The organism is Streptomyces xylophagus, assembly GCF_000716435.1.
GTDB classification, from domain to species: Bacteria; Actinomycetota; Actinomycetes; order Streptomycetales; family Streptomycetaceae; genus Streptomyces; species Streptomyces xylophagus.
Map to the genome: position 1 here is coordinate 1 of NZ_JNWO01000015.1, position 230,686 is coordinate 230,686.

The window sequence follows — 230,686 nt, forward strand, 5'->3', positions numbered from 1 at the left end:
TCATAGCGTGAGGGAAACGCCCGGTTACATTCCGAACCCGGAAGCTAAGCCTTACAGCGCCGATGGTACTGCAGGGGGGACCCTGTGGGAGAGTAGGACACCGCCGAACAAATATTGAAAGGGTTGGATCCTGAACTTCGGTTCGGGGTCCAACCCTTTTTTGTTGTGCGTCACTTGAAGTTCACGTTGCGCAATCACCATCCGAGCATGGGTACTGCTGCAATGCTCAGGGCCGCAGGCGTCGGACTCGGTGACGAGGTCGTCGTGCCGGCGTTCGGGAACGTGGAAGTCGCCGAGGCTGTCACCCTGGCGGGTGGGCTGCCGGTGTTCGCCGACATAGATCCGGTGACCTACTGCCTGGACGCGTCCGCTGTCGAAGCGGCCGTAACTCCGCGTACGGCGGCGATAGTTGTCGTACATCGATTCGGGCGGTCGGCCGACATGGCGCGGATGCTCGGGGTCGGGCAGCGGCATGGGCTGCTGGTGTTGCAGCAGGGGGAGTCCGAGGCGCCGTACGACGAAGTTGCTCAGCGGCGGGAGCGGGCGGCCTATCTTGATGCGAAGTTGCGTGGGGTGCGGACGCCCGATGGTGGGGACGGGCACACCTACCAGCAGTACATCGTGCGGGTGCCGGGGAACGGGCGGCCGGATCGTGATGCCTTCGCTCGGGCCGTGCGCGGCAGGGGAGTTGAGTGCCGGGTGCCGGTGAAGACGCCTGTGCATCGGCTGCCGGAGTTCCGGCGGTGTGTGGCTCTGCCGGAGACCGAGCGGGCCGCGGACGAGACGCTCGCGCTGCCGGTGGATGCCTCGTTGACCAGGCGGGAGATGCAGCGGATCGTGTCCGCGTGCAATGCGCTCGGGGGACTGCTCCAGCCTGCTTTCTGACCGAGTCGGGGTCAGGTGGCGGTGGTTGGGCGCACGGGTCTGTTCGGGGTATGATTCTTTTCGTCGCCGCGAGGGAAGCCTCGGGAAAGCGACAGGCCCTCTTAGCTCAGTCGGTAGAGCGTCTCCATGGTAAGGAGAAGGTCAACGGTTCGATTCCGTTAGAGGGCTCCAGACATCAAAGGCCCCGCCCAATTGGGCGGGGCCTTTTGCGTGTTCAGGTTCAGTCCTTCTGGAGGCCCGGGACTCGCATGGCGAGGATTGCCATGTCGTCGGACGGGGCGTCCGAGGCGAAGCGCTCCACCGCGCGCATGACGCGGGCCGCGACCGCGCCGGCTGTGAGGCCCGTACAGGTCGTGAGGACGTCCGTGAGGCCGTCGTCGCCCAACATGCGGGTGCCCTCGCGGCGTTCGGTGACGCCGTCCGTGACGCACAGGAGGACGTCGCCCGGGTCCAGGGTGACCGTCTGCTCGTAGAGCTCCAGGTCGTCCATGACGCCGAGGAGGGGCTGGGGTTCGGCGGCCGGTTCGACCGTGCCGTCCTGGCGGAGGCGGAGCGGGAGCGGGTGGCCCGCGCAGACCACCTTGAGTTTGGCGCTGCCGTCCTCCTGGGGCCACAACTCGCCGTAGAGGAGCGTCAGGAAGCGGCTGCGGGCGCCCTCGTCGAGGATCGCGGAGTTGAGGCGCTCCAGGACCGCCGGGCCGCCGAAGCCCTCCCTGGCGAGCAGGCGGAGGGCGTGGCGGGCCAGGCCGGTGACTGCGGCGGCCTCGGGGCCGGTGCCGCAGACGTCGCCGATGGCGAAGCCGTAGACGCCGTCGCGGATGGGGAAGAGGTCGTAGAAGTCGCCGCCCACCTCGTTGCCCTCGCCGGCCGCGCGGTAGATGACCTCGACCTCGACGCCCTCGATGTGCGGGAGGTCCGGAGGCAGGAGGCTGCGCTGGAGGGACTGGCTGATGGCCGTGCGCTCCGAGTACAGGCGGGCGTTGTCGAGGGCGAGGGCGGCTCGGCGGCTCAAGTCCTCGGCCAGTTCCAGGATTTCCTGGCGGAAGTGTTCGTCGGTGGGCTTGCCGAGGGTCAGCATGCCGATGACGCGGTTGCGGGCGACCAGCGGGAGGACGACCGTCTCGCCGCCGACTGCGGAGGCCGTGGCGAGAGTTGGGCCGATGCCCGAGCTGACACGGCGGGTCGGTTCGTTGAGGCCGAGGCTGCGCATGGAGGTGCGGAGGGCCGCCTGGTGGGCGGCCTCGGCGGGGGCGGCCCAGACGCGGGCGCCGGGGGTGGGTACCGGGTCCGGAGGGGCGATCTTCGAGAGCAACGACTTGATGCCGTCGATGAGTTCCTCGTCCTCGTGCAGGACGTACGAGAGGTACGGGTCCGAGGCCTGGTCGGCGATCGTGTAGACCGCGCACCAGGTGGCCAGGGTCGGCACCGTCATCTGGGCCATCAGGGCCAGGGTCTGGTCGCGGTCCAGGGTGCCGGCGAGGAGGTCGGAGGCCTCGACCAGGAAGCTGAGCGAGCCGCGGCGCAGGCGTTCCAGCTCGCCCAGGCGGGCCGATTCGACCGCCAACGCGATGCGGTCGGCGGCGAATTGGAGGCGCAGCGCTTCTTCGTTCGAGTATCTGTTGGGGCCTTCGGCGGCCACTCCGAGGGAGCCGGTGAGGCGGCCCTCCACCTTCAGGGGGACCGTGACGACCGAGCGCATTCCGGTGCCGCTGAGGAGCGGTACGGCGCCCGGGACGGCCTGGAGGTCCTCGTGGACGGCCGGCATGCGGGCGGAGCCGTAGCGGCCGGGGCCGGCTTCGACGGGCACGCGCGCGAAGCGTTGGCGTGCGGAGGGCAGGCCGGTGGAGGCGCGGACCTCCAACTCCGTTTCGTCGTCGGTCGCGAGGAGGAGGAAGGCGGAGTCTCCGTCGAGCATGTCGCGGGCGCGCTCGACCGTGCGCTGGAGGAGACCGTCGAGGTCGTCCGGCGCGGGGGAGCCGATGAACACCTCGAAGGGGTCGGTGTTCTGGCCGTCGGAGGTGGACGCGGCGTCGGGGGCGGGGCCGCGCAACGGTGTCTGCAGAACCGCGCGTTCGTGGTCCCGTACCAGGAGGCACACGGTTGACGGCTCGCCGCCGGTATCGCGGACGCGGAGGTGGGAGGCGTAGACCGGGGTCACGCGGCCGTCGGCGGCGCGGATGCCGTAACTGCCCTCCCAGCGGGAGAGGCGGAGCGCCTCGGCGATGCCGGTGCTGGTGCCCGGGGTGTGCGGCCAGGCGGCGAGGTCGGTGAGGGGCTTGCCGGTGACCTGCTCGGGGGCGTAGCCGAAGAGTTCCTCGGCGTCCTCGTTCCAGGACGCGATGGAGCCCGTGCGGTCGATCTGGACGACCGCGACGCGGACCCTGCCGTCGGCGAGCGGGAGGAGGGCGGCCGGCAGGGACGGGCCGGCCGCGCGGGTGCCCACCGGGCGGGCGGGGAGGTCGAGTTGGAACCAGACCAGCTTCTGTGTGGGGGTGTAGTCGACGCCCCAGCGGCTGGCCAGGGCCGCGCACAGCTGGAGGCCGCGGCCGCCCTCGCGGTCGGGGCTGCTCATGGTGATCGCGGCCCCCTGGAGGGGGATCTCGCGCTCCGGGTAGTGGTCGGCGACCTCGATCCTCACACCGTCGTCACTCCGTAGGCACAGAACATCCGCGGCCGTGCCCGCGTGGACCACTGCGTTGGTCACCAGCTCGCTGGTGAGGACCACGGCGTCGTCGACGATGTCGGCGAAGCCCCAGCCCTGAAGGGTGTCGCGGACGAAGGACCGCGCGGTGGCGACCGATCGTCCGACGGGCTCGAAGCTGGCGGCCGCGCGCGCGGTGATCACAGAACTCCTCGGCCTGTTGTCGGCGGGCAGGGGCCCATGGCCGATCGGTGCCTGCCGGGGCAACGGCTGGTTCCCGGTCGGCGGGGGATCCTGGGGCGTTCCCCCAGGATGCAGTCCGGTGGTCATGGTGCGGTGCCCCTCCGATGCCTGCCCGCTCGTGCTCGTGCCACCGCCCAGGCCGGACGGAACCGGCGCGGCTGGACAGCCGCATGCAAGGTTACTTACCTTCACCGTCCATGCGGATGCCGGTCCGCAGTGTTTCCGTCCGGAGGGTGTGCGGACGATGTGCGAAGCTGCCGAACTGTTATGGCCTGGTTCAGACAGGGTGAAACACTGGGCAGGATTCTGGTGACGGTCCGGGCAGGCCGGGTGTCTTCTGTGTACGGCGGACAGTCGGCCTTGTTGAAGCCCGGTAAACCGGGCAGAGATACGCGGCAGTAACTGATACGCCGAGCAGCAGCACCCCAGCACAGCAGTAACGGTCGACCCCTGCGGGAGGGACACAGTGGAGTCTGGCGCAGCGACGCGGGCCACCAAGACGCGCGCGAAAGGCGGACAGTCCCTGAAGAACCAGCGCAAACCGCGCAATGGGACCACGGAAGTGGACGCGGCCTCCTTGGACCGGCTGCTGACGGCTCTTGTCTCCATGAGGGACGGGAACTTCCGCAAGCGGCTCACGGTGTCCGGCGACGGCGAGTTGTCGGAGATCGCCGCCGTGTTCAACGAGGTGGCCGACCGCAATCTGCATCTCACGGGTGAGCTGTCCCGGGTGCGGCGCATGGTGGGCCGTGAGGGAAAGCTCACGGAGCGGCTGGAGACGGGCGCCTGCGAGGGTTCCTGGGCCGCGGCCATCGACGCCTCCAACGCGCTCGTGGACGACCTCGTACGGCCCGTCTCCGAGGTCGGACGGGTGCTGTCCGCGGTGGCGGAGGGTGATCTGTCGCCGCGCATGGAGCTGCGGACGCAGGCGCAGGACGACGGGAACGGACATCCGCTGCGCGGTGAGTTCCTGAAGGTCGGGCGCACCGTCAACAATCTGGTCGACCAGCTGTCGACGTTCACCGACGAGGTCACGCGCGTGGCCAGTGAGGTGGGCACCGAGGGCAAGCTGGGCGGGCAGGCACGCGTGCGTGGCATGTCCGGCTCGTGGAAGGACCTCACGGAGTCGGTCAACACGATGGCGTACCGGCTGACGGCCCAGGTGCGGGACATCGCGCTGGTGACCACGGCGGTCGCCAAGGGCGACCTGTCCCGGAAAGTCACTGTTCACGTCGCCGGCGAGATGCTGGAGCTCAAGAACACCGTCAACACGATGGTGGACCAGCTGTCGTCGTTCTCCTCCGAGGTGACGCGAGTCGCCCGCGAGGTGGGCACCGAGGGCGAGCTGGGCGGCCAGGCGCAGGTGCCGGGTGTGGCCGGGGTGTGGAAAGACCTGACCGACTCGGTGAACATCATGGCCGGCAACCTGACGGCCCAGGTGCGCGGTATCGCCCAGGTGACGACGGCTGTCGCCAACGGTGACCTGTCGCAGAAGGTGACGGTGTCGGCGCGGGGCGAGGTCGCCCAGCTCGCCGAGACGATCAACCAGATGACCGAGACGCTGCGCACCTTCGCGGACGAGGTCACGCGCGTGGCCAACGAGGTCGGTGCCGAGGGGCAGCTCGGTGGGCAGGCGAACGTGCCGGGTGCGGCGGGGACGTGGAAGGACCTCACCGACTCGGTGAACACGGTCTTCCGGAACCTGACGATCCAGGTGCGGGACATCGCCGCCGTGACGACCGCGGTGGCGAGCGGTGACCTGTCCCAGAAGGTCACGGTGAACGTCGCCGGCGAGATGCTGGAGCTGAAGAACACCGTCAACGGGATGGTTGATCAACTGTCCTCGTTCGGTGCCGAGGTCACGCGCGTGGCGCGCGAGATCGGTGTCGAGGGTGAACTGGGCGGCCAGGCGCAGGTGCCGGGCGCGGCCGGTACGTGGAAGGACTTGACCGACTCGGTCAACACCGCATTCCGCAACCTCACCGGCCAGGTGCGCAACATCGCGCAGGTGACGACGGCCGTGGCCAACGGCGACCTCTCCCAGAAGGTCACCGTCGATGTGTCCGGCGAGATGCTTCAGTTGAAGAACACCGTCAACACGATGGTCGATCAACTGTCGTCGTTCGCCGACCAGGTGACCCGGATGGCCCGTGACGTGGGCACCGAGGGACGGCTGGGCGGCCAGGCGCGCGTGGACGGCGTCTCGGGCACCTGGAAGGAACTCACCGACTCCGTCAACTCCATGGCCGGGAACCTCACCTCTCAGGTGCGCAACATCGCCCAGGTGACCACGGCGGTGGCCCAGGGCGACCTGTCCCAGAAGATCGACGTGGATGCGCGCGGCGAGATCCTGGAGTTGAAGAACACCATCAACACGATGGTCGACCAACTCTCGGCCTTCGCCGACCAGGTGACCCGGGTCGCCCGCGAGGTGGGCACGGAGGGCCGCCTGGGCGGGCAGGCGCAGGTGCCCGGCGTCGCCGGCGTGTGGCGCGACCTGACCGACTCGGTGAACGGCATGGCCGGCAACCTCACCGCCCAGGTCCGCAACATCGCGCAGGTCGCGACCGCGGTGGCCCGCGGTGACCTGTCCCAGAAGATCACCGTGGACGCGCGCGGGGAGATCCTGGAGCTGAAGAACACCCTGAACACGATGGTCGACCAGCTGTCCTCGTTCGCCGAGGAGGTCACGCGTGTGGCCCGCGAGGTGGGCACCGAGGGGCAGTTGGGCGGTCAGGCCGAGGTGCAGGGTGTCTCCGGCACCTGGAAGGACCTCACGCAGTCGGTGAACTTCATGGCGAACAACCTGACCATCCAGGTGCGCCAGATCGCCGAGGTCACGACCGCCGTCGCCAAGGGCGACCTGTCCAAGAAGATCACTGTTGACGCCAAGGGCGAGATCCTCGAGCTCGTCACGACGGTCAACACCATGGTTGATCAACTGTCGTCCTTCGCGGAGCAGGTGACCCGGGTGGCCCGCGAGGTGGGCACCGAGGGCATCCTGGGCGGCCAGGCGCACGTACCGGGCGTCACGGGCATCTGGAAGGACCTCAGCGGCAACGTCAACCTGATGGCCAACAACCTGACCATGCAGGTGCGGAACATCTCCCAGGTCGCGGCGGCCGTCGCCAACGGCGACCTGACGCGGACGGTGACGATCGAGGCGCGCGGTGAGGTCGCGCAGCTCGCGGACACCTTCAACACCATGGTGAAGACGCTGAGTTCGTTCGCCGACCAGGTCACCAAGGTGGCCCGCGAGGTGGGCACGGACGGCATCCTGGGCGGTCAGGCGCGCGTGCCCGGTGTGGCCGGCACGTGGAAGGACCTCACCGAGTCCGTGAACGGGATGGCGTCCAACCTGACCGGTCAGGTGCGCAACATCGCGATGGTCACCACGGCCATTGCCAAGGGCGACTTGACCAAGAAGATCGACATTGACGCCCGCGGTGAGATCCTCGAACTCAAGACGACGATCAACACGATGGTTGATCAGCTGTCCAGTTTCGCCGAGGAGGTCACCCGCGTTGCCCGCGAGGTGGGCACGGAGGGCCAGCTGGGCGGCCAGGCACGCGTGCGTGACGTCGACGGCACCTGGCGCGACCTCACCGAGTCGGTGAACGAGATGGCCGGGAACCTGACCCGTCAGGTGCGTGCCATCGCGCGCGTGGCGACCGCGGTGACCCGCGGCGACCTGAACCTGAAGATCGACGTCGACGCGGCCGGCGAGATCCAGGAACTGCAGGACTACATCAACAAGATGATCGCCAACCTGCGCGACACCACGATCGCCAACAAGGAGCAGGACTGGCTCAAGGGCAACCTCGCCCGCATTTCCGCGCTGATGCAGGGCCGCCGCGACCTGGACGACGTGGCCTCGCTGATCATGAGCGAGCTGACGCCGGTGGTCTCCGCGCAGCACGGCGCGTTCTTCCTCGCGCTGCCCCTGGCGGACGCGGAGGGCGAGGAGGCGTACGAACTGCGCATGCTCGGGTCGTACGGCTACTCCATGGGGTCCATGCCGACCTCGTTCAGGCCCGGTGAGGCGCTGATCGGGACGGCGGCCCAGGAGCGGCGCACGATCCTCGTGGAGAACGCGCCCAGTGGGTATTTGAAGATCTCCTCGGGGCTCGGGGAGGCGCCGCCCGCGCAGGTGATCGTGCTTCCGGTGCTGTTCGAGGGGAAGGTGCTCGGCATCATCGAGCTGGCCTCCTTCACGCCCTTCACGCAGATCCAGAAGGACTTCCTCAACCAGATCGCCGAGATGATCGCGACCAGCGTCAACACCATCTCCGTCAACACCAAGACGGAGGTGCTGCTGAAGCAGTCGCAGGAGCTGACCGAGCAACTCCGCGAGCGCTCGGCCGAGTTGGAGAACCGGCAGAAGGCACTCCAGTCGTCCAACGCCGAACTGGAGGAGAAGGCCGAGCTGTTGGCCCAGCAGAACCGCGACATCGAGGTCAAGAACACCGAGATCGAAGAGGCCCGCCAGGTCCTGGAGGAGCGCGCCGAGCAGCTCGCCGTGTCGATGCGCTACAAGAGCGAGTTCCTCGCCAACATGTCGCACGAGCTGCGCACACCGCTCAACTCGCTGCTGATCCTGGCCAAGTTGCTCGCCGACAACGCGGAGGGCAACCTCTCCCCGAAGCAGGTCGAGTTCGCCGAGACGATCCACGGCGCCGGCTCCGACCTGCTCCAGCTGATCAACGACATCCTGGACCTGTCGAAGGTCGAGGCGGGCAAGATGGACGTCTCCCCGACGCGTATCGCGCTCGTCCAACTCGTCGACTACGTAGAGGCCACTTTCCGCCCGCTGACCGCGGAGAAGGGCCTCGACCTCTCCGTACGGGTCTCGCCGGAACTGCCGGCCACGCTGCACACCGACGAGCAGCGGCTGCTCCAGGTGCTGCGCAACCTGCTGTCGAACGCGGTGAAGTTCACCGACTCCGGAGCGGTCGAACTGGTCATCCGGCCGGCCGGCGCGGACGTTCCGGTGGCGATCCGGGAGCAGCTCCTGGAGGCCGGTTCGCTGCGGGACGCGGACGCGGACCTGATCGCGTTCTCGGTGACGGACACCGGGATCGGGATCGCCGGGAGCAAGATGAGGGTGATCTTCGAGGCCTTCAAGCAGGCGGACGGTACGACCAGTCGCAAGTACGGCGGTACGGGCCTCGGCCTGTCGATCTCCCGGGAGATCGCGCAGCTGCTCGGCGGTGAGATCCACGCGCAGAGCGAACCGGGACGCGGTTCGACGTTCACGCTGTATTTGCCGCTGCACCCGAGCGAACTGCCCCCGCAGGGCTACCAGCAGCTGCCCGCGCTGGAGGCGGGCGACCTCCTGACGTCCGCCGCGGAACTCGCCGAGTTCTCGGAGCGGAGCGAGGTGGGCATCGAGACGCCGGCCGAGGTGAAGTCGTACCACGAGACGCAGAACGGTGCCGCCGCGCTCTTCAGGCGCCGCCGTAGGGCCGTATCGGCCATCGAGGGCGCGCAGTTGGGGCAGACGGTGCGGGACCAGTGGGCGGCCGAGGAGACGGCGCCGCCGTCGCGCCGGGGCATCCGGTTCAGCGGCGAGAAGGTGCTGATCGTCGACGACGACATCCGCAACGTCTTCGCGTTGACCAGTGTCCTGGAGCAGCACGGGCTGTCCGTGCTGTACGCGGAGAACGGCCGTGAGGGCATCGAAGTCCTGGAGCAGCACGACGATGTGACGGTCGTTCTGATGGACATCATGATGCCCGAGATGGACGGATACGCGACGACGTCGGCGATCCGCAGGATGCCGCAGTTCGCCGGGCTTCCGATCATCGCGCTGACCGCGAAGGCGATGAAGGGCGACCGGGAGAAGGCGATCGAGTCCGGTGCGTCGGACTATGTGACGAAGCCGGTCGATCCCGATCACCTGTTGTCGGTGATGGAGCAGTGGATGCGGGCAGAGTGACGGGAACCATCAGCGTTCACGCGGAGTTGCTGACTCAGTGTGCTCGAAGCCGTGTAGAAGTACGGGATTCGGGGAACCTTCTGGTCTCCCGCTACGTTTCTGCTTCGTGCACAGTGACATCGCGGTGACAGGGTGTGGCGACAGGCGGGGTGCGGCTACCATGACCGGCACAAGGACGGGCGGCGCAAGAGAGTCGTCCCCTGGGGCGGCGCCCGGTGCACATCCGGGGCGAGGAGGGCGGGCCATGGTGCAGAAGGCCAAGATCCTCCTGGTCGATGACCGGCCGGAGAATCTGCTGGCGCTGGAGGCCATCCTCTCTGCGCTCGATCAGACACTGGTTCGGGCATCGTCCGGGGAGGAAGCGCTCAAAGCACTGCTCACGGACGACTTCGCGGTCATTCTGCTGGACGTCCAGATGCCAGGCATGGACGGTTTCGAAACCGCCGCGCACATCAAGCGACGGGAGCGGACCCGGGACATCCCGATCATCTTCCTCACCGCGATCAACCACGGCCCGCACCACACCTTCCGGGGTTACGCGGCGGGCGCGGTCGACTACATCTCCAAGCCGTTCGACCCGTGGGTGCTGCGCGCGAAGGTCTCGGTCTTCGTCGAGCTGTACATGAAGAACTGCCAGCTGCGGGAGCAAGCGGCGCTGCTGCGGCTCCAGTTGGAGGGCGGCGGCAAGCCCGCGGTCGGTGCGGCCAAGGAACCGGCCGGACTGCTCGCCGAGCTGTCGGCGCGGCTCGCGGCCGTCGAGGAGCAGGCGGAGGCGCTGTCCAAGCAGCTCGACGACGAGTCGGCGGACGCGGCGGCCGTAGCCACCGCGGCACATCTCGAACGCAAACTCACCGGGCTGCGCCGGGCACTCGACGCCCTGGAGCCGGGCACCGGCAGCGGAGCACCCTCGCTCCCGTCGCAGAACTGACGTCCGCCGCGGGCGCAGTTGTGCGTGAGCGAGCGTCAGTTCCCCGTCCCGTACGGGCGACACGAACGGGTGAAGCAGTGGGCACACGTGTCCGCTGCCGTCTCCACAGGTAACCTCACACCTATGGCCTCACGTCCCTCCGCAGCCAAGAAGCAGCCCGCCAAGAGGGCTGCTCCGGCGAAGGCTCCGGCGAAGAAGGCCGCTGCGAAAAGGGCCCCGGCGAAGAAGGCGGTCGCCAAGAGGACCGCCCGCCCCGCGCCCAAGCCGGCGCCCAGCCCCACCGGTGGCATCGTCCGGCTCGTGCGCGCCGTCTGGCTCGGCACCGCGCACGCCGTCGGCGCGGTGTTCCGCGGCATAGGGCAGGGCGCGAAGAACCTCGACCCGGCCCACCGCAAGGACGGCGTCGCGCTGCTGCTGTTCGGCCTCGCGCTGATCGTCGCCGCCGGCACCTGGGCCGACCTGCGCGGTCCGGTCGGCGACCTCGTCGAGATCCTGGTGACCGGCGCCTTCGGCCGCCTCGACCTGCTCGTGCCGATACTGCTCGCGGTGATCGCCGTGCGCTTCATCCGGCACCCCGAGAAGCCCGAGGCCAACGGCCGCATCGTGATCGGCCTCTCCGCGCTCGTCATCGGCGTGCTCGGCCAGGTCCACATCGCCTGCGGCGCGCCCGCCCGCAGCGACGGCATGCAGGCCATAAGGGACGCCGGCGGCCTCATCGGCTGGGCCGTGGCGACCCCGCTGACGTACACCATGGGCGACGTCCTCGCCGTACCGCTGCTCGTGCTGCTCACGGTCTTCGGGCTGCTGGTCGTCACGGCCACGCCCGTCAACGCGATCCCGCAGCGCCTCAGGCTGCTCGGGGTGAAGCTCGGCATCGTCCACGACTTCGACGACGAGGACGAGTTCGGCGAGGACGACGAACGCTACGACGAGCAGTGGCGCGAGGCGCTCCCCGCGAGCCCCCGCAAGCGCGGGAGCGGCCCCGAGGCGTACGACCCCGACAGCGCCGAGCAGGAGGCCCTCTCCAAGCGCCGGAGCCGCCCCCGGCGCTCCGCGGTGCCCCAGCCCGACATGAACCGCCCCATGGACGCCGTGGACGTCGCAGCGGCCGCCGCAGCGGCCCTCGACGGGGCGGTCCTGCACGGCATGCCGCCCTCGCCGATCGTCGCCGACCTCACCCAGGGCGTACGGGTGGGAGGCGACCGCGAGGACACCACCCCGACGCCCGTCCCGGCCCCCGCCGCGCGCCCCAAGCAGGAGAAGCTCAAGGTCGAGCCGGTCGAACGCGTCGTAGCGGATCTGACCAAGGCGGCCCCCGAGGAGATGCGCGATCTGCCGCCTCGGGCCGAGCAGCTTCAGTTGTCCGGCGACATCACGTACTCGCTGCCGTCGCTCGACCTCCTGGAGCGCGGCGGACCCGGCAAGACGCGCAGCGCCGCGAACGACGCCGTGGTCGCCTCCCTCCAGAACGTCTTCATGGAGTTCAAGGTCGACGCGGCCGTCACCGGCTTCACGCGCGGGCCGACGGTCACGCGCTACGAGGTGGAGCTCGGCCCCGCCGTCAAGGTCGAGCGGATCACCGCGCTCACCAAGAACATCGCCTACGCCGTCGCCAGCCCCGATGTGCGGATCATCAGCCCGATCCCCGGCAAGTCGGCGGTCGGCATCGAGATCCCGAACACCGACCGCGAGATGGTCAACCTCGGCGACGTACTGCGTCTCGCGGACGCGGCCGAGGACGACCACCCGATGCTGGTGGCGCTCGGCAAGGACGTCGAGGGCGGCTATGTGATGGCCAACCTGGCGAAGATGCCGCACGTGCTGGTCGCCGGAGCCACCGGTTCCGGCAAATCGTCATGCATTAACTGCCTGATCACGTCCGTCATGGTCCGCGCGACCCCCGAGGACGTGCGCATGGTCCTCGTCGACCCCAAGCGCGTCGAACTGACCGCCTACGAAGGCATCCCGCACCTGATCACGCCGATCATCACCAACCCCAAGCGGGCCGCCGAGGCGCTCCAGTGGGTCGTACGGGAGATGGACCTCAGGTATGACGACCTCGCGGCCTTCGGGTACCGGCACATCGACGACTTCAATCAGGCCATCCGCGACGGCAAGCTGAAGACGCCGGAGGGCAGCGAGCGGGAGCTCAAGACCTATCCGTATCTCCTGGTGATCGTCGACGAGCTCGCCGACCTGATGATGGTCGCGCCGAGGGACGTCGAGGACTCGATCGTGCGCATCACGCAGCTCGCGCGCGCGGCCGGCATCCACCTGGTGCTCGCGACGCAGCGGCCGTCCGTGGACGTCGTCACCGGTCTGATCAAGGCGAACGTGCCCTCCAGGCTCGCGTTCGCCACCTCCTCGCTCGCCGACTCCCGGGTCATCCTCGACCAGCCGGGCGCCGAGAAGCTCATCGGCAAGGGTGACGGGCTGTACCTCCCCATGGGGCAGAACAAGCCGACCCGTATGCAGGGCGCCTTCGTGACGGAGGACGAGGTCGCGGTCGTCGTCCAGCACTGCAAGGACCAGATGGCGCCCGTCTTCCGGGACGACGTCACCGTCGGCAGCAAGCAGAAGAAGGAGATCGACGAGGACATCGGCGACGACCTCGACCTGCTGTGCCAGGCGGCCGAGCTGGTCGTGTCCACGCAGTTCGGGTCCACCTCGATGCTCCAGCGCAAGCTGCGCGTCGGCTTCGCCAAGGCCGGGCGGCTCATGGACCTCATGGAGTCCCGGGGCATCGTCGGACCCAGCGAGGGGTCCAAGGCGCGTGACGTTCTCGTGAAGGGTGACGAGCTGGACGGCGTGCTCGCGGTGATCCGCGGGGAGTCTGAAGGGTAGACGTCCGCCGAAAGGACGAGACCGTGACTCACCCGTTAGAGATCGTCGGGCAACCGTTTCCCTTTGCCGTACGTCAAGTTGAGCGAGAAGACAGACAGGGCTCCCACCATGGGGTCCGTGTCTGGCTCGCCATCGGGCTGTCCGGCCATACCGATGGCGTACAAAGTCCCACCGCCCGGTTGCCCCACCCTTCAGTACCCCCCCTAGACTGAATTTCCAGCACAGGCGGCTACACGCTCGAAAGGCGCCCCCGTGTCCATCGGCAACTCCCCTGAAGACGAGCGTCCGTTCGAAGACGGTCGCTCCGAAGAGGGTCATGAGGAAGAAGCCCGCCCTTCCGTCGGCCGAGCCCTGCAGCAGGCACGTATCGCCGCCGGGCTGACCGTCGACGACGTCAGCAGTGCCACCCGGGTCCGTATCGCCATCGTGCACGCCATCGAGGCCGACGACTTCACGCCCTGCGGCGGCGACGTCTACGCCCGTGGGCACATCCGGACCCTCGCCAAGGCCGTCCACATCGATCCCGCTCCGCTCCTCGCGCGCTACGACGACGATCACGGCGGGCGCCCGGCCCCGACGCCGGCGGCGCCCCTCTTCGAGGCGGAACGTATCCGTCCGGAGCGGCGCGGGCCCAACTGGACCGCGGCCATGGTCGCCGCGATCGTCGCCGTGGTCGGCTTCGTCGGGTTCACGGCGTTCAAGGGCGGCGACAGCGACAGTGACGCCACGTCGGTCGCCCAGGGAGCCTCGCCCAGCGCCAGCAAGCCCGCCAAGCCGACACCCTCGAAGACCGACTCCGCCACGCCCAAGTCCGACCCCTCCGACAGTGCCATCGCCGCCGCGCCGCAGGACAAGGTGACGGTCCAGGTGAGCGCGGTCGACGGCCGCAGCTGGATCTCCGCCAAGGACCACAACGGCCGGATGCTGTTCGACGGACTCCTCAAGAAGGGCGAGTCCAAGACCTTCCAGGACAGCTCGAAGGTCAACCTGATCCTCGGCGACGCCGGCGCGATCCAGCTCTACGTCAACGGCAAGAAGATCGAGGACGACTTCCAGCCCGGAGCGGTGGAGCGACTCACGTACACGAAGGGCGACCCTGAAGTCGGATAAGCGGTCCGGCAAAGCGGTCCTACGGAGTGAGTGATCAAGGGGTTGGCCAAGATCGGCCAACCCCTTCGACGTGGGGTGTCAGTGGGACGAAGTAGTCTTGAGCCCATGCCTGAACGCCGTACCGTCGCACTCGTCACTCTTGGCTGCGCCCGTAACGAGGTGGACTCGGAGGAGCTCGCAGGCCGCTTGGAGGCGGACGGCTGGCAACTCGTGGAGGACGCCGAGGACGCGGACGTCGCCGTCGTCAACACCTGTGGCTTCGTCGAGGCCGCCAAGAAGGACTCCGTCGACGCCCTCCTCGAAGCCAACGACCTCAAGGGTCACGGCAGAACACAGGCCGTCGTGGCGGTGGGCTGCATGGCCGAGCGGTACGGCAAGGAGCTCGCCGAGGCGCTGCCCGAAGCCGACGGAGTGCTCGGCTTCGACGACTACGCCGACATCTCCGACCGCCTGCAGACCATCCTGAACGGCGGCATCCACGCCTCGCACACCCCGCGCGACCGCCGCAAGCTGCTGCCGATCAGCCCCGCCCAGCGGCAGGAGTCCGCCGCTGACGTCGCGCTGCCCGGTCACGGCCCGGTCGACCTCCCGGACGGCCTCGCGCCCGCCTCAGGCCCCCGCGCGCCCCTGCGCCGCCGCCTGGACGGCTCCCCGGTCGCCTCGGTGAAGCTCGCCTCCGGCTGCGACCGGCGCTGCTCCTTCTGCGCCATCCCGTCCTTCCGCGGTTCCTTCATCTCCCGCCGCCCGAGCGACGTGCTGAACGAGACGCGCTGGCTGGCCGAGCAGGGCGTCAAGGAGATCATGCTGGTCTCCGAGAACAACACGTCCTACGGCAAGGACCTGGGCGACATCCGCCTCCTGGAGTCGCTGCTGCCCGAGCTGGCCAACGTCGACGGCCTGGAGCGGGTGCGGGTCAGCTACCTCCAGCCCGCCGAGATGCGCCCCGGGCTCATCGACGTGCTCACCTCGACCCCGAAGATCGCGCCCTACTTCGACCTGTCCTTCCAGCACTCCGCGCCGGACGTGCTGCGCGCAATGCGCCGCTTCGGCGACACCGACCGCTTCCTCGAACTGCTCGACACCATCCGCTCCAAGGCCCCGCAGGCCGGCGTGCGCTCGAACTTCATCGTCGGCTTCCCCGGCGAGACCGAGGCCGACCTCGCCGAGCTGGAGCGCTTCCTCAACGGCGCGCGCCTGGACGCCATCGGTGTCTTCGGCTACTCCGACGAGGACGGCACGGAAGCGGCGACGTACGACAAGAAGCTCGACCAGGACGTCGTGGACGCGCGCCTCGCGCACATCTCGCGGCTCGCCGAGGAACTCGTCTCGCAGCGCGCCGAGGAGCGCGTCGGCGAGACCGTGCACGTGCTGGTGGAGTCCGTGGACTCCGAGGACGGCGCCTACGGCCGCGGCGAGCACCAGGCACCCGAAACGGACGGCCAGGTGCTGCTCACGAGCGGCGAAGGCCTGAGCGTCGGCCGTATGGTCGAGGCGAAGGTGGTCGGTACGGAAGGTGTCGACCTGGTGGCCGAGCCGCTCCTGGGCTCGCTCGCGTGTAGTGAGGAGGCGGGCAGATGACCGGAGTCCCGGCATCGGCGGCGGGCGGCACCTCCAGCGCCAACGGCGCGCCCGCGAACGCGGGTTCCGGTGCGGCCTCCGGCAGTGCCTCCTCCGGTGTCGTCGAAACCGGTGTCGTCGAGACCGGTGTGCCCGATGGTCCGAAGCCGGCGCGCGGCGCGAAGGTCGTCGCCGCCGCCGTCAACCAGGCGAGCGTCTGGAACATCGCCAACTTTCTGACCATGCTCCGGCTGCTCCTCGTCCCCGGCTTTGTCGCCCTGATGCTGGCCGACGGCGGGTACGACCCGGCGATGCGCTCGTTCGCCTGGGCCGCGTTCGCCGTGGCCATGATCACCGACCTGTTCGACGGTCATCTGGCGCGCACCTACGACCTCGTCACCGACTTCGGGAAGATCGCCGACCCCATCGCCGACAAGGCGATCATGGGTGCGGCGCTCATCTGTCTGTCCTCGCTCGGCGACCTCCCGTGGTGGGTGACCGTCGTCATCCTCGGCCGGGAACTCGGGATCACGCTGCTGCGTTTTCTTGTCATCCGGTACGGCGTCATTCCCGCGTCGCGCGGCGGCAAGCTGAAGACGCTCACGCAGGGCGTGGCCGTAGGGATGTATGTGCTGGCGCTGACGGGCTGGCTGGCCAGCCTGAGGTTCTGGGTGATGGCGGCGGCGGTCATTCTGACCGTGCTGACCGGGCTCGACTATGTGAGACAGGCCATTGTGCTGCGCAGGCAGGGAATCGCCGAGCGCATGGCGGCGTCGGAGGAGACGGAAGCGTGAGTTCCACGGCCACTGAAGTGGTGCGACTACTGACGGTGAGCGGTGCGACGCTCGCTGTCGCCGAGTCGCTCACCGGTGGTCTGGTTGCGGCGGAGATCACATCGGTACCCGGAGCCTCCAAGGCCTTCCGCGGTTCGGTCACCGCCTACGCCACCGAGCTGAAGCACCAACTGCTCGGTGTCGACGCGACCCTGCTGGCCGAGCGGGGAGCCGTAGACGCGCAGGTCGCGGCCCAGATGGCGGCTGGCGTGCGGAAGGCTCTGGGCGCCGACTGGGGCATCGCGACCACGGGTGTGGCGGGCCCTGAGCCGCAGGACGGGCAGCCCGTGGGCACCGTTTTCGTGGCCGTGGACGGCCCCTTCGGACCGGATTCGGATGCCGCCGGTGGCGGGAAAGTGGCTGCCCTGCGGTTGAACGGCGGCCGGGCGGAAATTCGTAGAGAGAGTGTACGGAGCGTACTCGCGCTGCTTCTGGAGCGGCTCGTGAGCGAACAGACCGGGAATGAGCGGACACAGGATACGGAACAGAACGGGGGGTTTTGATGTTTGCAGCCCTGAGTGAACACGACATCGCTCCCCGCACGGCCGCGGCGCAAGGCGGTACGGTGGGGCGAGAAGGATGCGGCTACGCGGTCCGAGGAGGGAGCCACCGATGATTCTGCTCCGTCGCCTGCTTGGTGACGTGCTGCGTCGGCAGCGCCAGCGCCAGGGCCGTACTCTGCGCGAAGTCTCCTCGTCCGCCCGAGTCTCACTCGGCTATCTCTCCGAGGTGGAGCGGGGGCAGAAGGAGGCATCCTCTGAGTTGCTCTCCGCCATCTGCGACGCGTTGGACGTACGGATGTCCGAGCTCATGCGGGAAGTGAGCGACGAGCTCGCTCTCGCCGAGCTGGCCCAGTCTGCTGCGGCCACCAATTCCGTGCCCACGTCGGTACGTCCGATGCTGGGCTCCGTATCGGTGAAGGGTGTGCCACCGGAACGGGTGACCATCAAGGCCCCCGCCGAGGCGGTGGACGTGGTCGCCGCGTGACGTTCACGTTGGTGTAGACCGATGAGGCGCTGACCGACCTCATGGAAGTGTGCGGGCCCCGGCCGGGGCTTCTCCAGGGAGACCTGGAGAGGTGCGGCCGGGGTTTTTCGCGTCCACGGCGGCTTCTACGGCCGGAGCGGTCCGTTTGCCGGTGTGGCGCGGTGCGGTCATGGTTGAGGCGTGTGGTGCGTCCGTGTGCCGTCGATGCGCCCTCCTTGCGGGTGACCGTGACGTTCTAGCGTCGGGCTGGAGGTGGGGCCATGGCGGGGCGGATAGCACGCTGGGGGGCCGCGCTGGGGCTCGGCGCGGTCTGGTGGTGGGCTGTACTGCGGCTCGTGCTGACGCCGCACGCGGGGGCACTGGAAGGAGCCGTGGCGGCCGGCGGATGGGGGCTGAGCCTGCTGCCGGTGCACTGCATGCCCAAGGCCCGGGCGGCGGGGGCCGTGGCCGCGGGACGGTGGAGAGAGGCCTGGCGGGTGTCCGGCACGCCGGTCGCCGGCGCGGTGTCCGTCACCACGGCATCGCCACGCCCCCGTTCGGACGGAGGATCTGACCCGTCGTGAACGACGACGCGTCCGACGCCAGATGCAGCACCGCGTGGGCGATGTCCTCCGGCTCGCCCACCCGGCCCAGCGGCGACAGCCGGGCCATCAGCGCCTCGGTGCGGGCCTGTGCCTCGCCCTCGTGGTGGTCGGTCATCGGCGTGCGTATCCAGCCCGGCGCCACCGCGTTGACGCGGATGCCGTGCCGGCCCAGTTCCGTCGCCAGCGTCTTCGTCAGCTGGACCACGGCCGCCTTCGCGGCGCTGTAGCAGAGCAGCCCGGAACCTCCGGTGTCGATCGCGCCCGACGCCATGGTGACGATGCTGCCCCTGGTGCCCCGGTCGAGCATCAGCCGGGCCGCCTCCTGGCAGGCGTACAGGACGCCCTTGAAGTTGACGTTCAGCACCCGGTCGAGATCCTCGTCGCGGGTCTCCAGCACCGTGCTGCTGTGCATGATCCCGGCGACCGCGGCCATCACATGCAGGTCCTCGCAGGAGTCCACGGCCTGCTTCAGCTGGGCGCGGTCGGTGACGTCGAGGTGGTGGGTGCGGGCGGTGCCGCCCTTGTCCTTGATCAGGGTCGCCGTTTCGTGCAGCCCCTGCGCGTCACGGTCGGCGCAGTGCACGGTGGCGCCCGCCTCGGCGAGCAGCACGGCGGACGCGCGGCCGATACCGCTGGCGGCGCCGGTGACGAAAGCGGTGCGTCCGGTGAGGTCGTACGCCTTGAGGGGCATGAAGGGACCGTACGAGGGTTTCTGACGGGTCGTCAATTAGTTGTACGGTGCTGAGTTCTGTGGGGCGGAGTGGTGCCCGGCGCCGGGCCCACCTGGCAGGTCGGGCACCAGTAGGTGGGGCGTTCGCGGGAGCCGTCACCCTGGTCGGCGGTGCGGATCGGGGTGTTGCAGCGCAGGCAGGGGCGGGGGGCGCGGCCGTAGACGAACAGGTCGGGGGTGCCGGCGTTCGTGGTGCGGTGTGGGGAGTTGTTCGTGAGGGTGCTTGTGGTGTTGCGGACGGGGCGGTCGCGGTTGGCTTCCAGGAGCCGCTTGGCGATGGCGGGGAGCTTTGCGGCGCGGTCGGCGGGGAGTGCGCCGACGGGGAGCCAGGGGGTGGCGCCGAGGAGGAAGCAGAGTTCGCTTTTGTAGATGTTGCCGATGCCGGCCAGGTTGCGCTGGTCGAGCAGGGCCTCGCCGAGGGGGCGGGCGGGGTCTGCGAGGAGGTGGGCGAGGGCCAGTTCGGGGTTCCAGTCCGGGCCCAGGAGGTCGGGGCCGAGGTGGCCTACGGCGCGGTCTTCGTCGGTCGTGCGGAGGAGCTCCAGGACGGGAAGGCGGTAGCCGACGGCCGTGCGGTCGGCGGTGCCGAGGATCACCCGGATCTGGTGGGCCGGGCCGCCGCCGCTCCAGCGTTGACCGTTGGCGTACACCCTCCAGGTGCCGTCCATCCGCAGGTGCGAGTGGAGGGTCAGGCCGCCCTCGATACGGGTCAGCAGGTGCTTGCCCCGGGGCGTGACGTCCAGGACGGTGCGGCCGGTGAGGTCGGCCGTGGCGTACTTGGGGACTCGGAGATCGCTGCGGGTCAGCACCTTGCCCGCGAGGGCTGTATGGAGGCGCTTCGCGGTCTGCCAGACGGTGTCGCCTTCAGGCATGGGTCAAGGGTGGCATGGGGCGGGGGCATGGAGTGGGGGGCTCGGGACGAGGTGTTGTTCGGTTCATGAGTGGTTGGTTCATGCGCGGAGGCGCAGGCCGCGTGGTGTCGCGATGAAACCCGCTCCTTCCAGGAGGGTGCCGATGGGGGAGGTCAGGGCCGAGGCGCCGTTGACCCGCTCCACGGTGACCGTGCCGAGAGAGCCCGCTCGGGCCGCCGCCGCGAGGGCCTCGGCGGCCGCCTGGAGGCGTGGGTCCTGGGTGGCCGTGGTGTCCGGGGCGGAGGGCCAGGCGAGCAGGGTCTTGCCGCCGCGCTCCATGTAGAGCGTCAGCTCACCTTCGACGAGCACGACGAGCGAGCCCGCCTTTCGGCCCGGTTTGTGTCCGGCGTCGGTCGGGGGTTCGGGCCAGGGGAGGGCCGCGCCGTACGCGTTCGCCGGGTCGGCGGCGGCCAGGACCACGGCTCGGGTGGCGAGGGAGGGGCGTCGGGGGTGGTGGTTGGCGTAGGGGGAGGCGGTGTTGCCTCGGAGTGTCGGGGTGGGGAAGTCGCGGGGGGAGATGTAGTCGCCCGGGGACGGGGGGTGGGAGGAGGCTTGGCGGTTGTGCCGTGAGGTGGGGTCGGCGGGTGTGCCCGTGTCGTCGAGGTCGTCGAAGTCGGTGAACGGGCCGAAGGCGTCGGCGAAGTCGTGGACTCCGGGGGACTCGGGTGTGTGTCGAGCGTGGTCGGCAGGGGAGGCGTGGGGGGCCTGACGACCTTGGTTGTCGGGGGAGTTGTAGGTGGTGCTCGCGGCTTCGAAGCCGTCGGCGGAACCGTTGCCGGTGCCGACGGTCGGTGAGTCGGAGCCACCGAGGGCTCCGAAGCCGTAAGGGTCGCTGTCCGTGGTGTCCGGGGTGGGCAGGTCGTCGCCCCGGTCGCGGGCGTTGGCGACCGCGCGGAGGCGGTCCACCGCGCCGTCCATCGCGAACTGGGCGGCGCCGAGCCCCTCCACGACATAGCCGCGCCGCGCCTGACCGCTCTCCTCGAACACGGACAGGATGCGGTACGTCGCCGAGAAGCCGCCCTCCACGCCCTCCGCGGCGACCGCTCCCCGGGTCACCACGCCGTGCCGGTCGAGCAGGGTGCGGGCCAGTGCGTGGGCGCGCACAGTGGGGTCCGGTTCGTGGGCGGGGAGCAGGGACCAGCGGCCCGCGACGGTCGGCGGACCGGTGCGGGACGCGGGGCGGGCGGCGGCGGTGAGCGAGCCGTAACGCCCGCGCGGGACCGTGCGCTTGGCGCGGTGGGCCGTGGAACCTGCCGTACGGCCGGAGCCCAGCAAGGAGCGCATGGGGGCGAGCGTGTCGTTGGTGAGCCGGCCGGACCAGGCCAGGTCCCATACGGCGTCGGCCAGTTGAGGATCGGTGACGTCGGGGTGGGTGGTCGCGCGGACCTGGTCGGTGATCTGGCGGAAGAAGAGGCCGTAGCCGCCGGAGAGGGTGTCCAGGACCGACTGGTGCAGTGCCGTGAGTTCGAGCGGGTGCGGTGGTGGGAGGAGCAGGGGGGCCGCCTCCGCCAGGTACAGGGACACCCAGCCGTCCTTGCCGGGGAGGGAGCCTGCGCCGGCCCACACCAGCTCGCCGGCCGAGGTGAGTTCGTCGAGCATGGCGGGCGCGTAGTTCGCCACGCGGGACGGCAGGACGAGCTTCTCCAGGGCGGACGCGGGCACGGACGCGCCCTGCAACTGCTCGACGGCGCGCACCAGTCCGTCGATGCCGCGCAGTCCGTGGCCCTTGCCGATGTGCTGCCACTGGGGGAGGAACTGCGCGAGCGCGGCCGGTGGCACCGGCTCCAACTCGTGCCGCAGCGCGGCCAGCGACCGGCGGCGCAGGCGACGCAGCACCGTCGCGTCACACCACTCCTGACCGATGCCGGCCGGGTGGAACTCCCCTTGTACGACACGGCCGTTCGCCGCGAGCCGCTGCAACGCGCCCTCGGTGACGGCCACGCCGAGCCCGAAGCGGGCGGCTGTCGTGGCCGACGTGAACGGGCCGTGGGTGCGGGCGTGGCGCGCGAGGAGGTCGCCGAGCGGGTCCTTGACCGGTTCGGTGAACGCCTCCGGGACGCCGACCGGCAGTGCGGTGCCGAGGGCGTCGCGCAGTCGGCCCGCGTCCTCGATCGCCGCCCAGTGGTCGGCACCGCCGATACGGACCCGGATCGCGCGGCGGGCGGAGGCGAGGTCCTGGGCCCACTGGGGCGCGGAGCCCCGCTCGGCCAACTCGGCGTCGGTGAGCGGGCCGAGCATCCGCAGCAGGTCGGCGACGCCCTCGACGTCCTTGATGCGGCGGTCTTCGGTGAGCCACTGGAGCTCCCGCTCCAGCTCGGTCAGCACCTCGGCGTCGAGGAGTTCGCGCAGCTCCGCCTGGCCGAGCAGCTCGGCCAGCAGGCGTGAGTCCAGCGACAGGGCGGCGGCGCGGCGCTCGGCGAGCGGTGAGTCTCCCTCGTAGAGGAACTGGGCGACGTACCCGAAGAGGAGGGAGCGGGCGAAGGGGGACGGCTCGGGGGTGGTGACCTCGACGAGGCGCACCTTGCGGGATTCGAGGTCGCCCATCAGCTCGGTGAGACCCGGGACGTCGAAGACGTCCTGGAGGCATTCGCGGACCGCCTCCAGGACGATCGGGAACGAACCGAACTCGCTTGCCACCTGGAGCAGTTGGGCGGCGCGCTGACGTTGCTGCCACAGCGGGGTGCGCTTGCCGGGGTTGCGGCGCGGCAGCAGCAGCGCGCGGGCGGCGCACTCGCGGAAGCGGGCCGCGAACAGGGCCGAGCCGCCGACCTGGTCGGTGACGATCTGATTGACCTCGCCCTTGTCGAAGGCGACGTCCGCAGCGCCTACGGGGGCCTGGTCGGCGTCGTACTCCGTGCCGGCCTTCATGGGCTCCTGGTCGAGCAGGTCCAGGCCCATCAAGTCGGCGTCAGGCAGCCTCAGGACGATGCCGTCGTCGGCGTGCATCACCTGGGCGTCCATGCCGTAGCGCTCGGAGAGGCGGGCGCCGAGCGCGAGGGCCCAGGGGGCGTGGACCTGGGCGCCGAAGGGGGAGTGGATCACCACGCGCCAGTCGCCGAGCTCGTCCCGGAAGCGCTCCACGACGATCGTGCGGTCGTCCGGGATGTGGCCGCAGGCCTCGCGCTGTTCGGCCAGGTACGACAGCACGTTCTCCGCGGCCCAGGCGTCGAGGCCCGCGGCGAGGAGGCGCAGACGGGCGTCCTCCTTGGGCTGGGAGCCGACCTCGCGCAGGAACGCGCCCACCGCGCGGCCCAGTTCGAGCGGGCGGCCCAGCTGGTCGCCCTTCCAGAAGGGGAGCCTGCCCGGGACGCCCGGCGCGGGGGAGACCAGGACGCGGTCGCGGGTGATGTCCTCGATCCGCCAGGAGCTGGTGCCAAGCGTGAACACGTCGCCCACGCGGGACTCGTAGACCATTTCCTCGTCCAGCTCGCCGACCCGGCCGCCGCCCTTCTTGGGGTCCGCGCCGGCCAGGAAGACCCCGAAGAGCCCGCGGTCGGGGATCGTGCCCCCGGAGGTGACGGCAAGGCGCTGGGCTCCGGGGCGGCCGGTGATCGTGCCCGCGATGCGGTCCCACACCACGCGGGGGCGCAACTCGGCGAAGGCGTCGGACGGATAGCGGCCCGCGAGCATGTCGAGCACGGCCGTGAACGCCGACTCCGGGAGCGAGGCGAAGGGGGCGGCCCGGCGGACCGTGGCGAGCAGGTCGTCGACCTGCCAGGTGTCCAGCGCCGTCATCGCCACGAGCTGCTGGGCGAGGACGTCCAGGGGGTTGGCGGGAACCCTCAGGGACTCGATGGAGCCGGTGCGCATCCGCTCGGTGACCACGGCGGCCTGGACGAGGTCGCCCCGGTACTTCGGGAAGACCACGCCCGTGGAGACCGCGCCGACCTGGTGTCCCGCGCGGCCCACGCGCTGGAGGCCGGAGGCCACGGACGGCGGGGACTCCACCTGGATGACGAGATCGACGGTGCCCATGTCGATGCCCAGCTCCAGACTGGACGTGGCCACCACGGCGGGCAGTCGGCCCGCCTTGAGGTCCTCCTCGACCTGGGCGCGCTGCTCCTTGGAGACCGAGCCGTGGTGGGCCCGGGCGATGACCGGCGGCGCGCCCTGGGCGGCGCCGGAACCGCCCATCAGCTCGGCCGGGGCGTGGTGCTCGTCCAGCGTCTCGCCGGTCGCGCGCTCGTAGGCGATCTCGTTGAGCCGGTTGCACAGACGCTCCGCGAGACGGCGGGAGTTGGCGAACACGATCGTTGAACGATGGGACTGGACGAGGTCGGTGATGCGCTCCTCGACATGCGGCCAGATGGACGGCTTCTCCGCGCCCTCCTTGCCGTCGGCCACCGGGGAGCCGCCCAACTCGCCCAGATCCTCGACCGGGACGACCACGGAGAGGTCGAACTCCTTGCCCGACTTCGGCTGGACGATCTCCACCTTGCCGCGCGGGGAGAGATAACGGGCGACCTCGTCGACCGGGCGCACGGTCGCCGAGAGGCCGATACGGCGGGCCGGCCTCGGCAGCAACTCGTCCAGCCGCTCCAGGGACAGCGCGAGATGCGCACCCCGCTTGGTGCCCGCGACCGCGTGCACCTCGTCCAGGATCACCGTCTCGATGCCGGTCAGCGCGTCGCGTGTGGCCGACGTCAGCATCAGGAACAGGGACTCCGGGGTGGTGATCAGGATGTCCGGCGGGCGCGTGGACAGCGCGCGGCGCTCGGCGGGCGGGGTGTCGCCGGAGCGGATGCCGACCCTGACCTCGGGCTCCGGCAGACCCAGGCGGACGGACTCCTGGCGGATGCCGGTCAGTGGGCTGCGGAGGTTGCGCTCCACGTCGACCGCGAGGGCCTTCAGCGGAGAGACGTACAGGACGCGGCAGCGCTTCTTCGGGTCGGCCGGCGGGGGCGTCGCGGCGAGCTGGTCCAGGGCGGCGAGGAAGGCGGCCAGGGTCTTGCCGGAACCGGTCGGCGCGACCACCAGCACGTCCGAGCCCTCGTCGATGGCCTGCCACGCGCCCGCCTGGGCCGCGGTGGGCGCGGAGAAGGCCCCCGTGAACCAGCCGCGGGTCGCGGGGGAGAAGCCGTCGAGGGCTCGATGTGCGGAGCTGACCATGCGTCCATCCTGCACCCGACCACTGACAATGCGTCTGACCTGCGGGGATTCTCCGACGCCGGCTTGCAGGACCGTTTCGGTGCCGTTCGGCTGCCGGGGCCAGGGCTGTCCCAGCGTCCTGCGGTCGCCATGGTCAGACTGTCTCCGCGTGCTCCGGTCGCCGTGGCCACGACCGTTTCGGCGTCCTTCTGCCGCAGTGGCGGAGAATGGCCGTATGGCGGGTTCGGGTGAGTTGGCGCGGCACTGGCAGTACGCCGAGCTGCCCGGGGTCGACCTGCTGCGGGCCCGGTACATCCGCAAGACGTTTGTCCGGCACACCCACGAAAACTTCGTGATCGCCGCCATCGCGGACGGTGTCGAGGTGTTCCACCACGGCGGGGGTGATGTGTCCGCCGGGGCGGGGGCTCTGGCGCTGGTGAATCCGGACACGCCGCACACCGGCCGGGCGGGCGTGCCCGAGGGCTGGCGGTACGGGGCGGTCTATCCGTCGCCCGAGGTGGTGGCCGCGATAGCCGCCGAGACCACCTCGATCCGCGGCACTCCCGGGTTCGTCAGCCCTGTGATCGACGACCCCTACACGGTCGGGCTGGTCCACCAGATCCTGCGCGCGGCCGACGAGGGCAACGCGCTCGCCGCCGACACCCTGCTGCGGGTTGCCGTCACCAGGCTGCTCCGGCTGAACGGCGGACCCCTGCCGCAGCGCGTTGTCTCCACGGCAGGCAATCGGGTCGCAGTACGCGCGCGTGCCGTGCTGGAGGAGCGGATGGCGGATCCGCCGTCTCTGGAGAAACTCGCCGGTGATCTGGGGACCAGCCCGTTCGCGCTGCTGCGTGCCTTCCGTGACGCCTACGGAATGCCGCCCCACTCCTGGCTGACCGACGCCCGTGTGCGGCGGGCACGCCGGCTCCTGGACGCCGGTACGGCGCCGGCGGAGGCGGCCGTCGCCGTCGGGTTCACGGACCAGCCGCACCTCAACCGGCATTTCACCCGGATCGTGGGCGTGCCCCCTGGCGCTTACCAGCGGGAGCGCAAGAACGTACAAGACGCGGGGCGGCGGCTGCTCCTACCGTCCGACACGTGGCAGAACAGATCGCTTCAGAAGACATACGCGTCGGAGCGGGAGGAGGACAGGCCCCCGAGGCCGAGGGAAAGCCGGACTCCGCCGTCGTACGGGACGCCCTGGGAGTCGGGGTCGCCGTAGGGCTGTCGGGATTCGCCTTCGGGGTGACCTCGGCCGGTGGGGGGCTCACCCTGCTCCAGACCTGCGCCCTCAGCCTCCTGGTGTTCACCGGAGCCTCGCAGTTCGCGCTCGTGGGAGCGCTCGCGGCCGGCGGCAATCCGCTCACCGCGGCGGCGGGAGCCTTCTTCCTGGGCGTGCGCAACACCTTCTACGGGCTGCGCCTGTCGCAGTTGCTGGCCCTCCCGCGCGCGGTGCGGCCGTTCGCCGCCCAGTGGGTCATCGACGAGACGACGGCCGTCACGCTCGCACAGCCCACGCGGCGTGCCGCACGGATCGGGTTCACCGTCACCGGGCTCACCCTGTACGTGCTGTGGAACCTCACCACACTGCTCGGGGCGCTGGGTGCCAAGGCCATCGGGGACACGGACGCCTGGGGTCTCGACGCGGCCGGGCCCGCCGTCTTCCTGGCACTCCTCGCACCCATGCTCAAGACCACCATCGAGCGCGCCGTCGCCGCACTCGCAGTCCTGCTGGGGCTGGGACTGCTGCCCGTGCTGCCTGCCGGTGTGCCGGTCCTGGTCGCCGCGCTCGCGGCGCCGATCGCACTCTACGTAGAGGGCCGTCGGCAGGGTGGGACACGTAACGACGCACAGGAGGAAGACCGTTGACCGTCTGGATCGCGATCGCGGCGACCGCCCTCGGCTGCTACGTCGTCAAGCTCGCCGGACTCCTCGTGCCCGCGGGCGCGCTCGAGCGGCCGCTGGTGAGGCGGCTCGCCGCCCTGTTGCCCGTCGCCCTCCTCGCCGCGCTCACGGCTCAGCAGACCTTCGCCGACGGGCACGCGCTCGTGCTCGACGCCCGGGCCGCGGGGCTCGCGGCGGCCGCCGTGGCGCTGGTGCTGCGGGCACCGTTCCTGCTCGTCGTCGCGGCGGCCGTGCTGGTGACGGCGGGCGTGCGGGCCATGGGTGGCTGAGGCGGCCGGCATCAGCCCACGGAGCGGCCGTGCGCCTTCAGGGTGCGCAGTGCCTGGATCGTCACCATGGGGCGTGCCTCCAGGGCGATGCCCGGCGCCCACTGGCGCCAGCGGATCGGCCAACCGCCGTCCTCCTGCTGGCCGCTCGCCAGGTGGTCCAGGGAGCGGGCCATCTCGTCGTCCGTGAACCACGCGCGCGCGAGTGAACTCGGCGTCTTCGCGTAGTCGTACGGGAAGTGGTGCTCGCCCGGCGCGTACCCGGGGGCGACCGGGTAGGCCTCCAGGTGCTCCGGGTCCAGGGCGGCGAGCCGGTGCTCGCGCACCAGGCGGCCGAGGCGGTCGGCGGCGGCCTCCGCGCGCGGGCGGTCGGGTGCCGAGTCCAGGAAGGCGACGGCGGCCTCGATCTCGTAGGGGTGGGACTTCTCCAGGGAGTCGACGGCCTGCCAGCAGAAGTCGGTGGCCCGGAAGAGCCAGGCGTGCCACACCTCGTTGCGGTGCAGCAGGCCCACCACCGGCCCGGTGGCGAGGAGTTCGCTGGGCGGGTCGTCCACGATCGGCACGAACGGAGCCGTCGGATAGCCGCGCTGGCCGGGATCGATCGCCGGCAGTGCGCCGTCGGCCGTGGAGACCGAGGTCAGATAGCGGCACACGCGTTCCACCCGCTGCCCGCCGCAGCGCCCGATGGAGTCCAGGACGCGCAGGGCGTGACCGGTGTGCAGCGGCTGGCTCACCGGGCCGCGCAGATCGGGCTCCAGCGCGTGCCCGTAGCCGCCGTCCTCGTTGCGGTAGGCGTCCAGGGCGGTCTCCACCGGATCGGGGTCGCCGTTGAGGAAGTGGTACGCGAAGAGGCGCTGTTCCAGCACACGCGCGGTGAGCCAGACGAAGTGCTCGGCGCGGAAGAGCGGGGAGTGCGCCGGGGGCGTCGGGGGGAGTGGGGAAGCTCCTGATTCGGCCATGCGTCAGACCGTAGGACGGAAAGCGGTCTCGGCGAGCGGTCCCGGCTCGGGCCCACTCTCAGGGGCGGGATACTGGTGTCATGCGGTTGACGGTCTTCTGGCAGCGGATGACGGAGCACTTCGGCGCGGGGTACGCCGAGAGCTTCGCCCGCGATCACGTGATGACGGAACTCGGCGGGCGGACGGTGCACGAGGCGCTGGACGTCGGCTGGGAGGCCAAGGACGTGTGGCGCGTGGTCTGCGCCGTCATGAACGTTCCGCAGGAAAGTCGCTGATCGGTCACGAAGATCGACGGCGGTGACCTGTTGTCAGTGGCGTAGGCGAGACTTGCACCGTGGCAGCCACTGACGAGACCGGGCACGACGCCCCGCAGGCATCCCCGTTCGGTACGACGCCGCCGGCCCGGCCCCCGGCCGACGGCGCCGCGCCGGACGCCCGCATGCCGCGCTGGCTGCCCCGCGCCATGGTGCTGGCGCTCGCCCTCGTCGCCGTGTTCCAGCTGGGGAGTTGGGCCTTCCACCAGCTCATCGGGCTGCTGATCAACATCCTCATCGCGTTCTTCCTGGCCCTCGCCATCGAGCCCGCAGTGAGCCGGATGGCCGACCGAGGGATGCGCCGGGGGCTGGCCACCTTCCTGGTCTTCCTCGGCCTGCTGATCGTCAGCGCAGGGTTCGTCACCCTGCTAGGGTCGATGCTCGCGGGCCAGATCATCAAGATGATCGAGGACTTCCCGGACTACCTCGACTCCGTCATCAACTGGGTCAACACGCACTTCCACACCGACCTGAGACGGGTCGACATCCAGGAGGGACTGCTCCACTCCGACTGGCTGCGCAAGTACGTGCAGAACAGCGCCACCGGCGTGCTGGACGTGTCCACCCAGGTGCTCGGGGGCCTCTTCCAACTGCTGACGATCGGGCTGTTCTCGTTCTACTTCGCCGCCGACGGCCCGCGACTGCGGCGCGCGCTGTGCTCCGTGCTGCCGCCCGCCCGGCAGGTCGAGGTGCTGCGCGCGTGGGAGATCGCCGTCGACAAGACCGGCGGCTACATATACTCACGCGGCCTGATGGCGCTGGTCTCCGGAGTGGCGCACTACATCCTGCTGCAGGCGCTGGGCATCCCGTACGCGCCCGTGCTCGCCGTCTGGGTGGGCCTGGTCTCCCAGTTCATCCCGACCATCGGCACGTATCTCGCGGGCGCCCTGCCCATGCTGATCGCCTTCACCGTGGACCCCTGGTACGCGCTGTGGGTGCTGATCTTCGTCGTGGTCTACCAGCAGTTCGAGAACTACATGCTGCAGCCCAAGCTGACCGCGAAGACCGTCGACATCCACCCCGCCGTCGCCTTCGGCTCGGTCATCGCGGGCACCGCGCTCCTCGGCGCGGTCGGCGCGCTGATCTCCATCCCGGCCGTCGCCACGCTGCAGGCGTTCCTCGGGGCGTACGTGAAGCGGTACGCCGTCACGGACGACCCCCGGGTCCACGGACACCGGACCACCCGAGACTCCGGCGGGCCGGGCCCGCTGACCCGCGCGAGACGGCTGTGGGAACGGCGGACGGGAGCGACCGAGCCCACAGCGACCGACTCCGCCGGGACGACCGACTCCGACCCGAGGGACTCCGGGGAGGGCTCCTCCTGAGGGAGGATCCGGCGAGAACATGAGGGTGTCGCGGTCAGTACGTGAGCACCGCCCACACCCCGGCCCCGGCCACCGCGGCGGCGTAGCAACCGACCGCCGCCGTCACGATCCGCTGCCGTACCGCCTCGCTCCAGGACGTGCGGGAGAGCAGCCAGGCCAGTGCAGGCAGGACCAGGACGGCGTGCAGGCTCACCCCGTGCAGCGGCTTGAGCGGGGCCGTCGAGTGGTACGCCGCCTCCTGGTGGCCGGTCCGGGCGAGGACGACCCCGCGCGCGATCATCGCGGCGCCCGAGGCCAGCGCGACGAGCAGGATCGCGAACCCGGAACGCACCGCGAGCGCCATCCCCGTGGGACCCGTCGGCCGGTGCCGGAAGGACGCCACTGCGAACACGGTGAGCAGCACCACGAGGACACCGCCGCCCACCGCGAGCGTCATGGACACCGCCGTGTCGAAGGGCGTCTCCATGTCGAGGTGCGACGGCACCCGGCGCCACGCCTGGAGGGTGATGCCGCCGACCTCCACGACACAGTCGGCGGCGAACACGACGAGCAGCACGGTACGCAGCCGGGCCCCGACGTGCAGGTACGACGTGACCCAGGTGACCGCGATCAGCGTCGCCCCGAAGGAGAGCCCGAACGTGACGGGCTTGCGCCAGGACACGGGCCCGTACCAGGGGCCGCCGTCGACCGCGAACACCACGAGATGCACCAGGCCGGAGACGATCAGCAGGGCACCGGTCGCGTGACAGAGGCGCTCGGCGGGGCGCGGATGGCTCTTCACGGTCAGGGACATGGCCCGAGCCTCGCGGGAACGCGCCGCGCGGTCGTCGTACGGCCGAAGACACCCGTCGTACGCCGGGAGAAGTAGTGCTTCTGGAGGCTTCGGGTGCGCTGTCAGCCGGTCGGTGTCCTGCTAGGGGTTTCCCAGGGTGCGGGGTGGCCGAGGCCGCCGGGCTCGATTTCCATGTGGTTCGAAGTGTCACAGGACACGCGACATCCGATGACGCGAGTGCCGCGTGGTGCGCTTGACACGAAAATCGAACATCCATTCTCATAGAAGCTCCGGCGAGGCCATGATGGACATTTCGTCAGGCTTTTGATGGTGAAGTGTCCGAGTTATCCACAGGCTGGACGGGCGTCGGGGCGCATTGTCAGTGGCAGGCGTTAGCGTCTTTGACGTGAAGCGATCGACTCAAGCAAACCGGGTGGAACCCATGGCAGGAACCGACCGCGAGAAGGCGTTGGACGCCGCACTCGCACAGATTGAACGGCAATTCGGAAAGGGCGCGGTGATGCGCCTGGGCGAGCGGCCGAACGAGCCCATCGAGGTCATCCCCACCGGGTCGACCGCACTGGACGTCGCCCTCGGCGTCGGCGGCCTGCCGCGCGGCCGAGTGGTGGAGGTCTACGGCCCGGAGTCCTCCGGAAAGACGACCCTGACCCTGCACGCGGTGGCGAACGCACAGCGGGCCGGCGGCCAGGTCGCGTTCGTGGACGCGGAGCACGCCCTCGACCCCGAGTACGCGAAGAAGCTCGGCGTCGACATCGACAACCTGATCCTGTCCCAGCCGGACAACGGCGAGCAGGCCCTGGAGATCGTGGACATGCTGGTCCGCTCCGGCGCCCTCGACCTCATCGTCATCGACTCCGTCGCGGCGCTCGTCCCGCGCGCGGAGATCGAGGGCGAGATGGGAGACAGCCACGTCGGTCTGCAGGCCCGTCTGATGAGCCAGGCGCTTCGCAAGATCACAGGTGCGCTCCACCAGTCCGGGACCACCGCGATCTTCATCAACCAGCTCCGCGAGAAGATCGGCGTGATGTTCGGCTCCCCGGAGACCACGACCGGTGGCCGCGCGCTGAAGTTCTACGCCTCGGTGCGACTCGACATCCGTCGGATCGAGACCCTCAAGGACGGCACGGACGCGGTCGGCAACCGCACCCGCGTCAAGGTCGTCAAGAACAAGGTCGCGCCGCCCTTCAAGCAGGCCGAGTTCGACATCCTCTACGGCCACGGCATCAGCCGCGAGGGCGGCCTGATCGACATGGGCGTGGAGAACGGCTTCGTCCGCAAGGCCGGCGCCTGGTACACGTACGAGGGCGACCAGCTCGGCCAGGGCAAGGAGAACGCGCGCAACTTCCTGAAGGACAACCCCGACCTGGCCAACGAGATCGAGAAGAAGATCCTGGAGAAGCTGGGCGTGGGTGTCCGTCCGGAGAAGGAGAAGTCCACCGAGCCGGTCGCGGACGCGGCGGTCTCCACCGCCACGGACGACGCCGCCAAGACGGTGCCCGCTCCGGCTGCGGCCAAGGCCACCAAGCCCAAGGCCACGGCAGCCAAGAGCTGACCCGTGACACGACGAACGGACTGGGCCGAGTACGCGTATCCCGACGTCCCCCAGGGGCGCGGGATAGGCGAGGGCCTGGCCTACGGTGCGGACGGCGTGCCCGAGGAGCCGTACGGAATGGACGGGCCGTACGGCGACGAGCCGGGCGCCGACCGGTCGGCCGGCGGCTTCGCCGGTGAGGCCGGTCCGCCTTTCGGCGGTCCGGAGCCCGGCGATGGTTCGGCGGGTATCGGTCGGCCTTTCAGGAGCTCGGCGCCCGGCGGCAGTTCGCCCGGCGGCGGGTTCGGTGACGACGACGCATCCGGCCGCGGCTCGCGCCGCAGTCGGGGAGCGCGTGACGAGGGCGGCTCACGCGGGGGTTCGGCGCGCGGTGACGGCGCACGCGGTAGGCGTGGGCGCCGTGGCCGGGGCTTCGGGGAGTCGTCCGGAACGGACGGGGGTGACTTCTCCTCGTCGAGGGCCGAGAAGGAGGAGCCGCCGGCGGACCCGGCTGAGCGGGCGCGGGGCATCTGCCTGCGCCTGCTCACCGGGAACCCGCGCACTCGCAAGCAACTCGCGGACGCCCTGCGCAAGCGGGAGATCCCGGACGAGGTGGCGGACGAGGTGCTGTCGCGGTTCGAGGAGGTCGGACTGATCAACGACGGTGCGTTCGCGGACGCTTGGGTGGAGTCCCGGCACCACGGCCGGGGACTGGCGCGGCGCGCACTCGCCCAGGAGCTGCGCACCAAGGGCGTCGACCCGACGCTGATCGACGACGCCGTCTCCCAGCTCGACTCCGAGCAGGAAGAGACGACGGCCCGCGACCTGGTCGACCGCAAACTCCGGTCCACCCGCGGCCTCGACCGCGACAAGAGGCTGCGCCGCCTCGCGGGCATGCTGGCCCGCAAGGGTTACTCCCCGGGTATGGCCCTCAGAGTGGTCCGACAGGCGCTGGAGGAAGAGGGCGAGGACGCGGAGTTCCTCGGGGACGAAGGGTACTGAGACGAGGGGTACTGATCCGGTGTCGATCCGGTTCTGAATCGATCCGGTTCCGACCTCTCGGTGGTGCGGATGTCCTGAACACGGTGGACGCGCGGGGGCGCCGATCGCGTTCAGGCAAGCACCGACCGATGCCCGGGGTGGGGCTAGCCCCCTGCTGAAGACGCCGGATCACCCCAGTGCACAGACACTTGTGCACAAACGACTGTGTACGCATGGCACAGGAACCCGGCCCAACCGGCGTGGAGACGCCCACCGAGCAGACCCCGACGACACCCGCACCGGTCGAACTCTCCGATCTCGCCGCGCTGAAGGCGCTCGCGCAGCCCCGCCGCCAGCGCATGCTCCAGCACCTCACCCTGCACGGCCCCGCGACCTCGGCCACCCTCGCCCGCGCACTCGGCCTGAACACCGGCTCCACCAGCTACCACCTGCGTGAACTCGCCCGCTACGGCTTCGTCGAGGAGTCGGATGCGGATGCGGATGCCGAGACGGAAGCGGAGCTAGAAGCGGGAGATGCTGAGGCGGAGGCTGCGGCTGCGAAACCGCAGACGGGGCGCGCGCCCGGTCATGCCCGCGAGCGCTGGTGGCGGGCCGTCCCCGGTGACCGCCGTTTCCCGCCGCGCAGCCGCCAGAGCGCCGAGATGCGGCATGTCATGGACGAGCTCAACCACCATGCGTACGCCGCCGACCTGGAGCTCTTCGAGCAGCTCCAGCGGGACTCCGCCGAGACCGGGCCATGGGCGGACGCGTTCCCGTACTCACGCGGCACCGTCCGGCTCACCGTGCCCGAACTCGGGGCGTTCTTCGAGGAGTACATCGCCCTCCTCAACCGCTACAAGCGCCCCGAAGTCGACACTCCGGCCGGCGCCCGCACCGTGCTCACCCGGTTCTTCGCCTTCCCGGCACCGCTCGCCGACGCCGCCTCGGCGCACAACGGAAAAGAGACGGAGCCCTCATGATGCTGCGCTACGCCCTCCGGTCCGTCCGCGCCCGCAAGGCCGGATTCGTCGGCGCCTTCCTCGCCCTGATGTGCGCGGCCGCCCTCATCACGGCCTGCGGCACCCTCCTCGACACCGGCCTGCGCGGCACCATCCGCACCGAGCGCTACGCGGCGAGCCCGGTCGTGGTCTCCGCCGACCAGAACGTTCACCGGACCACCGTCAAACACAAGAAGGGCAAGACCAAGGTCAAGCACAAGGCGAAACCGATCGCCGAGCGCGCCTGGCTCCCCGCGAACCTGGAGAGCCTGCTCGCACGGACGCCGGGCGTGGCCCGTGTCATCCCCGAACTGACCTTCCTCGCCCAGCCGTTGACCCCCGTCGGCACGGGCGGCCGGACCGCCTACGGGCACGCCTGGGACTCCGCCGCGCTGACGCCGTACCGGCTCGTCACCGGCAACGCGCCACGGGCCGCCACCGACCTCGTCATCGACCGCGACCTCGCCGAGCGGGCCCGGCTCCGGCCCGGCGACCGGCTCACCGTCCAGTCGACGCGGGCTCCGCGCAGCTACCGGATCACCGGAATCGCCGCTCCCGACACGGCCGTACGCCATCAGACATCGCTCTTCTTCTCGACAGGCGAGGCCCGTCGGCTGGCCGCGCACCCCGGGCAGGTCACCGCGTTCGGCGTGCTCCCGGACAAGGGCACGAGCCCGGCCCGGCTGCGGCAGGCCGTCGCCACAGCGCTCCACGGCACCACCGCTCAGGTCAGCGCCGGCGACGCCCGCGGCCCCGTCGAGTTCCTGGACGCCGCCACGGCCCGGGTCAGGCTGGTCAGCATGGGCGGCGCGATGGGCGGCACCTCGCTGCTCGTGGCGGTCCTCGTAGTCGTCGGCACCTTCGCGCTCTCCGTCCAGCAGCGCCACCGCGAACTCGCCCTGCTCCGCGCGGTGGCCGCCACGTCGGGTCAGATCCGCGGACTTCTCGGCCGCGAGGCCCTGATCGTCGGCACGGCCGCCGGTGCCGCGGGCGCCCTGCTCGGACTTCCGCTGGGCGCCTGGCTCTACGGCAGGTTCGTCGCCCTGGGCGCAGTCCCCGCCACGCTCCAGCACACCACCGGCGTCGTCCCGCCGCTGGCCGCCTTGGCCGCGACCGTGTTCGGCGCCTGGGCCGCAGCCCGCGTCGCCTCCCGCCGTATCTCCCGAATCCGCCCGGCCCAGGCACTCGCCGAAGCGGAAGCCGAAGTCGTAGCTGAGGGTGAAGTCGTAGTCGTAGTCGTAGCTGAAGCCGAACCGGGAGCCGATGTTGAACTGGCGGCAGAAGCGGGAGTCGAAGCCGAACCGGGAGTCGAAATCAAACGGGGAGTCGAACCGGCGGCCAAACCGCGAGCCGACCCCGGGTCCAAGGACACCCGCCCCGCGCGCACCCGCCCCGCGCGCTTCCGCCTCACGCACACCCGCCTCACGCGCACCCAGCTCACCCGTACCCAACCCGCGCGCTTCCGCCCCACCCGCACCCGCCCCAAGCGCACCCAGGTCATCCGCCCCCGCCCCCACCTCACTCGCCCCCACCTCACTCGCCCTCGCCTCACGCGAGGTCGCCTCCTCGCCGGCCTCATCCTCCTAGCGCTGGGTATCGTCCTGGTCGTCGTGCTCAGCGGTCTGCGTACCGAGCCTGCCTCAACTCCCGTGACCTTCCTGGCTGTTGTGGTGCTGTCGACCTCCGTCGCCCTCCTCGGACCGCTACTCGTCAAAGTGGCCACCCTGGTGGTCGGTGGCCCGCTCCGGCGCACCGGCCCGTGCGGTCGGCTCGCTGTCGCCAACCTTCGGGGCAACGCCACCCGCATGGCCTCCGTCGTCACCCCCCTCACCCTCCTGATCGGCATGACCTGCACGGTGCTGTTTGTTCAGCCCACCCTCGGCGACGCCGCCCGCGCCCAGGCCCGCGAAGGCGTCCGCGCCGACTGGGTCCTCGCCTCCCAGGGCCCGGGCGTCCCGGCCGAGGCCGCGCGGCAGCTCCGCGCCCGGCACGACGTCGTCACCGAAGTCGTCCGTACGACCGTCCGTGTGGGCCTGGACAAATACGCGGCCCAAGGCGTCACACCCGCCGGACTCACCCGCACCTGGGACCCCGACGTCACCGCCGGATCGCTCGGCGGGCTCACCGAGCACACCGCGGCCGTAAGCGAACTGGCCGCCGATCAGCTCCACTTGAGGCCCGGCAGCACCCTGAAGTTCACGCTCGGCGACGGCACGCCCGCCACGCTCACCGTCGTCGCCGTCTACGCCAGGGGTCTCGGCTTCGGCGATCTCACCTTCGCGCACGATCTCGTCGCCCGGCACGTCGACAACCCGCTCGCCTCCTCCGTCCTCGTCAGCACGCTCCGTACACAGGCACAACTCGCGACTACCCTGCGTGAGTTCCCGGACATCCGGATCCTCACGCCCGCCGCCGCCGACTCGCTCCAGGCCCAGCGGCAGCAGGCGAACGCCGAGGTCAACTACCTGGCCATGGGGCTCGTCCTGGCCTTCACCGCCATCGCCGTGGTCAACACGCTCGCGATGTCGGTCGCCGAGCGGGTCCGGGAGTTCGCGCTGCTCCGCCTGGCCGGGGCGACCCGCCGGCAGGTGCTGCGGATGCTGCGCACCGAGGCGCTGTCGGTGCTGCTGCTCGCCACGGCGCTGGGCAGCGGTATCGCTCTCGCCGTACTGACCGCGTTCAGCGTAGGTATGACCGGCCGGGCCGCGCCGTCGGTCACCCCGCTCGTGTATCTCACGGTGGTCGCGGTGGCCGGGACTCTCGCCCTCGTCGCCACGGCGCTGCCGGGTCGGGTCGCGCTCCGGGTCCGGGCGGTGACGGCGGCGACCGCCAGGCAGTAGACGACCGCGAAGCAGTACCAGTGGCAGTAGCGGCAGCAGGGGGAGTGGGCGCAGGGACCGGTGGGACGCCCGGCCAAGGATGCGTGTTCCGCACGCTAAGTGTGCGTTCCGCGATGGGTGCGCATGTTTGGGGCGGGAGTAGCTTCTGCTGCCGTCCCTCGGCCCTCCCCGCCTGCTGAGCCGCAGCCAGGCCTGCCCGAGTGCCTCCCGGCCGCTTCGCCGACCGGTTCTCTTACGCCCCGAAAGGCGGCCGGCCTTGTCCTTGACCTTGCACCTGCCCGCCCGGCGCCGAAGAACGCTGGTGGCCTCCTTTGTCGGTACCGGTCTCTTATTGAGTGGCTGCGGGTTGGAGTCCGGCGCCACTCCCGCCGACGGCGGGCCCACCGTCCTCGGGTTCGTCAACGGCGGCAGTACCGAGTTCCACACCTGTCTGCAGGAGTCGATCGCGGACACGGCCAAGAACAACTTCGCGAGGCTCGTGACGGCCGACTCGCATCAGGACGCCGCCCAGGAGCTGTCCAACATCCAGGACATGATCGCGCGCCATGTCGACGCGATCATCGTGCAGACCGTCAACACCGATGCGCTCAAGACCGACATCACCAAAGCCAAGAAGGCGCACATCCCGATCTTCCTGACCTCGGTCAGCGCCGATCCGTCCGACATCCTCGGGGCTGTCGTCGTCGACCTGAAGACGGTGGGCAAGCTGGACGCCGACTGGATCGAGGAGGACGCGGCGGGGCGCGAGGTGAAGGTGGCTGTCATCGCGGGTGCGCCCGGCGCCGCCTCCGACCTGCTCGTCGGTGGATTCACCAAGGGGCTGTCGGCGAACGCGAAGGTGGTCGCGAATCAGCCCGCCATGTTCGTCGCCGCGAAGGCGAAGACCGTCGCCGAGGGCATGATCAGGGCGCATCCCGATCTCGACTACGCCTTCGTCGCCAACGAGGAGATGGCGTTCGCCGCCCGCAAGGCGTTCGACGCGGCCGGCGGCAAGAAGGTCAAGATCGTGACGGTCAACGGCACGGACGAGGCCCTCGCCGCCCTCAAGGACGGCCGTTTCGCCGCCACCGTCTCCAACTCGGCCAAGGACACGGGTGAATTGGCCGTCACCCAGACCATCAGCCTTCTCCGTAAGGAGAAGGTGGAGAAGATCGCCACCACACCGGCCCGCCTGATCACCAGGGACAACGCGGACACCGCCCCGCTCTACTGCCCCTCCGACGGGTCGTGAACGCGACCGTTCTGTCACGTCGTAGACACAGTGTCTAGATCACGACAGGAAGTCCCGCCGCTTTCCACGCCTGGAAGCCGCCGACCAGGTCCGTCGCGCGGTGCAGGCCCAGCTGGTGCAGGGACGCGGCTGCCAGGCTGGAGGCGTAGCCCTCGTTGCAGATCACCACGACGCGCAGGTCGTGGCCGGTGGCTTCAGGGGCGCGGTGGCTGCCCTGGGGGTCGAGGCGCCATTCCAGTTCGTTGCGCTCGACGACCAGGGCGCCGGGGATGAGACCGTCCCGGTCGCGCAGGGCCTCGTAGCGGATGTCGACCAGAAGGGCGTCGTCGGCGAGGGCCGCGTCGTACGCCTCCCGCGCCTCGATCCGCTCGTAGTCCGCGCGGACCCGCTCCAGCAACTCGTCTATACCGAGGGGCTGTTCGCGTACGGCGCTCACTGCCAGTCCTCCGGGCGCTCGACCTGCTCCAGGCGCAGCACCGGGCCGGTGCGGCTGTAGCGGCGGATCTGCGGGAGCGGCGGGTAGTAGGCGTGGACGGAGATCGCGTGCTCTTCGGTGGACTCGTTGAGCACCTCGTGGACGTGGTGGTGGCCGAAGGCGCGGCCCTTGCCGGTCGGTAGCCGCCGCTCGCGGTCCACGCCCTCCTCCAGTTCGAGGGTCTTCCAGCCGTGACTCGGGAGCCGGGCGGCGAGCGAGTTCTCCTTGAGCTCACCGGCGGCCGTGAGGAAGGCGCCGACCGAGTCCGCGTGGTCGTGCCAGCCCGTTCCGCTGCCGGGCGGCCAGCCGATCAGCCACGCCTCGCTGCCGCCGGGCCCTTCGAGCCGCACCCAGGTGCGGCCCTCGGGGTCGAGGGGGAGCGAGGCGATCAGCTCGGCGTCGGCGGCCGTACGCCGTACGAAGTCGAGCAGGTCAGCCTGCGTCGGAGTCCGGTCGGGCGCGGCGGGGGACACGGGGGCAGAGGGGGATACAGACATGTGCACCGTCCTGATGAGTGTTCGCGAAGGCGCGCGCGGACCCACAGAAAGGGCGCACGCGAGTGAGAGAGATGCGAATTCAGCAGGAGACGTGACAGACGCAGCCCACGTAGCGGACGAGGTCCAGATGGACCTTCCGCCAGAGGTGGACAGAGGTGTCGGTCATGATCCGGAGTACAGCACGGTGGTGCGGGCCGGTCAACTCAGCGTCACTATGTGGACAGTTCGGGTACGGAGGCCTCAGCGCGAGCCGGCGGTGGCCTCCGTCTTCGCCGGGCCGCCCAGGGTCGCCTCGGCCGCCGCGTACAGGTCGGCCGGGCGTACTCCGCTCAGCGCGGTGACCAGGTGCCCGTCGGGCCGTACGAGAAGGACGGTGTGGGCGGCGGCGCCCGGGTAGCTCTCGGCGACCAGCAGCTCGGCCGGGTGCGGCAGAGCCGTCACCGCGGCGGCCAGGCGGGGCATGATTCCCGCGGTCACCCAGTGCTTGCGCTCCCACACGCCCGTGCCCGGCGCGACCAGGACGACCAGCAGGGACCCGTGCCCGAGGCGGTCCCGCAGCTGTACGAAGGAGCCGTCCTCCGCGGTGACCCGGACATCGACGACCGGCGCACCGGGCGGGGTGTCGACGGGGACCTCTCCCTCGATGTGCCGGGGCGTGAGCGGGGAGTCGGCGTACGCCCCCGGCGCTCCGAGCGCGCCGCGCCCCAAGTGACCGTCCGTGAGCAGTACGTCGTGGCCGCGGGCCGAGCCGGCCACGACCGCGCGCAGCCCTGCGCCGCCGCGCACCAGCGGCAGCGCCTGGTCGGCGGCGCGCAGCCGCGCCGCCACGACGGCCCTCCGCTCCGCCTGATAGCTGTCGAGCAGCGCCTCGTGCGGCCCGTGGTGCCAGGCCGGTGCCAGCTTCCAGGCGAGGTTGTCGGCGTCCCGCAGCCCCTCGTCCAGCCCCTGCGTACCGAGCGCCCCCAGCAGATGCGCCGCGTCCCCGGCGAGAAACACCCGCCCCACCCGCCACCGGCGCGCGAGCCGGTGGTGCACGGTGTGCACGCCGGTGTCGAGCAGTTCGTACGGCGGTGTCGGGCCCTCGGTCCAGCCCGCGAGGGTCTCGCGGATGCGGGCCAGGAGCAGCTCGGGGGTGACCAGGTCCTTGCCCGGGGGCAGCAGCCAGTCCAGGCGCCACACGCCGTCGGGGAGGGGGCGTCCGGTGACCTCCCCGGCCGAGGGACCGGACGTCCGCCACGGTGGCGCTCGATGCAACAACGCCTCGTCGGGCCACGGAAGTTCCGTGCGCAGCGCGGCCACGGCGTGTCGCTCCACCGCCGTACGGCCGGGGAAGCGGATGTCCAGGAGTTTGCGCACGGTAGAGCGCGGGCCGTCGCAGCCGACCAGGTAACTGCCGCGCCACCAGGTGCCCTTGGGGCCGCGGGTGTGGGCGGTGACGCCGGAGGGCTCCTGTTCGAGCGAGTCGAGGCGGTTGTCCACGGCGATCCGCACCAGCCGCTCGCCCGCGAGGGCCTGGCGCAGGGCGCCGGTGAGGACGTGCTGCGCGATGTGCAGCGGGGCGGGCTCGGTCTCGTCGAACGTGATCTCGCGCATCACCTGCTTGCGCCGCATCGACCGCCATCCGGCCCAGCGCGAACCGAGTTTGGCGAGCGGTACGCCGGTCAGCCGCTCCAGCAGCGCCGCGGTGTCCTCGCGCAGGACGACCGTCCGCGCGGGGCGCGGTTCGTCCTTGCCCGGACCCTCGTCGAGGACGACGGAGGGCACCTCCTGCCGCGCCAGCGCCAGGGCGAGCGTGAGCCCCACGGGCCCCGCTCCGACGATGATCACCGGGTCCACGGTGCGGCGCCCCCTGCCCGTGACGGTGTCCTCAGGGACGCATGGGAACAGGAAGTTGGAGCAGGGTGCACGATCACAGAACGTATGCAACCCATTGCCGGTGCTTGCGTCAAGTGACGGAGGCAGTGGCGATCATGCCACTGCCTCCGTGTCGTTCATGCCACTTGACGGATCATCAGATCGAGCCGCCGGCGCCGGTCCCGAAGCTGCCCCCCACCTGCGCGGGGTTGAGCCCCGTGGCGTCTTCGAGGGCGACGGTCGCACCCGTGCTCTTCTTGCTGCGCCGCAGCCGGCGCTCCAGCCAGCTCGCGAACGTGGTGAGGGCGAGGTTCAGCAGGATGAAGATGATCCCGACGACGATGAAGCTCGCCACCACGTTGGCGTAGTTGGCCGCCAGGGTGCTGCGCGCGTTGAGCAGCTCGGTGAAGCCCAGCATCACGCCGCCCAGCGCGGTGTCCTTCACGATGACCACGAGCTGGCTGACGATGGCCGGCAGCATGACGGTGACGGACTGCGGGAGCAGGATGCTCGTCATCGTCTGGCCCTTGCGCAGACCGATCGCGTACGCGGCCTCCGTCTGCCCCTTGGGGAGGGACAGGATGCCCGCCCGGACGATCTCGGCGAGCACCGAGGCGTTGTAGAGCACCAGGCCGGTGATGACGGCGTACAGGGGCCGTTCCTCGCTGCCGACGCTCGTGGAGCGGACGTAGAACTCGTTCGCGAAGAGCATCAGCAGGAGGACCGGGATCGAGCGGAAGAACTCGACCACCACGCCGGCCGGGACACGCACCCACCGGTGGTCGGACATCCGGGCTATCCCGAAGAAGGCGCCCAGGGGGAGGGCGATCACCATGGCGAGCCCGGCGGCCTTCAGGGTGTCGCCGAGGCCCGGCAGCAGATACGTCGTCCAGGCGTCCGACGTGGTGAACGGCTGCCACAGGGACCACTTCAGCTGGCCCTTGTCGTCCATCGTCTGCCAGATCCACCACAAGAAGAGGGCGAGCAGCACGAAGAAGACGACGGAGAGGAGCACGTTGCGCTGTTTGGCGCGGGGGCCGGGCGCGTCGTAGAGGACGGAGGTCATCGTTTCACCGCCAGTCGCTTGCCCAGCCAGCCGAGGAGGAGGCCGGTCGGCAGGGTCAGTACCACGAAGCCCAGTGCGAAGACCGCGCCGATGGCGACCGTCTGGGCCTCGTTCTCGATCATCGTCTTCATCAGGGCGGCCGCCTCGGCCACACCGATCGCCGCCGCCACGGTGGTGTTCTTGGTGAGGGCGATCAGTACGTTGGCCAGCGGTGCGATGACCGCGCGGAACGCCTGCGGAAGGATGACGATCCGCAGCACCTGACTGAAGCTCAGCCCGATGGCGCGGGCCGCCTCCGCCTGTCCGACGGGCACGGTGTTGATGCCGGAGCGCACCGCCTCGCAGACGAAGGCCGCGTGGTACGCCACGAGACCCAGCAGCGCGAGTCGGAAACCCTGCACCTTGAAGTCGTCGGACGCGCCCATCGTCACGCCGAAGATGTCGGCGAGGCCGAGCGAGGTGAAGACGATGATGACCGTCAGGGGGATGTTCCGGACGGTGTTCACGTAGAAGGTGCCGAACCCGCGCATCAGCGGGACCGGGCTGACCCGCATCGCGGCCAGCAGGGTGCCCCAGACCAGGGAGCCGAGGGCGGAGAGGGCGGTCAGTTTCACCGTCATCCAGAACGCCCCTAGGACGTCATAACCTTGAAGAAAGTCGAACACGATCTCCCGCGCTTCCGGGTATGGGGGCCTGCCTTACCTGGGATCTCTCGGGTTACTTGACGATGTCGCCGATCTTCGGGGCGGGCTCGTTCTTGTAGCCGGCCGGGCCGAAGTTCTTGGTGACCGCCGTCTGCCAGGCACCGCTGCTGACCATCTTCTCCAGCGCGGTGTTGATCTTGGTGACGGTCGCGGAGTCGCCCTTCTTGACGCCGACGCCGTAGTTCTCGTTGCTGAGCTTGAGGCCGGCGAGCTTGAACTGGCCCTTGAACTTGTCCTGCGCGGCGAAGCCCGCGAGGATCGAGTCGTCGGTGGTCACCGCGTCGACGGCACCGCTCTGGAGGGCGGCGATGCACTCCGAATAGCCCGCGTTCTCACGGAGGTTGGCCTTCGGGGCGATCTTGTCCTTGATGTTCTGCGCCGACGTGGAGCCGGTCACGGAACAGAGGTTCTTGCCGTTGAGGTCCGTGGCCTGGGCGATCGTCGAGTCCTTCTTGACGAGCAGGTCCTGGTGGGCCAGCAGGTAGGGGCCGGCGAAGTCGACCTTCTGCTTGCGCTCGTCGTTGATCGAGTACGTGGCCGCGATGAACTTGACGTCGCCGCGTGCCAGCGCGTTCTCACGGTCGGCGCTCTTGGTCTCGACCCACTCGATCTGACTGGGCTTGTAGCCGAGCTGCCCGGCCACGTAGGTCGCCACGTCCACGTCGAAGCCGGCGTAGGTCCCGTCCGGCTGCTTCAGGCCGAGGCCCGGCTGGTCGAACTTGATGCCGACCTTGATCTTGCCGCCCCCGCCGGAGCCCGAACCGGAGTCGTTGCTGTCGCTGCTCCCGCAGGCCGTCGCGGCGAGCGAGAGGACGAGCGCGGTGGTCGCGAAGGCGGTGACCTTGCGGAGCTTCATGAGGAACATCCTTTGGCTGGTGAGGAGATGAGGGCCCGTCAGAGCGCGTGACGGTGGCCCTGAGGGCGTGCGGGACCCTCAGCGGCAGTCGGTGGCCTCCCGCTGTCCGCGGGCCGCCGGTGGCTGGCTGTCGGTGTTCGTCGCTGTTCGTCGGTGTTCGCCGGTGGTGCGGTGGTGAGCGTCAGTGGTGAAGGATCTTCGACAGGAAGTCCTTGGCCCGGTCGCTGCGCGGGTTGCTGAAGAACTGGTCCGGCACGGCCTCTTCGACGATGCGGCCGTCGGCCATGAACACCACTCGGTTGGCGGCCGAGCGGGCGAAGCCCATCTCGTGGGTGACGACGATCATCGTCATCCCGTCACGGGCGAGCTGCTGCATGACCTCCAGCACCTCGTTGATCATCTCCGGGTCCAGGGCCGAGGTCGGCTCGTCGAAGAGCATCACCTTGGGGTCCATGGCCAGCGCCCGCGCGATGGCGACGCGCTGCTGCTGACCGCCGGACAGCTGGGCCGGGTACTTGTCCGCCTGGGTGGCCACGCCGACCCGGTCGAGCAGCGCCCGGGCCTTCTCCTCGGCCTGCTTCTTGTCGGCCTTGCGGACCTTGATCTGACCCAGCATCACGTTCTCGAGCACGGTCTTGTGCGCGAAGAGGTTGAAGGACTGGAAGACCATCCCGACGTCGGCACGCAGCCGGGCCAGCTCCCTGCCCTCCTGGGGCAACGGTTTGCCGTCGATGGCGATCGCACCCGAATCGATCGTCTCCAGGCGGTTGATGGTGCGGCACAGAGTGGACTTTCCGGATCCGGAAGGCCCGATCACCACGACGACCTCGCCGCGGGCGATCGTCAGATCGATGTCCTGGAGTACGTGCAACGCGCCGAAGTGCTTGTTGACGCTCTTCAGGACGACGAGTTCGCCGGTCGCGGCCACATCTTCCTTGGCCACCGATACTTCGGTCATCGCTTGCTGGCTCCGTCCTCGTCGGTTGCGGAGGACAGTAGTGAGGCCTTACGACCAGCGTCATCACATCTGAGCGAGATCTGAGCATCACGATCGGATAGCAATAGGACACGTGCCGTAGCACTTCGTCGCCGGGATCCGTACCGGCTGGGTAACGGAAGCCTCGCGCAACCGGAACCGACTTGACGGCGTCTTCGTCCATCGGCGTGACTGCCTGGGTGCACGCGCGCGTGAGACATGCTTTTGTACAGGCCGAGACCATACGAACGATGAACCGGAGGGGGCCGGGATGAGACTGCTCCTCGTCGAGGACGACAACCATGTCGCCGCCGCTCTGTCCGCGGTCCTGGCGCGGCACGGATTCGAGGTCACGCATGCCCGCAGCGGCGAGGAGGCCCTCCAGGCACTCGTCCCGGAGAGCGACGTCTTCGGTGTCGTCCTCCTGGACCTCGGCCTGCCCGACCAGGACGGCTACGAGGTCTGCGGCAAGATCCGCAAGCGCACCAGCACCCCGGTGATCATGGTCACCGCCCGCTCCGACGTCCGCTCCCGCATCCACGGCCTCAACCTCGGAGCCGACGACTACGTGGTGAAGCCGTACGACACCGGGGAGCTGCTCGCCCGCATCCACGCCGTCAGCCGGCGCAGTGTCCACGAGGACGCGAGCGGCGGCGGTGACACCACGTTGCGCCTCGGCCCGGTGCGCATCGAACTGCCCACCCGCCAGGTCAGCGTGGACGGTTCGGTTGTCCAACTGACCCGCAAGGAGTTCGATCTGCTCGCCCTGCTCGCCCAGCGTCCGGGGGTGGTCTTCCGGCGGGAGCAGATCATCAGCGAGGTGTGGCGCACCAGTTGGGAGGGCACGGGACGCACCCTGGAGGTGCATGTCGCGTCCCTGCGCGCCAAGCTGCGGATGCCCGCACTGATCGAGACCGTACGCGGCGTCGGCTACCGGCTCGTCGCTCCGGCCGCGTAGCGGGCACGGGTGCGTACACGTCTCCTCCCGCTGCTCATCGTCCTGATGGCGGCCGTCCTGCTCGCGCTGGGCGTCCCGCTCGCCATCAGCGTCGCCGCGGCCCAGCAGCAGAAGGTGATCGTCGACCGTATCGACGACACCGCGCGGTTCGCGGCCCTGGCCCAGTTCGTCACCGACGCGCCCACGGGATCGCGCCCCGCCGCCACGGTCCCGGACGAACGCCAGGAGACCCTGGACCGCGAACTCGCCAGCTACTACGAGGTCTACGGCATCCGCGCGGGCGTCTTCTACCGCACCGACACCTCCATGGCGAACGCGCCGGACGACTTCCTGCTCCCCAGGACCGGCGAGGTGCGCGACGCCTTCGCCGAGGCACTGCTCAGCCGCCGCAGTCACGACCCGGAACAGGTCTGGCCCTGGCAGCGCCACCGCCTGGTCGTCGCCTCGCCGGTCATCCGGGACGGCGACGTCATCGCGGTCGTGGTCACCGACTCGCCCACCGGGCCGATGCGTTCACGGACCCTGCGCGGCTGGCTGACGATCGGCGCCGGCGAGATCGCCGCGATGCTGCTGGCCGTCGGCGCGGCCCTACGGCTCACCGGCTGGGTCCTGCGCCCCGTACGGGTCCTCGACGCGACCACCCACGACATCGCCACCGGGCGCCTCAAGTCCCGTGTCGCGGCCGCAGGCGGGCCGCCGGAACTCCAGCGCCTGGCCCGCTCGTTCAACGAGATGGCGGACAACGTCGAGGACGTGCTGGAGCAGCAGCGCGCCTTCGTCGCCGACGCCTCGCACCAGCTGCGCAACCCGCTCTCGGCGCTGCTGCTGCGCATCGAACTGCTCGCGCTCGAACTGCCGGAGGACAATGACGAGATCGCCTCGGTCCGCACCGAGGGCAAACGCCTGACCCAGGTCCTGGACGACCTGCTCGACCTGGCACTGGCCGAGCACGCGGACGCGGATCTCAGGATCACCGACATCGGTGCGCTGACCGCCGAGCGCGTCGCGGCCTGGGCGCCGACCGCCGAGGCCAAGGGCGTGCGCCTGGTGGGCAGTTGCCCGCCCACGACGGCCTGGGCCGACCCGGTCACCCTGTCCAGCGCCCTGGACGCGGTGATCGACAACGCGGTGAAGTTCACGCCCGAGGACGAGAGCGTCGAGGTGACGGTCGCGTCGAACGGCGAGACCTCGACCGTCGTCGTCACGGACCGCGGGCCCGGCCTCACCGAGGAGGAACTCGCGCGCGTGGGCGACCGGTTCTGGCGCAGCGGCCGCCACCAGAACATCAAGGGCTCCGGCCTCGGCCTGTCCATCTCCCACGTCCTGCTGGCCGCGGGCGGCGGCTCCCTCACGTACGCCCACCACGAGCCGCACGGGCTAGAGGTGACCGTGTCGGTGCCGAGGAGTGGGCCGGCGGCCTGAGCGGGCGTCAACGGCCGGAGAACGGGCGTCAAGGGCCCGAGCGGGCCTACGACTTGAGTGCTTCCACAGCTTGAGTGCTTCTACGGCCTGAGTGTTTCTACGGCTTGACGGAGCGGTAGTAGCGCCGGGCGCCCTCGTGCAGGGCAAGCGGGTCGGTGTAGATCGCCGTGCGCAGGTCCACCAGCTGTGCCGAGTGGACGCGCTTGCCGATGCCGTCGCGGCTCTTGATCACGATCTTGGTGATCCACTCCGTGAGCCTGACGTTCATGTCCTTGCGGGTCACCAGCAGGTTGGACACGGCGATGGTCGGGACAGTGGACCCCCGCTGGATGGTGGGGTAGGCCGACTCCGGCATGTTGGTGGCGCGGTAGTAGCGGGTGGCGTCGCCCTGCGCGTGCATCTTGGCCACGAGGTCCGCCTCGATCGGCACGAACCGGAACGCGTAGTGCTTGGCGAGATCCTTCAGACCGTCCGTCGGCAGCCCGCCCGACCAGAAGAACGCGTCGATCTTGCCCCGCTCGAGCAGATCCGGTCCCGTGTCGATGCCGGCCGCCACCGGTACGACGCCCTTCTTCGGGTCGATACCGGCCGCCGTGAGCACCCTGTTGGCGATCAGCCGCACGCCCGAGCGGCCCGGCCCTATGGCCACCCGCTTGCCCCGCAGATCGGCGACCGAGTCGATGTCCGAGTCGCGCGGCACGATGAGCTGGACGTAGTCGTCGTACAGCCGCGCGACCCCGCGCAGCGCGGCGGCGCCGGGTTTGCCGTCCATCTCGTACGTCCCCACCGCGTCGGCCGCGGCGATGGTGAAGTCGGCGTTGCCGGTCGCCACGCGCGCGACGTTCTCCTGCGACCCGTCGCTGTTCACCAGCTTCACCTTGAGGCCCGGCATGTCCTTGTCGAGCGCGGTGCGCAGGAGCTTGCCGTACTCCTGGTAGACCCCGAGCCGGGTTCCGGTACTGAAGGTGATCGTCCCGGTCGGCGGCTCGTCGCCCAGGGGCAGCAGCCACCACAGCAGCAGCCCGAACGCGACGAAGCCGGCGGCCGCGCCCTGCAGGGCCCGGCGCCTGCTGATACGGGAGAACACCTTGAGCATGCGCGCGATCCTGCCAGCCTGGACGCGATGCTGACCAGGGCGGGGCTCGGGCCTGCGCGCCGGAGGCGGGAACCGGTGACCGATGACGACGCCGCTGGGGTTCCCTGGCCATCGAGGCCGTCGGGGAGTGTGTACCGGCCCCGTGCTCGCGAGTTGATCCGCCGCAGGGAACGCGTTGATCCGCCGGGCAGAACCTCGCGGACAGGGGCTGTCAGTGGCGGCAACTAAGGTCGTGGCATGAGTTCTTCGCCCGCCGACCTGGTACGCGAGTTCCACCTGGCCTTCGGGCTCGACGCCCGCAGCACACCCACCGAGGTCGCCCCCGACCTCGCCGCCCACCGCGGGGAACTCCTCGCAGAGGAGGCCGCGGAGGTCGCCGAGGTCTCGGTCGGCGGCCCCCTCGACAGCCTGGCGCACGAACTGGCCGACGTCGTCTACGTCGCCTACGGCACGGCCCTCGTCCACGGCATCGACCTCGACGCGGTGCTCGCCGAGGTCCACCGCTCCAACATGACCAAGATCGGCCCGGACGGCGAGATCGCCCGCCGGGCCGACGGCAAGGTCCTCAAGGGGGAGCACTACGAGGCGCCGGATGTGTCGGGGGTGCTGCGGAAGCAGGGGTGGGGCGTGGGCGGGGAGTGAGAGCCACTCCCGGCACCGCCTACCCTTGTCACATGAGCAGCGGTGACCGGAGCGAGGCAGTGGACGTCAAAACGTACGAAGTGCGTACCTACGGGTGCCAGATGAACGTCCACGATTCCGAGCGGCTCTCCGGTCTCCTGGAGGGTGCCGGTTATGTGCGCGCGCCCGAGGGGTCGGACGGTGACGCGGATGTCGTCGTCTTCAACACCTGTGCCGTGCGCGAGAACGCCGACAACCGGCTCTACGGCAACCTCGGCCGCCTCGCCCCGATGAAGACGAAGCGTCCCGGGATGCAGATCGCCGTCGGCGGCTGCCTCGCACAGAAGGACCGCGACACCATCGTGAAGAAGGCGCCCTGGGTGGACGTCGTCTTCGGCACGCACAACATCGGCAAACTGCCGGTCCTGCTGGAACGCGCGCGTGTGCAGGAAGAGGCGCAGGTCGAGATCGCGGAGTCCCTGGAGGCCTTCCCCTCGACACTGCCGACCCGGCGCGAGAGCGCCTACGCGGCCTGGGTGTCGATCTCCGTCGGCTGCAACAACACGTGCACCTTCTGCATCGTCCCGGCCCTGCGCGGCAAGGAGAAGGACCGCCGCACCGGCGACATCCTCGCCGAGATCGAGGCCCTGGTCGGCGAGGGCGTCTCCGAGATCACCCTGCTCGGCCAGAACGTCAACGCGTACGGCTCCGACATCGGCGACCGCGAGGCCTTCAGCAAGCTGTTGCGGGCCTGCGGGACCATCGAGGGCCTGGAGCGCGTCCGGTTCACGTCGCCGCACCCTCGCGACTTCACCGACGACGTCATCGCCGCGATGGCCGAGACGCCGAACGTGATGCCGCAGCTGCACATGCCGATGCAGTCCGGCTCCGACCCGATCCTGAAGGCCATGCGCCGGTCCTACCGCCAGGAGCGCTACCTGGGGATCATCGACAAGGTCCGCGCGGCCATCCCGCACGCCGCCATCACCACCGACATCATCGTCGGCTTCCCCGGGGAGACCGAGGAGGACTTCGAGCAGACGATGCACGCGGTCCGTGAGGCACGCTTCGCGCAAGCGTTTACGTTCCAGTACTCCAAGCGGCCTGGCACCCCGGCCGCGACCATGGAGAACCAGATCCCCAAAGAGGTCGTCCAGGAGCGCTACATGCGTCTCGTCGCCCTCCAGGAGGAGATCTCCTGGGACGAGAACAAGAAGCAGGTCGGCCGCACCCTGGAGCTGATGGTCGCCGAGGGCGAGGGCCGCAAGGACGGCGCCACCCACCGCCTCTCCGGCCGTGCCCCCGACAACCGCCTCGTCCACTTCACCAAGCCGGACCAGGAGGTCCGCCCCGGTGACGTGGTGACGGTCGAGATCACGTACGCCGCCCCGCACCACCTCCTCGCCGAGGGTCCCACCCTGAACGTGCGCCCCACGCGCGCGGGCGACGCCTGGGAGAAGCGGAACGCGGCCGAGGCCGCCAAGCCGGTCGGCGTGATGCTGGGCCTGCCGAAGATCGGCGCGCCCGCGCCGCTGCCGGTCGCCACGGGGAGCGGTTGCGGCTGCAACTGAGGGACGGTGACGCACCCACTGGTGACAGCGACGCACTCACGGGCGACAGCGAGAACACGGATCCACAGCGACACCGACAGACGGACGACAAGGGCACAGACGGACAGGGCGGGGGAGCGGAAGCATGCCCACTTGGGGACTGATCGTCGAGACGACCACCGGCACGGGGGACCGCAAACGCTGGTTGGGTGAGGTGCTGGCGCAGGTCGAGGGCACGCGCGAAGAGGCCCTCGCGGAGCTGGAGAAGCGTGCCCGGCAGTACCGGCCCGCGCATCCGCGCAAGCCTCAGCGCACCCGGCTGTTCCGGGACGGCGAGGCGTTCCTGCTCGTCTCGGACGGGGCGCTGGGGACCTTCCACACCCGGTTCACGGCCGCCGAGCTGTTGCACGACAGCGGCGCCCCGACCTGGCTGGGGCCGGAAGCGGGACCGGCCTGACCGGTACCGGAACGTCCGCCCGTGTCACCATGCGGGCCGTCGCCGCCCGTGGGCCTGCTTGTTAGTGTTCCGGCCATGCTCGTAGCCGCCGCCGTCTGCCCCTGTCCGCCGCTCCTCGTTCCCGATGTCGCCGCCGGTGCCGCGCCCGAACTGGCCGCCGCGCGGGCCGCGTGCACCGATGCGCTGGGGGTGCTCGCCGCCGCCCGGCCCGACCGCCTGGTGGTCGTCGGGCCCGCCGAGCAGAGCGGGCGCGGGCCGCATCCTGAGGGCACCCGGGGTTCGTTCCGCGGCTTCGGCGTGGACCTCGACGTACGGCTGGGTGGGGAGAAGGGCGCGGTGTCGGAGCGTGAGCTTCCGCCCTCGCTCGCGGTCGCCGCGTGGCTGCTGGAGCGGACCCGGTGGTCCGACGCCCCGATCGAAGGACTCGGCGTGGGGGAACCTCTCGCGGCCGAGCGGTGCATCGAAGTCGGGCGGGATGTCGTCGGGCAGGCGGAGCGGGTCGCGCTCCTGGTGATGGGCGACGCCAGCGCGTGCCGGACGCTGAAGGCGCCGGGCTATCTCGACGAGCGGGCAGCACCCTTCGACGCGGAGGTCGCACGTGCGCTGGGGGCGGCGGACGTCGCGGCCCTCAAGTCCCTGGACACCGAGCTGGCGTACCAACTGAAGGCCTCCGGCCGCGCCCCCTGGCAGGTCCTCGCGGGCGCGGCGGAGGGCGCCGACCTCGGCGGCGAGCTGCTGTACGAGGACGCCCCGTACGGCGTCGGGTACGTGGTCGCGACCTGGTCGTAGGCACGGAGGCGCGGGGCGGCGGTGACGGGCTCTGCGGTGGGGTGCCTCGCCCACGTATGCCGCTGAGCCCAGGAGTGGCCGGGCGGCGAGCATGGCGGGGTGCGCTGGAGAGGCGGTACCTACGTAGGCGACGACCGTGACACGCGCGCGTGCGCGGCCAGCATCAGTACGCGGCAGTCGCCGCGCAGACGGCAGACCCGTGTGGGACAGCCGAGCCGCAAGGCTCACGAAACCACGCCCCCGGGCTCGCCCGCCTGCACCGAACCGAACACGTCCCTCCGGCACCCGCCCCCACCCCACAAAACGGCGGACGGCCGGAGAGCCATACGCTCCGCGGCCGTCCGCCGATCGATGTGCAGGTGTTGTTCAGGAAGCCGGCGGGGTCGAGTCCGGCGGTGGTGTGGTCGTGCCGCCGCCCTCCGCTCCCGTACTCCCCGTGTCGTCCTTGTGCGCGAGTCGGTCCATGGCGTCCTTGGCCTTGCCCGTGCCCGTCTGGATCTTGTCGCTGTACTTGCCCTTGGTCTTCTCGTCGACCATTTTCGCGGCCTTGTCCAGGCCGCTCTCGATCTTGCCTCCGTGTTGCTGCGCGAGGCCCGAGACCTTGTCCTTCGCCGGGGCGAGTTTGGCCTTGAAGTTGTCCAGCAGACCCATGGTTCACCTTTCCACGCGGGGCAGTTATGTACGGGCGGCTTCACCGGCCTCGTTGTCGGCGGCCTCTTCGGCGGACTGCTGCTTGGGGATCTCGACGCTGTCGACACCGTCGGCGGCCTCGACGACCTCCGTCGCCGTCGACTCCGCCGCTTCCTGGACCCCTGCCCCCGCCTCGGCCTCCGACACCTCGCCCGCCGCTTCGACCGTCCGGTCCTCGGCCGGCCGCGTGTCGGTCTGCGTTTCGGCGGTCGACGCCTCCTCCGTAGCCTTCGACCTCCGAAGAATCCGGTCAAAAACGCCCATATCCACTCCATACGTTACTCGTGCGGGCGAAATCCCGCGTAGCCCGGTGCGTCCGTTTGCGTCGTCCGGGGCACCGCCTCCCGAAACCGGCGGTGGGGTACCTCGCAACGGGCAACGACCCCGCGCGCGTGCTGTCACGTAACTCGTTCGAGGGGAGGGTCCGACGTTTGCGAGACTGGGAACGTGAGCAGCGCACCCCCCGCCCCCCGAGTCATCGCCGTCGTCGGACCGACCGCGGCCGGAAAGTCCGATCTGGGCGTCTTCCTGGCCCAGCGTCTCGGAGGCGAGGTCGTCAACGCCGACTCCATGCAGCTCTACGGAGGGATGGACATCGGCACCGCCAAGCTGACGCCCGAGGAGCGCGGCGGCATCCCGCACCACCTCCTGGACATCTGGGACGTGACGGTCCAGGCGTCCGTCGCCGAGTACCAGCGGCTCGCCCGCGAGCGCATCGACGCCCTGCTCGCCGAGGGTCGCTGGCCGATCCTGGTCGGCGGTTCCGGGCTGTACGTGCGCGGGGCGGTCGACAACCTGGAGTTCCCCGGCACCGACCCCGAGGTCCGGGCCCGCCTGGAGGAGGAGCTCGCCCTGCGCGGCTCCGGCGCCCTGCACGCCCGCCTGGCCGCCGCCGACCCCGAGGCCGCGCACGCGATCCTGCCCAGCAACGGCCGCCGTATCGTCCGGGCCCTGGAGGTCATCGAGATCACCGGCAAGCCCTTCACCGCCAACCTTCCCGGCCACGACTCGATCTACGACACCGTCCAGATCGGCGTCGACGTGGCGCGCCCCGAACTCGACGAGCGCATCGCGCGCAGGGTCGACCGGATGTGGGACGCGGGGCTCGTGGACGAGGTGCGGGCGCTGGAGGCGCGCGGCCTGCGCGAGGGGGTCACGGCGTCGCGCGCGCTCGGCTATCAGCAGGTGCTCGCGGCGCTCGCGGGGGAGTGCACGGAGCAGGAGGCGCGTGCGGAGACCGTGCGGGCCACCAAGCGCTTCGCGCGCCGTCAGGATTCGTGGTTCAGGCGCGATCCCCGGGTGCACTGGTTGAGTGGGGCTGCGGCGGATCTCACAGAACTTCCGCACCTGGCACTGGCGTTGGTCGAACGACCGGTCACAGCCTGATCACGTCATGGCATCGGGACGCTCCGGCCGCCCTTGTGGCCTTCGGGGGCGTGCCATCATCGAGCTTCGATCGACCAAGTGGAGTCCGAGTTGGGAGGGCGCGTGGCGATGGAGGCCGGCCCTCGCGACACCGCAGAAGGCACCGAGCAGGTCACCACGGACCGTGGTGAACCGGAAGAGGGCGACGGCCTACTGAGCCCGGACGGCCCGGACGAGATCCAGGGCGGCGTGACCGCCGACGGTCCCGGGCCCGACGAGATGTTCGCCGGACCCGAGGTCGAGGTCGAGCTGCGCCCGCAGCGCCGTCTGCGCATCTGGCAACTCGCGCCCATCGTGGCCCTGGCCGCTGTCGGCTCCCTGATGTTCGCCTTTCCGCTCGCCTTCGACTTCGGCGACAGCGGGGCCGTGGTTGCCATGCTCGGCCTGCTCATCTGCTGCTGCGCGGCCGGCTGGGGCACGACGGCCGCCCGCCGCGTCGGCTACACCTGGCCGGGCTTCCCGCAGCGCGGCTCCGGTGGCCGCCCGGACTGGCGGGTCGTCATCGCGTACTCCCTGGTGGTGGGCGTGGTCGCGGTCCTCGCCGTGTATCGCGTGGCCAGGCTCCGCTAGCCGTCTAAGTGGTCACCTTGATCGTCGGCATGTCATAGCCACCCCGTACGATCGAGGAATGAGCACGCGGATCGCCTTCCTCAAGGGGCACGGCACCGAGAACGACTTCGTGATCGTCCCGGACCCCGAGAACGTCATCGACCTGTCCCCGGCCGCCGTGGCCGCCCTGTGCGATCGCCGCGCCGGCATCGGCGGCGACGGGCTGCTGCACGTCGTGCGGTCCGCCGCGCACCCCGAGGCGCGGGACATGGCGGCCGAGGCGGAGTGGTTCATGGACTACCGCAACGGCGACGGCTCGGTCTCCGAGATGTGCGGCAACGGAGTGCGTGTGTTCGCGCGCTATCTCCAGCGCGCCGGACATGTGGCCGAAGGGGACATCGCGGTCGCCACGCGCGGGGGAGTCAAGACCGTCCACATCGCCAAGGACGGCGACATCACCGTCGGCATGGGCAAGGCGCGCCTCCCCGAAGGGGACGTCACGGTGAGCGTCGGCGAGCGCAGCTGGCCCGCGCGGAACGTGAACATGGGCAATCCGCACGCGGTCGCCTTCGTCGACGACCTCGCGCACGCCGGCGACCTGTACGCCCCGCCGCCCTTCAGCCCGGCCACCGCCTACCCGGACGGTGTGAACGTGGAGTTCGTGGTCGACCGCGGCCCCGGGCACGTCGCGCTGCGCGTGCACGAGCGCGGTGCCGGGGAGACCCGCTCGTGCGGCACGGGCGCGTGCGCGGTCGCCGTGGCCGCCGCCCGCCGGGACGGCGCCGACCCGGCCGTCACCGGAACGCAGGCGACGTACACCGTCGACGTGCTCGGCGGAACGCTGATGATCACCGAGCGGCCCGATGGCGAGATCGAGATGACCGGCCCCGCGGTGATCGTCGCCGAGGGCGAGATCGATGCCGAGTGGCTGGAAAACGCCATCCGCTGAACGGGTGAATCGCAGTTCTGGCTGCTCCGGACGCCCTGAATCCGAAGTCTCCGGCGTCCGGCGCGGCTCGAAACCATGGCCGACCTCCCGTGGTGTGGCGCAAAACCGTAAACCTCCCGACCTTCGCTCGAATGGGTGATCCGTTTCACGCTCGGCGAGAGGCGGTCAGTCGCACGTGGTGGGCTCGGTAGCATCAAGCACCGGCCCGGACGGGGGATCGAAGATTCCCTGAGCCGAGTACGCCATGGGGCACCCGTCCGCCGGTCAAGCAGCCGGAGGTGCCCATGAGTGCGGAGGCCACGAACCCTGCGAGCCCAGGCCCTGTGATCAACACAGTGCCCCGCAGGAAGGCCCGCCCCCGGATCGACCTGCGCCGACTCGGCCGGGCCGCCCTGCTCGGTCCCACCGCGCGCGACCGGCTGCCCGACGCCATCGGCCATGTCGCCGAGGCGCACCGCGCCCACTATCCGGACGCCGACCTCGAACCGCTGCGCCGCGCCTGGGTGCTGGCCGAGTCCTCGCACCGCGGCCAGATGCGCAAGAGCGGCGAGCCGTACATCACGCACCCCCTCGCGGTGACCCTGATCCTCGCCGAACTCGGCGCCGAGACAACGACGTTGACGGCCTCTCTGCTCCACGACACGGTCGAGGACACGGAAGTGACGCTCGATCAGGTCGGCGAGGAGTTCGGCGCCGAGGTGCGCTATCTCGTCGACGGGGTAACGAAGTTGGAGAAGGTCGACTACGGGGCGGCGGCCGAGCCGGAGACCTTCCGCAAGATGCTCGTCGCCACCGGCAGCGACGTCCGCGTGATGTCGATCAAACTCGCCGACCGCCTGCACAACATGCGCACCCTGGGCGTGATGCGCCCCGAGAAGCAGGCCCGCATCGCCAAGGTCACCCGCGACGTCCTCATCCCGCTCGCCGAACGGCTCGGCGTCCAGGCGCTCAAGACCGAACTGGAAGACCTGGTCTTCGCGATCCTCCACCCCGAGGAGTACGACCACACCCGCGAGTTGATCGTCGACAACTCCTCCCGCGCGGACGACCCGCTCGCCGAGGTCACCGACGAGGTACGCACCGTCCTGCGCGACGCCGACATCCAGGCCGAAGTCCTCATCCGGCCACGGCACTTCGTCTCCGTGCACCGCGTCGCCCGCAAGCGCGGCAGGCTGCGCGGCGCCGACTTCGGCCGCCTCCTGGTGCTCGTGAACGAGGACGCGGACTGCTACGGCGTCCTCGGCGAACTGCACACCTGCCTCAAGCCCGTGGTCTCGGAGTTCAAGGACTTCATCGCCGTACCGAAGTTCAACCTGTACCAGTCGCTGCACACCGCCGTCGCCCACACGGACGGCCAGGTCGTCGAAGTCCTCATCCGCACGCACCAGATGCACAAGGTCGCCGAGGCCGGCGTGATCGCGCTCGGCAATCCCTACGCTCCTCCTTCGGAGGAGCAACAGGCCGCGAACGACGGTGAGCGCGCCGACCCCACCAGGCCCGGCTGGCTCTCCCGTCTCCTCGACTGGCAGGAGGGCGCCCCCGACCCCGACACCTTCTGGTCGACGCTCCGCGAGGACCTCGCCCAGGACCGCGAGATCACCGTGTTCCGGCCCGACGGCGGCACCCTGGGCCTGCCCGACGGCGCGACCTGTGTGGACGCCGCGTACGCGCAGTACGGCGAGGACGCCCACGCCTGCATCGGCGCGCGCGTCAACGGCCGCCTGGCGACCCTCAGCACGGTCCTGAAGGACGGCGACACCGTCCAGCTCCTCATGGGCCAGGACCCGGCCTCCGAGCCCTCCAGGGAGTGGCTGGAGCACGCGCACACCCCCGCCGCCCGGATCGCCATCCAGCGCTGGATCGCTGCGCACCCGGGACGCGCCGACGAAGCGGGCGCCGAGGCGGACGAGGCGGCGCAGGGCGCCCGGTCGGCGCCCCCCACCTCCGAAGACACCCCGGACACTCCCACCGAACGCCCCGCCACCCCGGTCGTGGACCAGCCCGGCGCGACCGTACGGCTCGCAGGCTGCTGTACGCCCGTACCGCCCGACGAGGTCACCGGATTCTCGGTGCGCGGCGGAGTCGTGACCGTCCACCGCGTGGAGTGCGCCGCGGTGGCGCAGATGAAGGGCGTGGGGCGCGCGGAGGTCGGTGTGCGCTGGGGCGACACCACCGAGTGCCGGGTCACGCTGGTAGCCGAATCGTTCGGCCGCCCGCATCTCCTCGCCGACCTCACCGAGGCGATCGCCCTGGAGGGCGCGGAGATCGTCTCGGCGACCGTCGAACCCCCGACCCAGCAGCGCGTCCGCCACACCTACACGCTCCAACTCCCGGACGCAGCCCACCTCCTGGCCCTCATGCGGGCGATGCGCAATGTCCCGGGCGTCTACGACGTGAGCCGCGCGCAGCACCACACGACGGCGTTCTGAGACACGCGCCGACCACGCCCCGGCCCGCGCGCCCCGGCGCGCACAGAGCCCCGTAGACCTGCGGAAGACCCCGTTCGAGTGGGCCGGGCGCGAGTCGTCGCCGTGCGGCACGCGCGCGCTGGTAGCGGTGGGGCATGCTGCTCACCCCTCGCACCGGCACGACCGGCATCGGCATCCCCCGCATCGGCTCCGGCGATCCGGCCTCCCGGCCGCGCACCGGGAACTCCCGACGGCTGAAGGCGGCCCTGCTCGCCTCCGCCGTGTCCGTCTGCCTCGTCGCCGCGAGCGCCCCGCCCACGCCCCTGGGAGTCGGTGACCGGCTCTTCCCGACCCTGGGCAACCCGGGCTACGACGTGGCGTCGTACGACCTCTCCTTCACCTATCCCGGCACCAACAGCAAGCCGCTCCAGGCCGTCACCACCATCGACGCGTGGACGACCGAGGCGCTGGACCGGATCAACCTCGACTTCGCGCACGGCACCGTGGACTCGGTCGAGGTCGACGGGCGCCCCGCCGCCTTCGAGAGTGCCGGCGAGGACCTGGTGGTGACGCCCGAGGAGCCGCTGGCTGAGGGGAGTTGGACGCGGATCACCGTGCGGCACACCAGTGACCCCGTGTCGGTCAAGGGCCAGGACGGCGGCTGGGTGCAGACCAAGGACGGGCTCGCCATGGCCAACCAGGCCGACGCCGCGCACCTGGTGTTCCCGTGCAACGACCATCCCTCCGACAAGGCGATGTTCACCATCAGGGTCACCGCGCCCAACGCCTATACGGCCGTGGCGAATGGCCTGCCGGCCGGCGTCGACAGGGTCGGCCAGAACACCACCTGGACGTACCGCACCCAGCACCCCATGGCCACCGAACTCGCCCAGGTGTCCATCGGGCGCTCCGCCGTACTGCACCGCACCGGACCGCACGACCTGCCGATGCGCGACGTCGTGCCCGCCAAGGACGCCAAGCAACTCGAACCGTGGCTGGCGAAGACCCCCGACCAGATCGCCTGGATGGAGAGCAAGGTCGGCCGGTACCCCTTCGAGACGTACGGGCTGCTCATGGCCGACGCGTCCACCGGCTTCGAGCTCGAGACCCAGACGATCTCTCTCTTCGAGAGAGATCTCTTCACCGAGCCCGCCTACCCCAAGTGGTACGTCGAGTCGATCATGGTGCACGAGCTGTCCCACCAGTGGTTCGGCGACAGCGTCAGCCCCCGCACCTGGTCCGACCTGTGGCTCAACGAAGGACACGCCACCTGGTACGAGGAGCTGTACGCCGAGGAGAAGGCCCACAGGCCCATGGAGACGCGCATGAAGGCGGCCTACGGCGCCTCCGACCGCTGGCGCGCCGCCGGCGGACCGCCCGCGCTCCCCAAGGCCCCCGCGCCCGGCCAGAAGATCAGCATCTTCCGCCCGAACGTCTACGACGGCGCCGCACTCGCCCTCTACGCCCTGCGCCAGGAGATCGGCCGCCCCGCCTTCGAACGCCTGGAGCGCACCTGGGTGAACGTGCACAGGGACAGCACCGCCACGACGGCCGACTTCGAGGAACTCGCCTCCGCGATCTCCGGCCGCGACCTGAGCGGCTTCTTCAAGGCGTGGCTCTACGGCGAGAAGACCCCGCCGATGCCCGGTCACCCGGACTGGAAGTCCGAGGCACCCGTGAAATAAGGCCGTGACGGGGCGATCCGTGCCGTGCGACCATCGTCGGGTCGGCGGCGCGGTTCACCGGGAATCTCCCGGGGCACTCGCACGTTATGACCTTTGAAGGACTCCCATCGACGTAAGGACCCAATGACCTCCTCTTCTTCCCCTTCCCAGGACACTGAGCGCCTCGCGCACGCCTACCCCGAAGGTCTTCGGGCCGATGCCCTGATGGAAGAGGACGTCGCCTGGAGCCACGAGATCGACGGAGACCGGGACGGCGACCAGTTCGACCGCTCCGAGCGCGCGGCCCTGCGCCGTGTGGCAGGCCTCTCCACCGAGCTCGAGGACGTCACCGAGGTCGAGTATCGACAGCTCCGCCTGGAGCGCGTCGTACTCGTCGGCGTCTGGACCACGGGTACGGCCCAGGACGCGGACAACTCGCTCGCCGAGCTGGCAGCCCTCGCGGAGACCGCTGGCGCGCTCGTGCTCGACGGTGTCGTCCAGCGCCGTGACAAGCCGGACGCGGCCACGTACATCGGTTCGGGCAAGGCCAACGAACTGCGGGACATCGTCCTGGAGACCGGCGCCGACACCGTCATCTGCGACGGTGAGCTGAGCCCCGGCCAGCTGATCCACCTCGAAGACGTCGTCAAGGTCAAGGTCATCGACCGTACGGCCCTGATCCTCGACATCTTCGCCCAGCACGCCAAGTCCCGAGAGGGCAAGGCGCAGGTCGCGCTCGCGCAGATGCAGTACATGCTGCCGAGGCTCCGCGGCTGGGGTCAGTCGCTGTCCCGTCAGATGGGCGGCGGCTCGGGCGGCGGCCTCGCCACCCGTGGTCCCGGTGAGACCAAGATCGAGACCGACCGGCGTCGTATCCGCGAGAAGATGGCGAAGATGCGCCGGGAGATCGCGGACATGAAGACCGGCCGCGACATCAAGCGCCAGGAGCGCCGTCGCCACAAGGTGCCCTCGGTCGCGATCGCCGGTTACACCAACGCCGGCAAGTCGTCCCTGCTCAACCGCCTCACGGGCGCGGGCGTGCTCGTCGAGAACGCGCTGTTCGCGACCCTCGACCCGACCGTGCGCCGGGCCGAGACACCGGGCGGACGGCTCTACACACTGGTCGACACCGTCGGATTCGTCCGGCACCTGCCGCACCACCTGGTCGAGGCCTTCCGTTCCACGATGGAGGAGGTCGGCGACGCCGACCTGATCCTGCACGTGGTGGACGGTTCGCACCCGGTCCCGGAGGAGCAGCTGGCCGCCGTACGCGAGGTGATCCGGGATGTCGGCGCCACGAAGGTGCCCGAGATCGTGATCATCAACAAGGCGGACGCGGCGGACCCGTTGACGCTCCAGCGGCTGATGCGGAACGAGAAGCGGTCCATCGCGGTCTCGGCCCGCACCGGCCAGGGCATCGACGAACTGCTCGCGCTCATCGACAGCGAACTGCCGCGCCCCTCGGTCGAGATCGAGGCGCTCGTGCCGTACACGCACGGCAGGCTGGTCGCCCGCGCCCACTCCGAGGGCGAGGTGATCTCCGAGGAACACACGTCGGAGGGCACCCAGCTCAAGGTGCGGGTGCACGAGGAACTGGCGGCGGAACTCGCGCCGTACGTCCCGGCACCGCTGGCCTGACGGCCGTAGCACAGCACGTCCTGAGGCTCGCCCCGGATCACCTGGGGCGAGCCTCGGTCGTGTCTACTGCCCTGCGAACTTCTTGCTGACCGAGTCGTACACGCCCTTGGCCACATCGCCCAGCCGCGGACCCGCCAGCCAGCCCGAAGTCACGGGGCCGATCGAGGTGTTGGACACCAGCGCCGGCTTGCCGTCGGAGCCCGTCTCCACCCAGCCGCCGCCGGACGAACCGCCGGTCATGGTGCAGCCGATGCGGTACATCGTCGGGTCCGAGGCGTTGATCGACAGCCGCCCCGGCTTGTCGGTGCACTGGTACAGCGTCGAACCGTCGTACGGTTTCGCCGCCGGGTAGCCGGTCGCCGTGATGCTCGAGACCTTCGGCACGGCAGGTGCGTTGAAGTTCACCGGCAGGGCCGAACCGACCGTCTCCTCAAGGGACTTGCCCCCGTTGCCCTTCTCGGGCGTCACATGGATCACGGCGTAGTCGTACGACGAACCCTGCCCGCCCGTCTCGCCGCCCTGGTCGATCCACTGCTGCGAGGTCCGCGCCCAGTCGCCCCACCAGACACCGTACGGAGCGACCTGGTCCCGGGTGGCGGTCTCCAACTGCGCTGTCGACATACCCGCGTTGTTGTACGACGGCACGAACGCGATGTTGCGGTACCAGCCGCCGTTCCTGCCCGCGTGCACGCAATGGCCCGCCGTCCACACCAAGTTGGACTTGCCCGGGTGCGCCGGGTCCTCGACGACCGTCGCCGAGCAGACCATCGTGCCCTCGGGGGCGTCGAAGAACACCTTGCCGGCCGTCGCCGCGTTGGCGTGGTACGTAGGCGACACGGCCTTTGCGTCCACCGCCGCGGGCGTCGGGTCGGTCACGCCCTGGTCACCGGAGATGTCGTTGGTGTCGACGCCCTTGTCCGGGTCGTTGGCGTCCCGCATCCGGCCGGAACTCCACAGCCCCTTGATGATCGGGTTGATGTAGTCGTCGGCCTCGCGCAGCCAGTCGTCCTTGCTCCAGTTCTTCCAGGCGCCGTTCTTCCACTTGTCGAGGTCGATCCCGTGCTCTTTGAGCTTGTCCTTGATGTCGTCCGGGATCTTGATCTTGCCGTCGCCCGTGTCGCTGCTGGTCGCGGACGCGGTGGACCGGCCGTCCGCTTTGGTGTCTCCGGAACCGCAGGCGGTCGTGGTGAGCGCGAGCGCCGAGGCGAGGGCAACGGCGGCCAGCACGGGGGAGGTTCCGCGACGCGCGCCCCTCCCACGACGGGCGGTGAAGGACGGCCGTATCGATCGCATGGTCTTTGACTCCCCCTGGGTGAACGGATGGTGCGCCACGGCTGTGATCTCAGCCGGAACTCATGGTGGGTTCACGCTGAACTCACGGCCTTCGGGAACGGCATCACACACTATGCGCTCGCTGTGGGGGTCTTCCCACGGAACGGCAACGGTTCCGTCACGGCAAGGATCTTGAAGCAACCCGTAACCCCGTAGGCGGTACGGGGGTTGGCAGCGACGGGGGCCTGCTGTCGATGCGCGGTCCCCCGCGCCCGTGGCGACGCGAGACCTCAACTCGCCTTTGGACAGCGGGAGGGACGGGAGCGGCCGTGGCCGAGTCTGTGTACGGGGGATACGGGCCTGCTGGGGGCGTGGCGGGCGGGCACGGCGGGGTGTCCACGACGGCGCGTGGAGCGCCGGAGGGGGTCTTGGGGCGTCAGTCGGCGCGCGGGGCGCACGAGGGGATCCTGCGGCGTCAGGCGGCGCGCGAGTCGGCGGCACGCACCTATGCGCGCGCCCTTCCCGTCGTGCCGGTGCGGGCGCGCGGCCTGACCATCGAGGGCGCGGACGGCCGCCGTTACCTGGACTGCCTCTCGGGGGACGGCACTCTCGCCCTCGGGCACAACCACCCCGTGGTCCTGGAGGCGATCCGCGGCGTCCTCGACTCGGGCGCCCCACTGCAGGCCCTCGACCTCGCCACTCCCGTCAAGGACGCCTTCGTCACCGAGTTGTTCCGTACGCTGCCGCCCGGACTCGCCGACCACGCGCGCGTGCGGTTCTGTGGCCCGGCCGGCACCGACGCGGTCGAGGCCGCGTTCGAGCTCGTCCGTGCCGCGACCGGGCGCACCGGAATCCTCGCCTTCACCGGCGCCCACCACGGCATGGCCACCGGCGCACCCGAAGCGCCCGACGACGCCTCTGACGTCCGCGTCGGCCGCCTTCCCTCCCCGCAGGACTACCGCTGCCCGTTCGGCATCGGCAGCGCGTACGGCGCCGAACTCGCCGCCCGCTGGACCGAGTCCGTCCTCGACGACCCCGGGTCCGGTGTGCCGAGCCCCGCCGGAATGATCGTCGAACCTGTCCAGGAAGAGGGCGGAGTGATCCCCGCACCCGACGAGTGGATGCGGCGCATCCGCCGGATCACCGCCGCCCGCTCCATCCCGCTGATCGCCGACGAGATCCAGACGGGCGTCGGCCGAACCGGCGCGTTCTGGGCGGTCGAGCACAGTGGGGTCACCCCCGACGTGATGATCCTCTCCAAGGCCATCGGCGGCAGCCTGCCCCTGGCCGTCATCGTCCACCGCGACGACCTCGACCTCCGCCAACCCGGCGCCCACGCGGACGCGTTCCGCGGCAACCAGCTAGCCATGGCGGCCGGTACGGCGACCCTCGCGTACGTCCGCGAGAACGGGCTCGCCGGACGCGCGGGCGAACTCGGCGCACGGATGCTTGTCCAACTCCGGGGACTGGCAGGCGAGTTCGCGTGTGTCGGTGACGTGCGGGGGCGGGGGTTGATGATCGGGGTCGAGTTCGTGGACAGGGATTCCGCAAGGGAGGCGGAAGGTGCCTTTGCCGGTGAGGGGACAGGCGGGGTTGCCCTTGAGGACGAGAGGGCGGCCGGGGGCGCCGGGGGCGGAAGGCCAGGGTCGGACACGGCCTCGCCGCAGCGGCTCGCGCACGGCCCCCGCCCCGCCGCCGGTTCCGCGCACGGCTCCCGTCCGGCCGCCGCTCCCGAACTCGCCGCCGCGGTCCAACAGGAGTGCCTGCGCCGCGGCCTCATCGTCGAACTCGGGGGCCGCAACGCAAGTGTCGTACGACTCCTCCCGCCTCTCACGATCACCGACGAGCAGGCGACGGCGGTACTCAACCGCCTGTCCGACGCGGTGGAGGCCGTGGCCCGGGGTCGGACCGACGGCGGACATCAACTCGGCTGACCCGTAACACCAGTTGCAAGGCATCCAAGCTCAACGCCCGCCAGAGCATGCGGAGTCGGCGCGGCACGACTCACGATTCCCACTCCGAACCACCCCCCCCCGAGGAACAGCCTTGAACCCCACGCCCACCCCTGACGGTCACTCCCACGAGCCGAGTCCTCGACACACGCAGATCCTGGCGGCGGCGTCGACCGAGTCCGTTCCCCGGCAGCAGCCCCGCAGCCCGGAAACAGGGCAGCCGCGCGGCACAACCACCGACCTCCTGGAGCACCCGGACCCTCACATCGCCGCCCAGGCCGCAGCCGTCGAGAACCTCCTGCGCTGCTGGGTACGCGAAACGAACCTCCCCGCTCCCGCCGACGGCACCCTCCGCATCCCCCTCCCGGCCAGCGGCACGGCCCTGCTCGCGCAGGTCCACTACTGGTCTCCGACGGGCTGGCACCGTTTCGGCCCTCCCCGCCTCTCCGACGCTCCCCATGGCGCGCCACCGGCCGACGCGGTCACGGTCGCGGCGTTGCTCGCGAGGGAGACGGTGGGGCGCGGTGGGGGGTCCGTACCGGGTGCGGATACGGCGACCGGAGTGGGCGCCGGAGTGGCAGCCGGGGCCGCAACTTCAGGCGCAACGGCACCCGAAACCGGAATGGCGGCCGAGATCCCATCGGCCCCGGAAACCTCAACGGCCCCGGAAACCTCAACGGCCCCGGAAACCCCAACAGCACCAGAAACCGTGACCGACCTGGTGGCCCGTGTAGCCGACTCCCTCCGCCGTACCGTCACCTTCCTCACCGACCGCCGAGCGCACCCGGCCGACGGTCCCGATCTCTTCCTCTCCGCGGAACAGGCACTGCTCCTCGGACACCCGCTGCACCCGACCCCGAAGAGCCGCGAGGGCCTCTCCGAGGCCGAAGCCCGCCTGTACTCACCGGAGTTGCGCGGCTCCTTCCCTCTCCACTGGCTGGCTGTCGCCCCTTCCGTACTCGCCACCGACTCGGCATGGACCGAACGCGGCCGCCCGGTCCCCGCCGCCGACCTCACGGCCCGGCTCGCCGGAGCCGAACTGCCCCTGCCCGAGGGGCATTCCGCCCTTCCCCTGCACCCCTGGCAGTGGCGCGAGATCCAGCACCGCGCCGACATCGCCGCCCTGCTCGCCGCCGGACTGATCCAGGACCTCGGCCCGCACGGCAGCCCATGGCAGCCCACCTCCTCCGTACGAACCGTCCACCGGTCAGGCGCCCCCGCCATGCTCAAGTTGTCCCTGGGCCTGCGCATCACCAACTCCCTTAGAGAGAACCTCCGTAAGGAACTCCATCGCGGCGTCGAGGTGCACCGCCTGCTGCGCAGCGGCCTGTTCAAGGAGTGGCAGGCCGCCCACCCGGGCTTCGACATCGTCCGCGACCCGGCGTGGCTGGCAGTTGACGCGCCGGGCGAGAGCAACGCCGCCCGTGTGCCCTTGGCCGGCATCGACGTGGTGATCCGGCACAACCCGTTCAGCGCGTCCGACGACGTGTCGTGCATCGCCGGGCTCGTCTCACCACGGCCGTACGCCGGACGGAACGCCACCGGCGGCGGACCGGCGGCGACCTCGCACACCGGCCACTCCCCATCCGGCGTACCGCCGCTGCGGTCCCGTCTGGCCGAAGTCGTCACGGGCCTCGCCGGGCGGACCGGGCGGTCGCGCGGAGCGGTCGCCGCCGAGTGGTTCCTGCGCTACCTGGAGCAGGTCGTCCGTCCCGTGCTGTGGCTGGACAGTGAGGCGGGGATCGCCCTGGAGGCACACCAACAGAACACGCTGGTCTTGTTGGACACCGAAGGCTGGCCCTCCGGTGGCCGGTACCGCGACAACCAGGGCTACTACTTCCGCGCCTCCCGTCGCGCGGAACTCGACGCCCGACTGCCCGGCATCGGCGAACACAGCGACACCTTCGTCTCCGACGAGGTCACCGACGAACGCTTCGCGTACTACCTCGCGATCAACAACGTGCTCGGTCTCATCGGAGCGTTCGGTTCGCAACGCCTCGCCGACGAGCGGCTGTTGCTCTCCGCCTTCCGCCGTTTCCTCCGCGACGTGGCCTCCGGCCCCGCCCGGCTGCGCACCTCCCTGCCGGCCCGCCTGCTCGACTCACCCGTCCTGCGCTGCAAGGCCAACCTGCTGACCCGGCTGCACGGCCTCGACGAACTCGTCGGCCCGGTCGACACCCAGTCCGTCTACGTCACCATCGCCAACCCCCTTCATTCCTGACCGTCAGGAGCGTCACCGTGCCTCTCACCAGTGCGAGTGCAGGTCACAGTCCAGGTACGGACAGCGAGGACACCCTCGTCCTTCGTCTGCCCGAGGAGTTCATCGCGCTCTGCGCCGAGGCGGACGCAGCCGACGCTGCCGTAGCCGACGAAGTGGCCCATCAGGCGGACCACGAGGCGGACCACGAGACACGCATCCCGGCCGGCGACGATCTCCTCGACCGTGTCGCCGACTGGGGGCCGATCCGCACCCCCGCAGGCGCCTTCCACCTCGTCCCCGTCCGGTTCGAGCGCGACCTCCCGCTGATCAACCGCTGGATGAACGACCCCGTAGTCGCGGAGTTCTGGGAACTGGCCGGTCCGCAGACGCTGACCGAGGACCACCTGCGCGCCCAACTCGCCGGTGACGGCCGCAGCGTTCCCTGTCTCGGCGTGCTGGACGGCACCCCGATGAGCTACTGGGAGATCTACCGGGCGGACCTCGACCCGCTGGCCCGTCACTACCCCGCCCGACCGCACGACACCGGCATCCACCTGCTCATCGGTAACGTCGCCGACCGGGGACGAGGGCTGGGCAGCACCCTCCTCCGGGCCGTCGCCGACCTCGTACTCGAGAAGCGCTCCGCCTGCGCTCGCGTCGTCGCGGAACCCGACCTTCGCAACACCCCCTCCGTAGCCGCCTTCCTGAGCGCCGGTTTCCGGTTCTCCGCCGAGGTCGACCTGCCCGCCAAGCGGGCCGCGCTCATGGTCCGCGACCGTTCGCAGCGCGATGTGCGGTAGCGCCACGTGGCAGCGCCGTCACATTTGGTGCACCGGTCGGACTTATCCGGTCCCGCCCGGACCGACTCGATCACCAGCCGAACCCAAATCGCCCCTGTCCGAAAGTCCACCGGTCTTGATCCAACCCCTTCCCTCGCCTTGATCGCCCGGTTGTCAGTCCCGCCCCGTAGGGTGGTCGGGCTATGACGAAGCCCTCACTCCCCGAACTCCTGCATGCTGCCGTCACTGCCGTCGGCGGTTCGGAGCGCCCCGGCCAGGTGACCATGGCCGAAGCCGTCGCGGAGGCGATCGACGACGGTTCCCATCTGCTGGTCCAGGCCGGCACCGGCACCGGAAAGTCGCTCGGCTACCTCGTGCCCGCGCTCGCGCACGGAGAGCGGGTCGTCGTCGCGACCGCCACGCTCGCCCTCCAGCGCCAGCTGGCGGAGCGGGATCTGCCGCGCACGGTCGACGCACTGCATCCCCTGCTGCGCCGCCGCCCCCAGTTCGCGATGCTCAAGGGCAGGTCGAACTACCTGTGCCTGCACCGACTCCACGAGGGCATGCCGCAGGACGAGGAGGAGGGCCTCTTCGACCAGTTCGAGGCGGCGGCGCCCACCAGCAAGCTGGGCCAGGACCTGCTGCGGCTGCGCGACTGGACGGAGGAGACCGAGACCGGCGACCGCGACGACCTCACGCCCGGAGTCTCCGACCGCGCCTGGGCACAGGTCTCGGTGTCCTCCCGTGAGTGCCTGGGCGCCCAGAAGTGCGCCTACGGAGCGGAGTGTTTCGCCGAGGCGGCCCGCGAGCGCGCCAAGCTCGCCGAGGTCGTCGTCACCAACCACGCGCTGCTCGCGATCGACGCCATCGAGGGCGCCCCCGTCCTCCCGCCGCACGAGGTGCTGATCGTCGACGAGGCCCATGAACTGGTCTCACGGGTCACCGGAGTTGCCACCGGCGAGCTCACCCCGGGCCAGGTCAACCGCGCGGTGCGCCGTGCCGCGAAGCTGGTGAACGAGAAGGCCGCCGACCAGCTCCAGACCGCAGCCGAGGGCTTCGAACGGCTGATGGAACTCGCTCTGCCGGGCCGCCTGGAGGAGATCCCGGAGGACCTCGGTTACGCCCTCATGGCGCTGCGCGACGCCTGCCGTACGGTGATCTCCGCGATCGGCGCCACCCGCGACAAGTCCGTGCAGGACGAGGACGCGGTCCGCAAGCAGGCGCTGGCCTCCGTGGAGGCCGTGCACGACGTGTCGGAGCGCATCACCAACGGCTCCGAGTGGGACGTCGTCTGGTACGAACGCCACGACCGCTTCGGTGCCTCCCTGCGCGTCGCCCCCATGTCCGTGTCGGGCCTGCTGAGGGAGAAGCTCTTCGCGGACCGCTCGGTGACCCTGACCTCCGCGACGCTGAAGCTCGGCGGCGACTTCAACGGCGTAGGAGCATCCCTCGGCCTCGCCCCCGAGGGCACGGCGGGCGACGACCTGCCGCAGTGGAAGGGCGTCGATGTCGGCTCGCCCTTCGACTACCCGAAGCAGGGCATCCTGTACGTCGCCAAGCATCTCTCGCGCCCCGCGCGGGACGGCGATCGTGCCGACATGCTGGACGAGTTGACCGAGTTGATCCAGGCGGCGGGCGGTCGCACTCTGGGCCTCTTCTCCTCGATGCGGGGTGCCCAACTCGCCGCCGAGGAACTGCGTTCCCGCATCCCCGAGTACCCGATCCTGCTCCAGGGCGAGGAGACGCTCGGCGAGCTGATCAAGAACTTCGCGGGCGACCCGAAGACCTGCCTCTTCGGCACGCTGTCGCTCTGGCAGGGCGTCGATGTGCCCGGGCCCAGCTGCCAGTTGGTCGTCATGGACAAGATCCCGTTCCCGCGTCCGGACGACCCGCTGATGAGCGCCCGCCAGAAGGCGGTCGAGGACGCCGGGGGCAACGGCTTCATGGCGGTGGCCGCCACCCACGCGGCACTTCTCATGGCCCAGGGCGCCGGCCGTCTCGTGCGGGCATCGGGGGACCGGGGTGTCGTCGCCGTACTGGACCAGCGCCTCGCCACCGCCCGCTACGGCAGCTATCTCAAGGCGTCACTGCCCGACTTCTGGTACACCACGGACCGCAACCAGGTCCGGAGGTCGCTGTCCGCGATCGACGCGAAGGCGAAGCAGGAGGAAGCCGAAGCCGAATCGGAGTGAGCGGGGGCGGGTCGGTCCGGAGCGTCGGGCCGACCCCGTATCGACGACCGGCCGCACACCGGGGCCGCCCGGGCAACCGGTCCTCACCGGGGCCCGGACAGCACAGGACCCCGGAACCGGCGCAGGGGTCCCGGGGTCCGGTCAGGGGGCGGGGCCGAAGGGACCCGCCCGCCGCAGCCGTCACACGCGCCGCAGCACTGCCACCACCTTGCCGAGGATCGTCGCGTCGTCGCCCGGGATCGGCTCGTACGCCGAGTTGTGCGGGAGGAGCCAGACGTGGCCGTCCTCGCGCTTGAAGCGCTTGACGGTGGCCTCGCCCTCCAGCATGGCGGCCACGATGTCGCCGTTCTCGGCGACCGGCTGGCGGCGCACGGTGACCCAGTCGCCGTCACAGATCGCGGCCTCGATCATCGAGTCACCGACGACCTTGAGGACGAACAGCTCACCGTCACCGACCAGTTGGCGGGGGAGGGGGAAGACGTCCTCGACCGACTCCTCGGCGAGGATCGGGCCACCGGCGGCGATACGGCCCACCAGCGGGACGTACGACGCGGCCGGCTTGCCCGCGGTGTCCGTGGGCTGCGCCGACGAGGACTGGTCGGAGCCGCGGACCTCGTACGCGCGCGGGCGGTGCGGGTCGCGGCGCAGGAAGCCCTTGCGCTCCAGTGCCATCAGCTGGTGTGCGACCGAGGACGTGCTGGACAGGCCGACGGCCTGGCCGATCTCGCGCATCGACGGCGGGTAGCCCCGTCGCTGCACCGAGTCCCTGATGACCTCGATCACCCGGCGCTGCCGATCCGTGAGCCCCGAGCTGTCCGCCCGGATGCCGGGAGGTCGGCCTGGGAGGGAACGCTTGTGTCCCTCGGGATTCGCGGCTTCGTTCATTGCATGCACCGGCTCGAGTCGGCCCTGGGAGCGATCCTGGGCAGTGATGGTGGCACTGTCTGCGGTGGTGGTCACGTCGGCCCCTCTCGATGGTCTCCCTGCTGGACAACGGTAGTTGCTTTCGAAAGGTTGCGCCAAACACACGTTCGAGTGAAAAATCGCGGATAGCCCGCCGCGATCATGTGCCTGGGTGTATGGCTGACGCTTCACCTGGTGGACGAAGAGCCCATCGCTGCCCTCTTCGCCGCCCGGATGGTGACCTTGTAGGTTGTCGCCTCAGTCTGCCACCCGGTGTCCCGGCAGGCGGGGGCCGGTCCCGTTCTGTGCGGGAGCCCCACGCCTCCTCCGTGCCGCGCTCACGGTATCTCCGTAAGTGCCCTGGCGGTACGGCTGTGCGCCCGCGTGTTCGGGGTGACGGTATGGCCGTATGGCACATGCCAATACGGGTGCGACACGCGCGTACGGCGTGTTTGTGTGAGCCAATCACCACATCTAGTGGTTGGATTGCGACAGCAGCCCAGAAGTTGTGGTCCCCCGGGTCTCCAGAGTCTCGGTCATCCCCTATGCTTGGGGCTGCTTCGAGAGGCCCGAGGGGTCTCCCGAGGCTATTGAGTCTGCTGTGAGGGAGGGTCGGAGATCATGCACTGCCCCTTCTGTAGGCACCCCGACAGCCGTGTCGTCGACAGCCGTACGACCGACGACGGCACGTCGATCCGCCGGCGCCGCCAGTGCCCTGACTGCTCCCGTCGTTTCACGACCGTGGAGACGTGCTCGCTCATGGTGGTCAAGCGGTCCGGAGTCACCGAGCCTTTCAGCCGTACCAAGGTCATCAACGGTGTGCGCAAGGCATGCCAGGGACGGCCTGTCACCGAGGACGCACTCGCCCAGCTCGGCCAGCGGGTCGAAGAAGCGGTGCGCGCCACCGGAAGTGCCGAACTGACCACCCATGACGTCGGGCTGGCCATACTCGGCCCGTTGCAGGAGCTCGACCTCGTCGCCTATCTGCGATTCGCCTCCGTCTACCGGGCGTTCAACTCGCTCGAGGACTTCGAGGCCGCGATCGTGGAACTTCGGGAAGCGACGCCAGGCCCCGCCGCGGACGACGAAGACGCGGGATCGGGGAGCCAGGAAGACGACGGCGGGCCCGGAGGGACTGTTCAGGTCCCGGTGCCCGCCCACTCCGCCGACTGACCGGCGGGCCGGAACCGGGCGGAGACCCCGGATCCGGCCGGACGGCGGCGGACCAGGACTTGTCGCGGAGCCATGAGCGTGTGGGCTGCCGTGACACCAGACAAACACTCTGCCACGGGAACATCGTGGCATTTCAGGGCGTTTTTGCCTGTACAGGGAGGCGGCATGACAGAGACGGCGAGCGGTCCGGCACGAGGTTCCCGCGCGAAGGGCACCAAGACCACCAAGGGACTGCGCATCGAGCGTATTCACACCACCCCCGGCGTGCATCCGTACGAAGAGGTGGAGTGGGAGCGTCGTGACGTCGTCATGACCAACTGGCGCGACGGCTCGGTCAATTTCGAGCAGCGTGGCGTCGAGTTCCCCGCCGAATGGGCGGTGAACGCGGTCAACATCGTCACCAGCAAGTACTTCCGCGGTGCCGTGGGCACCCCGCAGCGCGAGGTGAGCCTCAAGCAGCTCATCGACCGCATCGTGAAGACGTATCGGAAGGCCGGCGAGGACCACAAGTACTTCGCCTCGCCCGCCGACGCCGAGATCTTCGAGCACGAGCTGGCGTACGCCCTCCTGCACCAGGTCTTCAGCTTCAACAGCCCCGTCTGGTTCAACGTCGGGACTCCGCAGCCCCAGCAGGTCTCGGCCTGCTTCATCCTGGCCGTCGACGACTCCATGGAGTCGATCCTCGACTGGTACAAGGAAGAGGGCATGATCTTCAAGGGCGGTTCGGGCGCGGGCCTGAACCTGTCCCGCATCCGCTCCTCCAAGGAACTGCTCTCCTCCGGTGGCAACGCCTCGGGGCCGGTCTCCTTCATGCGCGGCGCCGACGCCTCCGCGGGCACCATCAAGTCCGGCGGCGCCACCCGCCGCGCGGCCAAGATGGTCATCCTGGACGTCGACCACCCCGACATCGAGGACTTCATCCAGACCAAGGTCAAGGAAGAAGAGAAGATCCGCGCGCTGCGTGACGCGGGCTTCGACATGGACCTCGGCGGCGACGACATCACGTCGGTGCAGTACCAGAACGCCAACAACTCGGTCCGCGTGAACGACACGTTCATGAAGGCCGTCGAGAACGGCGACAAGTTCGGCCTGACGTCCCGCATGACCGGCGAGGTCATCGAGGAGGTCGACGCCAAGGAGCTCTTCCGCAAGATGGCCGAGGCCGCCTGGGCCTGCGCCGACCCGGGCATCCAGTACGACGACACCATCAACCAGTGGCACACGTGCCCGGAGTCCGGCCGTATCAACGGCTCGAACCCGTGCAGCGAGTACATGCACCTGGACAACACGTCGTGCAACCTCGCCTCGCTGAACCTGATGAAGTTCCTCAAGGACGACGGCAAGGGCCTCCAGTCCTTCGAGGTCGAGCGCTTCGCCAAGGTCGTCGAGCTCGTCATCACCGCGATGGACATCTCCATCTGCTTCGCGGACTTCCCGACGCAGAAGATCGGCGAGAACACGCGCGCGTTCCGCCAGCTCGGCATCGGCTACGCCAACCTCGGCGCCCTGTTGATGGCGACGGGCCACGCGTACGACTCCGACGGCGGCCGTGCCCTCGCGGGTGCCATCACCTCCCTGATGACCGGCACGTCGTACAAGCGCTCCGCCGAACTCGCCGCGGTCGTCGGCCCGTACGACGGCTACGCCCGCAACGAGCAGCCGCACCTGCGTGTCATGAAGCAGCACGCCGACGCCAACGCCGTGGCCCCGCGCACGGACGACCTGGACACGCCCATCTGGGCCGCGGCCACGGAGTCCTGGCAGGACGTGCTGCGCCTCGGTGAGAAGAACGGTTTCCGTAACTCGCAGGCGTCCGTCATCGCCCCGACCGGCACCATCGGTCTCGCGATGTCCTGCGACACCACCGGCCTCGAGCCCGACCTCGCCCTGGTCAAGTTCAAGAAGCTGGTCGGCGGCGGCTCGATGCAGATCGTCAACGGCACCGTCCCGCAGGCCCTGCGTCGCATGGGCTACCAGGAGGAGCAGATCGAGGCGATCGTCGCCCACATCGCCGACAACGGCAATGTGATCGACGCCCCGGGTCTCAAGCAGGAGCACTACGAGGTGTTCGACTGCGCCATGGGCGAGCGCTCCATCTCCGCGATGGGCCACGTCCGCATGATGGCCGCCATCCAGCCCTGGATCTCCGGCGCGCTGTCCAAGACGGTCAACCTGCCGGAGACGGCGACCGTCGAGGACGTCGAAGAGGTCTACTTCGAGGCCTGGAAGATGGGCGTCAAGGCGCTCGCGATCTACCGCGACAACTGCAAGGTCGGCCAGCCCCTCTCCGCGAAGACCAAGGAGAAGGAGAAGGTCGAGGTCACCGCCAAGGCCGAGGAGACCATCCGGACCGCGGTCGAGAAGGTCGTCGAGTACCGCCCCGTCCGCAAGCGTCTCCCCAAGGGCCGCCCGGGCATCACGACCTCCTTCACGGTCGGCGGCGCCGAGGGCTACATGACCGCCAACTCCTACCCGGACGACGGTCTCGGCGAGGTCTTCCTGAAGATGTCCAAGCAGGGCTCCACCCTCGCGGGCATGATGGACGCCTTCTCGATCGCCGTCTCCGTGGGTCTGCAGTACGGCGTGCCCCTGGAGACGTACGTCTCCAAGTTCACGAACATGCGCTTCGAGCCGGCCGGCATGACGGACGACCCGGATGTGCGGATGGCGCAGTCGATCGTCGACTACATCTTCCGCCGCCTGGCGCTCGACTTCCTGCCCTTCGAGACGCGCTCCGCGCTCGGCATCCACTCCGCGGACGAGCGTCAGCGTCACCTGGAGACCGGTTCGTACGAGCCGACGGAGGAAGAGGTCGACGTAGAGGGCCTGGCCCAGTCGGCGCCGCGCGCCCAGGAGTTGAAGGCCGTGGCCACCCCGAAGGCCGTGGTCGAGGCGGCCACGCCCGTTCCGCTCCAGGCGCACACCAGCGCCGAACTGGTGGAGATGCAGCTCGGCATCCAGGCCGACGCCCCGCTGTGCTTCTCCTGCGGTACGAAGATGCAGCGGGCCGGTTCCTGCTACATCTGCGAGGGGTGCGGGTCGACCAGCGGCTGCAGCTGATCAACTGCATCTGCCTGAAGTGAACTAGCTGGTCAGGGCGGCGGAGTCGGTATCAGGACTCCGCCGCCCTCGGCATGTCCCGGTCCGGGGCGAATCCGGTTTCCCAGCGGAACGATCAGCGGTTAATCTCCCTCGACGCACATAGCGTGCGTACAGGGGAGGGTGGGGGCATGGTCGACGATTCCGTCGAACCCGAAAGAGGGATGAGGGCGGGGGCCCAGGCAGTCGCGGCGGTGGTGGTGGTCGGTGGCGTCGTGGGCGGTATGTGGGGACTTGGGGAAGTCCTGCCCAAGACGGCGGCACAGGACAACAAACCGGCGACCTGCTCGGCGAGCACGGACAACACCCTGCCGGCGAAGTACGTTTCACCGACGAAGCTCTGCGCGGCGTTGAACCGCGCGGACCTTCCGGTGCTCCTGGGGACTCCGGACGAACACGCGGAGACCGCCTCGGGCAGCTCGGGCTGGATGACGCTCGCCGGCGGCACCAAGATCGCCAGCCCCGACGCCGACGTCGACCTGAGGACCTACTCCGTGCGGCTGTCGGCGTCCTACGACGACATTCCCGTCGCCGAGGCGGCCCGATACGTGGACTCGACCTCGCAGGTGAAGAAGGTCCTGGGGCACCCGGCCGTTCTCTACTCGGACCAGACCGTCGCCATCAGCTTCAACCTCGGCGGCGGCAAGGCCAGTACGGGCCCCGGCGGCATCGCCCGCAGCCTGCTGGTCTCCACGAGCGCGAAGGACGGCGGCGACTCCTTCGAGATATCCATCTGGCGTCAGGACGACGTGCCGCCCGATGACGAGGCGCTGTTCCGCATCGCCGAGGCGGTGCTGCCGACGGTCCCGGGCTGGACCGCCGGCTGACCAGCTGTCCGGGACGGGGTCAGGGCTGCTGCGCCCTGCCCATCGTCCTGGTGAAGGTCGCGGGGTCGTCCTCGAAGCCCTGGATACCGGGATGGAAGTCCCAGCTTCCGGACGCGTCCCGGACGAACTCCCCGACCGTCGCCGCCGTCGCACCGAGGACGTCACCGAAGTCGTCCTCGGTGAGGACGGTGTACCCCTCACGGATGCGCAGCTTCGGGTTCAGGACGTTGACGAACGTACGGTGGGCGACCCGCTGTTGGATGACGACACCGACCACCACGCGCGCGTACCGCTCGGAGAGCCGGTCGAGCTCCAGGGTCATGACCTCGTCCCAGCCGAAGCCCTTGCCGTCCTTGCTGTCCCGGTTGAGATAGATGGTGCCGTCGGGTGAGCGGCTGTCGAAGTGCACCGCGTACGCGGGAGCGCCGTACAGATCGCCCGCCACATACGTGGTGGCGACGATGTCCAGATCGACGGGCGGCTGCCCGGTGGGACTCGGATCCCACTGGAGCCCGACTTCGGCCTTGCGAATCCCCTTGTTGAGGCCGTTCACCACAGTTCCCCTTCCCCGTTCGCCTCGATCGCGCGCCCCAACTGCCGGGCGATCAGCGTTCGTTGTCCATCGTGCCACGCGCGCGGGGGCGCATGCGCCGACGATCTCAGCCGGAGCGTGACCGGCGCCACGCTCCGTGGCCTTACGATGGCGCGGTGCTGGTCAAGTGGATTCGCTGCACCGTGATAGACCGCCGTGGCTTCGAGCGCGGGCAGCGAAAGTGGGCGGGGCTTCTGGGTGAGCCGGGATTTCGGGGACAGGGGGGAGGCTGGAGCAGAGCGCGGCCAGGAGTGGCACACATCTTCGCGTTCTGGGAAAGCCGTGCCTTCTACGACTCCTTCATGGCCCGATCCCACGACCGTCTGGCGTCGGCCCAGGCGGGCACCTTCAAGGACACGCAGGTCAAACTGTTCGACCACCGTTTCGACGTGAAGACCGGCTTCGAACCCCGCTTCACCGACGCCGACCTGGTGCGGGTGGCGCTGTGCCGTGTCCACGAGGAGCGCGCCGAGCACTTCACGCTGATGCAGGAGAAGGTCTGGAATCCCGCGATGGCCGGTTCCCCGGGCATGCTCAGGGGGCTGTTCGGCGAGGCCCCGGGACACGAGTTCATGGTGCTCTCGATGTGGCACTCGGCCGCCGAGCACGGCAAGTACCGCACCGAGCGGGTGGAGCGGCTCGCCCTGCGGGCCCAGATCGAGGCGGACGTCGCGTCCCTCACGGGCGACATCGTGCAGCTCGAACCGAGCTGGACAGTTTGATATCCGGACTGACGCCGTCGACGTCCCGGTGTGTGAATCGTGCGCCCCTATGTGGCCCATCGGGCAGAATTCGTGTGACCTACGCCGTATGGAGCCCGTACGACTGCTCGATATGCCGTCACTCGATCTAGGGTTTTGGCATGGCACGACCACGGCGCATCGTCCTTGTCCGGCACGGCGAGTCAACGGGCAATGTTGATGACACTGTGTACGAGCGTGAACCCGACCATTCCCTGGCGCTGACCGACCAGGGCTGGCGACAGGCAGAGGAGACCGGCAAGCGGTTGCGGGAGGTGTTCGGCCGCGAGCGCATCAGCGTGTACGTCTCCCCGTACCGCCGTACGCACGAGACCTTCCGTGCCTTCCACCTGGACCCCGACCTCGTGCGCGTGCGCGAGGAACCCCGGCTGCGGGAACAGGACTGGGGGAACTGGCAGGACCGCGACGACGTACGCCTCCAGAAGGCGTACCGGGACGCGTACGGGCACTTCTTCTACCGCTTCGCCCAGGGCGAGTCCGGCGCCGACGTCTACGACCGCGTCGGCGGCTTCCTGGAGAGCCTGTACCGCAGCTTCGAGGCGCCCGACCACCCGCCGAACGTCCTCCTGGTGACGCACGGCCTGGCGATGCGACTGTTCTGCATGCGCTGGTTCCACTGGACGGTCGCGGAGTTCGAGTCGCTGTCGAATCCGGGGAACGCCGAGATGCGGATGCTCGTTCTCGGAGACGACGGCCGTTACGCGCTGGACCGGCCGTTCGACAGTTGGCGGGACCCGGAGCCGTACGGGATCAGTGGATAGGGTGCGGAGCGATGACCGTTGACTCCTCTCCCGACTCTCCTCACTCTCCAGATTCTGACGACTCTCTCGATGCGCGCCTGGGCCGCGCCCTGGCCAGCCTGCGAGGGCTGGCGGTGGGCGACGCGCTGGGCTCGCAGTTCTTCGTGCCCGCGAACTACGCGCTGCTCAAGGACCGTGAGCTGCCCCCGGCTCCCTGGCAGTGGACGGACGACACGGAGATGGCCTGCTCCGTGGTCGCGGTCCTGGCTGCCCACCACCGCATCGACCAGGACGCCCTGGCCCGTTCCTTCGCCGCGCGCCACGACTTCGACCGCGGCTACGGCCCCGCGGTCAACCGGCTGTTGCGCCTCGTCCGGGAGGGCGGCGACTGGCGTGAGCTGTCCGCCGCGCTCTTCAACGGACAGGGATCGTGGGGCAACGGCGCGGCGATGCGGATCGCACCCCTGGGCGCCTGGTACGCGGACGACCCCGAGCAGGCGACCCACCAGGCGGAGATCTCGGCCTACCCCACGCACCAGCACCGTGAGGCCGTGGTCGGCGCCATGGCAGTCGCCGCGGCCGCCGCGCTGGCCGCGTCCCCCGACGGCCCGCCCAGCGCCGAGGCACTCCTCGACGGCGTCATCGCCCTCGTACCGAAGAGCGCCGTCGGCGCGGGACTGCGGCGCGCCCGCGACATGCTCGACTACGCCGATGCCGGCACCGTCGCGGCCGTACTGGGCTGCGGACGTCGTACGACAGCTCACGACACGGTTCCCTTCGCGCTCTGGTCGGCCGCCCGCGGGCTCAGCGGCTACGAGCAGGCGTTCTGGGCCACGTCCCAGGTCGGCGGGGACGTGGACACCACGTGCGCCATCGTGGGCGGCGTGATCGCCGGCGGGAAGGCGGGGGCGCCGCCCGCCGAGTGGGTGGAGCGGACGGAGGCGCTGCCGGACTGGGTGCCGACGTCCGTCTGACGCCTTCAACTCCTTGCCCGGCAGCCCCGCCCGCACGCGATCAGAACTCTCTGTGCCTGTTGGGAACTCTCCGTGACCGCCCGGCCGTTGTCCCGGCAGTTGCTGTGTGACACATGAGTCCACACGGCAGAGGGGACGCGACAGTTGTAGGGGGTGGGTGGTCATGAGGTTTTCGTCGGTGCCGGTCGGCCGGGCCCGGAGCGGGCCCGACCGGTCAGGCGATCCCCGGACCCGCCGTGCCCGCGAGGGCATCGAGGTCGCTCTTGCGGACCCGGATCACGAACCAGGCGGTGACCAGGGCGAGTACGGCCATCGCGGCGGCCGGGATGAAGGCCGTGGAGATGCCGTGCGCGAGCACCTCGTGTCCCCAGGGCGCGGGCAGCTGGTGCGACTTGGCGAACTCGGCCTTCTGCTCGGCCGAACCGTGGGCGAGGAACTTCGGCAGCTGCTTCTTCGCCTCGTCCCTGCTGGCCGAGCCGAACACCGTGGTCAGGATGGACAGACCGAGCGAACCGCCCACCTGCTGCATGGCGTTGAGCAGCGCGGAGGCCGCGCCCGCCTCGTGCTGGGCGACACCGGAGACGGCGGTCACCGTCAGCGTCACGAAGTTCAGGCCCATGCCGAAGCCGAACACCAGCATGGGGCCGAGCACTCCGTCGACGTACGAACTGTCCGAGCTGATGAGGGTCTGCCAGGCCAGCCCGATCACCGCGAGCGTCGAGCCGACGAGCATGAACGGCCGCGGCCCGAACCTCGGCAGGAACTGCTGGGACAGGCCCGCCCCGGCCGCGATCACGACCGTCACCGGAAGGAAGGCGAGACCCGCCTGGATCGGGCTGTACCCCAGCACGTTCTGCACGAAGAGCACGATGTAGAAGAACATGCCGAACATCGCGGCGGCCAGGCTCAGCATGATCACGTACGTGCCCGAGCGGTTGCGGTCGGCGAACATCCTGAGCGGAGTGATCGGCTCCTTGGCCCGCGACTCGGTGATCGCGAAGGCCATCAACAGGACGATCGCCGCGACGAAGGACCCGATGGTGAGGCTGTCGCTCCACCCCTTGTCCGCCGCGCGGATGAAGCCGTAGACGAGGGACGCCATGCCCGCCGTCGAGGTCAATGCGCCCGCGATGTCGAAGCGGCCGGTGTGCCGTTCGGACTCGCTGATGTACAGCGGGGTGAGCACGGCGATCAGCAGGCCGATCGGCACGTTCACGAAGAGCACCCAGCGCCAGTCGAGCCACTCGGTGAGCATGCCGCCCGCGAGCAGACCGATCGCGCCGCCGCCCGCCGAGACCGCGGCGAAGACTCCGAACGCCCTGTTCCGCTCCGGGCCTTCGGGGAAGGTGGTGGTGATGAGCGCCAGCGAGGTGGGCGACGCGATCGCGCCACCCACACCCTGAAGGACGCGCGCGGCCAGCAACTGCCAGGGTTCCTGGGCGAGTCCGCCGAGCAGGGAGGCGAAGGTGAAGAGCAGGATGCCGGTCGTGAACACCCGGCGCCGGCCGAGGATGTCGCCGGCCCGGCCGCCGAGAAGCAGCAGGCCGCCGAAGGTGAGCGTGTAGGCGCTGACGACCCACGTGAGGTCGGTCGTGCTGAAGCTGAGTGCGGCTTGAATATGCGGGAGGGCGATGTTCACAATCGTCGCGTCGAGTACCACCATGAGTTGGCAGGCCGCGATGACCGCGAGCGCGATGCCGGGATGCCCCTCCCGGCGGGCCGCTCCTGGCTTTGGGTTCTTCGTCAACTGAGAGGTTGTCACTATGGGTCCCCCACAAGTGTGTTAGTGAACGCTCGCGTTCACTGCCGCGTCAACGGTAGTGAGTCCCCAACAGTGAACGCAAGCGTTCACTTAACTCGCCTTCGTGTGGCGCGTCCCCGTCGCTGCCGCGTGACGCATCCCCGATCCCCGGAATTCCCCATTCCACTGCTCGCTGGAGAGACTCAGATGGTTACTTCGGGCTGGACGGCCGCCCCCGCTCAGACGGCCTCCCTCCGTCGCCGCGGCGCCGTGCTCGAACGCGCGATCCTGGACGCCGCACTGGAACAACTCAGTACGGTCGGATGGAACGCCCTCACGATGGAAGGCGTCGCCGCCGGCGCCCAGACGGGCAAGGCCGCGGTCTACCGGCGCTGGTCCTCGAAGGAGGACCTCGTCGCGGACGCGTTGCAGGCCGGACTGCCGCGCCTGGACGACGCGCCCGACCTGGGAAACGTGCGCGAGGATCTGCTGGCGCTGTGCACGCAGGCGCGTGACGCGATGTTCTCGCGCCCCGGATTCGCCCTGCGCGCGGTGATTCACGAATGCGACACCGTGCAGGCGGAGCGCTTCCACGGCGTGATCTTCGAAGGGGTCGTGGAGCCGACGATCCGACTGCTCCGCGAGGCGATCGACCGTGGAATAGAGCGAGGCGAGGTCCGCTCCGACGCGTCCAACAGCTATGTCATCGACGCCATTCCGGCGATGATGATGTACCGCTCGAAGATGTGCGGCAGTGAATGGAGAGACGTCGACATCGAGGAGATGATCGACCAGTTGATGCTTCCGCTGCTCCGGCCCGACGGTGCCTGAAGCCTGAACGGCGTGGTCGGGGAGGCGCTTGGGGAAACCTGGGTGTCGCAGGGGGTTCCGGGCGGCGTAGTCTGAGGACGCCATGCCGTACGAACCACCCACTCACGCCGTCGAGCGCTCACTCCGCGCCACGACCGGAGCCAAGGTCATTGCCGGCGTCGACGAGGTGGGGCGCGGCGCGTGGGCCGGCCCCGTCACCGTCTGCGCGGCGGTCACCGGACTGCGCCGACCCCCCGAAGGCCTCACCGACTCCAAGCTCATCGCGGTGAGACGACGCACCGAACTCGCCGAAGAACTCCGCAAGTGGGTCACCGCGTACGCCCTGGGGCACGCATCCCATGAGGAGATCGACGACCTGGGGATGACGGCCGCGCTCCGGCTCGCCGCGGTACGGGCCCTTGAGGCCTTGCCGGTTCGCCCCGACGCGGTCATCCTCGATGGGAAGCACGATTACCTGGGGGCTCCTTGGCGGGTCCGTACGGTGATCAAGGGCGACCAGTCGTGTGTGGCGGTCGCGGCCGCTTCGGTGATCGCCAAGGTTCAGCGCGACAAAATGATGGCCGAACTGGGCATCGACCATGCAGACTTCGCTTTTGCGGCCAACGCCGGGTATCCGTCACCCGTGCACAAGGCCGCGCTGGAGGAGCGGGGCCCCACCCCGTACCACCGGTTGTCGTGGGCGTATCTTGATGCGCTGCCCCAGTGGCGGCACCTCAAGAAGGCCCGCAGCTGGGTGGAGGGAACCGTTCCGAAGATCGAGGGCCAGCTCGGCTTCGACTTCTGACCGTTCCACTCGCACTCATGTGCCACCCGCTGGCGCGAGCCGCACCAACGTTTGATAAAAATCAGCTCATGCCTCTCATTCCCGAGGAGCCTCAGATTCACGAGAGTGCCCAGGGTCCCCGCGCCACTCCGGCCAGCGGCCGCGTCGCGCCGACCCCCCGCCCTGTACCCGGTCCCCGCCCCGCGGCTCCGTCGCGTCCCGGTCGCCCCGGCCCCCTGCGGCCCACGGCGCCGGCGCAACGCACGCCGCGTGACGTGGCCGTGGCCAAGCCCGGACCCTCGGGTCCGGCTGCTCCCACCGCCTCCGACACCGCTGTGGCGACTCCGCAGATCCAGCTGGTCCCGGCCTCGGCCGAGGGCGCGCTGGACGCCGCCGAGGAAGCCGTCGACCTGCTCCTGGAGTCGGGCCGTACCCCTGGTGACGTGCTGGTGATCACCACCGGCGAACCTCACCCGTGGGCCGCCCACGAACTGTCCTTCGGTGAAGCGTCCTACTGGGCGCAGCACGACGCGCGCGACGACGTCTTCTACGCGGACGCCGCCGTCGCGGGCCGGGCTACGTCCCGTCCCGTCGTCGTGGTCGCCGTCAACGGAGGCCCCGCCGCCGTTGCCGCCACCGCTCTGCCGCTGGCCCTCGGCCGGGCCGGCGCCCTGCTGATCGTCTGCGGCGACCCGCAGCAGATCAACTCGGTGCTGGGCGCGGGCGTTTGAGCCGTCTCCGGAACTCCCGGAGGGCGACGGCGGTGGTGTGAACGCCGTCGCGGTGGTCTGTGCACGGTGGGACGTTCGGCATGCCCGGATTACCGGTCGTACGGCCGGCGAAGCGTGCCCTCCGCGGGTGCGCTTCTTCGTGTGCGGTGCGCGTGACCGGGGCGTACGGGACTCTCCACCCGGGGTGGCTCGGCGTCGTACGGCCTCCGTAGTGGCGGGGCGTGGCGTCGCACGGTCCGGGCATGGAGCCCGGACCGGTTTCAGCGGGCCGCGGCGCGGCGCAGGAGCTCGGAGGCGGCGCCGCCGGTGCGGGGCAGCAGGGGTGGTACCTCGGACATGGCGAAAGGTTCCGGCGCGGAGTCCGCGCTGGGCCGTCGGCCGCCGCGCCCCTCGCCGAGCACCTGCCAGCCGTCGCGGGTCAGCGTGATGTACGCCCCGCAGCGCAGCCCGTGCAGCGTGCAGGCGTCACGCAGTCCCCACATCCACGCGCCGTCCTCCTCGGTCCAACGCGCGTCGCCCTCACGGCAGTAGAGCAGCACGGCGGTGCGCACCGGAGTGCGGCGGCGCAGATCGTGCGGGATGACCCGGCGCAGCTGCGCGAGCAGCGCGTTGCGGAACATCCAGCCGTCGGCCGGGGCGGACCGTCGCACGAACGAGGCGCTCGCGAGCAGTCGCTCGTCCGGGTCGAGGACGGCCACGATCGCCGTCGCCGGTCTCGGGCGATGCCGGGAGTGCAGCCCGCTGACGACCTCGCGGGGATTGCGCAGCAACGGGATTCCGGCGGCTGCCCATTCGGAGGGTTCGAGCAGACGGGCGAGAGGGTTGGCGGAAGCGGCGGACAGGTCGGCAGACGTCGACGTGGATGCCGCGGAGGACGGAGCGAATCCGAAGGTCACGGTCCTCCCTTCGGCTACGCGCCCACACTACGGGCGGGGTCGGATTCGGGGGAGCGCACACCGCAGCAGAGCCCTACCGGATCACGGACGAGCCGTGCGGGGAGCGGACTCCAATTCTTCCTGTCGAACTGGGATGCGGCAACGAGCAAATGGGGCCACAGCCCCTTATGTGGCGCTGTGTGGCTTATATCCCTACCCAATGCGTCGCCCGGCGACGCCTGGGACGTTCGCGCACGACACTTTCGTACGCCATCTGTGTGCCGGAGGTCCAGAGGGCGCTGGTCGGCCCCGGTGCGGAACTGGGTTCCGCGCGCTTCGTCACGGCGGTGGATTGGGCCGTTGTCAGTGGCGTGGGGTTGCATGGGGGGATGAGCAACCAGGAGCTGCGCGCAGAAGCCGACGCCATCCTCGCCGAGCTGGTCGGTGATCCGAGCGGTACGGCGCGGCTGCGGGAGGACCAGTGGCAGGCGGTGGCCGCTCTCGTGGAGGAGCGCCGGCGCGCCCTGGTGGTGCAGCGCACCGGCTGGGGCAAGTCGGCGGTGTACTTCGTCGCCACCGCCCTGCTGCGTCGACGTGGCTCAGGCCCCACGGTGATCATCTCGCCGCTGCTGGCCCTGATGCGCAACCAGGTCGAGTCGGCGGCGCGGGCCGGTATCCGGGCGCACACCATCAACTCGGCCAACCCGGAGGAGTGGGACAGCATCTACGGAGAGGTCGAGCGCGGCGAGACCGACGTCCTCCTCGTCAGTCCCGAACGGCTCAATTCCGTCGACTTCCGCGACCAGGTGCTGCCCAAACTCGCGGCCACGACCGGCCTTTTGGTGGTCGACGAGGCGCACTGCATCTCCGACTGGGGACACGACTTCCGCCCCGACTACCGCCGGTTGCGCGCGATGCTGGCCGAACTGCCCGCCGGCGTACCGGTACTGGCCACCACCGCGACCGCCAACGCGCGCGTGACCGCCGATGTGGCCGAGCAGTTGGGCACGGGTGCCGGCGAGGCCCTGGTGCTGCGCGGTCCGCTGGAGCGGGAGAGCCTGCGGCTGGGAGTGGTCCAACTGCCGGATGCCGCGCACCGTTTGGCCTGGCTCGCCGAGCACCTGGACGAGCTGCCCGGCTCGGGGATCATCTACACGCTCACCGTGGCCGCCGCCGAGGAAGCCACCGCCTTTCTGCGCCAACGCGGCTTCAAGGTGGCCTCGTACACCGGGAAGACGGAGAACGCCGACCGTCTCCAAGCCGAGATCGACCTCCAGGAGAACCGGGTCAAGGCCCTGGTCGCCACCTCGGCGCTGGGCATGGGCTACGACAAGCCGGACCTGGGCTTCGTCGTCCACCTCGGCTCACCCTCCTCGCCGATCGCCTACTACCAGCAGGTCGGCCGAGCGGGCCGCGGTGTGGCCCACGCCGACGTGCTGCTCCTGCCCGGCCGCGAGGACGAGGCCATCTGGCGCTACTTCGCCGATACGGCCTTCCCGCCCGAGACCCAGGTCCGGCAGACCCTCTCCGCCCTCGCCGACGCGGGACGACCCCTGTCCGTACCGGCCCTGGAGACGGCGGTGGATCTCCGGCGCAGCCGCCTGGAGACGATGCTGAAGGTCCTGGACGTCGACGGAGCCGTCAAGCGCGTGAAGGGCGGCTGGGCGGCAACCGGAGCCGAGTGGATGTACGACGCCGAGCGGTACGCGTGGGTGGCCAAGCAGCGGGCGACCGAGCAGCAGGCGATGCGCGACTACGTGAGCACGTCCCAGTGCCGGATGGAGTTCCTGCGTCAACAGCTGGACGACGAAGGGGCGGTGCCGTGCGGCCGTTGCGACAACTGTGCGGGCGCCTGGATCGATTCCTCCGTTTCGGCCGAGACGCTGACAGGGGCGACGAAGGAACTGGACCGCCCGGGGGTGGAGGTCGAGCCGCGCCGGATGTGGCCGACCGGGATGCCCGCGCTGGGCGTCGACCTCAAGGGCCGCATCCCGGCCAAGGACCAGTGCTCCACGGGGCGCGCCCTGGGGCGGCTCTCGGACATCGGCTGGGGCAACCGGCTCCGCCCGCTGCTGGCCGAGAACGCGCCTGACGGCCCGGTCCCCGACGACGTCCTGAAGGCCGCGGTGGCGGTCCTCGCCGACTGGGCGCGCTCTCCGGGCGGTTGGGCACCGAACGTCGCGGACGCCTCCGCCCGGCCCGTGGGAGTCGTGGCCGTACCGTCCCTGGCCCGCCCGCAACTGGTCGGCTCCCTCGCCCAGGGCATCGCGACCATCGGCCGCCTGCCCTTCCTGGGCACACTGACGTACACCGGACCGGACGGCACACACGCGGCCCGCCGCAGCAACTCCGCCCAACGTCTCAGGGCCCTGTCCGACGCCTTCGCCGTCTCCGAGGACCTGGCCGGCGCCCTGGCCGCCGCTCCCGGCCCCGTCCTGCTCGTGGACGACTACACCGACTCCGGCTGGACCCTCGCGGTCGCCGCCCGACTGCTTCGCCGGGCAGGGGGCGATCAGGTTCTGCCGCTGGTCCTCGCCGCGGCGGGCTGAGGTTCCTCTGCTGGTGCCTGAGGGCCGACTCCCCGATCGGGCAAGCCGATTGGGCCGTACCGCACCCCATGTGGCGTGTCCCTGACCGGACTTATCCACAGGCTCAAGCGGGATGCCGTGATCCGCGAGATCGTCAACGCATGACGAATCACAGCGAAACGACCGGATCCTCCGAAAACGGCGACATCGACCCCACCGCGTACGACCGACACGGCGCCGAACACCAGGTCACCCTGCGCACCCCGGGCGAACTCGCCGACGCCCTGCCCTATCTGCTCGGGTACCGCCCTGAGGACAGCATCGTCCTCGTCGCCCTGCACGATCGGGCCGGCCGGGGCCGGTTCGGCGGCCGGGCCAGGCTCGGTATCCCCGCCGGCGCGGACGACTGGGCGTCTGTGGCACAGCAGTTGGCCCACGGCCTGGTGACCGGCAGCGAGCGCAGGGGAACCCGGCCCGAGCAGATGATCGCCTACGTCTGTCAGGAACCGTCGCCGGGAGAGTCGGGACGTCAGGTCATGGAACGCCTGCGCCCCCTCGTGCAGAGTCTGCGCAGGGAGTGCGGCCTCCTCGACGTGACGGTGATCGAGGCGATCTGCATCTCGGACGGCCGCTTCTGGTCGTACTGCTGCCCGATCGAGGGATGTTGCCCCGTCGACGGATCCCCGATGGGCCTGCCCGGCACATCCGTGCTCGCCGCCGCAGCGACCTACGCGGGGCTCCAAGTGCGCGGCACACTGCGCGAGTTGCGCACCAGGCTGCTGCCCTGGGAGACGGCTGCCGCACTGGAGCAGGAAGCCGCCCTGGACGCCGCCGGCATGACCGTCGTCCCCAGGATCCTCGACGACGCCGGCCGAGCCGAGGTGGCGCAGGAGACCCTGGACCTCGCCCAGCGGATTCTGGGCCGGTTCGCCGCCGCGCCGCCCGTGTCCGGCGCACTCCCGTCGGACCTGCGCGACGACGAACTGCTCGCCCACGACGAAGCCGCCACGCTGATCCTCGGCCTCCAGGACCGCACGACCCGCGACCGCGCCGCCGAATGGATGGAGGGCGAGGACGCGGTCCCGGCCCTGCGTCTCTGGCGCGCACTGGCCCGCCGCTGCGTCGGCTCGTACGGCGAGCACGCCGCGGCTCCTCTCACCCTCGCCGGTTGGGTCGCCTGGTCGACCGGCGACGACCTGGAGGCCCGGGAGGCCCTGGCCATGGCGCTGGGCGCGGACCCCGGTTACCTGTTCGCCCGCCTCCTGCACCAGGCCTGCAACGAGGGCCTGGATCCGGAGTCCATCCGCCGCTGCCTGCGCGCGGAACGAAAGGACCGCGCGGGAGTTGAAGGGGCGATCGGAGGCGAGGAAGGCTTCGACACTCCCGTGGCGGAGGGCGCGAACGTTCTCGGCGGCGACGGCGCAGCATCGGCGACCCCACCCGCGGCCTCTCGTCGTCGGCGACGCACGCGTACCGCTGACGGAGCCGAGGGCCGACCCCGTCCCGCTGTTGCGGACGGCCGCCGATCGGGGCCGCGCACACCGGCGCAGGGCACCGCACGCCCCGGCAGCACACGTCCGCGCACCTCGGGGAAGGGCGGCTCACGGCGTCACGACACCTGTGCGGAGGGGCCGCTGCCGGGGATCAAGGGCATTGAGGGGGACGGGTGATCAAGAACTGGGGGAGGGGAGGACAACCCTGCTCGTCCGGTGGTCGGCTCCGTGCCTTCGGAGGGTGGTTCCGTCGGGTTGTCGGGGTGCGGGCGGTGACCCCACAAGTGGTCGGCATGCGGCTCGGCACTCCTGACACGGCAGGGCACGCGACCCGAGGAACGGGTGTGCGCGGCCGATGGACCGTGCGCCGAACTGCCGGTGGCCGGGACCGGGGGACTGGCGCCGCCCGGCCGCGTCCCGTGCTGTGCCGGCGGGGGACCGGCGCCGACCGGCCGCCTCCCGCGCCGCGCCGCCATTCGGTCGGCTTCCCCGGCCGAGGGCGTGACCAGGAGGAGCCCGCCTCCGTTCACCTGAGTGGCGGAACGCCTGAACGGGCCGTGTCGCCGCACCGCCCTTGTCCTCCCGGAACCCTCCGTCCGGCGCCGAACACGTCTGAGGCGCAGAGAGCGCAGAAGAAACCGCCCATGTATCCGCCGCCTCCGCCCCCCGCCGAAGACGAGCGCCCTGACTCCGGTGACCCCGAGCCACGCATGCGCCGAAGCACCAGCCCGTCGCCGGGGCCTGACCCGCTCACTCCGGCGGGCGCGGACCAGAACCGACGTCCGTCCGATCCACCGCAGCCACCTCATCGGCCGGCAGAAGGGCGGGCACCCGGCCAAGTCCGCCGCTCACCCCCACCTCCACCACCCCCGCACCAGTCCTCCTCCCTCACCCCGTCTCAACGCACAACGTCACGCACACCTCGCCCGCTGCCCCGCCGCTCCCTCGAACTGCCCCCCACCCACACCACCTTGATCTGCGTGGCCCTCCCGGGCCTTGCGGTCTCCACCGAGCAGGGGCAATTGAACGGCCGGGGGCTGGAGGGCTTCTACCGCGCGGGCCGGCGGGTGCTCTCCCGCTGCCAGGTGCGGGTGGCCGGACGGGAACCGCTGGCGGTGCAGGCCAGGATGACGGCAGCCGACCGCGCCCGCTTCGTGGGAACCGTACGCGTGTCTCCCGACTGCGGCCCGGACCCCGACCTTGTCGTCGAACGGACCCGGCACGCCGACGGCACCGAGCGCATCACCCTGCGCAGCGTGTCCTGGCGCCCGCTGCGCCTGCCCGTCGAGGTGGCACTCGGCACGGACCTGGCGGACCTGGGCGCGATCGCCGCGGGCAGCACGGGACCCGAACTGCCCGCCACCGTGCACGACTCCGGGCTGCGCTGGTCCGGCGCCACCGGCAGCTCCGCGGTCACGGCCGACCCACCTCCCGCCGACGCGCTGGCCTCCGCGGGGCTCCTGCGCTGGGAGTTCGAACTGCCACCGGGCGGCACGGTGAACGTGGAACTTCGGGTACGACCGGACGGCGCGGGACCGGTACGAGCCGTGGGCCACGGGGCGACCAGCCCCCTGGCCTCACCACGGGCGGCCGGCGACGACCCCCGAGTCCAGGGGCTCCTGCGGACCAGCGTCGAGGACCTCCAGGCACTGCTGCTGCGCGACCCCGCGCACCCCTCCGACACGCATCTCGCGGCCGGGGCACCGTGGCGCTGCGGTCTGGCTCCGGCCGAGTCGCTCACGGCGGCCCGCATGACGCTGTCCCTCGGGACACGGCTCGCCGCAGGCACGCTGCGCACCCTCGCCCGCACCCAACTCCTGGGCGCTGGAGCGCAGTTAGGCATGATTCCCGGACCGCGCCGGGATGCCGGCGCTCAGCTGCCGCCGAGTTGCACGGGGACAGAGGCGACGCTGCTCTTTCCGGTGCTGCTCGCCGAGGCCCGCCGCTGGGGGCTGCCGGACCAGGAGACACGGGAGTTGCTTCCGGCTGCCGAGCGCTGTCTGACCTGGCTGCGGACCACCGTGGGCGACGGCACCTATCTGCGCGACCCGCACCCCGGCGGACCGGTCCGCTGCGAGACACAGGCCCACGCGCATCGGGCCGCGCTGCTCGGGGCCGATCTGCTCGACGCGTTCGACAGACCCGGCGGTGCCGATCTGCGGCAGTGGGCACAGGAGTTGAGCACCGCGTTCCGCGCGGACTTCTGGATCGGGGACCTGGGCGGCGGCCGCCCGGCAGCGGCCCGGGCTCCCGACGGACGCCTCGTACCGCACCTCGGTGCGACCGCGGCCCACCTCCTCGACACCGGACTGCTGGGCGGTGGCGAGTACGCTCCCGGCCTGCTCGACAAGGTGCGGGCCGAACAACTCGCCCGGCTGCTCGGCGCCCCGGCCATGGACTCGGGCTGGGGACTGCGCGGCCTCGGGGTGAAGGAGCCGGGATACAGCCCGTTCAGTCACCGGGGCGGAGCCGTGCGAGTGGCGGAGACGGCGATCGCCGTCGCGGGCCTGGCCGTCGCCGGGTACGAGAAGGAGGCGACGTCGCTGCTGCGGGGCGTCCTCGCCGCGTCCGAGGCGTTCGGACACCGGCTCCCCGAGATGTACGCGGGGGAGCAGCGCACGGACGGGAGCGCTCCCCTTCCCCATCCGGCGGCCTGCCGCCCGGCGGCCACGGCAGCGGCCGCCGGAGTACTGCTGCTGACCACCCTTGCGGGCATCCGCCCCGACGCCCCCGCCCGCACGATCACCCTCCGCCCGGTGCGCAGCGCGCCCCTGGGCGAGATCGGCCTGACAGGGCTGCGGATCGCGGGCGCCCCCTTCTCCGTACGGGTCGGCCGACTCGGAGTCGCCATGGTCGAGGAGGCGGCCGAAAGCCTGCAATTGAGAGCGTGACCTCGTACGAAGCCAAAACCGGCCGACGGCCGGAGCAGAGGACGAGCCACGCATTGCACCGAAGTGGATCATTCATGGCGGTACCGGCGAAGGGAGTGTTTATCGTCAGGCAGACGACTATGATCGCCGCATGTCCTACGACCCGTCAGCGTATCCGCCCTTCGCCGTCACCGTGGATCTGGTCGTGCTGACCGTGCGCCGCCATGCTCTGTGCGGGCTGGCGGTACGCAGGGGCGAGCCGCCGTTTCAGGGACGCTGGGCGCTGCCCGGCGGCTTCGTGCGGGCCGACGAGGATCTGGCGCAGGCCGCCGCGCGCGAGCTGGCCGAGGAGACGGGACTGCGCGCCCACGACCCGGCCGTCCCCGCCCAGGACAACGGAGCGCATCTGGAGCAGCTCGCGACCTACGGCGACCCCAAGCGCGACCCCCGGATGCGCGTGGTCAGCGTCGCCCATCTCGCGCTCGCTCCCGACCTGCCCGCACCTCGTGCCGGCGGCGACGCCAGCAACGCGCGCTGGGCGCCCGTCGAGGAGCTGCTGCAGCAAGCGGGGTTCGGACGCGACGGCGATCCGGTGGCGCCGCTCGCCTTCGACCACACACAGATCCTGTCCGACGGGGTGGAGCGCGCCCGTTCGAAGATCGAGTACTCGTCCCTGGCCACGGCGTTCTGCCCCACCGAGTTCACCGTCGGCGAGCTGCGCCGCGTCTACGAGGCGGTGTGGGGCGTGGCGCTCGACCCGCGCAACTTCCACCGCAAGGTGACCGGCACGCCCGGCTTCCTCGTGCCGACGGGCGGTACGACGACCCGTCAGGGCGGTCGCCCGGCACAGTTGTTCCGGGCCGGCGGCGCCACACTGCTCAACCCGCCGATGCTGCGCCCCGAGGTGTGACGCCGTAGCGCCTCGACTCAGGTGATCGGCCGAGGCGTTCGACCGTTGCGCAGCGGGCCGTTCGGTGCCCGGAAAAACGGACATAACGCGCTATCTTGCTGTGGGTGATCCAGGCCTTCGGACTGACCAGCAACGCCCGCAAGGAGCATCCGCCCGCCGTCGACGACGTCTCCTTCGAGGCTCGTGCGGGCCGTGTCACCGCACTCCTCGGAGCACCGGGCGCGGGCAAGACGGCCGCGCTCAAGCTCATGCTCGAACTCCAACAGGGACGTGGAATCACCTACTTCAGGGGCCGCCCCCTGCACCGCATCGCCCACCCGTCGCGCGAGGTCGGTGTACTCCTGGGCGATGTTCCGGGGCATCCGGCCCGATCGGTCCGCGGCCACCTGCGCATGCTGTGCGCCGCAGCGGGCGTTCCGGCCCGGCGCGCCGACGAAGTCCTCGAAGTGGTCGGCCTCGTCAGCCTGCGCGACGAACGCCTCGGCAGCCTCGCGCGCGGCATGGACCGCCGCCTCGGCCTCGCCTGCGCCCTGCTGTCCGACCCGCACACCCTCGTGCTGGACGCACCCGCGGACTCCCTCTCCGCCCGCGAAAGCCGTTGGCTGTATGGCATGCTGCGCGCGCACGCAGCCCAGGGCGGCACGGTCCTGTTCACCACCGCCGACCCCAAGGAGGCCGCCCGCTGCGCCGACCGGGTCGTCACCCTGGAGCAGGGCAGACTCGTCGCCGACCAGGCGGCCGGCGACTTCGCCCGTACCAGGCTGCGCCCCCGCGTCGCCGTCCGCACCCCGCACGCAGCCCGCCTGGCCGCCCTCCTCACCAAGGAAGCCCGCACCGCGCACCGCTCCGTCGAAGTCGTACGAGAGGAGGGCAACCGCCTTTCCGTATACGGCAGTACCTGCGCCGACGTCGGCGAGACGGCGTTCCGCCACGACATCCTCGTCCACCAACTCGCGGACGAGACCGGCGACATGGGACCCGGGGCCGGAGCAACCTCTTACGGCGAGCGGGAAGCCGTCGACGAGTCGAGAGCGTCGCCGACCTCATCGACAGCCGAGATGCCGGCGCCGTCCACCGACACAGCCACTGCCGAGACTCCGCAACCCCACATCGCCGGGCCGCGCGTCACCATGGTGCCCACTGGTGAGCCGCCCGCCGCCGAAGAACCGGAACCTTCGCTGCACAAGGCCCACGAAGCCGCTGCCGACCCCCGCACGACAAGCCCTTCCCGCTCCCGACTCGTCACCCTCGTCGACCCCGAGGCGACGACCGGCACTCATCCCCCCACGCGCATCCCCCGCCCCTCCCAAGCCCGCACCCTCGACGCCCTGTCCCCGCTCCCGCCCCCCATCTCCGTCCGCTCCGCCCCCAGCCCCCTGCGCCCGCTCCGCTACGAGCTGCGGCGTGCCGCCGGTGTCGGTACCGGGTTTCTGACCGGGGCCGCCGTGCTCGTCGTGTCCGCCCTCACCGCGCTGCTGTTGGCCCGCATCGGCCACACCCCGCAGGCGCGGCTGCTGGCCGCATGGCCGCGGGAGCTGCCGCTGCCGCCCGCGGCGCTCGGTGCGGGGCTGCTCGGGGCGTTCGCCTTCGGTGACGAGTTCCGGCACCCTGCGCTGGCGGCGGATCGCGGCACCGTGCCCCGCAGGATGGGACTGCTCCTCGCGAAGCTCCTCGTCTCGGCGGCCACCGCGCTGATGCTGGCCTTCCTCACGGTGGGCTGCGACGCCGAAGTGCTCTACCTCGTCTACGGACGGGAACTCGCGCAGGTTCCCGCCGACTGGCTTTCGATGAGCGCGAGTTGGACGGGCCTCGTCGTCGGGTGCGCCTGGGCCGGTGTGCTGGCCGCGGGCGTCTTCCGGTCCACGACGGCCGGGCTCGCCGCGGTGGTCGCCGTACCGATTCTCGTCGTACCCCTCGTGCACAAGGCGTTGGAAGGGCCTGCCGTGCACACCGCGGAAGGCTTTCCGCTGCGGATGCGGAAGGTGCTCCTGCTGCAGTGGCCCTTCGGGGGAGAGCGATATCTGTCCGCGGCGGCGCGGGTGATCGTCCAACCCGTGGGCGGGGCACTGACGTTGTCGCTGACCGCGCTGCTCTGCGCGTATCTGCTCACGACCCTGCGTAGCAGGGTCCGATGACGACCGTCGGCACCCTTCGGGTTCCGCTCTGCGCACAACTCCCCGCAGAAAGCCCATTTCTTTCCGATAAGGCGTCAATTGCGACGGGGTGAGCGATCACCCTTTCGTGTGCTTTTCACCAAAGACCTCAAGGGAGTTGGGGACAGCGCCGACAAAAGATCCGTGAGTACCCTTGCGCACACCATGATGACCGCCGCCCGCTCCGCAGACTCCGGTCTCGCCGGCCCGGGCGAACTCGACCGCTACCCCTATGCCGAGGCGCCCGTCACCGAGCGCCTCGGAGCCCCTTCCTGGGACGGTTCCGACCCCGAGCTGGGCCGCGTGGGCCGGCGTGCCGCGGGCAGCCGCGGACGCGGGCTGCACGGCCAACTCGTCCAGCAGCTGGGCCAGATGATCGTCTCCGGGGACCTGGGTGCCGACCGCCCCCTGGTGCCCGAGGAGATCGGCCAGCGTTTCGAGGTGTCCCGCACCGTCGTCCGCGAGTCGCTCCGCGTCCTGGAGGCCAAGGGTCTGGTCAGCGCCCGCCCGAACGTCGGCACGCGCGTGCGTCCTGTCAGCGACTGGAACCTCCTCGACCCGGACATCATCGAGTGGCGCGCCTTCGGCCCGCAGCGCGACAACCAGCGCCGCGAGCTGAGCGAGCTGCGCTGGACGATCGAACCGCTCGCCGCGCGCCTCGCCGCCGGGCACGGGCGCGAGGACGTCCAGCAGCGCCTCTCCGACATGGTCGAGATCATGAGCCACGCCATGGGGCAGGGTGACGCGCTGACCTTCTCCCGCGCGGACGCCGAATTCCACTCGCTGCTCATCCAGGTCGCGGGCAACCGGATGCTGGAGCACCTTTCCGGGATCGTCTCCTCGGCCCTCCAGGTCTCCGGTGGGCCGGTCACGGGCTGTGACCGCCCGACCGACGCCTCCCTGGGGCACCACGCCCGGATCGTCGACGCCCTCGCCGCCGGTGACGGCGCGGCGGCCGAGGCGGCCATGCGGCAGTTGCTCATCGTGCACCCCGAGCCGGAGCGCGTGGTGCCCGCCCCGCGCGAACACTGACGCGCGCGGGTGGCCGGCGCGGTCGAGGTGCGCCGCGTTCCTGTGGCGGCGCCAGGCCGGGGCGCCCTGTCTTCCGCCGGACCCCGCAGGATCCTCCAGGGAATCCGGCGGGGTCCGGCGGTGCGACGGGGCGCCGGACCCCCTGAGGGGCGCCTGCCACAGCCGTGGGTGACCTCCTCTGCCCGTGTCTGACCGTTTTTGAACGCTTACGGGGTGTGACTCGGGCCACGCAGATTGGGCGTAACGCTCGCGGGCACTGTGCGATGACCTAAGAGGTGACAGCCGCGGAAGGGAATACGGACGCCGTTCAAGGCGCTGTGCTTCTTCCCGGCCCCAGCCCGCGCCGTCGGCCCATCCCCAAGTCGGCGGTCGTCGGCTCCTGTCCGTACCGGACGGGGCCGGAAGCCGTTTTCCATCGTTCCGAGAGGTTGTTCGTGTCGGCCAGCACATCCCGTACGCTCCCGCCGGAGATCGCCGAGTCCGTCTCTGTCATGGCGCTCATCGAGCGGGGAAAGGCTGAGGGGCAGATCGCCGGCGATGACGTGCGTCGGGCCTTCGAAGCTGACCAGATTCCGGCCACTCAGTGGAAGAACGTACTGCGCAGCCTCAACCAGATCCTCGAGGAAGAGGGTGTGACGCTGATGGTCAGTGCCGCGGAGCCCAAGCGCACCCGAAAGAGCGTCGCAGCGAAGAGTCCGGCCAAGCGCACCGCCACCAAGACGGTCGCCGCGAAGACGGTGACCGCCAAGAAGGCCACCGCCACCGCCACTCCGGCGGCACCCGTCGCCGACGCTCCCGTCGAGGACGGCGCCGCCCAGCAGGTCGCTGCCAAGAAGACTGCGCCCGCCAAGAAGGCGGTCGCCAAGAAGGTCGCAGCCAAGAAGACGACGGCGGCGGCCAAGAAGACCAGCGCCAAGAAGGACGACGCCGAGCTGGTCGACGAAGAGGCCACCGAGGAGACCCCCGGCAAGACCGGGGACGAGCCCGAGGGCGCCGAGAGTGCCGGCTTCGTGCTCTCCGACGAGGACGAGGACGACGCGCCCGCGCAGCAGGTCGCCGCCGCCGGTGCCACCGCCGACCCCGTCAAGGACTACCTCAAGCAGATCGGCAAGGTCCCCCTCCTCAACGCCGAGCAGGAGGTCGAGCTCGCCAAGCGCATCGAGGCCGGTCTGTTCGCCGAGGACAAGCTGGCCAACGCCGACAAGCTCGCTCCCAAGCTCAAGCGCGAGCTGGAGATCATCGCCGAGGACGGCCGCCGCGCCAAGAACCACCTCCTGGAGGCCAACCTCCGCCTGGTGGTCTCCCTGGCCAAGCGCTACACCGGCCGCGGCATGCTCTTCCTGGACCTCATCCAGGAGGGCAACCTCGGTCTGATCCGCGCGGTCGAGAAGTTCGACTACACCAAGGGCTACAAGTTCTCCACGTACGCCACCTGGTGGATCCGTCAGGCGATCACCCGCGCCATGGCCGACCAGGCCCGCACCATCCGTATCCCGGTGCACATGGTCGAGGTCATCAACAAGCTCGCGCGCGTGCAGCGCCAGATGCTCCAGGACCTGGGCCGCGAGCCCACCCCGGAGGAGCTGGCCAAGGAACTCGACATGACCCCGGAGAAGGTCATCGAGGTCCAGAAGTACGGCCGCGAGCCCATCTCGCTGCACACCCCCCTGGGTGAGGACGGCGACAGCGAGTTCGGTGACCTCATCGAGGACTCCGAGGCCGTCGTCCCGGCCGACGCGGTCAGCTTCACCCTCCTCCAGGAGCAGCTGCACTCCGTCCTGGACACCCTGTCCGAGCGCGAGGCCGGTGTGGTCTCGATGCGCTTCGGTCTCACCGACGGTCAGCCGAAGACCCTCGACGAGATCGGCAAGGTGTACGGGGTCACCCGTGAGCGCATCCGCCAGATCGAGTCCAAGACCATGTCGAAGCTGCGCCACCCGTCGCGTTCGCAGGTGCTGCGCGACTACCTCGACTAGGTCGTAGTCGTACGACACGGAAGGCCCGGTCCCCCCTCGGGGGGCCGGGCCTTCGTGCTGGCGCGGGTGCGGCGCGCGGCGTGCTGGATCACTCTGGGTCTCTCATGACCATCACAGAGTGAGGAACGTGCATGCGTCGTCCCCTTGCCCGGGCGCTGACCCGGCCGTTGGTCCTGGCGGCTGCCGCCTCCGCCATACCGCTGGTCTCCGCGGCCCCCGTGGCCGCCGACAGCATCGTCGTCGGCGGGTTTCCGGTCGATGTCTCCGTGAGTCCATGGACGGTGGCGCTGTCCAGCCGTGACCGGTTCGGGGGTACCCGGGCGGGACAGTTCTGCGGCGGCGTGGCCGTGAGCCGGACCACCGTGCTCACCGCGGCCCACTGCATGGGCGACGACGTCCTGGGGGCGCCGCCGCACCGGGCGCGCGACCTCAAGGCCGTCACGGGCCGTACGGACCTGCTCTCGGACCGGGGCCAGGAGATCGCCGTGCGCGACGTGTGGGTCAATCCGGACTACGACGCCGTCAGCAACGCCGGTGACTTCGCCGTGCTCACCCTCGCCGCTCCGCTGCCCCAGAGCTCCGTCGTCGGGATGGCGGCCGCGGGCGACACGGCCTACGCGCCGGGTACGGCCGCCACGGTCTACGGCTGGGGCGATCTCAGCGGCAGCGGCGACTACGCGGGCAGCCTGCACGCGGCACGCGTGCACGTGCTGTCCGACGCGCGCTGCGAGGAGGCGTATCCGCCCGGTGCCGACGGCGCCTATCTCTCCGCGTCCATGCTGTGCGCAGGAGAGGCCGCAGGAGGCCGTGACGCCTGTCAGGGGGACAGCGGGGGACCGCTGATCGCCCAGGGGCGGCTGATCGGGCTCGTGTCGTGGGGCAGCGGCTGCGGGCGGGCCGGGAGTCCTGGCGTCTACACCAGGGTGTCCGACGTCCTGCGGACCCTGGGCCGCCACCGCGGCTCGCCCGGGCCGCACAGGGGCGCCTGACGGCGTCTGAGAGGCATCGGCGGGTACGCGTCGGTGGATACGAGGACGGGCGGCCCCGCTCCTGTGGTTCAGGAGCGGGGCCGCCCGTCGCCGGCCTGTGCCGGTGCTGGCTCGTCGTGGACGCGAAGTGTCAGCGGTCTTCTTCAGCGGTGCTTGCAGCAGGAGCAGTGGTCAGTCGCTCCGACTCGTCCTGTATCTCAGCGGCGATCTTCTTGAGTTCCGGCTCGAACTTGCGGCCGTGGTGGGCGCAGAAGAGCAGTTCTCCGCCGCTCAGCAGGACGACGCGCAGGTATGCCTGGGCGCCGCAGCGGTCGCAGCGATCGGCGGCCGTCAGTGGGCTCGCGGGGGTCAGAACAGTAGTCACGTCGCCTCTTCTCTAGCTCGACGAGCTGTCGTACCAGGGTCAACATCCAACCAGCCCGAAAACGTTCCCGCTCGTGGCTTTTCCTCGAAAAATTCTTCCGGGGCGGCTGTCTGCTGCCGGTTGGCGGCGAATGTGCCGTATTGCGTGTCTATGTGTCTGTACGGGTTCGCGCTGTGGGTCGGGGGTCGGTCCTCCCGGCTGGGTTGCCGGTTGTTCTTGAGGACGTGCCCGGAGCCTAAATGGTTCATGCCCCGAAGGGAACGTGATATGTACTTCACTCCATCGAGGGATCGAACAGGTATACGACCCTGGACTAGTGTGAGGAGGAGACGAGGGTGGCGTTACAACGGCTCTACCAGGCCTCGGTACCCTCTGAGCGGCAACCGAAGCCGGGCCCTTACCCAAAAGGGCCTCATCTGAAATTCAGCGAGGAGCGAACCGCGTGACCGCCGAAACGTCCGTGCCGTCGACAGCGCTGCTGGCAGGAGCAGACCGGGACGGTTCCAACTACACCGCGCGGCACCTCCTCGTCCTCGAGGGGCTCGAGGCCGTACGCAAGCGCCCGGGTATGTACATCGGGTCGACCGACAGTCGTGGCCTGATGCACTGTCTGTGGGAGATCATCGACAACTCCGTGGACGAGGCCCTCGGGGGCTACTGCGACCACATCGAGGTGATCCTGCACGACGACGCCTCGGTGGAGGTCCGGGACAACGGCCGGGGCATCCCGGTCGACGTCGAGCCCAAGACCGGCCTCTCCGGTGTCGAGGTCGTCATGACCAAGCTGCACGCCGGCGGCAAGTTCGGCGGTGGCTCGTACGCCGCCTCCGGTGGTCTGCACGGCGTGGGCGCCTCCGTGGTGAACGCCCTGTCCGCGCGGCTGGACGTCGAGGTGGACCGCAGCGGCAACACCCACGCCATCAGCTTCCGGCGCGGTGTGCCGGGTTCCTTCGCCGCAGCCGGTCCGGACGCCGCGTTCGAGCCCGGAGGCCTGCGCAAGGCCAAGCGGATTCCCAAGACCCGCACCGGCACGCGCGTGCGGTACTGGGCCGACCGGCAGATCTTCCTCAAGGACGCCAAGCTCTCCCTGGAGGGCCTGCACCAGCGGGCCCGGCAGACCGCGTTCCTGGTGCCCGGGCTGACCATCGTCGTCCGCGACGAGTACGGCCTCGGCGAGGGCGGCAGCAAGGGAGAGGAGTCCTTCCGCTTCGACGGCGGCATCAGCGAGTTCTGCGAGTACCTGGCGAGCGACAAGCCGGTCTGCGACGTACTGCGCCTCTCGGGCCAGGGCAGCTTCAAGGAGACGGTCCCCGTCCTGGACGACCACGGCCAGATGACGCCCACCGAGGTCACCCGCGACCTCGGTGTCGACATCGCCCTGCGCTGGGGGACCGGCTACGACACGACGCTCAGGTCGTTCGTCAACATCATCGCCACCCCCAAGGGCGGCACCCACGTCGCCGGCTTCGAGCAGGCCGTCGTGAAGACGATGAACGAGGTGGCGCGCGCCAAGAAGCTGCTGCGCGTCGCCGAGGACGACATCGTCAAGGACGACGCCCTGGAGGGCCTCACCGCGGTCGTCACCGTCCGGCTCGCCGAGCCGCAGTTCGAGGGCCAGACCAAGGAGGTGCTCGGTACGTCGGCGGCCCGCCGCATCGTCACCAACGTGGTCACCAAAGAGCTCAAGGACTTCCTGACCTCGACGAAGCGCGACGCCGCGGCCCAGGCCCGCGTGGTCATGGAGAAGGCCGTCGCCGCCGCACGCACGCGTATCGCGGCCCGGCAGCACAAGGACGCGCAGCGCCGCAAGACGGCCCTGGAGACCTCCTCGCTGCCCGCCAAGCTCGCCGACTGCCGCAGCGACGACGTGGAGCGCAGCGAGCTGTTCATCGTCGAGGGGGACTCCGCGCTCGGCACCGCCAAGCTCGCCCGGAACTCCGAGTTCCAGGCGCTGCTGCCGATCCGCGGCAAGATCCTCAACGTCCAGAAGTCGTCCGTCACCGACATGCTGAAGAACGTCGAGTGCGGGGCGATCATCCAGGTCATAGGAGCGGGATCGGGCCGTACCTTCGACATCGACGCGGCCCGCTACGGCAAGATCATCATGATGACGGACGCCGATGTGGACGGCTCCCACATCCGCTGTCTGCTCCTGACGCTGTTCCAGCGCTACATGCGGCCCATGGTCGAGGCCGGCCGGGTGTTCGCCGCGGTGCCGCCGCTGCACCGCATCGAGCTCGTCCAGCCCAAGAAGGGCCAGGACAAGTACGTCTACACGTACTCGGACCGTGAGCTGCGCGAGAAGATGCTGGAGTTCCAGAGCAAGGGCGTCCGGTTCAAGGACTCCATCCAGCGTTACAAGGGTCTCGGCGAGATGGACGCCGACCAGCTGGCCGAGACGACGATGGACCCCCGTCACCGCACCCTGCGCCGGATCAACCTCTCCGACCTGGACGCGGCCGAGCAGGTCTTCGATCTGCTGATGGGCAATGACGTGGCACCGCGCAAGGAGTTCATCTCCAGCTCGGCCGCGACGCTGGACCGGTCGCGGATCGACGCGTGACCGTCGACGTCTGACCGAAGCGCGGGCCTCGGCCCGGACCCGTCCTGGGCCCGGACCGAGGCCCCGCTCCGTACCGGGCCCGGACAGAGGCCCGGCTCCGTCGGTCGGCTCCACCCGTGGGTGGAGGTCGGGGCGGTCGGAGGATCCACCCGCGATCCACCCTGGCGCCGATCTGCCGACCTGTGAATTTCCGTAGCGTCGAAGGCGTCGGCAGCGCTCGCCGCCGACATCCCCTTCCGCTCACGGAGGCTCTGATGTCCGGGCTCGTCAACGCGTTGGTGATCGTGGCCGTCGTCGCCGTGGTGATCGGGCGACAGTTCCGCGCCCGCCGGATCGACACCGACCGGCGCTGGTGGGTCCTGCCCGCGGTCCTCGCTGTCGTCGCGCTGCGCGAGCCCGGCATCCTCGACGCGCACCACCACACCGAATCGGCCGTCCTGCTCGGTGTCGAGCTGGTCATCGGGCTGGCCACAGGAGCCGGCTGGGCCTGGACCACGCGCCTGTGGGTCGAGGAGGACGGTGCCGTCTGGAGCAAGAGCACCAAGGCGAGCGGGGGCGTCTGGATCGTCGGAATAGCCCTGCGCGTGGGCCTTTTCGCCCTCGGCGCGGCCGTGGGCGTCCACCAGGACAGCTCGGCCCTGATGCTCGGTCTCGCGGCCACACTGCTGGTCCGCTCCGGGATCCTGGTCTGGCGGGCCCAGTCCCACATCGGGGCAGCCGGATCGGCCCCGGCGTACGGTTTCGACATGGCGCGGCCCGCCCGGAAGGAGCGCGCGTGACGGAGAACGCCTGGACGCGCTGGCCTTCGCGGGAAGCGCTGAGCCGAGCGGGAGTCTCGCGGCCCCGGCGCATGCTCGCCTGGGCCGTCCGGCTGCTGGTGCTCGGCATGCTGCTGTGGGGCGCCTCCACCGGCGACCACGTCCACGGCTGGTCACTGGCCGGAGGCGTGGCCGGGATCCTCGTGGCCGCAGTCCTTGCCTGGGCCTTCTGGCGCACCACCCTCGCCCACCGACTCTGGCCGTCCCTGGCACTCATCGCGGCGCTCCTCGGGCTCGCGATCGGGGGACAGGCGGCCGGCTTCACAGTCCCGGCCCTCGTCGTCTGGTGCGGTTGTGCCATCAGCTCGCTGGAGCGGCTGCCCATCGCGGTCGCTCTGCCCGTGACGTCGGTGTCCCTCGCGACCTTCGCCGCGGTCAACAACGACGTGTGGCTGACCACCGCGGTCACGACGGCGGGGCTGGGCCTCGCCGGATACACGCTCCGCCTCGACGCCGAGGCCCGGGGCAACGCCCAGCGGCTGCTCACCCAGGAACGCATGGCTCGCGCGGCCGAGGCGGAGTCCGCCGTACTGGCCGAGCGGGCCCGGATCGCCCGCGAGATCCACGACGTGCTGGCGCACAGCCTCTCCGCCCAGCTCGTGCACCTTGAGGCGGCCCGGCTGCTGATCGAGCGGGGCGCCGACCGGGAGACGATCCTGGACCGGGTCGTGGCGGCACGGGGGATGGCCCGCGACGGCCTCGCCGAGACCCGGCAGGCCCTCTCCGCGCTGCGGGGCGAGATGACCCCGCTGGAGGACTTCCTGAGCGAGATCGTCGGTACGACCGCCGGTGCCGAGGTCACCGTTACGGGTGACCGGAGACAGCTGCCGGCCGAGGCCTCACAGGCCGTGCGTCGGGTCGCCCAGGAAGCGCTGACGAACGTCCGCAAGCACGCCCCGGGCGCCAAGGTGCGCCTCCGGCTGGACTACGGCGAGCACGAAGTGACGCTGGACGTACGGGAATCGGGCGGCTCACCGGGCGAACTGACCGGGGCAGGAGGTGGGTACGGTCTGCTGGGCATGCAGGAACGCGCCGAGTTGCTGGGCGGTTCGCTGCGCGCCGAGCCGGACGAGGAGGGATTCGTGGTGACGCTGAAGGTGCCCGCATGACGGAGGAGGCCGAGAAGAGGCCCGCGCGGGTCGTGGTCGCGGACGACCAGACCGTCGTACGGGAAGGCATCGTGATGTTGTTGGGGCTGCTGTCCGGGATCGAGGTCGTCGGCGCGGCGGCCGACGGGGACGAGGCGGTGCGACTCGTCGCCGAACTCGCCCCGGACGTCGTCCTGATGGACCTGCGCATGCCCCGCTGCGACGGTGTCGAGGCGACCCGGCGGATCCGCGCGGAGCATCCCGGAACGCAGGTCGTGGTGCTGACGACGTTCGCGGACGACGCCTCGCTGTTCCCGGCACTGCGCGCGGGAGCGCGTGGCTACCTCACCAAGGACGCGGGCGGCGACGAGATCGTACGGGCCGTCGAGAGCGTGCTGTCGGGGGACGCGGGGCTGTCGCCGAGCATCCAACGGCGGTTGCTGGAGCGCCTGTCGGAGCCCGAGCCGCAGCCGTCGTCGGAGCCCGAGGAGCCGCCGGACGGGCTCACCGCGCGGGAGACCGAGGTGCTGGTGCTGATCGCGGAGGGGCTGACCAATCAGGAGATCGCCCGCAAGCTGCATGTCTCCACGGCGACCGTGAAGACCCACATCAACAACCTGTTCGCCAAGACGGGGCTCAAGGACCGTGCGCAGGCGGTGCGTTACGCCTACGGCAGGGGACTGGTGCGGCCACCAGCGGGTTGAGTCACCTGATGGGGTGAAGACAGCGGAGAAGAAGAGTCGGGGATCTTCCCGTTCTGTCCATCCTTGGGCATGCAGTCAAGCAACGGTCGTCCCCGCGGTGGCGGGAGTGGTCACGAGAGTCCGGCCGAGAACCACGAAGGTCATGACCTGACCCCCGCCGAGGCATCCGGAAAGGTGAGATATCACGACCCGTGGTACGACGCACTCGCGTCCGGCTGGGGCGAGTTGGACGGCGCCGGCGTGCCCGCCCCCGAGGTACCGGCCGCCCGCAGGGAGCACGAGGGACGGGCGCTGCGTGCCGCGGACGTGTATCTCGAGGTGCAGCGCAGCGCGGCCTTCCAGGAGGTGCGCAGCCGGTATCTGAGGTTCGTCGTGCCGGCGGTGGCCGTGTTCTTCGCCTGGTACGTGGCGTACGTGGTGGCCGCGACGACCGCGCCCGGACTGATGGCACGGCCCGTGGCGGGCGCCGTGAACGTGGGGATGGTGGCGGGGCTCGGGCAGTTCGTCACCACCTTCCTGCTCACCTGGGCGTACGCCCGGCACGCGCGGCTGCGCAGGGACCGCGCCGCGCTCGAACTGCGCTGGGACACCCAGGAACTGACGCGTGGTGTGCGAGGCGGTGTTTCGTGACCGGCAATCATCAGACGCTGGCGTTGCTGCTGTTCAGCGGGTTCGTCGCGGTCACCCTGGGGATCACGACCTGGGTGAGTCGCAACCGGCACGGTTCGGCGGAGGAGTTCTACGCGGGCGGCCGGCTCTTCTCCCCGATGGAGAATGGTTTTGCCATCGCGGGCGACTACATGTCGGCCGCCTCCTTCCTCGGCGTCACCGGACTCATCGCCCTGTACGGCTACGACGGCATGCTGTACGTGGTGGGCTTCTTCGTCGCCTGGCTCGTGGTGCTCCTCCTGGTCGCCGAACTGGTGCGCAACTGCGGGCGGTTCACGCTCGCCGACGTGGTCGCCGCGCGGATGAGCGAGCGGCCGGTGCGGATCGCGGCGGGAACTTCCTCGGTCACCGTGTCCGTTCTGTATCTGGTGGCACAGATGGTGGGCGCGGGCAGCCTGGTGTCGCTGCTGCTGGGCGGGACGAGCCCGGCCGCGCGGGCGTGGACCGTCATCGGCGTCGGCGCGCTCATGGTGATCTATGTGTCGTTGGGAGGGATGCGGGCCACCACCTGGATCCAGATCGTCAAAGCGGTCCTGCTGCTCAGCACCACCGTCGCGCTGACGGTGCTGGTCCTGCTGCGCTTCCACGGGAACATCGACCAGTTGCTGCTCAGCGCGGCCGATCGCAGCGGTCATGGTCTGGCGTTCCTGGCGCCGGGGCTCAAGTACGGCGGGGACTGGACCGCGCGCTTCGACTTCATCAGCCTGGGCCTCGCGCTCGTGCTGGGGACGGCAGGCCTGCCGCACATCCTGTCCCGCTTCTACACCGTGCCGACCGCGCGGGCCGCACGCCGTTCGGTGATCTGGTCGATCGGGCTCGTCGGCGGTTTCTACTTGATGACCATCGTCCTCGGCTTCGCCGCCGCCGCGATCGTCGGCCCGGACGCCGTACGGAAGTCGAACGCGGCCGGCAACACGGCTGTCCCGCTGCTCGCGCTCGACCTGGGCGGCGCCAACTCCACAGGCGGGACAGTCCTGTTCGCGATCGTCGCCGCCGTCGCCTTCGCCACGATCCTCGCGGTCGTCGCCGGGATCACGCTGGCCTCCTCGGCATCCGTGGCCCACGACCTGTACGCGTCGCTGCGCCGCCCGCGCGCCAAGCCGTACAGCGAGGTGGCGGTGGCCCGGACGGCGGCCGTCGGCATCGGCGTGGTCGCGATCGCGCTGGGCCTGCTCGCCAGGGACCTCAACGTCGCCTTCCTCGTCGGCCTCGCCTTCGCCGTCGCCGCCTCCGCGAACCTCCCCGTGCTGCTCTACTCCCTGTTCTGGCGCGGCTTCACGACACGCGGCGCCGTGTGGGCCGTATACGGCGGGCTGATCCCCGCACTGGCGCTCGTGCTGCTGTCGCCGGTCGTGTCGGGCAGTCCGGATTCACTGTTCCCGGGCGTCGACTTCCAGTTCTTCCCGCTGCAGAACCCCGGCCTCGTCTCGATCCCGCTCGGCTTCCTGGCCGGCTGGCTCGGCACGGTCACCTCGCCGGAGGTCCCGGACGAGGCCAAGCACGCGGAGACCGAGGTACGGGCGCTGACGGGGGCGGGGGCCGTGTAGCGGGGGCGCCCGCCGTTGTCGTAGGGGCGACCCGCCGTCGTACGACGGTCTGATCGTCCTACGACGGCGGGCGGGCCCGTGTGCCGTGCCACCGGTGGCTGCCGGGTGACTACGGCGCCACCCAGGCGTAGCGGTGTTCCGGGCGGCCCGTGTCGCCGTACTTGAGGGAGAGGCGGAGACGGCCGGCCTGTTCCAGGTGGCGGAGGTAGCGCTGGGCGGTCGAGCGGCTCAGGCCGGTCTCTGCGGCGACCTCGTGGGCCGAGAGCGGGTGGCCGGCGTGGTGCAGGACGCCGCAGATCAGGTCGGTGGTCGGTTCCGAGTGGCCGCTGGGCATGCCCGGGGAGGCCGGTGCGGAAGTCGTGCGCAGGGCGCCGAAGATGCGGTCGACCTGTTCCTGGCCGGCGATGCCGCGGCCGCCGACGCGGTCGACGGTGCGGCGCAGGGCGGCGTACGAGTCCAGGCGGGTGCGCAGCGCGGCGAAGGTGAACGGCTTGACCAGGTAGTGCAGGGCGCCGAGGCGCATTGCCCGCTGCACGGTCGTCACATCGCTGGCCGCCGTGATCATGATGACGTCGGTGGTGTGGCCCTGTTGACGCATGCGGTGGACGAGTTCGAGACCCGTCTGGTCGGGCAGGTAGTGGTCGAGCAGCACGAGGTCGATGGCTCCGCGTTCTACGGTGGCCAGTGCCTGGGCAGCGCTGTGCGCACGGGCGGCGACCCGGAAACCGGGAACCTTTCCCACGTACTTGGCGTTGATCTCGGCGACGCGGAAGTCGTCGTCCACGACCATGACGTCAATCATTGGGCCTCTTTCCTCAAGGCCAGGCGAGCGTTAAGCCCGTGTTTCGGCTCCGCAGTTGTAGCGCGAGCAAAACGAGCACAACAGGCTCTTGCGAGCAAAAGAACGGCTTGCGCCCAGAAGACTGCTGCTGTGGTCCGGGCCACATCTACGGTCCCGGCCATGAGCGCAGACACCAGCCCCGCCATCGAGCTGCGGGGCGCGAGCAAGACCTTCAGGACCCCGTCGGGGGGTCTGCACACGGCCGTACGGGGGCTTGATCTCACCGTAGGACGTGGCGAGTTCGTGGCGGTCGTCGGACCCACGGGCTGCGGCAAGTCGACCACGCTGACCCTCGTCAGCGGGCTGGAAGAGCCCTCCGAGGGCGATGTGCTGGTGGCCGGGGAACCGGTCTCCGGCGTCGGCGACAAGGTCGGCTTCGTCTTCCAGCAGGACGCCACCTTCCCCTGGCGCACGGTCCTGTCCAACGTCATGGCGGGCCCGCGCTTCCGTGGCGTACCGAAAGCCGAGGCGAAAGCGAAGGCGCGTGAGTGGCTGGCCCGGGTCGGGCTCTCCGCCTTCGAGGACCGCTATCCGCACCAGCTCTCCGGCGGTATGCGCAAGCGCGTCGCGCTCGCCGCGACCTTCGTCAACGACCCCGAGATCCTGCTGATGGACGAGCCGTTCTCGGCGCTCGACGTGCAGACCAGGGCGCTGATGTCGGACGAGCTCCTGGAGTTGTGGGAGGGCACCGGCGCCTCGGTCGTCTTCGTCACCCACGACCTGGAGGAGTCCATCGCGCTGGCCGACAGGGTCGTCGTGATGACCGCCGGTCCTGCCACCGTGAAGCAGGTCTTCGACATCGACCTGCCGCGGCCCCGCAAGGTCGAATCCGTGCGCCTGGAGCCGCGGTTCATCGAGATCTACCGCGAGATCTGGGAGTCCCTCGGCGAAGAGGTCCGCATCACGCGCGAGAGGGGTGCGGCCAATGTCGCCTGACGTCATGCCCGAGGACAAGGTCGTACCGACCGCCACCGAGCCCAACGACAAAACGGACCGCGCCCATTCACGCGCGCGTGCCGCCCGCAAACGCAAGCTCGGTGTTGGGGCGGCGAGAGTGCTGCTCCTGGTTGCCGTCCTCGGTCTGTGGGAGGTGCTCTCCCGTGCCAAGGTCATCGATCCGTTCAACTTCTCGATGCCTTCGAAGATCTGGGACCAGATCTGGACCTGGGTGACACATGGGACCGCGCTCGGGTCCCTGGGGGAGCAGATCTGGTACACGCTCCAGGAGGCGCTGCTGGGCTGGATCATCGGTGTGATCGCCGGTGTCGTGTTCGGTATTGCTCTGGGGCGGATCACCTTGCTCGCCGACATACTTGGTCCATACATCAAGGTGCTCAACTCCATACCGAGGATCGTGCTCGCCCCGATCTTCGTCATCTGGTTCGGACTCGGACCGGCCTCCAAGGTCGCGTCGGCCGTCGTGCTCGTCTTCTTCCCGGTGTTCTTCAACGCCTTCCAGGGCGCCCGCGAGGTCGACCGCAACCTCGTCGCCAACGCCCGCATCCTCGGTGCCAGCGACCGCAGGGTGACCCTCCAGGTGGTCATCCCGTCCGCCACCTCCTGGATCTTCACCAGCCTCCACGTCAGCTTCGGCTTCGCCCTCATCGGCGCGATCGTCGGCGAGTACATCGGCGCGACCAAGGGCATCGGCCTGCTCGTCGCGCAGTCCCAGGGCACCTTCAACGCGGCCGGTGTGTACGCCGCGATGGTGATCCTCGCGGTCGTCGCCCTCGTCGCCGAAGGGCTGCTCACCTTCGCCGAGAACCGCATCTTCCGCTGGAAGCCGTCGGGCTCCGACAGCTGAACGGCCCCTTCTGGGGCCCCTGTTGAAGAGCCCCCTTCCTCCCCGCACCGCACCCTCACAAGGACGTGAACCGCCATGCGTAAAACCGCCAGATACGCCGCCCTCGCCGCTTCGGGCCTGCTCGCCCTCTCCTCCCTCACTGCCTGTGCCAACGACGCGGCCAGTACCGCCTCCACCGGCTCCGGCAGCAAGGGCGACGGCAAGGGCGTGAAGGTCAAGATCATGGTCGGCGGCCTGGACAAGGTCATCTACCTGCCCGCGATGCTCACCCAGCGCCTCGGCTACTTCGACGCCGAGGGCCTCGACGTCGAGCTGCTGAGCGAACCGGCCGGGGTCCAGGCCGAGACCGCGCTCGTCTCCGGCCAGGTCCAGGGAGCCGTCGGCTTCTACGACCACACGCTCGATCTGCAGGTCAAGGGCAAGTCGGTCGAGTCCGTGGTGCAGTTCTCGCAGGCGCCCGGCGAGGTGGAGGTCGTCTCCACCAAGGCGGAGGGGAAGGTCAAGTCGCCCAAGGACTTCAAGGGCAAGAAGCTCGGCGTGACCGGCCTCGGCTCCTCCACCGACTTCCTCACCAAGTACCTCGCCGTGAAGAACGGCATCAATGTCAGCGAGTTCACCCCGGTCGCCGTGGGCGCGGGACCGACCTTCGTCGCCGCTCTCCAACAGGGCTCCATCGACGCCGGTATGACGACCGACCCGACCGTCGCGACGATCCTCGACAAGAAGGCGGGCAAGGTCCTCGTCGACATGCGGACACCCGCGGGGTCGCAGGCCGCGCTCGGCGGGCCGTACCCCTCGTCAAGTCTGTACATGCAGACGGACTGGGTGAACAGCCACAAGTCCACTGTGCAGAAGATGGTCAATGCATTCGTCAAGACGCTCAAGTGGATGTCCACACACAGCGCGACCGAGATCGCCGACAAGATGCCCGCCGACTACTCCCAGGGCAACAAGTTCCTCTACGCCACCGCGATCAAGAGCACGCTGCCGATGTTCACCAAGGACGGCGTGATGCCGGCGAACGGCCCGGAGACCGTCGAGAAGGTGCTCAAGGCGTTCAACCCCACCATCAAGAACGCCGACGTGGACCTCGACAAGACGTACACGACCGAGTTCGTGAAGAACGCGACAGGCTGACAGCCGTGCGGTCGGCATCCGTATAGGGGGAAGGGGTACGGCCCCTTCCCCCGCCCCCACAGGCCGTGCCCTCAGGCGCGGGTCGCCCACACGTAACGGTGTTCCGGGCGGCCCGCGTCGCCGTATTTGAGCGTCAGCCTGGCCCGTCCGGTGCGCTCCAGGAGCTTCAGATAGCGCTGGGCGGTCTGCCGGCTCACCCCCGTGCGGTCGGCGATCTCCTGGGCGGACAGGGGGCCTTCGGCGTTCATCAGGGACTGGCGCACGAGTTCCGCCGTGGTGGGGGAGTGCCCTTTGGGCAGCCCGGGCTCCGAGGGCGCGGACAGGGCGCCGAAGATGCGGTCCACCTCGGCCTGTTCGGCCTCGCCGCCGCCGTCGAGCGTGCGGCGCAGTTCCGCGTACGCCTCCAACTTGGCCCGCAGGCCCGCGAAGGCGAACGGCTTGACCAGGTACTGCAGTGCGCCCTGCCGCATCGCCGCCTGCACGGTCGTCACGTCCCGGGCCGCCGTCACCATGATCACGTCGGTCTGGTGACCGCGCCGCCGCATCTCCTGGACGACCGCCAGGCCCGTCTCGTCGGGCAGGTAGTGGTCCAGCAGGACCAGGTCCAGACGGGGCAGTGTCTCCAGCCTGTTCAGCGCCTCGGCGGCGCTGTGTGCCTCGGCCGCGACATGGAAGCCCGGCACCTTCTCCACGTAGGCGGCGTTGACCTGTGCGACCCGGGTGTCGTCGTCCACGACCAGGACCTCGATCATCGCGACTCCTCCTCGGCGGCGGTCTCCCCGAGGGCGCTGAGGGCGGGTTCCAGGTCCGGCTCGGTCAGTGCCTCGGGCAGCACGACCACGAACTCCGCGCCCCCGCCGAAGGCCTCCGTCACCAGCGCGCTGCCGCCCTGCCGTTCGGCGAGCCGACGCACCAGGGAGAGCCCGATACCGCGCTTGCCGTGTGCCGGGGGCTTCTTCGTCGACCACCCCTCGGTGAAGACCAACTCCCGCTGTTCCTCCGGGATTCCGGGGCCCGTGTCCCGCACCCGGAGCACGGCCGTACGCCCTTCCGTCCGCAACTCGACCTCCACGCGTGCGTGCGGTGTGCCCGCGACGGCGTCGAGCGCGTTGTCCACCAGGTTGCCGACGACCGTGACCAGCCCGCGCGGGTCGATCAACTGGTCGGGCAGCCAGGTCCGGTCGGAGATCCACAGGGCGACGCCCCGCTCGGCCGCGACGGTCGCCTTGCCCACCAACAGGGCGGCGAGCAGCGGGTCCTGGATCTTCTCGGTGACCTGTTCGGCGGTGGCCCGGTGATCCCCGACCACCTCACCGACGAAGTCCACGGCGTCGTCGTACATCTCCAGTTCGAGCAGCCCCAACAGGGTGTGCATGCGGTTGGCGTGCTCGTGGTCCTGGGCGCGCAGGGCGTCGATCAGGCCGTGCGTCGAGTCCAACTCCCGGCCGAGCTGCTCCAGTTCGGTGCGGTCGCGCAGGGTGGCCACGGCACCGCCGTCGTCGGTGGGCATGCGGTTGGTGACCAGGACCCGCTGGCCGCGGACGGCGAGCAGGTCGGTGCCGGTCACCCGGCCGGCCAGGACGTCGGTCGTACGGCCCTCTCCGAGCGCCTCGTCGAGGGACCGGCCGACCGCCTCGTCGCCGATGCCGAGCAGCCGCCGCGCCTCGTCGTTCAGGAGCCGTATGCGGCCCGTGCGGTCCAGGGCGACGACGCCCTCCCGGATGCCGTGGAGCATCGCCTCGCGCTCCGAGAGCAGCGCCGAGATGTCGGAGAAGGCCAGGTCCCGGGTCTGCCGCTGGACCCTCCGGGAGATCAGCCAGGCCGCCAGCGCGCCGACGGCGAGAGCGCCCCCGGCGTACGCCAGCAGTCCCGGGATCGCGCCGATCAGCTGTGCGCGCACACCGTCGTACTTGATGCCCACGGAGACGGCCCCGATGATCGTGCCGTCGGTGTCGCGCATGGGCACCTTGCCGCGGGCCGAGCGGCCCAGGGTGCCGTTGTCGATCTGCTTGACCTCCTGGCCGGCCAGGGGCTGGCCGGGAGAGGTCGAGACGAACCGGCCGATCTCGCTCGGAGTCGTGTGCGACCACCGCACACCACGCCAGTCCATCACCACCACGTACTCGGCCTTGGTGGCCTTGCGGATCCGCTCCGCCTCCTTCTGCACGGGCCCGTCCGCGGTCGGGGCGGTGCTCTGGAGGTCCCTGATGATCTGCGGCTGCTGCGCGGTCGTCTGGGCGATGGCCAGAGCGCGGTTCATCGCCTCCTGGTCCAGCTGTTTGCTGAGCGGCGCGAGGAACAGCCCGGTCGCCAGCACCGCGACTCCCGCGGCGATCGCCAACTGCATCAGCAGCACCTGCGAGAACACCCGCCGCGGCAGCCCGAGGCGACGGCGGCGTGCGGGGGGAGTGGGGCTCATACCCCTGACGGTACGTGCCGGGGCGGGGGCTGCCCCAGGGGTGTGGCGTGGATCTCTTGACCAATTCTTGGGGAAACAGGGTTCCAGGAGACGGCCGTTTTCCCTGCACGGTCACCAGGAGACCCGTGTCGGGCGGGTCAGCCCGCCAGCGCCGTCGTCAGCTCGCGCACCGCGACCACGTCCATCCGCGCCGGTGCGCCGAGGACCGACGCCCCGCAGCTCTCCGGGCGGGGCGGCAGAGAGGCGCCCTGGGCGACGATCACCCGCCAGTGGCGTCCGTCGACGTGCGCGACGGTCACCTCCCAGCGCGGTGCGCCGCCCTCCGTCCCTACGACACTCAGCGCGTCCGTCGCGTACTCGCCCGTCGCCCTCCGCACGGCCAGCTCCGCCGCCTGTCCGGGCCGCTCCCAGGCCGAGGCACCCCGGCAGCCCTCGACGACCACGCGGCCCTCCTGGACGCCCTGCAGGATCTCCTTGACGGCATGGGCCTCGGCGCGCCCGTACGCGTAGCCGTACGGCAGGACGAGCACCGTCGGTGAGAAACGGTGACCACCCAGATGGGTGACCTCCCAGGCGCCCTCGACCCCGGAGGCGGCCAGTTCGGCCGCGAGGGGACGGCCCAGGAGTGCGCAGCAGCGGTCGCGCTTGCCGTTGGTGCAGATGAGCGCGAGCGGATCACCGGTGTGGGCCCGCCCGCCGAGCGCCGAGCCGAACGAGCGCGGGTCACCTGCGCCGAGGGCGGCGAAGTCGAGGGCGAGCAGGTCCCGCGGGTCGGTGGTCGTGGCGCTGTGCAGCCATGCGTTTCCGGGAACGGTGTGGGCCGCGTACACCTGGCGTACCCGCGACGGCGCGGGGTCGGCATGCCGACCCGGGCGGCGGATGAGCGCGATCCGCACGCCGGTGTTCGCGGCGGCCGCTTCCAGGGCACGCCCCAGCGCGGGGTCCAGGTGGCTCGAAGTGAGCGCTTTGGCACCCCAAGGACCGGGCTGTTCCAGCAGCAGCCACGTCGTCGCCGTGGCCGCGGTTCCGGAAATGGGCTCGTCGAGGTCCCGAGAGACGGTCGCGCACGTACTCACAGAGGTGAGCCTAACCTGACTTGACCCGGGGCGACTTCCGGCCGTGCTCGTGAACTACTCCGGTAGTGGTTGCGGCGGCTTCGGGCCTACGTAGTGACCGCTGGGCCGCATACGCAGCGGGCGCTCCCCGTACTCCTCCAGGGCGTGCGCGATCCAGCCCGCCGTACGGGCGACGGCGAAGACCGTCTCGCCCGCCGTGGAGGCCATCCCGAAGGAGACGGTGAGCACGGCGAGCGCCAGGTCGACGTTGGCGTGCAGCGGGGTGTGGCGGGCGGTGGTTGCGACGATGTCCCGGGCTGCGGCGAGAGCCGGCGCGGCACCCGGAATCTCCTCCAGGAGCGCGAACAGGGCACGCGCGCGTGGGTCTTCGCCCGGGTAGAGCCGGTGGCCGAGTCCGGGGATACGGCGGCCGGCGCGCAGTTCGTCCGCGATCACCGGGGCCGCGTCGCCCTGGTCGAGCACGTCGAGCAGCAACCGGTGCGCCAGGCCGCTGGCCGCGCCGTGCAGGGGGCCTTCGAGCACGCCCAGGCCGGAGGAGACGGCCGCGTAGGCGTGCGCACGGGCCGAGGCGGCGACCCGCACCGCGAGCGTGGACGCGGCCAGATCATGGTCGACGAGCAGACCAAGTGCCGTGTCCAGGGCCCTCAGTGACGCCTCGTCAGTCGGCTGCCCACTCAACCGCGCCCACAGGCGGTGGGCCAGCGGTCCCTCGTCGCGATGGGCGCGCCGCACCGGCGGCAGGGCGGCGACGAGGGTGGGGATGAGAATGCGCGCGGTGCCGAGCACGGCGTCCTCGGAGAGGTCGAAACGCAGCGGGTCCGCGGTCGCCGCCGCGATGGCCGCGACCCGCAACCGGTCGGTGGGGCCCGCGTGTTCGGGCAGCGCGTCCACGGCACGGCGGGCCACGGCGACGGCCGCCTTGGGTGCGCTGAACGTGATCCCCGGGCACAACTCGCCGGTCCACAGCCACTCGGCGATCTCTTCGTAGGAGTGACGCGCGGCCAGCTTCGTCGCGTCGACGCCCCGGAAGTAGTACCGGTCCTTGTCGATGAGCGTGATGCGGGTCCGTACCGACAGCTCGCCCCCGGAACCCGAACTCCCGCTGCTCTCCCGCCTGTTGCGCCGGGCGAGCGCCTGCACCTCCTTGGCGTCGAAGGTGCTGCCCCGGCCGCCCGGCTCACGCCTGCTGCCCAACTGCCCGCGACTCACGTACGCGTACACGGTCTCGGGCTTCACGCCGAGCAGTTCGGCGGTCTCCTTGGTGCTCAGCCGTCGCTCGGGATGACCGGGGGCGGTGTCTTGATCGCGCATGAGGCTCACCGTATCCACTCCCGGTCAGGTTGATGTCAGGTTGATTCAATCAATATTGACAGAGATTGAGTCAAGAATGGACATTGGAATCAAGTCCAGGGAGGAAACATGTCCATCAACAGGGCCGCAACCACTCGTATCGAGGTTCCGCGGGGACTCGCGGGCGTCGTCGTCACCGACACCCGAATCGGTGACGTCCGGGGGCTCGAGGGCTTCTACCACTACCGCCAGTACTCCGCCGTCGAACTCGCGCAGACCCGCGGTTTCGAGGACGTCTGGCATCTCCTGGCCCACGGCGAACTGCCGGACGCCGAACAGGGCGCCGCCTTCGCCGCGGAGACCGCAGCGCTGCGTCGACTGCCCGACGAGGTGCGGGCCGCACTGCCCGCCGTGGCGGCGGCGAGCGGCACGTCAGGACCGCTGTCCGGCATGCGTACGGCGCTGTCGCTGCTCGGCGCCGCGAAGGGCTTCCGGCCGGTGTACGACATCGGCGCCGACGCGCGCCGCAGGGACACCCTCGTGGCCTCCGCGGCCGTACCGACGCTGCTGACCGCGTTGTACCGGCTGGGGCAGGGGCTGGATCCGGTGGAGCCGCGGGAGGATCTTTCGTACGCGGCCAACTACCTGTACATGCTGACGGGTTCGGAGCCGGACAAGCAGCAGGCCAGGGCGATCGAGCAATACTTGATCTCAACCATTGACCACGGATTCAATGCGTCAACCTTCACCGCGCGGGTCATCGCGTCGACGGGGGCGGATGTGGCGGCCTGCCTGGTCGGGGCCGTAGGGGCACTCTCGGGTCCGCTGCACGGCGGTGCGCCCAGCCGCGCTCTGGACACCCTGGACGCGATCGCCACCCCGGACCGTATCGACCCCTGGATCCGTGAACGCGTCCTCGCCGGCGACCGCATCATGGGCTTCGGTCACGCGATCTACCGCACGGAGGACCCCCGCTCCCGGATGCTGCGCGAGGTCGCCCAGCAGTTCGGCGGCCCACGGGTCGACTTCGCCGTCGAGGTCGAGCGCCAGGTCGAGGCGATCCTCGCGGAACTCAAGCCGGGCCGCGAACTCCACACGAACGTCGAGTTCTACGCGGGGCTGGTCATGGAACTCTGCGGGCTGCCGCGGGAGATGTTCACTCCTACGTTCGCGGCCGCGCGGGTGGTGGGGTGGGGCGCGAATGTGGTGGAGCAGGCGGAGGACCCGAAGATCATTCGGCCGGTGGCTCGGTATGTGGGGGCCCTGGCTCCAGCAGCAGTGCCGCTCATGAGCTGACGACGGCCCCAGACACGCGTGTGGCCTGGTGCCGTTCTGGCGCCAGGCCTCATGGGTGGTGATCGAGCAGTGACGGGGTGACGGGCTGCTCGCCGGGTAGGTACCCGAGTCGCTCAGTGGTGGTGCGCGGCTGGGTGAAGCGTTTACGGGACGAGTCCGGTGCGGACGCGTGCTCGTGACTCAGGCGTCGGGGATGTCCGCCTTGGCGCGGATCAGGGTTTCTCTACTCACGATGACAATGCGCTCGTAGTCGGCACGGGAGGCATCGGCGGGGAGTTCATGCTCAAGCGCCTCGGTGGCTTCGGTTCCGATGATGGCGAAGTTGCCGTCGCTCAGCTCGAACATGTCAGGGCAGTTGGCTCCTGAGGTACTGCCACGGGCGCTTGGAGGCACACCGATGCGGCGCACGATCTTCAAGGGTGCTGGTCCTTAAGAATGGATGGGGGCACAGATTTGGGCAGCACGCTACTGGGGTTCGTGGTGCGCAAGGGGCGATATCTCGAAAGACCACCTGCCCGTGTCGCCGCGGGCGGATGGTTGACCTGTGTGGAGCGCTGCTCATTCTGTCGGGGGCGTGCCCACCACCCACCATTCGTCCGTGTCGGCCTCGTCGAGCTCTGTGATCAGACCATCGACCATCTGTCCGATCCGAGCCTCGTCCGACGACTGCTTCAGCGTCGCGCGCTGTGCCCTCGAAGCCTCCCAGTATTCGCGCATGACGGGGCTCTGGAAGATCTCACGGAGTCGGCCGAAGAGCTCCTGCTGGTCGAGCATGCCGGCTTCATGGAGGTGGAAAAGGTTGACGTACCAGGCGTTGGCGTAGAAGAAGAGGCGCCGCTTCTCGGCCGGAATCCTCTTGTCGAAGGTGTCGATCACCGATGCCAGGGAGGGATCGTCGATCGCTTTGGCCAACAGTTCCCAGTGCATGCGCTGCTGGTGCGCCAGGGCCGCGCGCCTGGAGTTCAGCTCTTCGAGCTCAAGTCGCCTCACTTCCAGGCGTGCTTCCTCAAGGCGCCGCTGACGCGAGGACAGCGTCAACGCGGCGGTGGTGAGCAGTACCCCGGCCATGCCGATGCTCAGCCTCCCCGCCGAGTACTTCCGTGTGGCCATGTCAACAACCCCCGAATCAGGCGGCCGTCCGCCGGTCGTCGGGTGCGGGTTGGTGGAGACGGGGACCGGCGAGCGATGGGCGGCGCTTGCCGTCTCCCAGAGTGCCGAGCGGCTCTGACCGGCAGGGAGGCGGAGAGGAGGCGCACGGAGGGAAGCGAGGGTCGCACGAACCGGCGCCTTCTCCAACGTCTGCCCCGCAAGTGCTGCTAACAATCGTTCACTTCGCGGCGATTCTTCCGGCTCGTATCCTGGGGCGGCATTCAACCTCCGTACGTGCGCCGAACCACAAGCCGGTGCACGCGTCGGCGTGAAAGAGGTCGCACGTTGAGCCAGCAGAGCCCGAGCGCAAGCCCGAGCCCGAACACAAATCCGGCGTCGGGTCCGAGTGCAGAGGCGCCGGATCCGCATCCGAGCCTGCCCACGACCTCGGTCCCGGGGCGGCGCCCGACCCCGAATCCTGCCTCGGCTCCGGCTCCGACTCCTGCCTCGGACCCGACCCCGACCTCGACGCCGAGCCCCCACCAGATCCCCGTCCTCGTCCTCGCCGGATTCCTCGGCTCCGGCAAGACCACCCTCCTCAACCACCTCCTCCACCGCAGCGGAGGCAGCCGTATCGGCGCGATCGTCAACGACTTCGGGGCGATCGAGATCGACGCGCTCGCCGTGGCCGGGGCCCTCGGCGACTCGACCGTCTCGCTCGGCAACGGGTGCCTGTGCTGTGCCGTCGACGCCAGTGAACTCGACGTCTATCTGGAGCGGTTGGCCAGGCCCTCCGCCGGTATCGACGTCATCGTCATCGAGGCCAGCGGGCTCGCCGAACCGGAGGAACTGGTGCGCATGCTGCTCGCCAGCGAGCATCCGGGGATCGTCTACGGCGGCCTCGTCGAGGTCGTCGACGCCGTCGAGTTCGACGACACCCGCGCCAGGCATCCCGAGATCGACCGACATCTCTCCCTCGCCGACCTCGTCGTCGTCAACAAGGTCGACTGGGCGGCAGCCGACGCCCCGCGCGTCCTCGGCCTCGTCCGCTCCCTCGCCGACCGTGCCGCCGTGGTGCCGGCCACCTACGGCCGTATCGACCCGGAGTTCCTCTTCGACTGCAGGCCGAACGAGGAGCGCGTCGGGCAGCTGACCTTCGACGACCTGCACGACCACGACCACGGCGCCGACGCGCAAGACGTACACGCCGACCACCTGCACACCGCCTACGACAGCCTCTCCTTCGCCTCCGACGTGCCCATGGAACCGCGTCGGCTGATGGAGTTCCTGGACAGTCGGCCCGAAGGGCTCTACCGCATCAAGGGGTACGTCGACTTCGGCGCCCACGATCCGCGCAACCGGTACGCCGTGCACGCCGTAGGACGGTTCCTGCGGTTCTATCCCGAGCCCTGGGCGAGCGGTGACGCCCGGCTGACCCAGCTCGTGCTCATCGGCACCGGCCTCGACATGGCCGCCCTCGGCAAGGAGTTGGAGGCGTGCAGGGACGACGACGCCCCACACGCCGACGAGCACGGCATGTGGGGCGTCCTGCGTTACGTACAGGAGTCGGAACCGGACCAGGAACCGGACCAAGAGCTTGAATCCGAGCCGGAGTTGGACCCCGACGCCGACTCCGAACCCGAGGTCTGACCGCGCGGGCCTTACACCGGGCCCGCCACCACCGACACCGTCTTCGGCAATGACACGCCCGAGCCGTCCCGTCGCGGGTCCATCTCCGGGAGTTCGGCCGGTGTGCCGTCCCGTTGTGCGGCCTTGGCCGGTACGGCGCCGGCCCAGGCCAGGGACAGGCAGTCCTCGCCCTTCAGGAAGCGCTGGCAGCGGACGCCGCCGGTGGCGCGGCCCTTGCGGGGGTACTGGTCGAACGGGGTCAGCTTTGCCGTTGTCTGGACGGAGTCGTCGAGCGTGCCGCGCGAGCCGGCGACCGTGAAGACGACCGCGTCCACGGCCGGGTCGACCGCCGTGAACGAGATGACCTTCGCGCCCTCGACGAGCTTGATGCCCGCCATGCCGCCGGCCGGGCGGCCCTGGGGGCGGACCTGGGAGGCCTGGTAGCGCAGGAGTTGGGCGTCGTCCGTGATGAAGACCAGATCCTCCTCACCGGTGCGCAGTTCGATCGCGCCGACGATCCGGTCGCCGTCCTTGAGCGTGATGACCTCCAACTCCTCCTTGTTCGTGGGGTAGTCGGGGACCACGCGCTTGACGACGCCCTGCTCCGTGCCGATGGCCAGGCCCGGGGACGACTCGTCGAGGGTCGTCAGGCAGATGACCGTCTCGCCCTCGTCCAGGGAGACGAACTCCGAGACCGGTGCGCCGCCCGAGAGGTTCGGTGCGGCCGCCGTCTCCGGGAGTTGGGGGAGGTCGACGACGTTGATCCGCAGCAGGCGGCCGGTCGAGGTGACCGCGCCCAGCTCGCCGCGGGCCGTCGCCGGGACCGCCGAGACGATCACGTCGTGCTTGGTGCGCCGGGCCTCGGAGTCCTCCGGGAAGGGCTCGCCGTTCGCCGTACGGGCCAGCAGGCCCGTCGAGGAGAGCAGCACCCGGCACGGGTCGTCGGCGACCTGGAGCGGCACGGTGGCGGCGGGGGAGCCCGCCGACTCCAGCAGGACCGTACGCCGGTCGGTGCCGAACTTCTTTGCCACCGCGGCCAGTTCGGTCGAAACCAGCTTGCGCAGCTCGGTGTCCGAGTCCAGGATGCGGGTCAGCTCGGCGATCTCCGCGCTGAGGCGCTCCATCTCCGACTCCAGCTCGATCCGGTCGAACCGGGTGAGGCGGCGCAGCGGTGTGTCCAGGATGTACTGCGTCTGGATGTCCGACAGTGAGAAGCGCTCCATCAGGCTCTGCTTCGCCTGGGCCGAGTTGTCGCTGGAGCGGATGATCCGGATGACCTCATCGATGTCGATGAGCGCGGTGAGCAGACCCTCCACCAGGTGGAGGCGGTCGCGTCGCTTGGTGCGACGGAACTCGCTGCGGCGCCGTACGACGTCGAAGCGGTGGTCGAGATAGACCTCCAGGAGTTCCTTGAGGCCCAGTGTGAGGGGCTGGCCGTCGACCAGCGCCACGTTGTTGATGCCGAAGGACTCCTCCATCGGCGTCAGCTTGTAGAGCTGCTCCAGGACCGCTTCCGGTACGAAGCCGTTCTTGATCTCGATGACCAGGCGCAGGCCGTGCGCGCGGTCGGTGAGGTCCTTGACGTCGGCGATGCCCTGCAGCTTCTTCGCGCCGACCAGGTCCTTGATCTTGGCGATCACCTTCTCCGGGCCCACGGAGAAGGGCAGTTCGGTGACGATGAGGCCCTTGCGACGCGCCGTCACGTTGTCCACGGTGACCGTGGCGCGGATCTTGAAGGTGCCGCGGCCCGTCTCGTACGCGTCCCGGATGCCGGTCAGTCCGACGATCCGGCCGCCCGTGGGCAGGTCGGGGCCGGGGACGTGCCGCATCAGGGTGTCCAGGTCCGCGTTCGGATAGCGGATCAAGTGGCGGGCGGCCGCGATGACTTCGCCCAGGTTGTGCGGCGGCATGTTGGTGGCCATGCCGACGGCGATGCCCGACGAGCCGTTCACCAGGAGGTTCGGGAAGGCGGCGGGCAGGGCCACCGGCTCCCGCTCCTGGCCGTCGTAGTTCGGGGCGAAGTCGACCGTGTCCTCGTCGATCGACTCGGTCATCAGGTTCGCGGCCTCGGAGGGCCGGCACTCGGTGTACCGCATGGCGGCGGGCGGGTCGTCGTTGCCCAGCGAGCCGAAGTTGCCGTGGCCGTCGGCCAGGGGGACGCGCATGGAGAAGGGCTGGGCCATGCGCACGAGGGCGTCGTAGATCGACGCGTCGCCGTGCGGGTGCAGCTTGCCCATGACCTCGCCGACGACACGCGCGCACTTCACATAGCCGCGGTCGGGGCGCAGGCCCATCTCGTCCATCTGGTAGACGATTCGTCGGTGGACCGGCTTCAGGCCGTCCCGGGCGTCCGGCAGGGCTCGGGAGTAGATGACCGAGTACGCGTACTCAAGGTAGGAGCCCTGCATCTCGTCGACGACGTCGATGTCGAGGATCCGCTCCTCGAACGAGTCGTCGGGCGGCGGGGTCTTCGTGCTGCGGCGGGCCATCGCTGCCGGCTCCTCTTTTCTGGTCGCTCGCCTGGGGGTCGCTCCCCTTCGGCTCACTCTTGCTGAAGCGTGAACGGGGTCTTGACGTGAACCATTGTGGACCGCGGCACTGACAACGCGGACCAGGACCCGGCGTCGGCCGCTCGGCTCCGTCACCGACGGCTGCCGCGTGAGTCCACGTGTGCGACTGCCCGCAGGCTACGCGATCTCGCTCTCGGCGTACGTCCGCCGGGAACTTCGCCGACGGTCCGCACGCTTGCATACAGTGGCAGGACGAGCAGGATTTCTGCGGTTCCAGCCAGAGAATCCGCGATCGAAGGGACGTACATGCCCATGGGTCACACGGCCACCGCCGAGGCAGGATCCGGCGGTCTGACAGCGACCGAACACCGTTTGGCCAACGGTCTGCGCGTGGTGCTCTCCGAGGACCACCTGACCCCGGTCGCGGCGGTGTGCCTCTGGTACGACGTCGGTTCCCGCCACGAGGTCAAGGGACGTACCGGCCTGGCTCACCTCTTCGAGCACCTGATGTTCCAGGGCTCCGGACAGGTGAAGGGCAACGGACACTTCGAACTGGTGCAGGGCGCGGGCGGTTCGCTCAACGGCACCACCAGCTTCGAGCGCACGAACTACTTCGAGACCATGCCCACCCACCAGTTGGAGCTCGCCCTCTGGCTGGAGGCCGACCGCATGGGCTCCCTGCTCGCCGCCCTGGACGACGAGTCCATGGAGAACCAGCGGGACGTCGTCAAGAACGAACGCCGACAGCGCTACGACAACGTGCCCTACGGCACCGCGTTCGAGAAGCTGACCGCCCTCGCCTACCCGGAGGGCCACCCGTACCACCACACGCCCATCGGCTCGATGGCGGACCTGGACGCGGCCACCCTGGAGGACGCGCGCGCGTTCTTCCGCACCTACTACGCGCCCAACAACGCCGTCCTGTCCGTGGTCGGCGACATCGACCCCGAGCAGACGCTCGCCTGGGTCGAGAAGTACTTCGGGTCCATCGCGGCGCACGACGGCAAGCCGACGCCCCGTGACGGCGCGCTGCCCGACACGATGGGCGGCGAACTGCGCGAGGTCGTCGTGGAAGAGGTCCCGGCCCGCGCGCTGATGTGTGCCTACCGGCTCCCGGAGGACGGCACGCGCGCGTCCGACGCGGCCGACCTCGCCCTCACCATCCTCGGCGGCGGCGAGTCCTCGCTCCTCTACAACCGCCTTGTACGACGCGACCGTACGGCCGTCGCCGCCGGCTTCGGACTGCTGAGGCTGGCCGGAGCACCCTCCCTGGGGTGGCTGGACGTCAAGACGTCGGGTGACGTCGAGGTGCCCGTCATCGAGGCCGCCATCGACGAGGAGCTCGCCCGGTTCGCCGCGGAGGGCCCCACGGCGGAGGAAATGGAGCGCGCCCAGGCCCAGTTGGAGCGCGAGTGGCTGGACCGGCTCGGCACCGTCGCGGGCCGCGCCGACGAACTGTGCCGCTACGCCGTCCTGTTCGGCGACCCGCAGCTCGCCCTGACCGCCGTACAGCGCGTCCTGGACGTGACGGCGGAGGAGGTCCAGGAGGTCGCCAAGGCCCGCCTGCGACCCGACAACCGCGCGGTGCTCGTCTACGAGCCGATCGCGGACGAGGACGAAGAGGACGACGAAGCAGCGGCCGCGGCCGGCGACGAGAACGAGGAGGCGGCCAAGTGACCGAGCTCGCCACGATGGAATTCCACCCGCAGCCCCAGGCCGGCGAGGCCAAGCCCTGGGCCTTCCCGGCCCCGGAGCGCGGGACGCTCGGCAACGGCCTGACCGTGCTGCGCTGCCACCGCCCCGGCCAGCAGGTCGTCGCCGTGGAGGTGCTCCTGGACGCACCCCTGGACGCCGAACCGGCCGGCCTCGACGGTGTCGCCACGATCACCGCGCGTGCCTTCTCCGAGGGCACCGACAAGCACTCCGCCGAGGAGTTCGCCGCCGAGCTGGAGCGCTCCGGCGCCACCCTCGACGCACACGCCGACCACCCCGGACTGCGCCTGAGCCTGGAGGTCCCGGCCTCGCGCCTGGCCAAGGGGCTCGGTCTGCTGTCCGACGCGCTGCGGGCGCCCGCCTTCGCGGACAGCGAGGTCGAGCGGCTGGTCCGCAACCGCCTCGACGAGATCCCGCACGAGACGGCCAACCCGTCCCGCCGCGCGGCCAAGGAGCTCTCCAAGGAGCTGTTCCCGGCGACCTCGCGCATGTCGCGCCCGCGCCAGGGCACCGAGGAGACCGTCCAGAAGATCGACTCCGGGGCCGTACGCGCCTTCTACGAGCGGCACGTCCGCCCCGCGACGGCCACCGTCGTGGTCGTCGGCGACCTCACCGGCATCGACCTGGACGCGCTGCTCGCCGACACCCTGGGCTCGTGGACCGGTTCCGCCGCCCAGCCGCGCCCCGTGCCGCCGGTGACCGCCGACGACACCGGGCGGGTCGTGATCGTGCACCGACCCGGTGCCGTGCAGACCCAGTTGCTCATCGGCCGCGTCGGATCCGACCGGCACGACCGCGTGTGGCCCGCCCAGGTACTCGGCACGTACTGCCTCGGCGGCACCCTGACCTCCCGTCTGGACCGCGTCCTGCGCGAGGAGAAGGGCTACACCTACGGTGTGAGGGCGTTCGGCCAGGTGCTGCGCTCGGCACCCGACGGCACGGGCGCCTCGATGCTCGCCATCAGCGGCTCTGTGGACACCCCCAACACGGGTCCCGCCCTGGACGACCTGTGGACGGTCCTCCGCAAGCTCGCCGAGGGCGGACTCACCGACGCCGAGCGGGACATCGCCGTACAGAACCTCGTCGGGGTGGCGCCGCTCAAGTACGAGACCGCCGCGGCCGTCGCGAGCACGCTGGCCGACCAGGTCGAGCAGCACCTGCCCGACGACTACCAGGCGACGCTGTATCAGCAGCTCGCCGCGACCGGCACCGTGGAGGCCACCGCGGCGGTCGTGAACGCCTTCCCGGTGGACCGTCTGGTGACGATCCTCGTCGGCGACGCGGAGCAGATCAAGGAGCCGGTCGAGGCTCTCGGCATCGGCGAAGTGACCGTCGTTCCGGCGGAGTAGACGGAGTAGCGGCACGCGCGCGTGGGGAGGCCCTGGTGACTGAAGCGTCACCAGGGCTCCCTATTGTCCGAATTGGGGGAGAGGTTGCCTGTCTGCCCTGTGGCATACCCAACAAAAGCTGTGATCCGTTTGGGGATTGAAAGTTGCCCCCCTTAGCGTCGGTCCGGCTGTCCGTCAGGCACCGCGCCGCACTCGCGGCACCGGACAGTCATCGCCGAGTCCCCGTACGGCGCGAGCCAGGGGAGCCGGGGACCCACATCAAGAGTCCCTGGGGTGAATCGGACGCCCGCGCACCGCGAGGGGGTCCGTAGGAGACCTTCCTGCTCCGAACCCGTCAGCTAACCCGGTAGGCGAGAAGGAAGGAAAGGACCAGCCACTTCATGGCGTTCACCCGCGCCACCGGGAAGCACCGTCGCCCGAGCCGGACCCACCGCACCACCGTTCGTGTCGCCAGTGTCGCGGCTCTCACCACCACCGGCGTCGTCGGCACCCTGGCAAGCGCCCCCGCGTTCGCCGCGGAGCCCACCCCCGAACAGACCGGCCTCACCCCCGTCGTCGCCATGGGCGACGCCGTGGCCGAGAAGATCGACGCCCAGGCCGCCGCACAGAGGCAGGCCGCCGCCGAGACGCTCGCCGAGGAGACCGCCCGCGCCAAGGCCGCCGCGCAGGCCGAGGCGGCCCGTGCGGCCGACGCGCGCGCCGCCCGCGAGGCCGAGCGCAAGAAGCTCAACACCTTCGTCGCGCCGGTCTACGGCTCGTACGTCTCCACCGGCTACAAGACCGGCGGTTCCCTCTGGTCCTCCGGGGCCCACACGGGCATCGACTTCCACGCCTCGACCGGCACCTCCGTCCACGCGGTGGGCTCCGGCACCGTCGTCGAGGCCGGCTGGGGTGGCTCTTACGGCAACGAGGTCGTGATCAGGATGGCCGACGGCATGTACACCATGTACGGCCATCTGTCGTCCATCGGTGTCTCCGTCGGCCAGACGGTCACCCCGGGTCAGCAGATCGGCCTCTCCGGGGCGACCGGCAACGTCACCGGACCGCACCTCCACTTCGAGGCCCGGACGACCGCCGAGTACGGCTCCGACGTCGACCCCGTCGCCTACCTCCGCAAGCACGGTGTGAACGTCTGACGACACAGTGCCGCACTTCCCGAAGCCCTGGCCCGCCCGGCCGGGGCTTTCGGCGTTTCCGGAGCCCTCCTGTCCAAAAAATATCCATGGATTCCGGTCCGCCATCGGAAATTCCCGCTCATTGCAATAGAGTCACGGAACACACGTCAATCGTCGACGTTTCACGGGGATTAAGGCGGAGGTCGGACATGCGTATTCCGGCGCACTCGGTATGCACGGCGATCCGGGACGACATCGTCGCCGGTGTCTACGAGCGCGGCAGCCGGCTCACCGAGGAACTCCTCGCGCGCCGGTACGGCGTCTCGCGCGTCCCCGTCCGGGAGGCCCTGCGCACGCTGGAGGCCGAGGGGTTCGTGGTGACCCGGCGGCACGCGGGCGCGTGCGTCGCGGAACCGACCGAGCAGGAGGCCGCCGACCTGCTGGAGATGCGGATGCTGCTGGAGCCGCTCGGCGCCTCGCGGGCCGCCCAGCGGCGCACCGAGGCCCACCTGAAGGTGCTGCGCGGCCTCGTCAGGCTGGGCCAGGAGCGCGCCAGGAGGGGCAACAGCGAGGATCTGCGCTCCCTGGGCAGCTGGTTCCACGAGACGCTCGCGCAGGCCTCCGGGAGCCCCGCGCTGACCTCGATGCTGACCCAGCTGCGGCACAAGATCGCCTGGATGTACGCGGTGGACGCGCCGGCCAACCCCGTCGAGTCCTGGGCCGAGCACGGGGCCATCGTGGACGCGGTGGCGCGCGGCGACAGCGAGCGGGCGCGGGCGATCACGGCGCTGCACACCGAGCGCGCGGGCACCGCGCACCGGCTGCGCTTTCCCGGCGGGGCGAACGGCGCGAACGGCACGGACCGTGTGAGGACTTCGCAACCTCCCGTAAACATGTCCGGCCTGCGGCATTAACACGGGCACCGTATACAAAGAAGAGGTAATTCGCGGGGGATTATTTCTGCTGCCCGTAAGTGGAAAAGCGAAGGGCTCGCCCGGTAATTCGGACGAGCCCTTCGAGGTTGCGGTGCATCGTTTTTTGGGCGAAAAGCGCCGCAATCCTCAATTGGGTGCTGCTCAGACCGTTTCGGGGAGTTCCTCGAGACCCTCCGCGACCAGCTTCGCCAGTCGGTCGAGGGCCGCGTCCGCGCCCTCGGCCTCGGAGGCGAGGACGATCTCCTCGCCGCCCTGGGCGCCCAGGCCCAGAACCGCGAGCATGGAGGCCGCGTTGACGGGGTTGCCGTCGGCCTTGGCGATCGTCACGGGGATACCTGCGGCCGTGGTGGCCCGGACGAAGATGGAGGCGGGGCGGGCGTGAAGGCCCTCCGCCCAGCCGACGTTGACGCGGCGCTCAGCCATGTGATGCTGCCCTTCAGAGTCTCAGGGTTGTCTAGACCAGTTTCCCACACGTGAAGCGAGCCCGGACCGGTCCCGTGGACCGTCCGGAGCGGGTGGTCGGACCGCGGCCTCGGCCCGTCTTCCCCATGCTGCTTTCTCCCACAGACTGCCTCGCGCCGTTGTCGGACGCGAGCCGTACGCTGGGGCCCATGCAGACCTCGTCGGACCGGCACGAGTACCCCGCCCACTGGGAAGCCGACGTGGTGCTGCGCGACGGGGGTACCGCGCGCATCAGGCCCATCACCGTCGACGACGCCGATCGCCTGGTCAGCTTCTACGAGCAGGTCTCCGACGAGTCGAAGTACTACCGCTTCTTCGCGCCGTATCCTCGCCTGTCCGCCAAGGATGTCCACCGCTTCACGCACCACGACTTTGTGGACCGGGTGGGACTCGCGGCCACCGTCGGCGGCGAGTTCATCGCCACCGTACGCTATGACCGCATTAGTGCCGACGGGCGTGCCGCCTCCGCCCCCGCCGACGAGGCCGAGGTCGCCTTCCTGGTGCAGGACGCGCACCAGGGCAGGGGTGTCGCCTCCGCCCTCCTGGAACACATCGCGGCCGTCGCCCGCGAGCGTGGCATCCGCCGCTTCGCCGCCGAGGTGCTGCCCGCCAACAACAAGATGATCAAGGTGTTCACGGACGTCGGCTACACCCAGAAGCGCAGCTTCGAGGACGGCGTCGTACACCTGGAGTTCGATCTCGAACCCACGGATCGTTCCGTCGCGGTGCAGCGCGCGCGGGAGCAGCGCGCCGAAGCACGGTCCGTACGACGGCTGTTGGGACCCGGCTCGGTCGCCGTCATCGGCGTGGGCCGCACCCCCGGAGGGGTGGGCCGCAGCGTTTTCGACAACATCAGGGACGCCGGGTTCACCGGCAGCCTGTACGCCGTGAACAAGGCCTTCCCCGAGGACCAGAAGGAACTCGACGGGGTGCCGGCGTACCGCTCGGTGCGCGACATCGAAGCGCCCGTCGACCTCGCGGTCGTCGCCGTCCCGGTCGAGCACGTCCCCGAAGTCGTCACCGAGTGCGGCGAACACGGGGTGCAGGGGCTCGTCGTGGTCACCGCCGGATACGCCGAGAGCGGGCCCGAGGGACGCGAGCGCCAGCGCGAACTCGTGCGGCACGCGCGTACGTACGGCATGCGGATCATCGGGCCGAACGCCTTCGGTGTCATCAACACCAACGCCGACGTACGGCTGAACGCATCGCTCGCTCCCGAGATGCCGCGCCCCGGACGCATCGGGCTGTTCGCGCAGTCCGGCGCCATCGGGATCGCCCTGCTGTCCCGGCTGCACCGGCGCGGGGGCGGGGTCACCGGAGTCACCGGCGTGTCCACGTTCGTGTCGTCCGGCAACCGCGCGGACGTGTCCGGCAACGACGTCCTTCAGTACTGGTACGACGATCCCGACACCGACGTCGCCCTCATGTACCTGGAGTCCATCGGCAACCCCCGCAAGTTCACCCGCCTCGCCCGGCGCACGGCGGCGGCGAAGCCGCTGGTCGTGGTCCAGGGCGCGGGATCCGCCCCCCAAGGGCACGAGGTACGCGCGACGCGGTTGCCGCACGCGACGGTGTCCGCGCTGCTCCGGCAGGCCGGCGTGATCCGCGTCGAGACGATCACCGAACTGGTCGACACGGGGCTGCTGCTCGCGCGCCAGCCGTTGCCCGGCGGGGCGCGGGTGGCGATCGTCGGGAACTCCGAGTCCCTGGGACTGCTGACGTACGACGCCTGCCTCTCCGAGGGGTTGCGGCCGCTGCCTCCGCTGGATCTGACCACTGCGGCAACAGCGGATGACTTCCATCGGGCGCTGTCGGAGGCGTTGGCCGACGAGGCGTGCGACGCGGTCGTGGTGACCGCGATACCCGCCGTGGGGGAGGGTCCGGCGGAGGACGCGGCGCTGGCGGAGGCATTGCGGTCGGCGGCCGAGGCGGTCCCCGGGAAGCCGGTGTTGGTGGTGCACGTGGAACTCGGGGGGCTCGCCGAGGCGTTGTCGGCGGCGATGAGCACGGCACCACAGGCCGTTTCGAAGCGGGGCGACGCCCCTCGCCCCGCGGAACGACCGTCCACCGCAGTGCAGGCATCCGAAGGCCGCGGCCTCATCCCCGCCTACCCCGCCGCCGAGCGTGCCGTCCGGGCCCTCGCCGAAGCCGTGAAGTACGCGCAGTGGCGGCGCGAGGCCGTCGACCCCGGCCGGGTGCCCGAGTTCGAGGACATCGACGAGAAGGGGTCCGCCGAGCTGATCGGCGGCCTGCTCGCGCGCGGGCAGGGGCTCACGCTCGGCGTCGACGAGACGTGCGAGCTGCTCGGGAAGTACGGCATCGACGTCCACCGCGCGCTGCCCGCGCCCACCCCCGAAGACGCCGCCGAGGCCGCCCGCACCCTCGGCTACCCGGTCGCCCTCAAGGCCACCGCCCCGCACCTGCGACACCGCGCCGACCTGGGCGGCGTACGGCTGGATCTCGCCGACGAGGAGCAACTGCGGCGGGCGTACGCCGAGTTGGGCGAGTTGTTCGGGACGCCACAGGAGCTGCGGCCGGTGGTGCAGCGGATGGCGCCGCGCGGGGTCGACACCGTCGTACGGGCCGTCATCGATCCGGCGGCCGGAGCCGTGCTGTCGTTCGGGCTCGCCGGAGCCGCCTCGCAGCTGCTCGGGGACACGGCGCACCGGCTGATTCCGGTCACGGACCGGGAGGCCGCCTCGCTGATCCGGTCGATCCGGACGGCGCCGCTCCTGTTCGGCTGGCGCGGTTCGACCCCCGTCGACACACCTGCCCTGGAGGAGCTGCTGCTGCGGGTGTCGCGACTGGTCGACGATCATCCCGAGGTCGTCGCCGTGACCCTGGAGCCGGTCGTCGTCGCCGCGCACGGCCTGAGCGTGCTCGGCGCCTCCGTCCGGCTGGCCCCGCCGCCCGTCCGCGACGACCTCGGCCCGAGGACGCTTCCCGTGTACTGATCCCGTGCACCGCGTGCTGGTCCCGGCTACTGAGACAGCCGGGACGAGACAGTCCTGAGCGGTGCCTCGCAGTCAGTGCGCCACCGTAGGATGGACGTCATGGCCAAGACCAGTACGACGACCCAGGGGCTGCGTGCGGCGATCGAGCGCAGCGGCTACTACCCGGCCCTCGTGGCCGAGGCGGTGGAGGCCGCCGTCGGCGGCGAGCCCATGCGGTCGTTCCTGGTCCACCAGGAGACCACGTTCGACCAGAACGAGGTGCGCCGGCACGTGACCGTGCTGGTCCTCACCGGCAACCGCTTCATCGTCAGCCACACCGACGAGCAGTCCGCCGACAGCACCTCCCCGACGCCGTACGCCACGACGTCCACGGAGTCCGTGAAGCTCGGCCGGATCTCGTCGGTGGTGCTCAGCCGCGTGGTCGCCAACCCTGAGTCGTACACGCCGGGCACGCTGCCCCGCGAGGTCGTGCTGACCATCGGCTGGGGCGCCGTCTCCCGGATCGACCTGGAGCCGGCCGCCTGCGGCGACCCCAACTGCGAGGCCGACCATGGCTACACGGGCAACTCGACGGCGGACGACCTGAGCCTGCGCGTCAGCGAGGCCGGGGACGGCCCGGAGACGGTGCAGCAGACCCTCGCCTTCGCACAGGCGCTCTCCGAGGCGACCGCGGACGTCACCCGCTGATGTCCCACCCCACCACCTGGGAACACCCCGAGCCCCTCGCCGTCGAGTCCGCACCCGTTCCGGAGTACGGCTCCGGCTCCCTCGCCGACCTGCTGCCCACGCTGGCCGCGGGCATGGGCGTACCGGGTACGACCGCCGCGATTCCGGAACTGACCGCGGCCGACCGCAACTGTGTCTTCCTGATCGACGGCCTCGGCTGGGAGCAGATCAAGGACCACGCCGACGAGGCGCCGTACCTGCACGCGCTCCTCGGCAGCTCACGCGGCGGCACGGGACGTCCGCTCACCGCCGGCTACCCGGCGACCACCGCGACCTCCCTCGCCTCCGTCGGCACCGGCCTGCCGCCCGGCGCCCATGGCCTGCCCGGCTACACCGTGCGCAACCCGGACACCGGCGCGCTGATGAACCAGCTGCGCTGGCAGCCGTGGACCGAGCCGAAGACCTGGCAGCCGTACCCCACGATCTTCCAACTGGCCCAGGACGCGGGCGTGCACGCCGCCCAGGTCTCCTCGCCGACCTTCCAGAACACCCCGCTGACGAAGGTCGCGCTCAGTGGCGGAACGTTCCACGGGCGGCTCACCGGCGAGGAGCGCATGGACCTCGCGGCCGAGCAACTGGCCGCCGGGGACCGCTCGTTGGTGTACACGTACTACGCCGAACTCGACGGCGCCGGGCATCGCCACGGCGTCGCCTCCGACACCTGGCGCGGTCAACTCATGTACGTCGACCGGCTCGTCCAGCGCCTCGCCGACCAACTGCCGCCGCGCAGCGCGCTGTACGTCACCGCCGACCACGGCATGATCGACGTGCCCTTCGACGAGGAGCACCGCATCGACTTCGACGCGGACTGGGAGCTGCGCGCCGGCGTCGCCCTGCTCGGCGGCGAGGGCCGCGCCCGGCACGTCTACGCGGTGCGGGGCGCCGAGAACGACGTGCTGACCTGCTGGCGCGAGGTGCTCGGCGAGCAGTTCTGGGTCGCCTCGCGGGACGAGGCGATCGCGGCGGGCTGGTTCGGGCCGCGCGTCGACGAGCGGGTCTACGACCGCCTCGGCGATGTGATCGCCGCCGCGCGGGACGACGTCCTGATCATCGCGTCCGAGCGGGAGCCGAAGGAGTCGGCGATGGTCGGCAACCACGGTTCGATGACCCCTGCCGAGCAGCTGGTGCCCCTGCTCGAAGTACGCTCCTGAAGTCCACCCTCTGCCCCTCTCCGCCGAAAGGTGCTCAACTCCCCATGCCCGAGCTGGTGTTCTTCTCCGGAACGATGGACTGCGGGAAGTCGACCCTGGCTCTGCAGATCGAGCACAACCGCTCGGCGCGCGGCCTGGCGGGGATGATCTTCACGCGCGACGACCGCGCCGGCGAGGGAAAGCTTTCCTCACGCCTCGGCCTGGTCACCGACGCGGTGGAGGTCGAGGACGAGCAGGACCTCTACGCATATGTCGTCGACCACCTCTCCCAGGGCGGTCGCGCGGACTACGTCATCGCCGACGAGGCACAGTTCCTGGCACCGGTGCAGATCGACCAACTCGCCCGCGTGGTCGACGACCTGGGCCTCGACGTCTACGCCTTCGGCATCACCACCGACTTCCGCTCCAAGCTCTTCCCCGGCTCCCAACGCCTGGTGGAACTCGCCGACCGGGTAGAGGTCCTCCAGGTCGAGGCCCTCTGCTGGTGCGGCGCCCGCGCCACCCACAACGCCCGCACGATAGGCGGCGAGATGGTCGTCGAGGGCGCCCAGGTCGTCGTGGGCGACGTCAACCAGGCGGAAGCCATCGGCTACGAGGTCCTGTGCCGCCGCCATCACCGGCGCCGGATGACGTCGGCGACGGCGCGGGCGGCGGCGCTGTCGCCGGATGTGCTGCCGATGACGTCGGCCTAGGCCTCACGGCACTCAGGGCACCCGCCACTCGCCGACGTCGTCGGCGAACCCGCTGTCCATGGAGAACTGGACGGTGACGACCCGGGAAGCGTTCGGCACCTCGAACGTGATGAAGCCTAGGGCCGCCTTTCCGGGGCCGATGGTGACGCTGCCGGGGAACGACGGACCGGCCGTGGAATCGTTGAACGATTCGGAGAACCGCTGCCCGCTCTTGTCGATCACGGTTGCGCCGTTGGACGGTGAGTCGTCGTAGACGGCCGTGCCCGTGTTCTTCAACCGGAACTGGACGGCCACCAGGTGGTCTCCCGCGCTCGGCTTGAGGAAGGAGTCCTTCGGATGCGCCGGTTCGACGACCTTGGTCACCGTCACGTCCAGAGCCTCGCCGGACTTGAAGCCGGTGAGATGCAGGGTGTCCCCGACCTTGGAGTCGGTGGTTCCCAAGGGCGCCAGAGCCAGCGCCGGAACTGCCAGCAGACAAGTCAACAGCGGTGCCGAACGACGGAGCATCGCTCCTCCAGGTGTGCGGAGCGGCTGATAACGCCATGATCCGCCCGCCCCGCACCGGAGGCGACCCGAAGGGCTACCGCGGCCCCTGGATCACCGAGAACATCGCGCCCTCGGGGTCCGCCACCGTCGCCACGCGGCCGTGGGGGCTGTCGTGGGACGGTTTGAGCGTGTGGCCGCCGAGGTCCGTGACGCGGCGCAGGGCCTCGTCCGTGTCGGTGACCTCGAAGTACGTCATCCAGTGCGGGCCCCGGTCGCGGGGCAGGCCGGTGCCGACGCCGTGGATGCCGGCGACCGGGTGGCCGTCCAGGTGCAGGGCGACGTAGTCGAAGTCGGCGGAGCCCACCGGCACTTCCTCGTAGCCGAACACCGCCTGGTAGAACTTGGCGACGCTCGCGGTCTCGAAGGTCAGCAGCTCGTTCCAGGCGGGTGTACCGGGGACGCCCGTGATGGTCGTACCGAGGTGTTCCGCTGCCTGCCAGATGCCGAACACCGCCCCCGACGGGTCGGAGCCGATCGCCAGGCGGCCGGCCTCGGCCGCGTCCAGGGGACCCACCCCGACCGTGCCGCCGCACATCCGTACCGTCTCGGCCGTCTGGTCCACGTCGTCCGAGGCGAGATACGGCGTCCAGGCGATGGGCAGATGCCGGTCCGGCGGCAACTGGCCGATGCCGGCCACCTCCTGCCCGTCGAGCAGGGCCCGCGCGTAGGGGCCGAGCTGATGCGGGCCGGGTTGGAACTCCCAACCGAACAGCTCTCCGTAGAACTCCTGAGTCGTGGTCATCCCGTGCACCATCAGACTCACCCAGCAGGGTGTGCCCTGCGTACGCCGAGCATGTGTGTCGCCGTTCAGGCCGGCCGACCCCCGTGCCTCGGTCATCGTCACCTTCTCCTCGGCCCCTCGCGGTGGCCGTGTCGCTTCCGCTCTGCGGATCCGCGTGCCGCAGCCGCGTGCACGCCCCGTGCCGATGCTCGCACTCCCTGTGGCGCACCGCGCCCCGGCCGCGCCGTCGACGGGCGGCTCACGTAGGGAGGATGGCCGGTCTGCGGGCACTCGTCCGTTTCCGGGCGATTGCCGTGGGGTGTCCATCGGTTGTACAGCATGTGTTCGATCCCGTACGCCTCGTGATCGAGACTGTCCGGCCGAGCAGAGTAGTCGGACCTGGACGCGGCGGCCACCCCTTGCGCAAGGATGGTGGCCATGAACGCCATCATCACCGCACCCGAACTGGCGAGCGACCTGGCCGGAACCAACCCGCCGGTACTGCTCGACGTCCGCTGGCAGCTCAGCGTCGCGAAGACCGCAGGTGAGCCGTCCTTCGACGGGCCCGCCGAGTACGCGGCCGGACACATCCCGAGCGCCGTCTACGTAGACCTCGACCAGGAACTCGCCTCGGCCCCGGGCGTCCACGGCCGCCATCCCCTCCCCGACACCGCGCGCTTCGGCGCCGCGATGCGCCGCGCGGGTGTGTCGACCGGCCGACCGGTCGTTGTGTACGACGGTGGCCAGGGCTGGGCGGCGGCCCGCGCATGGTGGCTGCTGCGCTGGACGGGTCACCCGGACGTGCGTGTGCTCGACGGCGGCCTTCCCTCGTGGGAGGGGTCCCTGGAGACGGACGCACCGACGCCGGCCGAGGGCGACTTCACGCCGGAACCGGGTGCCGTATCACTCCTGGACGCGGACGGCGCCGCCGCGCTGGCCCGCAGCGGGGTGCTGTTCGACGCGCGCGCGGGGGAGCGCTACCGGGGCGAGGTGGAGCCGATCGACCGGGTGGGCGGCCACATCCCGGGCGCGCTGTCCGCGCCGACCAACGAGAACGTGGGCACGGACGGCCGCTTCCTCCCGGCGGAGGAACTGGCCGCCCGCTTCAAGTCGTTGGGCGCTACGGAAGGCGCGGACGTCGGCGTGTACTGCGGCTCGGGCGTCTCGGGCGCCCACGAGGTACTGGCGCTGGCGGTCGCGGGCATCCCGGCCGCGCTGTACGTCGGTTCCTGGTCGGAGTGGTCCTCGGACCCGGAGCGACCGGTCGCAGTCGGCCCCGATCCTCAGTAGCGGCCGCTCCAGCAGCAGTCGTACGAGAGGGCCCGCAGCCTCACCGACTGCGGGCCCTCTCGTACGAGCAACTGTCCTGCTAGTCCTGCTTCTTCCTTCGCGTTCCGAAGACGATCTCGTCCCAGCTCGGAACTGCCGCTCTACGGCCCGGACGGACGCCGTCCGCTTCGGCCTGGCGGTCTGTCGAACCGATCAGGCGGTCGCGATGGGCACCGACGGAACGGGGCATGAGGACGTCCGCGTAGGCCGAACCGGCCGAGGCCGCGGGCGCCGGTGGCTCCTCCGCCTCCGGCTCTACGGCTGGCTCCTCCGGGGGGTCCGTGGGGCGCTCGGGGACCACCATGTCGCCGCGGAAGCTCGGTACCGCCTCCAGGAGGCTGGTCAGCGAGTCGCGCTCGCTCTCCTCGATCACCGGCTCGGGCGACGGCAGCGCGGGACGCTCCGGGCGCTCCAGGGCACGGTCCAGCGGGCGGTCGCGCGGCAGCCGGGCGATACGCGGGACGAACGGGAAGCTGGGCTCGGGTGTGGCGGCCAGGTCGTCGGACTCGCCGATCAGCGAGCGCGCCTCGTCGTCGACGGCCTGGACGAGCCGCCGGGGCGGGTCGTACGTCCAACTCGCCGAGTGCGGTTCGCCCGCGACCCGGTAGACCAGCAGGACCTCCCAGGTGCCGTCGTCGCGGCGCCAGGAGTCCCACTGGACGGTGTCCTTCTCGGCACCGCGCAGCGTCAGTCGCTCCTGGACGGCCTCGCCGAGCTGAGGGCCGGCGTTCTCACCGGGGCGGCGGACAGGGGTCTTCCGGGCCCGCTCGGCCATGAAGGCGCGCTCTGCGAGGACAGGGCCCTCGAAGCGGCGCACCCGGTCGACGGGGATGCCGGCGAGCTGAGCGACCTCCTCCGCGGAGGCGCCGGCACGTATACGTGCCTGGATGTCTCGGGGGCGGAGATGGCTCTCCACCTCGATCTCGATCTGGCCGAGGCGGGGACGGTCGCCGCGTACAGCGGCGCGCAGACGCTCGTCAATCGGAAGCGTGTACTCCGTGCTGTCCGCAGCCTTCAGCACCAGCCGTGTGCCGTCGTTAGAGACGGCCACGACACGCAGTTCGGGCATGGGGACCTCCCGGGTGGTGCCTGCCGACGTCACGTGCGTCGCTGCTTCCGCTAGTCGAGTGTGGCCTGCCCGGGTGCAGCCTGCCACAACCTTGCCGAGTTGCCCGGCGTGTCGGGCGCGGGCCCGGACTCGCCGTTATGGCACGGTTACCTATTCGCAACGCTAAGTGACAAACTACGTCACCCTGTGCAACTGGCCCCTTCTGGGCGGTCCAAAAGGCTGTGGACGCCCTGGCGGGAGGCCTGACCCAGGGCTCGCAACAGTACTCCATTTGGACCACGTGCGTGGATTGGCACGCCGCCCAACTTCTTGTGGTGGGCGGGACTTGGCGGCCTGGGGCGGGGTTCGGGTGATCTTGAAAGTGGCGCACTTCACGCAATAGCCCGAAACGGAACTATTGGTTTCGGCCGTACGTCCCTTTGTCGTACAGATAGTTGATCAGGTACGGGAAAGGCAGGCAAGGCACCGGAATGCGCGCAAGGCCCGATGTCACCAAGAAGCGGATCGATCTGAGCGCCCCTCAAGTCGCGGGCAGTGCGGTGGCGACGCCGGCGTCGTGAGCGCGACAGCAACCTCCCGCGCGCCCCGGCGAGTTCGACGACGAGCCGAGTCCGGCCGAGTCCCCGTCCGGCTCCCCGGGCAGCGCGTCGGCTACTGGCCCAGCACCCGCCGCAAGTAGTCGTTCTGGAACCGCCGATCAGGATCCAGCCGGTCCCGCAGCGCGGTGAACTCGCCGAAGCGCGGATAGACCCCGGCGAGGTACTCCGCGTCCCGGGTGTTCACCTTGCCCCAGTGCGGTCGGCCCTCGTGCGCGGTGAAGATGCGCTCGGCGGCGGTGAAGTACGCCTGGTAGGGCGTCCCCCGGTACATGTGCACCGCGATGTAGGCGCTGTCCCGGCCGGAGGCGGTGGACAGGGCGATGTCGTCCGCCGGGGCGGTGCGGACCTCGACCGGATAGCTGATTCTGAAGTCGGAACCGTCGACCATCGCCTTCAGCTCCCGCAGCGTGTCCACCAGGGCCGCGCGCGGGACGGCGTACTCCATCTCGACGAACCGCACCCGGCGGGGCGAGGTGAAGACCTTGTAGGGGATGTCCGTGTATGTGCGTGTGGACCAGGCGCGGGTGGAGATCCCCGCGATGGTCGGGATGCTCGCGGGCGCCGCGCGGCCGACCCAGTTGGCCACCTGCCAGAGGCCGTTGGCCACGAACTCGTCCTCGAACCAGCCCGCCATCGGCTTCACGGGCTGTGCCGGGCCCGCGCTGCGGTTGTTGCGCTTGGTGTTGGTGGAGGCCGTGTGCGGGAACCAGTAGAACTCGAAGTGCTCGTTCTCGGTCCAGAGTTCGTCGAAGCGTCCGGTGACCTCGTCGAAGGTCATCGGCTCCTCGCGGGCGGTGAGCAGGAAGACCGGCTCCACCGCGAAGGTGATCGCGGTGACGATCCCGAGGGCGCCGAGGCCGATGCGGGCGGCCGCGAAGACGTCCGGGTTCTCCTTCGCGGAGCAGGTGAGCACCGAGCCGTCGGCGGTGACCAGCTCGAGTCCCCTGATCTGGGCGGCGATCGAGGCCGACTCGCGGCCGCTGCCGTGGGTGCCGGTGCTGGTCGCGCCCGACACTGTCTGCTCCATGATGTCGCCCATGTTGGTGAGCGACAGACCCTCGCGCGCGAGGGCCATGTTGAGTCTCTTGAGCGGGGTGCCCGCCTCGACCGTGACCGTCATGGCATCGCGATCAATGTTGCGGATGCCGGTCAACAGTTGAGGGCGGATCAACACGCCGTCGGTGGCGGCGATCGACGTGAAGGAGTGCCCGGAGCCGACCGCCTTCACCGTCAGGCCGTCCTCGGCGGCCCGACGTACGGCCGCGGTCAGTTCCTCGACCGAGGCCGGCGTGACCTCCCGCGCGGGGCGGGCCGCGACCGTGCCGCCCCAGTTACGCCACGTGCCGTTCTTTGCGCTCGCGTTGGTGCTCAACAACGGTGCCTCCCCGACCCGTCGCCGGTCTGCTGAGCCGGCGGTACCCGAGGAAACCGACCGCGACCGCGACGGCCCCGGCGACGACCGGAACCCCGTACCCCGCACGCGCGCCGGCTGCGTCGATCACCCAGCCGGCGACGGAGGAGCCGAGCGCGACCCCGACCGCCAGGCCGGTGCTCACCCAGGTCATGCCCTCGGTGAGCTTCGCGCGAGGTACGTGCTCTTCTATGAGGGACATCGTCGTGATCATCGTGGGTGCGATGGACAGGCCCGCAAGGAACAGCGCCACGGCCAGAAGCGGCAAGTTTCCGACCAGTAGGAGGGGGATCATACTCACGGCCATCGCGCATATGCCCAGCAGCCATCGACGTTCGGGCGCTCCCCGGAAGCGCAGCAGCCCGAACACGACTCCCGCCGCGCAGGAACCCGCCGCGTACAGGGCGAGCACCACGCTGGCGGCGCCCTTGTGACCCCGCTCGTCGGCGAACGCGACGGTGACCACGTCGACCGCCCCGAAGATCGCCCCGGTCGCCACGAACGTGGCCACCAGCACCTGGAGACCGGCCGTCCGCAGCGCCGAGCCGCCGCCCTCGGCGCCCCGCACGCGCGGGTGCGGGGCGGGCTCGGTGGCGCGCTGGGCGGTCAGCCAGAAGACGCCGACCGCCAGGAAGCAGGCGGCCAGCAGGGGACCGGCCTCCGGGAACCACGCCGTGGACAGTCCGATGGAGATGATCGGCCCGAAGATGAAGCACACCTCGTCGACCACGGACTCCAGGGAGTACGCCGTGTGCAGCTGGGGGGTGCCCCGGTACACGGCCGCCCACCGCGCGCGGACCATCGCGCCCAGGCTCGGCACCGACCCGATCCCGGCGGCGCACACGAACAGCACCCAGTCCGGCCACGTGAAGCGGGCGGCCAGCAGCAGCCCGGCCGCGGCGGTCAGCGCGACGAGCGTCGCGGGACGCAGCACCCGCCGCTGCCCGTACTGGTCGACCCACCGCGAGATCCGGGGCCCGATCGCGGCGGCGGCCAGCGCGATGGTGGCCGACAGCGCGCCCGCGAGCCCGTAGCGCCCGTTGATCTGGGAGATCATCGTGACCACGCCGATGCCCATCATCGACAAGGGCATCCGGCCGAGGAACCCCGCGGCGGAGAAGCCCTTGGAGCCGGGGGCGGCGAACAGGGCGCGATAGGGGCTGGGCACGGGGGTCTCCGGTCGAAAAGGAGCAGGGCGGCTCGTTGAGGAGCGGTGGCGGCTCCGTAAGGTGCGAATGTGGCTGATACAGCTTACGAGCAGGTCGGCTTGAATGCACCCGTCCGCGATGCGCCCGGATCTCCACGCGTATCCCCGTCCGGCACCCCGCCGTTTCCCGGCTGTCAGGGGCGGGTGGCAGGATCGGACGCATGCCAGACGTGCTCGATGCCACCCCCTACGACGCCCTGCTCCTGCTCTCGTTCGGCGGACCCGAAGGCCCGGACGACGTGGTTCCGTTCCTGGAGAACGTGACGCGTGGGCGAGGCATCCCCAAGGAACGCCTCAAGGAAGTGGGGCAGCACTACTTCCTGTTCGGCGGGGTCAGTCCCATCAACGACCAGAACCGCGCCCTCCTGGACGCCCTCCGCAAGGACTTCGCGGACCACGGCCTGGACCTGCCGGTCTACTGGGGCAACCGCAACTGGGCCCCGTACCTGACGGACACCCTGCGCGAGATGGTCGCCGACGGCCGCCGCCGCATCCTCGTCCTCGCCACCAGCGCCTACGCCTCGTACTCGGGCTGCCGCCAGTACCGGGAGAACCTCGCCGACTCCCTGGCCGCCCTCCAGGCCGAGGGGCTGGAGTTGCCGAAGGTCGACAAGCTGCGCCACTACTTCAACCACCCCGGCTTCCTGGAGCCGATGATCGACGGGGTGCTCGAATCCCTCGCCGACCTCCCCGAGGACGTCCGGGACGGCGCGCACCTCGCCTTCTCGACCCACTCCATCCCGACCGCCGCGGCCGACAGCTCCGGCCCGGTCGAGGACCACGGCGACGGCGGGGCGTACGTCGCGCAGCACCTGGACGCGGCCCGGCTGATCGCCGACGCCGTCCGCGAGCGCACCGGCGTCGACCACCCCTGGCAGCTCGTCTACCAGTCCCGCTCCGGCGCCCCGCAGATCCCGTGGCTGGAGCCCGACATCTGCGACCACCTGGAGGAGCGCCACGCGTCCGGCGCCCCCGCGGTCGTCATGGCACCCATCGGCTTCGTCTCCGACCACATGGAGGTCCTCTACGACCTCGACACGGAGGCCAAGGCCAAGGCGGAGGAACTGGGCCTGCCCGTACGCCGCTCGGCCACCGTGGGCGCCGACCCGCGCTTCGCCGCCGCGATCCGTGAGCTGGTCCTGGAGCGCGCCGCCGTCGAGAGCGGGCGGCAGGTCACGCCCTGCGCCCTGGGCACGCTCGGCGCCGGCCACGACCTCTGCCCGGTGGGCTGCTGCCCGGCCCGCGCCCCGCGTCCCGCCGCCGCGGGCGCCGACAGCCCCTACGCGTGAGAGGGGCGCCGGTGACCGACTCTCTGCACCAAGAACTGCTCGGGCTGGGCCAGGAAGCCGTCGGCCCGAGCGGCGAACCGTTCCGGGGCGGCCGTTTGGCCCGTGCCTCTCGCCCCGCTGCAGACAGCCCCTACGCCTGAGGAGCGCCGTGACCGACCCCCTGCACCAGGAACTGCTCGCACTCGCCCAGGAGGCCGCTCACAAGGCCGGCGCGCTGCTGCGGGACGGCCGCCCGGCCGACCTCGCGGTCGCCGCCACCAAGTCCAGCCCGATCGACGTCGTCACCGAGATGGACATCGCGGCGGAGAAACTGATCACCGACCTGATCTCCCAACACCGCCCCGACGACGGCTTCCTGGGCGAGGAGGGCGCCTCCGCCGAAGGCACCAGTGGCGTCCGCTGGGTCATCGACCCGCTCGACGGTACGGTCAACTACCTCTACGGACTGCCCACTTGGTCCGTCTCCATCGCGGCCGAGCTGCACGGCGAGACCGTCGCCGGGGTCGTCGCGATCCCGATGCGCGGCGAGACGTTCCACGCGGTGCTCGGCGGCGGGGCGTGGGCCACGGGCGCGTGGGAGGGCGAACGCAGGCTCGCCTGCCGTCCGGCGGCGCCGCTGGAGCAGGCGTTGGTCTCGACCGGGTTCAACTACGTCACCGAGGTGCGGGCTCATCAGGCCGATGTGGCGCAGAAGTTGATTCCGTTGTTGCGTGACATCCGGCGGGGCGGTTCGGCGGCGGTCGACCTGTGCGATGTGGCCGCAGGGCGCCTGGACGGCTACTACGAGCGGGGGTTGAACCCGTGGGACCTCGCCGCGGGTGACCTGATCGCTCGGGAGGCGGGCGCGTTGACCGGTGGACGGCCCGGAGAGCGCCCCGCACGTGATCTGGCGATCGCGGGTACCCCGGGCGTCTTCGAACCCCTCCAGCGCCTCCTGGAGGACTTCGGCGCCTGGCACGACTGACACTCACGAGACCAACGGCGAAAGCAGAGGCCAACGGCGAGGGCCCACCAAGTCCGGCTGTCCCCAGGCGTCGGCCGAGAGGGAGCCGTAGGGGCGCGCCGGTGTCGAGAGCCCCAGCGCGCGGAGGCGCGCAGCGCCGAGCACGGTGGGGCTCTCGACACCGGCTACGAGGAAGTCGTCGCCCTCGTCACGAGCCCGCGTCAGGTCGGTCTCGGTCGCCCTTATGCGCTGCAGAAGTCCTGCGGTGAATGCGTCCATGCTGCGCCCCCTCGTCCTGGGTCGTGGGTCGGGTGGCACGGGGGTGTGCCGTTAGGAAGGGGCGATCACGTCTGCCGATGGGGTGCCCAGCGCTGCCCTGGCTGGGCGGCGACGGTGCCGGACACCCACGCCCGCTCTGCGGAAGCGGTTGGACGTACCACAAGGTGGCTTGCCACATGCAGAGCGTGATCGCGGGGTGTAAAGCCGTCCTCCCCCCGCTCTCTTCCGTGGAAACCTCAACCCACCGAGAAAATCCCGCATTCCCGGGCCTCACACCCGACCTTCATCTCGTGCCCGGCCGCCTTACAGCCGACTTATGGCCGAAAAGGGCAGGATGGAGGTCACACAGCCACGAAGACCCTGCCCGTGTGCGCCGAGACGCGCTACGCGGGTGGACAGAGGAAGGACAAGCGACGTGCGCGTACTCGTCGTCGAGGACGAGCAGCTGCTCGCCGATGCGGTGGCCACCGGACTGCGCCGGGAGGCCATGGCCGTCGACGTCGTGTACGACGGTGCGGCCGCCCTGGAGCGCATCGGCGTCAACGACTACGACGTGGTCGTCCTCGACCGCGACCTCCCGCTCGTGCACGGCGACGACGTCTGCCGCAAGATCGTCGAGCTCGGCATGCCCACACGCGTGCTGATGCTCACCGCGTCCGGCGACGTCAGCGACCGTGTCGAGGGCCTGGAGATCGGCGCCGACGACTATCTGCCCAAGCCCTTCGCGTTCAGCGAGCTGACGGCACGCGTGCGTGCCCTCGGCCGGCGAACCAGCGTGCCGCTGCCGCCCGTCCTGGAGCGCGCCGGCATCAAGCTCGACCCGAACCGCCGCGAGGTGTTCCGCGACGGCAAGGAAGTCCAGCTCGCCCCCAAGGAGTTCGCCGTCCTGGAGGTCCTGCTGCGCAGCGAGGGCGCCGTCGTCTCCGCGGAACAGCTCCTGGAGAAGGCGTGGGACGAGAACACGGACCCGTTCACCAACGTCGTGCGGGTGACTGTCATGACGCTGCGCCGCAAGCTCGGTGAGCCGCCGGTCATCGTCACCGTGCCCGGTTCCGGCTACCGGATCTGATCCCCTGTGGCCACGACCCCCGCGCCTCCCCAGGCGCCCCCGAAGCCCACGTGGGACCCCAGAAGGCCCGAACCACCGTTCCCCTGGCTGCGTCCCACCATCCGCATAAGGCTCACGCTGCTGTACGGCGGCATGTTCCTGATCGCCGGCATCCTGCTGTTGTCGATCATCTACCTGCTCGCCGCACACGCGCTGAACGTGGGCAGTGATCTTCCCTTCAAGATCCTCGAAGGCTCGGTGAGCAGCAAGACCTGCAACTTCCCGTCCCAGCCTTCGGCGACGGAGATGAACAGCGCGATGAACGAGTGCGTCAACGAGCAGCGCCAGCATGCTCTGGACGACCTGCTCAGCCGCTCGCTGCTGGCCCTGCTCGGCCTCGCGATCATCGCCTTCGCCTTCGGGTACGCGATGGCGGGCCGGGTGCTGTCCCCGCTGGGCCGGATCACCCGGACCGCCCGCGCGGTGGCCGGCTCGGACCTGTCCCGCCGGATCGAGCTGGACGGCCCGGACGACGAACTCAAGGAACTCGCGGACACCTTCGACGAGATGCTGGACCGGCTGCAGCGGGCCTTCACCGCCCAGCAGCGCTTCGTGGGGAACGCGTCGCACGAGCTGCGCACCCCGCTGGCGATCAACCGCACCCTCCTGGAAGTGCATCTGTCCGACCCCGGGGCCCCCATCGAGCTCCAGCAGCTCGGCAAGACGCTGCTGGCCACCAACGAGCGCAGCGAGCAGCTCGTCGAAGGCCTGCTGCTGCTCGCCCGCAGCGACAACCAGATCGTCGAGCGCAAGCCCGTGGACCTCGCCGAGGTCGCCGAGCAGGCCGTCGACCAGGTGCACGCGGAGGCGGCCGCCAAGGGCGTGGTCATCCGCGGCGACCGGAAGCCCTCCGTCGTCCAGGGCAACGGCGTGCTCCTGGAGCGGATCGCTCTGAACCTGGTGCAGAACGCGGTGCGGTACAACGTGCCGGAGGACGGCTGGGTCGAGGTCACCACCGAGGTCCAGCACGGCCAAGCGGTGCTGGTCGTCTCGAACACGGGTCCGGTGGTCCCGGCGTACGAGATCGACAACCTCTTCGAGCCCTTCAGACGGCTGCGTACGGAGCGAACGGGGAGCGACAAGGGTGTGGGCCTCGGTCTGTCCATCGCGCGGTCCGTGGCGCGCGCACACGGTGGCCATATCGCGGCCCAGCCACGCGAGGGGGGTGGACTCGTGATGCGAGTCACCCTGCCCATCTGAGATCATGTCGCCGACACACGAGGATGTTCGCTTTGCGCGGAATTTTCTGGCCGCTTCTTCGGCACCCTCGTGTGTGATCGATCACAAGCGCGATTTTCAGGCCATCTACTCTCCGTGATCATGCACCCTGTCGGAAAGCCGGGAAAATCCGGGTTTTCGGGGGTCTTGATCACGGGAAGTACACGATGAGGTGCCTTTGAAGAGCGGCATTGGGACCGTGTACGGTCCCCTTCGCCATCCAAGCCGATCACTCTTGAGGGGTCCGGTTGGGTGTCGATTGAGTAACAGACCTTGATGTGAGGCAAAATCTCCGCCTCAGGTCGGGCACAAGTCCGGCCTCTCACGCGTTACGTGCGCTGGAGACACCGCAGACACCCAGAGGGGGAGAGCGACATGGCAACGGATTACGACACCCCGCGCAAGACCGACGACGACGTCGACTCGGACAGCCTTGAAGAACTCAAGGCCCGTAGGAACGACAAGTCGACTTCCGCAGTGGACGTCGACGAATTCGAGGCCGCCGAAGGCCTCGAGCTGCCCGGAGCGGACCTCTCGAACGAAGAGCTGGCCGTCCGGGTGCTGCCCAAGCAGCAGGACGAGTTCACTTGCATGAGCTGCTTCCTGGTGCACCACCGCAGCCAGCTGGCCCGCGAGAAGAACGGCCAGCCGATCTGCCGCGACTGCGACTGAGGAGGGGTCGGCCGTGACTGGCTCGACCCCACCCTGGAAGCGCCGCTCCCTCAAGCCGGGAGCGGACGAAGGGCCGACAGACGGTCCTCATGGCGCGCGTGACGACGAGCGGGGCTCATCCGAAACTGGATCAGCCTCGCTCGAACCGGCGGCCGACCGGGCTGACCTCCTGGTGCCCGCCGACGTTCCCGCAGCCGCCCCCGTCGCCAAACGACGGGTGGCGGTGATCCGGGACAAGGCCAGGGAAGGCGTCCGTAAGGGCGGCAGCCGGGCCAAGGCAGGCCTGGCGTACCTCGCCGACCGCATCATCGACATCGCCCCGCGGATCCCCGTACGGGACCTCGAGGCGCTTCGGAGGCAGTTCCCGGGCCTCGACCCCGAGCAGCTCGCCGACAAACTGGTGGCGGGCGCGGCGAACGCGACGTCGACGGTCGGCGCCGGAATCGGCGCCGCGGCGATGCTGCCGGTGCCGCCCGCGATGCCCACCGAACTGGCCGCCGAGATCACCGGCGTCGCCGCGATCGAGCTGAAGCTGATCGCCGAGCTCTACGAGGTCTACGGCGTCCGTCCGCCCGGCGACCTCCGGCAGCGCAGCACCGCGTATCTGAACTCCTGGTCCGGAGAACGCGGCATCGACGTGACCAAGCCGTCGACCATGAGCACGGCGCTGAACGGCCACATGAAGCGCGAGCTGCGCCAACAGATCATGAAACGCATGGTCCGCGACCTGCCGAACCTGATGCCCTTCATGGTCGGCGCCGCCGTCGGAGCGGTCATGAACCGCCGGGACACCAAGAAGCTCGCCGAACGCATCCGCAAGGACCTGCGCAAGGCCCAGGTGTCCTGGGACGCGCTGCCCGCACTCCCGCCCCTGGAGGCTCCGCCCGACCCGCTCAGGATGGGCGAGATCCCCAAGGAACTCGGTCGCTAGGAGACGGGTCCTAGACCCCGGCCCGTGCCGCCTTCAGCGCCTCCGCCAGCCGCTCCGGCTCGCGCGTCGACAGGTACAGATACGGCGTCGGGTCGTCCGGGTCGGTGACCTCGACGCGCAGTGCCGTGGGGATGTACGAGCGCAGCAGCAGGAAGGCGCGGGTGTCGGCCTTGTAGGTGCGCCAGGCGCGCGCCTCCTCCGGGTCCAGGATCTCCGCCTCGCCCAGGGCCGCCACCGGGACCTTCGCCTCGCCGGCGATCAGCTGGTCGCCCACGATCCGGATGCGGAGCGAGCCGTAGGAGCTGGCCATGACGGACGCGGCCGCCGTGCCGCCGACCAGGCCGCCGAGCATCGGCAGGGTGCCGAAGGGCAGCATGATCAGGGCGAAGGAGACGCCCACCAGGAACGAGATGAACCACCACGAACGGGGTGCGGTGAGGCGCTCGTCGTAGGGGGAGGCGGAAAGCTGCATGGAGCCAAGCTTGGCACGGTGTCGGGAACGTACCGGGACCAGGGGGGCCAGCGCGCAGCGCTGTCAGGCAGGGTGGCGGTGGGTGACGGGCGGGCGGGTAAGGTCTGCGCCTGTGAGTGGTACTTCTCCAGCTCTTAAGCCTCCGTCCGACGCCGTGAAACCGGTGCGGCACCCTGACGCGCCCGCGCCGGGTGAGCTGCTCGGTGCGCACTACGAACAGTGTTTCGGGTGTGGCGGCGACCAGCCGCACGGGCTGCATCTGGAGGCGCGGGCCGGTGAGGGCGTGACGATCACCGCCGAGTTCACCGTGCGGGCCGCCCACCAGGGTGCCCCGGGCCTCGCGCACGGCGGTGTGCTCGCCAGCGCGCTGGACGAGACCCTCGGTTCGCTGAACTGGCTGCTGCGGACGATCGCGGTGACCGGGCGCCTGGAGACCGACTTCGTCCGGCCCGTGCCCGTGGACACCGTGCTGTACCTGCAGGCCGAGGTGACGGCCGTGGCCGGTCGGAAGATCTACTCGACCGCCATCGGACGCATCGGCGCTCCCGACGGGCCCGTGGCGGTGCGTGCGGACGCCCTGTTCATCGAGGTGAAGGTCGACCACTTCATCGACAACGGCCGCCCGCAGGAGATCCGGGCCGCCATGGACGACCCGGACCAGGTCCGGCGTACCCGTGCCTTCGAGGTGAACCCGTGAGCCGTGAACCCCGTCAAGAGCTCGGTGTGCTGATCCGGCGCGTCGACCCCGACGTACCGCTTCCGTCGTACGAGCACCCCGGTGACGCGGGAGCCGATCTGCGGACCACCGAGAGCCGGGAACTGAAGCCGGGTGAACGGGCCGTACTGCCCACGGGGGTGTCTGTCGCTCTCCCGGAGGGGTACGCGGCCTTCGTGCACCCTCGTTCGGGGCTCGCCGCCCGGTGCGGTGTCGCCCTCGTGAATGCCCCGGGGACGGTTGATGCCGGGTACCGTGGGGAGATCAAGGTGATCGTGGTGAATCTCGACCCGTACGAGTCGGTACGGTTCGAGCGCTTCGACCGGATCGCCCAGCTGGTCGTCCAGCAGGTCGAGAGGGTCCGCTTCCAGGAGGTCGCGGAGCTTCCCGACTCGGCGCGGGCCGAGGGGGGCTTCGGGTCCACCGGCGGTCACGCCGCCGTGGGCGGCACAACGGGTGGGAATCGATACGCTTCGGTCGTATCCGACCGGGAAGGACAGTGACGTGTTCGGACGTCGCAAGAAGGGCACTGCCGCCGAGGACGCGGCGAGCGAGGCCGAGCAGGTCGTCGACGACGTCGACACTGAGGCGGACGAAGCCGCGGTCGAGCGCGTGAAGCTCGAGCCGGAGCCACGCCCCGACGGACCCTGGGACGACTCGGAGATCGGCGACCCCGCCGAGGGCCGGGTGGACCTGGGCGGTCTGTTCGTGCCGGGAGTCGACGGCATGGAGCTGCGGGTCGAGGTCGCGGGTGACGCGATCGTCGCCGCCACCGTGGTCCTCAAGGACAGTGCCATCCAGTTGCAGGCCTTCGCCGCCCCCAAGCGCGAGGGCATCTGGGGTGAGGTCCGCGAGGAGATCGCCAGCGGCATCACCCAGCAGGGCGGAATCGTCGACGAGGTCGAGGGCCCGCTGGGCTGGGAGCTGCGCGCGCAGGTCCCGGTGCAGCTGCCGGACGGCACGGGCGGTTTCCAGGTGGTGCGGTTCGTCGGTGTGGACGGTTCGCGCTGGTTCCTGCGCGGGGTGATCTCCGGGCAGGGCGCGGTGCAGCCGCAGGCGGCCGGTCTGCTCGAACAGATCTTCCGGGACACGGTCGTTGTGCGCGGCGAGGGCCCGATGGCGCCCCGCGACCCGATCGTCCTGAAGCTGCCGAACGACGCCCAGATGGTTCCCGAGGGCGTCCAGCAGGAGGAGGCGGGTTCCCGCTTCTCCGGCGGCATGGGCCAGTTGCAGCGCGGACCGGAGATCACCGAGGTCCGCTAGCCGGAACAGACAGACACGAAAGGGTCGTACCCCTCCCGGGGTGCGGCCCTTCGTCGTGCGCGCACTCTTGACGGCTTATTGGTCTGTACCTATGGTCTCGGCTCAACGCCCATGTTCATCAGGGTGCTCTTTGTTCATATACGAGAACGGAGTCACCGTGCGTCGCGCTGCCCTGCTCTCCGTCGTCACCGCACTGGTCCTGGGCTTCTTCGCCCAGCCCGGCACCGCCGCCCAGGCGGCCCCCGCCACCTTCGTCCACCCCGGAGTCGACGTCTCCCGGAGTCAGTTGGACTTCGCCCGCACCGAGGTCCTCGCCGGCGCCCAGCCCTGGAAGGGCGCCTACGACCAGATGATGGCCAGCTCCTACGCCAGTCTGAGCCGGACCCCGAAGCCCAGAGCCGTCGTCGAGTGCGGCTCGTACTCCAACCCCAACTACGGCTGCACCGACGAGCGCGAGGACGCGATAGCGGCCTACACGGACGCGCTCGCCTGGTACATCACCAAGGACGCTCGCTACGCCCAGAAGGCCATCGAGATCATGGACGCCTGGTCGGCCACGATCACCAGCCACACCAACAGCAACGCGCCCCTGCAGACCGGCTGGGCCGGCTCCTCCTGGCCCAAGGCCGCCGAGATCATCAAGTACACGTACACCGGGACGTGGACCAACTCGGCCCGCTTCGCGACCATGCTGCGCAACGTGTACCTGCCCGAGATCATCAACGGCTCCAATTCCAACGGGAACTGGGAACTGTCGATGATGGACGCCGCCGTCGGCATCTCCGTCTTCCTCGAGGACAAGACGTCGTACGACAAGGCCATGGCGATCTTCCGGACGCGCACGGCCGCGTACATCTACCTCGCCTCGGACGGTTCCGTACCGAAGACCGTGCCGAGCCAGAACCTCAACACCACGGCGAAGATCGTCAGTTACTGGCAGGGCCAGTCGACCTTCGTCACCGGGCTCACCCAGGAGACGTGCCGAGACTTCACGCACACCGGGTACGGCCTCTCCGCGATCTCGCACGTCGCCGAGACCAGCCGCATCCAGGGCACCGACCTGTACGGCACCGACGTCGGCGAGCGGCTGCGTCAGGCGCTCGGCTTCCAGTCCAAGTACCAGCTGGGGGAGGCCGTACCGAGCTGGCTGTGCGGCGGGTCGCTGACCCTCGGCCTCGGACCGGTCACCGAGGTCGGCTACAACGCCCTGCACAACCGTCTGGGCATCGCCATGACCAACACCCAGACGCTCACCCTCAACAACCGCCCGGCCGGCAGCAACAACCTCTTCGTGGCCTGGGAGACCCTCACGCACGGCGACAACCCCAACTGAACCGTTGTCCGACCGGGCGCCCGGTGGCGATACTGGCGCCCGGTCCACGGGGGACCCGGGGAGGGGCACAGATGAGCCAGGTCGCGACCGACACCATGGTCCGAGTCGAGAACGTCCACAGGTCCTACGGCCACGGAGCCGCCGCCGTGCACGCGCTGCGAGGGGTCTCCTTCGAGGTGGCACGCGGGGAACTGGTCGCCCTCAAGGGGCGCTCCGGGTCCGGGAAGACCACCCTCCTGAACATCGTCGGCGGTCTCGACGTGCCGGACGGGGGCCGGGTCACCGTGGCCGGGCAGGAGCTCGCCGGACTCGGCGAGACCGGGCTGCTCGAACTGCGCCGGGACCGGATCGGGTTCGTCTTCCAGTCCTTCGGGCTCATCCCGATCCTCACCGCCGCCGAAAACGTCGGCGTGCCCCTGCGGCTGCGCCGGGCCGACCCGCGCGAGCGCGAGGAACGCGTCGCGCTGCTGCTCTCCCTCGTCGGCCTCGCCGACCACACGGCACAGCGCCCCGGCGAACTCTCCGGCGGCCAGCAGCAACGGGTCGCCATCGCCCGCGCCCTCGCCAACAACCCCGCCCTCCTCGTCGCCGACGAGCCGACCGGCCAGCTCGACGCGGAGACCGGCCTCGCCGTCATGGAACTCCTGCGGGCCGTCGTCCGCAGCGAGAACGTCACCGCCCTGGTCGCCACCCACGACACGACCCTCCTCGACCTGGCCGACCGGGTGCTGGAGCTGAGCGACGGGGAGATCGTCGAGCACTGAGGACACGACGGTGCCGTAGCGGCATCAGGGTTGTGTCAAAGACGACCCCGGCCACCCTCACCACCCCATTTGTCGGACTTATTGGCCGTAAAGTCGACGCTGCGTGCACAGCTGTGACGGGAAGACAATGGGGCCATGGGACGCGGCAAGCTTCGGATCTACCTCGGTGCGGCACCGGGCGTCGGCAAGACGTACGCCATGCTGTCCGAGGCCCACCGCAGGGTGGAGCGGGGCACGGACTGCGTGGTCGCCTTCGTGGAGCATCACGGCCGGGCCCGCACCGAGGTGATGCTGCACGGTCTGGAGCAGGTCCCGCGCGCGGAGCTGGCCTACCGGGGGACCGTCTTCACCGAGATGGACGTCGACGCCGTCCTGCGCCGAGCCCCCGCCGTCGCCCTGGTGGACGAACTCGCCCACACCAACATCCCCGGTTCCCGCAACACCAAGCGCTGGCAGGACATCGAGGAGCTGCTGGCCGCCGGCATCGACGTGGTGTCGACCGTCAACATCCAGCACCTGGAGTCGCTCGGCGACGTCGTCGAGTCGATCACCGGGGTGCGGCAGCAGGAGACCGTGCCCGACGAAGTCGTCCGCCGGGCCGACCAGATCGAACTCGTCGACATGTCGCCACAGGCCCTGCGCCGTCGCATGGCGCACGGCAACATCTACAAGCCCGACAAGGTCGACGCGGCCCTCTCGAACTACTTCCGGCCCGGAAACCTCACCGCCCTGCGGGAGTTGGCGCTGCTGTGGGTGGCCGACCGGGTCGACGAGTACCTCCAGGAGTACCGCAGCGAACACCACGTCTCCGCGATCTGGGGTTCACGCGAGCGGATCGTCGTAGGGCTGACCGGCGGCCCGGAAGGACGGACGCTGATACGGCGGGCCGCCCGGCTCGCCGAGAAGGGGGCCGGCGGTGAGGTGCTGGCCGTCTACATCTCCCGCAGCGACGGCCTGACCTCGGCCTCCCCGAAGGAACTCGCCCTCCAGCGCACCCTCGCCGAGGACCTCGGCGGCACCTTCCACCACGTCGTCGGCGACGACATCCCGGCCGCGCTGCTCGACTTCGCGCGCGGGGTCAACGCCACCCAGATCGTCCTCGGCTCCTCGCGCCGCAAGACCTGGCAGTACGTCTTCGGGCCGGGGGTGGGAGCCACGGTCGCCCGGGAATCGGGCCCTGACCTGGACGTCCACATCGTCACCCACGAGGAGGCCGCCAAAGGGCGCGGACTGCCCGTGTCCCGGGGCGCGCGGCTCGGGCGGGCCCGGATCGTCTCGGGGTGGGTGGTCGGTGTGGTCGGGCCGGTCGGGCTCGCGATCCTGCTGAACGCGATCCATCTCGGCCTCGCCAACGACATGCTCCTGTTCCTGTCCCTGACGGTGGCGGCGGCGCTGCTCGGCGGGCTGCTGCCGGCGCTGGTCTCGGCGGCCGTCGGGTCGTTCCTGCTGAACTACTACTACACGCCCCCGCTGCACCGACTGACCATCGCCGACCCCAAGAACATCGTCGCCATCGCGATCTTCGTCGGCGTCGCCGTGTCCGTGGCCTCCGTGGTGGACCTCGCCGCACGACGCACCCAGCAGGCCGCCAGACTGCGCGCCGAGTCCGAGATCCTGTCCTTCCTCGCGGGCAGCGTGCTGCGCGGCGAGACCAGCCTCGAGGCGCTTCTGGAGCGGGTCCGGGAGACCTTCGGCATGGAGTCGGTGGCCCTGTTGGAGCGCAAGAGCGACGTGGAGCCTTGGACCTGCGCCGGACGCGTGGGCGTGGGGGCGCCGCTGGAGCGCCCCGAGGACGGCGATGTGGACATGCCGGTCGGCGACCACATGGCCCTCGCGCTGACCGGCCGTGTCCTGCCCGCCTCCGACCGCCGTGTCCTGGCCGCCTTCGCCGCCCAGGCAGCCGTCGTACTGGACCGCAGGCGCCTGCGTGAGGAGGCCGACCAGGCCCGTGCGCTCGCCGAGGGCAACCGCATCCGTACGGCCCTCCTGGCGGCCGTGAGCCACGATCTGCGGACCCCGCTGGCCGGCATCAAGGCGGCTGTCTCCTCCCTGCGCTCCGACGACGTGGCGTGGTCCGAGGAGGACCAGGCCGAGCTGCTGGAGGGCATCGAGGACGGCGCCGACCGGCTCGACCATCTCGTGGGCAACCTGCTCGACATGTCCCGCCTCCAGACCGGCACGGTCACGCCGATCATCCGCGAGATAGACCTCGACGAGGTGGTGCCGATGGCGCTCGGCGGGGTCCCCGAGGGCAGCGCCGAACTCGACATCCCGGAGACGCTGCCCATGGTGGCCGTCGACCCCGGGCTCCTGGAGCGGGCGGTGGCCAACCTCGTGGAGAACGCGGTCAAGTACAGCCCGCCCGACAGACCCGTCCTGGTGTCCGCCAGCGCCATCGCCGACCGCGTCGAGGTGCGGGTGGTCGACCGCGGCCCGGGAGTCCCGGACGAGGCCAAGGACCGCATCTTCGAGCCCTTTCAGCGCTACGGCGACGCCCCGCGCGGCGCCGGAGTGGGACTCGGGCTCGCCGTGGCGCGCGGCTTCACCGAGGCCATGAACGGCACCCTGAACGCCGAGGACACGCCCGGCGGCGGCCTCACCATGGTCCTGACGCTCCGCGCGGCGAAGGGCGTCGTAGAAGACGCGCATGACGGGCACGACGTGAAAGACGTACAACCGGAAAGGCAGGCCTCATGACCAGGGTCCTCGTGGTCGAGGATGAGCCGCAGATCGTGCGGGCCCTCGTGATCAACCTCAAGGCGCGGAAGTACGAGGTCGACGCGGCCGCCGACGGCAAGACCGCCCTCGATCTCGCCGCCTCCCGCCACCCCGACGTGGTCGTCCTCGACCTGGGGCTGCCCGACATGGACGGCGTCGAGGTGATCAGGGGCCTGCGGGGGTGGACCCGGGTGCCGATCCTGGTGCTGTCCGCCCGGCACTCCTCCGACGAGAAGGTCGAGGCACTGGACGCGGGCGCCGACGACTACGTCACCAAGCCCTTCGGCATGGACGAGCTGCTGGCCCGGCTGCGGGCCGCCGTGCGCCGCGCCGAGCCCACCGGGGGCGGCGAGGACGACGTCCTGGTCGAGACCGAGGAGTTCACCGTCGACCTGGCCGCCAAGAAGGTCCAGCGGGACGGGCGGGACGTACGGCTGACCCCCACGGAGTGGCATCTGCTGGAGGTGCTGGTGCGCAACACCGGGCGGCTGGTCAGCCAGAAACAGCTGCTCCAGGAGGTGTGGGGGCCGTCGTACGGGACCGAGACGAACTACCTCCGCGTCTACATGGCACAGCTGCGACGCAAGCTGGAGACGGACCCCGCGCATCCCCGGCACTTCATCACGGAGCCCGGAATGGGCTACCGGTTCGAGCGCTAGCGCCGTGGGTACGTTGCTGTCAGTGGACCCCGGTACGCTTCAGATATGAGCGCTGTTCCTCGTTCCGAAAAGCAGGCGGGCCGGTTCCGGCGCATGCTCGACCGGCTCTCCACCTCGCAGGAGGACCTGGAGTCCGAGGAGCTGCGTGAGGACGCCGAGACAGAGGGCTGTGTGCGCATCGGCGACTGCCACGACCGACAGATCGTGACGGTTACTGGTACCTTGCGCACGGTCACGCTGCGCCCCCGGGCCGGAGTCCCGGCCCTGGAGGCCGAACTGTTCGACGGCTCCGCCGCCCTGGACGTGGTGTGGCTCGGCAGGCGCTCCATCGTGGGGATAGAACCGGGGCGCAAGCTGATCGCGTCCGGCCGGATCTCGATGAGCAGAGGCCGCCGGGTGCTCTTCAACCCGAAATACGAACTGAGACCCCTCGGACGGGAGTAGCCGGTGACGTCGCTCGACAAGCCGACCACAGAGACCGTGGACGCCGAAGACACCGAGCAGGACGTCCGGGCGGTGACCGAGGCGGCCCTCTTCGAGGCGTTCGGCGGGCTGCGCGGCATGATCGAAACGGTCCTGCCCGGCCTCCTCTTCGTCACCATCTTCACGATCAACAAGAACCTGCACTGGTCGGCGATCGCCGCCCTTGCCGTGTCGCTCGTTCTGGTCGTGGTCCGGCTGGTGACCCGGGACACCGTCAAGCACGCCTTCAGCGGTGTCTTCGGCGTCGCCTTCGGTGTCGTCTTCGCGATGATGACGGGCAACGCCAAGAACTTCTATCTCCCCGGCATGCTCTACACGTTGGGGCTCGCACTCGCGTACATCATCACGACGCTCGCGGGCGTTCCGTTGATCGGCCTGATCCTGGGCCCGGTCTTCAAGGAGAACCTCTCCTGGCGGACCCGCAACCCCGGCCGCAAGAAGGCGTACGCCAAGGCCAGTTGGGCCTGGGGCCTGATCCTGCTCGCCAAGTGCGCGATCCTCTTCCCGCTCTACTGGTGGGCCAACACCGCCCAACTCGGCTGGGTCCTGGTCGCGTTGAAGATCCCGCCGTTCCTGCTTGCCGTCTGGCTGACGTGGGTCTTCCTGGCGAAGGCGCCCGCGCCGATCGACGTGTTCGCGGAGATGGAGGCGGAGGAGCAGGCCGAGAAGGAACGCAAGGCTGCCGCCGGGGCCGGGGAGGTCGGTGCGCGACACCGGCGTGATGGGTGACCGTTCGTCGCGGTGAGCGTCCCTGGGGGCTCTGCCCCCAGACCCCCGGAGCCTATGCCCACCCAGCCACCCGTTTACTGGCAACTGAGAAGTGAACCTGGAAGGGCGCCCTGAGATCTCAGGGCGCCCTTCCACGTCGTAGACGTAAGGCGAATCAGCTCGCCGCGTCCTCCCGGCGTACCGACAGCAGATCCTCCAGCTGCTCCTCGCGTGCCTGAGCCGCCACGAACAGCAGCTCGTCGCCCGCCTCCAGGGAGTCCTCGCGGGACGGGGTCAGCACACGCGTGCCGCGGATGATCGTGACCAAGGACGTGTCCTCGGGCCACTCCACGTCGCCGACCTGGGTGCCGGCCAGGGCCGACTCCTCCGGCAGCGTCAGTTCCACCAGGTTCGCGTCGCCGTGGCTGAAGCGGAGGAGGCGGACCAGGTCGCCGACCGACACCGCCTCCTCGACCAGGGCCGACATCAGGCGGGGGGTGGAGACGGCCACGTCGACGCCCCAGGACTCGTTGAAGAGCCATTCGTTCTTGGGGTTGTTGACGCGGGCGACGACGCGCGGGACGCCGTACTCCGTCTTGGCGAGGAGGGAGACGACGAGGTTGACCTTGTCGTCGCCCGTCGCGGCGATCACGACGTTGCAGCGCTGCAGCGCCGCCTCGTCCAGGGACGTGATCTCGCAGGCGTCGGCCAGCAGCCACTCCGCCTGGGGGACCCGTTCGACCGAGATCGCGGTCGGGGCCTTGTCGATGAGAAGGATCTCGTGACCGTTCTCCAGGAGCTCTCCGGCGATCGAACGTCCGACCGCGCCGGCTCCGGCAATGGCGACCCTCATCAGTGACCGCCCTCCTCTTCGGGACCCTTGGCGAACGCCGCCTCGACCTTGTCGACCTCGTCCGTACGCATCATCACGTGCACGAGGTCGCCCTCCTGCAACACGGTCTGCGAAGAGGGCAGCATCGCCTCGCCGAGCCGGGTGAGGAACGCCACGCGGACGCCCGTCTCCTCCTGCAGCTTGCTGATCCGCTGGCCGACCCAGGCCGCCGAGGCGTGCACCTCGGCCAGCTGGACCCCGCCGGTGGGGTCCCGCCACAGCGGCTCCGCGCCCGAGGGCAGCAGCCGGCGCAGCATCTGGTCGGCGGTCCAGCGGACCGTGGCCACCGTGGGGATGCCCAGGCGCTGGTACACCTCGGCGCGGCGGGGGTCGTAGATTCGGGCCGCTACGTTCTCCACGCCGAACATCTCGCGGGCCACGCGCGCGGAGATGATGTTCGAGTTGTCACCGCTGGAGACGGCCGCGAACGCGCCCGCCTCCTCGATGCCCGCTTCGCGGAGGGTGTCCTGGTCGAAGCCGACCCCGGTGACCCGGCGGCCGCCGAATCCGGGGCCCAGCCTGCGGAAGGCGGTGGGGTCCTGGTCGATCACGGCGACCGTGTGCCCCTGTTGCTCCAGGGTCTGGGCGAGAGCGGAACCCACTCTGCCGCAGCCCATGATGACGATGTGCACGACCGTCCTTCCGGTGTCCTGAAATCAATGCTCAGCCCCATCAGGGTCTCAGACCGAGGCCAAAGTACACACGTCCGGTCCTTCCGGGGCACCCCTGTGCGTCACCGGCGTCCGATGCTGCGCACGCTGGCCAGGGTGAGGATTCCGAGGCCGGCCAGGGCGGCGAGGGCGCCGATCAGCTCTGCGGTCGTGGGCATGGAACCTCCAGGAGGCGGGCGGGAGCGGGGTTTTGTCATATAGACACGGAGTCGCCACTCCCGACGGAATCCGCAACTCCACTCGTCATCGATTTCACCCGTGAGGCAGATGACAGGGGTCAAGGCGGTGGCGAGTGGAGGATCGCCTGTTCGAAGGCCTACGATCCTCTGTTGTGTCCAAACTGACCGACGTGCCCAAGCGCATCCTCATCGGGCGCGCACTGCGCAGCGACCGGTTGGGCGAAACGCTCCTGCCGAAGCGCATCGCACTCCCCGTCTTCGCTTCCGACCCGCTGTCCTCCGTGGCCTACGCGCCCGGCGAGGTGCTGCTGGTCCTCTCCATCGCGGGCGTGTCGGCGTACCACTTCAGCCCCTGGATCGCGCTCGCGGTCGTCGTGCTGATGTTCACCGTGGTCGCCTCCTACCGTCAGAACGTGCACGCCTACCCGAGCGGTGGCGGCGACTACGAGGTGGCCACCACCAACCTCGGCCCCAAGGCCGGCCTCACCGTCGCCAGCGCCCTGCTCGTCGACTACGTCCTCACGGTCGCCGTCTCGATCGCCTCCGGCATCGAGAACCTCGGCTCCGCGATCCCGTTCGTGGTCGAGCACAAGGTGATCTGCGCGGTCGCGGTCGTGGTCCTCCTCACGCTGATGAACCTGCGCGGGGTGAAGGAGTCCGGCTCGCTGTTCGCGATCCCGACGTACGTCTTCGTCGCGGGCGTCTTCGTGATGATCGCGTGGGGTGCCTTCCGCGGACTCGTCCTCGGCGACACCATGCGCGCGCCGACCGCCGCCTACCACATCAAGGCCGAGCACCAGGGCCTCGCGGGCTTCGCGCTCGTCTTCCTGATGCTGCGCGCCTTCTCCTCCGGCTGTGCGGCCCTCACCGGTGTCGAGGCGATCTCGAACGGCGTCCCGGCCTTCCGCAAGCCCAAGTCGAAGAACGCGGCGACCACCCTCGCCGCGATGGGCATCCTGGCCGTCACCATGTTCTGCGGGATCATCGCGCTGGCCATGACGACCAAGGTCCGGATGGCCGAGAATCCCGCCACCGACCTCCTCCACAACGGCGTCGCGATCGGCTCCGGCTATGTCCAGAACCCGGTGATCTCCCAGGTCGCCGAGGCCGTGTTCGGCAAGGGCAGCTTCCTGTTCGTCGTGCTCGCCGCGGCCACCGCGCTGGTCCTGTTCCTGGCCGCCAACACGGCGTACAACGGCTTCCCCCTCCTCGGCTCGATCCTCGCCCAGGACCGCTACCTCCCGCGCCAGCTGCACACCCGGGGCGACCGCCTGGCCTTCTCCAACGGCATCGTCCTGCTCGCCGGCACGGCCACGCTGCTGATAGCGATCTACGGCGCCGACTCGACCCGGCTGATCCAGCTGTACATCGTGGGCGTGTTCGTGTCGTTCACCCTCAGCCAGACCGGCATGGTCCGGCACTGGAACCGCCACCTGGCCACCGAGAAGGACCCGGCCAAGCGCCGCCACATGGTCCGCTCCCGGGCCATCAACACGTTCGGCGCCTTCTTCACCGGCCTGGTGCTGGTCGTCGTCCTCGTCACGAAGTTCACGCACGGCGCCTGGGTGGCGCTGCTCGGCATGTGCATCTTCTACGCGACGATGACGGCGATCCGTAAGCACTACGACCGGGTCGCCGAGGAGATCGCCGCCCCCGAGGGCCCGAGCGACGACAGCCTCCGCCCGTCCCGCGTCCACTCGGTCGTCCTGATCTCCAAGATCCACCGCCCGGCGCTGCGGGCCCTGGCCTACGCCAAGCTGATGCGCTCGGACACCCTGGAGGCGCTCAGCGTCAACGTGGACCCGGCGGAGACCAAGGCGTTGCGCGAGGAGTGGGAGCGGCGCGGCATCGACGTACCGCTGAAGGTCCTCGACTCGCCGTACCGGGAGATCACCCGGCCGATCATCGAGTACGTGAAGGGGCTGCGGAAGGAGTCGCCGCGGGACGCGGTGTCCGTGATCATCCCCGAGTACGTGGTCGGCCACTGGTACGAGCACCTTCTCCACAACCAGAGCGCGCTCCGGCTCAAGGGCCGGCTGCTGTTCACGCCGGGCGTGATGGTGACGTCGGTGCCGTATCAGCTGGAGTCCTCCGAGGCGGCGAAGAACCGGGCGCGGAAGCGGAGCGAGTGGAGTGCGCCGGGTGCGGTGCGGCGGGGGCCTGCGGAAGAGCGGCACACCGAATCTCCGAAGTCCAAGCTGTAGCCGGGACCGGCTGGGATCAGCTGGGACGGCTTTGTGGTGAGCGGTCGGGCGGGGTCCACGTAGACTGGTGGGCTGTTGTCCGGCCGTTGCCCTTCGCGTGCCCTTTCGCTCGCCCCCTTTCGCATCTGGAGTCACCCCGCCATGCAGGCAGAACCGAAGAAATCGCTGGTGGGGGAGGAGTACGAGGTCGAGGTGGGCCCCGTCGCCCATGGCGGGCACTGCATCGCCCGTACGTCCGAGGGCCAGGTGCTGTTCGTCCGGCACGCGCTGCCCGGTGAGCGTGTCGTCGCGCGGGTCACCGACGGAGAGGAGGGCGCGCGGTTCCTGCGTGCCGATGCGGTGACGATCCTGGAGGAGTCCAAGGATCGCGTCGAGGCGCCCTGTCCCTACGCCGGCCCCGGTCGCTGCGGCGGCTGCGACTGGCAGCACGCCAAGCCCGGCGCCCAGCGTCGTCTCAAGGGCGAGGTCGTCGCCGAGCAGTTGCAGCGGCTCGCGGGCCTCACGCCCGAGGAGGCCGGCTGGGACGGCACAGTGATGCCGGCCGAGGGCGACAAGCTGCCCGCGGGGCAGGTACCGCAGTGGCGCACGCGCGTGCAGTACGCGGTGGACGTCGACGGCAACGCCGGTCTGCGCAAGCACCGTTCGCACGAGGTCGAGCCGGTCGAGCACTGCATGATCGCGGCGCCGGGCGTCAGCGAGCTGGGCATCGAGGAGCGCGACTGGTCCGGCATGGCGTCGGTCGAGGCGATCGCGGCGACGGGTTCCCAGGACCGCATGGTCATCCTGGAACCGCGCCCCGGCGCCCGCCTGCCCCTGGTCGAGCTGGACCGCCCGGTGTCCGTCATGCGCGTCGAGGAGCACGACGGCGGCATCCACCGCGTCCACGGCCGCGCGTTCGTGCGCGAGCGGGCCGACGGTCGTACGTACCGGGTCGGCAGCGGCGGCTTCTGGCAGGTCCACCCGATGGCCGCCGACACCCTCGTCAAGGCCGTCATGCAGGGCCTGCTCCCGCGCAAGGGCGACATGGCCCTCGACCTGTACTGCGGCGTCGGCCTCTTCGCGGGCGCGCTCGCCGACCGCCTCGGCGACAAGGGCGCGGTCCTCGGCATCGAGTCCGGCAAGCGCGCGGTCGAGGACGCGCGGCACAATCTCGCCGGGTTCGAGCGGGTGCGGATCGAGCAGGGCAAGGTCGAGAGTGTGCTTCCGCGCACCGGGATCAGTGAGGTCGACCTGATCGTCCTTGATCCGCCGCGGGCCGGGGCCGGCAAGAAGACCGTGGAGCACCTGTCGTCGCTGGGGGCGCGGAAGATCGCGTACGTGGCCTGCGATCCGGCTGCGCTGGCGCGGGACTTGGCGTACTTCCGGGACGGGGGGTATCGGGTGCGGACGCTTCGGGCGTTCGATCTGTTTCCTATGACTCATCATGTGGAGTGCGTGGCGATTCTGGAGCCGGTGGCGAAGAGCGCCTGACCTGCGGTTTTGTGCGTCCACATTGTGTGCGGTGTGGGCGTTGCGGGCGATGTCCTGATTGCTGAAATGACGCTCGTGACGCGGTGGCGTCACAGGTGCCGCCGTGGGCGAGGCCGGTCTCGTGGGAGCGCTCGCCGCCATCGGGATGATCGCCTTCCGCGGAGTCAGAAGAAGGTGGGCCGGCGCGTGACGTAGGGCTCTTCGAGGGAGTCGATCTCCTCGGCGGTGAGCTCGATGTCGAGCGCGGCGACGGCGTTGGCGAGGTGATGCGGCTTGGTCGCGCCCACGATCGGGGCGGAGACTACCGGGTTCTTCAGCACCCAGGCCATGGCGATCTGCGCCATGGACACGCCGCGGGCCGAGGCGATGCGTTGGACGGCCTCGACGATGGCCCGGTCGCTGTGGAGGAAGATCGGCCGGTCCTGCTGGACCACCACACCGTCACCGATACGGCCACCCACCCCACAGCCCGGACCCACCGACTAACAGACCATTGCTCCACCGGTCCTGGTGAGCGAAGACCATCGAGCACGCCCGGACGCCCCGGCCTCGGAGTCGTGCGCCCTACCGGGGCTGTCGTGGCTCCGGCCTTGTCGTGCCGCACCTATCCGGCCAACCCGCGCAGGAGCGTGTCGACCACCCGCTCGATCCAGTCCTCCTCGATGGGTTGCCGGATGAGCAGTGCCCTGAAGTGCAGTGGTGCGACGAGCAGTTCGAGGGCGAGCTGGTGATCGGTGTCGGCTGGCAGCTCGTGGCGGTCGATGGCGCGGTCGACGATGACTCGGGTGACGTCGTAGCGGGTCTGCCAGAACTGGGCGCGGTTCTCGGCCAGTTGGGAATCTTCCTCGACCGACGCCATCGCATGGGCCAGTGCGGCGCCCAGCGGGGTGTTCAGGTAGGCCGCGATCAGTCGGGCCAGCGCGATCATGTCGTCGCGGAGGTTTCCGGTGTCGGGGACCGGTAGTTGTTCCTGGCTGTAGGTCAGCAGTGCGTCCAGGGTCAGGTTCTGCAGCGTGCCCCAGCGCCGCTGGATCGAGGTGGCGTGGACGCCCGACCGGCGGGCGATCTCACTCACCGTCAAACCGCTCGCGCCGTTCTCGGCGAGCGCTTCCAGGGTCGACCGCAGGACATCGGCGCGGACCCGCGCGGACCGGCCGCCCGGACGGCGGGACGCCTCTGCCTGGTCGCTCATCTCGTTCTTGCTCACCGCACCACGTTAACGCACGGATCTTGCGTTTGTGGCCGGGCGGGCGTAGCGTCCACTAATGCAAGATATCTGCGTTAGTGACTGTGCCGCAGAAGGATGACTGTGTCGCAGTAGGAACGGAAGGAGCCGTCATGCCCTATCAATGGCCGCTGGACGCGTCGGAGCTGTTCGGCGAGCGGTATCCGCAGATGGTCAACACCGGACTGCCGGCGGCCGACGTCGACGCCGTGCGTGCCGCGGTCACCGAGATGTGGGTGGACGCTCCGGGCGGCTGGGTCCATGAGTGGTCGAAGCTGGCCGCGGCCTACGCCGACGCGGGAGCCCATGAGCAGGCGGCGCTGGCCTATGGATGGGCGAAGTTCCCGACCCTGGCCGACGAGAGCAAGCGCGTCGCGCTCGCCAAGCAGCTTGAGCAGTACCGGCTCGCCGCTCCCGGCTTCGGGGTGCGGTTCGAGCGGTACGTGCTGGAACTGCCGTACCGAGGAAACACGACCAGTGTCCCGGTCCATCTGCTCGCGCCCTTCGACCTTCCCGCCGACCGGCCGGTGGTGCTCGCCAGCGGGGGAGTGGACAGCTGGAAGATGGATGTGCACGGGCTGATGGTGCTCCTCGCCACCCATCTACGTGCCCGGGTGCTGGTGTTCGACATCGCGGGAACCGGCGAATCCACGGTGCCGATGACCGGTGGCGGCGGCGCGGAGATGGTCACCGGGCTGATCGAGCACGCCCGGTCGCTGGGCAACGGCGTGGTGGCGCACGTGGGCATCTCGATGGGCGGGTACTTCTCGGCCCGATCGGGTCTCGGCGGTGAGGCCGACGCCGCCGTGGTGCTGGGCGGGCCGGTCGAAATGGCGTTCACCGAAGAGCGGACGTACGCCTTCGGGATGGACGGGATCGTCGGCAACGCGATGGGCTTCGACGCACCGCCCACCATCGGGCAACTGGCCGTACACAGGGCGGAGTTCTCCCTGCGCCCGCTGCTCGACCAGGACCGCAACAGCCCCATGCTGGTGGTCAACGGCGCCGACGACGTCCATGTGCCCCAGCACGACACCCTGGTGTTCGAGGGTCGCCGCGACACCGTCGTGAACCTCGTCCCCGACACGGGGCACTGCGCGGTCAGCAAGCTGCCCGAAGTGTTTCCGACGATCATCGGCTGGCTGGACCGTACCTTGACCGCCACCTCGGAGGCGGACCGGTGAGCTCGGTGGGTTCGACGGGCGTCCTCGACGAGTACATCGCCCGGTTGAGCCGCTGGGGTCGCTGGGGCGAGGACGACCAGCTCGGCGCGCTGAACCTCGTCGGCGCCGAACAGGTGCGCGCCGCCGCCGAGTTGGTCCGCGACGGCAAGGTCGTCTCCCTGACGCTGCCCTACGACCAGAACGGGCCGCAGCCCGGCGGACTGCGCACCAACCCCCAGCTGATCACCACCGCGACCGGCACCGACCACCTCGCCGGAGCCCAGGACGAGGTGCTGTCCGCCCTCGGGCCCGTCGGCGGATTCGGCTTCTCCGACGACCTGGTCGTCATGGGCACCCAGTGCGGCACTCAGTGGGACGCGCTCTCGCACATCTTCTACAGGGGCCGGATGTGGAACGGCTACAGCGCGGCCGAGCACACCTCGCGCGGCGCGGCACGCAACGGCATCCAGCACTGGAGCGACCGTCTGGTACTGCGCGGCGTGCTGGTGGACCTGCCCGCCCACTTCGGCGTCGGCAGTCTGGATCCGGGCTACCCGATCACCGTCGACGATCTCGAACAGGCGCTCTCGGCACAGGGCTCCGCCGTGCGCCCGGGGGACGCCCTGCTGGTCCGCACCGGGCAGTTGACCGCACGGCGCGGAAAGTGGGGTGACTACGCGGGCGGACCGGCACCGGGACTGTCCTTGCACACGGCGCCCTGGCTGTACGAACGGGAGATCGCCGCCGTCGCGACCGACACCTGGGGTGTGGAGGTGCGCCCGAACGAGATCGACGCCCTGCAACCGCTGCATCTGGTCGCCCTCGTCCACATGGGTCTGGCCTTCGGTGAGATCTTCGACCTCGACGCCCTGGCAGCCGACTGCGCAGCCGACCACCGCTACGAGTTCATGCTCGCCGCCACACCGCTGCCGATCACCGGCGCGGTCGGATCCCCGGTCTCGGCGGTGGCGATCAAATGAGGCACACGAGGACGCCCGAGACCCGACCGATCCCCTTGTGGGAGCCCGAGGGAATTTGGGCGTCGATCTGGCAGTTCTTCCACGTCCGGGCCGACGGTGACCCGACCCCCGTACTCGCCGATCGCGCCATGCCCGGTGCCTGCCGGTTCCCGCACACCCGCCTCAACTACGTCGAGCACGCCCTCCCCGCCGACCGTCCCTGCGACGCGCCGGTACTGGTCGCGTACGACGAATCACAGCACGAGCCGACACGCGCACCTGGCGCATCCGCCTGATCCCGGCCGGACAACTCGGGGCCACGCTAAGGGTGTTCTCCTCCATGATCCTGGCTCCGGCGCCGCTGGCCGGAGTCATCCTGGCCACCGCGGGCGGCAGTTGGGACCCCCGGACCATCCTGGCTGTCGTAGCCGGCGTCAGTCTTGTGGTGGCATCCGTGTCCCTGGGGGTGTTCCGACGCCAGGTGCGATCCCAGGCCGCGGCCGCGGCAGCGCGCTTAACATCGGGCCATGGATATGGTTTTCGGTCGTGATCTCGTCTCTGAAACCGGGGCACACGCGGACGTGGCCCAAAACGTCCGGACCTCCCTGAAGAGAATCGCCGAAACGGACACCGCCGTCGAGGCTTTCGAAGACGAACCCGACAGGGAATCACGGCTGGCCCGGACATCCACGGAGAGTTCCGGGCCGCTGCGCGGGGCCACCCTGGGCGTCAAGGACATATTCGCCGTGGAAAACCTGCCCACCAGGGGCGGTTCGGCACTCGACCCGGGTGAGTTCGCGGGCCCCGAGGCATCGGCGGTGACGCTGCTGCGGCGGGCCGGCGCGACTGTCATCGGCAAGACGAAGACCGCGGAATTCGCCTGCGTGCATCCGCCGACGACCCACAATCCGCACGACCTGCGGCACACACCGGGCGGTTCCAGCAGCGGGTCCGCGGCAGCCGTGGCGACCGGGGCCGTAGCCCTGGCGGTGGGTACGCAGACCATCGGTTCGGTGATACGGCCGGCGTCCTACTGCGGTGTGGCGGGTTTCAAGACGACCCAGGGCAGCGTCTCTTTGGACGGTGTCATTCCCTGCGCCCAGAGTTACGACTCGTTCGGGCTCTTCGCCACCTCCGTTTCCGGTCTGGTGCTCGGTGCTTCGGTGTTCTTCGAGGAAGAGCAGTCGATGGGTAGGAAGCCGGTCGTCGCCGTGCCCGCGCGTGAATACCTGGCGCTTGCCACCGAAACGACGAACGAGGTTTTCGGTACCGCGGTGCGTGAACTCGCCGAGTCCGGCCTCGACTTCGTGCACACGGACCTGGCGGCCGATGTGGCCGTCCTCACCAGGACCCAGTCGGTCATTTTTGATTGCGAGTTCGCCCGGGCCCACGAGGACCGCTTTCGTCGGCACGCCCACGTTCTCGGCGCGGGGACCGTGGCGGCGATCCAGCGGGGCCTCGCCATTTCGGAGCGCGACTACGCGGCCGCCGTCGGTCAACTGGCCGAGCAGCGCGCCGCCTTCGACACCAGGATGGACCAGGAGGGCATCGACCTCGTCGTGGCGCCGGCCGCGACCGATGTGGCGCCGCTCGGCCTTTCGTCCACCGGCAGTCCGGTGATGAGTCTGCCCTGGAGCCATCTCGGCCTGCCTTGCGTGACGTTCCCCTTGCCGCGAGGCGCGGGGGAGTTGCCCCTCGGACTTCAGCTCGTGGGGCGTCGTCATGCGGACCTGCGGTTGCTCGGGTGGGCGGGCGAAGTCGCGGCCACAATCGCCGAGTTGACGGATCGTCAGCCTGGCAGCAGCCCCCGACTCTGAGCCTCGTGAGGCCGTACCCGCTGAGTTCGGGGAAGAGCCGTGCGGACCCGTCACCGACGAGCAGTTCGCGACGAGATTGGTTCCGTGAGGCGGAGCTCGTCCGATCCGTGCTGTACGCGATCGATCTCGGCGACGACGTTCTCGAACTCGCCCCCGGTACGGGCACATGGAGCGCACCCCTCGCCCCGCGCACCCGGAACCTCCTGCTGGTCGACGGGTCCGCCGAGATACTCGCGCACAATCCGGTGGCCAAGGAGGAAAAGGTCCGGACGGAGATCGCGGATCTGTTCACCTGGTAGACCGAGGAGCGGTTCGACACGATCGTCTTCACGTTCTGGGTCTCGGATGTGCCGCGCGAACGGCTCCGTCCTTTCTTCCGTTCGCTCGGGGGCCGGCTATGGCCCGGCGGCGGCCTGTTCTTCGTCGACGAGCTCGTCTCCGCTGCCGACGCCGCCGGCATCGACCTCGAAGTGCGGGAGAGCGAGACGTACTTCCAGTACGGCACCGGTCGTAGGCGCTGAGCGGCGGGTTCCGGGGGAGTGGTCAGCCGACTCCGATCGTCGCCGTTCTCGGTTCGGTGAAGAACTCGATCGCGTCATCGGCGCCCTCCGCCGGGCCCACCTGGGACTCCTTGGTCCCGATGTACGGCATGTGCGGCACGTACGGCATGTGCGGAAACGCGCCGACTACCCCTGCTCGCCCGACGGCCTGGGCCAGCTGTCGAGAAGCTGGTCGTCGGTCATGGCCGACGTGTGCGCCGCCGCCGGCTGCTCCAGCCCGAAGCCCACCATCAGGACCTCCGCGTACCGGCGCCAGGCGTCCGGCGCGACATCGTTCGTGCGGTCCGCGACCGCGCCGATCATGTACAGAAAGGCGTACACGTCGGCGCTGGCGAAGTCCTTGCGGACCGCGCCCGCTGCCACCGCCCGTTCCGCGAGGCCGTCCACGAGGCGGCCGAGCTGGTCGCGGGTCCGGGCGATCGGGCCGGTGTCGACGCTGGCGTTGGCCATGATGACCTCCAGCGCCCGGTCCTCGGCCCGCCACTGTGCCGCCGCCAGCAGGTAGTGCCGTAGCGCCTGGGCCGGGTCCTCGAGCGCGGCGGACCTGGCCGCCAGGTCGAGGAAGATGGTGAACCGCTCGGTGAACAAGGCGTCCACCAGGGCTTGGAGGTCGGGGAAGCGGCGGTAGACCGTGCCGACGCCGAGGCCCGCCTCGCGTGCGATCTCGTTGAGGGGGACCGTGGCCCCCCGCCGGGCGAACAGGCGGTCGGCCGTCGTCATTATCAGGCGGCGGTTTCGTTCCGCGTCCGCGCGCAGCGGGCGTTGCGTATCGGGGCTCACGCCGGGACATTCTCCAGCATCCTCGCCTCGGTGGCGCGGCGCGTCTGCCTGACCAGGAGGGACACGCCCGTCACGACGCTCCACAGCAGCCATGAGTAGACACCGCCCCGCTCGAAGATGCCGGCCGTGCTCGTCGAGGCACCCACGAACGCCTCGCTGAGGAGGCCCAGGGCACCGACCGCGATGCTGAACACGCGGTACGCGCCCGGCAGTTGGAGGCTCTTCAGCGAGCCCGCCATGATCACGATCGTGTTCGCGCACAGGATCGCGATCGACGCGCCCGCGACGTGCAGCGCCAGGCTGTAGCCCGGGCCGTCCGGGGAGCCGTGGAACAGGCCGACCAGCAGGAAGCCCACCGCGTGCGCGCCCGCGAGGGCGATGACGACGCGGCGCGCGCGGCCCGTGAGCAGGGTGGCCGCCAGCAGGATCACACCGGTCGCGAACAGGACGCCCTGGACGATGAACGACGTGTTCATCAGCGCGTGATCCGGCGAGCAGATCGTGCGGCCCTGGTAGTGCGTACCGCAGTCGGGGACGCCCAGGTCGCTGATGTAGTTCGTGGCGTAGCTGTAGGCCGGGCGGCTCCAGGCGGCCGCGGCGACCGCCTCGGACACCACCCACTGCATCGCGTTCAGCACCAGGACGGCCGCTCCCAGCGGAAGCCAGATCTTGCGTGACATCGGAACTCCCATCACGACTCCTCTCGACAGGTCATGCTCACCACCCTACATTAAGTGGATAGATCTATCCGGTTAGAGATCCATGGACGTGTGGCGAGCGTCACATTGTGAGGTCCGAACTTCGCGGGCCGCCGTGCATCTAGTCGGCGTCCATTCCAATCCACCGAGGAAACACTCAATGTTGGCTTATCTGCCCGGATTCGCCCCCTGGATCGTCGCCGGCGTCCTCTCGTCCTTCGACTGGCGCTGGGGCGCGCTAGGCGGTCTCGTCACGGGGCTGCTGATGATGCTGAACGACCGCCGGCGCGGGGTCGGCTTCGACGCCCTGGTCCTGGAGATCAGCACCCTCGCGTACTTCGTCGTGATCGGTGCCGTCGCCGTCGCCAGGCCGGACTCCTCGCTGTCCGGTCACACCGACGTCATCTCCTTCGTCTGGCTGGCCGCCACCGCATGGGGGAGCCTGGTGGTCTGGAGCCCCTTCACGCTGGGGATCGCCAAACGGCAGACCCCCCGCGAGTACTGGGACACGCCGGGGTTTCTCCAGGTCAACAACTACATCACCAGTGCCTGGGGAGCCGGCTTCACGTTCATCGCCGTGAGCCTGGCCCTCTCCAACGCGGTGGACGCCCCGGCGTGGGTGGGCATCACCGCCCATGTCGTCGGCCTCGTCGCCCCCGCCGTCTTCACCAAGGTCTATCCCGCTCGGGTCCAGGCGCGCCTCATGGCCCTGGCCGAGGCCCAGCCGCCGGTGCGGGCCGTCCCGTAACCGGCAGGACGGCCAACTGCCGCCTCTGTAACGCGACTTCCACGACCTCTCAGTTCCGAGCACACACCCCACGAAGGAGTTGGCACATCGTGAGCACCACACAGGAAACCGGCACGGCAAGGAACGTCGTTCTCGTCCACGGCGGCTTCGTCGACGGATCGGGCTGGCGGGGCGTCTACGACGCGCTCCGCGCCGACGGCTATCACGTGAGCGTCGTACAGAACCCCACGCTGTCCCTCGAGGACGACGTGGCCACCACGAAACGGGTCCTCGACGCCCAGGACGGCCCGACCGTACTCGTCGGACACTCCTACGGCGGCGCGGTGATCTCCGAGGCCGGCACCCACGAGAACGTGTCGGCGCTCGTGTACATCGCGGCTTTCGCGCCGGACAAGGGCGAGTCCGTCAACACCCTCATCGCCGACCCGCCGCCCGGCGCGCCGGTGCCCCCGATCCTGCCGCCCGTCGACGGCTTCCTCTTCCTCGACAGGGAGAAGTTCGCCGCGTCCTTCGCCGGTGATCTGCCCGCCGCCGACGCCCAGTTCCTCGCCGACTCCCAAGTGCCCTGGGGAGTGGAGGCGTTGGCGGGCGCGGTCACCGAGCCCGCATGGCAGACCAGGCCGAGCTTCTACCTCGTCGCCGCCGACGACCGCATGATTCCGCCGCCCGCCCAGCGCGCCATGGCCGAACGGGCGGGCGCGACCGTCACCGAGACCGGCGGCAGCCACGCCGTGTACGTCTCCAAGCCGGCCGAGGTCGCCGCGTTCATCAAGCAGGCGGCGTCGGGCGCCTCTGCGTGAGGTCCCTCCGCAGGTAGGTGTGGCGGCCGCGGTGCTCAGCACGGCCGCCGCGACCGCGACGGCGGACCCGCCCTGCCGGTGTTCGCCGTCGCGGGCAACTCTCGCCCGGACCAAGGCGGTTCGGGTGTACGGCGGCTTCGCCGGCGCTTCCCACGCTTCCGACGCGTCCGACCGGAACGTCGTGATCACCCACGCCGGACCCGCACTCCAGACCCGTACTCCGTACTCCGCACTCCGCAAGGGCGGCCACGCCGTCCCCCCTCGCCCCCTCGCCCCCCCGGAACCCCGCAGGCTCCGCGCCGGGCTCGACAAGGAAGCAGCATGACGAACGAGACGACTGTTCCCCTGTATCTCCAGGGCCGCTTCGCCCCGGTCCCCGAGGAGTACACCGCCGCCGAACTCACCGTCCGGGGCACCCTGCCGCCCGAACTGGACGGCCGCTATCTACGCAACGGCCCCAACCCGTTGCCCGGCGAGGACAGGGGCCACTGGTTCACCGGCCCCGGCATGCTCCACGGCATACGGCTGCGCGACGGCCGCGCCGAGTGGTACCGCAACAGGTGGGTCCGCACAAGGGAGTTGGAGGGGCATCCCTTCGTCCGTGAGGACTTCAGCATCGACCTGGCCGCGACGCCCGCCAACACCCACGTCATCCGGCACGCCGACGCCGTCCTCGCCCTGTGCGAGGTGGGCCTTCCCTACTGGGTCACACCGGAGTTGGAGACCGTCGGGCCGTACGACTTCGGCGGGAAACTCACCACCGCGATGACCGCGCATCCCAAGGAGGACCCGGTCACCGGTGAACTGCACCTGTTCGGGACCGGGTTCGCGCCGCCGTACCTCACCTACCACCGGGTGACCCCGGAGGGCGTGCTGCTCGACAGCCGGCCGATCGACGTGCCGGGGCCGACGATGATGCACGACTTCGCGATCACCGAGCACCACATCGTGTGGCTGGACCTGCCCGTCGTCTTCGACCCCGCGCTGGCCGGGCGCGGCGGTATGCCGTACCAGTGGGCCGACGCGTACGGCGCGCGGATCGGGATCATGTCCCGTGAACCCGGCTCCACCGATGTGCGCTGGCTCGACGTCGATCCCTGTTACGTCTTCCATGTGGGCAACGCCTATGAGGACGCGCAGGGGCGTGTGGTGCTGGACGCGGTGCGCTACGACGACGCCGGTTTCCGGAAGGTCTGGGGCGATATCGGCGGACCCACCGGTCCGAGCGTGCCCGGTGTCCCGAGCGGTCAGGTCGGGGTGCGGGAGCCGGGGCACACCCAGGCGCCCTCCGTGCTGTACCGCTGGATCCTGGACCCGGTGGCCGGCCGGGTCTTCGAGTCCCAACTGGACGACCGTGAGGCCGAGTTCCCCACCCACAACGAGACCCTCACCGGGCGCCCGAACCGCTATCTCTACACGGTCAACGGCGACGGCATCGCCAAGCACGACCTCGCGCGCCAGACCGATGACGTCCACAAGACGCCCGGCAACCGCTACTCCGGCGAGGCGGTCTTCGTACCGGCGGTGGACGGCACGAACGAGGACGAGGGCTGGCTCCTGTCGCTCGTCTCGGACGACGCCGGCGCGGCGGGTGAACTGCTCGTCCTCGACGCCTCGGACCTCTCCGTGCAGGCGGTCGTGGAGCTGCCGTATCCGGTTCCGTCCGGTTTCCACGGGAGTTGGCTGCCCGAGGCCGGCACCCGGTCCGAAGACTGAGGAACGCCCTTGCCGGGGAGCCGCCCCCGCGTATCTTCCTCGGCAAGGGCCCTCGAACCGACGCACGAGGTCCCCGGCAGCACACCGTTAGCGATGCGTCGTCACGGAGGCTTCGGATTCATGGTGCCCCTCAACCACCCCACGGACGAGGAACTCACCCGCAGGGCCCAGGCCGGCGAGTCCGGCGCCCTGGGACTGTTGCTGACGCGTCATCAGGCACCCATGAGGGCAGTCGCGTTGAGCCTGCTCGGCTACGGCCCCGACGCCGAGGACGCCGTACAGGATGCCGCGTTGACCGCGCTGCGGCGCATCGGTGACGTGCGGGAGCCCGCGGCCGTGGGGGCGTGGCTGCGGGCGATCGTGCGGAACTCCGCGCGGATGCGGCTGCGGGCCAACCGGGAGTTGCCCGGGCTCGACGGGCTGGAGCAGGTGCGGTTGCGGGACGACGAGCCGTCGCATCCCGAGCGGTTGATCGAGCAGCACGCGCTGCGGGACTGGATCTGGGACGCGGTGGAGGAACTGCCGCAGCAGCAGCGGCTGGTGCTGATGCTGCGGCACTTCAGCGGGATCACCTCGTACCAGGAGATCGCCGAGGCCTGCGAGGTGCCGGTCGGCACGGTGCGCAGTCGGCTCAACCAGGCCCGGGCGAAGATGGCCAAGGTGCTGCTGTCGACCGCGACCGCGGGCCACGACGACGCTTCCGCGCTCACCGAGGACAGTCGGCAGGAGGCCGAGGTCACGCTGGACGGCGCCATGCGCGGCCAACTGCCGGGCGAGATCCTGGAGTTGTGGCCTGCGGAGACCGAACTGGTCGGCGTCCTCAACAAGGAGGGCGGACGCCTCCATCCCTTCCCGGCGATGCGGAAGACCCGCGACAAGGGCGTGACCCAGCATCTGCGCCATGTCGTGGCCAGCCGCGACATCGCCATCTGGGAGATGGAGGCCGTCAACCCCGCCGGCATCGAGAACCCCTGCCCGCCCACCCTCGCCTGGCTGATGTTCCGGCGGGACGGACGGGTGCAGAGGCTTCGGGTCGTCTTCCCGGGGGCGCCGGCGTGAATGATGTGTCAGACGGAGCGCAGCAGTTCGCGTAGCCCGGCCGTGTCGATGACGTGGGCCCGCGACGGGAACACCTTCTCGACCAGCACCTGGTGGGTCTCGGCGTCGGGGTCGGCGACGCCGTCGGCCAGGACGAAGACGCGGTAGTCGCGGTCGGCGGCGTCCATGACGGTGGACAGGACGACACCGCTGGTGCTGATCCCCGCGAGCACCAGGGTGTCGATGCCCCGGTCGCCGAGCTGCTCGTGGAGGTCGGTGGTGGAGCCGGAGCCGTAGCGGATCTTGCGGACGACGATGTCGCCGTCCTCGGGCGCGATCCGCTCGTCGACCTGGGTGGCGTCGTCCTCGTGGTGCAGCATCTTCGCCGCGGCGACCGCGCTGAAGGACTTGTTGGTCTCGGGGACGGCTGCCCAGTCGTCCTCGGTGAAGGCGACCCGGACGTAGCCGATGGCGCCGCCGGCGGCACGGACGTCGGCGATGGAGCCCTTGACCCGCTCGACGAGGGCGTCGGAGTCGGGAGCCATGGGGACGATCCCGTTCTGGAAGTCCATGACCAGCAGGGCGGTCCGCTCGGGGGTGATCGTGGGGAGGGAGGTGGTGCTCACGCGAGGTTCTCCTAGGTTTTTCGTAGGGGGTCGGTCAGTTGGTCGTGTGGCGGCCCATCAGCCGGCGGTCCAGGACGGTCAGCAGCAGGACCGCGAGGCCCGCGCCGACCAGGACGAGGCCGAGGGTGTGCAGGCCGTGGTCGGTCACGCCGGTGCGGAAGACGATGCCGCCGATCACGGCGGAGGTGATGGTGCCGAGGTAGCCGAAGGTCCGGAACAGCCCGGAGGCGGTGCCTATCTGGTCGGGCGGGGCCTCGAGGTAGAGGGCGGTCTGGTTGCCGACGGTGGTGGTCGCCGAGGCGACGCCGAAGATCAGGGAGACCAGCACGAGCGCGATCGCCGGGCTGTGCGAGGTGAGCAGCATGATGCCGGCCGAGCCGATCAGCATGCTCACCGCCGAGACGATCAGCGGGCCGCGCACCAGGTTGCGGCGGGCGAGCGGGTGCGAGAGCAGCGCGGAGACGGCGCCCATCGGCAGCAGCAGGAGTCCCGCCGTCACCGTGGAGAAGCCGTGCGCGGCCTCCATCCACTGCGTCATGCCGTACATCACGGAGTAGGTGCCGAGCAGGGTGAGCCCCTGCCGCAGATAGGTGCGGGTGAGGGCGCCGTTGGCGGCGAGGCCGCGGAAGTCGAAGAACGGCGCGGCCCTGCGCAGTTCCCACCACACGGTGGGCACCGCGGCCAGCACGAAGACGGCGAGCGCGGTCCAGTCGACCCGGGGGAGGTCCATCAGGAAGATGACCAGCGCGCTCATCGTCAGCGCGAAACCGAGGATGCCGGTCAGGTCGATCCGGTCGGCGACCCTGCGGAAACGCCTGTTCGCGCGGTCGAGCGCGGGGTCCTTGGGCAGCCAGCGCACGGCCATCACCATCGCGATCAGGGTGACCGGGATGTTGATCAGGAACGCCCAGCGCCATCCGGCCGCGCCGACCAGCAGTCCGCCGATCGGCGGCCCTACGGCGGCGGTAGCCATGCCCGCGATCGCGATACCGCCGAGCACTCCGCCCGGCGGGGCGTCGAGACCGGCGTCCTCGGCGCGGCGCCGGATCAGCACCATCGCGCAGGGGAACGCGGCCGAGGTGCCGATGCCGACCAGGACGCGGGCGACGGTCAGCATCGCCAGATTCTGGCCGAGGCCGCCGACGACACCGCCGAGCAGCACCAGCACGATGCCGAAGAGGAAGACCCGCCGCGCGCCGAGCACCTCCGCCAGCTTGCCGGCGGTGGGCTGCGCCACGGCGCTGGCCAAGTACAGCGAGGAGACCAGCGTGGCGGTGCTGCCGACCGAGACATGCAGCTCGGTGGCGATCGGCACCAGCGCGGTCGCGATGATCGAGCTGTTGATCGGGTTGAGGCTCGACCCGACGTAGAGCGGGGTCGTGAAGGTCCAGGAGAACGGCTTGCGCGAGAGACCGCGCGCCGGAGCGGCGGACTCGGTGGCGTCGGCTCTCATATCCGGCCGTCGTCCAGCTCGGCCGTGGCGAGCCGCTCCAGCAGCTCGATTGCCTTCTCTACGTCTTTCCGCTCCTCCGGCGCGACCAGCTGGTCGATGGCCCGGGCCAGGAAGGAGGCGCGGCCCGCGAGCAGCTTGTCGACCAGTTCGGTCGCGGACGGGTCGGCGCTCATCAGCTTCTTGCGGCCGTCCCGCGCGTCCGGCTCGCTGCGGACCAGCCCGGCGGCCTTGAGCACCGCCAGGCTCTGCGCGATGGACTGCGCGCTGACGCGCTCCAGCGCGGCCAGCCGCGCCGCGGTGACCGGTCCCTCCCGCACGACACTCGCCAGCACACCGAGCTGCGTGAGGGTCAGTCCGGTCGCATGCTGACCCGATTCCACGCGCAGCCGTGCGCGGAGCCGGGCCATCGCGTCGTTGAGCCGCTGCGCGGTCACGACGGACTCCTGTGGCGCGGGGTTGGTGTTCATGGTCCCAACGTAAAACTACACAAGTAACTTTGCCAAGTTACTTGTGTAGTTTTCTCTGTCTACTGGATCACACCGCCAGGTGGGCGGCGAAGAAGTCGCCCAGCTTCTCGACGGCGGGCGTCACATACGCGTCCTTGTCATAGAGGTCGACGTGCGAAGCGCCCTCGATCCACGCCAACTCCTTTGTTCCGTACGCCTTTTGGAACGCCTCCACGCTCATCCAGGACGTCACCGCCGCCCGCCCGACGACCAGCAGCAGCGGCCGCGGCGCGATCAGCGCGACGGACGCGAACGCGTCGAAGGCGGCGATGCGATCCACGCTGGTCCAGGTCAGCGCCTTCGCCGAGCGGGGGTGCTGGGCGCGCGGAGTGCAGTAGTACTCCCAGCCCTCGTAGACATGCGGGCCACCCGCGCGCGCCTCCTCCTCGGTGGCGGGGAAGACCGGGAAACGCTGGACGTCCGCACCACGGGCCTCGGCGGTACGGGCCGCGGAGGCGGCGGCCAGCATGCCCTCCACTACGGCCGGGTCCTGAGCGCCGTCCGCGCCGAGCCGGAACTGCCGTGACATGTCTACGGCGCTGACCGCGCCCACGGCCCGGATGCGCGGGTCGGTCGCGGTCGCCGCCAGCGCGTAACCGCCGGAGGCACAGATACCGAGCGCCCCGATGCGGTCGGGGTCGACCTCGTCGTGGGTGGTGAGGAAGGAGACCGCGGCTTTGAGATCCTCGACCCGCTGCCCCGGGTCCTCCAGACCGCGCGGCTCGCCCTCGCTCTCACCCTGGTAGGCGGCGTCGAAGGCGAGCGTGACGAATCCGCGCTCGGCCAGCCGGCGGGCATACAGGCCGGAGGCCTGTTCCTTCACCCCGGTGCCGGGATGCCCGACCACGATCGCGGGACGTGGCGGCCCGGCGGTCTCCCCGTCCGGGGTGTAGAGGTGACCGGCGATCTTGAGACCGGCGCTGGAGAAAGTGACGTCAGTACGCATGGGGAGGCACTCCAGTCGAAGGGGAGAGGGGAGGGGAGCCGGTGTACGGCCATGTCCCCACCGTCACGCCACCCGCCCGCCGCCACCAGGGACGGCTCTGCCTATGCGGTTCTGTACCAGGCACCGCGTCGCCGACCCGACGACACTGGAGCCATGGCAGACCGCGACGCGTCCCCCGAAGGCAATGACCTGGGCGACTTCCTGCGCGCCCGCCGCGCGGACCGCGACCCGCACGAGGCGGGCTTCCCCGACGACGGCCGACTGCGCCGCGTACCCGGACTGCGCAGGGAGGAACTGGCCTTCCTCGCGCACGTGAGCGTCGACTACATCGTCCGCCTGGAACAGGGCCGCACCCGCCGGGGTTCCCGGGCCGTCCTGGACGCACTCGCCGACGCGCTCCAACTCGCACCGGACGAACGCGCCTACCTCTTCACGCTGGCCGAGGTCGCACCGGGAGTGCCCGCCCGGCCGCCCGGACGCTCCGAAGTCGCCCCGCGGCTACGGCAGTTGCTCGACACCATGCACGACGTCCCGGCGATGGTGCTGCACCGGGGCATGGACGTCCTGGCCTGGAACCGCGCGGCCGGCGCCCTCCTCACCGACTTCGGTGCCCTGCCCCCGGTCGAGCGCAACCTGATCCGCCTCACCTTCCTGGACACCGACTTCCGTGCCCTGTACGCGGATTGGCCCCGGGCCGCCCGCGAGTGCGTCGCCGTCCTGCGCATGGAGGCGGGCCGCACCCCGCACGACCCGGCACTTGACACCCTGATCGCCGAACTCGGCGCCCGCGACCCGGACTTCCGCACGTGGTGGGCCGAGCATCAGGTACGGGGACCGCGCCAGCTCACCAAGACGTACGTCCATCCGGTCGCCGGTGAACTCACCCTGGACGTCCAGCAGTTCACCGTCGACACGCACCCGGAGCAGTTCCTCGTCGCGTACACGGCCCCACCGGACTCGCCCTCGCAGGAGGGGCTGCGGTTTCTGTTGCAGTGGGCCGGCCTCACCGGTGCTCAAGCGGGGTGAACGGGGGGAGTGTTCAGCTGCCGACCGGCGTGCCCGCCACCGCCGGACTGCCGGGAAGCGGTGTCCGAGCCGGGCGTTCGGCCAGGACGTCCAGGATGTTGTCGACCGCCAGGTCGACCATCGCGGCCCGGGTCGCCTCGGTGGCCGAGCCGATGTGGGGCAGGGTGATCACGTGCGGCTCGGCGACGAGCGGGGACAACTCCGTTCCCATCGGCTCGCGTTCGAAGACGTCGAGGCCGGCGGAGTGCAGACGTCCCTCGCGGATGGCGTCGAGCAGCGCGGCCTCGTCCACGACTCCGCCGCGCGAGGTGCTCACCAGCGTGGCCGTGGGCTTCATCGCGGCCAGTTCGCGGGCCGAGATCAGATGGCGGGTCTCCTCGGTGAGCGGCACGTGCAGGGACACGACGTCGGAGTCGGCCAGCAGGGCGGCCAGGCCCACCGAGGTCGACAGGTCGTCGTCGGGGGCGTACGGGTCGTGGTGGATCACGCGCATGCCGAAACCGTGGGCGCGGCGGGCCACCGCGCGGCCGATCTGGCCGTAGCCCACCAGGCCGAGGGTGGCTCCGTGGACGTCCATACCGAGGTAGTCGTGCATCCGGAACAGTCCCCAGGAGCCGTCCGCGAGGCTCGCCCCGGCCGCGCCGAGCCGGCGGCGGGCGGCGAGGATCAGCGCGAAGGTGAGGTCGGCGGTGGTCTCCGCGAGGACGCGGGGCGTGTGCGTGACGACGATGCCGCGTTCGGCGGCGGCAGCGCGGTCGACGTTGTCGAAGCCCATGCTGGCCAGCGCGATGACGCGCAGCGAGGGGCCCGCCGCGTCCATCAGGGCGGCGTCCACCGGGTCGTTGCCGAGGGCCAGGACGCCGCTCACCCCGGGGGCGAGGGCGGCGAGATCGGCGGGTTCGGGCTTCTCCGCACCGGGCCAGGCCACCAACTCCGCGCTCTCGGAGAGGCGTCGCAGGCCTTCACCGGGCAGGTTTTCACGGGTGGCGAGGACACGATTCTTCATGTTCTTCTCCAGTGACGAGCCATGTACAGCCATGCATTACCGGCCGGGCGTATTATTCGGGAAACGCTAGCCTCGGCGGTCACCGGAAACAAATAGCGGTTTTGTGTGACGCTATTGGCCGTCCTTATTCTTGTCGGTGTCGATCAGCTCCAGGAACAGATCGTGCACAGCCAGAGCGGGCTCGGAGAGCGGCTGATTGTCCGAGGTCACCACGGACAGTTTCACCGGGATCACGGGTTCCACGATCCGCCGTACGGTCAGGGCGCGGACGTCGAGAATGGCGCGCGCCGCCGACCAGGGCAGGACCGTCGCGCCGAGGCCCGCGTCCACCGCGTTGACGAGTGTCAGCGCCGACTCGACCTCGCCCACCACGTTCAGCCGGAGCGAGGCCTGCTGGAAGGCGGCGTCCACGACCTGCCGGATCGTGTGGATCCGGCTGGGCAGCAGCAGGGGCACGCTCGCCAACTCCTCCAGTCGCACCTCGTCCCGCCCCGACGACGCCGTCTCGCCGGGCGCGCCGATCAGGAACAGGTCCTCCGTACGGACGGGCTCGAACTGCACACCCCGCAGCGGCCCGGCGCCGTAGATGAACGCCATGTCCATGCGGCCCGTCATGATGGCCTCGCTGATCACGCCGCCGAAGTTCTCGTTGATGTGCAGCAGGATGTCCGGGTAGCGCTCGCGCACGCTCTTGAGCAGGGGCAGCGCGAGGGCCGCGCCCAGGCTGTACGGCGCGAGGCCCACCGAGACGCTGCCGGCGGGCGCCCGGCCGGAGACGTCGACGGCGGCCTGCGCGAGGTCCACCTGCCGGAGGATGAGCTGGGCGTGCCGGTACAGCGCCCGGCCCGCCTCGGTCGGGGCGACCCCGCGCTTGCTGCGGATCAGCAGCTGCTGCCCGAACTGCGTCTCCAGGGCTGACAGTTGCTGGCTCAGGGCCGGCTGGGCGATGTGCAGGATGTCCGCCGCGCGCGTGATGCTTCCCGCGTCGATGATCTTGATGAACGAGTAGAGACGCCTGGTGTCCATTGCGCGGGGCCTTCCAGATGGAGCGAAGCCTCATCGTAGGGAGGGATCACTCCGAAGCACAGCCCCGGTGAGTGGAGGGTGTGAGGGGAGTCATAGCCGTTCGCGATAACGCCAGACCGAACGGATATTGGCGATCACGCGACCGGCGGAATAAGTTGAGCGGAACATCCAGCCAGGAACATTCTCCGTTCTGGTGTCACGAAGACGTGATGGCAGCTCCTTCCCCCAGAATTCCCTTTCTTGGAATTCCCCCTTCCCGTATTCTCTCCCGGAGGACGTCATGACCCCCATGGTTGATCTCGTCGCCGATCTCGGCGAGGGATTCGGCGCCTACACAATGGGCGACGACGCGGCCCTTCTGGAGATGCTGACCTCCGCCAATGTGGCCTGCGGATTCCACGCCGGTGATCCGCGCATCATGGACGCGACCGTGCGGACCTGTGTGGAGAAGCAGGTGGCCGTCGGCGCCCACCCGAGCTTTCCCGACCTGGTCGGCTTCGGCCGCCGCGCGATGGACCTCACGCCGGAGGAGGTCCGCACGGACATGCTGTACCAGATCGGCGCCCTCCAGGCCTTCGCCGTCGCCCACGGCACCCGGGTGCACCATGTCGCCCCGCACGGCCGCCTCGGCAACCTGGTCGCCGTCCGCGCCGACTACGCCCGCGCCGTCGTGGACGCCGTAGCGGCCCTGGACGAGTCGCTGATCGTCCTCGCGCAGGACGGCGAACTGGCCGACGCGGCACGCGCCCGCGGACTGCGCGTCGGCATCGTCGGCATCGCCGACCGCGCATACCGCGCCGACGGAACCCTCGTGCCCCGCTTTGAGCCGGGCGCGGTGATCCACGACCCGGACGAGGTCGCCCGGCGCACCCTGCGCATGGTCACTGAGGGAGTCATCCGCAGCGTCGACGGCACGGACATCCAAGTCGCCTGCGACACCGTCCTGTTGCACGGCGACAGCCCCGGCGCGATCGCCCTGGCCGGCCGCATCCGAGAGCAACTCGTCGCCGCCGGCGTCGAGATCACCTCGCTCGACAAGGTCCTGACCGGCAAGGACGCCTAATGAGTAGCGACTTCACCATCGCCGACTGCGGCGACTCCGCCCTCGTCGCCAAGGCCGTGGGCCTGGACGCCGAACCCGCCTGGCGGCTCGTCCACGCCCTCGCCGACGCCCTCAACGCGGTCCGACTCACCGGCGTCCACGACGTGGTGCCCACCTACGACGCCCTCCTCGTCGAGTTCGACTGCGCCGCCACCGACCACGACACCGTCCGCCGAGTCCTGGCGCACGAGGCGGCCCGCCTCGGCCCGCACCCCGCGCCCACCACACCCCCGCGCCGCTTCGTCGTCCCCGTCGTCTACGGCGGCGAGTACGGTCCCGACCTCCCCGAGGTCGCCGCCCAACTCGGCGTGACCGAGGGCGAGATCATCGCCCTGCACTCCGGTTCCGACCTCACCGTGCGCTGTCTCGGCGCACCCGCCGGAGCGCCGATGACGGACGGCCCGCCCTTCCCGAAGCCGGTACCGCGCCTCGCCTCGCCGCGCACCAAGGTCGCCCCCGGCTCGGTCGCGGTAGCGGGCCGACAGGCGGTCATCTGCCCGATGCCCTCGCCCGGCGGGTGGCCGCTCCTGGGCCGCACCCCGGTGCGCGTCCTCGACCTGCACAGCGACCCGATCACCGCGTACCGCCCCGGCGACACCTTCCGGTTCGTGCCCATCGAGCCCCAACAGTGGGACGAATACGCCGACTTGGCCCTGGGGGACTTGGCGAACTCGGTGGTCGGCCATGGCTGACACCCTCACCATCCGCACCGCCGGCATAGTCACCGTGCAGGACCTCGGCCGCGTCGGCCGCTCCCGCTATGGCCTGCCCGCCAACGGTGCCGCCGACCAGCACTCCGCGCGCGTCGCCAACGTCCTGTGCGGCAACGACGACCGCGCCCCGCTGCTGGAGATCACCGCCCTCGACTTCGCGTGCGTTCCCTCCGGCGACATCCTCATCGCGGTGACCGGCGCCCCCGCCGACGTCACCGTCGAAGGAGTCGTACGCCCGCAGTGGGAACCGGTCCCGGTCCGGGCCGGCGAAACCATCAGGATCACCGGCATCCACCGAGGCCTCCGCGTCTACCTGGCCGTACTCGGCTCGTTCGAGGCCGAGTACCTCCAGGGCAGCTGCGCCCCCGACACGATCCTGGGCTTCGGCCCGCCGCTCCGCGCCGGCGACACACTCGCCCTGCGCACGGCCTGCCCGCCCATCGACCACCCGTTCTCCCGCATCCCGCTGTTCCGCCTCAAGGCGCCGGTCCCCCCGTTCCCCACCAGCTGGACCATCGACGTCACCGACGGCCCCGACCGGGCCGAGTTCGGCGACACGGGACAGCGCCTGTTCGACGCCCCCTTCACGGTCACCCCGCGAAGCAACCACATAGGCCTGCGCCTCCAGGGCACGGTGCCCCGCCGCGTCACCCGGGGCGAGGTCCTCTCCCGAGGCGTCCCCATCGGCGCAGTCGAGGTACCCGCGGGCGACGAACTCCTCGTCCTCCACCGAGGCCGCGGCGTCACGGCCGGCTACCCCGTCCTAGCCGTGGTCACCGCCACCGGCCTGTCGGCCCTCGGCCAGGTCCGCCCCGGCCAAACCATCCACTTCCGCCACCGCACCCTCCCCCAGGCGATCACGGCCCACCGCGCACAACGCCAAGCGATAGACGCCCTGAGAACCAGGGTCCGTACGGCCTTCGAGGCCCTACGCATCCGCGCACCCGCGGAGGCCTGATCACGGGGCACTGGCGCGAGTCGGCACCTGACGCCCCGCACCGCTTCACACAGGCCCGCTTACGAAGGGGCGCGGGGAACTGCGCGACAAGCCCCCACCGGCCCGCACGAAACCAGCTCACCCCCGCCGACCCGCCCACAAACCCCACCCGCACCCGCTCACCCCCGCTCACCAGCCTCCCGCCAACCCGCTGGAAGCACCCGCACGGAGCCGCAACACCCCTCATCCCCGCCTCCCACCCAGACAGGAGACGCCATGAGTACCGTGGCCGCTCAATCCGTCCCCAACACGGTCGATCCCAGAACCGCCCGCAAGGTCACCCTCGCAGGATGCGTCGGAATCTTCGCCGAGCTCTACGACAACGGCATCTTCGGCTTCATGGCCGGATCGCTCGCCGCCGTCTTCTTCCCCAACACGGACAACGCGACCGCCGTCCAGTTCGTCTTCCTCGGCTACGCCGTCTCCTTCTTCTTCCGCCCCCTCGGCGCCGTCATCTGCGGCCACCTCGGCGACCGCATCGGCCGCCAGCGGATGCTGGTCTTCGTCATCCTCCTGATCAGCGCCGCCACCGCCGCCATCGGCGTACTGCCCACCTACGCCAGCATCGGCATCGCCGCCCCCGCCCTGCTGATCCTGCTCCGCGTCGCCCAGGGCTTCTCCGTCGGCGGCGAGGCGTCCGGCGCGATGAGCTTCCTCGCTGAGCACGCCCCCGAGGGCAAGCGCGGGCTCTACACCAGCTACGCCCAGATCGCCTCGTTCCTCGCCCTGCTCACCGGCACCCTGGTCGCCGCCGCCATGACCAGCGGACTCGGTTCCGCACGCATGGAGTCCTGGGGCTGGCGCATCCCGTTCCTGCTCGCCGTCCCGCTCGGCATCGCCGGCATCTACATCCGCAAGCGCATCAGCGACACGCCCAACTTCACGCGCCTGAAGGAAGAGGACGGCCTCTCCAAGAACCCCCTCAAGGAGGCCTTCGCCTCCGCCGAGCACCGCCGCGCCATGCTGCTGGCCCTGTTCATCCCCCTGATGAACGGCTCCGGCTACTACGTCCTGTTCAGCTACATGCCCACCTTCATGAGCAGCGAGCTGAACTTCAGCAAGGTCCAGGGCCTTCTCGTCACCGCCTCCAGCCTGGTCGCGATCTGTATCGCCATCCCCTACATGGGCCGCCTCTCCGACCGCATCGGCCGCAAGAAGGTCCTCGCCGGAGCCGCCGTCGCCATGGCGATCGTCGGCATCCCCTGTTACCTGCTGATCGGCACCGGCAACGTGGCCCTCGCCGTCATCGGCGCCTGCATCATGGCGGTGGTGTTCGCCGGCCACACAGGAGTCATCCACATACTCCTCGTCGAACTCTTCCCGACCCGTGTGCGCTACTCCGCCTACGGCCTCGGCTACAACGTCTCCTCCGCACTCTTCGGTGGCACGGCCCCCCTGCTGATGACCTACCTCATCGCGCAGACAGGCAACGTCAACATGCCGGCCTACTACGCCGTCATCACCGCCCTGGGCACACTCCTCGCCGTGTCCAAGGTGAAGGACCGCGCCCACCTGCCGCTGCGCGACGCCTGACAGCACCAGGCACCAAGCACCAAGCACCCACGCATCCCCGCACCCGCACGCCCGTACACCCCCCACCCCGCACAGCAAGGAGCACCTCAGCATGCCCATCTCCGACTACAGGACGGCCCTCGTCACCGGAGCGTCGACCGGCATCGGAGCCGTGGTCGTCGAGCGGCTCACCAAGCGCGGCCTCGAAGTCCACGCCGTGGCCCGCAACGCCGACCGGCTCAACACCCTTGCCGACGAGACCGGTTGCATCCCGCACGCCCTCGACATCACCGACACCGAGGCGCTCACCGCCGCACTGGCCGGCCTGGAGATCGACGTCCTCGTCAACAACGCGGGCGTCTCCCGCACCGGCAACATCCTCACCGCCGACGAGTTCGCCGTCGACGAGCAGATCGCCGTCAACATCCAGGCCGTCCTGCACCTGGTCCGCCTGCTGATGCCCGGCATGGTCGAGCGCGACCTCGGCCACATCGTCAACATCAGCTCCATCGCCGGTGTCTACAACTTCGGCGGCAACACGATCTACCACGCCACCAAGGCCGCCGTGCACACCCTCTCCCGCCAGCTCCGCGTCGACGGCTACGGCCGCCGCGTGCGCGTCAGCGAGATCTGCCCCGGCCGTGTGGAGACGGAGATCTTCGGCCGCCTGCTCGGCGACATGGAGGCCGCCCAGCGCGAGTACTACGACGGCTACGAGTCCCTCAAGCCCGAGGACATCGCCGACGCCATCGAGTTCGCGGTCGACGCGCCCCGGCACGTCAACATCGGCCACATCGAGATCCTCCCCACCTTCCAGGTGCCCGGCGGCCTCAACTTCGAGCGCAGGGAGGGCTGATCACATGAAGACGGCAGAGCGGCTGCGCCGTATCAAGCCCTCACCGAGCACGGCGGCGGCCCAGCGCGTACGCGAGCTGAAGAGCCAGGGCCTCACCATCCTCGACCTGACGGTCGGCGAGCCGGACTTCGACACCCCCGACCACGTCAAGGCCGCCGCGATCCGGGCCATCGAGGCGGGGGAGACCAAGTACACGCCGGTGAACGGCACTTCGGCCCTGCGTGCGGCGATCTCTGGCAAACTCCGTGAGCGCCATGGCCTGGAGGTCCCCGACTCCCGCATCACCGTCGGCGGCGGCGCCAAGCAGGTCATCTTCCTCGCCCTGATGGCCACCCTGGACGAGGGCGACGAGGTCATCGTCCCCGCCCCGTACTGGGTGTCGTACCCCGACATGGTCAGCGCCAACGACGGCACTCCAGTCATCGTCGACTGCCCTGAGGCGGAAGGCTTCAAGCTGACCCCGGAGCGGCTCACGGCGGCCCTCACCGAACGCACCCGCTGGGTCGTCCTCAACACCCCCGGAAACCCCACCGGATCCGCCTACACCACCGACGAACTCCGCGCCCTCGCCCAGGTGTTGCTCGCCCACCCGCACGTCGGCGTCCTCACCGACGAGATCTACGACGAGATCTGGTACGGCGACGAGGACGCCCCGTCCCTCGCTGCCGTCGAACCCCGCCTGGCCGACCGGGTGTTCCTCACCAACGGCGTCTCCAAGACATACGCGATGACAGGTTGGCGTATCGGCTACGGGGTCGGCCCCGCGGACCTGGTGACGGCGATCAACACCCTCCAGTCCCAGACCTCTTCGTGCCCCTCCTCGGTGAGCCAGGCCGCCGCTGCCGCCGCGCTCACGGGACCGCAGGACTTCGTCCAGGACACCGTGCGCGTCTACCGCGCCCGCCGCGACGAGACCGCGAAGCTCATCGGCGACGTTCCGCAGCTCAGCTGCACCGTCCCGGACGGCGGCTTCTACCTCCTGGTCAACTGCCGGGACGCCATAGGCCAGTTGACACCGGACGGCACCCGCATCGAGAACGACGAGGACTTCGCCCGCCACCTCCTCGACAGCCAACAGGTCGCGGTGATCCACGGAACGGCGTACGGCGCCCCCGGCTACTTCCGTATCTCCTTCGCCACCTCGACGGACGTCCTCACCGAGGCCTGCGGACGCATAGCGACGGCGTGCGCCGAACTGACGTCCGCCGCACCCTCCGCCTGAAAGGTCATCATGATCCGCGTCAGCACCAAGTTCGACCGGCCGGAGCCCGCCGTGGTCAAGCAGCTGAGTGAGTTCTCCTCGGCCACCATCCACGAGGCACAGGGCAGGCTCGGGGCGCTGGACTCGGCGATCAAGCCGGTCGACCGCACCATGTCCCTGTGCGGCCCCGCCTTCACCGTCCAGTGCGCCCCGCGCGACAACCTCATGCTTCAGACCGCCATCGCCTACGCCCGGCCCGGCGACGTCGTGGTCGTGTCCGCCGGCAACTACGAGGAGGCCGGCTCCTTCGGCGACGTCCTCGCCAACGCCTGCCAGGCCAAGGGCCTCGCCGGTCTGATCACCGACACGGGCGTCCGCGACACCGAGGACCTGCGCGCCCTGGGCTTCCCGGTCTTCTCCCGCAGCGTCTCCATCAAGGGCACCGTCAAGGAGACCGTCGGCCCCATGTGCGAGCCCGTCACCGTCGGCGGCGTACTGGTCCGCCCCGGCGACATCATGCGCGCCGACGCCGACGGCGTGGTCGTCGTCCGCCGCGAGGATGCCGCCGAGGCGGCCACCGCCGCACAGGAACGGGTCGACGCCGAGGCGGGATACATCGCCGCGTACCGGGCGGGCAAGACCGTGATCGAGATGTGCGGCCTCGCGCCGGTCCTCGCGGCGAAAGGCTTGATCATCGAGGACTAGCGGGCTCGGCCCGACCGCGGACACCGCCCACCGCTGAGTACCGCGCCGGACATTTCCGTACCCCTGCATGTCGAACCGGGTCCGGATGCAAGGATGAGGCGCCATGACAGCAGGGTGGTGTTCTCGCACAGTACGGGCCGCGATGTTCGCGGCCGTCTGTGTGGTGCTCGCCGCCCTGGGCCACGTCCTGATGTCCGGCCGCCACGTGCCCGCGTGGGCGCTGCTCACCGGGCTCGCCGCGACCGGTGCGGCCGGCTGGTCCTTGGCGGGCCGTGAACGTGGGCTCCCCCTGGTAGTGACAGCCGTGGTCGCGACCCAGGCCGCCCTCCACTCCGCGTTCTCCCTCGCGCAGTCCGAGCAGGCGTCCACGTCGATGGGCTCCATGCACATGGGCTCCATGCACATGGATGCCATGGACTCAATGGATATGGGCCACATGGACATGGCCCATATGTCCGACTCGGCTGGCGGCGGCGGTGTGTCGTCGTTCGGCATGTACGCCGCCCACCTGCTGGCCGCCCTGCTCTGCGGGCTGTGGCTGGCACACGGAGAGCGGGCCGCCTTCCGCGTGCTGCGAGCTGTCGCCGGCCGGCTGGCGGCTCCGCTACGACTGCTGCTCGCCCTGCCCGCCCCGCCGGACCGTCCGCGCGTCCGCGGGTGCCGCCCGCGCTCGGACCGGGCGCCGCGGCTTCTCCTTCTCGTCCACACGATCATCTCTCGGGGTCCGCCCATAGGGACGGCTGCCGTCTGACGGCAACCGATCTCCCGAGGCTGCCCGTGCGCGCCTCGGGCCTCGGCCGTACGCCCGCGCCGACTTCGGCGCCGTAGGGCCGTCTCTCCCTTCACGGATGACTGAGAAGGACTTCAGGTGATCACTCCTGCCCTGCCCATCTCGCGCGACACGACGGCGTCGAGCGACGAGTCGGTGACCGACTGGGCGCTCGCCGCCCGCCACGGCGACTCCGCCGCCGTAGAGCACCTCGTGCGCGCCCTGCACCGCGACGTCCTGCGCTACGTCGCCCACCTCTGCGCCGATCCGCAGGCGGTGGACGACCTCGCGCAGGACACGTTCCTGCGGGCGCTCGGCAGCCTGCACCGCTTCGAGGGCCGGTCCTCGGCCCGGACCTGGCTGCTGTCCATCGCCCGCCGCGCGGTGATCGACAGCTACCGCCGGGCCGCCGCCCGCCCGCGCCTGTCCGACACGGCGGACTGGCAACTCGCCGTCGAAATGGCTCAGCCCCAGGGCCTCCCGGGCTTCGACGACGGCGTGGCACTGCTCGACCTCCTCGCCGTCCTGCCGGACGAACGCCGCGAGGCGTTCCTCCTCACCCAACTCCTCGGCCTGCCCTACGAGGAGGCGGCGGAACGCAGCAACTGCCCTGTGGGGACGGTCCGTTCGAGGGTCGCCCGGGCCCGGGCGACCCTCGTGGACCTGCTGGCCGAAGGGGGCGCGGCGCACACTCCCTAGCCGGATTCCCTAGGGGGTCATCGCGCGGTCAGGCTCCACAGGTGGTCGGCCGTCCCGTTGTCGTCCCACTGCAGGACCTGCGCACCGGAGGTGGTGCTCATGTTGGTCACGCCGAGCAGCAGACCGCTGTTGTAGTTGGCGATCTTGTACGTGCCGTCCCCGGCCGGGATCAGCTGCCAGAGGTGGTCGGCGGTACCGTTGTCGCCCCAGATCAGGGCGGTACCGCCGTCCGTCGTGCCGGCGTTGGTGATGCCGAGCAGCAGCCCGCTCGCCTTGTTGGTGATCTTGTAGAGGCCGGAACCGGCGGCCGTCAGCGTCCAGGACTGACTCGTACCGGTGCTCGACGTGGCCTGAACGACCGCCGTCCCCTGGGCAGTCGCGGCCCCCTGCGTGTCCAGGGCCAGCCCGCTGTTCTTGTTCTTGATCTGGTACGTCCCCGCCAGCGAGGTCGAGGTCCCGCTGGGCGTGACGACCAGGTGGTAGCCGTCGGACGCGTTCATCGCGACCGGCACGGTGATCGAGCCGTTCGACACGGTGTAGTCGGCGTCCGAGACGGTGATCGGCGCCGACACGGCCGTCGTCCGCCCCTTCGACGGCGTGTACTCCAGCTTGACGTGCACGGTGCTGCCGAAGGCGGACAACGACCCAAGTCCATTCACCTGTACGGCAGTTGAGCCGACCCCACCCCCGAAGATCACGCTGATCTGCTTCCCGTCACCGGTCAGCGCGGCGGCGCCGTCGATGCCGGTCTGGGCCGGGGGAGTGGTGGTGACCATGTTCCCCGACATGTCGCCGTACCACTTGTAGAGCCAGTACGACCCGTTGGGCGAGCCGCCGGTGTCGGTCAGGGTGTCGCCGAGGGTGCCGTAGTGGTTCCAGAAGGCCAGCTCGGCGTCATGGACGCCGGTCCGCTCGAACTTGGCGACGTAGCCGACCAGTTGGCCGGGGACACCGACCTCGCTCGTCGTGCCGTACTCCTCGATCGAGATCGGGCGCGGGCTGATGCCCAGGCTCGTTTCGAGCGCGCGGTACGCGGCCACGTGCGCGGCGATGCTCTGCGAACCCTGCAGCTCGTGCCAGCTGACGATGTCGGGGACGGTGCCGCTCGCCTTGGCATCGGTGAGGAACGTGCTCATCCAGCTCTGGTTCCACGCCGAGTAACTCGGGCCCTGGATCGGCGTGTTGGCGTCCTTGGCGCGGACCTCCTTGTACGTCGTCGCCCACCCGGCGTCGAAGGCGCCGGCCGCCGAGGTGTCCCAGGTCCAGTCGGGCTCGTTCCACAGCTCGTACGCGCTGACGTTGGTGGCACCGGAGGACTTCACGGACGCGACCTGCTGGTCCACGGCGGACAGCCAGTCGCTCCAACTCACCCACTGGTAGGGGAAGTTCGGATACCAGTCGGGCATCCGGACCACCACCTTGGCACCCGCGCGCGCCGCCTTGGACGCCACGACCAGCGCGTCACCGGCAGGCGCCGGCTCACCGTTGGGCAGTTGGGAGCCGCCCGGCGCCATCTGCACGAAGGTGTTCGGCTTGAGCGGGGTGACCAGGCTGTCGGCAGGGGTGCTCGCGTCGGCCAGGCCGTAGAGGCTGCCAGTCGCCACATGGGTGACCGAGCGCAGGGTCGAGGCCGCGTTGACGACCAGGGTGGTCGCGGAGGTGGGGGCGGCCTGGGCGGGAGTGGCGGTACCGAGGGCTGCGGCGGCCGTGAGGCTCGCGGCTCCGAGGGCCGCGACGAGGCGGCCGTAGTGTGCGGTCTGTCTGGGTTCAGGGTGTGCCGAGCGGCTCATGAAGGCTCCTGAGACGGTGAGTTGGGGTGGTGCGATGGCTCAGTCCTTGACCGCGCCCGCGGTCACGCCGGCGGCCACATAGCGCTGGGCGAGGACGAGGAGTACTGCCGCGGGGACGGACGCGACGACGGCGGTGGCCATGATCGCGTTCCACTCCTGGTTGTTGTTGCCGATGTACTTGTAGATGCCGAGGGTGATCGGCCGCCAACTGCCGCCGCCGTCAAGGGTGTTGGCGAAGACGAAGTCGGACCAGGCCCACAGGAAGCCGAACAGTGAGACCGTGACGATCGCGTTGCGGCTCAGCGGGAGGACGACCGACCGGAAGGTGCGCCAGGTGCCGGCGCCGTCGATGAGGGCGGCCGAGATCAGCTCGCCGGGGATGCCCGACATGAACGCGGTGAAGATCATGACGCCGAACGGCACGGCGATGGTGGAGTCCGCGATGATCAGTCCCCACCAGGAGTTGAGCAGCCCGAGGTCCAGAAAGAAGCCGTAGAAGCCCATCGCCATGACGATGCCCGGGATCATCTGGGCGATCAGAAGAGCCAGGCTCAGGGCGCCGCCGGTGCGCGACCGCAGCTTCGCCAGCCAGTAGCCGGCCGGGGCGGCGATCAGGAGGGTCAGGGCGACCGTGCCGATCCCGATCAGCAAACTCGTGCCCAGGTAGGGGAGTTGGTCGTCGAGCACCGCCCGGTAGCCCTCGAACGTGGGGTGCAGCGGGAACAGGTCGGGCGGGGACTTGCGCATGTCCTGCTGAGGGGTGAGGGACACGTTCAGCATCCAGTACACCGGGAACAACATCAGCGCCGTGAGGACGAGGCCGATCACGGTGTAGCCGCGCGACTTCACGACTCCTGCCTCCTCTGGACGCGGATGTACAGCAGCCCGAAGACGAGCGCGATGAGGATGAGGATGTTGCCGACGGCGGCGCCGGGCCCGAACTTGGGCAGCAGCGTGCCGAATCCGAGCTGGTACGACCACGTGGCCAGCGTCGACGAGGAGTCGCCGGGACCGCCCTTCGTCATGATCCAGATCAGGTCGAACACCTTCAGCGTGTAGACCAGCCCCAGAAGCAGGGTGATCGCGGACACCGGCCGGAGCAGCGGAAAGGTGATCCGCCGGAACTGCTGCCAGGCACCCGCCCCGTCCAGGGAGGCCGCCTCGTACAACTCCGCCGGAATGTTCTGCAGCCCGCTGTACAGGATCACCAGGTTGAACGGGATGCCGATCCAGATGTTCGCGACGATCACCGACGTCAACGCCCAGTCCGGCGAGGTGAGCCAGCCCACCGGGTCCACCCCGACCAGGTGCAGGCCGTAATTCACCACCCCCGACTCGCTGTTGAACATCCACGACCAGGTCGACGCCGACACGATGAGCGGCAACAGCCAAGGGATCAGGAACAACGCCCTGAGCGTGGACGCCAGTCGGAAGTGCCGGTTGAAGAACACGGCCAGCGCCAGCCCGGCCGCGTACTGAAAGACGATCGACACGAACGTGAACACCATCGTGTTCCGCATCGCCGGCCAGAACGTCGGATCATGCAGCACGGTCGAGAAGTTGTCCCACCCGGAGTACGGCGCATCCCCCTGCACGAACGACCGCACGGTGTAGTCACGCAGGCTCAGATCGAGATTCCGATAGAGCGGGTAGGCGTAGAAGGCGGAGAGGTAGGCAAGGAGGGGCGCGATGAATGCGAGGCCGGCCAACTGCCGCGCCCCAAAGGGGCGCGGGGAACTGCGCGACCAGCCCCCACCGACCCGCGGATTGAGAGCCACCCGTCAGCCCTTGCCCGCAGCCGACTGAGCCACATCCAACGCCCCCTGCGGACTCTTCCCCCCGGACAGCGCCGACTGCACAGCCGTCCACAAGGGCTGCGAGATGGTGGGGTACTTGGTGCCGAGCCCGCCGCTGGTCCGCCCCCGAGCCGCCGCCACCGCAGTGACCCAAGGTTTCAACTCCGGGTTCCTCGCCACCTGTTGGGCCTGCACAGCGGCAGTGGGCGCTACATACATCAACGTCGTGTCCGTCGCCAGCAGACTGCCCGCGCTGGTCAGACACGTCACGATCTTCTTGCTGACGCCATACCGCCCGGTGTCCTTCTGCACCGGCACGGTGACGAACTCGCCCCCGGTCGGGACGGGAGCCGAACCCCCCTTCTGCGCAGGGATGTTGATGATCCCGTACCCGAACCCGGCCTTGTCGGCGTTGCCGAGCTGCCACGTCCCGTTCTCACTGAACGCGTAGTCCCCGGTCGCGAACTCCTGCCAGCTGGTGGTCTGGGTGTTGTTGAGCACGTCCTTGGGCGCGTACCCCGAGTCCACCCAGCCCTTCCACAACGTCAACGCGGCAACACCCTCGGCCGAGTTGAGCTTGGTGAGATCGCCGCCCGCACCCCAGAACCAGGGCAGGAACTGGAAACTGCCCTCCTCCGTGTTGATCGCGGAGAACGTGATCCCCTTCTTGCCCGCGGCCTTGACCTTCGCGAGCGCCGCCGTCAGCGAGCCCCAGTCCTTCACCGACGCGGGATCGACATGCGCGGCGGCCAGGATCTTCTTGTTGTAGTAGAGGGCAAGGGTGTTGGCCCCCACGGGTATCCCGTAGGCGGAGCCGTCCAGCGTGCCCGCGCCGATGATGTTCTTCTGGATCGCCGACGTGTCGAGCCCGAGGTCGCTCGTCTTGTTGAGGATGCCCGCCTCCACCAGCGTGGAGACGACGGGGTTGTCCACCAGCATCACGTCCGGCGCGTTGCCCTGCTGGGCGGCCAGCAGGGCCTTGTTGCCCAGGTCCGACGTGTCGTAGGCGGTCCGCTTGATCTTCACCCCCGCCTGCGTGCCGCACTGCGCGACCCGCTTGCCCCAGTCGGAGGAGGCGTCGAACTGCGGGTACGGGTCCCAGAAGGTGTACGTCTTGGAGTCGCCGGAGGACGAGGAGGAACCGGAGCCGGAGCCGCACGCGGCGACGGAGACGAGCGCACCGGTCGCGGCGAGCGCGATGAGGAGGGTTCTGCGGGTGTTGCGGATTCGGCGGGTGTTTCGCACGGGAGTGACCTCGTTGTCAGGGTGAACCAGGCTGAAGGACAGGGGAGTTCAGGAGGTCGGCAGCCAGACGCGCATGCTGCCGTCCTGCCGGTTGGCCCACGCGTAGTAGGGGATCGCGGTGAGCTCGACCAAGGCGCCGGTGGACGGGACGGCGGGATCGGCGGCCCGGTACGGCCACCAACTCCCGTCCTCCACAAGGCGCCTGCGGTACCCGGCCGCGACGACGGTGGTGACCCCGCCGAGCAGATCCGGGCGGTGCTTCACGGCGAGCGGACGCGTGGGGTCGAGGACGATGTCGTCCAATCCACCGCCAGGGACGTCCACTTGCTCCAGGCAGTACACGAGCGGCCCGCGCTCGATCGCGGCGCAGCCGCGCACGGCGTCCACCCGCGGGTCGGCGCCGGTCAGCCGGGGTTCGAGCTCCAGCTCCAGGACGACCAGGTCGCCGGGTGCCCAGGTCCGTTCGAGCCGCAGCCAGCCGTCGGAGACGGGTGCGTCCGTCTGGTCGTACGACAACTCCCCGACCCGCACCCGGAATTCACGGCACCACTGCGGGACGCGCAACGAGAGCGTCCAGGGCCGATCGCGCGGGGTCTCCTCGACGGTGAGGGCGATCGTGCCGTGCCAGGGGTAGTCGGTCTCGGCGCGCACGGACATCGCGCCGTAGGAGTAGCGGCCGGTGGCGAACTGGTGGATCTGCAGGCCCTGTTCGTCGCCGGACGACAGGTAGTGCTCCAGGGAGGCCAGCAGCCGCATGACGTTCGGTGGGCAGCAGGCGCAGCGGAACCAGCGGGTGCGGCGGGCCGACTGGTCGCCGCCGGGGTCGGTGTGGCCGTCGCGGACCTGGAGCGGGTTGACGTACAGCCAGCTCTCGCCGTCGAGCGACACTCCGGCCAGGAAGCCGTTGTACAGGGTGCGTTCGATCAGGTCGGAGTAGCGGGCCTCACCGGTGAGCAGGGCCATCCGCCAGCTCCACTGGACCGACGCGATGGCCGCGCAGGTCTCGCAGTACGCGCGCTCGTTGGGGAGTTCGTAGGGGTCGCCGAAGTCCTCCTCGTCGTGGTGCGCGCCGAGCCCGCCGGTGAGGTGGGTCTTGGTCGTGGTCATCGCGTGCCACAACCGCTCGGCGGCGGACCGGAGTTCGGGGTCGTCCGTCTCGGTGGCGAGGTCGGTGACCGCGGCCAGCAGATACAACTGCCGTACGGCGTGGCCCTCCACGTCGGTCGCCTCGCGCACCGGGACGCGGTCCTGGCAGTAGGCCTCGCCGCCGAGGAGGCCGTGGCCGTGCCGGTCGACGAAGTAGCCGGCCAGGTCCAGGTAGGCGCGTTCACCGGTCTCCCGGTACAGCTCGACCAGGGCGGTCTCCACCTCGGGGTGGCCGTCGATGCCGTCGATCGGCCTGCCGCTGCCGGGCGGGCCGAAGACCTGGCCGAGGTGATTGGCGAACCAGCGGGCCACGTCCAGGAGTTCGGTACGTCCGGTGGCCCGGTGATGGGCGACGCCCGCCTGGATCAGATGGCCCGCGCAGTACAACTCGTGTCCCCAGCGCAGGTCTTGATAGCGCGCGCCGCTCTCGCGGACCTGGAACCAGGTGTTGAGGTAGCCGTCGGGCCGTTGCGCGGCGGCGACCAGGGCGATGATCCGGTCCACCTCCGACTCCAGCTCCCCGTCGGCCTGTTGGGCGAGCTGCCAGGAGGCGGCCTCCAGCCACTTGTGGACGTCCGTGTCGACGAACGGGTACGCGCCCCGGTACTCGCCCTCGGCCGTGCCGGCCGCCAGCCGCAGGTTGTGCAGATTGCCCGCGGACTCCAGCAGGCCGGGGCCCTGGGGGAGGGAGACCCGGGCGTTGATCTCGCGGCGGCTGTGCCAGAAGCCCGCCGTGACGTCGGCGGTGGCCGGGCGCAGCGCCGCGCGGGCGGCCGGGCCGAGCCGGACCGGGCCGACGGGGGACGCGGCGCAAGGGATGCGGGGCACGCGGGGCATGGCTCTCCGATTCTGCTCAGAAACTCGTTTGAGCAATCGTTTTCCTGGAGGAGAGTAGAGGGGAGTCAGCCGATCCGGGTCAAGTGTCGCGACAAAGCTTTTTTCACCTTGCCCAGGGGCTGCTACTGTCGCCGATGAGGCCGTCACCGCCGACGTATAGCCGACGTGAAGGAAAAGGATTGCCCGTGACTTCTGCTCCTCGTTCACCCTCCGCGGGCCGGGCCAGACTCGCCGATGTCGCCGCCCTCGCGGGCGTCAGCGTGGGCACCGCGTCGAAGGCGCTGAACGGCGGCGGGCGGATGCGGCCCGAGACCCGGCAGCGGGTGCTGGACGCCGTCGAGGCCCTGGGGTTCCGGCCGAACCAGAACGCGCAGAGCCTGCACACCGGCCGGAGTTGGACGGTCGGCCTGATGACCACGGACGGCATCGGCCGGTTCAGCACGCCGGTGCTGCTGGGCGCCGAGGACGCGCTCGGGGCCGGCAAGATCTCCGTGCTGCTGTGCGACACCCGGGGCGACGCGATCCGCGAACAGCACCATCTGCGCAACCTGATGGACCGCCGCGTCGACGGCATCATCGTCACCGGCCGCCGCACCGACCCGCGTCCGCCGCTGACCGGCGTGGACGAGGTCCCGGTGGTCTACGCGCTGTCCCCGTCCACCGATCCGGACGACACCTCCGTCGTCTCCGACGACGAGGGCGGCGCCCGCCTCGCCGTAGAACATCTGCTGGCCGCTGGCCGCACCCGGATCGCGCACGTCACCGGCCCGGCCCACCACGCCGCAGCCCGCGACCGGGCCCGGTTCGCGAGCGATCACCTGAAGAGCGCCGGGCTCGAACTCGCCACCGGACGCGTCCACTTCGGCGAGTGGAGCGAGGCCTGGGGCCGCCGCGCCGCCGACGCGGTCCTGCGTACGGCACCCGACACGGACGCCTTCTTCTGCGGCAACGACCAGATCGCGCGAGGCGTGACGGACGCGCTGCGCGAGCGCGGGGTGGGCGTCCCCGCCGACATCGCCGTGGTCGGCTACGACAACTGGGACACCATGGCCCTGGCCAGCCGGCCGCCCCTCACCACGATCGACATGAGCCTCGCCGAGATCGGCCGGATCGCCGCCCTGCGGCTCCTGGAGGCGATCGACGCGGACCCGGCGCCCGGGCTGCACACGGTGCCGTGCCGGCTGGTGGTCCGGGAGTCCAGCTGATCAAGTCGTAGGAGAACGGCGTCAGTTGGCCTCGAGGTCGGGCGACGCCGCGAGATCGGGCAACAGGGCGCACATGGCCTCGCGTTGGGCCGGTCCGACGAACTGGGTGAGTGCCCGCTTCACCGTCTCGGAGAGCGTCTCGGACGCCTCCTTGAGCAGCCGCCGGGCCTTCTCCGTGAGGGCGACCTCGACCCCGCGCTTGTCCCCGCACACCGACTGGCGGGTGACCAGACCCGCGTGCTGGAGACAGGCGATCTGATACGTCAGCCGGGTCTTCGGGCGGCCGAGCAGCTCGGCGATCCGGGTCATGCGCAGCCCCGCGGGCTCCTCGGCCAGCAGGCACAGCACCAGGAACTCGTCGTGCGAGACGTCGAGGTTCCCCTTCACGACCGCACGCAGCTCCTGCTCCACCGCACCCGTCGCCGCCAGCAGCAGCATCCAGGCGCGCAGCTCGGGCGGGAGCAGCCCGGCGCCCTGCATGGAGGGACATTCGGGCTGGTCGGCGGGGCGCTCAACAGGGTCGGCCATGACATCGAGTCTACCTGTTGTCCAAATTTGGAGGAGATGGTTGTTCAGATTTGGATAATGGGCTAGCGTGAGGCTCATTCAAATTTGGACTACCGGAACCAGTGGGAGAGATCATGACCGTCGCCGTCGAAACCGGGGTGTGGCAGCTCGACCAGGCCGCCTCCACCGTGGGCATCAGCCACAAGACGATGTGGGGCCTGGTCAATGTGAAGGGCACCTTCGGCACCGTCACCGGCCAGGGCGAGGTCCGGCCCGACGGGTCCGCGATCGGCACGCTGACCCTGGCCGCCGCCTCCCTGGACACCAAGAACGCCAAGCGCGACAAGCATCTGCGGTCCGCCGACCTGTTCGACGTCGAGAAGTTCCCGGAGATCACCTTCGCGGTGCGCAGCGCGGAGCTGACCGGCGACACCGTGCACGTCGTCGGTCAGCTGACCGTCCACGGCATCAGCCGCCCCCAGAACTTCACGGCCCGCCTCAAGGACGCGACCGCCGAGGCGCTCACGCTGGACGCCGAATTCACCGTGGACCGGGACCAGTTCGGCCTCGGCTGGAACCAGCTGGGCATGCTGCGCGGGCTGACCACCGTCACCACCACGCTCCGCTTCCTGCGCAAGGCCGCCTGACGCACCGTCAATCGGCGGGCCGCAGTTGGATGTCCGAGCTGGACAGCGTCTGCGGAGTGGCGGTGAAGGCACGCACCCGGATGCGGACCTTTTTGTGGGGCAGGGTGAACGTCCCGTTGGGCGGCCGGAGTTCGATGCTCGTCGTGCTGTGCGCGGGCAGTGTCGCCGGACCGCCCACCTGGGACCAGAACCTGCTCATGCCCTGACCCGTGGTGAGCGTGTAGTGGGGGGTGAGGGCGGTCCCGGACGAGTTGGTCACCTGGACCGTCAGCCGGGTCACGACGGTGGGCAACGCGCGCCGGACTCCGGTGAGTTTCATGGTCATCGGCGGGGCGCCCGTCGCCGCCACGGCTGCGCTCGCCAGCGCCGGCGTGACCAGCAGCACGGCCGCCGCGACCCTCGCCTGACGGCGGTGCGGACCGGACAGCAGCCGGGGACGCGGCTGCCACGCCTGGCGGAACTCGGAGAGCGGCGCGGTGACCGCCGAAGCCAGCCACAACGGGGTCATCAGCAGGTAGTAGCCGTCCTGCGAGCGGGTCGCCAGATAGAAGGCGCACCAGGGCAGGACCGTCGCCGCCGGGCCCAACCGCCGTACGAACAGCACGAACACGGCGAGCAGTCCGGCCGCCAGCAGCATGCTCGCGTGGGAGTACCAGTCGAGCCGGTCGCTGCCGTTCGTGAAGTACAGCGAGATGTCCACCAGGCCCTGACCGTGCACCACCGCGCCCTGCGTCAGCGGCAGCGCGATGCCCGACAGCCACGTGCTCGGCTCGTGCACGATGAAGTACGTGTTGATCAGCAGCCACACGGTGACGGCGATCCCGACGATTCGCAACAGCACCAACGCGGCGTGCCTGCCGCCCAGTTCGCCGCGCCGCACCGCGTAGATCCCGGCGAGCAGGAACGGCGTGAGGAACCAGGGGAGTTGCTGCGCAGCGCAGGCCGCGCCCAGGCAGGCGGCCTGCGCGATCCCGGCGGGGCCGAGCCGGCCGCCCCTGCCGATCCGGGGCCAGCGGATCACCACCGGCACCAGCAACGCCAGGGCGAGGACCGCCGGGTAGCCCTGACGGCCGTAGGACGGAAGCAGTCCGAGACCCAGGCACGCCATGGTGGCCGCCGACCGCCACTGCACCGGCAAGAGCCGCCACATGAGGACCGCGGCCGCGATGAGCGCGCCGGTGGCGACTGCCGTCGCGGGGGCACCGCCGTGCCCGATCCACAGCAGGGGCGCCGTCAGCAGCGTCTCCAACGGGGGATAGCCGTACGTGTAGTCGTAGCCACCGGTCACCGTCGGGGTCAGCGCGACGCCCTGGCTCGGGTGGAAGAGCCACGGCCAGGGCTGGCCGTAGATCGGGTGCCCGGCGACCAGCTCCTTGGCGGCCTGGGTGGTGAGGACCGCCTCGTCGCCGCCGCCGTGGAACACGGACCACGCGGACAGCGCCAGCAGGACCGCCGTCACCAGCACGGCGAGATCGATCCGCGCCAGCGACCGCGCCCGGCGGACCACCAGGGCCAGCACACCGCACACCAGGATCGAGGCGTAGCAGAGCGAGACGGCCGCCGCCACGACGAGCCGATGGCTGGCGGCCTGCGTCCACACCGGGCGGACGCCGATGAACAGACTGATGTCGGCGAGCAGGGTGAGGATGCGGTGCCACTGCGCGGGAGGTTCCGGGGCGGACACCGCCGACTGTGTCCGCCGACCGGGCGTCACCTGATGTTTTTCTGCCAAGTGCACAACACACGACGCTAATCCCGCCTGGTGAGCGAGGTGTCGGCAATCGAGAAGATTCCGGTGTGAGACGGGTAAGAAGGCCTCGTTGTGGCCTAAATGGGGCGAAGTCGAACGGCTTTGTTCAACTGGCCGTGGCCATCAGTTCATTCAGTAAACATCGCGCACATACCGCTTCGCCGCCGCCAGTTGCTTCACATACGCGGCCGCCTCGCCCTCGTCCAGCCCGCCGTGCGCGACCGCGATGTCACGCAATGCCCGGTCCACGTCCTTCGCCATCCGCGAGGCGTCCCCGCACACATAGAAGTGGGCACCCTCCTGCAACCAGTGCCACAACTCCGGCCCGTGCTCCCGCATCCGGTCCTGCACATACACCTTGGCGCGCTGGTCCCGGGAGAAGGCCGTGTCCAGCCGCGCCAGCGTGCCCTCGCCCAGCAACGCCGTCAGCTCCTCCTCGTAGTAGAAGTCCGTCGCGCGATGCTGCTCCCCGAAGAACAGCCAGTTCGGCGCCGGATGCCCGAGCGCCCGCCGCTCCTGAAGAAACCCGACGAACGGCGCGACCCCGGTGCCGGGTCCGACCATCACCATCGGTGTCGCGGGATCGGAGGGCGGCCGGAAGTGCGGCGAGCGCTGCACGAACACCGGCACCTCCGTCCTCGCCTCCACATCGGCGTCCGCCAGGAACGGCGAACAAACCCCGCCGCGCGGAAGCCCGTTGAGACTCTCGTACCGCACCACCGACACCGTCAGCGAGACGCTGTGCGGGTCGACGAGCGGGCTGGACGAGATCGAATACAGGCGCGGCTGAAGCTTCTTGAGCACCCCGGCCCATTCCTCGGCACTCGCCTTCACCGGATACTCGGCCAGCACGTCCACCGCCTGCCGCCCCCAACTCCACTGCGCCAGCCGGTCCTTGTTGTCGGGCCGCAGCAGCCTGCGCAACTCCCGGTCGTCCCGGGCACGTTCGGCCACGAACCGGAGCAGGTCCGGGGTGATCCGGGTGATGTCCAGCTGTCGGTGGAGCGCTTCGGCGAAGGCGAACTCCCCGACACCGTCCAGTTCTACGACCGCCCCGCCATCGGTGCCGGTGGCGACGAGCCATTCGTCCACCAGGGAGGGGGAGTTGACCGGCCGCACGCCGAGGGCGTCACCGGTCTCGTACGTCAGGTCGGTGCCGCTGGTGTCGAAGGTGAACCGGCGGACTTCCTTGCCCGCGCCGGGTTTGCTGAGCAGCCGGTTGCCCACGAGACGGGCGGCGACGGGGGTGGGCTTGGGGGCGCGGGCGGGTGGCTTCGTGACCGTCTCGCTTCCGAGCGCGGTGATCACCTGGCCCAGCCAGGCGTCCGCCGACGGCTCGAAGTCCGGCTCGCAGTCCGTACGCGGCGCCAGCCGTACGCCGCCCAACTCGTCGAGCCGCGCGTCCAGTCGGCGCCCGTGCCCGCAGAAGTCGTCGTACGACGAGTCGCCCAGGGCGAGCACCGCGTACCGCACTCCGTCCAGCCGTGGCGCCTGCTCACCGGCGAGCGTGTCCCAGAAACCGGAGCCGTTGTCGGGGGCGTCGCCGTCGCCGAACGTGCTGGTGATGAAGAGGAGATCGGCATCGGCGGGGAGCGTGCCGACGTCGGCCTGGTCCATGCCGACCAGGGTCGCCCGGTGCCCGGCCGAGCCCAGCCGCTCGGCGGTGGCCGCCGCCAACTCCTCGGCGTTTCCGGTCTGCGAGGCCCACAGGACGACGATCTGCCGACCGGGCTGCGGCTGTTGTCGCGGTTGCTGTGGGGGAGCGGGCGTCGACCTCGAATACATTCCGGCGAGAACGCCGTTGACCCACAGCGCGTGCTCGGCACTGAAGGGCGCGTCCGGCGGGAGCGTCGGCACGCCTGGGGCGCCGGACTCGATCCCCGCGAGGAAGCCGGTCAGGTAGAGGCGTTCTTGCGCGGAGAGGACGGGAGGCGGGGCGGGGTCGAGACCGAAGGGGTTCGCGCCCGGGATCACGGCGGTCGGGACAACTGCCCTTTCCGACACCTCTGTTGAAACCGGTGCCGATGCCGGTGCCGCGCTCGCCACCTTCGCCAACGACACCGCGCACACCTTGAACTCCGGCTGGAACGACACCGGATCCACCGCGTCGCTCGTCACCGCGTTGACGCTCAGATACTCGCCGAAGAGATCGTTCCAGTGGAACGGAGCGAAACAGCCCCCCGGCCGCACCCGGTCGGTCACCACGGCCGGCAGCACCGCCCGCCCCCGACGCGACGCGACCTCCACCGAGTCGCCCTCGGCGATCCCCAACTCCCGTGCGTCCTGCGGATGCAGCTCCACGAAGGGACCGGGGTTGAGCTTGTTGAGCTTGGCCACCTTGCCCGTCTTCGTCAGCGTGTGCCACTGGTGCTGAAGCCGCCCGGTGTTCAGCACGAACGGGTAGTCGTCGTCGGGCAGTTCGGCGGCCGGCATGTGCGGCCGAGCGTGAAAGGCGGCCCGTCCACTGGCAGTTGGAAACCGTAGCTCACCTTCCCCCACATACCGAATGGGATTGCGGTCCGGCCCGTCCTCCGCCGCAGGCCACTGCACCGGCGTGGACCGCAGCCGCTCGTAGGTCACCCCGCGCAGATCCCAGCCGGTCACCGGGTTCCAGAACTGCCGTATCTCCTCGAAGACCTGCTCCGCGCTGTCGTAGGAGAAGCCCTTCTCGTACCCCATGGCGCACGCGACGGCCGCGATGAGGCGCCAGTCGGGCATCGCCTCGCCGGGCGGGTCGACGACGGGGCGGGCGAGGGTGAGGGTGCGTTCGCTGTTGATGAGGACGCCCTCGGACTCGGTCCACATCGCGCCGGGGAGGACGACGTCGGCGTAGGCGTTGGTCTCGGTGTCGGTGAAGACGTCCTGGGTGACGACGAACTCGGCTGCTTCCAGGCCCTCGATGACGGTGCGTCGGTTGGCGACGGAGGCGACGGGGTTGGTGCAGATGATCCAGCAGGCCTTGATGTCGCCGTCGGCCATCTTCTGGAACATCTCGACCGTGCCCCGGCCGACGCCGTCCGCGCGGATCGTGCCCGGCGGCAGACCCCACAACTCCTCGGTGAACTCCCGTTCCGCGCCGACCAGTACGGACCGCTGGCCCGGCAACCCCGGTCCCATGTAGCCCATTTCACGGCCGCCCATCGCGTTCGGCTGGCCGGTGAGGGAGAACGGCCCGCTGCCGGGGCGGCAGATGGCCCCGGTCGCGAGATGCAGGTTGATCAGGGCGTTGGTGTTCCAGGTGCCGTGCGTGGACTGGTTGAGCCCCATCGTCCAGCAGCTCATCCACTCGCCCGCCTCGCCGATCAGCCGGGCCGCCGTACGGATGTCGTCCTCGGTGAGGCCCGTGAGGGCGGCGACCGCGTCCGGCGCGTAGTCCGCGAGGAAGTCGGGCAGCGCCTCCCAGCCCTCGGTGTGCGCGGTGATGAACTCCGGGTCGGTGTGCCCGTTCTCGTGCAGCAGCCTCAACAGGCCGTTGAGCAGGGCGAGATCGGTGCCCGGTGCGATCTGGAGGAACAGGTCCGCCTTCGCCGCCGTGGCGGTCCGGCGCGGGTCGACGACGATCAACTTGGCGCCCGCCTTGACCCGTTCCATCATCCGCAGGAAGAGGATCGGATGGCAGTCGGCCATGTTCGAGCCGATGACGAGGAACACGTCGGCCCGCTCGAAGTCCTCGTACGACCCCGGCGGCCCGTCCGCGCCCAGCGACGACTTGTAACCGGCGCCCGCACTGGCCATGCACAGCCGGGAGTTGGACTCGATCTGGTTCGTCCGGACGAACCCCTTGGCCAGCTTGTTCGCCAAGTACTGCGCCTCCAGGCTCATTTGCCCGGAGACATAGAGGGCGACCGCGTCCGGCCCGTGCTCGTCGACGATCTGCCGCAGGCGCCGCGCGGTCTCGGCGATCGCGTCGGCCACGGGCGTCGGCACCGGCTCCTCGCCGCGCTCGCCCCGCACGAGCGCCCCGGTCAGCCGGCCCGGTGCGGCGAGCATCTCGGCCGTGGTCGCGCCCTTGGTGCAGAGCCGGCCCGCGTTCGCCGGGTGCGCCTTGTCGCCGGACGCCTTGAGGACCGTACGCCTGCCCTCGGGACCCGCGCCGACGTCGAGCAGCATGCCGCAGCCCACACCGCAGTACGAGCAGACCGTCCGTACCTGCTGCGTCTGGAGGCTCGTCGTCATGCCGTAGACCGTACGAATTGCCCGTTACGCCGATGTCACGCGGCTCGATCATCAGGGGTTACGCCCGTTGCACAACGGGTCGGGGGTCGGTGTGAGATGTGCCCGATCTTGTCGCGGAGTGTGTCGCTGTTGGGCCGAACGGGTGACAGTGCGCAACAATTGCCGGATGCAGACTGCCAGTGCGACCCAGGACGGAGCATGCCGGTGAACAGCCACGATGTCACCGACGAACAGTGGGAAGGGCTCGCCCAGGTAGTGCCGCTGCGAGGCCGGGACGCCTGGCCGTCGGCCGTGGGCCACCGTTCCCTGCCCGAGGCCCAGACCGAACCGCGCCGCCGGTTCGTCGTCCTCCGCGTGAACGTGTTCGGGGACGCCCGCGAGGTCGCCGAGACCCTGATGGCGGGCATACCGGTGCTTCTCGACCTCACGGGCGCGGAGACGGAGGTCGCCAAGCGGGTGCTGGACTTCAGCACGGGCGTCGTCTTCGGCCTGGCGAGCGGAATGACCCGCGTCGACCGGAACGTGTTCCTGCTCACACCGCCGGGGACGGAAGTGCGCGGGCTGATGGAGGGCGCGGGGGTTCCGGGCGTGTGAGCCTCACGGGAGTGGTGAGGTCGATCCCCCGATCGTAGGAAGGTCCCCGGGACGGAACGGTTCGCCTCCCGGCGGAGGCCTACGGTCCGGATATGGCCGTGTCGTCACAGTCGCCCCAGTCGTCCGAGTCCGCCCCGTCGTCGGAGTACCCCCGGTCGTCCGAGTTCTCTCGGCCGCCCGAGTCCGTGCCGCCGCAAGGCCGGTCGCCGGAAGCCGCCTCGCCCCGGGCCCGGCCCTCGCCGGAGCCGTCGGCCGGCGCCGCCCCGTTGTCGTCGAACGCCCCCGCGCCGGGGAGCCCCGGCCGCACCGACGCGCACCCCGACCGACCGCACCTCACCGAGCTGCGCCTGTCGGCGTTCGCCACGCACCGGGGTGCCGGGTTCCCGCTCGGGCCGCTCACCCTCTTCGCCGGGCCCAGCGGATGCGGCAAGACCAGCGCGCTGCGGGCGTACGAGGCCCTCGCGCGGCTCGGCGGCGGGGGCGAGGTGGGGGAGGTGTTCCCGGACCCGGTCGCCTGTGTCCCGGAGCGGGCCCGGCCCGACGCCCAGCGCCGGCGCGGGTTCCGTATCGGCTGTACGGCGGACGGGCCCGAGGGTCCGGTACGGCTCGACGTCGCCGTCCAGGCCGAGCCTGAACTGCGCATCGTGGGCGAGCGGTTGACCTCGGGCGGGCTCGTCCTCCTGGAGACCGCGCTGCGCGACCCCTCACGCCGTTCGGTACAGGCCGCCTGGCATACGGCGGGTTCGTCGCCGGTCACCCGCGCACCGCTGCCGGACGACCGGCTCGGCACCGCCCTGCTGCCGTTGCGCGTGGCCGGCAAGACGGACGGACAGCGCCAAGTCCTCGCCGCCGCCGAGCAGATGGTGGTCGCCCTGCGCTCCGTCTTCGCCTGTGATCCGGCGCCCGAGCGGATGCGCGCGGCCGTGCCGATCGGCGACGGTCGGCTGCTGCGGGACTGCGGCAACCTCGCCGACGTGCTGTGGCGCACCCGGAGCGAGTGCGGACGACGGCACGGGCAACTCGTCACGGCGGTGCGCACCGGGTGCGCCGGACCCGTCGTGGACGTGCTCGCGGAACCACTGCCCGACGGCATGCTCCGCGCGGTGCTCGACCGGGGCGACGGCCCGCGCACCGGCTTCGAACGCCTCGGCGACGGCGAACTCCGGTACGCGGCACTGGCGTTGGTGCTCCTCACCGGCCCCGGCGTCCTGGAGGTCGACCCGCCGGGCGAGGTCCCGGCGGCGATGCAGACGCTCACGGTGCTCGCCGACGGCCTGGACCGCGCGATCGACGTACGGCAACGGGCCGAACTGCTGCGGCTCGCCGCGCGGATGTGCGAGCGCGGGCACATCCGGGTGGTCGGCGCGGTGAGCGACGCGTCCTGGGTCGCCGGGGTCGAGGGTGTCACAGTGGTACACCTGGAGCCGTGACAGAACATCTCGACGTGGCGAAACTGCAGCGCAGACTGGCCGAGTTCGCGGCCGCGCGGAACTGGCAGCCGTACCACACCCCCAAGAACCTCGTCGCCGCGCTGAGCGTGGAGGCCTCCGAACTGGTCGAGATCTTCCAGTGGTTGACCCCGGAGGAGTCGACGCGGGTCATGGACGACCCGGACAGCGCGCACCGGGTGACGGACGAAGTCGCCGATGTGCTCGCGTACTTGCTCCAACTGTGCGAGGTGCTCGGCATCGATCCGCTCGCCGCGCTCGACGCGAAGATCGACCGGAACGAGGTCAGGTTCCCGCGGCCGTAATGGTCAAGTTGGGGGAGTCTGCGCGTCCATTTTCACTCTCCGGAGTCATTCATCTGTCCGCAACCGATTTGTTGTCCACAGATTTCCGCCTTCCTCTGGCTTTTCGTCTCAGGCACTCTCACTCTGGGTAGTGGACAAGGGAGTTCGGGCGGACGTGCGAACAGCACGTCGGGATATGACGGGGGCAGCGCATGGACGCGATGCGGCTCATCGTGACGAGCAGGCGCGCCCTGGCCGGAAGCGGCGACGTGCCGGAGACCATGACGGAGGTGTGGCAGGCGCAGGCCCTCGCCCAGGCGATAGGCAGCCGCCTCGCGGTCTTCGGTCCACCCGAACTGCGGGGCGAGGCACTGGGGTTGACCGAGCTGGCGGGCCGGGGCTGCGGAGTGCTCGACACCCCGGTGCTGGCCATCGAGGACTTACGCGCGGCCCAGCTCACCGAGTTGGGCGACGCCCGCCTCGCCCTGCTGTGTCTGGGCGGTCTGCTCGGCGAGGTCGGCATCGCCCTCGTCGGCATCGCCTGCGCGGCGGACGACGAGGGCACGTACTGGCAGTGCATGGAGGCGATCGACGCGGCGGACGAGTCCCGGGACCGGGTCCTGGAGATGCTCCGAAGACTGGCGGACCGGGAACAGACGGCGATACCGGAGCGGGAGGCGGGGTGACGGTGCGGGGAGTTGCGACCAGGTCGCCGCGTTCGGGTGGGGCGATCGGCGTGACGGTTGCGGTTCGGGGGCCTGCGCGACGCCGTCGTGGCTGGTCACGCAGTTCCCCGCGCCCCTTTGGAGGCGCTTCACGCGGCCCGTGTTGTCGGCATCGGGTCTGCTCCGTGCACCGGTCCGCCGCAGTGTGCGGGTCAGGCGGTTGCCGCGCCCTCCTCGGCGGACGCCGACCCCTGGCTTCCGGTCGACTGCAGATCCGCGTCCAGGGCGGACAGATCCGCGTTCAGTGACGCCATCAGCTCCTCCATCTGCTGCAACAACCCCTTCGGTTGTGCAGGCCCGCCCTGCTGCGGCACGGCTTCTTCGGACATGACGGCCTCCTCGGCCCGTGGCCCCTCCGGGGGAGGAGGCCGATGCGGGTGACGCCCCGACGTCGCCTCGCCGGTGCGGGAATCCGGGCGGTCCGGCTCCGCCCGAGCCAACGATCATCAACGGGGCCGGTCACTGGCACGGGCAGTCCCCATGCGCACGGTTGACGCAATTTCACCCGACCGGGGACGAGAGGGGCCGGAGGGACCGGTGGGGTTGACCGGCACCCGGGCGTGCAGGATGGAGGCATGGATCTTCGCATCTTCACCGAGCCCCAGCAGGGGGCGACCTACGACACCTTGCTCGCCGTGGCCAAGGCCACCGAGGACCTCGGCTTCGACGCCTTTTTCCGCTCCGACCACTACCTGAGCATGGGCTCCGGTGACGGCCTCCCCGGTCCCACCGACGCCTGGATCACCCTGGCCGGCCTCGCCCGCGAGACCAGGCGCATCCGCCTGGGCACCCTGATGACGGCCGGCACCTTCCGCCTCCCCGGCGTCCTCGCCATCCAGGTCGCGCAGGTCGACCAGATGTCCGGCGGCCGGGTCGAACTCGGCCTGGGCGCGGGCTGGTTCGAGCAGGAGCACAAGGCGTACGGCATCCCGTTCCCGAAGGAGAAGTTCGCCCGCCTGGAGGAGCAGCTCGCGATCGTCACCGGGCTCTGGGAGACGAAGCCCGGTGACACCTTCGACTTCCACGGCACGTACTACGACCTGACCGACTCGCCCGCGCTGCCCAAGCCCGCGCAGGCCCGCGTCCCCGTGCTGATCGGCGGCCACGGCGCGAGCCGTACCCCGAAACTGGCCGCGAAGTACGCCGACGAGTTCAACATCCCGTTCGCCTCGATCGAGGACAGCGAGCGGCAGTTCGGCCGGGTCCGCGCCGCCGCAGAGGAGGCCGGCCGCAAGGCCGACGACCTCGTCTACTCCAACGCCCTCGTGGTCTGCGTCGGCAAGGACGACCAGGAGGTCGCCCGCCGCGCCGCCGCGATCGGCCGCGAAGTCGACGACCTCAGGGCCAACGGCCTCGCGGGCTCCCCGTCCGAGATCGTCGACAAGATCGGCCGCTACGCCGAGATCGGTTCCCAGCGTGTCTACCTCCAGGTTCTCGACCTGGACGACCTCGACCACCTGGAGCTGATCTCGGCCGAGGTGCAGTCGCAGCTGTCGTAAGTGGCATGGGTGTCGTAGGTGACGTAGGCGCGTCATCGCACCGCGCGGGCGGGGCACCGGGACCCCGCCCGCAGCACGGCCACCGATTTGGGGTGCCGCCGACCTGCCGTGTCTAACTCCCCACCCCCGCCGCCGCGTTGGCCGCCGCCGGTACCCCCGCATCCGCCGCTACCCGCCGCCCCGGCAGGAACGCGGCCAGCACCAGCGCCGCCAGCGACGCGGCCGAGCCGATCCCCATGATCACGCGGAAGCCGTTGTGGGAGGGGAGCGTCAGGGAGCCGAAGGACGTCGTCATGTGCGCCAGTACGACCCCGGCGACAGCGCTCGACGCGGACGTACCGATCGAACGCATCAGGCTGTTGAGGCTGTTCGCGGCGGCCGTCTCGGACAGCGGCACGGCGCCCATGATGAGCGCGGGCAGCGCGCCGTACGCGAAACCGACCCCGGCGGAGATCACACAGCACATCACGACGACCTGCCGGGCCGCGGCCATCATGACGACCCCGAGGCCGTAGCCGACGGCGACGACGAGCGCGCCCAGCATCAGGGTGACCTTGGGACCGGCCGCCGCCGAGATGTGGGCGGAGAGCGGTGCGGTCGCCATCATCACCAGGCCCGACGGGCAGTTGGGCCCATACCGCGGCGCCGATCGATGATTCGCCCGGACTGCCGTCAAGCCCCGGCCGCACTGCTGTCAGGCTGCGGTCAAGCCCCGACCGGACTGCCGTCAGGCCTCGGTCGGCCTTCGGCCGGGCTACGGGGTCTGGCTTCGGCCAGCCTTTGACCAGGGCGGCGCCAGCCTTCAACCAGGCTGGGGCGGCGTCGGGCCTCGACCAGGCCTGGCCTGGCGAGGCCAGGCGAGGCCAGGCCAGGGTCGGGCTTCGGCCAGGCAAGGCTCAGGCCCGCTTTGCCCTGGCCGAAGGCCGGGGCTTCAGTCGGGCTTCGGGCCGGCCCGCTCCTCCCTGGCCTGGTCGGGGACTTGGTCGGACTTAGGGTCAGCCCGCTCCGGGGCTTCGGTCGGGCTTTGGGTCGGCCCGGCCCGGGTCCTCGGTCGGGCTCAGGGTTGGGCCGGCCAGGGCTTCGGCAGGGCTTTGGGCCGGCCTGGCCCGGGGCCCCGGCAGGGCTTCTTCCGGGCCTGGCTCTGGCCCGCTCCACTCCGGCCCGCCTCTCCTGGCCCGCTCCCCCTGGCCTGGCCCGCTCCCCCTGGCCTGGTCCGGGGCCTCGGCAGGGCTTCGGGTCGGCCCGGCCTGGGGCCCCGGCCGGGCTTCGTCCGGGCCTTGGCCGGGCAGTTGGGCCCGTACACCAGCGCGACGGTGCTTCGGTCAGGCCTCGCTCGTGGCCAGCGCGGCCAGTTCGCGGTCGACGGCCTCCTGGTGGGCGTCGGCGTCCTCGCGGGCCTTCTTCGGGCTCCAGCGGCCGGCCATCACGAACACGAAGGGCAGGAAGAGGACTTGGCCGCCCACGCAGATCCACCACCAGGTGCGCCACTCCCCGGGACCGTTCTTCACGGCCTTCTGCACCTCCGGCCCGTGCTCCTTGAGCACCTTGAGCTGCGGCTGCGCCTTCTGTACGACGGCCAGATCGGCGGCGCCGACTTCCTTGACCGCCTGGGCGGCCAGGGCGGGGGGCGTCGTGGTCGGCGTGTACTTGCCCAACTCGGCGAAGAGTTGGGGGTGCGCGCCGACGATCGCCAGCGCCGGGGCCGCCTGCTTCTGCGCGACCGCCACCTCCGCGCCGTGTTCGACGAGCGGGGTGACCGAGGTGACGAGCACCGGGATGAACGCCGCCGACAAGGCGACCACGATCCGTACCGTCCAGCCCCACACCGCGAGGCCGGCGGCGGTCGCGGCCGGGTTGCGCTTCTCCACGGTCTCGGTGAAGCTCGCCATCCACGGGGCGTAGGCGACCCCGCTGAACACACCGATCGCGACGAACAGCCAGGCGAACGTGTAGTAACCGGTCGTCGCATGGGTGGCCAGCGAGGCGAAGATCGCGGTCGCGACGATGGCGCCGATCCCGCCGACGATCATGAAGGGCTTGCGCACCAGCAGTCGGTCCGAGAGCAGGCCGGCCACGATCAGCGCGAGGGCGTTCGCGGCCCAGTACCAGTTGGCCAGGCCGTTGGTGCGCTGCTCGCTGTAGCCGAAGGTGGTCGAGAAGTAGACGACGAAGTTGCCGACGGCCGCGTAGTAGAGCAGGAGGAAGACGGCGATCGCGAAGGCGGAGCCGAGGATGTCCAGGCGCAGCATCTGCCGCCACTCGCCGCGCCGTACCGCCTCGGTGTCCAGTCCCTTGGCGCGCGCCTCGACCAGGGCCCGGTCCCGCAGGCTCACCATGATCTGGTCGCGCAGGCCCGGCGACAGCTCGCGCAGCGCGAACAGGGTGACGACGAACACGACCAGCCCGGCCGCCCCGGAGTAGCGCAGTTCGTCCTGCCAACTGGCGGTGTCGAGCGTGCTGCTGGTCACCGACGTGACGACCAGGCTGCCGATGACCGGGCCCATCGTCCAGTAGCCCATCGCGGTCGCGCGGCCGAGCTGCGGTGAGAAGTCGCGGATCAGCGCCGGGGTCGCGACCAGCACGATGCCCTCGATGAAGCTCACGACGGCGAACAGCACCAAGTAGGCCGTCTTGTCACCGGCGTTGGGCAGTCCGAAGAAGACCAGGAGCGCGGCGACGAGCAGTCCGTAGACCACGAGGTTCGCCCGTCCCCAGCGGTCCGCGAGGCCGGCCACGAGCGAGGCGAAGGCCCCGATCGCGTTGCCTATGACCGAGACCCACACGAAGTAGCGGTAGGTCATGTCGAAGTGCGTGATGATCGACGTCGCCACCGCGTACTGGATGTAGAGCATGTAGTAGAGGACGACGGTCGTGACCACCACGATCGCCAGGTACGACATGCGCCGCCCGGTGGCCGGATACGCCGCCAGGTCGCGCCGGTACAGCCGGCTGAGCGAGCCGCGCGCGCCGGCGCCGGGCGCGTCGGCACCGGGGCCTCGCGTGTCGAGTGGTGCGGAGGCGGAGGACATACGACTCCTTGGGGAGAGGGAGCGGCGGGGGACGGGACGAGCGGCGGGAGGCTGGGGGTCCTCCCGTTCGAGCGGAGGCTAGTACCGACTGGTCGGTATGACTAGATGTGTGACACGTCTTCGTCTGCGGGGGTCGAGGAAAATGCCTGGATACGCCAGGGATGTTCGCTGTACGTTGAGCGGGCGCGCCGGAGACCGGGCGCGCTCAGCGCGTGGCAGGGGACCGCGCGCACAACATCCGCAGCTCAGAAGACGTGGCAATGCGCGCCGGCCGGCCGGGTATCGGATGAGCCGATGCTGCAAGCAGCCATGGGATGCGCTGTCCGGTGGTGAGCTGCGCATGAACGTGCTGCGTGTGGGCGGCCGGGTGCGTTTCGACCGCGGCTGCCGGCAGGTCGCGGGCTCGACGGGGAGCGGGTGCGCCTGGCCGCGTCCGTACCAGTTCCGGCCCGCGTGTCATGGCCCCGCTGCGGAACCTCGCCGTCGGGGCGCTTCACCTGCACGGACGCGACGACAGCGCCGAAGCCACCCGCCGGGCAGCACGACGGGCAGAACACCCGTTCCACATCCTCGGGCTCACATCATGATGTGGGAACGGCCGTGCTTGCGGACCACTGCATGCGGAGCGGGCCGGGATGGTCTGCGCGGTGTTGTCTCGCCGGCGAGACAGCCGCAGCATGGCGGGGGCCTGCGAGGTTGTTCGCGTGCCGCGGCGAAGTGGTGTCGGCCGCCGTTCGGATGTCGAGTGTCGGATTGCTTGCACAGGAGAGACATGGCGAACCCAGTTCGAGGATCAGGGAGATGGCCGATGAGTCGCGGCGGAGAGGCGGCGGGCAGGTGACGATCGGCAACGGCGACGGCCTCCTGGCCGTCCGCGGCTATCTCGACGGGCTGATCCGGGCGCGACTGACCAGCCCGTTCAGCCGCGACGTCCCGTTGGTCTCGCTCGGGTTCGACTCGCTCGCGGCCATCGAGCTGTGGAGCCGGCTGCGGACCGACCTCGGTGTGGACGTCCCGGCAGGCGAACTGCTGGACCTCACCCTGGACGGCCTGACGGCGCGGGTGCGGGCGGACGGCGGGTCTGTCGCCGCGTTCGCTGCCGGACCGGTTGCCGGCGGACCCGCCGGGGCAGACCTCGACGACGCCTCTCCGGAGGCGGCCGCGCAACTGCTGGCGACCCTCGACGGCCTGGACGACGCGGGGATGGAGCGCTTGGCGGCCGGTCTCGGACCCGGATCCGAGACAACGCCCGCGGACTGAGCTCGGCTTCCCCGACACGGTCCGTCCATCGTTCGTGCCGACCGACGACCTGTGCGGCGATCAAGGCTCTACTGACGAATCCCATGATCGGTGACACGCGCTGCGGGCCGCCGGTGAACTCGGCTCGTCGGTCTGATCGAGGAGGCCCGGTCGGACGAATCGGCGGCGGGTGCCGAACCCGAGGCCGAGCCGGCCGCCGCCGTGGCTTGACCGACCCCATACACATCCCGTTGTGGAGCCTCGATGAGTTCCTCCTCTGTCTTCCTGAGCGGACCGCAGTACGTGCTGGGGGAGAGCGCGTCGCACCATACGGAGACTCCGGATCTGGAGGCGCGGGCCGGTGAACTGGGGGTGCCGTATGCCCCGGAGCTCTGGGGCTGGGGCCATGTGCACCGGAGCCACAAGTCGCTGGAGGACCTGGCGGTCGAGGCGGGCAGGGCGACTCTCCGCGCCGCCGGCGTAGACCCCGCCTCCGTCGACGCACTGGTGCTGTGCTGCACCAGTTTTCCTGGGGGGCCGGACAGCCACGGCAGTTTCGTGCGGACCATCTCGGAGGGGTTGGGAACGCGTGAGACCGACTTCCTCGGCATCACGCTCGACCGATGCACGAACCTGCTGGCGGGTCTGCGAGTCGCCGAGGCCTTCGTAGCTGCCGGAATCCATCGGCGGGTCCTGGTCGTCACCACCGATCGAGTCACTGTCGAGGCGGAAAGACTGGGCAAGTTCGCCCTGTTCAGCGATGGCGCGGCCGGTGTGCTGGTGTCGGACACTGACGGGGAGTACGAGATCGTCGCAAGTGCCGCGGCGCACGAGATGAAGGACCTGGACTGGTCGAACCAGATCAGTCCGGACCTCTCCCGCCGCGTGAACATGCAGCTGATGAAACGTGCGTCCATGGGAATCGACCAGGTCGACATCCTCATGCACACCAATATCTTCGAAGCCATCATCGTCATGAAAGAGCTTCAGGCGGGATTTGCCGCAGCGCAGTTGTACACAGACAACATCGCACGGGTGGGCCACTGCTTCGCCGCTGACCCGATCATCAACCTGACGGACCTCGCGGCAGCCGGTCGGCTTCGCGACAACGGCCACTATCTGTTGGCCGCCTCGGTTCCAGGAGTACGGTACGGGGTTCTGCTCCGCAAGCAGCCGCATTAGCACTCGGACCGGCGTTATCGGAATGGTCGGCGGGGGCGTTGTCTCGCTGGCGAGACAGGCGTCGGCCGACACGTCGCGGCAGGCTCACGGCGAAAACGGCAGGCGGAGCGCGGATTCTGCGGTCGTACGGTATCCGGCACCAGTCGATCATCGGGTTCCGTGCCTTCTTGCCGAATTCCCGGCACGCGGTGATCAACCGACATCGGCGAAGTGAAAATGCGCCCGGTGATCCACGATTTCGCCGTCTGTCATGCCCGTGAATCCACGACCATCGTCGTCTTCTGACGGGAGGAGGAGAGGGCGGCGAATCTGGCGGGGCCGCGCCTCGGCCGCGTAAGTTTTATCGCGCATCGCCTGATCAAGGTGCCGCCGGGTTCGCGGCCGTCTCGGCCGATGCCGACCTGCGGAATTGAAAGGGCGACATGACTTACGCGCTGTTCAGCGGTCTCGATGAGGACATCCTGGCGTTGCCGTTCTACGAGGAGCAGCACCGCACGTTGGCCGTGGAACTCGCCGAGTGGTGTGCCGGTCACGCCGACCTGTGGTCACGTCCTCTGGAGCAGACCCCGGAGAAGGCCGGCAGGGAGATCCTGAGCGCGCTCGGCTCCGCCGGATGGCTGGGATTCCTCGATCCCGCGAACGGGTCCGCCGCCGGTGACCACCGCTCGATCTGTCTGGCCAGGGAGATCCTCGCGTACGCCGACGATCTGGCGGACTTCGCCTTTTCCATCCAAGCGCTGTCGGCGACTCCGATCGTCCAATACGGAAACAGTGAGCAGCAGTTGGAGTATCTGCCGCGAATGGCGTCGGGCGAGACGGCGGGATCGTTCGCGATCTCGGAGAAGGAGGCCGGCTCCGACATATCAGCGGTCGGTCTGACTGCCGACCTCGTGTCCGACGGCTATCTGTTGAACGGCCGCAAGGCCTGGATCGCCAATGCCGGCATCGCGGATGTGCACTGCGTGATCGCCCGGACGGGCGGGGGACCCGGTGCGCTGGGGCTCACGGCATTTCTGGTGCCGGCGCGCACGCCCGGAGTCCGGGTGCTGGAGGAGGTGCCGTTGATTGCCCCGCGTTCGTTCGGACACCTGGCCTTCGAAGACTGCCTGGTCCCCGAATCGAGCGTGCTCGGACGCCCCGGACAGGGGTTCGTGGTCGCGACGGACCTGCTGGAGCGATTCCGGATGACGGTGGGGGCGGCCGCGGTGGGGTTTGCGCGGCGCGCTGTCGACTCGGCGGTCCAGCAGGCCCGTGAGCGGCGGATCCACGGCGGCAGGCTGATGGATCTTCAGCTTGTGAAGGGTGCGCTCGCCGACATGGAGGTGAAGCTCAACGCTTCCGCGCTGTTGGTCGCGCGGGCTGCCTGGGAGCTCGACCACGGGAATCCCGGCTACGCGAAGCACTCGAGTATCGCCAAGGTGGCCGCCACCGAGGCCGCACAGGAGATCGTCGACGCTGCCGTCCAGGTCCACGGGGCTGCCGGCCTGGTCGCCGACAGCGTCCCCGAGCGCTTGTACCGGCAGGTCAGGTCCCTGAGGATCTACGAGGGAGCGTCCGAGGTCCAGAAGCTGATCATCGCTGACGCGCTGGGGCGACGGCCGCTCGTGGGCCGATCCCGAGCCGCATCCGGAAGCAGCGCAAGTCGAGTGGAACGCTGACTTGTCCTCTCCTGTCGCATCAATGACGCGGGCAGATCCGTCCCCGTGCATCTTGGCTCGCCCTGGCTGCCGGGTGCGGAAAGACAAGCCGACGCATACACGGGAGAAGCATGAGTGACGAACAGCATTACGAGTGTGTCGGCATAGGCGTCGGCCCTGCGAATCTGAGTCTTGCCTCTCTTCTGCACGGCAGTCCGGGGCTGCCGAACCTCTTCCTCGAGAAACGTGAAGTGTTCAGTTGGCATGATGGACAGCAGATCTCCGATGCGACCCTTCAGGTGTCCATCTTCAAGGATCTGGTGAGTCTGTCGGACCCGACCAGTCCCTTTTCTTTCCTGTCCTACCTGAAGGACAAAGGGCGGATCTACCACTTCATCAATGCTCAGTTCAGCGCGGTGCCGCGGCAGGAGTTCCGTAACTACCTGGAATGGGCCAGCCGGCGCAACCAGAACGTGGTGTTCGGAGAGGAGGTCGTCTCCGTCGACTTCGACGGCGTATTCGTCCTGCGCACCAACCGGCGCACCGTCACGGCGAACAACGTGTCCATCGGCATCGGCAGCAATGCCTGGGTGCCGGCGGAAGCCCGTGACCACCTCGGCCTCACTCAGTTCCACGTCAGCGAATTCGTGCCTCTCAGCCGCGACTTGGCGGGGAAGAGGGTCTGCGTGGTCGGCGGAGGCCAGTCGGGCGCCGAGGCGTTCCTCGACCTCATCTCGCGTCCGTCCGGTGAGCGACCGCGCCGGGTCTCGTGGGTGTCACGCCGCCGCAACTTCTACCCCATGGACGACTCGCCCTTCACCAACGACTTCTACATGCCCGGCTACTCGGACTACTTCGCCAGGCTGGACCAGGGGACGCGCGAATCGTTCAACCGGGAGCACGTTCTCACCAGTGACGGCATCTCCGAGGGCACACTCCGCGAGATCTATCAGCGCATCTATGCCGAGCGGTTCATCCAAGGCGACACCGACCTTGTCTCGCTGTACCCGAACCGGAACGTGATCGCGGTCTCCGCCTCCGACAACGCGTGGTCGTTGAAGCTGTCCAACAGCAACCATCCGGCGGTCCTCGGGCAGGTCGACGCCGACGTGGTGGTCTGGGCGACCGGGTTCCGCACCGCCGCGCCCGATTTCCTCGCGCCGATCGCGAACCGACTCGAGCGTGAGGGCGACGAGTACCGCATCGACAGTGATTTCGCCGTGATGTGGGACGGCCCTTCGAACCGAAGCATCTTCCTCCAGAACGCGGCTCTGGGACAGCGCGGACTGGCGGACAAGAACCTCAGCCTGCTTGCCTGGCGGAGCCAGCGGATCATCGACCGCGTTCGATGTGTGCGCAGCAACGACACGGTTCCATCGTTCATCGAATGGTCGGCGAAGCTCAGCCCCGACGAGAGCGTGGGATGAGCCATGACACATGTCGACTTCGCGGTCGTTGGTGGCGGAATCATCGGGTGTGCGATCGCGCGGGAACTGGTGCTACGGGCTCCGCACGCCTCCGTGTTGGTGCTCGAACAGGATGCCGTCGGGTCCGGAGCCAGTCGCCGGTCGGCCGGTCTGCACTTCCCTCGTGGCGCGACGGAGCGGGTACGCCGTATGACCGGCTACAGCCAGGCCTACTACAGGGCCCTGCTCGACGCTGATCCGGCGTTGCCCATTCATCCGGTTCCCCTGCTGGTGGTGTCCGACCGTGCGGCTGTGGACCAGGTGGAGACGGCCTATCTTGACGAGGCCGGCCTGTCCCGCGTGGACGCGTTGCCGGACTGGCTGCCACCACTTTCCGAGGAGACGGCGGCTTGGACGGGCGAGGGCTGCCAGTACGCCGATGTCGGGGCGTTGACCCGAGCGTTGGCCCGGTCTCTGCGGCCGCGGACGAGTTTCAGGGAAGGGGTCTGCGTCGATTCCCTGGACCGGGTCGGGAGCGGGTACGCACTCGGGTTCAGCACAGGAGAGCGCGTCACAGCCGACTCGGTCGTGCTCGCACCCGGCCCGTGGCTGGCCGCACCGGCCTGGCGGGAACGGCTCACCCCCCTGGGCGCCAGGGTGAAGAAGGTCGTCGCGCTGCACATCGAACAGCCGCCGGCGGCCGAGGACGGAGTCGTCGTCTTCCATGACGAGGACGCGTTCCTGCTCCCGCTTCACGAGCAGCGGCGCTGGCTCTTCAGCTACACCAGTCAGGTCTGGGACGTCGACCCCGACCGGCTCACCGGCAGCGTCTCCCCGTCGGACCTGGCCGAGGCCCGCGAGGTGCTGATCAGCCGCGCCCCCCGCCTGGCCGACTCCGCCCGCAGCGGAAGGGTGTTCTGCGATGCGTACAGCGCGGATCGGGAGCCGCTGGTACGCGCTCTGGACGAGGAGGGCCGACTGGTGTTCGCGGGTGCCGCCAACGGCTCCGGCTACAGGCTCGCACCCGCCATCGCCGCAGAGACAGCGCACCTGCTCCGTAGAGCCGTTGAGAACGTTTCCGACCAAGGGGGCCAGCAATGAACGTGAGCGTCTTCTCCGCTGAGGAACTGCACCAGGCATTCGGCATCGAGATGAGCTCCGTGGAGAAGATGAGTGCCGGAGCCGGCTGGGGCCGGGTCGCTCCGGGTGTCATCTCCGATCCACACCAGCACGACGAGATCGAGATGTTCGTCGTCGTCGCCGGAACGGGATGGGTGGCTTTCGACGGTCGGCGTATCCGGGTGGAGCCGGGAACGGTGTGCCAGTTCGAGCCCTTCGAGACACACGTCGTCGAGAACGACGGAGACGTCGACCTGGTCTTCTTCGACCTGTACTGGCGCGACCCGGCGCGCGCCGCCCAGGCCGCGGCGGCAGGCGGTACGCGCCGCCGGTTCCACGAGAGGCCGGTCTTCGTCTTCTCGACCCCGCCCACTCCGAACGGCGACCTCCACCTCGGCCACCTGTCCGGTCCCTACCTGGGAGCTGACGCCTACGTCCGGTTCCAACGCATGCGGGGCACTGAGGTATGGCACCTCACCGGGAGCGACGACTTCCAGAGCTACGTGGTCGACCGCGCCCGCCGTGAGGAGCGCGAACCGGCGCGTACCGCCGAGCACTACAGTGCCGAGATCGCCGCGACGCTCCGCCTGATGGACATCGAGGTCGACCAGTACACAGCGACCAACGAGGACCCCAACTACCGGGACGGTCTCCGTACATACTTCTCGAAGCTGGTCGACTCGGGGGCGGTTACCGTCCAGCAGACGGCTGCCCTGGTGGACGACGAGACGGACGCCTACCTCTACGAGGTGGACGTCTCGGGCGGCTGTCCCGGATGCGGAGGCGGCACCAGCGGCAACATCTGCGAAGAGTGCGGCGAACCGAACGTCTGCGTCGACCTGGTCGACCCGCGCAGCAGCCGGTCGGAGGCGCCGCCGAAGCAGCGACCTGTCCCACGCTTCGTCCTGCCCCTCCACGAGTTCGGCAGCGAGGTCGCCGATCACCACCGTCTCGGCCGGGTCCCGGCCCGACTCCGCGAACTGGCGGACCGGGTGTTCGCGCGTACCAGGCTCGACATACCCGTGACCCACCCTTCGGACTGGGGCGTCGCGCCCGCGGACACGACAGTGGACGGGCAGGTGATCTGGGTCTGGCCCGAGATGTCCTACGGCTTTCTCCACGGCATCGAGGCCCTCGGCGGGCGTCTGGGCCGTGACTGGCAAGCCGTGACTCCCGAGCAGGACTGGAAGTTCGTCCACTTCTTCGGCTACGACAACAGCTTCTACCATGCCGTGCTCTACCCGGCTCTCTACCGGTTGGCGTACCCGCAGTGGAATCCCGACATCGATTACCACGTCAACGAGTTCTACCTGTTGGAGGACGGCAAGTTCTCCACCAGCAGACGTCATGCCATCTGGGGCAAACAGATCCTGCGACCGGAGACCGTGGACGCGGTGCGCTACTACCTGTCGCTCACGCGTCCGGAGCGGCGACGGACGAACTTCGCACTCGAGGCATACACGGAGACCGTTCAGCGGGTCCTGGTGGACGGCTGGCAGGGTTGGCTGAACGACCTGGGCGCACGGGTTGCCGGGCAGTACGGCGGGATCGCCCCCGACGCCGGTGTCTGGACTCCCGAGCACACGGCGTTCCTCAACCGCCTGGGGATACGGCTCGCCGCTGTCGCCGACAGCTTCGGGCAGGACGGATTCTCGCTGAACCGTGCGGCCGCCGAATTGGACGGGATCGTAGTCGACACCCGGCGGTTCGCCGAAGCAGAGGCACGGACCGCGCTGATCGCCGGTTGGAAGGACGAGGCCCGAACGGCCATCGCGCTGGAACTGGCCGCGGCACAACTGCTGGCCCGCGCGGCCACGCCGATCATGCCTCGATTCGCCGCCCGACTCGCCCAGGCGCTGGGGACGACCGACCTCTCGTCCTGGCCTTCCCAGGTCGAGCTGGTCGCGCCCGGCACCCGGATCGACCTCGAAAAACAGTCCTACTTCGAGGCCCTGCCCTCGGACTGGTCACTCGCCGAGGGAGCCACGGGATGACGGACTCCGTGATCAACCGCGTGGTGGCGGGGCCGCCGGCTCCCGGCCACCGGATCTCCTTCATCCGGCTCGGCAGTCTCAGGACGCTGGACCTGACCGAACTGTACGAGCAGTCAGGTCATGTCGCCGCCTACCTTCGGAGCCTCGGCGTCGAGTCGGGGGACCGCATCGGAATCCTGGCGGCCAACAGCCTGGAATGGGTTCTGCTGGACCTTGCCGCGCTGCGGCTCAAGGTGGTGGTCGCTGGTTTCGAGCCAGGCAAGTTCACCGATGCCGGAGAGCTGGTGGCACGCTACGGGCTCACGGTTCTGTTCACCGACCAGGACGTGCCGGCGGACGTGCCGGCGGCTGTCCGACCTTTCACCGATGTCGCCGAGGCCGCGAGGCAGACATGGCCGGAGCCGCCCGGACCCGTCGTGTACGGGCCCGAGGAGGTGACGACGATCAAGTTCACCTCCGGCAGCACCGGTGCGCCGAAGGGACTCGGGGCCACGGTCGGCAGTATCGACGCGTCGATGCAGGCCGTGCAGGAGATCTTCGAGCACCGGGGCGACGACAACCTCTTCGTCTTCCTTCCGCTGTCGCTGCTGCAGCAGCGGTACTGGCTCTACTCCGCCCTCTGCTTCGGCCACGACGCGACGGTCACCACGTACGAGGCGGCCTTCGCCGCACTGGGAACGGCCCGGCCGACTGTGGTGATGGGCGTACCGGCGTTCTTCGAGGCCGCCAGGCAGCAGATCAGCCAGGATGCCGCTCGCGCGGACGGCATCGCGCCGGAGGCGGCTCGCCGCGCGGCCGCGCGGCGGCTGTTCGGCGATCGGATCCGCTACCTGTGGACGGGATCGGCGCCGGCGGACAGGGAGGTGCTGCACTACCTCACCGACGCGGGCCTTCCCATCTACGAGGGCTACGGGCTGAACGAGACGTGCATCGTCAGCAAGAACCATCCTGGCGCCCACAGGGAGGGCAGCGTGGGGAGGGTGCTGCGGGGGAAGGAGGTGCTGTTCGACGAGGACGGCGTGCTCCTGGTACGAAGCGAGCATCCGGTGAACCAGCGCTACGAGTTCGCCGAGCCCGGTGACTCCGAGCGGCTGTTCGTCGCGGACGGGGTGGTGCGCACCGGCGACCTCGGTTACGTGGACGAGGACGGCTTCCTGTTCATCCAGGGGCGCGCCGACGACGTCATCGTGCTGGGGAACGGCAAGAAGGTGATCGTCCGGCCCATCGAGGAGCACATGCGGACGAGTCCGGCGATCGAGGAGTGTGTGGTGTTCTGCCCCGCGCAGACGTCCCTGGTGGCGGTGGTCTCGCCGTCCTCCGACACGGCCGACCTCGATGCGATCGCCGAACAACTGGCCCGCACCAACGCCTCGTTCGGCCGTGATGAACAGATTCGCAAGGTCGTGGTCGCGAGCCCGCGGCCCAGTATCGCCAACGGAATGCTCACCTCGCAGTTCAAGCCGAAACGACAGGCCATTTTCGCTGCCTTCCAGTCGGAGATCACGAACAACCAGGACGGTATTCATGCCCAGTGACGTCGAGACCATCGCGCGGGAAAACCTGTCGGCCGCGATCCAGCCGGCCGCGGACCCGCACGAGATCGAACTTGAACTCGAGCTGACCGACTACGGCTTGACCTCGTTGCAGAAGGTCCTGTTCCTGACTCGGCTCTGCGAGGATCTCGCGGTCGACCTCGCGTATCTGACCGAGCGCGACGTCGCAGAGATGCGCACGCTCCACGATGTTGTCGACACATTGTCACGCTACGCCGGAAAGGCTTCTTAGAGTGAGTTGGGCAGAGCTGGCCGCGGCCACACTGGAGAACGACCACGTGAGGCTGCGTCCGATCAGTCCCGAGGACCGCGAGTCGATCCACGACATCGCGATGGACCCGGTGATCTGGCGCTACTTCGTGAGCCTGGTCGAGACGGAGGAGGACTTCGAAGCCTTCTTCCAGGGCATGGTCGCCGACCACGCGGCAGGCAGGCGTGTGGTCTTCCACATCACCGACAAGACGACGGGGCGATGCGCGGGGAGCATGAGCTTCGGCAACCTCTCCGAGGCGGACGCGCGCCTGGAGATCGGCTGGTCCTGGCTGGGCGTCGACTTCCAGGGCCGCGGCATCAACCGCTGGGCAAAGTACCTCCTGCTCGAGCACGCCTTCGAGAACCTGGGCGCCGAGCGCGTGGAGTTCAAGACGGACCAGCTCAACGCGCAGGCCCGACAGGGCCTGCGCAACATCGGCGCCCTGGAGGAGGGCGTCCTTCGCAGCTTCAACCCGATGCCGGGCGGCAGGCGCCGGGACGCCGTCTACTACAGCGTGTTGCGCGGTGAGTGGTCGTGGCTCAAGGACGAGCTGGCCACCAACGCGAAGGTGACCCGTCAGGGCATGGCGGTGTGACCGGCGGAGCGGGCGTCACCCATCTGCGTCTCTGCGGCGATCCCTATGAGGTCGGCCGACAGCACGGGGCAGCTCTCGCCGGTCCGCTGCGCGGCTTCGTCGACGACTCGCTCTGCCGCCTCAACCTGCTGCTGGACGAACCTGTCACGACGGCCGGGCTCGAACCGGTGCTGTCCGCGTTCGACAAGGTGATCACCGCAGAGCTGCCACGGCTGGCCGAGGAGATCACCGGACTCGCCGACGGGATCGGAATCCACCGTGACCAGGCGCTGCTGCTGCAACTGCGCCGGGAGATCCTGGGCTACCGGAAGATCCCGGCGCGAGGCGACTGCACCACCTACGCCAAGGCCGGTTCCCATCCGGTCCTGGCCCAGACGGTGGACCTCAACGGCGACCTGGACGATCAGATCAGCGTCCTCGACGTCCGACTCACAGGTTCCCCGCGCCGGGCGCTGGTGCTCAGTTTCGCGGGCCTGCTCGGCTATCTCGGGGTCAACAGCGACGGCCTGGCCGTGGGCCTCAACCTGGTCCTCGGAGGCGACTGGAAACCCGGAGTCCCGCCGTACCTGGCCATTCGCCACGTGCTGGACTCCGCTGCCACCGTCGACGAGGCGGTCGAGTGCCTCCGCGGTCTCCCGCTGGCCAGCTCACGGTCGTTCATGCTCTGCGACGCGGGCAAAGCGGTCTGGGTGGAGGCTCTGGACGGCCGGTTCCGGTGCCTCGAAGCCCAACAGGCCGAGCACACCAACCACTTCCTCCACCCCGAGTTCGAACCCTTCGACGAGATCAACGTCTTCGCGCGGAACTCCTCACGCCGAAGGCTGGAGGCGTGCCGCGCCGGTCTCGCCGCGATGGCACCGGCCGCAGGGGTGGAGGAGCATTTCGCTCTGCTCTCGGCCCCTCCCATCCGCGTTGTCGGAACCGGTGACATCCGGTACGAGCGCACCGTCGCCGCCGCCGTCGCATTGCCGGGGAGCGGCCGGCTGTACATCAGGCCGGGTGATCCCGCCACATCTGTCACGGGGGAGTTCACCTTCACGTGATCCGCGGCCGCTGTGCGAACGCATCTTGATCTTTTCGAACTCCGACGGGCGGGAACATGAACGTGCTCGACGAGGCGTTTCCGGAAGGGAACCTGTCATGAAAGAAGGTACTGCCATCAGCGTCGCTGGGATCGATGCCGGGATCGACGTCGACGACCTCTCCAGCCTGCTGATGATCAGGCACTTCGAGCAGGCCGTCCTGGACCTGTTCGCGCGCGGGCTGCTGAACGGCACCACGCACACCTGCCTCGGCCAGGAGTACGTGCCGGTGGCCCTGGGGCCGCTGCTGGCCCCGGACGACTTCGTGTTCAGCAACCACCGCGGCCACGGACACTACCTGGCCCGCTTCGACGACCCCGAGGGCCTGCTGGCCGAGATGACCGGCCGTGAGGGCGCTGTCTGTGCGGGCGTCGGCGGCAGCCAGCACATCTTCCGGGGCACCTACCTGTCCACCGGGGTGCAGGGCGAGAGCCTGCCGGTGGCCGTGGGCACGGCCTTGTGGTTCCAGCGGACCGGCCGGTCCGGGATCGCCGTGGCCTACATCGGCGACGGCACCTGGGGCGAGGGCGCCGTCTACGAGGCGTTGAACCTGGCCGCGCTGTGGCGGCTGCCGCTGCTGGTGGTCGTGGAGAACAACGGCATCGCGCAGACCACGCCGACCGCGCGAGCCATGGCCGGCGACATCGCCGGGCGGGCCGCGGCGTTCGGAATCGCCCATGTGCCCGTGACCGGCAGCGACGTCGCCGCGATCCGCGCGCGCCTGGCACCGGTGGTCGAACGGACGCGCACCGGCGGCGGGCCGGCGGTCGTGGAGTTCGCGACCCATCGCCTCGGCCCGCACAGCAAGGGCGACGACACACGCTCCGCCGCCGAGGTCGCCGCCGAGCGGGAGCACGACTGGCACGACGCCTGTCGGCGCCTGGACCCCGACCTGTTCGCCAAGGTCGAGGACGAGCAGCGGACGCGGATCGCCGAGGCCGTGGACCGGGTCCTGGCCCGTCCGGCCTCGGTGTGGGAGAGGAGCTGAGCCGTGGAGCGTGTCGCCGAGAACCTGAACCGGGCCCTGCACGCGGCCTTCGCCGCAGACCCCGACCTGTTCCTGCTGGGGGAGGACGTCGCCGATCCGTACGGCGGCGCCTTCAAGATCACCAAAGGGCTGTCGTCGGGCTACCCCGACCGGGTCCTGAGCACGCCCATCAGCGAGCAGTCGCTGGTGGGGGTGGCCAACGGGCTGGCGCTGTCCGGCGGGCGCGCCATCGTCGAGATCATGTTCGGCGACTTCGCCACCCTGGCCTTCGACCAGATCGTGAACTTCGCGGCCAAATCGGTCGCGATGTACGGCCGCCGCGTCGAGGTCCCGGTGATCGTGCGCTGTCCCACCGGCGGGCGGCGCGGGTACGGCCCGACCCACAGCCAGAGCCTGCAGAAGCACTTCATCGGCGTGCCGCACCTGTCGGTGCACGAGATCTCGCCGTTCCACGACAGTACGGCGCTGCTGGCCGGCCTGCTCGCCGACGGTGAGCCGGCCGTCCTGTTCGAGGACAAGGTGCTCTACACGCAGCCGATGCACGAGCCGGGGACGGACGGGCCGTTCGTCGCCGATTTCCCGTTCGGAGCCGGCGGCCCGGCACGGCTGCGGTCGTCGGACGGCGACGACGCGGCCGACTGCGTGATCATCGTGCCCGGCGGCGTGGCCCGGCGGGCGCTGGCGGCGGCCGGGACGCTGTTCGCCGAGCACGAGATCACCTGCGAGGTGATCGTTCCGACCCGGTTGTACCCATTCGACGTGGAGCCGCTGCTGCCCGCTCTGGCCGGCGCCGAGGTCGTGTGCCTGGTCGAGGACTCCGCCGCCGGCGGAACGTGGGGCGCGGAGGTCGCCGCGCGCGTCTATGAGCGGCTGTGGGGCCGGCTGCGGCGCCCGGTCGTGCTGTGCAGCGCCGAGGCCGAGGTGATCCCGACCGCCGCACACCTGGAACAGACCGTGCTCCCCCAAGCTTCCGACATCCACCGCGCCATCTGGGAGGCGTTGCATGCGTGAACTGCTGCTGCCGAAGTTCAACAACAACGACGAGGGCTGCGTCCTGGTCGGCTGGACGGTCGACGACGGCGCCGCGGTGTCCGCGGACGCGGTCATCGCCGAGGTCGAGACTGCCAAGGCCCTGGAGGAACTCGTCGCGGACGCGGACGGCGTCCTCCACCGGCTCGTCGAGGCCGGAGCGCACTGCGAGTTCGGACGGCCCGTGGGGCTGCTGTTCGACAGCCGCCAGGAACGGGACGACTACCTGGCGGCCCCCGTCGTGACCACCGCACCCGAGGGTGAGGGCGAGGGCGAGGACCACGATGGCGGCCCGGACCCGATCCTCAGCGACGCCGCGCGCACCCTCGCCAAGGATCACGGCATCCGGACCGAGCAACTGCGCACGCTCGGCAAGCGGGTGGTGAAGGCCTCCGACGTCCAGCGGCTCATCGACCAGGGGTTCATGGACCAGGGGGCGGCGTCCGTGGCGGCTGGGGCGGCCGGGGCGTCCGCGGACGCCGTCGTCGTCACCCTCAGTCCGCGCCAGCGCGCGGTGGCCGCCGTCGTCAGCGAAGCGCACCGCACCATCCCGGCCGCCTTCGCCGCGATCGCGGTCGACCTGACAGCGTTCCGCGCCACCCGCGGCGGCGCCCCGTACGGCCTGGTCGAGCTCCTGGTCAAGGCCATTGCCGCTCGCCACGCCGACTTCCCGCTGTTCTTCGCCACGCCCGGTGCGGACCACACCCTCACCCTCGCGTCGGCCGCCAACGTCGGGGTCACCGTCGACGTCGGGACCGGGCTGTTCATCCCGGTGCTCAAGGACGCCGCCCGCCGTCCGATCGCCGACCTGGCCGACGACCTCATGGACTTCCGGGTCAGCGCCCTGCGGCAGAACTTCCGCGAGGACGCGTTCGCCGACGAGGGCATCACCCTCTCGCTGCACAACGATCCGGACATCATCCTGGCCGCGCCGATCGTCCATCCGGGCCGCACCTGTGTCGTGACCTTGTGCGCCGAGCGGAGCGAAGTCGCGCTGACCGAGGACGGTATGCCGTTCGCCCGGCCGGTCACCACGGTCGCGGCCACCTACGACCACCGCTATCTCAACGGCCGCGACGCGGTCCGCTTCCTCACCGAGGTGAAGCAGGACCTGGAGACCGCCGACGCCATCGCCCGGCTCGCGGGCTGACGGGAGGACGACGAAGCCGGTGACCTCCCTGCGGACTGAGCCGATGAGGCGTTCGGCGATCGCGTTGCCTTGATGATCTCGCGGAGCTCGGTGCGTGCCGCTGCGGTTGGGCAGTGTGCCGCTCATGCGTCGGAAGAGCGGATCCGATGCGGCGTATGGTCGAGTGCGGCGGGACAGGAAACCAACAGGGCTCCTGTGCCAGTGAGTTGAGAGGTCGAAAACCTCCCTCAACGGCACGGGAGCCTTGTCCGTTGCGTACGTCACGAGATAACAACGGACCACTGTCAGGTGATACAGCCGCGCCCCGGAAACGGGCCGGTACTTCGGCGGGGCGGCCCCGGTGCGGGCACGGTGGATCCGCACCCCGGCCGGGGGATCGCGGCGGCATGGGAAGGGTCAGGGTCAGATCGTGGGCTGGTCGGGCGCGTCGGTGCCGCACGCGTCCTGCAGTCGCTTGAGATAGGTCAAGCCGGTCATGACCTCGTTCGTCGGCAGTCCGAAGTCGATGAGACACGCGATCTCGTCCACGCCGAGCTCCGCGAGCCGCGCCACGACCTGCTCGCCCTTGTCGACCGAGCCGAGCAGGCCGACGTTGTCGAAGTAGTGCTCGAAGGCCCGCTCGACGAGCATGTCGATCTCGTCCGGCTCCAGGTCTCCGGCGCTGAGGTCCGACGTCAGGATGAGCCCGAGTGAGCTGCGCATGTAGTCGCTCAGCGACGGCCGGACCAGCTCTCGGACCCTGTCGGTGTCCTCGCCGAGGTACGTGTGCACCATCACCGCGACATGGCCCGGCCAGCCGGCGTCGGCCGCGGCCTTCCGATACTCGGCGATGTTGTGCGCCAGCTGTTCGGGACTCTGGCCGAGCAGGTGGGTGAGGAGCCCGGCGCCGATCCGGCCGGCGCTCCGGAAGGTCTCGACGTCGCCGACACTGGCGACCCAGATCGGCAGGTCGGCCTGGACCGGCGGCGGGAACGACCGCACCTTCACCAGGTTCCCCGCGCCGTCGGTGACCTCGATCGCCTCGCCGCGCCACAGGGCACGCACCTGCTCGATCCGCTCGTACATCTCCGTCCGGCGGTTCGGGTAGGCGGCAGGATTCAGGGCGAAGTCGACGGCGTGCCAGCCGGAGGCGAAGGACACCCCGACTCGGCCCCGGGAGATGTTGTCCACCACGGACCACTCCTCGGCGATCCGCAGCGCGTGGTGCAACGGTGCCACGACGCTGCCCGCCCGGATCTTGACACGCTCCGTCGTCGCGGCGATCGCCGCACTGGTCACCGAGGGGTTCGGATAGGTCCCACCGAAGGGGTGGAAATGGCGTTCCGGGGTCCACACCGCCGCCAAGCCGTTCTCGTCGGCGAAGCGGGCGCCTTCGAGCAACAACCGGTACCGGTCGGCCTCGGCGCCTCCGCTGTCGTTGGCGAAATAGAAGAGGCTGAGATCCATGGTGCGTTCTCCTCAGCGGATACGGATACGGATACGGATTCGGATTCGGAGTCGGGGGTGGGTGGCGAACGGCGGTCAGTAAATGCGCCCGCTCCCGATTCATAGCACCCTGGTTCTTCGCGGACACACTCACCGCGGACCGCGGTGGGAAACGGCCGACGGAGTGTTGTCTCGCCGGCGAGACAAGCGCACGATTGGACACGTCCTTCGGGAAATCAGGTTTCGTCACATCAGGTTTCGTTCACACAGGAGAGCCGTGGCCAATCCTTTCGAAGACGAGGAAGGCGTTCATCTGGTCCTGGTCAACGGCGAGGAGCAGTACTCGCTGTGGCCGGCGTCCCATGCCGTGCCCGCCGGCTGGTCGGTCGCGCACGACGCGGACACACGGGCGAACTGCCTTGAATACGTGTCCGCACACTGGTCGGACATGCGGCCTGCCGGCCTGCGAGAGCTGACCGATGAAGTACGAGAGGTGGTCAGGTGACGGTCGACAGCGGGTTCCGTAACCCCATGGACGAGCTGGTGGTCGGCAAGGTGCGGGAGCTTCTGGGGAATCCGGACATCGGCGTCGGCGACGACTTCCTGGCCGTCGGCGGCAACTCCATCATCGCCGTCCGCCTCGGCCAGGCCCTCCGCCAGGAGCTCGGAATATCCCGGATCACGGGCGTCATCCTCAAGAACCCGCTGCTCAGCGACCTCAGCGACGTGCTGACCGAACTGGTCGGCGAGGCGTCCTGACCATGTCGTGACGGTCGCGTCCAGGAGGTGTCCCGGGTGCGGCGCCGCCGTGACTTGACCGACGGCGCTGTCTCAGCCTCCTGATGCTGATGCGACTGCGCGTGGCCTCGGGACGGAGCGTGGATCCGCCGGGGTTCGATTCCTTTCTCTTCTGGAAATCGGCGTCATCCCATTCCAGCCCGTTGGATGCCGTCGCGGGCTCACGTGGCTGACTTTTTTCCAGACGTGACAGATCGGTTGGAGTTCCTTCGTGCCCGGAATGTCGTACAACAATGTTCAGGTCATGTCGGATTCAGACGGAGATCCCTCGACCGGAGGTCATTTCCGAAGGGTCGCCGCATTGTCTGCGCAGCGACGGATGTATTTCTCCTGGATCCTCGAGCGGAACGGCGAAGTCCTTCAGATGGTGCGAGACGCCGACGCATGCCGCGTCGCGATCGAGGTCGTCGAGGCCGAGGGCACGCGGAAGGCGAAGTCGGTGGCGTGTCTCGTGCTGGAGGACGACGGCGGGGACGCGGCGACCCCCGCCGGCGTGCGGGAGTTTCTGCGGGATCGGCTGCCGTCGGCGATGCTGCCGGACCGGGTCGAGCTGCTCGACGCCTCCCCGGTCACGGCGAACGGCACGTTGGATCGCCGGGCGTTGGCGGAGTGGATGGCGTCGAGCGATCAACCAGCGGACGTCAAGCCGTTCGGTGCCGGGCCGTCGGGCGCGGAGCCTGCCGTCGCATCGCCGGCCGACACTCGGGGCCGGCAGCTGTGCGAGATCGTGGCCGATGTCCTGGACCTGCCGGAGGCGGGTCTCGACGACGACTTCCTCGCCCTCGGCGGGACGTCGCTGCGGCGCGGGGGGACCTCGTGACGGCGGCCGGAACCCGGCCGCGGACCGGGTTCCTGTTTCCGGGGCAGAGCTCCGAGTACGTCGGCATGGGCGTCGAGCTCCATCGCGAGCACCCGTTGTTCCGCGCGGCCATCGACCGGCACGCCGATCAGTTCCGCCGCCTCACCGGCGTCGGTCCGCTCGACGTGTTCGCCGACCCGGCCGCCCAGACTCGGGCCGAGCTGCTCCAGCCCGCGGTCTTCCTGCTGCAGGTCGCGTTGGCGGAGTTCTGGACCTCGTGCGGGGTGCGGCCGGACGCGGTGGTCGGCCACAGTCTCGGCGAGTACGCGGCCGCCTGCGCGGCGGGGGTGTTCGGCGTCGAGGAAGGGCTCGAACTCGTCGGCGCCCGCGGCCGGGCCTTCGCGGCCGTGCCCGGCGCCGGCCGGATGGTCGCCGTGGGCGCTCCCGACCCGGCGGAGCTGGAACGCCTGGTCGCGGCACACGGCGGCGCGGCGTCGGTGGCCGCGTACAACGCCCCGGAGCGGATCGTCGTCTCGGGGACCGACACGGCGATGGGGGAGTTGACGGCGGCGTTCGAGCGACGAGGCTGGCTGACGATCCCACTGGAGACCACCCACGCCTTCCACTCGACGCTGGTCGCCCCGGCCGTCCCGGAGCTGGTCGCGGCGGCGGGCCGGATCCGGCACCGGACCCCGGCCGTGCCGCTGGCGCTGAACCTCACCGGGGGTTGGGCCGCGGGCGGGGAGCTCGGCGCGGAGTACTGGGGCCGGCAGCTCACCTCACCGATCAGGTTCATGGCGGGAGTCCGGGCACTGATGGACGGCGGCTGCACGGTCTTCCTGGAGGTGGGGCCCGGCCGGACGCTGACCACGGCCGGCGGGGCGCAGAGCGACGGGGGTGAGCTCCGGCTGGCGGGGCTCTCGCCTCGGACACCGGATTCGGTGACGGTCCTGGAGCACCTGACCCGGTTGGAGGAGGCGGGGATTCCGGTCGACTGGGTGAGGTACCACGCGCCGTTTCGTGCGACGGGGCGGACGTTCGGTGATCGGCCGGGAGTGGACCGGCCTGCTCCGGCGCCGTCCACCGAGCTGCCGTTCCGGATCGAGCGGGTCGTGATCCACGAGTCGGCGAGCACTGCGGGCTCCGGGGTCGCGGTGGTCCGGCACCGGGTGGGCGGGACGGCGCGAGAGGTGGTCGACGTCTCGGTCGTCGACGACGCCGGCCGGCCGGTGGTCGAGGTCTTCGGGCTCGAGCTCGGGGCGGGGACCGGTGAGGAGGTGGGCGGGCCGGACCAGATCTCGCCGGAGGAGGCGGAGCGGCTTTTGGCCTCGCTCGACGCGCTGACCGAGGACCAATTGCACGCCCTCCTGCCCCTGTGGGCCGGCCCAGACGCATCCACCCCCGTCGGATCGACCGAGGAGTGACACTCATGACTGACTACGACCTCCGGAAGAAGCTGGAGACGGCGCTTCGGGCACGGGCCGGGCAGGCACACACCGAGCATCCGCTCTCGTACGCGCAGAGCTCGATGTTGATGCTGCATCGGATGGACCCGGAGAGCGCGTCCTACAACGTCGCCCTCACCGCCCGCTTCACCGGCGGATTCGACTCCGCCGCGTTCCACCGCGCGCTGCAGTCGCTCGTCGGGCGGCACGCGTCGCTGCGCACCACCTTCAGCCGGGCGGGCGCCGACGACGGGGACGGCCCCGCGGGCCGTCAGACCGTCCACGGCTGGCTCGAACCCGACTTCGCCGAGCTGGACGCGCATCAGTGGACCGACGGAGAACTCCAGGAGGCGGTGCGAGCCGCCTATCGCGAGCCGTTCGCCCTCGTGACCGGGTCTCCCCTTCGAGCGCAGGCATACCGGGTGGCGCCCGGAGAAGCGGTCGTTCTGCTGGCAGCCCACCATGTGGCGTGCGACTTCTGGTCGCTCGGCACCATGCTGGCCGAACTCGAGCAGCTCTACGCCGCCGAGGTCGAACGGCGCCCGGCGGGGCTGTCGGGGCGCAACAGTCCGTACAGCGACTTCGTCACGTATCAGCGTGAGCTGATCGCCGGCGATCGGGGTGCCCGGGCCCGCGCCTACTGGCACTCCCAGCTGTCCGGTCGGTTGGAGCCGGCCGAATGGCCCCGGTTCGATCTGGACCCGGCGGACGCCGACGGCGGCGATCAGCTCGTGTTCCCCATCCCCGCGGACCTCGCCGCCGACGTGTTCGCGCTGGCCAAGGCGGAAGCGGTCACGCCCTACGTGGTACTGCTGACGGCCTTTCAGATCCTGGTCGGCCGCTACACCGGCCGGCGTGACGTGCTCGTCGGGAGCCCGTTCGCCGGGCGCACCGACCCGGCGCTGGCCGAATGCGTCGGGAACTTCGTCAACTCCGTCGTACTGCGCGCAGACCTGAGCGACGCGGTCTCGTTCCGCGAGCAGCTCGGCCGGACCCGCCGCACCGTCGCCGAGGCGTTCGAGCACCAGGACTATCCGTTCGAGCTGCTCGTCAGCGAGCTGGCGCCGCGCCGGGTGGACGGCCGCAATCCGATCTTCCAGGCGATGTTCATCTACCAGAAGTCCGGCCGGCATCCGGCGCAGGCCGCCCTTCACGTGGCCGACGAGGGCGCGTCCCCGGCCGCCTGGGCCGGACTGTCCGCGGCGCCGTTCCCGCTGGCCAAGCAGGACAACCAGTTCGAGCTCACCCTCGAGGTCGTGCACGACGGCGACCGGCTCGTCGGAGTGCTCAAGTACCGCAAGTCCGTCTTCTCCGCGGCCGCGGCCGGCCGTGCCGCCGAGCACTACGCGACGCTGTTGCGGGCCGCGGTCGCCGGCCCGGACCGCGGTGTGGCGGAGCTGCCGATCCTGACCGAGGCCGGGCACGGCGCCGACCGGCACCCCGTGCCGGTGTCCGTCGCGCCGGACGACAGCCTGGCGGCCCGATTCCGGCAGGCCGCGGAGCAGCACGCCCATCGAACGGCAGTGCGCTGCGAGGGCGACCAGCTGACGTATGCCGAGCTCGACGAGCTGGCCGGGCGCTGGACGGCCCGGCTGCGGGCCGAGGGTGTCGGGCCGGGCAGCCGGGTCGCCCTCCTGCTCGAGCCCTCCCTCGACACGGTGACCGCGATCGTCGCGGTCCAGCGGGCCCAGGCGGCCTACGTGGTCCTGGACCCGTCCCATCCCGCGGCATGGTGCCGGACGGTGCTCGAGGACAGCGGAGCGCGCGTGGTGCTCACCCAGCCGGACCTGGCCGGTCTGCTGGACGGTGCCGTGGTGCCGGTCCTGGTCATGCCGGAGGCCGAACTGCCGCCGGCCGGCGAGCCCGGCGATCTGCCGCGAGCCGGCGACGTGGCCTACACCGTCTACACCTCCGGTTCGACCGGGACGCCCACGGGGATCGACGTCGAGCACGGCAATGTCCTGACGCTGCTGGAGTCGATACGTGAACACGTCGTCATCGACGAGACCGCGGTCGGGGCGTTCTTCCACCCGGCCGGTTTCGATCTGTCGCTGTGGGGCCCCCTGCTGGCCGGGGCGTGCCTGGTCGTCGTGCCGTCGGGGGCCGCCCGATCGCCCGACCTCTTCCACGCGCTGCTCGTCGAGGAACGGGTCACACACATGGTCCAGACCCCCTCCGCCCTGCATGGCCTGTCCGCCGCGGTCCGGCGGACCGGGACCCGGGGTCTGGCGCTGAGGCACGTCTTCTCGTGTGGCGAGCCGCTGCCCGCGCCGCTCGCCCGGACCGTCCGCGAGTGGTGCGGGACGCTGTGGAACGTGTACGGCCCGGCCGAGACCACGGTCTGGGCCACCGCGCAGCCCGTCCGGCCCGAAGACTGCGTGGGAACCGGCGTGCCGGTCGGACTCCCGCTGGCGAACGCCCGGGTCCACGTCCTCGACGAGAACGGGCAGCCCG

General features: G+C 70.1%; 199 protein-coding genes, 1 tRNA gene, 1 rRNA gene and 1 riboswitch (1 of these 202 cut by a window edge). Of the genes, 138 read left to right on the forward strand and 63 right to left on the reverse strand.

Annotated elements, in window-relative coordinates:
- From rrf to OO70_RS29650, 3 genes are all read left to right on the forward strand, one after another.
- Positions 1-109, forward strand: a 5S ribosomal RNA gene (gene rrf / locus OO70_RS29640); the annotation flags it as partial.
- 113 nt (positions 110-222) lie between these two features.
- On the forward strand, positions 223-885 hold the full coding sequence (locus OO70_RS29645) for a DegT/DnrJ/EryC1/StrS family aminotransferase (protein ID WP_043677819.1): 663 nt from the start codon (positions 223-225) through the stop codon (positions 883-885).
- A gap of 95 nt (positions 886-980) precedes the next feature.
- A tRNA-Thr gene (locus OO70_RS29650) sits at positions 981-1,056 on the forward strand.
- A gap of 49 nt (positions 1,057-1,105) precedes the next feature.
- Here the strand turns inward: OO70_RS29650 and OO70_RS29655 are convergent.
- Positions 1,106-3,856: a SpoIIE family protein phosphatase gene (locus OO70_RS29655; protein WP_043677822.1), complete on the reverse strand. Its 2,751-nt coding sequence runs from the start codon at positions 3,854-3,856 to the stop codon at positions 1,106-1,108.
- Between the two features lie 379 nt (positions 3,857-4,235).
- Between OO70_RS29655 and OO70_RS29660 the strand changes: the two genes are divergently transcribed.
- The 9 genes from OO70_RS29660 (at position 4,236) to OO70_RS56200 (ending at position 18,529) form a co-directional block, all read left to right on the forward strand.
- Positions 4,236-9,707, forward strand: coding sequence for a HAMP domain-containing protein (locus OO70_RS29660; RefSeq protein WP_106971783.1), 5,472 nt, complete (start codon positions 4,236-4,238; stop codon positions 9,705-9,707).
- Positions 9,708-9,951: 244 nt separating this feature from the next.
- Positions 9,952-10,635, forward strand: coding sequence for a response regulator (locus OO70_RS29665; RefSeq protein WP_043677827.1), 684 nt, complete (start codon positions 9,952-9,954; stop codon positions 10,633-10,635).
- A 123-nt stretch (positions 10,636-10,758) separates the two neighbouring features.
- Positions 10,759-13,479, forward strand: coding sequence for a DNA translocase FtsK (locus tag OO70_RS29670; protein ID WP_043677830.1), 2,721 nt, complete (start codon positions 10,759-10,761; stop codon positions 13,477-13,479).
- Positions 13,480-13,731: 252 nt separating this feature from the next.
- Complete coding sequence (locus OO70_RS29675) at positions 13,732-14,589, forward strand: helix-turn-helix domain-containing protein (protein ID WP_043677832.1); 858 nt, start codon at positions 13,732-13,734, stop codon at positions 14,587-14,589.
- A gap of 105 nt (positions 14,590-14,694) precedes the next feature.
- Positions 14,695-16,167, forward strand: coding sequence for a 30S ribosomal protein S12 methylthiotransferase RimO (gene rimO / locus OO70_RS29680; RefSeq protein WP_078651603.1), 1,473 nt, complete (start codon positions 14,695-14,697; stop codon positions 16,165-16,167).
- Positions 16,164-16,940: a CDP-diacylglycerol--glycerol-3-phosphate 3-phosphatidyltransferase gene (gene pgsA / locus OO70_RS29685; protein ID WP_043677834.1), complete on the forward strand. Its 777-nt coding sequence runs from the start codon at positions 16,164-16,166 to the stop codon at positions 16,938-16,940. The genes rimO and pgsA overlap by 4 nt, the downstream gene beginning before the upstream one ends.
- Positions 16,937-17,482, forward strand: a complete 546-nt coding sequence (locus OO70_RS29690; protein ID WP_043677836.1) for a CinA family protein — start codon at positions 16,937-16,939, stop codon at positions 17,480-17,482. The genes pgsA and OO70_RS29690 overlap by 4 nt, the downstream gene beginning before the upstream one ends.
- 109 nt (positions 17,483-17,591) lie before the next feature.
- Positions 17,592-17,966 (forward strand): helix-turn-helix domain-containing protein, encoded by a 375-nt coding sequence (locus OO70_RS29695; protein WP_043677837.1) that lies wholly within the window; start codon positions 17,592-17,594, stop codon positions 17,964-17,966.
- A gap of 260 nt (positions 17,967-18,226) precedes the next feature.
- Complete coding sequence (locus tag OO70_RS56200; RefSeq protein ID WP_078651604.1) at positions 18,227-18,529, forward strand: hypothetical protein; 303 nt, start codon at positions 18,227-18,229, stop codon at positions 18,527-18,529.
- On the opposite strand, the gene OO70_RS29700 is transcribed toward OO70_RS56200, so the two are convergent.
- From OO70_RS29700 to OO70_RS29710, 3 genes are all read right to left on the reverse strand, one after another.
- The gene (locus tag OO70_RS29700; protein ID WP_043677840.1) at positions 18,477-19,241 is read right to left on the reverse strand and encodes an SDR family NAD(P)-dependent oxidoreductase; all 765 of its coding nucleotides are present in this window, start codon (positions 19,239-19,241) and stop codon (positions 18,477-18,479) included. The two genes, OO70_RS56200 and OO70_RS29700, sit on opposite strands and share 53 nt — an antisense overlap.
- Positions 19,242-19,273: 32 nt before the next feature.
- Positions 19,274-20,149 (reverse strand): Fpg/Nei family DNA glycosylase, encoded by an 876-nt coding sequence (locus OO70_RS29705; protein ID WP_043677843.1) that lies wholly within the window; start codon positions 20,147-20,149, stop codon positions 19,274-19,276.
- A gap of 78 nt (positions 20,150-20,227) precedes the next feature.
- A complete protein-coding gene (locus OO70_RS29710) occupies positions 20,228-25,297 on the reverse strand; it encodes an ATP-dependent helicase (protein ID WP_043677847.1) in 5,070 nt (1,689 codons plus the stop codon).
- A 214-nt stretch (positions 25,298-25,511) separates the two neighbouring features.
- Between OO70_RS29710 and OO70_RS29715 the strand changes: the two genes are divergently transcribed.
- The 3 genes from OO70_RS29715 to OO70_RS29725 are packed head-to-tail and all read left to right on the forward strand — an operon-like array spanning position 25,512 to position 27,450.
- Positions 25,512-26,498, forward strand: coding sequence for an AraC family transcriptional regulator (locus OO70_RS29715; protein WP_043677849.1), 987 nt, complete (start codon positions 25,512-25,514; stop codon positions 26,496-26,498).
- On the forward strand, positions 26,402-27,145 hold the full coding sequence (locus tag OO70_RS29720; RefSeq protein ID WP_051741784.1) for an AzlC family ABC transporter permease: 744 nt from the start codon (positions 26,402-26,404) through the stop codon (positions 27,143-27,145). Before OO70_RS29715 ends, OO70_RS29720 begins: the two co-directional genes overlap by 97 nt.
- On the forward strand, positions 27,142-27,450 hold the full coding sequence (locus OO70_RS29725; protein ID WP_043677855.1) for an AzlD domain-containing protein: 309 nt from the start codon (positions 27,142-27,144) through the stop codon (positions 27,448-27,450). The genes OO70_RS29720 and OO70_RS29725 overlap by 4 nt, the downstream gene beginning before the upstream one ends.
- Before the next feature lie 11 nt (positions 27,451-27,461).
- On the opposite strand, the gene OO70_RS29730 is transcribed toward OO70_RS29725, so the two are convergent.
- Positions 27,462-28,406 carry a hypothetical protein gene (locus tag OO70_RS29730; RefSeq protein WP_043677857.1) on the reverse strand — a complete coding sequence of 315 codons (945 nt, stop codon included), beginning with the start codon at positions 28,404-28,406 and terminating at the stop codon, positions 27,462-27,464.
- Positions 28,407-28,486: 80 nt separating this feature from the next.
- Here OO70_RS29730 and OO70_RS29735 point away from each other — a divergent pair, with 80 nt between their 5' ends.
- The gene (locus tag OO70_RS29735; RefSeq protein ID WP_043677858.1) at positions 28,487-28,681 is read left to right on the forward strand and encodes a DUF3046 domain-containing protein; all 195 of its coding nucleotides are present in this window, start codon (positions 28,487-28,489) and stop codon (positions 28,679-28,681) included.
- 59 nt (positions 28,682-28,740) lie between these two features.
- Positions 28,741-30,045 carry an AI-2E family transporter gene (locus tag OO70_RS29740; RefSeq protein ID WP_078651605.1) on the forward strand — a complete coding sequence of 435 codons (1,305 nt, stop codon included), beginning with the start codon at positions 28,741-28,743 and terminating at the stop codon, positions 30,043-30,045.
- Between the two features lie 34 nt (positions 30,046-30,079).
- Here the strand turns inward: OO70_RS29740 and OO70_RS29745 are convergent, their stop codons facing one another.
- Positions 30,080-30,838, reverse strand: coding sequence for a hypothetical protein (locus OO70_RS29745; RefSeq protein ID WP_043677860.1), 759 nt, complete (start codon positions 30,836-30,838; stop codon positions 30,080-30,082).
- Between the two features lie 421 nt (positions 30,839-31,259).
- Here OO70_RS29745 and recA point away from each other — a divergent pair, with 421 nt between their 5' ends.
- The 5 genes from recA (at position 31,260) to OO70_RS29770 (ending at position 38,419) form a co-directional block, all read left to right on the forward strand.
- Positions 31,260-32,390, forward strand: coding sequence for a recombinase RecA (gene recA / locus OO70_RS29750; RefSeq protein WP_043677862.1), 1,131 nt, complete (start codon positions 31,260-31,262; stop codon positions 32,388-32,390).
- A 3-nt stretch (positions 32,391-32,393) separates the two neighbouring features.
- Complete coding sequence (gene recX / locus OO70_RS29755) at positions 32,394-33,371, forward strand: recombination regulator RecX (RefSeq protein WP_043677864.1); 978 nt, start codon at positions 32,394-32,396, stop codon at positions 33,369-33,371.
- Positions 33,372-33,583: 212 nt separating this feature from the next.
- A complete protein-coding gene (locus tag OO70_RS29760; RefSeq protein WP_051741727.1) occupies positions 33,584-34,330 on the forward strand; it encodes a winged helix-turn-helix domain-containing protein in 747 nt (248 codons plus the stop codon).
- The gene (locus tag OO70_RS29765; RefSeq protein WP_043677866.1) at positions 34,327-37,188 is read left to right on the forward strand and encodes an ABC transporter permease; all 2,862 of its coding nucleotides are present in this window, start codon (positions 34,327-34,329) and stop codon (positions 37,186-37,188) included. Before OO70_RS29760 ends, OO70_RS29765 begins: the two co-directional genes overlap by 4 nt.
- 301 nt (positions 37,189-37,489) lie before the next feature.
- The gene (locus tag OO70_RS29770) at positions 37,490-38,419 is read left to right on the forward strand and encodes a sugar ABC transporter substrate-binding protein (protein ID WP_106971784.1); all 930 of its coding nucleotides are present in this window, start codon (positions 37,490-37,492) and stop codon (positions 38,417-38,419) included.
- A 34-nt stretch (positions 38,420-38,453) separates the two neighbouring features.
- On the opposite strand, the gene OO70_RS29775 is transcribed toward OO70_RS29770, so the two are convergent.
- The 7 genes from OO70_RS29775 to OO70_RS29805 all read right to left on the reverse strand — a co-directional run bounded on the left by OO70_RS29775 (position 38,454) and on the right by OO70_RS29805 (position 44,829).
- Positions 38,454-38,855 carry a rhodanese-like domain-containing protein gene (locus OO70_RS29775; RefSeq protein ID WP_043677869.1) on the reverse strand — a complete coding sequence of 134 codons (402 nt, stop codon included), beginning with the start codon at positions 38,853-38,855 and terminating at the stop codon, positions 38,454-38,456.
- On the reverse strand, positions 38,852-39,391 hold the full coding sequence (locus tag OO70_RS29780; protein ID WP_043677871.1) for a cupin domain-containing protein: 540 nt from the start codon (positions 39,389-39,391) through the stop codon (positions 38,852-38,854). Before OO70_RS29780 ends, OO70_RS29775 begins: the two co-directional genes overlap by 4 nt.
- A 240-nt stretch (positions 39,392-39,631) precedes the next feature.
- Positions 39,632-41,227: an FAD-dependent monooxygenase gene (locus tag OO70_RS29785; RefSeq protein WP_043677874.1), complete on the reverse strand. Its 1,596-nt coding sequence runs from the start codon at positions 41,225-41,227 to the stop codon at positions 39,632-39,634.
- Between the two features lie 175 nt (positions 41,228-41,402).
- A complete protein-coding gene (locus OO70_RS29790) occupies positions 41,403-42,311 on the reverse strand; it encodes an amino acid ABC transporter permease (RefSeq protein ID WP_043677877.1) in 909 nt (302 codons plus the stop codon).
- Positions 42,308-42,976: an amino acid ABC transporter permease gene (locus OO70_RS29795; RefSeq protein WP_043677879.1), complete on the reverse strand. Its 669-nt coding sequence runs from the start codon at positions 42,974-42,976 to the stop codon at positions 42,308-42,310. The genes OO70_RS29790 and OO70_RS29795 overlap by 4 nt, the downstream gene beginning before the upstream one ends.
- 52 nt (positions 42,977-43,028) lie before the next feature.
- Positions 43,029-43,871 (reverse strand): glutamate ABC transporter substrate-binding protein, encoded by an 843-nt coding sequence (locus OO70_RS29800; protein WP_043677881.1) that lies wholly within the window; start codon positions 43,869-43,871, stop codon positions 43,029-43,031.
- Between the two features lie 181 nt (positions 43,872-44,052).
- Entirely contained in the window at positions 44,053-44,829 is a 777-nt protein-coding gene (locus OO70_RS29805) for an amino acid ABC transporter ATP-binding protein (protein ID WP_043677884.1), read from the reverse strand.
- Positions 44,830-45,118: 289 nt separating this feature from the next.
- Between OO70_RS29805 and OO70_RS29810 the strand changes: the two genes are divergently transcribed.
- Positions 45,119-45,805 carry a response regulator transcription factor gene (locus tag OO70_RS29810; protein ID WP_043677886.1) on the forward strand — a complete coding sequence of 229 codons (687 nt, stop codon included), beginning with the start codon at positions 45,119-45,121 and terminating at the stop codon, positions 45,803-45,805.
- Between the two features lie 9 nt (positions 45,806-45,814).
- A complete protein-coding gene (locus OO70_RS29815) occupies positions 45,815-47,227 on the forward strand; it encodes a sensor histidine kinase (protein WP_043677888.1) in 1,413 nt (470 codons plus the stop codon).
- Between the two features lie 97 nt (positions 47,228-47,324).
- Here the strand turns inward: OO70_RS29815 and OO70_RS29820 are convergent, their stop codons facing one another.
- Positions 47,325-48,323 carry a TAXI family TRAP transporter solute-binding subunit gene (locus OO70_RS29820; protein WP_043677890.1) on the reverse strand — a complete coding sequence of 333 codons (999 nt, stop codon included), beginning with the start codon at positions 48,321-48,323 and terminating at the stop codon, positions 47,325-47,327.
- Between the two features lie 237 nt (positions 48,324-48,560).
- On the opposite strand from OO70_RS29820, the gene OO70_RS29825 reads away from it, so the two are divergent.
- The 4 genes from OO70_RS29825 to OO70_RS29840 all read left to right on the forward strand — a co-directional run bounded on the left by OO70_RS29825 (position 48,561) and on the right by OO70_RS29840 (position 51,740).
- Positions 48,561-48,965, forward strand: a complete 405-nt coding sequence (locus OO70_RS29825; RefSeq protein ID WP_043677892.1) for a pyrophosphohydrolase domain-containing protein — start codon at positions 48,561-48,563, stop codon at positions 48,963-48,965.
- Between the two features lie 32 nt (positions 48,966-48,997).
- On the forward strand, positions 48,998-50,515 hold the full coding sequence (gene miaB / locus OO70_RS29830) for a tRNA (N6-isopentenyl adenosine(37)-C2)-methylthiotransferase MiaB (RefSeq protein ID WP_106971785.1): 1,518 nt from the start codon (positions 48,998-49,000) through the stop codon (positions 50,513-50,515).
- 124 nt (positions 50,516-50,639) lie between these two features.
- Positions 50,640-50,951, forward strand: coding sequence for a hypothetical protein (locus OO70_RS29835; protein WP_051741729.1), 312 nt, complete (start codon positions 50,640-50,642; stop codon positions 50,949-50,951).
- Between the two features lie 75 nt (positions 50,952-51,026).
- Positions 51,027-51,740: a class III extradiol dioxygenase subunit B-like domain-containing protein gene (locus OO70_RS29840; RefSeq protein ID WP_043677894.1), complete on the forward strand. Its 714-nt coding sequence runs from the start codon at positions 51,027-51,029 to the stop codon at positions 51,738-51,740.
- A 366-nt stretch (positions 51,741-52,106) separates the two neighbouring features.
- On the opposite strand, the gene OO70_RS29845 is transcribed toward OO70_RS29840, so the two are convergent.
- Positions 52,107-52,391 (reverse strand): antitoxin, encoded by a 285-nt coding sequence (locus tag OO70_RS29845; protein WP_043677896.1) that lies wholly within the window; start codon positions 52,389-52,391, stop codon positions 52,107-52,109.
- Positions 52,392-52,415: 24 nt separating this feature from the next.
- Positions 52,416-52,694, reverse strand: a complete 279-nt coding sequence (locus OO70_RS29850; RefSeq protein ID WP_043677898.1) for a hypothetical protein — start codon at positions 52,692-52,694, stop codon at positions 52,416-52,418.
- Positions 52,695-52,877: 183 nt separating this feature from the next.
- On the opposite strand from OO70_RS29850, the gene miaA reads away from it, so the two are divergent.
- From miaA to hflX, 6 genes are all read left to right on the forward strand, one after another.
- Positions 52,878-53,816 (forward strand): tRNA (adenosine(37)-N6)-dimethylallyltransferase MiaA, encoded by a 939-nt coding sequence (miaA, locus tag OO70_RS29855; RefSeq protein ID WP_043677900.1) that lies wholly within the window; start codon positions 52,878-52,880, stop codon positions 53,814-53,816.
- Between the two features lie 108 nt (positions 53,817-53,924).
- Positions 53,925-54,425, forward strand: coding sequence for a hypothetical protein (locus OO70_RS29860; RefSeq protein ID WP_043677902.1), 501 nt, complete (start codon positions 53,925-53,927; stop codon positions 54,423-54,425).
- Positions 54,426-54,483: 58 nt separating this feature from the next.
- The gene (gene dapF, locus OO70_RS29865) at positions 54,484-55,353 is read left to right on the forward strand and encodes a diaminopimelate epimerase (protein WP_043677904.1); all 870 of its coding nucleotides are present in this window, start codon (positions 54,484-54,486) and stop codon (positions 55,351-55,353) included.
- 284 nt (positions 55,354-55,637) lie between these two features.
- Entirely contained in the window at positions 55,638-57,782 is a 2,145-nt protein-coding gene (locus tag OO70_RS29870) for a RelA/SpoT family protein (protein ID WP_043677907.1), read from the forward strand.
- A 134-nt stretch (positions 57,783-57,916) separates the two neighbouring features.
- Positions 57,917-59,446 (forward strand): M1 family metallopeptidase, encoded by a 1,530-nt coding sequence (locus OO70_RS29875; RefSeq protein ID WP_199827434.1) that lies wholly within the window; start codon positions 57,917-57,919, stop codon positions 59,444-59,446.
- A 123-nt stretch (positions 59,447-59,569) separates the two neighbouring features.
- Entirely contained in the window at positions 59,570-61,063 is a 1,494-nt protein-coding gene (hflX, locus tag OO70_RS29880; RefSeq protein ID WP_043677909.1) for a GTPase HflX, read from the forward strand.
- Between the two features lie 63 nt (positions 61,064-61,126).
- Here hflX and OO70_RS29885 read toward each other — a convergent pair whose 3' ends face one another.
- The gene (locus OO70_RS29885) at positions 61,127-62,356 is read right to left on the reverse strand and encodes a trypsin-like serine peptidase (RefSeq protein WP_043677911.1); all 1,230 of its coding nucleotides are present in this window, start codon (positions 62,354-62,356) and stop codon (positions 61,127-61,129) included.
- 233 nt (positions 62,357-62,589) lie between these two features.
- On the opposite strand from OO70_RS29885, the gene OO70_RS29890 reads away from it, so the two are divergent.
- The 4 genes from OO70_RS29890 to OO70_RS29905 all read left to right on the forward strand — a co-directional run bounded on the left by OO70_RS29890 (position 62,590) and on the right by OO70_RS29905 (position 69,458).
- Positions 62,590-64,269 (forward strand): aminotransferase class III-fold pyridoxal phosphate-dependent enzyme, encoded by a 1,680-nt coding sequence (locus tag OO70_RS29890; RefSeq protein WP_407702839.1) that lies wholly within the window; start codon positions 62,590-62,592, stop codon positions 64,267-64,269.
- A 112-nt stretch (positions 64,270-64,381) separates the two neighbouring features.
- Complete coding sequence (locus OO70_RS29895; protein WP_043677915.1) at positions 64,382-66,508, forward strand: IucA/IucC family protein; 2,127 nt, start codon at positions 64,382-64,384, stop codon at positions 66,506-66,508.
- Positions 66,509-66,525: 17 nt separating this feature from the next.
- A complete protein-coding gene (locus tag OO70_RS29900; protein ID WP_051741731.1) occupies positions 66,526-67,287 on the forward strand; it encodes a GNAT family N-acetyltransferase in 762 nt (253 codons plus the stop codon).
- Positions 67,288-67,469: 182 nt separating this feature from the next.
- Positions 67,470-69,458, forward strand: coding sequence for an ATP-dependent DNA helicase (locus OO70_RS29905; protein WP_043677919.1), 1,989 nt, complete (start codon positions 67,470-67,472; stop codon positions 69,456-69,458).
- Between the two features lie 180 nt (positions 69,459-69,638).
- Here OO70_RS29905 and lexA read toward each other — a convergent pair whose 3' ends face one another.
- Positions 69,639-70,418 (reverse strand): transcriptional repressor LexA, encoded by a 780-nt coding sequence (gene lexA, locus OO70_RS29910; RefSeq protein ID WP_043677921.1) that lies wholly within the window; start codon positions 70,416-70,418, stop codon positions 69,639-69,641.
- 564 nt (positions 70,419-70,982) lie between these two features.
- On the opposite strand from lexA, the gene nrdR reads away from it, so the two are divergent.
- The 3 genes from nrdR to OO70_RS29925 all read left to right on the forward strand — a co-directional run bounded on the left by nrdR (position 70,983) and on the right by OO70_RS29925 (position 75,460).
- On the forward strand, positions 70,983-71,534 hold the full coding sequence (nrdR, locus tag OO70_RS29915; RefSeq protein ID WP_043677922.1) for a transcriptional regulator NrdR: 552 nt from the start codon (positions 70,983-70,985) through the stop codon (positions 71,532-71,534).
- Positions 71,535-71,699: 165 nt separating this feature from the next.
- Positions 71,700-74,594 carry a vitamin B12-dependent ribonucleotide reductase gene (locus tag OO70_RS29920; RefSeq protein WP_043677924.1) on the forward strand — a complete coding sequence of 965 codons (2,895 nt, stop codon included), beginning with the start codon at positions 71,700-71,702 and terminating at the stop codon, positions 74,592-74,594.
- A 170-nt stretch (positions 74,595-74,764) separates the two neighbouring features.
- Positions 74,765-75,460, forward strand: coding sequence for a DUF6215 domain-containing protein (locus OO70_RS29925; protein WP_043677927.1), 696 nt, complete (start codon positions 74,765-74,767; stop codon positions 75,458-75,460).
- Between the two features lie 19 nt (positions 75,461-75,479).
- On the opposite strand, the gene OO70_RS29930 is transcribed toward OO70_RS29925, so the two are convergent.
- Positions 75,480-76,013, reverse strand: a complete 534-nt coding sequence (locus OO70_RS29930) for a TerD family protein (RefSeq protein WP_043678555.1) — start codon at positions 76,011-76,013, stop codon at positions 75,480-75,482.
- Positions 76,014-76,168: 155 nt separating this feature from the next.
- On the opposite strand from OO70_RS29930, the gene OO70_RS29935 reads away from it, so the two are divergent.
- The 3 genes from OO70_RS29935 (at position 76,169) to OO70_RS29945 (ending at position 78,527) form a co-directional block, all read left to right on the forward strand.
- Complete coding sequence (locus tag OO70_RS29935) at positions 76,169-76,774, forward strand: YdbC family protein (protein ID WP_043677929.1); 606 nt, start codon at positions 76,169-76,171, stop codon at positions 76,772-76,774.
- 140 nt (positions 76,775-76,914) lie between these two features.
- The gene (locus tag OO70_RS29940) at positions 76,915-77,574 is read left to right on the forward strand and encodes a histidine phosphatase family protein (RefSeq protein WP_043677931.1); all 660 of its coding nucleotides are present in this window, start codon (positions 76,915-76,917) and stop codon (positions 77,572-77,574) included.
- 11 nt (positions 77,575-77,585) lie between these two features.
- Positions 77,586-78,527 carry an ADP-ribosylglycohydrolase family protein gene (locus OO70_RS29945; RefSeq protein ID WP_051741733.1) on the forward strand — a complete coding sequence of 314 codons (942 nt, stop codon included), beginning with the start codon at positions 77,586-77,588 and terminating at the stop codon, positions 78,525-78,527.
- Positions 78,528-78,741: 214 nt separating this feature from the next.
- Here the strand turns inward: OO70_RS29945 and OO70_RS29950 are convergent, their stop codons facing one another.
- A complete protein-coding gene (locus OO70_RS29950; protein WP_043677933.1) occupies positions 78,742-80,289 on the reverse strand; it encodes an MFS transporter in 1,548 nt (515 codons plus the stop codon).
- Positions 80,290-80,475: 186 nt separating this feature from the next.
- Here OO70_RS29950 and OO70_RS29955 point away from each other — a divergent pair, with 186 nt between their 5' ends.
- The 3 genes from OO70_RS29955 (at position 80,476) to OO70_RS29965 (ending at position 82,593) form a co-directional block, all read left to right on the forward strand.
- On the forward strand, positions 80,476-81,099 hold the full coding sequence (locus OO70_RS29955) for a TetR/AcrR family transcriptional regulator (RefSeq protein ID WP_043677935.1): 624 nt from the start codon (positions 80,476-80,478) through the stop codon (positions 81,097-81,099).
- Positions 81,100-81,181: 82 nt separating this feature from the next.
- Entirely contained in the window at positions 81,182-81,883 is a 702-nt protein-coding gene (locus tag OO70_RS29960) for a ribonuclease HII (RefSeq protein ID WP_043677936.1), read from the forward strand.
- Positions 81,884-81,951: 68 nt separating this feature from the next.
- A complete protein-coding gene (locus OO70_RS29965; RefSeq protein WP_078651607.1) occupies positions 81,952-82,593 on the forward strand; it encodes a hypothetical protein in 642 nt (213 codons plus the stop codon).
- A 260-nt stretch (positions 82,594-82,853) separates the two neighbouring features.
- Here OO70_RS29965 and OO70_RS29970 read toward each other — a convergent pair whose 3' ends face one another.
- Positions 82,854-83,489, reverse strand: a complete 636-nt coding sequence (locus tag OO70_RS29970) for a hypothetical protein (RefSeq protein WP_043677937.1) — start codon at positions 83,487-83,489, stop codon at positions 82,854-82,856.
- A gap of 368 nt (positions 83,490-83,857) precedes the next feature.
- On the opposite strand from OO70_RS29970, the gene OO70_RS29975 reads away from it, so the two are divergent.
- The 8 genes from OO70_RS29975 to OO70_RS30010 all read left to right on the forward strand — a co-directional run bounded on the left by OO70_RS29975 (position 83,858) and on the right by OO70_RS30010 (position 97,419).
- Positions 83,858-86,017, forward strand: coding sequence for a RecQ family ATP-dependent DNA helicase (locus OO70_RS29975; protein WP_043677939.1), 2,160 nt, complete (start codon positions 83,858-83,860; stop codon positions 86,015-86,017).
- 140 nt (positions 86,018-86,157) lie between these two features.
- Entirely contained in the window at positions 86,158-87,666 is a 1,509-nt protein-coding gene (locus OO70_RS29980; protein ID WP_043677942.1) for a DUF4192 domain-containing protein, read from the forward strand.
- Between the two features lie 803 nt (positions 87,667-88,469).
- The gene (locus OO70_RS29985) at positions 88,470-90,380 is read left to right on the forward strand and encodes a glycogen debranching N-terminal domain-containing protein (protein WP_234336968.1); all 1,911 of its coding nucleotides are present in this window, start codon (positions 88,470-88,472) and stop codon (positions 90,378-90,380) included.
- A gap of 130 nt (positions 90,381-90,510) precedes the next feature.
- The gene (locus OO70_RS29990; protein ID WP_043677945.1) at positions 90,511-91,269 is read left to right on the forward strand and encodes an NUDIX hydrolase; all 759 of its coding nucleotides are present in this window, start codon (positions 90,511-90,513) and stop codon (positions 91,267-91,269) included.
- 104 nt (positions 91,270-91,373) lie between these two features.
- A complete protein-coding gene (locus tag OO70_RS29995; RefSeq protein ID WP_043678563.1) occupies positions 91,374-93,404 on the forward strand; it encodes an ABC transporter ATP-binding protein in 2,031 nt (676 codons plus the stop codon).
- 162 nt (positions 93,405-93,566) lie between these two features.
- Entirely contained in the window at positions 93,567-94,454 is an 888-nt protein-coding gene (locus OO70_RS30000; RefSeq protein ID WP_199827435.1) for a FadR/GntR family transcriptional regulator, read from the forward strand.
- A gap of 434 nt (positions 94,455-94,888) precedes the next feature.
- Positions 94,889-96,430: an RNA polymerase sigma factor gene (locus OO70_RS30005; protein ID WP_051741789.1), complete on the forward strand. Its 1,542-nt coding sequence runs from the start codon at positions 94,889-94,891 to the stop codon at positions 96,428-96,430.
- A gap of 131 nt (positions 96,431-96,561) precedes the next feature.
- Positions 96,562-97,419, forward strand: coding sequence for a S1 family peptidase (locus tag OO70_RS30010; RefSeq protein ID WP_043677952.1), 858 nt, complete (start codon positions 96,562-96,564; stop codon positions 97,417-97,419).
- Between the two features lie 130 nt (positions 97,420-97,549).
- Here the strand turns inward: OO70_RS30010 and OO70_RS30015 are convergent, their stop codons facing one another.
- Positions 97,550-97,783, reverse strand: coding sequence for a DUF7455 domain-containing protein (locus tag OO70_RS30015; protein ID WP_043677954.1), 234 nt, complete (start codon positions 97,781-97,783; stop codon positions 97,550-97,552).
- A 442-nt stretch (positions 97,784-98,225) separates the two neighbouring features.
- On the opposite strand from OO70_RS30015, the gene OO70_RS30020 reads away from it, so the two are divergent.
- The 6 genes from OO70_RS30020 to OO70_RS30045 all read left to right on the forward strand — a co-directional run bounded on the left by OO70_RS30020 (position 98,226) and on the right by OO70_RS30045 (position 105,172).
- Positions 98,226-100,346 carry a DNA gyrase/topoisomerase IV subunit B gene (locus OO70_RS30020; RefSeq protein WP_043677958.1) on the forward strand — a complete coding sequence of 707 codons (2,121 nt, stop codon included), beginning with the start codon at positions 98,226-98,228 and terminating at the stop codon, positions 100,344-100,346.
- A 254-nt stretch (positions 100,347-100,600) separates the two neighbouring features.
- A complete protein-coding gene (locus OO70_RS30025) occupies positions 100,601-101,125 on the forward strand; it encodes a DUF1453 family protein (RefSeq protein WP_043677959.1) in 525 nt (174 codons plus the stop codon).
- Positions 101,122-102,273: a sensor histidine kinase gene (locus OO70_RS30030; RefSeq protein WP_043677961.1), complete on the forward strand. Its 1,152-nt coding sequence runs from the start codon at positions 101,122-101,124 to the stop codon at positions 102,271-102,273. Before OO70_RS30025 ends, OO70_RS30030 begins: the two co-directional genes overlap by 4 nt.
- Positions 102,270-102,956: a response regulator transcription factor gene (locus tag OO70_RS30035; RefSeq protein WP_043677963.1), complete on the forward strand. Its 687-nt coding sequence runs from the start codon at positions 102,270-102,272 to the stop codon at positions 102,954-102,956. The genes OO70_RS30030 and OO70_RS30035 overlap by 4 nt, the downstream gene beginning before the upstream one ends.
- 69 nt (positions 102,957-103,025) lie before the next feature.
- Positions 103,026-103,586, forward strand: a complete 561-nt coding sequence (locus OO70_RS30040) for a DUF485 domain-containing protein (protein ID WP_078651609.1) — start codon at positions 103,026-103,028, stop codon at positions 103,584-103,586.
- On the forward strand, positions 103,583-105,172 hold the full coding sequence (locus OO70_RS30045) for a solute symporter family protein (protein WP_043677965.1): 1,590 nt from the start codon (positions 103,583-103,585) through the stop codon (positions 105,170-105,172). Before OO70_RS30040 ends, OO70_RS30045 begins: the two co-directional genes overlap by 4 nt.
- Before the next feature lie 109 nt (positions 105,173-105,281).
- Here the strand turns inward: OO70_RS30045 and OO70_RS30050 are convergent, their stop codons facing one another.
- Positions 105,282-105,974, reverse strand: coding sequence for a response regulator (locus tag OO70_RS30050; RefSeq protein WP_043677968.1), 693 nt, complete (start codon positions 105,972-105,974; stop codon positions 105,282-105,284).
- Between the two features lie 159 nt (positions 105,975-106,133).
- Between OO70_RS30050 and OO70_RS30055 the strand changes: the two genes are divergently transcribed.
- The 3 genes from OO70_RS30055 to OO70_RS30065 all read left to right on the forward strand — a co-directional run bounded on the left by OO70_RS30055 (position 106,134) and on the right by OO70_RS30065 (position 108,954).
- On the forward strand, positions 106,134-106,949 hold the full coding sequence (locus OO70_RS30055; protein ID WP_043677970.1) for an ABC transporter ATP-binding protein: 816 nt from the start codon (positions 106,134-106,136) through the stop codon (positions 106,947-106,949).
- Complete coding sequence (locus OO70_RS30060; RefSeq protein WP_043677973.1) at positions 106,939-107,817, forward strand: ABC transporter permease; 879 nt, start codon at positions 106,939-106,941, stop codon at positions 107,815-107,817. Before OO70_RS30055 ends, OO70_RS30060 begins: the two co-directional genes overlap by 11 nt.
- A gap of 75 nt (positions 107,818-107,892) precedes the next feature.
- Positions 107,893-108,954, forward strand: coding sequence for an ABC transporter substrate-binding protein (locus tag OO70_RS30065; protein ID WP_043677975.1), 1,062 nt, complete (start codon positions 107,893-107,895; stop codon positions 108,952-108,954).
- Between the two features lie 71 nt (positions 108,955-109,025).
- Here the strand turns inward: OO70_RS30065 and OO70_RS30070 are convergent, their stop codons facing one another.
- From OO70_RS30070 to OO70_RS30085, 4 genes are all read right to left on the reverse strand, one after another.
- Complete coding sequence (locus OO70_RS30070) at positions 109,026-109,706, reverse strand: response regulator (RefSeq protein ID WP_043677977.1); 681 nt, start codon at positions 109,704-109,706, stop codon at positions 109,026-109,028.
- Positions 109,703-111,373, reverse strand: coding sequence for a sensor histidine kinase (locus OO70_RS30075; protein ID WP_078651610.1), 1,671 nt, complete (start codon positions 111,371-111,373; stop codon positions 109,703-109,705). Before OO70_RS30075 ends, OO70_RS30070 begins: the two co-directional genes overlap by 4 nt.
- A 137-nt stretch (positions 111,374-111,510) precedes the next feature.
- Positions 111,511-112,449, reverse strand: a complete 939-nt coding sequence (locus OO70_RS30080; protein WP_043677982.1) for a sucrase ferredoxin — start codon at positions 112,447-112,449, stop codon at positions 111,511-111,513.
- A 54-nt stretch (positions 112,450-112,503) separates the two neighbouring features.
- The gene (locus OO70_RS30085) at positions 112,504-113,760 is read right to left on the reverse strand and encodes a citrate synthase (protein ID WP_043678567.1); all 1,257 of its coding nucleotides are present in this window, start codon (positions 113,758-113,760) and stop codon (positions 112,504-112,506) included.
- A 108-nt stretch (positions 113,761-113,868) separates the two neighbouring features.
- Between OO70_RS30085 and OO70_RS30090 the strand changes: the two genes are divergently transcribed.
- Positions 113,869-115,035, forward strand: a complete 1,167-nt coding sequence (locus OO70_RS30090; RefSeq protein ID WP_043677984.1) for a citrate synthase/methylcitrate synthase — start codon at positions 113,869-113,871, stop codon at positions 115,033-115,035.
- 180 nt (positions 115,036-115,215) lie between these two features.
- Here the strand turns inward: OO70_RS30090 and OO70_RS30095 are convergent, their stop codons facing one another.
- Positions 115,216-115,452 (reverse strand): hypothetical protein, encoded by a 237-nt coding sequence (locus OO70_RS30095; RefSeq protein WP_106971786.1) that lies wholly within the window; start codon positions 115,450-115,452, stop codon positions 115,216-115,218.
- 141 nt (positions 115,453-115,593) lie between these two features.
- On the reverse strand, positions 115,594-116,145 hold the full coding sequence (locus OO70_RS30100) for a DUF6082 family protein (RefSeq protein ID WP_043677986.1): 552 nt from the start codon (positions 116,143-116,145) through the stop codon (positions 115,594-115,596).
- A gap of 525 nt (positions 116,146-116,670) precedes the next feature.
- On the opposite strand from OO70_RS30100, the gene OO70_RS30105 reads away from it, so the two are divergent.
- Positions 116,671-117,774, forward strand: coding sequence for a CobW family GTP-binding protein (locus OO70_RS30105; RefSeq protein WP_051741791.1), 1,104 nt, complete (start codon positions 116,671-116,673; stop codon positions 117,772-117,774).
- Positions 117,775-117,785: 11 nt separating this feature from the next.
- Here OO70_RS30105 and OO70_RS30110 read toward each other — a convergent pair whose 3' ends face one another.
- Positions 117,786-120,242, reverse strand: a complete 2,457-nt coding sequence (locus tag OO70_RS30110) for a DNA gyrase/topoisomerase IV subunit A (RefSeq protein ID WP_043677988.1) — start codon at positions 120,240-120,242, stop codon at positions 117,786-117,788.
- A 327-nt stretch (positions 120,243-120,569) separates the two neighbouring features.
- Here OO70_RS30110 and OO70_RS30115 point away from each other — a divergent pair, with 327 nt between their 5' ends.
- The 4 genes from OO70_RS30115 (at position 120,570) to OO70_RS30130 (ending at position 125,354) form a co-directional block, all read left to right on the forward strand.
- Positions 120,570-121,940: a M16 family metallopeptidase gene (locus tag OO70_RS30115; protein ID WP_043677991.1), complete on the forward strand. Its 1,371-nt coding sequence runs from the start codon at positions 120,570-120,572 to the stop codon at positions 121,938-121,940.
- A complete protein-coding gene (locus OO70_RS30120; protein WP_043677993.1) occupies positions 121,937-123,325 on the forward strand; it encodes a M16 family metallopeptidase in 1,389 nt (462 codons plus the stop codon). Before OO70_RS30115 ends, OO70_RS30120 begins: the two co-directional genes overlap by 4 nt.
- A 202-nt stretch (positions 123,326-123,527) precedes the next feature.
- Positions 123,528-123,692: riboswitch (cyclic di-AMP (ydaO/yuaA leader) on the forward strand.
- 13 nt (positions 123,693-123,705) lie between these two features.
- Positions 123,706-124,461 (forward strand): M23 family metallopeptidase, encoded by a 756-nt coding sequence (locus OO70_RS30125; protein ID WP_043677995.1) that lies wholly within the window; start codon positions 123,706-123,708, stop codon positions 124,459-124,461.
- 188 nt (positions 124,462-124,649) lie between these two features.
- Positions 124,650-125,354, forward strand: coding sequence for a GntR family transcriptional regulator (locus OO70_RS30130; RefSeq protein WP_033283971.1), 705 nt, complete (start codon positions 124,650-124,652; stop codon positions 125,352-125,354).
- A 162-nt stretch (positions 125,355-125,516) separates the two neighbouring features.
- On the opposite strand, the gene OO70_RS30135 is transcribed toward OO70_RS30130, so the two are convergent.
- Complete coding sequence (locus OO70_RS30135) at positions 125,517-125,798, reverse strand: HPr family phosphocarrier protein (protein ID WP_043677998.1); 282 nt, start codon at positions 125,796-125,798, stop codon at positions 125,517-125,519.
- A 188-nt stretch (positions 125,799-125,986) separates the two neighbouring features.
- Here OO70_RS30135 and OO70_RS30140 point away from each other — a divergent pair, with 188 nt between their 5' ends.
- From OO70_RS30140 to OO70_RS30155, 4 genes are all read left to right on the forward strand, one after another.
- Entirely contained in the window at positions 125,987-128,791 is a 2,805-nt protein-coding gene (locus OO70_RS30140; RefSeq protein ID WP_043678001.1) for a bifunctional acetate--CoA ligase family protein/GNAT family N-acetyltransferase, read from the forward strand.
- A gap of 90 nt (positions 128,792-128,881) precedes the next feature.
- Positions 128,882-129,478 (forward strand): DUF5998 family protein, encoded by a 597-nt coding sequence (locus tag OO70_RS30145; protein ID WP_043678003.1) that lies wholly within the window; start codon positions 128,882-128,884, stop codon positions 129,476-129,478.
- Positions 129,478-130,668 carry an alkaline phosphatase family protein gene (locus OO70_RS30150; protein WP_043678006.1) on the forward strand — a complete coding sequence of 397 codons (1,191 nt, stop codon included), beginning with the start codon at positions 129,478-129,480 and terminating at the stop codon, positions 130,666-130,668. Before OO70_RS30145 ends, OO70_RS30150 begins: the two co-directional genes overlap by 1 nt.
- Before the next feature lie 44 nt (positions 130,669-130,712).
- On the forward strand, positions 130,713-131,360 hold the full coding sequence (locus tag OO70_RS30155; protein WP_043678008.1) for a thymidine kinase: 648 nt from the start codon (positions 130,713-130,715) through the stop codon (positions 131,358-131,360).
- 12 nt (positions 131,361-131,372) lie between these two features.
- On the opposite strand, the gene OO70_RS30160 is transcribed toward OO70_RS30155, so the two are convergent.
- The gene (locus tag OO70_RS30160) at positions 131,373-131,867 is read right to left on the reverse strand and encodes a DUF4352 domain-containing protein (RefSeq protein ID WP_043678011.1); all 495 of its coding nucleotides are present in this window, start codon (positions 131,865-131,867) and stop codon (positions 131,373-131,375) included.
- A 73-nt stretch (positions 131,868-131,940) separates the two neighbouring features.
- Positions 131,941-132,744: a VOC family protein gene (locus OO70_RS30165; protein ID WP_043678013.1), complete on the reverse strand. Its 804-nt coding sequence runs from the start codon at positions 132,742-132,744 to the stop codon at positions 131,941-131,943.
- A 321-nt stretch (positions 132,745-133,065) separates the two neighbouring features.
- Between OO70_RS30165 and OO70_RS30170 the strand changes: the two genes are divergently transcribed.
- The gene (locus OO70_RS30170) at positions 133,066-133,917 is read left to right on the forward strand and encodes a sulfurtransferase (RefSeq protein WP_043678015.1); all 852 of its coding nucleotides are present in this window, start codon (positions 133,066-133,068) and stop codon (positions 133,915-133,917) included.
- A 79-nt stretch (positions 133,918-133,996) separates the two neighbouring features.
- Here OO70_RS30170 and sepH read toward each other — a convergent pair whose 3' ends face one another.
- The 3 genes from sepH to OO70_RS30185 form a co-directional block, all read right to left on the reverse strand.
- Positions 133,997-135,025 (reverse strand): septation protein SepH, encoded by a 1,029-nt coding sequence (sepH, locus tag OO70_RS30175; RefSeq protein WP_043678017.1) that lies wholly within the window; start codon positions 135,023-135,025, stop codon positions 133,997-133,999.
- 651 nt (positions 135,026-135,676) lie between these two features.
- Positions 135,677-136,996 carry a D-arabinono-1,4-lactone oxidase gene (locus tag OO70_RS30180; RefSeq protein WP_043678020.1) on the reverse strand — a complete coding sequence of 440 codons (1,320 nt, stop codon included), beginning with the start codon at positions 136,994-136,996 and terminating at the stop codon, positions 135,677-135,679.
- On the reverse strand, positions 136,956-138,203 hold the full coding sequence (locus OO70_RS30185; RefSeq protein WP_043678022.1) for an MFS transporter: 1,248 nt from the start codon (positions 138,201-138,203) through the stop codon (positions 136,956-136,958). Before OO70_RS30185 ends, OO70_RS30180 begins: the two co-directional genes overlap by 41 nt.
- A 200-nt stretch (positions 138,204-138,403) precedes the next feature.
- Between OO70_RS30185 and OO70_RS30190 the strand changes: the two genes are divergently transcribed.
- Both OO70_RS30190 and OO70_RS30195 read left to right on the forward strand, forming a co-directional pair.
- Positions 138,404-139,531 (forward strand): ferrochelatase, encoded by a 1,128-nt coding sequence (locus tag OO70_RS30190; protein ID WP_043678024.1) that lies wholly within the window; start codon positions 138,404-138,406, stop codon positions 139,529-139,531.
- A gap of 148 nt (positions 139,532-139,679) precedes the next feature.
- A complete protein-coding gene (locus OO70_RS30195) occupies positions 139,680-140,495 on the forward strand; it encodes an inositol monophosphatase family protein (protein ID WP_043678026.1) in 816 nt (271 codons plus the stop codon).
- 3 nt (positions 140,496-140,498) lie between these two features.
- On the opposite strand, the gene OO70_RS30200 is transcribed toward OO70_RS30195, so the two are convergent.
- On the reverse strand, positions 140,499-140,753 hold the full coding sequence (locus OO70_RS30200) for a hypothetical protein (protein WP_043678029.1): 255 nt from the start codon (positions 140,751-140,753) through the stop codon (positions 140,499-140,501).
- Positions 140,754-141,168: 415 nt separating this feature from the next.
- On the opposite strand from OO70_RS30200, the gene OO70_RS30205 reads away from it, so the two are divergent.
- From OO70_RS30205 to OO70_RS30220, 4 genes are all read left to right on the forward strand, one after another.
- Positions 141,169-141,822, forward strand: coding sequence for a response regulator transcription factor (locus tag OO70_RS30205; RefSeq protein WP_010983842.1), 654 nt, complete (start codon positions 141,169-141,171; stop codon positions 141,820-141,822).
- 6 nt (positions 141,823-141,828) lie between these two features.
- On the forward strand, positions 141,829-143,061 hold the full coding sequence (locus OO70_RS30210; protein WP_043678032.1) for a sensor histidine kinase: 1,233 nt from the start codon (positions 141,829-141,831) through the stop codon (positions 143,059-143,061).
- Between the two features lie 393 nt (positions 143,062-143,454).
- Positions 143,455-143,751, forward strand: a complete 297-nt coding sequence (locus OO70_RS30215; protein WP_005481602.1) for a DUF4193 domain-containing protein — start codon at positions 143,455-143,457, stop codon at positions 143,749-143,751.
- A gap of 13 nt (positions 143,752-143,764) precedes the next feature.
- On the forward strand, positions 143,765-144,682 hold the full coding sequence (locus OO70_RS30220) for a hypothetical protein (RefSeq protein ID WP_106971787.1): 918 nt from the start codon (positions 143,765-143,767) through the stop codon (positions 144,680-144,682).
- A 10-nt stretch (positions 144,683-144,692) separates the two neighbouring features.
- On the opposite strand, the gene OO70_RS30225 is transcribed toward OO70_RS30220, so the two are convergent.
- Positions 144,693-145,154, reverse strand: a complete 462-nt coding sequence (locus tag OO70_RS30225) for a DUF3093 domain-containing protein (RefSeq protein ID WP_043678038.1) — start codon at positions 145,152-145,154, stop codon at positions 144,693-144,695.
- A gap of 112 nt (positions 145,155-145,266) precedes the next feature.
- Here OO70_RS30225 and OO70_RS30230 point away from each other — a divergent pair, with 112 nt between their 5' ends.
- The 9 genes from OO70_RS30230 (at position 145,267) to OO70_RS30270 (ending at position 153,818) form a co-directional block, all read left to right on the forward strand.
- Complete coding sequence (locus tag OO70_RS30230) at positions 145,267-145,851, forward strand: PaaI family thioesterase (RefSeq protein ID WP_043678041.1); 585 nt, start codon at positions 145,267-145,269, stop codon at positions 145,849-145,851.
- A complete protein-coding gene (dut, locus tag OO70_RS30235) occupies positions 145,848-146,372 on the forward strand; it encodes a dUTP diphosphatase (RefSeq protein WP_043678043.1) in 525 nt (174 codons plus the stop codon). Before OO70_RS30230 ends, dut begins: the two co-directional genes overlap by 4 nt.
- A gap of 1 nt (position 146,373) precedes the next feature.
- Positions 146,374-147,132: a DUF3710 domain-containing protein gene (locus OO70_RS30240; protein WP_043678046.1), complete on the forward strand. Its 759-nt coding sequence runs from the start codon at positions 146,374-146,376 to the stop codon at positions 147,130-147,132.
- Between the two features lie 157 nt (positions 147,133-147,289).
- Entirely contained in the window at positions 147,290-148,465 is a 1,176-nt protein-coding gene (locus OO70_RS30245) for an alginate lyase family protein (protein ID WP_234336970.1), read from the forward strand.
- A gap of 71 nt (positions 148,466-148,536) precedes the next feature.
- Complete coding sequence (locus OO70_RS30250) at positions 148,537-149,229, forward strand: ABC transporter ATP-binding protein (protein ID WP_043678048.1); 693 nt, start codon at positions 148,537-148,539, stop codon at positions 149,227-149,229.
- A gap of 135 nt (positions 149,230-149,364) precedes the next feature.
- Positions 149,365-151,926: a sensor histidine kinase gene (locus tag OO70_RS30255; RefSeq protein WP_043678050.1), complete on the forward strand. Its 2,562-nt coding sequence runs from the start codon at positions 149,365-149,367 to the stop codon at positions 151,924-151,926.
- A complete protein-coding gene (locus tag OO70_RS30260) occupies positions 151,923-152,606 on the forward strand; it encodes a response regulator (RefSeq protein ID WP_043678051.1) in 684 nt (227 codons plus the stop codon). Before OO70_RS30255 ends, OO70_RS30260 begins: the two co-directional genes overlap by 4 nt.
- 45 nt (positions 152,607-152,651) lie before the next feature.
- The gene (locus OO70_RS30265) at positions 152,652-153,050 is read left to right on the forward strand and encodes an OB-fold nucleic acid binding domain-containing protein (RefSeq protein WP_078651612.1); all 399 of its coding nucleotides are present in this window, start codon (positions 152,652-152,654) and stop codon (positions 153,048-153,050) included.
- Positions 153,051-153,053: 3 nt separating this feature from the next.
- Positions 153,054-153,818 (forward strand): DUF3159 domain-containing protein, encoded by a 765-nt coding sequence (locus OO70_RS30270; protein ID WP_043678055.1) that lies wholly within the window; start codon positions 153,054-153,056, stop codon positions 153,816-153,818.
- A 154-nt stretch (positions 153,819-153,972) separates the two neighbouring features.
- Here OO70_RS30270 and OO70_RS30275 read toward each other — a convergent pair whose 3' ends face one another.
- Together OO70_RS30275 and OO70_RS30280 are read right to left on the reverse strand one after the other, a co-directional pair.
- Positions 153,973-154,650 (reverse strand): potassium channel family protein, encoded by a 678-nt coding sequence (locus tag OO70_RS30275; protein ID WP_019061074.1) that lies wholly within the window; start codon positions 154,648-154,650, stop codon positions 153,973-153,975.
- Positions 154,650-155,321 (reverse strand): potassium channel family protein, encoded by a 672-nt coding sequence (locus OO70_RS30280; protein WP_033283949.1) that lies wholly within the window; start codon positions 155,319-155,321, stop codon positions 154,650-154,652. The genes OO70_RS30275 and OO70_RS30280 overlap by 1 nt, the downstream gene beginning before the upstream one ends.
- A gap of 370 nt (positions 155,322-155,691) precedes the next feature.
- On the opposite strand from OO70_RS30280, the gene OO70_RS30285 reads away from it, so the two are divergent.
- Both OO70_RS30285 and OO70_RS30290 read left to right on the forward strand, forming a co-directional pair.
- Positions 155,692-157,743 (forward strand): APC family permease, encoded by a 2,052-nt coding sequence (locus OO70_RS30285; protein WP_043678058.1) that lies wholly within the window; start codon positions 155,692-155,694, stop codon positions 157,741-157,743.
- A 141-nt stretch (positions 157,744-157,884) separates the two neighbouring features.
- Positions 157,885-159,213 carry a class I SAM-dependent RNA methyltransferase gene (locus OO70_RS30290; protein ID WP_043678061.1) on the forward strand — a complete coding sequence of 443 codons (1,329 nt, stop codon included), beginning with the start codon at positions 157,885-157,887 and terminating at the stop codon, positions 159,211-159,213.
- Positions 159,214-159,377: 164 nt separating this feature from the next.
- On the opposite strand, the gene OO70_RS30295 is transcribed toward OO70_RS30290, so the two are convergent.
- Together OO70_RS30295 and OO70_RS30300 are read right to left on the reverse strand one after the other, a co-directional pair.
- The gene (locus tag OO70_RS30295) at positions 159,378-159,650 is read right to left on the reverse strand and encodes an aldo/keto reductase (RefSeq protein WP_324604882.1); all 273 of its coding nucleotides are present in this window, start codon (positions 159,648-159,650) and stop codon (positions 159,378-159,380) included.
- Positions 159,651-159,817: 167 nt separating this feature from the next.
- Positions 159,818-160,420 carry a TetR-like C-terminal domain-containing protein gene (locus OO70_RS30300; protein WP_078651614.1) on the reverse strand — a complete coding sequence of 201 codons (603 nt, stop codon included), beginning with the start codon at positions 160,418-160,420 and terminating at the stop codon, positions 159,818-159,820.
- Between the two features lie 131 nt (positions 160,421-160,551).
- On the opposite strand from OO70_RS30300, the gene OO70_RS30305 reads away from it, so the two are divergent.
- The 6 genes from OO70_RS30305 (at position 160,552) to OO70_RS54775 (ending at position 164,898) form a co-directional block, all read left to right on the forward strand.
- Complete coding sequence (locus tag OO70_RS30305) at positions 160,552-161,622, forward strand: alpha/beta hydrolase (RefSeq protein ID WP_043678065.1); 1,071 nt, start codon at positions 160,552-160,554, stop codon at positions 161,620-161,622.
- Entirely contained in the window at positions 161,619-162,581 is a 963-nt protein-coding gene (locus OO70_RS30310; RefSeq protein ID WP_199827436.1) for a cyclase family protein, read from the forward strand. The genes OO70_RS30305 and OO70_RS30310 overlap by 4 nt, the downstream gene beginning before the upstream one ends.
- Complete coding sequence (locus tag OO70_RS30315) at positions 162,578-162,856, forward strand: hypothetical protein (RefSeq protein WP_158711532.1); 279 nt, start codon at positions 162,578-162,580, stop codon at positions 162,854-162,856. Before OO70_RS30310 ends, OO70_RS30315 begins: the two co-directional genes overlap by 4 nt.
- Before the next feature lie 231 nt (positions 162,857-163,087).
- Positions 163,088-164,377 (forward strand): amidase family protein, encoded by a 1,290-nt coding sequence (locus tag OO70_RS30320; protein WP_043678070.1) that lies wholly within the window; start codon positions 163,088-163,090, stop codon positions 164,375-164,377.
- 107 nt (positions 164,378-164,484) lie between these two features.
- Complete coding sequence (locus OO70_RS51360) at positions 164,485-164,676, forward strand: class I SAM-dependent methyltransferase (protein WP_051741739.1); 192 nt, start codon at positions 164,485-164,487, stop codon at positions 164,674-164,676.
- 48 nt (positions 164,677-164,724) lie between these two features.
- Positions 164,725-164,898: a hypothetical protein gene (locus tag OO70_RS54775; RefSeq protein WP_158711533.1), complete on the forward strand. Its 174-nt coding sequence runs from the start codon at positions 164,725-164,727 to the stop codon at positions 164,896-164,898.
- 22 nt (positions 164,899-164,920) lie between these two features.
- Here the strand turns inward: OO70_RS54775 and OO70_RS56675 are convergent, their stop codons facing one another.
- The 3 genes from OO70_RS56675 to OO70_RS30335 are packed head-to-tail and all read right to left on the reverse strand — an operon-like array spanning position 164,921 to position 166,397.
- Positions 164,921-165,046 (reverse strand): hypothetical protein, encoded by a 126-nt coding sequence (locus OO70_RS56675; protein WP_267881237.1) that lies wholly within the window; start codon positions 165,044-165,046, stop codon positions 164,921-164,923.
- Positions 165,047-165,063: 17 nt separating this feature from the next.
- Entirely contained in the window at positions 165,064-165,657 is a 594-nt protein-coding gene (locus tag OO70_RS30330; RefSeq protein ID WP_051741741.1) for a TetR/AcrR family transcriptional regulator, read from the reverse strand.
- A gap of 56 nt (positions 165,658-165,713) precedes the next feature.
- Positions 165,714-166,397 carry a DUF998 domain-containing protein gene (locus OO70_RS30335; protein ID WP_078651632.1) on the reverse strand — a complete coding sequence of 228 codons (684 nt, stop codon included), beginning with the start codon at positions 166,395-166,397 and terminating at the stop codon, positions 165,714-165,716.
- 178 nt (positions 166,398-166,575) lie between these two features.
- Here OO70_RS30335 and OO70_RS30340 point away from each other — a divergent pair, with 178 nt between their 5' ends.
- The 5 genes from OO70_RS30340 (at position 166,576) to OO70_RS30360 (ending at position 170,738) form a co-directional block, all read left to right on the forward strand.
- On the forward strand, positions 166,576-167,163 hold the full coding sequence (locus OO70_RS30340; RefSeq protein WP_043678077.1) for a hypothetical protein: 588 nt from the start codon (positions 166,576-166,578) through the stop codon (positions 167,161-167,163).
- Between the two features lie 89 nt (positions 167,164-167,252).
- Positions 167,253-167,963 carry an alpha/beta fold hydrolase gene (locus OO70_RS30345; protein WP_043678079.1) on the forward strand — a complete coding sequence of 237 codons (711 nt, stop codon included), beginning with the start codon at positions 167,253-167,255 and terminating at the stop codon, positions 167,961-167,963.
- A gap of 31 nt (positions 167,964-167,994) precedes the next feature.
- Positions 167,995-168,288 carry a hypothetical protein gene (locus OO70_RS56205; protein ID WP_234336974.1) on the forward strand — a complete coding sequence of 98 codons (294 nt, stop codon included), beginning with the start codon at positions 167,995-167,997 and terminating at the stop codon, positions 168,286-168,288.
- Positions 168,285-169,679 (forward strand): carotenoid oxygenase family protein, encoded by a 1,395-nt coding sequence (locus tag OO70_RS30355; protein WP_043678083.1) that lies wholly within the window; start codon positions 168,285-168,287, stop codon positions 169,677-169,679. The genes OO70_RS56205 and OO70_RS30355 overlap by 4 nt, the downstream gene beginning before the upstream one ends.
- Positions 169,680-169,772: 93 nt before the next feature.
- On the forward strand, positions 169,773-170,738 hold the full coding sequence (locus tag OO70_RS30360; protein WP_324604883.1) for an RNA polymerase sigma factor: 966 nt from the start codon (positions 169,773-169,775) through the stop codon (positions 170,736-170,738).
- Between the two features lie 8 nt (positions 170,739-170,746).
- Here the strand turns inward: OO70_RS30360 and OO70_RS30365 are convergent, their stop codons facing one another.
- From OO70_RS30365 to OO70_RS30380, 4 genes are all read right to left on the reverse strand, one after another.
- A complete protein-coding gene (locus OO70_RS30365) occupies positions 170,747-171,343 on the reverse strand; it encodes a cysteine hydrolase family protein (RefSeq protein ID WP_043678088.1) in 597 nt (198 codons plus the stop codon).
- Between the two features lie 34 nt (positions 171,344-171,377).
- Positions 171,378-172,796, reverse strand: a complete 1,419-nt coding sequence (locus OO70_RS30370; RefSeq protein WP_043678091.1) for an MFS transporter — start codon at positions 172,794-172,796, stop codon at positions 171,378-171,380.
- A complete protein-coding gene (locus OO70_RS30375) occupies positions 172,793-173,263 on the reverse strand; it encodes a MarR family winged helix-turn-helix transcriptional regulator (RefSeq protein WP_051741742.1) in 471 nt (156 codons plus the stop codon). Before OO70_RS30375 ends, OO70_RS30370 begins: the two co-directional genes overlap by 4 nt.
- A 67-nt stretch (positions 173,264-173,330) precedes the next feature.
- Positions 173,331-174,248, reverse strand: a complete 918-nt coding sequence (locus tag OO70_RS30380) for an alpha/beta hydrolase (protein WP_043678093.1) — start codon at positions 174,246-174,248, stop codon at positions 173,331-173,333.
- A gap of 153 nt (positions 174,249-174,401) precedes the next feature.
- Here OO70_RS30380 and OO70_RS30385 point away from each other — a divergent pair, with 153 nt between their 5' ends.
- Positions 174,402-175,274 (forward strand): helix-turn-helix transcriptional regulator, encoded by an 873-nt coding sequence (locus OO70_RS30385; protein ID WP_043678096.1) that lies wholly within the window; start codon positions 174,402-174,404, stop codon positions 175,272-175,274.
- A 13-nt stretch (positions 175,275-175,287) separates the two neighbouring features.
- Here OO70_RS30385 and OO70_RS30390 read toward each other — a convergent pair whose 3' ends face one another.
- A complete protein-coding gene (locus OO70_RS30390; protein WP_043678099.1) occupies positions 175,288-176,280 on the reverse strand; it encodes a 2-hydroxyacid dehydrogenase in 993 nt (330 codons plus the stop codon).
- Positions 176,281-176,391: 111 nt separating this feature from the next.
- Positions 176,392-177,306: a nitrogen assimilation transcriptional regulator NAC gene (gene nac, locus OO70_RS30395; RefSeq protein WP_043678100.1), complete on the reverse strand. Its 915-nt coding sequence runs from the start codon at positions 177,304-177,306 to the stop codon at positions 176,392-176,394.
- Between the two features lie 280 nt (positions 177,307-177,586).
- Between nac and OO70_RS30400 the strand changes: the two genes are divergently transcribed.
- From OO70_RS30400 to OO70_RS30440, 9 genes are all read left to right on the forward strand, one after another.
- Positions 177,587-178,369, forward strand: a complete 783-nt coding sequence (locus OO70_RS30400) for a LamB/YcsF family protein (protein WP_043678102.1) — start codon at positions 177,587-177,589, stop codon at positions 178,367-178,369.
- A complete protein-coding gene (locus tag OO70_RS30405; protein ID WP_043678104.1) occupies positions 178,369-179,100 on the forward strand; it encodes a 5-oxoprolinase subunit B family protein in 732 nt (243 codons plus the stop codon). The genes OO70_RS30400 and OO70_RS30405 overlap by 1 nt, the downstream gene beginning before the upstream one ends.
- Positions 179,093-180,079 carry a 5-oxoprolinase subunit C family protein gene (locus OO70_RS30410; RefSeq protein ID WP_043678105.1) on the forward strand — a complete coding sequence of 329 codons (987 nt, stop codon included), beginning with the start codon at positions 179,093-179,095 and terminating at the stop codon, positions 180,077-180,079. Before OO70_RS30405 ends, OO70_RS30410 begins: the two co-directional genes overlap by 8 nt.
- Positions 180,080-180,334: 255 nt before the next feature.
- Positions 180,335-181,651 (forward strand): MFS transporter, encoded by a 1,317-nt coding sequence (locus tag OO70_RS30415; protein WP_043678107.1) that lies wholly within the window; start codon positions 180,335-180,337, stop codon positions 181,649-181,651.
- A gap of 91 nt (positions 181,652-181,742) precedes the next feature.
- Positions 181,743-182,486, forward strand: coding sequence for an SDR family oxidoreductase (locus tag OO70_RS30420; RefSeq protein ID WP_043678108.1), 744 nt, complete (start codon positions 181,743-181,745; stop codon positions 182,484-182,486).
- Positions 182,487-182,490: 4 nt separating this feature from the next.
- Positions 182,491-183,708 carry an aspartate transaminase gene (locus tag OO70_RS30425; RefSeq protein ID WP_043678109.1) on the forward strand — a complete coding sequence of 406 codons (1,218 nt, stop codon included), beginning with the start codon at positions 182,491-182,493 and terminating at the stop codon, positions 183,706-183,708.
- A gap of 9 nt (positions 183,709-183,717) precedes the next feature.
- A complete protein-coding gene (locus tag OO70_RS30430; protein ID WP_043678112.1) occupies positions 183,718-184,392 on the forward strand; it encodes a 4-carboxy-4-hydroxy-2-oxoadipate aldolase/oxaloacetate decarboxylase in 675 nt (224 codons plus the stop codon).
- A gap of 103 nt (positions 184,393-184,495) precedes the next feature.
- Positions 184,496-185,143 (forward strand): hypothetical protein, encoded by a 648-nt coding sequence (locus tag OO70_RS30435; protein WP_043678114.1) that lies wholly within the window; start codon positions 184,496-184,498, stop codon positions 185,141-185,143.
- A gap of 117 nt (positions 185,144-185,260) precedes the next feature.
- Positions 185,261-185,860 (forward strand): sigma-70 family RNA polymerase sigma factor, encoded by a 600-nt coding sequence (locus OO70_RS30440; RefSeq protein ID WP_043678116.1) that lies wholly within the window; start codon positions 185,261-185,263, stop codon positions 185,858-185,860.
- 17 nt (positions 185,861-185,877) lie between these two features.
- On the opposite strand, the gene OO70_RS30445 is transcribed toward OO70_RS30440, so the two are convergent.
- Genes OO70_RS30445 through OO70_RS30465 form a run of 5 tightly spaced genes read right to left on the reverse strand, consistent with a single transcriptional unit; the run spans position 185,878 to position 192,674 of the window.
- Positions 185,878-187,650, reverse strand: a complete 1,773-nt coding sequence (locus OO70_RS30445) for an RICIN domain-containing protein (protein ID WP_043678118.1) — start codon at positions 187,648-187,650, stop codon at positions 185,878-185,880.
- Between the two features lie 39 nt (positions 187,651-187,689).
- Positions 187,690-188,451: a carbohydrate ABC transporter permease gene (locus OO70_RS30450; protein ID WP_078651633.1), complete on the reverse strand. Its 762-nt coding sequence runs from the start codon at positions 188,449-188,451 to the stop codon at positions 187,690-187,692.
- Positions 188,452-188,495: 44 nt separating this feature from the next.
- The gene (locus OO70_RS30455; RefSeq protein WP_043678123.1) at positions 188,496-189,428 is read right to left on the reverse strand and encodes a carbohydrate ABC transporter permease; all 933 of its coding nucleotides are present in this window, start codon (positions 189,426-189,428) and stop codon (positions 188,496-188,498) included.
- A gap of 3 nt (positions 189,429-189,431) precedes the next feature.
- Positions 189,432-190,691 (reverse strand): sugar ABC transporter substrate-binding protein, encoded by a 1,260-nt coding sequence (locus OO70_RS30460; protein ID WP_407702843.1) that lies wholly within the window; start codon positions 190,689-190,691, stop codon positions 189,432-189,434.
- A 48-nt stretch (positions 190,692-190,739) separates the two neighbouring features.
- The gene (locus tag OO70_RS30465; RefSeq protein WP_043678125.1) at positions 190,740-192,674 is read right to left on the reverse strand and encodes a glycoside hydrolase family 127 protein; all 1,935 of its coding nucleotides are present in this window, start codon (positions 192,672-192,674) and stop codon (positions 190,740-190,742) included.
- A gap of 185 nt (positions 192,675-192,859) precedes the next feature.
- Here OO70_RS30465 and OO70_RS30470 point away from each other — a divergent pair, with 185 nt between their 5' ends.
- Positions 192,860-193,879: a LacI family DNA-binding transcriptional regulator gene (locus OO70_RS30470; protein WP_051741744.1), complete on the forward strand. Its 1,020-nt coding sequence runs from the start codon at positions 192,860-192,862 to the stop codon at positions 193,877-193,879.
- A 21-nt stretch (positions 193,880-193,900) separates the two neighbouring features.
- On the opposite strand, the gene OO70_RS30475 is transcribed toward OO70_RS30470, so the two are convergent.
- Entirely contained in the window at positions 193,901-194,407 is a 507-nt protein-coding gene (locus tag OO70_RS30475) for a MarR family winged helix-turn-helix transcriptional regulator (protein ID WP_043678127.1), read from the reverse strand.
- Between the two features lie 113 nt (positions 194,408-194,520).
- Between OO70_RS30475 and OO70_RS30480 the strand changes: the two genes are divergently transcribed.
- Entirely contained in the window at positions 194,521-195,033 is a 513-nt protein-coding gene (locus OO70_RS30480) for a YceI family protein (protein ID WP_043678582.1), read from the forward strand.
- A gap of 7 nt (positions 195,034-195,040) precedes the next feature.
- Here OO70_RS30480 and OO70_RS30485 read toward each other — a convergent pair whose 3' ends face one another.
- Complete coding sequence (locus OO70_RS30485) at positions 195,041-196,717, reverse strand: membrane protein (RefSeq protein ID WP_043678130.1); 1,677 nt, start codon at positions 196,715-196,717, stop codon at positions 195,041-195,043.
- A 198-nt stretch (positions 196,718-196,915) separates the two neighbouring features.
- Positions 196,916-200,959 (reverse strand): bifunctional nitrate reductase/sulfite reductase flavoprotein subunit alpha, encoded by a 4,044-nt coding sequence (locus OO70_RS30490; RefSeq protein ID WP_043678132.1) that lies wholly within the window; start codon positions 200,957-200,959, stop codon positions 196,916-196,918.
- 198 nt (positions 200,960-201,157) lie between these two features.
- Here OO70_RS30490 and OO70_RS30495 point away from each other — a divergent pair, with 198 nt between their 5' ends.
- The 4 genes from OO70_RS30495 (at position 201,158) to OO70_RS30515 (ending at position 203,971) form a co-directional block, all read left to right on the forward strand.
- Entirely contained in the window at positions 201,158-201,553 is a 396-nt protein-coding gene (locus OO70_RS30495; protein ID WP_043678134.1) for a cell division protein SepF, read from the forward strand.
- 92 nt (positions 201,554-201,645) lie between these two features.
- Positions 201,646-202,983 carry an ATP-binding protein gene (locus tag OO70_RS30505; RefSeq protein ID WP_234336975.1) on the forward strand — a complete coding sequence of 446 codons (1,338 nt, stop codon included), beginning with the start codon at positions 201,646-201,648 and terminating at the stop codon, positions 202,981-202,983.
- Complete coding sequence (locus OO70_RS30510; RefSeq protein ID WP_043678139.1) at positions 202,980-203,306, forward strand: nucleotide pyrophosphohydrolase; 327 nt, start codon at positions 202,980-202,982, stop codon at positions 203,304-203,306. Before OO70_RS30505 ends, OO70_RS30510 begins: the two co-directional genes overlap by 4 nt.
- A 191-nt stretch (positions 203,307-203,497) precedes the next feature.
- Positions 203,498-203,971 (forward strand): DUF6099 family protein, encoded by a 474-nt coding sequence (locus OO70_RS30515; RefSeq protein WP_043678142.1) that lies wholly within the window; start codon positions 203,498-203,500, stop codon positions 203,969-203,971.
- A 191-nt stretch (positions 203,972-204,162) separates the two neighbouring features.
- Here the strand turns inward: OO70_RS30515 and OO70_RS55470 are convergent, their stop codons facing one another.
- Positions 204,163-204,339: a hypothetical protein gene (locus OO70_RS55470; RefSeq protein ID WP_199827437.1), complete on the reverse strand. Its 177-nt coding sequence runs from the start codon at positions 204,337-204,339 to the stop codon at positions 204,163-204,165.
- Between the two features lie 246 nt (positions 204,340-204,585).
- Here OO70_RS55470 and OO70_RS30520 point away from each other — a divergent pair, with 246 nt between their 5' ends.
- A complete protein-coding gene (locus OO70_RS30520) occupies positions 204,586-205,509 on the forward strand; it encodes an LLM class F420-dependent oxidoreductase (RefSeq protein WP_043678144.1) in 924 nt (307 codons plus the stop codon).
- A gap of 112 nt (positions 205,510-205,621) precedes the next feature.
- Here OO70_RS30520 and OO70_RS30525 read toward each other — a convergent pair whose 3' ends face one another.
- Together OO70_RS30525 and OO70_RS30530 are read right to left on the reverse strand one after the other, a co-directional pair.
- Positions 205,622-206,113: an MFS transporter gene (locus tag OO70_RS30525; protein ID WP_051741746.1), complete on the reverse strand. Its 492-nt coding sequence runs from the start codon at positions 206,111-206,113 to the stop codon at positions 205,622-205,624.
- A gap of 718 nt (positions 206,114-206,831) precedes the next feature.
- The gene (locus OO70_RS30530) at positions 206,832-208,538 is read right to left on the reverse strand and encodes an MFS transporter (protein WP_043678146.1); all 1,707 of its coding nucleotides are present in this window, start codon (positions 208,536-208,538) and stop codon (positions 206,832-206,834) included.
- Positions 208,539-209,339: 801 nt separating this feature from the next.
- Here OO70_RS30530 and OO70_RS30535 point away from each other — a divergent pair.
- The 13 genes from OO70_RS30535 (at position 209,340) to OO70_RS30595 (ending at position 223,765) form a co-directional block, all read left to right on the forward strand.
- Complete coding sequence (locus OO70_RS30535; protein WP_043678148.1) at positions 209,340-209,798, forward strand: acyl carrier protein; 459 nt, start codon at positions 209,340-209,342, stop codon at positions 209,796-209,798.
- A 243-nt stretch (positions 209,799-210,041) separates the two neighbouring features.
- Positions 210,042-210,959: a beta-ketoacyl-[acyl-carrier-protein] synthase family protein gene (locus OO70_RS30540; protein WP_043678150.1), complete on the forward strand. Its 918-nt coding sequence runs from the start codon at positions 210,042-210,044 to the stop codon at positions 210,957-210,959.
- A gap of 422 nt (positions 210,960-211,381) precedes the next feature.
- Positions 211,382-212,617, forward strand: coding sequence for an acyl-CoA dehydrogenase family protein (locus OO70_RS30545; protein WP_043678152.1), 1,236 nt, complete (start codon positions 211,382-211,384; stop codon positions 212,615-212,617).
- Positions 212,618-212,727: 110 nt separating this feature from the next.
- On the forward strand, positions 212,728-214,023 hold the full coding sequence (locus tag OO70_RS30550; RefSeq protein ID WP_043678154.1) for a lysine N(6)-hydroxylase/L-ornithine N(5)-oxygenase family protein: 1,296 nt from the start codon (positions 212,728-212,730) through the stop codon (positions 214,021-214,023).
- Positions 214,024-214,026: 3 nt separating this feature from the next.
- Positions 214,027-215,103 carry an NAD(P)/FAD-dependent oxidoreductase gene (locus OO70_RS30555; RefSeq protein WP_043678155.1) on the forward strand — a complete coding sequence of 359 codons (1,077 nt, stop codon included), beginning with the start codon at positions 214,027-214,029 and terminating at the stop codon, positions 215,101-215,103.
- A complete protein-coding gene (locus OO70_RS30560) occupies positions 215,100-217,115 on the forward strand; it encodes a class I tRNA ligase family protein (RefSeq protein WP_043678157.1) in 2,016 nt (671 codons plus the stop codon). Before OO70_RS30555 ends, OO70_RS30560 begins: the two co-directional genes overlap by 4 nt.
- A complete protein-coding gene (locus OO70_RS30565) occupies positions 217,112-218,650 on the forward strand; it encodes an AMP-binding protein (protein WP_043678159.1) in 1,539 nt (512 codons plus the stop codon). The genes OO70_RS30560 and OO70_RS30565 overlap by 4 nt, the downstream gene beginning before the upstream one ends.
- Complete coding sequence (locus tag OO70_RS30570; RefSeq protein ID WP_043678161.1) at positions 218,640-218,900, forward strand: acyl carrier protein; 261 nt, start codon at positions 218,640-218,642, stop codon at positions 218,898-218,900. The genes OO70_RS30565 and OO70_RS30570 overlap by 11 nt, the downstream gene beginning before the upstream one ends.
- 1 nt (position 218,901) lies before the next feature.
- On the forward strand, positions 218,902-219,516 hold the full coding sequence (locus OO70_RS30575) for a GNAT family N-acetyltransferase (protein ID WP_043678163.1): 615 nt from the start codon (positions 218,902-218,904) through the stop codon (positions 219,514-219,516).
- The gene (locus OO70_RS30580) at positions 219,513-220,559 is read left to right on the forward strand and encodes a C45 family autoproteolytic acyltransferase/hydolase (protein WP_043678166.1); all 1,047 of its coding nucleotides are present in this window, start codon (positions 219,513-219,515) and stop codon (positions 220,557-220,559) included. Before OO70_RS30575 ends, OO70_RS30580 begins: the two co-directional genes overlap by 4 nt.
- A gap of 97 nt (positions 220,560-220,656) precedes the next feature.
- Positions 220,657-221,586 (forward strand): thiamine pyrophosphate-dependent dehydrogenase E1 component subunit alpha, encoded by a 930-nt coding sequence (locus tag OO70_RS30585; protein ID WP_043678173.1) that lies wholly within the window; start codon positions 220,657-220,659, stop codon positions 221,584-221,586.
- A 3-nt stretch (positions 221,587-221,589) separates the two neighbouring features.
- The gene (locus OO70_RS30590; RefSeq protein WP_043678175.1) at positions 221,590-222,597 is read left to right on the forward strand and encodes an alpha-ketoacid dehydrogenase subunit beta; all 1,008 of its coding nucleotides are present in this window, start codon (positions 221,590-221,592) and stop codon (positions 222,595-222,597) included.
- The gene (locus OO70_RS30595) at positions 222,590-223,765 is read left to right on the forward strand and encodes a 2-oxo acid dehydrogenase subunit E2 (RefSeq protein WP_078651616.1); all 1,176 of its coding nucleotides are present in this window, start codon (positions 222,590-222,592) and stop codon (positions 223,763-223,765) included. The genes OO70_RS30590 and OO70_RS30595 overlap by 8 nt, the downstream gene beginning before the upstream one ends.
- Positions 223,766-224,167: 402 nt before the next feature.
- Here OO70_RS30595 and OO70_RS30600 read toward each other — a convergent pair whose 3' ends face one another.
- Complete coding sequence (locus OO70_RS30600) at positions 224,168-225,211, reverse strand: MupA/Atu3671 family FMN-dependent luciferase-like monooxygenase (protein WP_043678177.1); 1,044 nt, start codon at positions 225,209-225,211, stop codon at positions 224,168-224,170.
- Between the two features lie 256 nt (positions 225,212-225,467).
- Here OO70_RS30600 and OO70_RS56210 point away from each other — a divergent pair, with 256 nt between their 5' ends.
- The 5 genes from OO70_RS56210 to OO70_RS30625 all read left to right on the forward strand — a co-directional run.
- Positions 225,468-225,695 carry an MbtH family protein gene (locus tag OO70_RS56210; protein ID WP_043678179.1) on the forward strand — a complete coding sequence of 76 codons (228 nt, stop codon included), beginning with the start codon at positions 225,468-225,470 and terminating at the stop codon, positions 225,693-225,695.
- Positions 225,692-225,949, forward strand: coding sequence for a phosphopantetheine-binding protein (locus OO70_RS30610; protein WP_043678181.1), 258 nt, complete (start codon positions 225,692-225,694; stop codon positions 225,947-225,949). The genes OO70_RS56210 and OO70_RS30610 overlap by 4 nt, the downstream gene beginning before the upstream one ends.
- A gap of 403 nt (positions 225,950-226,352) precedes the next feature.
- Complete coding sequence (locus tag OO70_RS30615; protein ID WP_158711534.1) at positions 226,353-226,808, forward strand: phosphopantetheine-binding protein; 456 nt, start codon at positions 226,353-226,355, stop codon at positions 226,806-226,808.
- Positions 226,805-228,211: an acyltransferase domain-containing protein gene (locus tag OO70_RS30620; RefSeq protein WP_043678185.1), complete on the forward strand. Its 1,407-nt coding sequence runs from the start codon at positions 226,805-226,807 to the stop codon at positions 228,209-228,211. The genes OO70_RS30615 and OO70_RS30620 overlap by 4 nt, the downstream gene beginning before the upstream one ends.
- Before the next feature lie 5 nt (positions 228,212-228,216).
- Positions 228,217-230,686, forward strand: the 5' portion of a protein-coding gene (locus OO70_RS30625) for a non-ribosomal peptide synthetase (RefSeq protein ID WP_043678187.1). 884 nt of this gene lie beyond the right edge of the window; 2,470 of the gene's 3,354 nt are visible here — the first part of the coding sequence; the start codon lies at positions 228,217-228,219; the stop codon falls past the right edge of the window.

What these genes read in the sequence shown, in the direction of transcription:
- OO70_RS29645 (WP_043677819.1), top strand. Translation starts at nt 223, where the DNA reads ATGCTCAGGGCCGCAGGCGTCGGACTCGGTGACGAGGTCGTCGTGCCG.
- OO70_RS29655 (WP_043677822.1), bottom strand. Translation starts at nt 3,856, where the DNA reads ATGACCACCGGACTGCATCCTGGGGGAACGCCCCAGGATCCCCCGCCG.
- OO70_RS29665 (WP_043677827.1), top strand. Translation starts at nt 9,952, where the DNA reads ATGGTGCAGAAGGCCAAGATCCTCCTGGTCGATGACCGGCCGGAGAAT.
- OO70_RS29670 (WP_043677830.1), top strand. Translation starts at nt 10,759, where the DNA reads ATGGCCTCACGTCCCTCCGCAGCCAAGAAGCAGCCCGCCAAGAGGGCT.
- rimO (WP_078651603.1), top strand. Translation starts at nt 14,695, where the DNA reads ATGCCTGAACGCCGTACCGTCGCACTCGTCACTCTTGGCTGCGCCCGT.
- pgsA (WP_043677834.1), top strand. Translation starts at nt 16,164, where the DNA reads ATGACCGGAGTCCCGGCATCGGCGGCGGGCGGCACCTCCAGCGCCAAC.
- OO70_RS29695 (WP_043677837.1), top strand. Translation starts at nt 17,592, where the DNA reads ATGATTCTGCTCCGTCGCCTGCTTGGTGACGTGCTGCGTCGGCAGCGC.
- OO70_RS56200 (WP_078651604.1), top strand. Translation starts at nt 18,227, where the DNA reads ATGGCGGGGCGGATAGCACGCTGGGGGGCCGCGCTGGGGCTCGGCGCG.
- OO70_RS29700 (WP_043677840.1), bottom strand. Translation starts at nt 19,241, where the DNA reads ATGCCCCTCAAGGCGTACGACCTCACCGGACGCACCGCTTTCGTCACC.
- OO70_RS29705 (WP_043677843.1), bottom strand. Translation starts at nt 20,149, where the DNA reads ATGCCTGAAGGCGACACCGTCTGGCAGACCGCGAAGCGCCTCCATACA.
- OO70_RS29710 (WP_043677847.1), bottom strand. Translation starts at nt 25,297, where the DNA reads ATGGTCAGCTCCGCACATCGAGCCCTCGACGGCTTCTCCCCCGCGACC.
- OO70_RS29715 (WP_043677849.1), top strand. Translation starts at nt 25,512, where the DNA reads ATGGCGGGTTCGGGTGAGTTGGCGCGGCACTGGCAGTACGCCGAGCTG.
- OO70_RS29730 (WP_043677857.1), bottom strand. Translation starts at nt 28,406, where the DNA reads ATGGCCGAATCAGGAGCTTCCCCACTCCCCCCGACGCCCCCGGCGCAC.
- OO70_RS29735 (WP_043677858.1), top strand. Translation starts at nt 28,487, where the DNA reads ATGCGGTTGACGGTCTTCTGGCAGCGGATGACGGAGCACTTCGGCGCG.
- OO70_RS29745 (WP_043677860.1), bottom strand. Translation starts at nt 30,838, where the DNA reads ATGTCCCTGACCGTGAAGAGCCATCCGCGCCCCGCCGAGCGCCTCTGT.
- recA (WP_043677862.1), top strand. Translation starts at nt 31,260, where the DNA reads ATGGCAGGAACCGACCGCGAGAAGGCGTTGGACGCCGCACTCGCACAG.
- OO70_RS29760 (WP_051741727.1), top strand. Translation starts at nt 33,584, where the DNA reads ATGGCACAGGAACCCGGCCCAACCGGCGTGGAGACGCCCACCGAGCAG.
- OO70_RS29765 (WP_043677866.1), top strand. Translation starts at nt 34,327, where the DNA reads ATGATGCTGCGCTACGCCCTCCGGTCCGTCCGCGCCCGCAAGGCCGGA.
- OO70_RS29780 (WP_043677871.1), bottom strand. Translation starts at nt 39,391, where the DNA reads ATGTCTGTATCCCCCTCTGCCCCCGTGTCCCCCGCCGCGCCCGACCGG.
- OO70_RS29790 (WP_043677877.1), bottom strand. Translation starts at nt 42,311, where the DNA reads ATGACCTCCGTCCTCTACGACGCGCCCGGCCCCCGCGCCAAACAGCGC.
- OO70_RS29800 (WP_043677881.1), bottom strand. Translation starts at nt 43,871, where the DNA reads ATGAAGCTCCGCAAGGTCACCGCCTTCGCGACCACCGCGCTCGTCCTC.
- OO70_RS29805 (WP_043677884.1), bottom strand. Translation starts at nt 44,829, where the DNA reads ATGACCGAAGTATCGGTGGCCAAGGAAGATGTGGCCGCGACCGGCGAA.
- OO70_RS29810 (WP_043677886.1), top strand. Translation starts at nt 45,119, where the DNA reads ATGAGACTGCTCCTCGTCGAGGACGACAACCATGTCGCCGCCGCTCTG.
- OO70_RS29820 (WP_043677890.1), bottom strand. Translation starts at nt 48,323, where the DNA reads ATGCTCAAGGTGTTCTCCCGTATCAGCAGGCGCCGGGCCCTGCAGGGC.
- OO70_RS29825 (WP_043677892.1), top strand. Translation starts at nt 48,561, where the DNA reads ATGAGTTCTTCGCCCGCCGACCTGGTACGCGAGTTCCACCTGGCCTTC.
- miaB (WP_106971785.1), top strand. Translation starts at nt 48,998, where the DNA reads ATGAGCAGCGGTGACCGGAGCGAGGCAGTGGACGTCAAAACGTACGAA.
- OO70_RS29835 (WP_051741729.1), top strand. Translation starts at nt 50,640, where the DNA reads ATGCCCACTTGGGGACTGATCGTCGAGACGACCACCGGCACGGGGGAC.
- OO70_RS29840 (WP_043677894.1), top strand. Translation starts at nt 51,027, where the DNA reads ATGCTCGTAGCCGCCGCCGTCTGCCCCTGTCCGCCGCTCCTCGTTCCC.
- OO70_RS29845 (WP_043677896.1), bottom strand. Translation starts at nt 52,391, where the DNA reads ATGGGTCTGCTGGACAACTTCAAGGCCAAACTCGCCCCGGCGAAGGAC.
- OO70_RS29850 (WP_043677898.1), bottom strand. Translation starts at nt 52,694, where the DNA reads ATGGGCGTTTTTGACCGGATTCTTCGGAGGTCGAAGGCTACGGAGGAG.
- OO70_RS29860 (WP_043677902.1), top strand. Translation starts at nt 53,925, where the DNA reads ATGGAGGCCGGCCCTCGCGACACCGCAGAAGGCACCGAGCAGGTCACC.
- dapF (WP_043677904.1), top strand. Translation starts at nt 54,484, where the DNA reads ATGAGCACGCGGATCGCCTTCCTCAAGGGGCACGGCACCGAGAACGAC.
- OO70_RS29870 (WP_043677907.1), top strand. Translation starts at nt 55,638, where the DNA reads ATGAGTGCGGAGGCCACGAACCCTGCGAGCCCAGGCCCTGTGATCAAC.
- OO70_RS29875 (WP_199827434.1), top strand. Translation starts at nt 57,917, where the DNA reads ATGCTGCTCACCCCTCGCACCGGCACGACCGGCATCGGCATCCCCCGC.
- hflX (WP_043677909.1), top strand. Translation starts at nt 59,570, where the DNA reads ATGACCTCCTCTTCTTCCCCTTCCCAGGACACTGAGCGCCTCGCGCAC.
- OO70_RS29885 (WP_043677911.1), bottom strand. Translation starts at nt 62,356, where the DNA reads ATGCGATCGATACGGCCGTCCTTCACCGCCCGTCGTGGGAGGGGCGCG.
- OO70_RS29890 (WP_407702839.1), top strand. Translation starts at nt 62,590, where the DNA reads ATGCGCGGTCCCCCGCGCCCGTGGCGACGCGAGACCTCAACTCGCCTT.
- OO70_RS29905 (WP_043677919.1), top strand. Translation starts at nt 67,470, where the DNA reads ATGACGAAGCCCTCACTCCCCGAACTCCTGCATGCTGCCGTCACTGCC.
- nrdR (WP_043677922.1), top strand. Translation starts at nt 70,983, where the DNA reads ATGCACTGCCCCTTCTGTAGGCACCCCGACAGCCGTGTCGTCGACAGC.
- OO70_RS29920 (WP_043677924.1), top strand. Translation starts at nt 71,700, where the DNA reads ATGACAGAGACGGCGAGCGGTCCGGCACGAGGTTCCCGCGCGAAGGGC.
- OO70_RS29925 (WP_043677927.1), top strand. Translation starts at nt 74,765, where the DNA reads ATGGTCGACGATTCCGTCGAACCCGAAAGAGGGATGAGGGCGGGGGCC.
- OO70_RS29940 (WP_043677931.1), top strand. Translation starts at nt 76,915, where the DNA reads ATGGCACGACCACGGCGCATCGTCCTTGTCCGGCACGGCGAGTCAACG.
- OO70_RS29945 (WP_051741733.1), top strand. Translation starts at nt 77,586, where the DNA reads ATGACCGTTGACTCCTCTCCCGACTCTCCTCACTCTCCAGATTCTGAC.
- OO70_RS29955 (WP_043677935.1), top strand. Translation starts at nt 80,476, where the DNA reads ATGGTTACTTCGGGCTGGACGGCCGCCCCCGCTCAGACGGCCTCCCTC.
- OO70_RS29960 (WP_043677936.1), top strand. Translation starts at nt 81,182, where the DNA reads ATGCCGTACGAACCACCCACTCACGCCGTCGAGCGCTCACTCCGCGCC.
- OO70_RS29965 (WP_078651607.1), top strand. Translation starts at nt 81,952, where the DNA reads ATGCCTCTCATTCCCGAGGAGCCTCAGATTCACGAGAGTGCCCAGGGT.
- OO70_RS29975 (WP_043677939.1), top strand. Translation starts at nt 83,858, where the DNA reads ATGAGCAACCAGGAGCTGCGCGCAGAAGCCGACGCCATCCTCGCCGAG.
- OO70_RS29980 (WP_043677942.1), top strand. Translation starts at nt 86,158, where the DNA reads ATGACGAATCACAGCGAAACGACCGGATCCTCCGAAAACGGCGACATC.
- OO70_RS29990 (WP_043677945.1), top strand. Translation starts at nt 90,511, where the DNA reads ATGTCCTACGACCCGTCAGCGTATCCGCCCTTCGCCGTCACCGTGGAT.
- OO70_RS30010 (WP_043677952.1), top strand. Translation starts at nt 96,562, where the DNA reads ATGCGTCGTCCCCTTGCCCGGGCGCTGACCCGGCCGTTGGTCCTGGCG.
- OO70_RS30025 (WP_043677959.1), top strand. Translation starts at nt 100,601, where the DNA reads ATGTCCGGGCTCGTCAACGCGTTGGTGATCGTGGCCGTCGTCGCCGTG.
- OO70_RS30035 (WP_043677963.1), top strand. Translation starts at nt 102,270, where the DNA reads ATGACGGAGGAGGCCGAGAAGAGGCCCGCGCGGGTCGTGGTCGCGGAC.
- OO70_RS30040 (WP_078651609.1), top strand. Translation starts at nt 103,026, where the DNA reads ATGCAGTCAAGCAACGGTCGTCCCCGCGGTGGCGGGAGTGGTCACGAG.
- OO70_RS30050 (WP_043677968.1), bottom strand. Translation starts at nt 105,974, where the DNA reads ATGATTGACGTCATGGTCGTGGACGACGACTTCCGCGTCGCCGAGATC.
- OO70_RS30055 (WP_043677970.1), top strand. Translation starts at nt 106,134, where the DNA reads ATGAGCGCAGACACCAGCCCCGCCATCGAGCTGCGGGGCGCGAGCAAG.
- OO70_RS30060 (WP_043677973.1), top strand. Translation starts at nt 106,939, where the DNA reads ATGTCGCCTGACGTCATGCCCGAGGACAAGGTCGTACCGACCGCCACC.
- OO70_RS30065 (WP_043677975.1), top strand. Translation starts at nt 107,893, where the DNA reads ATGCGTAAAACCGCCAGATACGCCGCCCTCGCCGCTTCGGGCCTGCTC.
- OO70_RS30070 (WP_043677977.1), bottom strand. Translation starts at nt 109,706, where the DNA reads ATGATCGAGGTCCTGGTCGTGGACGACGACACCCGGGTCGCACAGGTC.
- OO70_RS30075 (WP_078651610.1), bottom strand. Translation starts at nt 111,373, where the DNA reads ATGAGCCCCACTCCCCCCGCACGCCGCCGTCGCCTCGGGCTGCCGCGG.
- OO70_RS30085 (WP_043678567.1), bottom strand. Translation starts at nt 113,760, where the DNA reads ATGCGCGATCAAGACACCGCCCCCGGTCATCCCGAGCGACGGCTGAGC.
- OO70_RS30090 (WP_043677984.1), top strand. Translation starts at nt 113,869, where the DNA reads ATGTCCATCAACAGGGCCGCAACCACTCGTATCGAGGTTCCGCGGGGA.
- OO70_RS30100 (WP_043677986.1), bottom strand. Translation starts at nt 116,145, where the DNA reads ATGGCCACACGGAAGTACTCGGCGGGGAGGCTGAGCATCGGCATGGCC.
- OO70_RS30110 (WP_043677988.1), bottom strand. Translation starts at nt 120,242, where the DNA reads ATGGCCCGCCGCAGCACGAAGACCCCGCCGCCCGACGACTCGTTCGAG.
- OO70_RS30115 (WP_043677991.1), top strand. Translation starts at nt 120,570, where the DNA reads ATGCCCATGGGTCACACGGCCACCGCCGAGGCAGGATCCGGCGGTCTG.
- OO70_RS30125 (WP_043677995.1), top strand. Translation starts at nt 123,706, where the DNA reads ATGGCGTTCACCCGCGCCACCGGGAAGCACCGTCGCCCGAGCCGGACC.
- OO70_RS30130 (WP_033283971.1), top strand. Translation starts at nt 124,650, where the DNA reads ATGCGTATTCCGGCGCACTCGGTATGCACGGCGATCCGGGACGACATC.
- OO70_RS30135 (WP_043677998.1), bottom strand. Translation starts at nt 125,798, where the DNA reads ATGGCTGAGCGCCGCGTCAACGTCGGCTGGGCGGAGGGCCTTCACGCC.
- OO70_RS30140 (WP_043678001.1), top strand. Translation starts at nt 125,987, where the DNA reads ATGCAGACCTCGTCGGACCGGCACGAGTACCCCGCCCACTGGGAAGCC.
- OO70_RS30145 (WP_043678003.1), top strand. Translation starts at nt 128,882, where the DNA reads ATGGACGTCATGGCCAAGACCAGTACGACGACCCAGGGGCTGCGTGCG.
- OO70_RS30150 (WP_043678006.1), top strand. Translation starts at nt 129,478, where the DNA reads ATGTCCCACCCCACCACCTGGGAACACCCCGAGCCCCTCGCCGTCGAG.
- OO70_RS30155 (WP_043678008.1), top strand. Translation starts at nt 130,713, where the DNA reads ATGCCCGAGCTGGTGTTCTTCTCCGGAACGATGGACTGCGGGAAGTCG.
- OO70_RS30160 (WP_043678011.1), bottom strand. Translation starts at nt 131,867, where the DNA reads ATGCTCCGTCGTTCGGCACCGCTGTTGACTTGTCTGCTGGCAGTTCCG.
- OO70_RS30165 (WP_043678013.1), bottom strand. Translation starts at nt 132,744, where the DNA reads ATGACCGAGGCACGGGGGTCGGCCGGCCTGAACGGCGACACACATGCT.
- OO70_RS30170 (WP_043678015.1), top strand. Translation starts at nt 133,066, where the DNA reads ATGAACGCCATCATCACCGCACCCGAACTGGCGAGCGACCTGGCCGGA.
- sepH (WP_043678017.1), bottom strand. Translation starts at nt 135,025, where the DNA reads ATGCCCGAACTGCGTGTCGTGGCCGTCTCTAACGACGGCACACGGCTG.
- OO70_RS30190 (WP_043678024.1), top strand. Translation starts at nt 138,404, where the DNA reads ATGCCAGACGTGCTCGATGCCACCCCCTACGACGCCCTGCTCCTGCTC.
- OO70_RS30200 (WP_043678029.1), bottom strand. Translation starts at nt 140,753, where the DNA reads ATGGACGCATTCACCGCAGGACTTCTGCAGCGCATAAGGGCGACCGAG.
- OO70_RS30215 (WP_005481602.1), top strand. Translation starts at nt 143,455, where the DNA reads ATGGCAACGGATTACGACACCCCGCGCAAGACCGACGACGACGTCGAC.
- OO70_RS30225 (WP_043678038.1), bottom strand. Translation starts at nt 145,154, where the DNA reads ATGCAGCTTTCCGCCTCCCCCTACGACGAGCGCCTCACCGCACCCCGT.
- OO70_RS30250 (WP_043678048.1), top strand. Translation starts at nt 148,537, where the DNA reads ATGAGCCAGGTCGCGACCGACACCATGGTCCGAGTCGAGAACGTCCAC.
- OO70_RS30255 (WP_043678050.1), top strand. Translation starts at nt 149,365, where the DNA reads ATGGGACGCGGCAAGCTTCGGATCTACCTCGGTGCGGCACCGGGCGTC.
- OO70_RS30260 (WP_043678051.1), top strand. Translation starts at nt 151,923, where the DNA reads ATGACCAGGGTCCTCGTGGTCGAGGATGAGCCGCAGATCGTGCGGGCC.
- OO70_RS30265 (WP_078651612.1), top strand. Translation starts at nt 152,652, where the DNA reads ATGAGCGCTGTTCCTCGTTCCGAAAAGCAGGCGGGCCGGTTCCGGCGC.
- OO70_RS30275 (WP_019061074.1), bottom strand. Translation starts at nt 154,650, where the DNA reads ATGAGGGTCGCCATTGCCGGAGCCGGCGCGGTCGGACGTTCGATCGCC.
- OO70_RS30290 (WP_043678061.1), top strand. Translation starts at nt 157,885, where the DNA reads ATGCAGGCAGAACCGAAGAAATCGCTGGTGGGGGAGGAGTACGAGGTC.
- OO70_RS30305 (WP_043678065.1), top strand. Translation starts at nt 160,552, where the DNA reads ATGCCCTATCAATGGCCGCTGGACGCGTCGGAGCTGTTCGGCGAGCGG.
- OO70_RS30315 (WP_158711532.1), top strand. Translation starts at nt 162,578, where the DNA reads ATGAGGCACACGAGGACGCCCGAGACCCGACCGATCCCCTTGTGGGAG.
- OO70_RS30320 (WP_043678070.1), top strand. Translation starts at nt 163,088, where the DNA reads ATGGATATGGTTTTCGGTCGTGATCTCGTCTCTGAAACCGGGGCACAC.
- OO70_RS56675 (WP_267881237.1), bottom strand. Translation starts at nt 165,046, where the DNA reads ATGCCGTACGTGCCGCACATGCCGTACATCGGGACCAAGGAGTCCCAG.
- OO70_RS30330 (WP_051741741.1), bottom strand. Translation starts at nt 165,657, where the DNA reads ATGACGACGGCCGACCGCCTGTTCGCCCGGCGGGGGGCCACGGTCCCC.
- OO70_RS30335 (WP_078651632.1), bottom strand. Translation starts at nt 166,397, where the DNA reads ATGTCACGCAAGATCTGGCTTCCGCTGGGAGCGGCCGTCCTGGTGCTG.
- OO70_RS30340 (WP_043678077.1), top strand. Translation starts at nt 166,576, where the DNA reads ATGTTGGCTTATCTGCCCGGATTCGCCCCCTGGATCGTCGCCGGCGTC.
- OO70_RS30355 (WP_043678083.1), top strand. Translation starts at nt 168,285, where the DNA reads ATGACGAACGAGACGACTGTTCCCCTGTATCTCCAGGGCCGCTTCGCC.
- OO70_RS30360 (WP_324604883.1), top strand. Translation starts at nt 169,773, where the DNA reads ATGCGTCGTCACGGAGGCTTCGGATTCATGGTGCCCCTCAACCACCCC.
- OO70_RS30370 (WP_043678091.1), bottom strand. Translation starts at nt 172,796, where the DNA reads ATGAGAGCCGACGCCACCGAGTCCGCCGCTCCGGCGCGCGGTCTCTCG.
- OO70_RS30375 (WP_051741742.1), bottom strand. Translation starts at nt 173,263, where the DNA reads ATGAACACCAACCCCGCGCCACAGGAGTCCGTCGTGACCGCGCAGCGG.
- OO70_RS30380 (WP_043678093.1), bottom strand. Translation starts at nt 174,248, where the DNA reads ATGCGTACTGACGTCACTTTCTCCAGCGCCGGTCTCAAGATCGCCGGT.
- OO70_RS30385 (WP_043678096.1), top strand. Translation starts at nt 174,402, where the DNA reads ATGGCAGACCGCGACGCGTCCCCCGAAGGCAATGACCTGGGCGACTTC.
- OO70_RS30390 (WP_043678099.1), bottom strand. Translation starts at nt 176,280, where the DNA reads ATGAAGAATCGTGTCCTCGCCACCCGTGAAAACCTGCCCGGTGAAGGC.
- nac (WP_043678100.1), bottom strand. Translation starts at nt 177,306, where the DNA reads ATGGACACCAGGCGTCTCTACTCGTTCATCAAGATCATCGACGCGGGA.
- OO70_RS30400 (WP_043678102.1), top strand. Translation starts at nt 177,587, where the DNA reads ATGACCCCCATGGTTGATCTCGTCGCCGATCTCGGCGAGGGATTCGGC.
- OO70_RS30405 (WP_043678104.1), top strand. Translation starts at nt 178,369, where the DNA reads ATGAGTAGCGACTTCACCATCGCCGACTGCGGCGACTCCGCCCTCGTC.
- OO70_RS30410 (WP_043678105.1), top strand. Translation starts at nt 179,093, where the DNA reads ATGGCTGACACCCTCACCATCCGCACCGCCGGCATAGTCACCGTGCAG.
- OO70_RS30415 (WP_043678107.1), top strand. Translation starts at nt 180,335, where the DNA reads ATGAGTACCGTGGCCGCTCAATCCGTCCCCAACACGGTCGATCCCAGA.
- OO70_RS30420 (WP_043678108.1), top strand. Translation starts at nt 181,743, where the DNA reads ATGCCCATCTCCGACTACAGGACGGCCCTCGTCACCGGAGCGTCGACC.
- OO70_RS30425 (WP_043678109.1), top strand. Translation starts at nt 182,491, where the DNA reads ATGAAGACGGCAGAGCGGCTGCGCCGTATCAAGCCCTCACCGAGCACG.
- OO70_RS30430 (WP_043678112.1), top strand. Translation starts at nt 183,718, where the DNA reads ATGATCCGCGTCAGCACCAAGTTCGACCGGCCGGAGCCCGCCGTGGTC.
- OO70_RS30435 (WP_043678114.1), top strand. Translation starts at nt 184,496, where the DNA reads ATGACAGCAGGGTGGTGTTCTCGCACAGTACGGGCCGCGATGTTCGCG.
- OO70_RS30445 (WP_043678118.1), bottom strand. Translation starts at nt 187,650, where the DNA reads ATGAGCCGCTCGGCACACCCTGAACCCAGACAGACCGCACACTACGGC.
- OO70_RS30450 (WP_078651633.1), bottom strand. Translation starts at nt 188,451, where the DNA reads ATGTTGTTCCCGGTGTACTGGATGCTGAACGTGTCCCTCACCCCTCAG.
- OO70_RS30465 (WP_043678125.1), bottom strand. Translation starts at nt 192,674, where the DNA reads ATGCCCCGCGTGCCCCGCATCCCTTGCGCCGCGTCCCCCGTCGGCCCG.
- OO70_RS30475 (WP_043678127.1), bottom strand. Translation starts at nt 194,407, where the DNA reads ATGGCCGACCCTGTTGAGCGCCCCGCCGACCAGCCCGAATGTCCCTCC.
- OO70_RS30480 (WP_043678582.1), top strand. Translation starts at nt 194,521, where the DNA reads ATGACCGTCGCCGTCGAAACCGGGGTGTGGCAGCTCGACCAGGCCGCC.
- OO70_RS30490 (WP_043678132.1), bottom strand. Translation starts at nt 200,959, where the DNA reads ATGACGACGAGCCTCCAGACGCAGCAGGTACGGACGGTCTGCTCGTAC.
- OO70_RS30495 (WP_043678134.1), top strand. Translation starts at nt 201,158, where the DNA reads ATGCCGGTGAACAGCCACGATGTCACCGACGAACAGTGGGAAGGGCTC.
- OO70_RS30505 (WP_234336975.1), top strand. Translation starts at nt 201,646, where the DNA reads ATGGCCGTGTCGTCACAGTCGCCCCAGTCGTCCGAGTCCGCCCCGTCG.
- OO70_RS30515 (WP_043678142.1), top strand. Translation starts at nt 203,498, where the DNA reads ATGGACGCGATGCGGCTCATCGTGACGAGCAGGCGCGCCCTGGCCGGA.
- OO70_RS55470 (WP_199827437.1), bottom strand. Translation starts at nt 204,339, where the DNA reads ATGTCCGAAGAAGCCGTGCCGCAGCAGGGCGGGCCTGCACAACCGAAG.
- OO70_RS30520 (WP_043678144.1), top strand. Translation starts at nt 204,586, where the DNA reads ATGGATCTTCGCATCTTCACCGAGCCCCAGCAGGGGGCGACCTACGAC.
- OO70_RS30525 (WP_051741746.1), bottom strand. Translation starts at nt 206,113, where the DNA reads ATGGCGACCGCACCGCTCTCCGCCCACATCTCGGCGGCGGCCGGTCCC.
- OO70_RS30530 (WP_043678146.1), bottom strand. Translation starts at nt 208,538, where the DNA reads ATGTCCTCCGCCTCCGCACCACTCGACACGCGAGGCCCCGGTGCCGAC.
- OO70_RS30535 (WP_043678148.1), top strand. Translation starts at nt 209,340, where the DNA reads ATGGCCGATGAGTCGCGGCGGAGAGGCGGCGGGCAGGTGACGATCGGC.
- OO70_RS30540 (WP_043678150.1), top strand. Translation starts at nt 210,042, where the DNA reads ATGAGTTCCTCCTCTGTCTTCCTGAGCGGACCGCAGTACGTGCTGGGG.
- OO70_RS30545 (WP_043678152.1), top strand. Translation starts at nt 211,382, where the DNA reads ATGACTTACGCGCTGTTCAGCGGTCTCGATGAGGACATCCTGGCGTTG.
- OO70_RS30550 (WP_043678154.1), top strand. Translation starts at nt 212,728, where the DNA reads ATGAGTGACGAACAGCATTACGAGTGTGTCGGCATAGGCGTCGGCCCT.
- OO70_RS30555 (WP_043678155.1), top strand. Translation starts at nt 214,027, where the DNA reads ATGACACATGTCGACTTCGCGGTCGTTGGTGGCGGAATCATCGGGTGT.
- OO70_RS30560 (WP_043678157.1), top strand. Translation starts at nt 215,100, where the DNA reads ATGAACGTGAGCGTCTTCTCCGCTGAGGAACTGCACCAGGCATTCGGC.
- OO70_RS30565 (WP_043678159.1), top strand. Translation starts at nt 217,112, where the DNA reads ATGACGGACTCCGTGATCAACCGCGTGGTGGCGGGGCCGCCGGCTCCC.
- OO70_RS30570 (WP_043678161.1), top strand. Translation starts at nt 218,640, where the DNA reads ATGCCCAGTGACGTCGAGACCATCGCGCGGGAAAACCTGTCGGCCGCG.
- OO70_RS30585 (WP_043678173.1), top strand. Translation starts at nt 220,657, where the DNA reads ATGAAAGAAGGTACTGCCATCAGCGTCGCTGGGATCGATGCCGGGATC.
- OO70_RS30595 (WP_078651616.1), top strand. Translation starts at nt 222,590, where the DNA reads ATGCGTGAACTGCTGCTGCCGAAGTTCAACAACAACGACGAGGGCTGC.
- OO70_RS30600 (WP_043678177.1), bottom strand. Translation starts at nt 225,211, where the DNA reads ATGGATCTCAGCCTCTTCTATTTCGCCAACGACAGCGGAGGCGCCGAG.
- OO70_RS30615 (WP_158711534.1), top strand. Translation starts at nt 226,353, where the DNA reads ATGGTGCGAGACGCCGACGCATGCCGCGTCGCGATCGAGGTCGTCGAG.